General features: G+C 65.7%; 218 protein-coding genes, 5 tRNA genes, 1 pseudogene and 1 riboswitch (1 of these 225 only partly in view). Of the genes and pseudogenes, 100 read left to right on the top strand and 124 right to left on the bottom strand.

Features of this window, described 5'->3' with window-relative positions; genetic code table 11:
• Nucleotides 1–13 precede the first annotated feature (13 nt).
• The gene (locus EOD43_RS16770) at nt 14–1753 is read left to right on the top strand and encodes an N-acyl-D-amino-acid deacylase family protein (RefSeq protein WP_127745178.1); all 1740 of its coding nucleotides are present in this window, start codon (nt 14–16) and stop codon (nt 1751–1753) included.
• 14 nt (nt 1754–1767) lie between these two features.
• Nucleotides 1768–2670: a Coq4 family protein gene (locus tag EOD43_RS16765; protein WP_127745177.1), complete on the top strand. Its 903-nt coding sequence runs from the start codon at nt 1768–1770 to the stop codon at nt 2668–2670.
• Here the strand turns inward: EOD43_RS16765 and EOD43_RS16760 are convergent.
• The gene (locus EOD43_RS16760; RefSeq protein WP_127745176.1) at nt 2664–3653 is read right to left on the bottom strand and encodes a bile acid:sodium symporter family protein; all 990 of its coding nucleotides are present in this window, start codon (nt 3651–3653) and stop codon (nt 2664–2666) included. The genes EOD43_RS16765 and EOD43_RS16760 overlap by 7 nt on opposite strands.
• Nucleotides 3654–3821: 168 nt before the next feature.
• Here EOD43_RS16760 and EOD43_RS16755 point away from each other — a divergent pair, with 168 nt between their 5' ends.
• Together EOD43_RS16755 and EOD43_RS16750 are read left to right on the top strand one after the other, a co-directional pair.
• The gene (locus EOD43_RS16755; RefSeq protein ID WP_127745175.1) at nt 3822–5423 is read left to right on the top strand and encodes an ATP-binding protein; all 1602 of its coding nucleotides are present in this window, start codon (nt 3822–3824) and stop codon (nt 5421–5423) included.
• Between the two features lie 172 nt (nt 5424–5595).
• Nucleotides 5596–6609, top strand: coding sequence for a glycosyltransferase family 2 protein (locus tag EOD43_RS16750; RefSeq protein ID WP_127745174.1), 1014 nt, complete (start codon nt 5596–5598; stop codon nt 6607–6609).
• On the opposite strand, the gene EOD43_RS16745 is transcribed toward EOD43_RS16750, so the two are convergent.
• The 3 genes from EOD43_RS16745 to EOD43_RS16735 are packed head-to-tail and all read right to left on the bottom strand — an operon-like array spanning nt 6606 to nt 10060.
• Entirely contained in the window at nt 6606–8162 is a 1557-nt protein-coding gene (locus EOD43_RS16745) for an oligosaccharide flippase family protein (protein ID WP_127745173.1), read from the bottom strand. The two genes, EOD43_RS16750 and EOD43_RS16745, sit on opposite strands and share 4 nt — an antisense overlap.
• On the bottom strand, nt 8159–9301 hold the full coding sequence (locus EOD43_RS16740) for a glycosyltransferase family protein (protein WP_127745172.1): 1143 nt from the start codon (nt 9299–9301) through the stop codon (nt 8159–8161). Before EOD43_RS16740 ends, EOD43_RS16745 begins: the two co-directional genes overlap by 4 nt.
• Before the next feature lie 9 nt (nt 9302–9310).
• Nucleotides 9311–10060 (bottom strand): queuosine precursor transporter, encoded by a 750-nt coding sequence (locus EOD43_RS16735; RefSeq protein WP_127745171.1) that lies wholly within the window; start codon nt 10058–10060, stop codon nt 9311–9313.
• A gap of 58 nt (nt 10061–10118) precedes the next feature.
• Here EOD43_RS16735 and EOD43_RS16730 point away from each other — a divergent pair.
• A tRNA-Arg gene (locus tag EOD43_RS16730) sits at nt 10119–10195 on the top strand.
• A 9-nt stretch (nt 10196–10204) separates the two neighbouring features.
• Here the strand turns inward: EOD43_RS16730 and EOD43_RS16725 are convergent.
• On the bottom strand, nt 10205–10978 hold the full coding sequence (locus EOD43_RS16725; RefSeq protein WP_127745170.1) for an SDR family oxidoreductase: 774 nt from the start codon (nt 10976–10978) through the stop codon (nt 10205–10207).
• Nucleotides 10975–11304, bottom strand: a complete 330-nt coding sequence (locus tag EOD43_RS16720) for a nuclear transport factor 2 family protein (RefSeq protein WP_127745169.1) — start codon at nt 11302–11304, stop codon at nt 10975–10977. The genes EOD43_RS16725 and EOD43_RS16720 overlap by 4 nt, the downstream gene beginning before the upstream one ends.
• A 118-nt stretch (nt 11305–11422) precedes the next feature.
• Here EOD43_RS16720 and EOD43_RS16715 point away from each other — a divergent pair, with 118 nt between their 5' ends.
• The 3 genes from EOD43_RS16715 to EOD43_RS16705 are packed head-to-tail and all read left to right on the top strand — an operon-like array spanning nt 11423 to nt 13350.
• Nucleotides 11423–12403 (top strand): LysR family transcriptional regulator, encoded by a 981-nt coding sequence (locus EOD43_RS16715; protein ID WP_127745168.1) that lies wholly within the window; start codon nt 11423–11425, stop codon nt 12401–12403.
• A 5-nt stretch (nt 12404–12408) separates the two neighbouring features.
• The gene (locus EOD43_RS16710; protein WP_127745167.1) at nt 12409–13053 is read left to right on the top strand and encodes an alpha/beta hydrolase; all 645 of its coding nucleotides are present in this window, start codon (nt 12409–12411) and stop codon (nt 13051–13053) included.
• Between the two features lie 27 nt (nt 13054–13080).
• On the top strand, nt 13081–13350 hold the full coding sequence (locus EOD43_RS16705; RefSeq protein ID WP_127745166.1) for a hypothetical protein: 270 nt from the start codon (nt 13081–13083) through the stop codon (nt 13348–13350).
• Between the two features lie 6 nt (nt 13351–13356).
• Here EOD43_RS16705 and EOD43_RS16700 read toward each other — a convergent pair whose 3' ends face one another.
• Nucleotides 13357–14433, bottom strand: coding sequence for a tyrosine-protein phosphatase (locus EOD43_RS16700; RefSeq protein WP_127745165.1), 1077 nt, complete (start codon nt 14431–14433; stop codon nt 13357–13359).
• A gap of 145 nt (nt 14434–14578) precedes the next feature.
• Between EOD43_RS16700 and EOD43_RS16695 the strand changes: the two genes are divergently transcribed.
• From EOD43_RS16695 to EOD43_RS16645, 11 genes are all read left to right on the top strand, one after another.
• Nucleotides 14579–15622, top strand: a complete 1044-nt coding sequence (locus EOD43_RS16695) for an NAD(P)H-dependent amine dehydrogenase family protein (protein ID WP_127745164.1) — start codon at nt 14579–14581, stop codon at nt 15620–15622.
• A 61-nt stretch (nt 15623–15683) separates the two neighbouring features.
• Nucleotides 15684–15980 (top strand): autorepressor SdpR family transcription factor, encoded by a 297-nt coding sequence (locus EOD43_RS16690; RefSeq protein WP_127745163.1) that lies wholly within the window; start codon nt 15684–15686, stop codon nt 15978–15980.
• Nucleotides 15956–16606, top strand: a complete 651-nt coding sequence (locus tag EOD43_RS16685) for a hypothetical protein (protein ID WP_127745162.1) — start codon at nt 15956–15958, stop codon at nt 16604–16606. The genes EOD43_RS16690 and EOD43_RS16685 overlap by 25 nt, the downstream gene beginning before the upstream one ends.
• A gap of 55 nt (nt 16607–16661) precedes the next feature.
• Nucleotides 16662–17381: a hypothetical protein gene (locus EOD43_RS16680; RefSeq protein WP_127745161.1), complete on the top strand. Its 720-nt coding sequence runs from the start codon at nt 16662–16664 to the stop codon at nt 17379–17381.
• Complete coding sequence (locus EOD43_RS16675; RefSeq protein WP_127745160.1) at nt 17378–18601, top strand: threonine synthase; 1224 nt, start codon at nt 17378–17380, stop codon at nt 18599–18601. Before EOD43_RS16680 ends, EOD43_RS16675 begins: the two co-directional genes overlap by 4 nt.
• A 206-nt stretch (nt 18602–18807) precedes the next feature.
• Nucleotides 18808–20439 carry an ABC-F family ATP-binding cassette domain-containing protein gene (locus EOD43_RS16670; protein ID WP_127745159.1) on the top strand — a complete coding sequence of 544 codons (1632 nt, stop codon included), beginning with the start codon at nt 18808–18810 and terminating at the stop codon, nt 20437–20439.
• Nucleotides 20440–20482: 43 nt separating this feature from the next.
• Nucleotides 20483–20899, top strand: coding sequence for a hypothetical protein (locus EOD43_RS16665; protein WP_127745158.1), 417 nt, complete (start codon nt 20483–20485; stop codon nt 20897–20899).
• A gap of 66 nt (nt 20900–20965) precedes the next feature.
• Nucleotides 20966–21640: a TetR/AcrR family transcriptional regulator C-terminal domain-containing protein gene (locus tag EOD43_RS16660; protein ID WP_127745157.1), complete on the top strand. Its 675-nt coding sequence runs from the start codon at nt 20966–20968 to the stop codon at nt 21638–21640.
• Nucleotides 21641–21837: 197 nt separating this feature from the next.
• The gene (locus EOD43_RS16655) at nt 21838–22305 is read left to right on the top strand and encodes a nuclear transport factor 2 family protein (protein ID WP_127745156.1); all 468 of its coding nucleotides are present in this window, start codon (nt 21838–21840) and stop codon (nt 22303–22305) included.
• Complete coding sequence (locus EOD43_RS16650; protein WP_127745155.1) at nt 22305–23231, top strand: SDR family NAD(P)-dependent oxidoreductase; 927 nt, start codon at nt 22305–22307, stop codon at nt 23229–23231. The genes EOD43_RS16655 and EOD43_RS16650 overlap by 1 nt, the downstream gene beginning before the upstream one ends.
• A gap of 160 nt (nt 23232–23391) precedes the next feature.
• On the top strand, nt 23392–24498 hold the full coding sequence (locus tag EOD43_RS16645) for an alcohol dehydrogenase catalytic domain-containing protein (protein ID WP_240653274.1): 1107 nt from the start codon (nt 23392–23394) through the stop codon (nt 24496–24498).
• On the opposite strand, the gene EOD43_RS16640 is transcribed toward EOD43_RS16645, so the two are convergent.
• Nucleotides 24495–25385: a LysR family transcriptional regulator gene (locus EOD43_RS16640; protein ID WP_127745154.1), complete on the bottom strand. Its 891-nt coding sequence runs from the start codon at nt 25383–25385 to the stop codon at nt 24495–24497. The two genes, EOD43_RS16645 and EOD43_RS16640, sit on opposite strands and share 4 nt — an antisense overlap.
• A gap of 116 nt (nt 25386–25501) precedes the next feature.
• On the opposite strand from EOD43_RS16640, the gene EOD43_RS16635 reads away from it, so the two are divergent.
• Nucleotides 25502–26332, top strand: coding sequence for an oxidoreductase (locus EOD43_RS16635; RefSeq protein ID WP_127745153.1), 831 nt, complete (start codon nt 25502–25504; stop codon nt 26330–26332).
• A gap of 7 nt (nt 26333–26339) precedes the next feature.
• On the opposite strand, the gene EOD43_RS16630 is transcribed toward EOD43_RS16635, so the two are convergent.
• On the bottom strand, nt 26340–27437 hold the full coding sequence (locus EOD43_RS16630; protein WP_127745152.1) for a glycerophosphodiester phosphodiesterase: 1098 nt from the start codon (nt 27435–27437) through the stop codon (nt 26340–26342).
• Complete coding sequence (gene bla, locus EOD43_RS16625; protein WP_127745151.1) at nt 27437–28342, bottom strand: subclass B3 metallo-beta-lactamase; 906 nt, start codon at nt 28340–28342, stop codon at nt 27437–27439. The genes EOD43_RS16630 and bla overlap by 1 nt, the downstream gene beginning before the upstream one ends.
• Nucleotides 28343–28450: 108 nt before the next feature.
• Between bla and EOD43_RS16620 the strand changes: the two genes are divergently transcribed.
• Nucleotides 28451–29314: a LysR family transcriptional regulator gene (locus tag EOD43_RS16620; protein ID WP_127745150.1), complete on the top strand. Its 864-nt coding sequence runs from the start codon at nt 28451–28453 to the stop codon at nt 29312–29314.
• Between the two features lie 123 nt (nt 29315–29437).
• Here the strand turns inward: EOD43_RS16620 and EOD43_RS16615 are convergent, their stop codons facing one another.
• A complete protein-coding gene (locus EOD43_RS16615) occupies nt 29438–30424 on the bottom strand; it encodes a GlxA family transcriptional regulator (RefSeq protein ID WP_127745149.1) in 987 nt (328 codons plus the stop codon).
• 220 nt (nt 30425–30644) lie between these two features.
• Between EOD43_RS16615 and EOD43_RS16610 the strand changes: the two genes are divergently transcribed.
• The 3 genes from EOD43_RS16610 to EOD43_RS16600 are packed head-to-tail and all read left to right on the top strand — an operon-like array spanning nt 30645 to nt 32399.
• Nucleotides 30645–31424, top strand: a complete 780-nt coding sequence (locus EOD43_RS16610; protein ID WP_127745148.1) for an SDR family NAD(P)-dependent oxidoreductase — start codon at nt 30645–30647, stop codon at nt 31422–31424.
• 31 nt (nt 31425–31455) lie between these two features.
• On the top strand, nt 31456–31950 hold the full coding sequence (locus tag EOD43_RS16605) for a hypothetical protein (protein ID WP_127745147.1): 495 nt from the start codon (nt 31456–31458) through the stop codon (nt 31948–31950).
• Between the two features lie 23 nt (nt 31951–31973).
• Nucleotides 31974–32399, top strand: coding sequence for an OsmC family protein (locus EOD43_RS16600; protein WP_127745146.1), 426 nt, complete (start codon nt 31974–31976; stop codon nt 32397–32399).
• On the opposite strand, the gene cofC is transcribed toward EOD43_RS16600, so the two are convergent.
• From cofC to EOD43_RS16575, 5 genes are all read right to left on the bottom strand, one after another.
• Nucleotides 32396–32929, bottom strand: coding sequence for a 2-phospho-L-lactate guanylyltransferase (cofC, locus tag EOD43_RS16595; protein WP_127745145.1), 534 nt, complete (start codon nt 32927–32929; stop codon nt 32396–32398). The genes EOD43_RS16600 and cofC overlap by 4 nt on opposite strands.
• On the bottom strand, nt 32926–33849 hold the full coding sequence (gene cofD / locus EOD43_RS16590) for a 2-phospho-L-lactate transferase (RefSeq protein WP_127745144.1): 924 nt from the start codon (nt 33847–33849) through the stop codon (nt 32926–32928). The genes cofC and cofD overlap by 4 nt, the downstream gene beginning before the upstream one ends.
• Nucleotides 33850–33876: 27 nt before the next feature.
• Complete coding sequence (locus tag EOD43_RS16585) at nt 33877–34794, bottom strand: TIGR03619 family F420-dependent LLM class oxidoreductase (RefSeq protein ID WP_127745143.1); 918 nt, start codon at nt 34792–34794, stop codon at nt 33877–33879.
• A gap of 98 nt (nt 34795–34892) precedes the next feature.
• Nucleotides 34893–35666 carry an enoyl-CoA hydratase-related protein gene (locus EOD43_RS16580; protein ID WP_127745142.1) on the bottom strand — a complete coding sequence of 258 codons (774 nt, stop codon included), beginning with the start codon at nt 35664–35666 and terminating at the stop codon, nt 34893–34895.
• A gap of 54 nt (nt 35667–35720) precedes the next feature.
• Entirely contained in the window at nt 35721–36767 is a 1047-nt protein-coding gene (locus EOD43_RS16575) for an aromatic ring-hydroxylating oxygenase subunit alpha (RefSeq protein WP_127745141.1), read from the bottom strand.
• 110 nt (nt 36768–36877) lie between these two features.
• On the opposite strand from EOD43_RS16575, the gene EOD43_RS16570 reads away from it, so the two are divergent.
• From EOD43_RS16570 to EOD43_RS16560, 3 genes are all read left to right on the top strand, one after another.
• A complete protein-coding gene (locus EOD43_RS16570) occupies nt 36878–37798 on the top strand; it encodes a LysR family transcriptional regulator (RefSeq protein WP_127745140.1) in 921 nt (306 codons plus the stop codon).
• Nucleotides 37799–37847: 49 nt separating this feature from the next.
• A complete protein-coding gene (locus EOD43_RS16565; protein ID WP_127745139.1) occupies nt 37848–38798 on the top strand; it encodes a TIGR03619 family F420-dependent LLM class oxidoreductase in 951 nt (316 codons plus the stop codon).
• A gap of 77 nt (nt 38799–38875) precedes the next feature.
• Nucleotides 38876–39850 (top strand): LLM class flavin-dependent oxidoreductase, encoded by a 975-nt coding sequence (locus EOD43_RS16560; RefSeq protein ID WP_127745138.1) that lies wholly within the window; start codon nt 38876–38878, stop codon nt 39848–39850.
• Nucleotides 39851–39874: 24 nt separating this feature from the next.
• Here the strand turns inward: EOD43_RS16560 and EOD43_RS16555 are convergent, their stop codons facing one another.
• Together EOD43_RS16555 and EOD43_RS16550 are read right to left on the bottom strand one after the other, a co-directional pair.
• A complete protein-coding gene (locus EOD43_RS16555) occupies nt 39875–40639 on the bottom strand; it encodes an SDR family NAD(P)-dependent oxidoreductase (RefSeq protein ID WP_127745137.1) in 765 nt (254 codons plus the stop codon).
• A 175-nt stretch (nt 40640–40814) separates the two neighbouring features.
• Nucleotides 40815–40891 (bottom strand) — tRNA-Arg (locus tag EOD43_RS16550).
• Nucleotides 40892–41014: 123 nt separating this feature from the next.
• Between EOD43_RS16550 and EOD43_RS16545 the strand changes: the two genes are divergently transcribed.
• Nucleotides 41015–41500, top strand: coding sequence for a hypothetical protein (locus EOD43_RS16545; RefSeq protein ID WP_127745136.1), 486 nt, complete (start codon nt 41015–41017; stop codon nt 41498–41500).
• Here EOD43_RS16545 and EOD43_RS16540 read toward each other — a convergent pair.
• Genes EOD43_RS16540 through hemB form a run of 3 tightly spaced genes read right to left on the bottom strand, consistent with a single transcriptional unit; the run spans nt 41491 to nt 43555 of the window.
• Nucleotides 41491–42036 carry a gamma carbonic anhydrase family protein gene (locus tag EOD43_RS16540; protein ID WP_127745135.1) on the bottom strand — a complete coding sequence of 182 codons (546 nt, stop codon included), beginning with the start codon at nt 42034–42036 and terminating at the stop codon, nt 41491–41493. The two genes, EOD43_RS16545 and EOD43_RS16540, sit on opposite strands and share 10 nt — an antisense overlap.
• Entirely contained in the window at nt 42033–42566 is a 534-nt protein-coding gene (locus EOD43_RS16535) for a GNAT family N-acetyltransferase (RefSeq protein ID WP_127745134.1), read from the bottom strand. Before EOD43_RS16535 ends, EOD43_RS16540 begins: the two co-directional genes overlap by 4 nt.
• A complete protein-coding gene (gene hemB / locus EOD43_RS16530; RefSeq protein WP_127745133.1) occupies nt 42563–43555 on the bottom strand; it encodes a porphobilinogen synthase in 993 nt (330 codons plus the stop codon). Before hemB ends, EOD43_RS16535 begins: the two co-directional genes overlap by 4 nt.
• Before the next feature lie 80 nt (nt 43556–43635).
• Here hemB and EOD43_RS16525 point away from each other — a divergent pair, with 80 nt between their 5' ends.
• From EOD43_RS16525 to EOD43_RS16510, 4 genes are all read left to right on the top strand, one after another.
• Complete coding sequence (locus EOD43_RS16525) at nt 43636–44280, top strand: glutathione S-transferase family protein (protein ID WP_127745132.1); 645 nt, start codon at nt 43636–43638, stop codon at nt 44278–44280.
• A gap of 51 nt (nt 44281–44331) precedes the next feature.
• Entirely contained in the window at nt 44332–44685 is a 354-nt protein-coding gene (locus EOD43_RS16520; protein WP_240653273.1) for an ArsR/SmtB family transcription factor, read from the top strand.
• Entirely contained in the window at nt 44682–45347 is a 666-nt protein-coding gene (locus tag EOD43_RS16515) for an aquaporin (RefSeq protein ID WP_164857282.1), read from the top strand. Before EOD43_RS16520 ends, EOD43_RS16515 begins: the two co-directional genes overlap by 4 nt.
• A 65-nt stretch (nt 45348–45412) precedes the next feature.
• Nucleotides 45413–45754: an ArsC/Spx/MgsR family protein gene (locus tag EOD43_RS16510; protein WP_240653313.1), complete on the top strand. Its 342-nt coding sequence runs from the start codon at nt 45413–45415 to the stop codon at nt 45752–45754.
• 3 nt (nt 45755–45757) lie between these two features.
• On the opposite strand, the gene EOD43_RS16505 is transcribed toward EOD43_RS16510, so the two are convergent.
• The gene (locus tag EOD43_RS16505) at nt 45758–47032 is read right to left on the bottom strand and encodes a Rieske 2Fe-2S domain-containing protein (protein WP_127745129.1); all 1275 of its coding nucleotides are present in this window, start codon (nt 47030–47032) and stop codon (nt 45758–45760) included.
• 164 nt (nt 47033–47196) lie between these two features.
• Here EOD43_RS16505 and EOD43_RS16500 point away from each other — a divergent pair, with 164 nt between their 5' ends.
• The gene (locus EOD43_RS16500) at nt 47197–47871 is read left to right on the top strand and encodes a TetR/AcrR family transcriptional regulator (RefSeq protein ID WP_164857281.1); all 675 of its coding nucleotides are present in this window, start codon (nt 47197–47199) and stop codon (nt 47869–47871) included.
• A 74-nt stretch (nt 47872–47945) separates the two neighbouring features.
• The gene (katG, locus tag EOD43_RS16495; protein WP_127745127.1) at nt 47946–50147 is read left to right on the top strand and encodes a catalase/peroxidase HPI; all 2202 of its coding nucleotides are present in this window, start codon (nt 47946–47948) and stop codon (nt 50145–50147) included.
• Nucleotides 50148–50199: 52 nt separating this feature from the next.
• Here the strand turns inward: katG and EOD43_RS16490 are convergent, their stop codons facing one another.
• The 5 genes from EOD43_RS16490 to EOD43_RS16470 are packed head-to-tail and all read right to left on the bottom strand — an operon-like array spanning nt 50200 to nt 53237.
• Nucleotides 50200–50820, bottom strand: a complete 621-nt coding sequence (locus EOD43_RS16490; protein WP_127745126.1) for a nuclear transport factor 2 family protein — start codon at nt 50818–50820, stop codon at nt 50200–50202.
• Between the two features lie 11 nt (nt 50821–50831).
• Nucleotides 50832–51587, bottom strand: a complete 756-nt coding sequence (locus EOD43_RS16485; RefSeq protein ID WP_127745125.1) for an SDR family NAD(P)-dependent oxidoreductase — start codon at nt 51585–51587, stop codon at nt 50832–50834.
• 21 nt (nt 51588–51608) lie between these two features.
• A complete protein-coding gene (locus EOD43_RS16480) occupies nt 51609–52256 on the bottom strand; it encodes a heme exporter protein CcmB (RefSeq protein ID WP_127745124.1) in 648 nt (215 codons plus the stop codon).
• A complete protein-coding gene (gene ccmA / locus EOD43_RS16475; RefSeq protein WP_127745356.1) occupies nt 52253–52837 on the bottom strand; it encodes a heme ABC exporter ATP-binding protein CcmA in 585 nt (194 codons plus the stop codon). Before ccmA ends, EOD43_RS16480 begins: the two co-directional genes overlap by 4 nt.
• The gene (locus tag EOD43_RS16470; RefSeq protein ID WP_127745123.1) at nt 52833–53237 is read right to left on the bottom strand and encodes a metallopeptidase family protein; all 405 of its coding nucleotides are present in this window, start codon (nt 53235–53237) and stop codon (nt 52833–52835) included. The genes ccmA and EOD43_RS16470 overlap by 5 nt, the downstream gene beginning before the upstream one ends.
• 51 nt (nt 53238–53288) lie before the next feature.
• Here EOD43_RS16470 and EOD43_RS16465 point away from each other — a divergent pair, with 51 nt between their 5' ends.
• A complete protein-coding gene (locus EOD43_RS16465) occupies nt 53289–53582 on the top strand; it encodes a 4a-hydroxytetrahydrobiopterin dehydratase (RefSeq protein ID WP_127745122.1) in 294 nt (97 codons plus the stop codon).
• On the opposite strand, the gene EOD43_RS16460 is transcribed toward EOD43_RS16465, so the two are convergent.
• The 3 genes from EOD43_RS16460 to EOD43_RS16450 are packed head-to-tail and all read right to left on the bottom strand — an operon-like array spanning nt 53579 to nt 57031.
• A complete protein-coding gene (locus tag EOD43_RS16460) occupies nt 53579–55030 on the bottom strand; it encodes a glycosyltransferase family 39 protein (protein ID WP_127745121.1) in 1452 nt (483 codons plus the stop codon). The two genes, EOD43_RS16465 and EOD43_RS16460, sit on opposite strands and share 4 nt — an antisense overlap.
• Complete coding sequence (locus EOD43_RS16455) at nt 55027–56160, bottom strand: glycosyltransferase family 2 protein (protein ID WP_127745120.1); 1134 nt, start codon at nt 56158–56160, stop codon at nt 55027–55029. Before EOD43_RS16455 ends, EOD43_RS16460 begins: the two co-directional genes overlap by 4 nt.
• A 55-nt stretch (nt 56161–56215) precedes the next feature.
• Nucleotides 56216–57031 (bottom strand): SDR family NAD(P)-dependent oxidoreductase, encoded by an 816-nt coding sequence (locus EOD43_RS16450; protein ID WP_127745119.1) that lies wholly within the window; start codon nt 57029–57031, stop codon nt 56216–56218.
• A 178-nt stretch (nt 57032–57209) separates the two neighbouring features.
• On the opposite strand from EOD43_RS16450, the gene EOD43_RS16445 reads away from it, so the two are divergent.
• The 3 genes from EOD43_RS16445 (at nt 57210) to EOD43_RS16435 (ending at nt 59200) form a co-directional block, all read left to right on the top strand.
• Nucleotides 57210–57869, top strand: a complete 660-nt coding sequence (locus EOD43_RS16445) for a TetR/AcrR family transcriptional regulator (RefSeq protein ID WP_164857280.1) — start codon at nt 57210–57212, stop codon at nt 57867–57869.
• 19 nt (nt 57870–57888) lie between these two features.
• A complete protein-coding gene (locus EOD43_RS16440) occupies nt 57889–58752 on the top strand; it encodes a Coq4 family protein (RefSeq protein WP_127745117.1) in 864 nt (287 codons plus the stop codon).
• Between the two features lie 79 nt (nt 58753–58831).
• The gene (locus EOD43_RS16435; RefSeq protein WP_127745116.1) at nt 58832–59200 is read left to right on the top strand and encodes a hypothetical protein; all 369 of its coding nucleotides are present in this window, start codon (nt 58832–58834) and stop codon (nt 59198–59200) included.
• 13 nt (nt 59201–59213) lie between these two features.
• Here EOD43_RS16435 and EOD43_RS16430 read toward each other — a convergent pair whose 3' ends face one another.
• From EOD43_RS16430 to EOD43_RS16420, 3 genes are read right to left on the bottom strand one after another with little or no spacing between them, the layout of a single operon-like run.
• Nucleotides 59214–60818, bottom strand: a complete 1605-nt coding sequence (locus tag EOD43_RS16430) for a hypothetical protein (protein WP_127745115.1) — start codon at nt 60816–60818, stop codon at nt 59214–59216.
• Entirely contained in the window at nt 60815–63526 is a 2712-nt protein-coding gene (locus tag EOD43_RS16425) for an adenylate/guanylate cyclase domain-containing protein (protein ID WP_127745114.1), read from the bottom strand. The genes EOD43_RS16430 and EOD43_RS16425 overlap by 4 nt, the downstream gene beginning before the upstream one ends.
• Nucleotides 63523–65310, bottom strand: coding sequence for a GAF domain-containing protein (locus EOD43_RS16420; RefSeq protein WP_127745113.1), 1788 nt, complete (start codon nt 65308–65310; stop codon nt 63523–63525). Before EOD43_RS16420 ends, EOD43_RS16425 begins: the two co-directional genes overlap by 4 nt.
• Nucleotides 65311–65460: 150 nt before the next feature.
• On the opposite strand from EOD43_RS16420, the pseudogene EOD43_RS16415 reads away from it, so the two are divergent.
• Nucleotides 65461–66749 (top strand): annotated as a pseudogene (locus EOD43_RS16415) (OmpP1/FadL family transporter).
• A gap of 15 nt (nt 66750–66764) precedes the next feature.
• Nucleotides 66765–67043: a hypothetical protein gene (locus EOD43_RS16410; RefSeq protein WP_127745112.1), complete on the top strand. Its 279-nt coding sequence runs from the start codon at nt 66765–66767 to the stop codon at nt 67041–67043.
• Between the two features lie 14 nt (nt 67044–67057).
• Here EOD43_RS16410 and EOD43_RS16405 read toward each other — a convergent pair.
• Nucleotides 67058–67132: transfer RNA gene (locus EOD43_RS16405), tRNA-Thr, on the bottom strand.
• A gap of 132 nt (nt 67133–67264) precedes the next feature.
• On the opposite strand from EOD43_RS16405, the gene EOD43_RS16400 reads away from it, so the two are divergent.
• Nucleotides 67265–68128 carry a helix-turn-helix domain-containing protein gene (locus tag EOD43_RS16400; protein ID WP_164857279.1) on the top strand — a complete coding sequence of 288 codons (864 nt, stop codon included), beginning with the start codon at nt 67265–67267 and terminating at the stop codon, nt 68126–68128.
• Here EOD43_RS16400 and EOD43_RS16395 read toward each other — a convergent pair whose 3' ends face one another.
• From EOD43_RS16395 to EOD43_RS16380, 4 genes are all read right to left on the bottom strand, one after another.
• The gene (locus EOD43_RS16395; RefSeq protein WP_127745110.1) at nt 68129–68920 is read right to left on the bottom strand and encodes an SDR family NAD(P)-dependent oxidoreductase; all 792 of its coding nucleotides are present in this window, start codon (nt 68918–68920) and stop codon (nt 68129–68131) included.
• Nucleotides 68921–69038: 118 nt separating this feature from the next.
• Nucleotides 69039–69905, bottom strand: coding sequence for a hypothetical protein (locus EOD43_RS16390; RefSeq protein ID WP_127745109.1), 867 nt, complete (start codon nt 69903–69905; stop codon nt 69039–69041).
• Nucleotides 69902–70225, bottom strand: a complete 324-nt coding sequence (locus EOD43_RS16385; protein WP_240653272.1) for an MmcQ/YjbR family DNA-binding protein — start codon at nt 70223–70225, stop codon at nt 69902–69904. The genes EOD43_RS16390 and EOD43_RS16385 overlap by 4 nt, the downstream gene beginning before the upstream one ends.
• A 124-nt stretch (nt 70226–70349) precedes the next feature.
• Nucleotides 70350–71663, bottom strand: coding sequence for a replication-associated recombination protein A (locus tag EOD43_RS16380; RefSeq protein ID WP_127745108.1), 1314 nt, complete (start codon nt 71661–71663; stop codon nt 70350–70352).
• Nucleotides 71664–71957: 294 nt separating this feature from the next.
• Between EOD43_RS16380 and EOD43_RS16375 the strand changes: the two genes are divergently transcribed.
• Complete coding sequence (locus EOD43_RS16375; RefSeq protein ID WP_127745107.1) at nt 71958–74096, top strand: TonB-dependent siderophore receptor; 2139 nt, start codon at nt 71958–71960, stop codon at nt 74094–74096.
• A gap of 49 nt (nt 74097–74145) precedes the next feature.
• On the opposite strand, the gene EOD43_RS16370 is transcribed toward EOD43_RS16375, so the two are convergent.
• Entirely contained in the window at nt 74146–74481 is a 336-nt protein-coding gene (locus EOD43_RS16370; protein ID WP_127745106.1) for a YbaB/EbfC family nucleoid-associated protein, read from the bottom strand.
• Nucleotides 74482–74598: 117 nt separating this feature from the next.
• Between EOD43_RS16370 and EOD43_RS16365 the strand changes: the two genes are divergently transcribed.
• Nucleotides 74599–75213, top strand: a complete 615-nt coding sequence (locus EOD43_RS16365) for a PadR family transcriptional regulator (protein WP_420822456.1) — start codon at nt 74599–74601, stop codon at nt 75211–75213.
• Nucleotides 75213–75497 carry a DUF2218 domain-containing protein gene (locus EOD43_RS16360; protein ID WP_127745105.1) on the top strand — a complete coding sequence of 95 codons (285 nt, stop codon included), beginning with the start codon at nt 75213–75215 and terminating at the stop codon, nt 75495–75497. Before EOD43_RS16365 ends, EOD43_RS16360 begins: the two co-directional genes overlap by 1 nt.
• Here EOD43_RS16360 and EOD43_RS16355 read toward each other — a convergent pair.
• From EOD43_RS16355 to EOD43_RS16345, 3 genes are all read right to left on the bottom strand, one after another.
• On the bottom strand, nt 75494–76501 hold the full coding sequence (locus tag EOD43_RS16355) for a DUF418 domain-containing protein (RefSeq protein WP_240653271.1): 1008 nt from the start codon (nt 76499–76501) through the stop codon (nt 75494–75496). The two genes, EOD43_RS16360 and EOD43_RS16355, sit on opposite strands and share 4 nt — an antisense overlap.
• A gap of 137 nt (nt 76502–76638) precedes the next feature.
• On the bottom strand, nt 76639–78690 hold the full coding sequence (locus tag EOD43_RS16350; protein ID WP_127745103.1) for a S9 family peptidase: 2052 nt from the start codon (nt 78688–78690) through the stop codon (nt 76639–76641).
• Between the two features lie 117 nt (nt 78691–78807).
• Entirely contained in the window at nt 78808–79095 is a 288-nt protein-coding gene (locus EOD43_RS16345) for a GIY-YIG nuclease family protein (protein ID WP_127745102.1), read from the bottom strand.
• Between the two features lie 160 nt (nt 79096–79255).
• On the opposite strand from EOD43_RS16345, the gene EOD43_RS16340 reads away from it, so the two are divergent.
• Nucleotides 79256–81040 (top strand): aminopeptidase P family protein, encoded by a 1785-nt coding sequence (locus EOD43_RS16340; protein ID WP_127745101.1) that lies wholly within the window; start codon nt 79256–79258, stop codon nt 81038–81040.
• A 165-nt stretch (nt 81041–81205) separates the two neighbouring features.
• Nucleotides 81206–81751 (top strand): CAP domain-containing protein, encoded by a 546-nt coding sequence (locus tag EOD43_RS16335; RefSeq protein WP_127745100.1) that lies wholly within the window; start codon nt 81206–81208, stop codon nt 81749–81751.
• Here the strand turns inward: EOD43_RS16335 and EOD43_RS23695 are convergent.
• A complete protein-coding gene (locus EOD43_RS23695) occupies nt 81745–81963 on the bottom strand; it encodes a hypothetical protein (protein ID WP_164857247.1) in 219 nt (72 codons plus the stop codon). The two genes, EOD43_RS16335 and EOD43_RS23695, sit on opposite strands and share 7 nt — an antisense overlap.
• Before the next feature lie 56 nt (nt 81964–82019).
• On the opposite strand from EOD43_RS23695, the gene EOD43_RS16330 reads away from it, so the two are divergent.
• Nucleotides 82020–82094: transfer RNA gene (locus tag EOD43_RS16330), tRNA-Thr, on the top strand.
• A gap of 84 nt (nt 82095–82178) precedes the next feature.
• On the opposite strand, the gene EOD43_RS16325 is transcribed toward EOD43_RS16330, so the two are convergent.
• Nucleotides 82179–82361: a hypothetical protein gene (locus EOD43_RS16325; protein WP_127745099.1), complete on the bottom strand. Its 183-nt coding sequence runs from the start codon at nt 82359–82361 to the stop codon at nt 82179–82181.
• Between the two features lie 195 nt (nt 82362–82556).
• On the opposite strand from EOD43_RS16325, the gene EOD43_RS16320 reads away from it, so the two are divergent.
• A complete protein-coding gene (locus EOD43_RS16320) occupies nt 82557–84107 on the top strand; it encodes a phospholipase D-like domain-containing protein (protein ID WP_206363577.1) in 1551 nt (516 codons plus the stop codon).
• 34 nt (nt 84108–84141) lie between these two features.
• Here EOD43_RS16320 and EOD43_RS16315 read toward each other — a convergent pair whose 3' ends face one another.
• Complete coding sequence (locus EOD43_RS16315) at nt 84142–85014, bottom strand: tyrosine-protein phosphatase (RefSeq protein ID WP_127745098.1); 873 nt, start codon at nt 85012–85014, stop codon at nt 84142–84144.
• Nucleotides 85015–85040: 26 nt separating this feature from the next.
• The gene (locus EOD43_RS16310; RefSeq protein WP_240653270.1) at nt 85041–87647 is read right to left on the bottom strand and encodes a TonB-dependent receptor; all 2607 of its coding nucleotides are present in this window, start codon (nt 87645–87647) and stop codon (nt 85041–85043) included.
• Between the two features lie 379 nt (nt 87648–88026).
• On the opposite strand from EOD43_RS16310, the gene EOD43_RS16305 reads away from it, so the two are divergent.
• The 5 genes from EOD43_RS16305 to EOD43_RS16290 all read left to right on the top strand — a co-directional run bounded on the left by EOD43_RS16305 (nt 88027) and on the right by EOD43_RS16290 (nt 92966).
• Nucleotides 88027–89226, top strand: a complete 1200-nt coding sequence (locus EOD43_RS16305) for a TetR/AcrR family transcriptional regulator (protein ID WP_127745097.1) — start codon at nt 88027–88029, stop codon at nt 89224–89226.
• Nucleotides 89227–89319: 93 nt separating this feature from the next.
• On the top strand, nt 89320–89484 hold the full coding sequence (locus EOD43_RS23690) for a hypothetical protein (protein ID WP_164857278.1): 165 nt from the start codon (nt 89320–89322) through the stop codon (nt 89482–89484).
• A 98-nt stretch (nt 89485–89582) separates the two neighbouring features.
• Nucleotides 89583–89918 (top strand): STAS domain-containing protein, encoded by a 336-nt coding sequence (locus tag EOD43_RS16300; protein ID WP_127745096.1) that lies wholly within the window; start codon nt 89583–89585, stop codon nt 89916–89918.
• A gap of 35 nt (nt 89919–89953) precedes the next feature.
• Nucleotides 89954–90922 (top strand): MBL fold metallo-hydrolase, encoded by a 969-nt coding sequence (locus tag EOD43_RS16295; protein ID WP_127745095.1) that lies wholly within the window; start codon nt 89954–89956, stop codon nt 90920–90922.
• On the top strand, nt 90897–92966 hold the full coding sequence (locus EOD43_RS16290; protein ID WP_127745094.1) for a CHASE2 domain-containing protein: 2070 nt from the start codon (nt 90897–90899) through the stop codon (nt 92964–92966). Before EOD43_RS16295 ends, EOD43_RS16290 begins: the two co-directional genes overlap by 26 nt.
• Here EOD43_RS16290 and EOD43_RS16285 read toward each other — a convergent pair.
• Together EOD43_RS16285 and EOD43_RS16280 are read right to left on the bottom strand one after the other, a co-directional pair.
• Nucleotides 92963–93535, bottom strand: a complete 573-nt coding sequence (locus EOD43_RS16285) for an OmpA family protein (RefSeq protein WP_127745093.1) — start codon at nt 93533–93535, stop codon at nt 92963–92965. The two genes, EOD43_RS16290 and EOD43_RS16285, sit on opposite strands and share 4 nt — an antisense overlap.
• Nucleotides 93532–93969 (bottom strand): FecR family protein, encoded by a 438-nt coding sequence (locus EOD43_RS16280; protein WP_240653269.1) that lies wholly within the window; start codon nt 93967–93969, stop codon nt 93532–93534. The genes EOD43_RS16285 and EOD43_RS16280 overlap by 4 nt, the downstream gene beginning before the upstream one ends.
• Before the next feature lie 41 nt (nt 93970–94010).
• On the opposite strand from EOD43_RS16280, the gene EOD43_RS16275 reads away from it, so the two are divergent.
• From EOD43_RS16275 to EOD43_RS16260, 4 genes are all read left to right on the top strand, one after another.
• Entirely contained in the window at nt 94011–94436 is a 426-nt protein-coding gene (locus tag EOD43_RS16275) for an ATP-binding protein (RefSeq protein ID WP_127745092.1), read from the top strand.
• Nucleotides 94433–94948, top strand: a complete 516-nt coding sequence (locus tag EOD43_RS16270) for an OsmC family protein (RefSeq protein ID WP_127745091.1) — start codon at nt 94433–94435, stop codon at nt 94946–94948. Before EOD43_RS16275 ends, EOD43_RS16270 begins: the two co-directional genes overlap by 4 nt.
• Nucleotides 94949–95026: 78 nt before the next feature.
• The gene (locus EOD43_RS16265) at nt 95027–96286 is read left to right on the top strand and encodes a cytochrome P450 (protein ID WP_127745090.1); all 1260 of its coding nucleotides are present in this window, start codon (nt 95027–95029) and stop codon (nt 96284–96286) included.
• Nucleotides 96287–96326: 40 nt separating this feature from the next.
• On the top strand, nt 96327–97190 hold the full coding sequence (locus EOD43_RS16260) for an SMP-30/gluconolactonase/LRE family protein (protein WP_127745089.1): 864 nt from the start codon (nt 96327–96329) through the stop codon (nt 97188–97190).
• A gap of 80 nt (nt 97191–97270) precedes the next feature.
• On the opposite strand, the gene EOD43_RS16255 is transcribed toward EOD43_RS16260, so the two are convergent.
• Both EOD43_RS16255 and EOD43_RS16250 read right to left on the bottom strand, forming a co-directional pair.
• The gene (locus EOD43_RS16255) at nt 97271–99751 is read right to left on the bottom strand and encodes a TonB-dependent receptor (protein WP_127745088.1); all 2481 of its coding nucleotides are present in this window, start codon (nt 99749–99751) and stop codon (nt 97271–97273) included.
• Between the two features lie 234 nt (nt 99752–99985).
• Nucleotides 99986–102562, bottom strand: a complete 2577-nt coding sequence (locus EOD43_RS16250; protein ID WP_127745087.1) for a TonB-dependent receptor — start codon at nt 102560–102562, stop codon at nt 99986–99988.
• Nucleotides 102563–102753: 191 nt separating this feature from the next.
• On the opposite strand from EOD43_RS16250, the gene EOD43_RS16245 reads away from it, so the two are divergent.
• A complete protein-coding gene (locus EOD43_RS16245; protein ID WP_164857277.1) occupies nt 102754–103488 on the top strand; it encodes a TetR/AcrR family transcriptional regulator in 735 nt (244 codons plus the stop codon).
• Here the strand turns inward: EOD43_RS16245 and EOD43_RS16240 are convergent.
• Nucleotides 103485–104789: a hypothetical protein gene (locus EOD43_RS16240; RefSeq protein WP_127745085.1), complete on the bottom strand. Its 1305-nt coding sequence runs from the start codon at nt 104787–104789 to the stop codon at nt 103485–103487. The two genes, EOD43_RS16245 and EOD43_RS16240, sit on opposite strands and share 4 nt — an antisense overlap.
• Nucleotides 104790–104806: 17 nt before the next feature.
• Nucleotides 104807–105043 carry a hypothetical protein gene (locus EOD43_RS16235; protein WP_164857246.1) on the bottom strand — a complete coding sequence of 79 codons (237 nt, stop codon included), beginning with the start codon at nt 105041–105043 and terminating at the stop codon, nt 104807–104809.
• Between EOD43_RS16235 and EOD43_RS24280 the strand changes: the two genes are divergently transcribed.
• Nucleotides 105031–105903 (top strand): glycosyltransferase family 2 protein, encoded by an 873-nt coding sequence (locus EOD43_RS24280; protein WP_206363576.1) that lies wholly within the window; start codon nt 105031–105033, stop codon nt 105901–105903. The genes EOD43_RS16235 and EOD43_RS24280 overlap by 13 nt on opposite strands.
• Before the next feature lie 140 nt (nt 105904–106043).
• Here the strand turns inward: EOD43_RS24280 and EOD43_RS16225 are convergent, their stop codons facing one another.
• Nucleotides 106044–106385, bottom strand: coding sequence for a UrcA family protein (locus EOD43_RS16225; RefSeq protein WP_127745082.1), 342 nt, complete (start codon nt 106383–106385; stop codon nt 106044–106046).
• Nucleotides 106386–106684: 299 nt separating this feature from the next.
• Here EOD43_RS16225 and EOD43_RS16220 point away from each other — a divergent pair, with 299 nt between their 5' ends.
• Both EOD43_RS16220 and EOD43_RS16215 read left to right on the top strand, forming a co-directional pair.
• Complete coding sequence (locus EOD43_RS16220) at nt 106685–107794, top strand: PQQ-dependent sugar dehydrogenase (RefSeq protein ID WP_127745081.1); 1110 nt, start codon at nt 106685–106687, stop codon at nt 107792–107794.
• 137 nt (nt 107795–107931) lie between these two features.
• Entirely contained in the window at nt 107932–108771 is an 840-nt protein-coding gene (locus EOD43_RS16215; RefSeq protein ID WP_164857276.1) for an SDR family NAD(P)-dependent oxidoreductase, read from the top strand.
• 56 nt (nt 108772–108827) lie between these two features.
• Here the strand turns inward: EOD43_RS16215 and EOD43_RS16210 are convergent, their stop codons facing one another.
• Both EOD43_RS16210 and EOD43_RS16205 read right to left on the bottom strand, forming a co-directional pair.
• The gene (locus tag EOD43_RS16210) at nt 108828–109223 is read right to left on the bottom strand and encodes a hypothetical protein (RefSeq protein ID WP_240653268.1); all 396 of its coding nucleotides are present in this window, start codon (nt 109221–109223) and stop codon (nt 108828–108830) included.
• A 149-nt stretch (nt 109224–109372) separates the two neighbouring features.
• Nucleotides 109373–111565 (bottom strand): TonB-dependent receptor, encoded by a 2193-nt coding sequence (locus EOD43_RS16205; protein ID WP_127745078.1) that lies wholly within the window; start codon nt 111563–111565, stop codon nt 109373–109375.
• A gap of 112 nt (nt 111566–111677) precedes the next feature.
• Between EOD43_RS16205 and EOD43_RS16200 the strand changes: the two genes are divergently transcribed.
• Both EOD43_RS16200 and EOD43_RS16195 read left to right on the top strand, forming a co-directional pair.
• Nucleotides 111678–112175, top strand: a complete 498-nt coding sequence (locus tag EOD43_RS16200) for a nuclear transport factor 2 family protein (protein WP_127745077.1) — start codon at nt 111678–111680, stop codon at nt 112173–112175.
• Nucleotides 112168–112545: a nuclear transport factor 2 family protein gene (locus EOD43_RS16195; protein WP_127745076.1), complete on the top strand. Its 378-nt coding sequence runs from the start codon at nt 112168–112170 to the stop codon at nt 112543–112545. The genes EOD43_RS16200 and EOD43_RS16195 overlap by 8 nt, the downstream gene beginning before the upstream one ends.
• Here EOD43_RS16195 and EOD43_RS16190 read toward each other — a convergent pair.
• The 7 genes from EOD43_RS16190 to lnt all read right to left on the bottom strand — a co-directional run bounded on the left by EOD43_RS16190 (nt 112542) and on the right by lnt (nt 117958).
• Nucleotides 112542–112841, bottom strand: a complete 300-nt coding sequence (locus EOD43_RS16190; RefSeq protein ID WP_127745075.1) for a hypothetical protein — start codon at nt 112839–112841, stop codon at nt 112542–112544. The genes EOD43_RS16195 and EOD43_RS16190 overlap by 4 nt on opposite strands.
• A 136-nt stretch (nt 112842–112977) precedes the next feature.
• Nucleotides 112978–113427 (bottom strand): DUF6265 family protein, encoded by a 450-nt coding sequence (locus tag EOD43_RS16185; protein WP_127745074.1) that lies wholly within the window; start codon nt 113425–113427, stop codon nt 112978–112980.
• Nucleotides 113428–113453: 26 nt separating this feature from the next.
• Nucleotides 113454–114134 (bottom strand): tRNA (guanosine(46)-N7)-methyltransferase TrmB, encoded by a 681-nt coding sequence (gene trmB / locus EOD43_RS16180; RefSeq protein ID WP_127745073.1) that lies wholly within the window; start codon nt 114132–114134, stop codon nt 113454–113456.
• A gap of 46 nt (nt 114135–114180) precedes the next feature.
• On the bottom strand, nt 114181–114720 hold the full coding sequence (locus tag EOD43_RS16175) for a type 1 glutamine amidotransferase domain-containing protein (RefSeq protein ID WP_127745072.1): 540 nt from the start codon (nt 114718–114720) through the stop codon (nt 114181–114183).
• Nucleotides 114721–114775: 55 nt separating this feature from the next.
• Complete coding sequence (locus EOD43_RS16170; RefSeq protein WP_127745071.1) at nt 114776–114964, bottom strand: hypothetical protein; 189 nt, start codon at nt 114962–114964, stop codon at nt 114776–114778.
• 79 nt (nt 114965–115043) lie between these two features.
• A complete protein-coding gene (gene metK / locus EOD43_RS16165) occupies nt 115044–116252 on the bottom strand; it encodes a methionine adenosyltransferase (RefSeq protein WP_127745070.1) in 1209 nt (402 codons plus the stop codon).
• An 83-nt stretch (nt 116253–116335) separates the two neighbouring features.
• Nucleotides 116336–117958 carry an apolipoprotein N-acyltransferase gene (lnt, locus tag EOD43_RS16160; protein WP_240653267.1) on the bottom strand — a complete coding sequence of 541 codons (1623 nt, stop codon included), beginning with the start codon at nt 117956–117958 and terminating at the stop codon, nt 116336–116338.
• 295 nt (nt 117959–118253) lie between these two features.
• On the opposite strand from lnt, the gene groES reads away from it, so the two are divergent.
• The 3 genes from groES to EOD43_RS16145 all read left to right on the top strand — a co-directional run bounded on the left by groES (nt 118254) and on the right by EOD43_RS16145 (nt 121046).
• Nucleotides 118254–118541, top strand: coding sequence for a co-chaperone GroES (gene groES / locus EOD43_RS16155; RefSeq protein ID WP_127745068.1), 288 nt, complete (start codon nt 118254–118256; stop codon nt 118539–118541).
• Nucleotides 118542–118591: 50 nt separating this feature from the next.
• Complete coding sequence (gene groL / locus EOD43_RS16150; protein ID WP_127745067.1) at nt 118592–120244, top strand: chaperonin GroEL; 1653 nt, start codon at nt 118592–118594, stop codon at nt 120242–120244.
• A gap of 172 nt (nt 120245–120416) precedes the next feature.
• Nucleotides 120417–121046: a hypothetical protein gene (locus EOD43_RS16145; RefSeq protein WP_240653266.1), complete on the top strand. Its 630-nt coding sequence runs from the start codon at nt 120417–120419 to the stop codon at nt 121044–121046.
• Here EOD43_RS16145 and EOD43_RS16140 read toward each other — a convergent pair.
• The 3 genes from EOD43_RS16140 to EOD43_RS16130 form a co-directional block, all read right to left on the bottom strand.
• Complete coding sequence (locus EOD43_RS16140) at nt 121043–122368, bottom strand: cystathionine gamma-synthase family protein (protein ID WP_127745066.1); 1326 nt, start codon at nt 122366–122368, stop codon at nt 121043–121045. The two genes, EOD43_RS16145 and EOD43_RS16140, sit on opposite strands and share 4 nt — an antisense overlap.
• An 82-nt stretch (nt 122369–122450) precedes the next feature.
• A complete protein-coding gene (locus tag EOD43_RS16135; RefSeq protein WP_127745065.1) occupies nt 122451–123023 on the bottom strand; it encodes a hypothetical protein in 573 nt (190 codons plus the stop codon).
• Nucleotides 123024–123066: 43 nt separating this feature from the next.
• A complete protein-coding gene (locus tag EOD43_RS16130; protein WP_127745064.1) occupies nt 123067–124962 on the bottom strand; it encodes a CocE/NonD family hydrolase in 1896 nt (631 codons plus the stop codon).
• Nucleotides 124963–125198: 236 nt separating this feature from the next.
• On the opposite strand from EOD43_RS16130, the gene EOD43_RS23685 reads away from it, so the two are divergent.
• Nucleotides 125199–125360: a hypothetical protein gene (locus tag EOD43_RS23685; RefSeq protein WP_164857275.1), complete on the top strand. Its 162-nt coding sequence runs from the start codon at nt 125199–125201 to the stop codon at nt 125358–125360.
• Nucleotides 125361–125366: 6 nt separating this feature from the next.
• On the opposite strand, the gene EOD43_RS16125 is transcribed toward EOD43_RS23685, so the two are convergent.
• The 3 genes from EOD43_RS16125 to EOD43_RS16115 all read right to left on the bottom strand — a co-directional run bounded on the left by EOD43_RS16125 (nt 125367) and on the right by EOD43_RS16115 (nt 127707).
• Nucleotides 125367–126083 (bottom strand): SIMPL domain-containing protein, encoded by a 717-nt coding sequence (locus tag EOD43_RS16125; RefSeq protein WP_164857274.1) that lies wholly within the window; start codon nt 126081–126083, stop codon nt 125367–125369.
• 46 nt (nt 126084–126129) lie between these two features.
• Nucleotides 126130–126975 (bottom strand): AAA family ATPase, encoded by an 846-nt coding sequence (locus EOD43_RS16120; RefSeq protein ID WP_127745062.1) that lies wholly within the window; start codon nt 126973–126975, stop codon nt 126130–126132.
• Between the two features lie 69 nt (nt 126976–127044).
• Nucleotides 127045–127707, bottom strand: coding sequence for a DUF6975 family protein (locus EOD43_RS16115; RefSeq protein WP_127745061.1), 663 nt, complete (start codon nt 127705–127707; stop codon nt 127045–127047).
• 203 nt (nt 127708–127910) lie between these two features.
• Here EOD43_RS16115 and EOD43_RS16110 point away from each other — a divergent pair, with 203 nt between their 5' ends.
• Both EOD43_RS16110 and EOD43_RS16105 read left to right on the top strand, forming a co-directional pair.
• Nucleotides 127911–128441 (top strand): J domain-containing protein, encoded by a 531-nt coding sequence (locus EOD43_RS16110; RefSeq protein WP_127745060.1) that lies wholly within the window; start codon nt 127911–127913, stop codon nt 128439–128441.
• Nucleotides 128442–128526: 85 nt separating this feature from the next.
• Entirely contained in the window at nt 128527–129531 is a 1005-nt protein-coding gene (locus EOD43_RS16105) for an LLM class flavin-dependent oxidoreductase (protein WP_164857273.1), read from the top strand.
• A gap of 129 nt (nt 129532–129660) precedes the next feature.
• On the opposite strand, the gene EOD43_RS16100 is transcribed toward EOD43_RS16105, so the two are convergent.
• From EOD43_RS16100 to EOD43_RS16085, 4 genes are read right to left on the bottom strand one after another with little or no spacing between them, the layout of a single operon-like run.
• The gene (locus EOD43_RS16100; RefSeq protein ID WP_127745058.1) at nt 129661–130611 is read right to left on the bottom strand and encodes a DNA topoisomerase IB; all 951 of its coding nucleotides are present in this window, start codon (nt 130609–130611) and stop codon (nt 129661–129663) included.
• 33 nt (nt 130612–130644) lie between these two features.
• On the bottom strand, nt 130645–132060 hold the full coding sequence (locus EOD43_RS16095; RefSeq protein WP_127745057.1) for an efflux transporter outer membrane subunit: 1416 nt from the start codon (nt 132058–132060) through the stop codon (nt 130645–130647).
• A 10-nt stretch (nt 132061–132070) separates the two neighbouring features.
• Nucleotides 132071–133225 (bottom strand): efflux RND transporter periplasmic adaptor subunit, encoded by a 1155-nt coding sequence (locus EOD43_RS16090; protein WP_127745056.1) that lies wholly within the window; start codon nt 133223–133225, stop codon nt 132071–132073.
• Nucleotides 133218–136406, bottom strand: a complete 3189-nt coding sequence (locus EOD43_RS16085) for an efflux RND transporter permease subunit (protein ID WP_127745055.1) — start codon at nt 136404–136406, stop codon at nt 133218–133220. The genes EOD43_RS16090 and EOD43_RS16085 overlap by 8 nt, the downstream gene beginning before the upstream one ends.
• Nucleotides 136407–136557: 151 nt before the next feature.
• Between EOD43_RS16085 and EOD43_RS16080 the strand changes: the two genes are divergently transcribed.
• The 7 genes from EOD43_RS16080 to EOD43_RS16050 all read left to right on the top strand — a co-directional run bounded on the left by EOD43_RS16080 (nt 136558) and on the right by EOD43_RS16050 (nt 143835).
• A complete protein-coding gene (locus EOD43_RS16080; RefSeq protein ID WP_127745054.1) occupies nt 136558–137466 on the top strand; it encodes a LysR substrate-binding domain-containing protein in 909 nt (302 codons plus the stop codon).
• 3 nt (nt 137467–137469) lie between these two features.
• Nucleotides 137470–138429 carry a glutaminase gene (locus EOD43_RS16075; RefSeq protein ID WP_127745053.1) on the top strand — a complete coding sequence of 320 codons (960 nt, stop codon included), beginning with the start codon at nt 137470–137472 and terminating at the stop codon, nt 138427–138429.
• Between the two features lie 98 nt (nt 138430–138527).
• Nucleotides 138528–139052 (top strand): CAP domain-containing protein, encoded by a 525-nt coding sequence (locus tag EOD43_RS16070; protein WP_127745052.1) that lies wholly within the window; start codon nt 138528–138530, stop codon nt 139050–139052.
• Nucleotides 139053–139144: 92 nt separating this feature from the next.
• Entirely contained in the window at nt 139145–139612 is a 468-nt protein-coding gene (locus EOD43_RS16065; RefSeq protein ID WP_127745051.1) for a MarR family winged helix-turn-helix transcriptional regulator, read from the top strand.
• Nucleotides 139609–141051 carry an efflux transporter outer membrane subunit gene (locus tag EOD43_RS16060; protein WP_127745050.1) on the top strand — a complete coding sequence of 481 codons (1443 nt, stop codon included), beginning with the start codon at nt 139609–139611 and terminating at the stop codon, nt 141049–141051. Before EOD43_RS16065 ends, EOD43_RS16060 begins: the two co-directional genes overlap by 4 nt.
• Nucleotides 141048–142277, top strand: a complete 1230-nt coding sequence (locus tag EOD43_RS16055) for an HlyD/EmrA/EmrK family protein (RefSeq protein WP_127745049.1) — start codon at nt 141048–141050, stop codon at nt 142275–142277. The genes EOD43_RS16060 and EOD43_RS16055 overlap by 4 nt, the downstream gene beginning before the upstream one ends.
• A 1-nt stretch (nt 142278) precedes the next feature.
• Nucleotides 142279–143835: a DHA2 family efflux MFS transporter permease subunit gene (locus EOD43_RS16050; protein WP_127745048.1), complete on the top strand. Its 1557-nt coding sequence runs from the start codon at nt 142279–142281 to the stop codon at nt 143833–143835.
• A gap of 200 nt (nt 143836–144035) precedes the next feature.
• Here the strand turns inward: EOD43_RS16050 and EOD43_RS16045 are convergent, their stop codons facing one another.
• From EOD43_RS16045 to EOD43_RS16020, 6 genes are all read right to left on the bottom strand, one after another.
• Entirely contained in the window at nt 144036–145148 is a 1113-nt protein-coding gene (locus tag EOD43_RS16045; RefSeq protein ID WP_127745047.1) for a Rieske 2Fe-2S domain-containing protein, read from the bottom strand.
• Between the two features lie 136 nt (nt 145149–145284).
• On the bottom strand, nt 145285–146577 hold the full coding sequence (locus tag EOD43_RS16040; protein WP_127745349.1) for a M20 metallopeptidase family protein: 1293 nt from the start codon (nt 146575–146577) through the stop codon (nt 145285–145287).
• Entirely contained in the window at nt 146577–147302 is a 726-nt protein-coding gene (locus EOD43_RS16035; RefSeq protein WP_240653265.1) for a DUF4893 domain-containing protein, read from the bottom strand. The genes EOD43_RS16040 and EOD43_RS16035 overlap by 1 nt, the downstream gene beginning before the upstream one ends.
• An 81-nt stretch (nt 147303–147383) precedes the next feature.
• Nucleotides 147384–148169, bottom strand: a complete 786-nt coding sequence (locus EOD43_RS16030) for a 3-hydroxybutyrate dehydrogenase (protein WP_127745046.1) — start codon at nt 148167–148169, stop codon at nt 147384–147386.
• 14 nt (nt 148170–148183) lie between these two features.
• The gene (locus tag EOD43_RS16025; protein WP_127745045.1) at nt 148184–149332 is read right to left on the bottom strand and encodes a patatin-like phospholipase family protein; all 1149 of its coding nucleotides are present in this window, start codon (nt 149330–149332) and stop codon (nt 148184–148186) included.
• A 171-nt stretch (nt 149333–149503) separates the two neighbouring features.
• Complete coding sequence (locus EOD43_RS16020) at nt 149504–150367, bottom strand: DUF2171 domain-containing protein (protein ID WP_127745044.1); 864 nt, start codon at nt 150365–150367, stop codon at nt 149504–149506.
• Between the two features lie 231 nt (nt 150368–150598).
• Here EOD43_RS16020 and EOD43_RS16015 point away from each other — a divergent pair.
• Nucleotides 150599–150674: transfer RNA gene (locus tag EOD43_RS16015), tRNA-Ala, on the top strand.
• Between the two features lie 28 nt (nt 150675–150702).
• Here the strand turns inward: EOD43_RS16015 and EOD43_RS16010 are convergent.
• The 11 genes from EOD43_RS16010 to EOD43_RS15960 form a co-directional block, all read right to left on the bottom strand.
• Nucleotides 150703–151491, bottom strand: a complete 789-nt coding sequence (locus EOD43_RS16010) for an SDR family oxidoreductase (RefSeq protein WP_127745043.1) — start codon at nt 151489–151491, stop codon at nt 150703–150705.
• Nucleotides 151488–151862: a carboxymuconolactone decarboxylase family protein gene (locus EOD43_RS16005; RefSeq protein WP_127745042.1), complete on the bottom strand. Its 375-nt coding sequence runs from the start codon at nt 151860–151862 to the stop codon at nt 151488–151490. The genes EOD43_RS16010 and EOD43_RS16005 overlap by 4 nt, the downstream gene beginning before the upstream one ends.
• Before the next feature lie 78 nt (nt 151863–151940).
• Nucleotides 151941–153026, bottom strand: coding sequence for a tartrate dehydrogenase (locus EOD43_RS16000; protein ID WP_127745041.1), 1086 nt, complete (start codon nt 153024–153026; stop codon nt 151941–151943).
• A 13-nt stretch (nt 153027–153039) separates the two neighbouring features.
• Nucleotides 153040–153687 carry a Dabb family protein gene (locus EOD43_RS15995; RefSeq protein WP_127745040.1) on the bottom strand — a complete coding sequence of 216 codons (648 nt, stop codon included), beginning with the start codon at nt 153685–153687 and terminating at the stop codon, nt 153040–153042.
• Nucleotides 153680–154018 (bottom strand): hypothetical protein, encoded by a 339-nt coding sequence (locus EOD43_RS15990; RefSeq protein ID WP_127745039.1) that lies wholly within the window; start codon nt 154016–154018, stop codon nt 153680–153682. The genes EOD43_RS15995 and EOD43_RS15990 overlap by 8 nt, the downstream gene beginning before the upstream one ends.
• Nucleotides 154015–154878: an SDR family NAD(P)-dependent oxidoreductase gene (locus EOD43_RS15985; protein WP_127745038.1), complete on the bottom strand. Its 864-nt coding sequence runs from the start codon at nt 154876–154878 to the stop codon at nt 154015–154017. The genes EOD43_RS15990 and EOD43_RS15985 overlap by 4 nt, the downstream gene beginning before the upstream one ends.
• A 3-nt stretch (nt 154879–154881) precedes the next feature.
• On the bottom strand, nt 154882–155784 hold the full coding sequence (locus EOD43_RS15980) for an SDR family NAD(P)-dependent oxidoreductase (RefSeq protein WP_127745037.1): 903 nt from the start codon (nt 155782–155784) through the stop codon (nt 154882–154884).
• Between the two features lie 92 nt (nt 155785–155876).
• Nucleotides 155877–156554 carry a TetR/AcrR family transcriptional regulator gene (locus EOD43_RS15975; RefSeq protein ID WP_240653264.1) on the bottom strand — a complete coding sequence of 226 codons (678 nt, stop codon included), beginning with the start codon at nt 156552–156554 and terminating at the stop codon, nt 155877–155879.
• Nucleotides 156555–156612: 58 nt separating this feature from the next.
• The gene (locus tag EOD43_RS15970) at nt 156613–157524 is read right to left on the bottom strand and encodes a hypothetical protein (protein WP_127745036.1); all 912 of its coding nucleotides are present in this window, start codon (nt 157522–157524) and stop codon (nt 156613–156615) included.
• Nucleotides 157521–158651 carry a Gfo/Idh/MocA family protein gene (locus EOD43_RS15965; protein WP_127745035.1) on the bottom strand — a complete coding sequence of 377 codons (1131 nt, stop codon included), beginning with the start codon at nt 158649–158651 and terminating at the stop codon, nt 157521–157523. The genes EOD43_RS15970 and EOD43_RS15965 overlap by 4 nt, the downstream gene beginning before the upstream one ends.
• A 184-nt stretch (nt 158652–158835) precedes the next feature.
• Nucleotides 158836–159489 (bottom strand): hypothetical protein, encoded by a 654-nt coding sequence (locus EOD43_RS15960; RefSeq protein ID WP_127745034.1) that lies wholly within the window; start codon nt 159487–159489, stop codon nt 158836–158838.
• Between the two features lie 110 nt (nt 159490–159599).
• Here EOD43_RS15960 and ispH point away from each other — a divergent pair, with 110 nt between their 5' ends.
• The 5 genes from ispH to EOD43_RS15935 all read left to right on the top strand — a co-directional run bounded on the left by ispH (nt 159600) and on the right by EOD43_RS15935 (nt 165919).
• Nucleotides 159600–160559, top strand: a complete 960-nt coding sequence (gene ispH / locus EOD43_RS15955; RefSeq protein WP_127745033.1) for a 4-hydroxy-3-methylbut-2-enyl diphosphate reductase — start codon at nt 159600–159602, stop codon at nt 160557–160559.
• A gap of 2 nt (nt 160560–160561) precedes the next feature.
• Entirely contained in the window at nt 160562–161518 is a 957-nt protein-coding gene (thrB, locus tag EOD43_RS15950; RefSeq protein ID WP_127745032.1) for a homoserine kinase, read from the top strand.
• A gap of 10 nt (nt 161519–161528) precedes the next feature.
• Nucleotides 161529–161975, top strand: coding sequence for a ribonuclease HI (rnhA, locus tag EOD43_RS15945; RefSeq protein WP_127745031.1), 447 nt, complete (start codon nt 161529–161531; stop codon nt 161973–161975).
• A gap of 105 nt (nt 161976–162080) precedes the next feature.
• Nucleotides 162081–164864, top strand: coding sequence for a TonB-dependent receptor (locus EOD43_RS15940; protein WP_127745030.1), 2784 nt, complete (start codon nt 162081–162083; stop codon nt 164862–164864).
• Nucleotides 164864–165919 carry a phytase gene (locus EOD43_RS15935; RefSeq protein ID WP_127745029.1) on the top strand — a complete coding sequence of 352 codons (1056 nt, stop codon included), beginning with the start codon at nt 164864–164866 and terminating at the stop codon, nt 165917–165919. Before EOD43_RS15940 ends, EOD43_RS15935 begins: the two co-directional genes overlap by 1 nt.
• A gap of 131 nt (nt 165920–166050) precedes the next feature.
• On the opposite strand, the gene EOD43_RS15930 is transcribed toward EOD43_RS15935, so the two are convergent.
• A complete protein-coding gene (locus EOD43_RS15930; RefSeq protein ID WP_127745028.1) occupies nt 166051–167028 on the bottom strand; it encodes an NAD(P)H-dependent flavin oxidoreductase in 978 nt (325 codons plus the stop codon).
• A 102-nt stretch (nt 167029–167130) separates the two neighbouring features.
• Between EOD43_RS15930 and EOD43_RS15925 the strand changes: the two genes are divergently transcribed.
• From EOD43_RS15925 to cobU, 13 genes are all read left to right on the top strand, one after another.
• On the top strand, nt 167131–168768 hold the full coding sequence (locus EOD43_RS15925) for an N-acyl-D-amino-acid deacylase family protein (protein ID WP_127745027.1): 1638 nt from the start codon (nt 167131–167133) through the stop codon (nt 168766–168768).
• A 725-nt stretch (nt 168769–169493) separates the two neighbouring features.
• On the top strand, nt 169494–171140 hold the full coding sequence (locus tag EOD43_RS15920) for a M28 family metallopeptidase (RefSeq protein ID WP_127745026.1): 1647 nt from the start codon (nt 169494–169496) through the stop codon (nt 171138–171140).
• Between the two features lie 2 nt (nt 171141–171142).
• The gene (locus tag EOD43_RS15915) at nt 171143–171955 is read left to right on the top strand and encodes an ABC transporter substrate-binding protein (protein WP_127745025.1); all 813 of its coding nucleotides are present in this window, start codon (nt 171143–171145) and stop codon (nt 171953–171955) included.
• Nucleotides 171956–172005: 50 nt separating this feature from the next.
• Nucleotides 172006–172199, top strand: a riboswitch (cobalamin riboswitch).
• Nucleotides 172200–172340: 141 nt separating this feature from the next.
• Nucleotides 172341–174296, top strand: a complete 1956-nt coding sequence (locus tag EOD43_RS15910; protein ID WP_127745024.1) for a TonB-dependent receptor plug domain-containing protein — start codon at nt 172341–172343, stop codon at nt 174294–174296.
• Complete coding sequence (locus EOD43_RS15905) at nt 174296–174883, top strand: DUF7676 family protein (protein ID WP_127745023.1); 588 nt, start codon at nt 174296–174298, stop codon at nt 174881–174883. Before EOD43_RS15910 ends, EOD43_RS15905 begins: the two co-directional genes overlap by 1 nt.
• 12 nt (nt 174884–174895) lie before the next feature.
• On the top strand, nt 174896–175441 hold the full coding sequence (locus EOD43_RS15900; protein WP_127745022.1) for a hypothetical protein: 546 nt from the start codon (nt 174896–174898) through the stop codon (nt 175439–175441).
• Nucleotides 175442–175456: 15 nt separating this feature from the next.
• The gene (locus EOD43_RS15895; RefSeq protein ID WP_127745021.1) at nt 175457–175864 is read left to right on the top strand and encodes a DUF1636 domain-containing protein; all 408 of its coding nucleotides are present in this window, start codon (nt 175457–175459) and stop codon (nt 175862–175864) included.
• The gene (gene cobT / locus EOD43_RS15890; RefSeq protein ID WP_127745020.1) at nt 175861–176874 is read left to right on the top strand and encodes a nicotinate-nucleotide--dimethylbenzimidazole phosphoribosyltransferase; all 1014 of its coding nucleotides are present in this window, start codon (nt 175861–175863) and stop codon (nt 176872–176874) included. The genes EOD43_RS15895 and cobT overlap by 4 nt, the downstream gene beginning before the upstream one ends.
• Nucleotides 176871–177440: a histidine phosphatase family protein gene (locus EOD43_RS15885; protein WP_127745019.1), complete on the top strand. Its 570-nt coding sequence runs from the start codon at nt 176871–176873 to the stop codon at nt 177438–177440. The genes cobT and EOD43_RS15885 overlap by 4 nt, the downstream gene beginning before the upstream one ends.
• A complete protein-coding gene (gene cobS / locus EOD43_RS15880) occupies nt 177437–178156 on the top strand; it encodes an adenosylcobinamide-GDP ribazoletransferase (RefSeq protein WP_127745018.1) in 720 nt (239 codons plus the stop codon). The genes EOD43_RS15885 and cobS overlap by 4 nt, the downstream gene beginning before the upstream one ends.
• On the top strand, nt 178153–179124 hold the full coding sequence (locus tag EOD43_RS15875) for an aminotransferase class I/II-fold pyridoxal phosphate-dependent enzyme (RefSeq protein WP_127745017.1): 972 nt from the start codon (nt 178153–178155) through the stop codon (nt 179122–179124). The genes cobS and EOD43_RS15875 overlap by 4 nt, the downstream gene beginning before the upstream one ends.
• Complete coding sequence (gene cbiB, locus EOD43_RS15870; protein ID WP_127745016.1) at nt 179117–180040, top strand: adenosylcobinamide-phosphate synthase CbiB; 924 nt, start codon at nt 179117–179119, stop codon at nt 180038–180040. Before EOD43_RS15875 ends, cbiB begins: the two co-directional genes overlap by 8 nt.
• On the top strand, nt 180037–180543 hold the full coding sequence (cobU, locus tag EOD43_RS15865) for a bifunctional adenosylcobinamide kinase/adenosylcobinamide-phosphate guanylyltransferase (protein ID WP_127745015.1): 507 nt from the start codon (nt 180037–180039) through the stop codon (nt 180541–180543). Before cbiB ends, cobU begins: the two co-directional genes overlap by 4 nt.
• On the opposite strand, the gene EOD43_RS15860 is transcribed toward cobU, so the two are convergent.
• The 3 genes from EOD43_RS15860 to EOD43_RS15850 all read right to left on the bottom strand — a co-directional run bounded on the left by EOD43_RS15860 (nt 180544) and on the right by EOD43_RS15850 (nt 184926).
• The gene (locus EOD43_RS15860; RefSeq protein WP_127745014.1) at nt 180544–182661 is read right to left on the bottom strand and encodes a PQQ-dependent dehydrogenase, methanol/ethanol family; all 2118 of its coding nucleotides are present in this window, start codon (nt 182659–182661) and stop codon (nt 180544–180546) included.
• A 241-nt stretch (nt 182662–182902) separates the two neighbouring features.
• On the bottom strand, nt 182903–184600 hold the full coding sequence (locus tag EOD43_RS15855) for a cation acetate symporter (RefSeq protein ID WP_127745013.1): 1698 nt from the start codon (nt 184598–184600) through the stop codon (nt 182903–182905).
• The gene (locus EOD43_RS15850; protein ID WP_127745012.1) at nt 184597–184926 is read right to left on the bottom strand and encodes a DUF485 domain-containing protein; all 330 of its coding nucleotides are present in this window, start codon (nt 184924–184926) and stop codon (nt 184597–184599) included. The genes EOD43_RS15855 and EOD43_RS15850 overlap by 4 nt, the downstream gene beginning before the upstream one ends.
• Nucleotides 184927–185070: 144 nt before the next feature.
• Here EOD43_RS15850 and EOD43_RS15845 point away from each other — a divergent pair, with 144 nt between their 5' ends.
• From EOD43_RS15845 to leuD, 3 genes are read left to right on the top strand one after another with little or no spacing between them, the layout of a single operon-like run.
• Nucleotides 185071–186252 (top strand): CaiB/BaiF CoA transferase family protein, encoded by a 1182-nt coding sequence (locus tag EOD43_RS15845; protein WP_127745011.1) that lies wholly within the window; start codon nt 185071–185073, stop codon nt 186250–186252.
• Nucleotides 186249–187664 (top strand): 3-isopropylmalate dehydratase large subunit, encoded by a 1416-nt coding sequence (locus EOD43_RS15840; protein ID WP_127745010.1) that lies wholly within the window; start codon nt 186249–186251, stop codon nt 187662–187664. The genes EOD43_RS15845 and EOD43_RS15840 overlap by 4 nt, the downstream gene beginning before the upstream one ends.
• A complete protein-coding gene (leuD, locus tag EOD43_RS15835) occupies nt 187661–188266 on the top strand; it encodes a 3-isopropylmalate dehydratase small subunit (protein ID WP_127745009.1) in 606 nt (201 codons plus the stop codon). Before EOD43_RS15840 ends, leuD begins: the two co-directional genes overlap by 4 nt.
• Here the strand turns inward: leuD and EOD43_RS15830 are convergent.
• The 24 genes from EOD43_RS15830 to EOD43_RS15710 form a co-directional block, all read right to left on the bottom strand.
• A complete protein-coding gene (locus tag EOD43_RS15830) occupies nt 188263–189174 on the bottom strand; it encodes a polysaccharide deacetylase family protein (protein WP_127745008.1) in 912 nt (303 codons plus the stop codon). The two genes, leuD and EOD43_RS15830, sit on opposite strands and share 4 nt — an antisense overlap.
• The gene (locus EOD43_RS15825) at nt 189171–190067 is read right to left on the bottom strand and encodes a polysaccharide deacetylase family protein (protein WP_127745007.1); all 897 of its coding nucleotides are present in this window, start codon (nt 190065–190067) and stop codon (nt 189171–189173) included. Before EOD43_RS15825 ends, EOD43_RS15830 begins: the two co-directional genes overlap by 4 nt.
• Nucleotides 190067–190750, bottom strand: a complete 684-nt coding sequence (locus EOD43_RS15820) for an isochorismatase family protein (RefSeq protein WP_206363574.1) — start codon at nt 190748–190750, stop codon at nt 190067–190069. Before EOD43_RS15820 ends, EOD43_RS15825 begins: the two co-directional genes overlap by 1 nt.
• On the bottom strand, nt 190747–191706 hold the full coding sequence (locus EOD43_RS15815; protein ID WP_276318203.1) for a hydroxymethylglutaryl-CoA lyase: 960 nt from the start codon (nt 191704–191706) through the stop codon (nt 190747–190749). Before EOD43_RS15815 ends, EOD43_RS15820 begins: the two co-directional genes overlap by 4 nt.
• A 198-nt stretch (nt 191707–191904) precedes the next feature.
• Nucleotides 191905–193206 (bottom strand): class I SAM-dependent methyltransferase, encoded by a 1302-nt coding sequence (locus EOD43_RS15805; RefSeq protein ID WP_127745004.1) that lies wholly within the window; start codon nt 193204–193206, stop codon nt 191905–191907.
• Nucleotides 193207–193221: 15 nt separating this feature from the next.
• Nucleotides 193222–194415 (bottom strand): FAD-dependent oxidoreductase, encoded by a 1194-nt coding sequence (locus EOD43_RS15800; RefSeq protein WP_127745003.1) that lies wholly within the window; start codon nt 194413–194415, stop codon nt 193222–193224.
• Between the two features lie 2 nt (nt 194416–194417).
• Nucleotides 194418–195161: a maleate cis-trans isomerase family protein gene (locus EOD43_RS15795; RefSeq protein ID WP_206363573.1), complete on the bottom strand. Its 744-nt coding sequence runs from the start codon at nt 195159–195161 to the stop codon at nt 194418–194420.
• A gap of 103 nt (nt 195162–195264) precedes the next feature.
• On the bottom strand, nt 195265–196173 hold the full coding sequence (locus tag EOD43_RS15790) for a LysR family transcriptional regulator (RefSeq protein ID WP_127745001.1): 909 nt from the start codon (nt 196171–196173) through the stop codon (nt 195265–195267).
• Nucleotides 196174–196215: 42 nt separating this feature from the next.
• Nucleotides 196216–197319, bottom strand: a complete 1104-nt coding sequence (locus tag EOD43_RS15785) for an NAD(P)-dependent alcohol dehydrogenase (protein ID WP_240653306.1) — start codon at nt 197317–197319, stop codon at nt 196216–196218.
• A 2-nt stretch (nt 197320–197321) separates the two neighbouring features.
• The gene (locus EOD43_RS15780; protein ID WP_127744999.1) at nt 197322–198077 is read right to left on the bottom strand and encodes a maleate cis-trans isomerase family protein; all 756 of its coding nucleotides are present in this window, start codon (nt 198075–198077) and stop codon (nt 197322–197324) included.
• A complete protein-coding gene (locus EOD43_RS15775) occupies nt 198074–199117 on the bottom strand; it encodes a nitrilase-related carbon-nitrogen hydrolase (protein ID WP_127744998.1) in 1044 nt (347 codons plus the stop codon). The genes EOD43_RS15780 and EOD43_RS15775 overlap by 4 nt, the downstream gene beginning before the upstream one ends.
• A gap of 21 nt (nt 199118–199138) precedes the next feature.
• Complete coding sequence (locus tag EOD43_RS15770) at nt 199139–200770, bottom strand: dipeptide ABC transporter ATP-binding protein (protein ID WP_127744997.1); 1632 nt, start codon at nt 200768–200770, stop codon at nt 199139–199141.
• Complete coding sequence (locus EOD43_RS15765; protein ID WP_164857271.1) at nt 200767–201639, bottom strand: ABC transporter permease; 873 nt, start codon at nt 201637–201639, stop codon at nt 200767–200769. The genes EOD43_RS15770 and EOD43_RS15765 overlap by 4 nt, the downstream gene beginning before the upstream one ends.
• Nucleotides 201640–201641: 2 nt before the next feature.
• On the bottom strand, nt 201642–202604 hold the full coding sequence (locus EOD43_RS15760) for an ABC transporter permease (protein ID WP_127744995.1): 963 nt from the start codon (nt 202602–202604) through the stop codon (nt 201642–201644).
• On the bottom strand, nt 202604–204154 hold the full coding sequence (locus EOD43_RS15755; protein WP_127744994.1) for an ABC transporter substrate-binding protein: 1551 nt from the start codon (nt 204152–204154) through the stop codon (nt 202604–202606). Before EOD43_RS15755 ends, EOD43_RS15760 begins: the two co-directional genes overlap by 1 nt.
• A 149-nt stretch (nt 204155–204303) precedes the next feature.
• Nucleotides 204304–205773: an aldehyde dehydrogenase family protein gene (locus EOD43_RS15750; protein ID WP_240653263.1), complete on the bottom strand. Its 1470-nt coding sequence runs from the start codon at nt 205771–205773 to the stop codon at nt 204304–204306.
• A complete protein-coding gene (locus EOD43_RS15745; protein WP_127744993.1) occupies nt 205770–207410 on the bottom strand; it encodes an FAD-dependent monooxygenase in 1641 nt (546 codons plus the stop codon). Before EOD43_RS15745 ends, EOD43_RS15750 begins: the two co-directional genes overlap by 4 nt.
• 9 nt (nt 207411–207419) lie before the next feature.
• A complete protein-coding gene (locus EOD43_RS15740) occupies nt 207420–208754 on the bottom strand; it encodes an amidohydrolase family protein (RefSeq protein WP_164857270.1) in 1335 nt (444 codons plus the stop codon).
• Between the two features lie 19 nt (nt 208755–208773).
• Complete coding sequence (locus EOD43_RS15735; protein ID WP_164857269.1) at nt 208774–211203, bottom strand: TonB-dependent receptor; 2430 nt, start codon at nt 211201–211203, stop codon at nt 208774–208776.
• A gap of 269 nt (nt 211204–211472) precedes the next feature.
• The gene (locus EOD43_RS15730; RefSeq protein ID WP_127744990.1) at nt 211473–212366 is read right to left on the bottom strand and encodes a polysaccharide deacetylase family protein; all 894 of its coding nucleotides are present in this window, start codon (nt 212364–212366) and stop codon (nt 211473–211475) included.
• Nucleotides 212363–213139: an SDR family oxidoreductase gene (locus EOD43_RS15725; RefSeq protein ID WP_164857268.1), complete on the bottom strand. Its 777-nt coding sequence runs from the start codon at nt 213137–213139 to the stop codon at nt 212363–212365. The genes EOD43_RS15730 and EOD43_RS15725 overlap by 4 nt, the downstream gene beginning before the upstream one ends.
• Before the next feature lies 1 nt (nt 213140).
• Complete coding sequence (locus EOD43_RS15720) at nt 213141–214589, bottom strand: MmgE/PrpD family protein (RefSeq protein WP_127744988.1); 1449 nt, start codon at nt 214587–214589, stop codon at nt 213141–213143.
• Nucleotides 214586–215248, bottom strand: coding sequence for a cysteine hydrolase family protein (locus EOD43_RS15715; RefSeq protein ID WP_127744987.1), 663 nt, complete (start codon nt 215246–215248; stop codon nt 214586–214588). The genes EOD43_RS15720 and EOD43_RS15715 overlap by 4 nt, the downstream gene beginning before the upstream one ends.
• Nucleotides 215245–216711 carry an aldehyde dehydrogenase gene (locus EOD43_RS15710; RefSeq protein ID WP_127744986.1) on the bottom strand — a complete coding sequence of 489 codons (1467 nt, stop codon included), beginning with the start codon at nt 216709–216711 and terminating at the stop codon, nt 215245–215247. The genes EOD43_RS15715 and EOD43_RS15710 overlap by 4 nt, the downstream gene beginning before the upstream one ends.
• Before the next feature lie 148 nt (nt 216712–216859).
• On the opposite strand from EOD43_RS15710, the gene EOD43_RS15705 reads away from it, so the two are divergent.
• Both EOD43_RS15705 and EOD43_RS15700 read left to right on the top strand, forming a co-directional pair.
• Nucleotides 216860–217738, top strand: coding sequence for an SDR family oxidoreductase (locus tag EOD43_RS15705; protein WP_164857267.1), 879 nt, complete (start codon nt 216860–216862; stop codon nt 217736–217738).
• Nucleotides 217735–218601 (top strand): SDR family NAD(P)-dependent oxidoreductase, encoded by an 867-nt coding sequence (locus EOD43_RS15700; protein ID WP_240653262.1) that lies wholly within the window; start codon nt 217735–217737, stop codon nt 218599–218601. The genes EOD43_RS15705 and EOD43_RS15700 overlap by 4 nt, the downstream gene beginning before the upstream one ends.
• A gap of 15 nt (nt 218602–218616) precedes the next feature.
• Here the strand turns inward: EOD43_RS15700 and EOD43_RS15695 are convergent, their stop codons facing one another.
• The 7 genes in view from EOD43_RS15695 to EOD43_RS15665 are tightly spaced (at most 20 nt apart) and all read right to left on the bottom strand, a layout consistent with a single transcriptional unit that may run on beyond the window.
• Nucleotides 218617–218865, bottom strand: coding sequence for a hypothetical protein (locus tag EOD43_RS15695; protein WP_127744983.1), 249 nt, complete (start codon nt 218863–218865; stop codon nt 218617–218619).
• Complete coding sequence (locus EOD43_RS15690; protein ID WP_164857266.1) at nt 218862–219989, bottom strand: class I SAM-dependent methyltransferase; 1128 nt, start codon at nt 219987–219989, stop codon at nt 218862–218864. The genes EOD43_RS15695 and EOD43_RS15690 overlap by 4 nt, the downstream gene beginning before the upstream one ends.
• A gap of 14 nt (nt 219990–220003) precedes the next feature.
• Entirely contained in the window at nt 220004–221833 is a 1830-nt protein-coding gene (locus EOD43_RS15685) for a hydantoinase B/oxoprolinase family protein (protein ID WP_127744981.1), read from the bottom strand.
• A gap of 11 nt (nt 221834–221844) precedes the next feature.
• Nucleotides 221845–222825: an ABC transporter substrate-binding protein gene (locus EOD43_RS15680; RefSeq protein WP_164857265.1), complete on the bottom strand. Its 981-nt coding sequence runs from the start codon at nt 222823–222825 to the stop codon at nt 221845–221847.
• 20 nt (nt 222826–222845) lie between these two features.
• On the bottom strand, nt 222846–223613 hold the full coding sequence (locus EOD43_RS15675; RefSeq protein ID WP_127744979.1) for an ABC transporter permease: 768 nt from the start codon (nt 223611–223613) through the stop codon (nt 222846–222848).
• Complete coding sequence (locus tag EOD43_RS15670) at nt 223610–224428, bottom strand: ABC transporter ATP-binding protein (protein ID WP_127744978.1); 819 nt, start codon at nt 224426–224428, stop codon at nt 223610–223612. Before EOD43_RS15670 ends, EOD43_RS15675 begins: the two co-directional genes overlap by 4 nt.
• Nucleotide 224429: 1 nt before the next feature.
• Nucleotides 224430–225322 carry the final stretch of a hydantoinase/oxoprolinase family protein gene (locus EOD43_RS15665; RefSeq protein ID WP_127744977.1) on the bottom strand. It continues 1201 nt past the right edge of the window, so 893 of the gene's 2094 nt are visible here — the last part of the coding sequence; the start codon falls outside the window, past its right edge; it ends in the stop codon at nt 224430–224432.

The raw sequence follows: 225322 nt of genomic DNA, 5'->3' as shown, positions 1-225322 counted from the left end.
AGAGGAGAGCTCGATGAAATATGGTTATCTGATCCGTGGCGGCACCATCGTCGATGGCACCGGCGTACCCGCTTACGAAGCCGATGTCCGCGTGGTCGACGGCATGATCGCGCAGATCGGCAAGGGGCTGGAACAGCGCCCGCGCGAGCGCGTGATCGATGCGGCGGGTTGCCATGTGACCCCCGGCTTCATCGAGACGCACAACCATTTCGATGCGCCGATGTGGTGGATGCCGATGCTGGAGCCGATGGCAGCCTACGGCGTCACCACATCGATCAACGGCAATTGCGGATTCGCGGCCGCCCCCTGTTCGGACAATGCCGAGGATCGGCTGGAGATGGTCAAGATCTTCTCCTTCTTCGAAGACATCCCGATCGAGCCGTTCCTGAACGTGCTGCCGTGGGACTGGCGGACGTGGAGCGAATATCGCGCATCGATCGAGAAGCACCTCTCGCTGCCGGTGAACTTCGGGTCGTTCTGCGGCCATATCGCGCTGCGCCTCGCCGTGGTCGGCAAGGAGGCGTGGGATCGCCCGTCGACCAAGGACGAGATCGCCAAGATGTGCGCGCTTCTGGAAGACGCGCTCGATGCGGGCGCGCTGGGCCTGTCGAGCAACATGCTCGATTGGGACCAGAAGGGCCGCGCCATCCCCAGCATCACCGCGAGCGACGAGGAATGGTCGGCGCTGGTCGACGTGCTCGCGCGATATCCGGGCAAGACGATGCAGGTCATTCTGGGCAACTTCATCCGCTATACCGGCAATGAAGATATGAAGCGGCTGGAGCGGATCATCGGCGACCGCGAGATCAAGCTGCAGTGGCTCAACCTGCCGCCCAAGAAGGGCAAGCCCCACCTGCTTGAACTTTACGACATGCACGAACGCTACAAGGCGGAGGGGCGCAACTGGGTGCCGACCTTCGCGACGTCGCCGCTCGCCAGCACGCTCACCTTCTATTCGTCGCTGATCTTCGGGCAGGCGGGCATCCTCGTCTGGCACGAGATCATCGAGGCGAAGACCGACGAGGAGAAGCTGGCGCTGCTCGAAAGCCCCGAATGGCGCGCGCGGGCACGCGAAAGCTGGGACAATGTCTATCCCGGCACGCCGATGAGCCGCCCGCATGATCAGACCTTGCAGGAAAGCGAGACGGGGATCGGCCCGGTCGGCATCAGCCTGGGCCAATATGCCGAGGATCTGGGCGTCCACCACAGCGACGCGCTGGCCGAATGGCTGATCGTCAACGGCTTCGGTTCGGTGGTGATGACCAAGCTGCCGCCGATGCGGACGTGGGAGGAGGTCGCCGAATTGATGGCCGATCCGCAGGCGATCACCAACGTGACCGATGCGGGCGCGCACGGGCAGATGCTGTGCGGCATCGGCAACAATGTCGCGCTGATGACGATCCTGTCGCGCGACAATGATTATGCGCCGCTCGAACTCGTCGTCCACAATCTGACCGGCAAGCTGGCCAACTGGTTCGGCCTGATCGATCGCGGCGAGATCAAGGTCGGCAAGGCGGCGGACATCGCGGTGTTCAATCTGGCCGAGATCGAGCAACGGCCGATCGAGCGCACCTTCGACGTGCCCGACGGCAAGGGCGGGCGCACGTGGCGCTACACAAGGTCGGATGCGCCGATGCGTCTCACGATGGTCAACGGCACGCCCACCTACGTCAACGGCCGCTATACCGGGCAATTCCCGGGGCAAGTCGTCTCGCCGATGGTCGAGCAGCCGCTCGCCCAGGCCGCCGAATAAGGGAGGACGGACACATGGAAGAAGCCGTTTCCGTTCGCCGCGACGAGGCCGATGAGGCCGCGACCGTCGCCGAGAACAATGCCCGCCACCAGATGAGCGACAAGGAGGCCGCCTATATGCGCGGCCGCGCCGAGCCGGTCACGTCGAGCGTGCTGATATCGTCGTCCAAATATCTGAACGACCCCTTCTACCGCGAAACCTATGCGCAGTTCGCGCTCAGGAAGCCGGGGCCGGATCTGCCCGCGACCTATCTGATCCCCAACATGGTCAAGGCTTTGTCGAGCCAGCGCGACGACCAGGAATATTATGCGCTGGTGCAGGAGGAGCGGAAGACCAAGCCCGAGTTCGACGCGTGGCTGAAGCGCCGTAGGCTGAGCCGCTACATCCCCGACGAGATGCGCCAATATGGCCCCGGCACGCTGGGCGCGATGATCCGCGACTGGATCGAGCAGTCGGGCATGGAGATCAACTTCATGAAGGCCGGCATGGAGCCGCGCAACGACCTGGAATATATGGCCAAGCGCCGCGTGTCGCACCACGACATCGAACATATGGTGACGGGCTTCGGGCCCTCCGCACTCGGCGAACAGGCGCTGGCGGTGATGAACAACGTCTGCACGCTGGCTTATTTCAGCGCGCCCCTCGCCAAGTACATCAACGAGGCGACGATGTTCGTGACGACCACGAGCCTCTACCGCCTGCACCTGCACACCACCGAATTGATGGCCGAAAGCTATGATGCGTGGCGGCAGGGGATTGCGGCCGGGCAGTCGATCAAGAAGCCGCTGCTGCTGGTCGACTGGGAGGATTATCTCGACTGGCAGGTCGAGGATATCGCCGCCGATCTCGGCTTCGAGCGCGGCCCCGGCGAAGGCTGGGCCTATTCGAACGAAGTGGTCGGCGCGGGCGGTTACTGACCGCCGCGTTCCAGCTGTGCGCGGTATCGCCCGGCGATCACCGCGCAGACGAACAATTGCAGCTGGTGGAAGATCATCAGCGGCAGGATCAGAACGCCGACCACGGCGGGCGCGAACAGGGCGCCCGCCATCGGCACGCCCGACACCAGGCTTTTCTTCGATCCGCAGAACAGCAACACGATCGCATCCTCGCGCGGCAAGCCGGCACGGCGCGCCATGAAGACATTCGCGCCCATGACGAGCGCGAGCAGGACGGCGCTGAGGCCCAGGATCGTGACGAGATCGAGCGGCGACACCTTCTGCCAGATCCCCTGCACCACCGCGGCCGAAAAGGCGGTATAGACGACCAGCAGGATCGACGATCGATCGACCGGCTGGAGCAGCTTCTTGTGGCTATCGACCCACGCGCCGATCCACGGACGCAGCAAATGCCCCGCAACGAAGGGCAGCAGCAGCTGCACGACGATATCGCCGACCGCATCGATCGACACGCTGTGCCCCGCCCCGCCGACATTCATCAGCAGCGCGACGAGCAGCGGCGTGATGACGATGCCGGTCAGGTTGGACAAGGACGCGCTGCACACCGCCGCCGGCACATTGCCCCCGGCCATTGCGGTGAAGGCGATCGACGATTGCACCGTCGACGGCAGCAGCGACAGGAACAGCAGCCCCGCCAAAATCTCCGGCGCCGCGATCGGCCGCGCGAGCAGCGAGAGGCCCAGGCCCAGGATCGGGAACAGCACGAAGGACGACGCCATCACCAGCAGGTGCAGCCGCCAGTTGCCCGCCCCCGCGACGATCGCCGCGCGCGACAATTTCGCGCCGTGGAGAAAGAACAGCAACATGATCGCGGCATTGGCGATCCAGTGAAAGATCGGCACGCCGATGCCGCGCGCGGGCAGCAGCGATGCGGCCGCCACGGTCGCGATCAGCATCAGCAGGAACGGATCGATGCCCTTCAGGGCTCGCAGGATCAGGCGCATATGCCTGCCATCGGGTAGCGGGGCCGGCACGTCAACTCTCCGGCGCCCGGGACAAACTGACAACACTGTTTACGCATTGTAACATCTTTCCCTGTATTCCCACGATCGTTGAGCGGCGCGATCTTTGCCGCTACCGTTTGCGTTTCCGGTGGGGAGGGGGCCGGTTTTATGTTCGACATGGTTCGGGAGATGCTGGCCGGCAGCTATGCTCCGCATGGCTATTGCCTGTTGTGGCAGCCGTGGCTGGTGTGGACGCACACCATTTCCGACGCGCTGATCGCCGGCGCCTATTTCTCGATCCCGCTCGCGCTGATCGCCTTCGTCCGCCGGCGGCGCGACATCGCGTTCGGGGGCATATTCTGGCTGTTCGCTTTGTTCATCACCGCGTGCGGCGCGACCCATGTGATGAACATCTGGAATCTGTGGCACGGCGATTATGCCGCCGAAGCGATCGTGAAGGCGGTGACGGCGCTGGCATCGGTTTCGACCGCGATCATCCTGTGGCCGCTCCTGCCCCGCGCGATCGCCCTCCCCTCCCCCTCGCGCCTGGCCGAGGCGAACACCCAGCTGAGCGCGCGGATTCGCGAACGCGACGCCGCGCTCGAAGCGCTCCATGCCGAGATCGAGGAGCGCGAGAAGGCCGAGGCCGCTTTGCTCCAGTCGCGCAAGATGGAGGCGGTGGGCCAGCTGACCGGCGGCATCGCGCATGATTTCAACAATCTGCTGCAGGTCGTCGCCGGCAATATCGAGCTGATCGCGCGCAAGGTGAAGGCCGATCCGACGCTGACGCGCATGTCGACCAATGCGCTCAGCGCGGTCGAGCGCGGCAAGAGGCTGACCGGGCAGTTGCTCGCCTTCTCGCGGTTGCAACGTCTCGAACTCAAGAATTTCGATCTCGTCCCGCTGATGCGCGAGGCGCGCGAACTGCTGGGCCGCACGATCGGGCCGTCGATCACGATCGACGTCGACGTGCCGATGGAGGACGCGGTGGCGATCGGCGATCGCGTCCAGCTGGAACTCGCGATCCTGAACCTGGCGATCAATGCACGCGATGCGATGCCCGACGGCGGGCGGCTGTCGATCGGCATCCGCCGCGAATATCTGTCGGGCCGCGACGATGTCGAGGAAGGCGATTATCTGGCGATCGACGTCAGCGACACCGGATCGGGCATGTCGGCCGAAACCGCGGCGCGCGTGTTCGAACCCTTCTTCACCACCAAGCCGGTGGGCAAGGGATCGGGGCTGGGGCTGAGCATGGTGTTCGGCATGGCACGCCAGAGCGGCGGCACCGCGACGATCCGATCCGAACTGGGCCAGGGCACCACCGCCACCATCTATCTGCGCGCGGCGCGCGGGCACGAGCTTCCGGTCGATCAGACCGAAGCCGCCGATCCACGCGACGTGGAGCAGCTGGGCGGGCTGCGCGTCCTGATCGTCGATGACGAGGAGGAGGTGCGCGACGTGCTGGGCGCGATGCTGGAGGAATTCGGCTGCGCGGTCGTGCAGGCGGGCGACGGCAAGGAGGCGCTGGCGCTGATGGAGGCCGAAGATCCCGAGGCGATGGTGATCGACTTCGCGATGCCCGGCATGAACGGCGCCGACGTCGCCCGCGCGGTCCTGAAGGCGCGGCCCGACATGCGGATCGTCTTCGCGACCGGCTTCGCCCAATCCGACGCGATCGACGCGGTGATGGGCGAGGATGCCGTGGTGCTGCGCAAGCCCTTCGGCCCGGCGACCCTGGCCGGCGCGCTGGCGAAGGCGGTGGGGTAACTCCCCATTCCTCCCCGGTACGGGGAGGTGGCATGCCGAAGGCATGACGGAGGGGGCTGATCAAGGGCGATGTCGCCAGCCTCCTGCCCCCTCCACCGCTTCGCGGTCCCCCTCCCCGTACCGGGGAGGATTTTTGACTGACTCGCACCTCGCCAACCGCTAAATCCCCAACATGGGGCCAGGCACCGACATACCGCGCGTCAGCGTCCTGATGGCGGTCTATAACAATGCCGCCTATCTGCCCGCCGCGATCGACGCGATCCTGGCGCAGAGCTTCACCGATTTCGAATTCCTGATCGTTGATGACGGATCGACCGACGGTTCGGGCGCGATCATCGACGGCTATGCCGCGCGCGATGCCCGCATCCGCGCAATCCATCAGGAGAATCGCGGCTTCATCGCCAGCCTGAACCGGATGCTGGGGGAGGCGCGCGGCGACCTGATCGGGCGAATGGACGGCGACGATCGCTGCACACCCGGCCGGATCGAACGGCAGATCGCCTTTCTCGATGCGCATCCGGACTATGGCGTCGTCGGCACGCAGACCTGCTATTTCGACAACGCAGGCCGCGAATGGCCGATGGCGCGGCCCTATCCGCTGGACGATGCGGCGTTCCGGGTGGCGCTGACCACGCCCTATACCCCGCTGATGAACCATGCGAGCGTGCTGATGCGCACGGACTTGCTCCGCGCGATCGGCGGATACCGCCCGCAGTTCCGATATTGCGAGGATCTGGACCTGTGGTTGCGGCTGTCGGAGGTGACGAAGCTGGCCAACCTGCCCGATGCTCTCACCTATTATCGCCAGCATGCCGGCCAGGTGAGCGACCGCAATCTGGCGGTGCAAACCGCATGGGCGGCGATGGCGTGGATCAGCCATGAGCAGCGCAAGGCGGGGCAGCGCGACACGCTGGGCGCGGTCGATCCGCTACCGGGGCTGGACGGCCTTGGCGCGGTCGAGGTGATTACCGGCCGACCGGGCGACAGCCAGCGGGTGCGTGCTTCGGTGATCGAACGGATCGAATATCCGACGAGCGCGCTGGCCGGGCCGGGCTTTCGCGTGCTGATCGACTATGTCCGCGCGGGCGGGCGATTGCCCAAGGGGTGGAAGATGGTCACCCGACTCGCTCTGGCGGGGTTCTGGCGGCAGGCATCGCGGCTGGCGACCGCGCTGCTGCGCGACTAGCCGAAGCGCCGCTTCAGCCGGGTGCCGACCAGATCGAGGACGCGCTGCTCCGGCCCGACCGGGCGGCCGACGATGTGCCACATGGCCAGCTGGATGATCGCGGCGGCCACGAGCGTCGCGATGCCGAGCGACGCGCCCTTGAGCAGAGCCGGCCACACCCCGATCGCCTCGGGCGCGCGCCACGCAAGGCCGCTGAGGTAGAGCAGGCCGGCGACGACGATCCCGGTCAGGATGATGCGCAGCAGCCCGCCGCGCGCCGCCGACCAGCCGATGTCGCCCAGCCGGCGGACCTGGATCACGAACAGGCTGGCTTCGACGAAATTGGTGCAAACCGATGCGATGGCGATCAGTTCGGGCCGCTTGGTCAGCGCGGTGGCCGCACTCAGCACCGCGACCTTGACCGCCGCGCTCATCGCCACGACCTGGAAATTCTGGCGCATTCGCCCGCTGGCCAGCAGGATCGTGGTGCAGACATAGCTGAACGGCGCGAACAGGCAGGTGAAGGCGAAGATCGACATCAGCGGCTGCGCGGCGGTCCATTTGGAACCCAGCAGCACATCGACCACATAGCCCGACGTCGCCGACAGGCCGATCGTGAGCGGCGCGATGCCCAGCATCAGCAAGGCGACGATCGGCAGCGACATCGTCACCACCTCCCCATCCCGGCCGCGCGCCCGCGCCACGCCGGCGTAGAGGGCGGCGCCGGCGGGGGCGACCAGTTCGGTGATCGGCAGGGTCGCGATCTCCATGCCGAGCAGGTAGGTGCCGAGCGCCGCCGCGCCGAAGGCCGGGCCGATGATGACCGGATCGACCCGATCCCACACCATCGACGCCAGCCCGCTGAGCCACGTCCAGAACGAGAAGCCGATCAGCTCGCGCCACCCCTCCAGCGAGAAGCGCGGGCGATAGGGGTGCGCGACATAGGTCATGATGAGCCGCAGCAGCTTGCCCGCGACGATGCCGATCACCAGCGTCCAATAGGATTTGAGCGTAAAGGCGAGGATGATCGTGATGACGACCTGCAGCAGCCGGGGAATGGCGAGCAGGCGAAATTCCATATCGAAGCGCATTTCGCGCCGGAACTCGACGATACCGATATTTTCCAGCCCCGCGATGATCGACCCGAGCGCGAGCGGCATCATCAGCAGGAACAGGCGCGGTTCGTGGAACCAGAGACTCGCCGGCCAGGCGAGCAGCATCGTGACCGCCGCCGTCGCTATCCCGCGCAGCAACTGGAGCGAGAAGGCGGCGTTGAGCAGCCGCGCCTCGTAACGCGGGTGGCGCACCAGCGCCTCGACCAGCCCCATCGTCGAAATCGCGTCGATCGCGCCCGACAGCACCGTCGCCATCGCGACCAAGCCGAAATCGCCGGGCGCCAGCAGGCGCGCGAGGACGAGCGTGCTGAACAGGCCGACGAGCCGCGTCGTCATGCGCCAGCCGACCATCCACACCGCGCCCAATATCGTCTTGCCGGTCAGCGAGGCGGCGGCCACCTCCTCGGGTTCGGGCAGCGGCTCGGGCGCCTCGGGCATTTCGAGCGGGGGACGGCTCATCGCGTCAGATCGGCCCGGATCAGGGGGGCGAGCGCGGCGGGCGTGCGCCGATCGGCCGCGGCGGACAGATGCGCGCGGAAGGCGGCATGGCGCGCGGGATCGGCAACGGCATCGCCCGACAGCAGCAAGGTCTCCATCTCCTCCATCGTGTCGCAGATGAACCCGATATCGCCCGTCTCGTCCGCGATCGCGCGCGCCGCAGGCAGGTTCAGCGCCATAATCGGACGGGCGGTGGTGACGCAATCGAGCAAAGTGCCGCTGGCCGAAAGTTCATAGGGCGCGGCGAGCGGGAGGAGGACATAATCCACCTCGCGCAGCGCCGCGATATAGGCCGCGCGATCGAGCGGCGCGGCAGGCAGATCGACGACATCGGCCGCGTCGCTGAAATCCTCCATCTGGAAACCGATCAGGCTGAAGCGGTAGCGCGCGCTTTTCGCGCGCACGCGGCGGACCAGATCGACGAACAGGTGGAAATTCTTGCGCCGCGTCGCCGCGCCCAGAAAGGCGATGCGGATCGGGCGGCCAGAATCCATTGCGGCCGGGTCGATCGGGGCGCCACCGTCGCGCTCCTCCTCATTGATCGGATGCGGCCAGACGCCGAAGCGATCGGCGCCGAGCACGCCGAGCCGGATCGCGGCCTCTTTGATCGACGGCTCCAGCACGATCATCCGCACCCGATCGCTGCGCGCGACGCGCAGGCCGGTGCGATAGTCGATCAGGCGGTGGCGCGGATCCTTCGATCGCCAGCCGACCGCATAGACGAGGTTGCCGTGCAGGACGACCGACAGCCGCACCCGCGCAAAGGCCCACAGGATCAGGCGGATCGCGAAGAAGGTCTCCCCCGCCGACGACAGCAGCAGCACCTTGTCCGCGCCGCTCGCCCGGATCGCGGTGCGCAGCGCGCGCCATTGCGCGACGATGCGGCCGACGCTCTGCCCCCCTGTCGCGGGCACATCGATATCGATCGTGCGCAGCCCCGCGGGCAGATCGCCCAGCTGCGCGACATGCGCGCGATGTTCGGGGGTCGATGCGAAGGCGATCGGCTCGTCCGGAAAGGCCAATGCGGTCGCGCGGATGATCGCGGCGTTGAACGGCGCGTGATCGAACCCGGCATATGTCGGCTCGACGATGCAGATCATGGGGGGCTGCTAGATCTTCGTCGCGAAGGGCGTGAAATCGGTCGACTGATCGTAGATGTCGACGCCCTCACGCTTCTTGAGGAAGCCGACGACGAGATAGGTGAGCGGGGTGAGGATCACCTCCCACGACACCTTCAGGATCCACTGGGTCGCCAGCACCTTGAGGACCAACGCATTCGTCCAGCCCGCAGCGCCCCAGAAGGCGAGCGGATAGAAGATCAGGCTGTCGACGCCCTGCCCCGCGATCGTCGACCCGATCGTGCGCATCCACAGATGATCGCCCTTCGACCAGACCTTCATCTTCGCCATGACGAAGCTGTTGACGAACTCGCCCGCCCAAAAGGCGCAGATCGACGCGATCACGATGCGCGGCACCTGCCCGAACACGGCCTCATACGCCGCCTGCCCGGTCCAGTCGGGCGCGGGCGGAAGTGCTACCACCACATAGCTCATCAACGCCATGAACAGCATCGCCGCCGTCCCCGCCCAGATGCAGCGGCGCGCGCGGGCATAGCCGTAGACTTCGGTCAGCACGTCGCCGAGGACATAGCCGATCGGGAAGAACAGGATGCCCGCCCCGAACGGCCACGGCCCGATCCCCGGCAGATCGATGATCGCGACCTTGCCCGCGCCCAGCACGTTCGACAGCAACAGGATGGTGACGAACGCCGCCATCATGAAATCGAAATAGCGCAGCGGCCGCCCCGACAACTGGGCGGCATCGACGGCGGCGAGCGTGTCGGGGTGACTGGCGTTCATTTCGGTAGAGTAGCGCGGTTCCATCCCCGCGCAATCCACGCTATGCGCCCCGCACCGCGCGCCCGTAGTTCAATTGGATAGAGCACGAGCCTTCTAAGCTTGGAGTTGCAGGTTCGAGTCCTGCCGGGCGCGCCAAAATCGTCGTCAGGCGGTCGGCACGGTGCCGCCATCGATCACAAACTCGGTCCCCGTTATGCTGGAGGCGCGATCGGAGGCGAGGAACGCGATCAGGTCCGCCACCTCGTCGGGCCTGGAAGGCCGGCCAAGCGGAATGCCGCCGAGCGACGCCATGATGATCCGCTTCCCTTCCTCGGGATCAGCCTCGCCACCGATCCGCTTCACGAAATCGACGGTCGCCTCGGTCTCGATCCAGCCGGGCGACACCCGGACGACGCGAACCCCCGCAGGCGACACCTCCTTCGACAGGCTCTTGCTGTAGGTCGAGAGCGCCGCCTTGGCCGACGCGTAGGCGGTCGTCGCTTCCGGCAGCGGCATGACGTGCTGGATCGAGGTGACATGGATGACCACGCCCGAACCCCGCGAGACCATGTCCGGCACCAGCGCGCGATCGAGGCGCACTCCCGGCATCAGGTTGAGGTTAAGCTCGTTCGTCCATTGCTCGTCGCCAAGGGCGGCAAATCCACCCGGCGGCGAGGACGATCCGCCGAGCATGTGCACGATGATGTCGACTCCACCCAGCCGCTCGCGCACCGCATCGACGAGCGTCGCGCAACCTTCCGCCGTCGACAGGTCAGCGGCAACGAACAGTTCGTCGGGAAGATCGTGGGGCTTCGAGCGCGCGGTCGTGAGAACCTGGGCGCCGAGTCCACGGAACAAGGACACCGTGGCCGCGCCGGCACCACGGGTGCCGGAGGTGATGAGGGCACGTCGCCCCTCCAGCGACAGAAACGGGATCATGGCTTGACCTCCAGATCGGAGATACCGCCATCCGCCAGGGTGAACATGTAACGCAGATCGATCGGGCTGCCCGGAAAATCGCCGGCCACATGCGTCGACACCACCGTGCGGCCACCCTCCTCTGCGATGGCGAACGGCTCGGCGAAGGAATTGTATCGCGCAAAATAGTCTTCGATCCATCCGCGGATCGCATCGCGACCCGTATGAACATGTCCGTCGTCGTGAACGACGGCGCCCGTCGTGAAGCAGTCGGCGGCAGCGGACGCATCGCGCGCGCCGTCCGCTTCGAAATAGCCCGCGATCGGGGCCGGCAAATCGATCACCATCATATCCTCCATGTCCTGGCGGAAGCGTTCGCACCGCCCTCGCCTTCACAAACTATGGATGGACGGCCTTCATGATAATCGGGATAGAATGGGATGAGGTGTCACGGAAAACGGGACAATGGCGCGATCGGGATTGATAGAGCTGGAGGCGATCCTCGCCATCGTCCATCGCGGATCCTTTCGCGCGGCGGCGGTTGACCTCGGCATGTCCTCCACCGCGCTCAGCAACGCGGTCGCCAAGCTCGAGCGGCAGATCGGTGTGCGCCTGTTCAACCGCACGACACGCAGCGTATCGCTGACCGATGCGGGGCGGACCTTCGTCGGCCAGATCGGGCCTGCGGTGGAAAGCATCCACGACGCAATGAATATGGCGAGGTCGCAGCAGGAGACGCCCTCCGGCACGTTGCGTATCAATTCCTTCGCGACTGCTGCCCGCGAGATACTTGGCCCGCTGGTGCTCGAATTCCTCCGACGACATCCGAAGGTCCACATCGACCTCGTCACGGAGGGGCGGCTGGTCGACGTCGTGGCCGAGGGATTCGACCTCGGCATCCGGACGGCGGAGCTGGTCCCGATCGACACCATCGCCATCCCGCTCGGACCCGCAAGGCGGTTCGCCGTCGTGGCATCCCCGGATTTTTTGAGGGATCGCGAGACGCCGCGCATGCCGCACGACCTGCTGGCGCATCCATGCCTACGCATCCGCCTGCCCAATGGCGCGCTCTACCGATGGCACTTCGAGAAGGACGGGCAGGCCGTCCAGATCGAAGTGCAGGGTCCCATTACGCTCGACGAGGCCAGCCTTTCCCGCATCGCCGTCCTCGATGGCATCGGCATAGGCTTCTTCATGGAGGCGGATATCCGCGACGACGTCGCGTCCGGCCGGCTCGTGCAGATATTGGAGGATTGGACACCGCCGCTCGCACCGCTGTGCCTATACTATCCCAGCCGGCGAAACCCATCGGCAGCCTTCCGTGCGTTCATCGACCTGGCACGGGACGTAGCAGCAGCCCGAAATGCCGAGGCGATACCGGTGGCGGCACGCAATCCACGCACCCCACGAAAGCGGGCCGCCAGCACCGCCCAACGAAAGGAATGAACGACTTGATCGACGGACCCCGCCTCGCCCCGCTGTCCGGCTCCGCGCCGAACGCGCTCGTCATTCTGATCCACGGCTACGGGTCGAACGGCGACGACCTCATTTCGCTTGCCGCCATGATCCAGCCGGTGCTTCCGGATGCCGCCTTCGTTGCGCCCAACGCCCCGTCGATGATCCCGCGCATGGCCGCCGCGCACCAGTGGTGGCCGATCGAGACCTTCTCGATGGCCGAACGCGCCGCAGGAGCCGCAGCGGCGGCACCTGGACTGGACGCCTTCATCACGCAGGAACTGGAAGCGGCTGGACTCGCCAGCGACCGCCTGCTCCTCGTCGGCTTCAGCCAGGGGACGATGATGGCGCTGCACGTCGGCCTGCGCCGCCCGGACCCGGTCGCCGGCATCGTCGGGATTTCCGGCATGTTGGTCGCCCCGGACCGGCTGGAGGCCGATATCCGCAGCCGTCCGCCCGTCCTCCTGATCCACGGCACCGACGACGGCGTTGTCCCGTTTCGGTCGATGGATCTCGCCGCCACCGCATTGACCGCGAACGGCGTCGCGGTCGACACGCACGTGTCGCCAGGCGTGGGGCATAGCGTCGGGCAGGACGGTCTGGCGGCGGCGGCGGCGTTCGCGAAGCGCGTGATCGGCTGAGGCGACCGGGGGGCTGCGGGAACGAACATGGCCAAGAAGAAACGCTACCTCATCGCCCGGATGGCCGACGGTTACGTCAAGACGATCGGGCCGACCGCGTCGCCCTTTACGCATTATTGGCGGATCGTGGCCTATGTCGGCGAAGGGAAGCCCGAGGTGTTCTGGGGGCATGCCAAGTCGCTGAAGGAAGCGACGGGCAAGAAAGCCGCGATCGCCGAGGCGGCGAAGCAGCGCGGGTGGGATCGGTTTGAGTTCGAGGTCGTCGAACTTGTCGAGGCCGATGCCCCACCCGCCTGACGCGACCTATTCCAGATAGGTTGCGCGCAACGTCGCGATGTCGGCGGCGCTGACGCCCAGCTTCTTGTCCAGATAGCCTTCGACCGATCCATAATCCTTGTCGATCTGGTCGAGCGCGTAAGTGATGAACGGCGTGCCATCGGGCATGTAGAGCGGGTTGGCCGGGCGGACCGGCGCATCCTTGGGCCGGGCGAACATCTGCGCGGCGGCGTTATCAGGGTAAGCGGCCGGATCGAACCAGGGCATTTCCCATTCGGGGTGCCGGTTCGGCGTCGACAGCAGATAATCCGCCTTGATCACGTCGCGCGACACGCCGAGCGCCGAGAGGACGAGCGCGGTGGCGAGGCCGGTGCGGTCCTGCCCCGCCGAGCAATTGTAGGCGAGCGGGCCGGAGCGATCGAGCAGGCGATCGAACAGCAGCTTCATCTGCGGCGCGAGCATATCGGGCATGCGGCGATAGAGCGCGTCGCCATTGGTGGGCACCGCGTTGGCGGGCGTGCCCGTCGCCTTCATCGCATTAGTGATCTGCGCCATCGAATAGCCGATCGCGTTATAAGGCACGCCATAGATGCGCGACGGCGCGAGCTGCCGCTCCTCCGACGATCGCAGGTCGACCATGTTCGCGAGGTGGAGGCCCGACACCTGCTGCACGTCGGCGTCGCTGAGCATCGGCGTCGCGCCCGAACGGAAGATCATGCCCCATTTGACATGCTTTCCACCCGCAGCCGCATAGCCGCCGACGTCGCGGAAGTTGGAACCCTGCGCGAGCGGGAGGACGCGCTCGGCGACGCGGATCGCATCGCCGCTCTTATGGTCGCGCAGCAGGAAATAAGCGCGCTCGCCGGGGCGGACGGTCTGTTCGTGGGCGCCGTCGCGATCGTCGGTGGCGACGACGGTCGATGCCTTCGCGGTCGCATCGGCATGATCGGACATCAGCACGTCGACGCCGTTCGCATCCTTCCAGCTGATCCGCACCTTATCGGGCGCGACGCGGGTGACGGTCGCGTCGGTGGGCGCGGCGGCAATTGCCGGCAAAGGTGCGGTGGCTAGGATCAGAACAGCCAATCGGCCGGTGATGCGCATAAGAAGTCCCCTAAACTGACGGTGCCCGCCTCATCCGCCCGATCGGCGACAATGTGATGACGAACCGTCTCGCGTTTTCGCGATGTTGCTTGCGCTTCATGCGCCATGTAATCGATCGTTTACAAGATAAGTTCGGGAGAGAGACATGGCCTATCGCGTTATCCAGTGGACCACCGGCAATGTCGGCCGCCGGTCGCTGCGCGCGGTGATCGAGAACCCGCTCTACGAACTGGTCGGCGTCTATTCGCACGGGCCTTCGAAGGTGGGGAAGGATGCGGCCGAATTGTGCGGGCTCGATACGCCGACGGGCGTGCTCGCGACCAACGATGTCGAAGCTTTGTTCGCACTCAAGCCCGACGTCTGCGTGTACAACCCCATGTGGATCGATGTGGACGAGCTGTGCCGCATCCTTGAAGCGGGCGTGAACATCGTGGCGACCGCCGCCTTCATCACCGGCCGCTGGCTGGGCGAGGAACAGCGCGCGCGCATTCGCGCGGCCGGCGAGAAGGGCGGCGCGACCCTGTTCGGATCGGGCATGAACCCCGGCTTCGCCAACATGATGGCGATCGTGAGCAGCCAGGTGTGCAACCGCGTCGATCAGGTGCGCGTGCTCGAATCAGTCGACTCGACGGGCTATGATAGCTGGGAGACCGAAGTGAATGTCGGTTTTGGCAAGCTGCCAGGCACGCCGGGCCTTGTCGAAGCCGCCGCCAAGACGACCGAGGTGTTCAGCGACGCGGTCGAACTGACCGCCGACGCGCTGGGCGTGACCCTCGACGAGATCACGTTCGACATCGATTATGCGGTGGCCAGCGCCGACAACGAACTCGGCTATGCCACGATCCGCAAGGGCGAGATCACCGCCGTCGACGGCCGCTGGCGCGGCAAGGTCGGCGGGAAAGACCTGATCGTCCTGCGCTTCCAGTGGCTCAAGGGGCCGAATGTCGAGAACGGCTTCGACATCAAGCACGGTTACTTCATCGACGTGATCGGCATGCCGACGGTCCACACCCACGTCCTGCTCGTCCCACCGAAGGACTGGAACGAGGAGAATTATATGGGCCTGGGCATGATCATGACCGCAATGCCCGCGGTGAACGCGATCCCGCATGTCGTGGCGGCGAAACCCGGCATCGTGATGCAGCACGAACTGCCCGCTTACGGCGCGAAGGGGTTCGCGCGCGGCTGATGCCCTTGACGGTTTATATTTCGTAAAATACCTAATTAGGTATCGAACGAAAGAATCGCCCGTGGATGTCTTCGCCGCTTTGTCCAATCCCGTCCGCCGCGACATCCTGGCGCTGTTGCGCGACGGGGATCGATCGGCGGGCGAGATTGCCGATCATTTCGCTTTGTCCAAGCCGACCCTGTCGCAGCATTTCGCCGCGCTGAAGGAGGCAGGGCTGATCCTGTCCGAACGGCGCGGCACGCAGATCCTCTACAGCCTCAACCTGTCATTGCTCGAAGAAGCATTACTTGGCCTGATGCGCCGGGTCGCACCTGCCGGCGCGAAGGAGGGCGCATGGTCGTCCGCCAGACAAGACTGATCGCGGCGCTTTTGCTCGGGACGATCGTCGCGCTGGCGGCGGGATCGGTGCTGTGGCTGGGCACCGATCATCCGATGGCGATCGGCCGGCAGGATATGAGCGCGGGCCGGGCCGCGATGACCTTTGTCGGCTATGCGACTTTCTGGAGCTTCGCCTTCGATCGCGCGACGCGGGTGCGGCGCTGGCGGCGCAACGTGCTGCGCGCGGGCGGGGTGCTGGCGACGAGCTGGATCGGACTGCTCGTGCTGGTCCTCGCGCTGCAGATGATGGCGCTGGCCGATGCGATGGGCCATCCGGTCGATCGCGAGGCGGGCTATGCGGCGGTGATCGCGATCCTGCTGCTGGTGAAGGCGAACCTGCTGCCCAAATCGCGGCCCGCCTGGTTCAACGGGGTGGCGCTGCCGATTTTTGCGGGTGATCCGATCGTGTGGCGGCGGGTGCATCGCTCATCGGCGTTGCGGCTGGCGCTGCTCGGCGCAGCGACGCTGCTGGTCACAATCGTGCGGCCGCCGGGGATCGAACCGCTGCCGATCGTGTTGCGGCTGTTGATGGCCGAACTGGTCATCGCCTCGCTGCATGGCCTGTGGCTGACGCACAGACCGCGCCTGAGACCGCTTACGCCCTAATTCCCTCACTCACCGCCATTTCCAGCCAACGTGTCTCGACACGACCGGAGAAACTATGTCCGTCACATCCGCTTATGCCCGCGGCTTCGGCCTTGTCCGGACTTTGCCTCTGCTTCTCGCCCTCACCTTCGCGGGCGAGTTGCTCCAGCATGCCGTCGAAGTCCGGCTCGACATGTTCGCCGGGCCGATCGACGCGCAGGCGCAGGTGGTGCGGCTGGGTTTCGGGGCGATCAAGATCCTGACCTTGTTCATGACGATCCTGACCGCGCTGCGATGGTGGGGATTTGACGGCGATCTGAGCCGCGCCTTGCGGCCCAACTGGCGGCTGGCGAAGGGGCTGGGGCTGGTGATCCTGTTCGAAATCGCAGGCGACCTGCTGGCGCTGGGCAGCGGAGTCGTTGCTCTGGCAACGATCGGCGATCCGTCGCGCGGCGTGAAGATCGCCGCATTGCTCGTTCCCCTGATGGGCTGGAAGTTCATCGCGGGGCTGTTCTACCCCTGGTATGTCGCGCTGCTGATCGAGGATCGGGCGATGACGCTGCGCCGATCGATCACCGTTATGCGCGGGCGGCTATTTCGCACCTTCGGGCTGCTGATCGCCGGTTATATCCCGCTGATGGTGGTCCACTACGCACTCGGCTTCGGCGCGATGGGGCGGAGCGGCGCAATCTTGTGGGCGATGCTGGTTATCGACGCGGGTGTGGTCGCCCTGCTCGTGTCGATGCTCGCGGCCACCTATTATGAGATCTATCTGCGCGCTAAAGCGGCGGCATGAACGAGAATCTTTCCGCCGATCGGCCCAGCTTCGTCACCCATCTCGAATGTTCGATGACGGGGGAGCGATATGAGGCGGACAAGCTCCACGGCCTGTCGAAGGTCGGGCGACCGTTGCTCGTCCGCTACGATCTCGACGCGATCAGCAAGGCGGTGTCGCGGGACGAGATTGCGGCACGGCCCACCGATTTGTGGCGGTGGCGCGAGCTGCTGCCGGTGCGGCACACGCGCGACATCGTCTCGCTGGGCGAGATCGAGACGCCGTTGGTGCCGATTCCCGCGAGCGGCGGCGCGAATGTGCTGGTGAAGGATGAGGGGCGGCTGCCGACCGGATCGTTCAAGGCGCGCGGGCTGGTGATGGCCGTGTCGATGGCGAAGGAACTGGGCGTCACCAAGATCGCGATGCCGACCAACGGCAATGCTGGCGCGGCGCTGGCCGCCTATGCCAGCCGCTGCGGGATCGAGACGATCGTGCTGTGTCCCGAGGATACGCCCGAGATCAACGTGCGCGAGATCGCGGTGCAGGGCGCGCGGGTGTGGCGGGTCAACGGGCTGATCGACGATTGCGGCGCGATCGTCGGCAAGGGCGCGGCCGAGGGGCGCTGGTTCGATTTCTCGACCCTGAAGGAGCCGTATCGGATCGAGGGCAAGAAGACGATGGGGCTGGAACTGGCCGCGCAGTTCGGCTGGGATCTGCCCGATGCGATCTTCTACCCCACCGGCGGCGGAACCGGCCTGATCGGCATGTGGAAGGCGTTCGACGAACTGGAGAAGCTCGGCTGGATCGGCAGCAAGCGGCCGCGCATGTATGCAGTGCAGGCGTCGGGCTGCGCGCCGATCGTGAAGGCGTTCGATGATGGCGTGGAGCATGCCGAACGCTGGGAGAACTCGCACACGGTGGCGGCGGGCATCCGCGTGCCCAAGGCGGTGGGCGACTTCCTGATCCTGCGCGCGGTGCGCGAGAGCGGCGGCAAGGCGATCGCGGTGGATGACGACGCGATCCTGAAGGCGGTCGACGATACCGCGCGGCAGGACGGGCTGCTGCTGTGTCCGGAGGGCGGCGCGACGCTCGCGGCCTATCGCGCGGCGCTGGCCGACGGGCTGGTGCGCGAGAGCGAGACGGCGGTGCTGTTCAACTGCGCGACGGGGCTGAAATATCCGATGCCCGAGGCGACGAACTGGCTGGATCGGCACCAGCCGGTGGATTTCGACAGCCTCTAAATCTCACGTCACCCCGGGCTTGACCCGGGGTCCCGCTTCTTCTTCCTGCTTCGGGTTAAAGCGGGACCCCGGGTCAAGCCCGGGGTGACGAAGTTGTGTTTAGCTTACGAAGCGCGTATCTGCCGACCTCCGCCATCGAAGGATTTTCGCCGTGGATTTCTCCCCAACCGCATCGCCCATCTGCCTTGCCGTTCCGGGAATCCACCATGTCCGCTTCGATCGCCCTTTCCGACATCAGCTGGTCCGCGCCTGACGGGACCAGAGTCCTCGACCGACTGACCATCGCCTTCGGCGCCGAGCGCGCCGGAATCGTCGGGCGCAATGGGGTCGGCAAATCGACTTTGCTGCGACTGATCGCCGGCGATGTGCAGCCGACCGGCGGACGCATCAGCATCGACGGGCGGATCGGCGTGTTGCGGCAGATCGTCGACGTGCGCCCGGATGAGACGATCGCCGACCTGTTCGGTGCGCGCGCAGCGCTGGCGCTGCTGGCGAAGGCCGAAGCCGGTGACGCCACCGTCGACGAACTGACCGAGGCCGACTGGACGATCGAGGCGCGGATCGAGGAGGCGCTGGCGGCGGTGAAGCTGGCGGCCGATGCGGGCACGCGGCTCGCCACCCTGTCGGGCGGGCAGAGGACGCGCGCGGCGCTGGCGGCGGCGGTGTTCGCGGAACCCGACATGCTGCTGCTCGACGAGCCGACAAACCATCTCGACCGCTACGGGCGCGAGGCAGTGATCGATCTGCTCGCCGGCTGGCGCAAGGGGGCGATCGTGGTGAGCCATGACCGCGAATTGCTGGCCGCGATGGATGCGATCGTCGAGCTGACCGGCCTCGGCGCGACGCGCTATGGCGGCAATTACGATGATTTTGCCGAGCGCAAGGCGATCGAGCTGGCGGCGGCCGAACATGACCTCGCCACCGCCGAGAAGCGCGTCTCCGATGTCGCGCGGCAGGCGCAGGCGACACGCGAACGCCAGCAGCGGCGCGACTCGGCGGGGGCGCGCAAGGGGGCGAAGGGCGACATGCCCCGCATCCTGATCGGGCTGCGCAAGGACCGCGCCGAGGGGACAGGCGGTGGCCATGCCCGCCTCGCCGAACGCCAGGCGAGCGATGCGAGCGAACGGCTGGGCGCGGCGCGCGAGCGGATCGAGGTGCTGGAGGCGGTGCGGGTCGAGCTGCCGTCGACCGGCCTTGCGCCGGGGCGCGTGGTGTTGGCGGTGGAGGATGTGACCGGCGGGTATGATCCGGCGCACCCGATCCTGCGCGGCATCGGCTTCACGATATCGGGGCCGGAGCGGATCGCGATCACCGGGCCCAACGGATCGGGCAAAACGACGTTGATCGATCTGCTGACCGGTCGATTGAAGCCCCTATCGGGCGAGGTGCGGCGCCCGATACGGATGGCGTTGCTCGATCAGGGGGCAAGCCTGCTCGACCCGGCGATCAGCGTCGCGGACAATTTCGTCGCGCTCCATCCGGGCAGCGACGCCAATGCCGGGCGGGCGGCGCTCGCGCGGCTGGGGTTTCGGGGCGATGCGGCGCTGCAGTTGGCCGGCAGCCTGAGCGGCGGGCAGGCGCTGCGCGCGGCGCTGGCCTGCGCGATCGGGATCGATCCGCCGCCGCTGCTGATCCTCGACGAGCCGACCAATCACCTCGATCTCGATTCCATCGCCGCGATCGAAGCGGGCCTGCGCATCTATGACAGCGCTCTCATCGTAGTGAGTCACGATACCCGCTTCCTCGACGCGATCGGCATCACGCGACGGCTGGTGCTGGATGGCGAAGGGGGCTTGCGCGACGAGCCGGTCAGCCCCAATTCAGGTGCTGCACGGTAAAGCGTGCAATTCCGGGGTCGCACCACGGAGAAGGACGATCGCCATGCGCATCATTTCCACGTTGATCCTCACCGCCGCGCTTGCGGCGACAGCGGCATCGGCCGCGCCGGAGCCGACCAAGACGCAAGTGCGCGGCGAAGCGCGCCTCACCAAACTGCTCGAAGGGCGGACCGCGGGCACCCCGGTGAACTGCATCAACATGCGCGACATCCAGCAGACCCAGATCATCGACGGCACCGCGATCGTCTATCGCGTCAGCGGCAACAAGCTGTACGTCAACCGGCCGGTCCATCCGGGCACGCTGGACGATGACGATATCCTGATCACCGACACCCGCACGCCGCAGCTGTGCAATGTCGATACGATCCGCCTGATGAGCCGCATCAGCCGCTTCCCGACCGGGGTCGTGTTCCTGAACAAGTTCGTTCCTTACACCAAGGCGCCTGCCCCGAAGGGCTGAAGTCTAAACTAATGCGGTAAGCCTTACCGGATTGCCCCGGCGCCCGCGCTGGGGCACATGCCGGACATGGGGAAGCAACAAGCGAAGCGGCCGGCGCGCCGCGAACGGGGTTCGATCAGCGCCGAGGAAATCATCGATGGCGCACTGGCGCTGGCCGAAGCCGAGGGGCTGGACGCCTTGTCCATGCCGCGCCTGGGCCGCGCGCTCGGCATCGGCGTGACCAGCATCTATTGGTATTTCGACAATAAGGACGCGCTGATCGACGCGATCACGATCGCGGCCGCGCGCCAGCTGCACGACCTGATCACCCCGCCCGAGGCCGGCGCGTGGCAGGACCGGGTCGAGCAGCTCTATTGCCGGATGCGCGACGCGCTGCGCAGCAATGATCTGCTGTGCGACCTGCTCTACATGCGCGGCAACCGGCTGGGCGAAAATGCGCTGGTCCATCTGTGGCCCGAGGTCGAACTCAACCTGACCAAGATGACCGCCGCGGGCTTCACCGCCGAGGAAGCGCTGCGCGGACTGGTGGCGCTGTCGCTCTACACGCGCGGCGCGGTGGTGCTGGAACGGCAGATGCGGCGCCAGGGGATCGATCCGGCGACGCCGACGCCGGTGCCCGCCGACTTCCCCCTGCTGTCCGCCGCCGCCGAGCAGCAGAATATGCGCGGCGTGACCGACGATGCCTTTCGCGCGCAGCTTCGCCTGATGATCGACGGGCTGGCGGCCTTGTCGGCTCGATAGTCTCTCCACTCGTAGAATCGCTCATCTCCCCACTCGTCATTGCGAGCGTAGCGAAGCAATCCATTCCGCAGTTCGGAGTGGATTGCTTCGTCGCCTCCGGCTCCTCGCAATGACGAATAAAGAGATATGGAAAGGTTTACGATAAGCGATTCGCTTGCTAGCTTTCGTCCAACCCAAGGAGGAGAGGGCACAGCCGAATGAGCGACGATATCAAACAATGGGCGGGGCCGATCGCGCCGCCCGATCCGGCGAAACTGGCGGACATCTATGCGATCAGCCAGCTCGCCAAGGTCTATGCGCTGGGCACCGACATGCGCGATCCCGATCTGGTGCTGAGCTGCTTCGCCGAGGATGGCGTGGGCGAAGGCAAGGTCGGATCCGCGCCGCTGCACGATTATCTGCGCGCCACCTATGCGGGCGCGGCGGGTTTCCAGGCGACCCAGCACACGATGCTGAACCAGCACGTCACCGTCGACGGCGATGAAGCGACGATGTGGACCTATGCGGTCGCATATCACATCCGCCCCGCCGGCGATCCCGACGGCAATCTGACCGTCGGCGTCCAGTATCGCGACAAGGCGCGCCGCACCGACAAAGGCTGGATCATCTATCGCCGCCGCGCGGTGATGCAGTGGTCCGAAGGCAAATTTCCGGAGATGAAGTGATGGCGAACAAGGTAGCATTCATTACCGGCGCGAGCCGGGGCATCGGCAAGGCCTGCGCGCTCGAACTGGCCGATGCCGGTTTCGACATCGCGATCGTCGCCCGCACCGTGAAGGAAGGCGAAGCGCGCGAGCATAGCTCGACGCTCAAGGCGTCCGACATGACCCCCCTGCCCGGCAGCCTGGAAAGCACGTCCGCCGCGATCGAGGCGAAGGGCGTGAAGTGCATGGCGATCCAGGCAGACCTGCTCGACCTCGCGTCGATCGGCGCGGCGGTGACGCAGGTGCTGGAACGCTGGGGCCGGATCGATCTGGTCCTCCACAATGGCCGCTATATCGGGCCGGGCCATATGGACCGCTTCCTCGAGACGCCGATCTCGCTGCTGAAGCTGCAGATGGACGCCAATGTGTGGGCGCCGCTGACGATCAACCAGTTGGTCCTGCCGCACATGATCAAGCAGGGCGGCGGCATCATCGTCAACATCACCTCGGCGTCGGGCTATGGCGATCCGGACAAGCCGGCCGGTTCGGGCGGCTGGGGCATGGGCTATGGCCTGTCCAAGGGCGCGTTCCAGCGTATCGCCGGCTTCCTGAAGACCGAGCTGGCCGATCAGGGGATCAAGTGCTTCAACATTCAGCCGGGCCTGATCGCAACCGAGCGCATCGGGCAGGACATGGCCAAGTTCGGCATCAAGAATGACGGCGCGCCGATGGAGGTTCTGGGCAAGGTCACGCGCTGGCTGGCGACCGATCCCGATGCCGCCCAGTATAATGGCAAGAATATCGAGGCGCAGTTCTTCTGCCACGAAAAGGGCCTGCTGCCCGGCTGGGCCGGCCCGAAGATTCACGCCAACAACATCACCTACGACACCTCCGCCGCGAACCTGACGCAGCTGGAGAAGGAACTGCACGCGCGCCTGGGGGCGTGAGTGTTTGGGGGTGGGGTGGCTTATGCCGCCCCACCCTCCCTTGCCCCGTTCGTGTCGAGCGAAGTCGAGACACGGCCTCGCATGCCAACATGTCTCGACTTCGCTCGACATGAGCGGGGTATTTTTGAATGAAGGCTCCCAGAAGAAAAAGGGAGCGAGGATGCCCGGCCATATCGAAACCCGCGCGGCTGTGTGCCACGCACCCGGCGCGGCGCTGACGATCGAGACGGTGCAGCTGGCTCCGCCCGGCCCCGGCGAAGTGCTGATCGAAATCTGCGCGTGCGGCATCTGCCATTCGGATCATCATCAGCGGCTGCGCCTGCCGCCCGACGGCCGCTATCCGATCATTCTCGGCCATGAGGGCGCGGGCGTGGTGCGCGAAGTCGGCGCGGGAGTCACCAGCGTACGGCCCGGCGATCACGTCATCCCGCTGTCGCTCGCCGAATGCGGCACCTGCGCCAATTGCCGATCGGGGCGCACCAATATCTGCGAAGCCTTCCTGGCCGACATGCGGGCGAAGCCGAACCGCTTCTTCTTCGATGGCGAGCCGGTCGCCGTCATGTCGAACAACGGGGCGTTCGCGAACCATATGGTGATGCCCGAACGGCAGGTCGCGAAGATCCGCGACGACGTGCCGCTCGACATCGCCTGCGCGATCGGATGCGCGGTCGCGACCGGGGTGGGCGCGGCGCTCCACACGGCGCGGGTGCACGAGGGGTCGAGCGTCGTGATCTTCGGCCTGGGCGGCGTCGGCGTGAACGTGGCGCAGGGCGCGCGCGTGGCGGGGGCGAGCCGGATCATCGGAGTCGACATCAACCCGGCACGGGGTGCCGCGGCGGCGCAGTTCGGCGTGACCGATTATGTCGACGCGCGTGAACATGGCGACGGGCTGGTCGATCACTTGCGCGGCCTGACCGGCGGCGGCGCGGATTATTGCTTCGAATGCGTCGGCGACGAGACACTGATGCAGCAGGCGATCGAGGTGTCGCATATCGGCTGGGGCATGTCGGTGCTGCTGGGCGTGCTCGATCCGGGCGCGAAGCTGCCGGTCCCGCTCACCTCGCTCCAGATCGGGCGGACCGTGACCGGATCATACATGGGCAATATGCGCGGGCGGACCCAGCTGCCGGGGCTGCTCGATCTCTATGCCGAAGGACGCATCCTGCTCGATCCCTTCATCACCCACCGCCTGCCGATCGACCGGATCAACGAGGGGTTCGATCTGATGCTGAGCGGGCAAGCGTTGCGCGTTGCGGTGACCTTCTAGCCCGGATCACGGACATGATCGATGAAGGCGCGCAGTGCGGTCGGCATGTGGCGGCGGCCGGGATAATATAGGAACAGGCCCGGAAACCACGGACACCAATCGTCCAGCACGCGCTCCAGCCGGCCCGAGGCGATGAGCGGCTCGACCATCGCCTCGAACACGAAGGCGAGGCCGATGCCGTCGAGCGCGGCGGCGATCATCATGTCCTGCGAATTGGTGGCGAAAGGACCGTTTACCGCGAGCTGAAGCTCGACCCCACCGCGCTCCAGCTCCCAATGATAGGCGCCGCCATTGTCGAAGTGGAAGCGAACGCAGGGAAGCGCGAGGAGATCGTTCGGCGTCTGCGGCCGCGCATGCCGTTCGAAGAAGGCGGGCGATCCGACCACGGCGAAGCGCTGACGCGGGCCTATCGGCACGGCGATCATATCGGCGGCCAGCGTCTCGCCAAGGCGTACGCCGGCATCGAAGCCGCCCGCGACGACATCGACCAACGCCCCCTGCGCGATGATTTCCACCGCCACGCCCGGATGCTTTGCGAGGAAGCCGGGCAGCAAGGGCGCGAGGACGATCCGCGCGGATGTCTCCGCCGCGTTGATCCGCAGCGTGCCCATCGGCGTGCCGCGAAAGGCGGCGAGATCGTCGATCGCGGCCTCGATATCGTCGAAGGCCGGACGCACCCGATCGATCAGCGCCTGCCCCGCCTCGGTCAGCGCGACGCTGCGCGTGGTGCGGTTGAACAGGCGCAGGTCGATCCGTTCTTCCAGCGCACGCAGCCGGTGGCTGAGTGCGGAGGGCGTGACGCCCAGCCGCATCGCCGCGCCCCGGAAGCTGCCCGCGCGAGCGATCGCCAGGAATATATCGAGATCGGCTGGTGTGATACGCGACATTGATGAACCATGCTCAACAGTCCATCGAAAATCCAGCCGATTATCGCAACGATCGCGGCGGCCTAATTCTCCCCCTGCCGGCGACGATGCCGACGACCAAGTTAGGGAGAATGGACATGAAGACCTGGTTCATCACGGGTGCGTCGCGCGGCTTCGGCGCGCTGATCGCAAAGGAAGCGCTGGCGGCGGGCGACGCGGTGGTCGCGACGGCACGCAACGCACAGTCGGTGATCGACGCGCTGGGCGAGCATCCTCGTCTGCTCGCGGTCGATCTCGACGTGACCGACGAGGCGCAGGCACACGCCACCGCATCCGCCGCGATCAAGCGGTTCGGGCGGATCGACGTGCTGCTCAACAATGCCGGTTTCGGCCTGTTGGGCGCGGTCGAGGAAGCGACGGCGGCGGAGATCGAGGCGCTGTATCGCACCAACGTGTTCGGTCTGCTGGGCGTAACCCGCGCCATCCTGCCCCACATGCGGCGGCAGCGTTCGGGCCATATCCTCAACATCTCGTCGGTGGGCGGATATCAGAGCGGCGCGGGCTTCGGCGTCTATTGCTCGACCAAGTTCGCGGTCGAGGGGCTGAGCGAGGCGCTCCACGCCGAACTCGCGCCGCTGGGCATCAAGGTGACGGTGATCGAGCCGGGCTATTTCCGCACCGACTTCCTCGACGCGCGTTCGCTGACGACCAGCCCGACGCGGATCGCCGATTATGATGCGACGGCGGGTACGGTGCGCGAGCATGCGGCGGCCGTGAGCCACAACCAGCCCGGCGATCCGGCGAAGCTGGCACCCGCTGTCGTGGCGCTGGTCGCGAGCGAGAACCCGCCGCTGCGCATGCCCTATGGCAGCGACACGGTGGCGGCGATCGAGGCGAAGAACGCCTTCGTCGCCGGGGAACTCGCCCAGTGGCGCGACGCGGCGGTCGCGACCGATTTCGCCGTCTGAGCAGCGTTCAGCTGACGTCGATCCCGTCCACGGCCGCGCGGCCGAGGGCGGGATCGTCGGTGAAGAAGCCGTCGATGCCGGCGGCGAGATAGCGGAGCATTTCCGCTACCGATCCTTTCGGATTGCGCGCCTCATCGCCCTGCCCGTCCTTGAAATCGCCGGCGAGGAAATGGTTTTCGGGGCGGAAGGTCCACGGGCGGACGAGCAGCCCCGCCGCATGCGCATTCTTCACCAGCGCGGTCGGGGCGGCGAGCCTTCCGTCGGCGCCCAGCGGGATGATCGCGCGGACCGGCGGTCCCAGCACATCGGCATAGGTCGCGATCTCGGCCAGCCCCCTGGGCGTCAGCATATCGGCAAAGGTCGTCTTGCCCCCCGCTGCCGCGACATCGGCCGGGGGCACGGGCGCATCGGCAACAAGCTGGAGCAAAGTGATGTTCGCGGGCTTGCCGATCTTGCCGCGCAGGTAGCGCAGGTTCGCGACCTCGAACGACTGGACCTCGACCGGCGCGGTCTTCGTGTAGCGATGCGCGGCCAGCGCGGCGAGGAAGCGATCCTCCACCGGCAGGCCGAGCTTCGCGAAATAGGTCGAGTGCTTGAGTTCGGGAACGATCCCGATCGTGCGCCCGCGCGCCGCCGCCTCGGCCGCAACGAAATCGATCACCTCCGTGAAGCTGAGCAGCTGGAATTCGCCGTCATAGGACTGGCTTTCGGGCCGCATCTTGCCCAGCCGCTCGATCGCACGGAGGGTCTTCAGCTCGGCGAAAGTGAAATCCTCGGTGAACCAGCCGGTCTGGCTCTGGCCGTCGATCGTCTTCGTCGTCCGGCGCGAAGCGAATTCGGGGCGGGAGGCGACATCGGTCGTCTCGGCGATGTTGTTCTCATGCCGCGCGACAAGCGCGCCGTCGCGGGTGGGAACCAGATCGGGCTCGATATAGTCGGCGCCATCGGCGATCGCCTTGGCATAAGCACCCAGCGTATGTTCGGGACGCAAGGCCGACGCGCCACGGTGCGCGAACACCGGCACCTTCTTCGGCGCCGCCGCGACGAGCGGCCCTGCCATCAGCAGCGCCGCCGTCGATGCCATCATCTGCCGGCGATCGATCATCAGTCCCCCTTTGCAATCTTCTCGTTCAGCGCCTTTTCGAAGCGATCGGCATAATCGCGGCACGACTGCGGATCGATGTAGGGGTTGGGATCGGACGATTTGATGAACGCCGCATATTTCTCGTCCCCGCCCGACTGCATCGGATGCGCGGAGATCAGGATGTCGCACGGCAGCTTGCGCACCTTGGCCAGCGTCGCGCGGAAGGTGGCGACCCAGGGGGCATGCCGGCGATCCGAATATTTCCAGTCGGGCGCGGCCGTGGGGCTGAGGCTCGATCCGAAGACGACGTTCTTGCAGACATCGCCTTCGCAATCCTTCCACGTCCAGCTCATGCTGCTCGCGGTGTGGCTGGGCGTCGCGACCGCGCGGATCTCGGTGCCGCCGATGCGGATCGTCATGCCGTCGCGCAGGCCCAGCACCTTGGGCACCGCCGGATAGGTCGACAGCCAGCTGGCCTGCGGATCGTCGCTCCCGCTCTTGCCGACGCGCAGCACCGCGGCGCCGGGGATGCTGGCGACGACGCGCGCGCCGCTGTCGCGCTGGAGCGCGGCGATACCGCCGGCATGGTCGTAATGCGGCTCGGTGCTCAGGATGTACTTCACGTCCTTGATGTCGAAGCCGAGCGTCTTGATGTTCGCCTCGATCCCGCGCACCGCCTGCGGCACCGCGCCGTCGATCAGGACCAGCCCGGCGTCCGTCTTGATCAGCGCGACGTTCAGCCCGCCATAGCCCACAAGATATGTATGGCCGAACACCTTGATCGGCGGCGTGGGCGTGAGCCACTGCTTGGCGAAATCCTCACTGACCGGCGCGAGCAGAGGATCGTGCGCATCATCCTGCGCATAAGCGATCGAGCCCAACAGCGCGCCTGCAATCCCAAGAGCCAGACCGATCCCGTATCGCATCACCCAATCCCCATTTCGTCCAACGATGGGTGGATGATGGCGCGGCGGCGCATCGCGCACAAAGCATCAATTCTCGACAGAAGCATGAAACCAATTCATGCCTGATGGATGGATCGGCCCAACCTGCCCCTCAACGCGCTGCGCGCCTTCGAAGCATCGGCGCGGCATTTGAACTTCACCCGCGCGGCGCTCGAGCTGTGCGTGAGCCAGGGCGCGGTGAGCCATCAGGTCGCAGCCCTCGAACGGCGGCTGGGCACGCGGCTGTTCCGCCGCCTGCCGCGCGGCCTCGCGCTGACCGACGAGGGGCGGGCGTTGGTGCCCGTGCTTGCCGAAGCGTTCGACCGGATCGGCGCGACGCTCGATCGCTATGCGGGCGGGCATCTGACCGAGGTGCTGACGGTGGGCGTGGTGGGCACCTTCGCGGTCGGCTGGCTGCTGCCCCGGCTCGAGGATTTTGCGCGGGCGCATCCGCATATCGATCTGCGCGTGCTGACCAACAACAACCGCGTCGATCTGGCGGGCGAGGGACTCGACCTCGCGATCCGCTTCGGCGACGGCGCGTGGCATGGGACGCAGGCCGATCCGATCCTCGACGCGCCGCTCAGCCCGCTCTGCGCGCCTGCGGTCGCCGCGCGGCTCGACCGGCCCGAGGCGCTGGGGGGCGAGATGCTGCTGCGATCCTATCGCGCCGATGAATGGCCGCGCTGGTTCGCCGCCGCCCGCCTGCCCTGCCCGCCCTTGCGCGGGCCATTGTTCGACAGTTCGGTGCTGATGGTCGCCGCCGCCGCCGCGCAGGGGCAGGGCGTCGCGCTCGCCCCACCCGCCCTGTTCGCGGCCGAACTGGCGGCGGGGCGGATCGTCCAGCCCTTCGCGATCACGGTCACGACCGGCCGCTACTGGCTCACCCGCCTCCATTCGCGCGCCGAGACCGCAGCGATGCGCGCGTTCCGGGAGTGGGTGTCAGCTTCCTAATCCTCCCCAGCCAGGGGGAGGTGTCAGCGTAGCTGACGGAGGGGGAGGCCAACTCCAGATCATCGCATCCTCCCCCTCCGTCGCCTTCGGCGCCACCTCCCCCTGGCGGGGGAGGATTTTCCATCAGGCAGCCTCCTCCATCGGCGCGGCGAATTTCTGGCGATAGTCGCCGGGCGACAGGCCGATGATGCGGTGGAACAGCTTGCGGAAGGCGGCGGCATCCTCATAGCCGACGCTCCACGCAATCTGCTCGACCGAGCGCTTAGTGAACTCGAGCAGTTCGCGTGCCTTGCCGATGCGCAGATGCTGGACATATTCGATCGGCTTGAGGCCGGTCGCGGCCTTGAAGCGGCGCAGGAAGGTGCGCTCCTCCAGATGCGCCTCGCGCGCCATATCGACGACGCTGACGGCACGCGCCTCACGCGCCTGAAGCCAGTGCTGGACCTTCAATATCGCCTCATCGCCATGCGTCAGTTTTGGCGCGAATGGGGCGTAGTGCCGTTGCTCGCGCGAACCGGGATCGAGCAGCAGGAACTTCGCCGTCTCCATCATCAGCGTCGGGCCGAGCAACCGTTCGACGATGCGCAGGCCCAGATCGGTCCACGCCATCAATCCGCCCGCGGTGACGATGTCGCCATCGTCGATCACCATCCGGTCGATCTCCAGCCGCACGGCCGGGAAGCGTTCGCGAAAGGCGTCGGCGAAATACCAGTGGGTCGTGGCGGGCCGCCCGCCGAGCAACCCGGTCTCCGCCAGCAGGAAGGCACCCGCGCAGGTCGACGCCAGCAAGGTGCCCTGCGCGTGATGATCGCGCAGGAAACGGGCGAAGGGCGCCGCATCCGCCGCCGAGATCAGGCTGTGCATGCTGCCCGGCGCAATCAGCATGTCGGGCGCGCGCCCGCTCTTGGCATCCGGATGGCTGTCGGACGAGCGCTCGACTGTGCCCTCATGCAATTGCCAATGGCTGACACGCAACGGCGCGCGGCCGTGCGTGGCCGCGAAACGGCTGGCGATATCCAGCATCTCGGTCAGGCCGTGGACCATGCCGAGCTGGCAATCGGGATAGATGATGATGCCGACTTCGGCCGTAGGCTCGTCCTTATCAGCCATCGCGCAGCTCCTTTGTCGGAAATGACCCGTCTAATGTCGTATCCGCCAATCCCGACCGATCCGCAACCAGCCTATTCCTTTGATCACGGGGAGCGACGACGGCCTGGCAATCACACTCAGGTATAGGTGCAACGTCGCCCTCCTTTGATTTCATAAGGGATCGACAGGGGACGCGGACGAAACGATCATCCGCCCTGTCCTCCGAAACGGGAGACTCGACATGACCAAGGGAACTGCCCTCGTCACCGGCGCATCGATCGGTATCGGCGCCACCTATGCGGACCGGCTCGCACGCCGCGGCCACGACCTGATCCTCGTCGCGCGCAATACCGCGAAGCTGGAGCAACTGGCCGAAACGCTGCGTCGCGACACCGGCGTCAAGGTCGACATCATCGCCGCCGATCTGGGCAAGGCCGAAGACCTTGCGAAGATCGAGGCGCGGTTGCGCGACGATGGGTCGATCACGACCCTGGTCAACAATGCGGGGATCGCCGGCGAGACCGCCTTCGTCGAAGCCGACATCGCGCACCTCCAGCAGATGATCGACCTGAACGTTACCGCCGTCACGCGGTTGTCGGCGGCGATTGCCCCGCGCCTCGCCACAGCGGGCACCGGCACGATCATCAACATCACGTCGGTCACGGCGCTGATGCCCGAGGCATTCACCGCGGTCTATCCGGCCACCAAGGCGTTCGTGCTGGCCTTCAGCGAAGGGCTGAATGCCGAACTGGCGCCGAAGGGCGTGCGCGTCCAGGCGGTGCTGCCCGGTATCACCCGCACCGCGATCTGGGACGAGGCGCAGCTGGCCAACCTGCCCGCGCACATGATCATGGAGGTCGACGACATGGTCGACGCCGCGATCGCCGGCCTCGATCTGGGCGAGACGATCACGATCCCGGCGCTGCCCGACAGGGCCGACCTCGACACTTACCTGACGGCGCGCACGGCGCTCCGCCCCAACCTGTCCCGCAACCAGCCGGCCGCACGCTACGCCGCGTGATGCCCGCATCGATGATGAAAGGAGACACGTCATGATCCTCGGACTTTCGGTGCAGGCTTTCGTCGCGCTGCACGTCGCCATCAGCCTGATCGGAATTGCGGCGGGGCTGGTCGCCCTGCCCGCGATGATCGCCGGACGGTATATGAAGATCACCACGGCAATCTTCCTCGCCTTTACCGCGCTGACCAGCCTGACCGGCTTCCTCTTTCCTTTCACGGGCTTCACGCCGGCGCTCGGTTTCGGGGTGATCTCGACGATCGACCTGATCATCGCCGCGGTCGCGCTCTACGTCGTCAAACTGCAAGGCAAGGCGCGCATCACCTACACCGTGACGGCGGTGATCGCGCTCTACCTAAACCTGTTCGTGCTGGTGGTGCAGTCCTTCCTGAAGGTGCCCGCACTCAACGCACTGGCGCCCACCGGCACCGAACCGCCGTTTGCCGCCGCGCAAGCCGTGGTCCTGATCGCGAATGTCGCGTTGGGATATCTGATCGCAACCCGTTTCCGCCCCGCCGCGTTGGCGTAACCGTCTGAAAAAGGAGATTTCCAATGAAGATCAATCGCAAGGGCAGTGCCCATTGGGAAGGTGGCCTGAAGGATGGCCGCGGCGCGATCAGCACCGACAGCAAGGCCATCGACGCACATCCCTATGGCTTCGCCAGCCGCTTCGAAGGCGTGGCGGGGACCAATCCGGAGGAACTGCTGGGCGCGGCGCATGCCGGCTGCTTCACGATGGCGCTGTCGCTCGCGCTCGAACAGGCGGGCTTCAAGGCCGATGCGATGGACACGGTCGCGACGGTGACGCTGGAGGATGTCGACGGCTTCACGATCACCGCGATCAAGCTGGACCTGACCGCCACGATCCCCGGCATCGACGATGCCAAGTTCCAGGAGATCTCGGCCGGCGCCAAGGCGGGCTGCCCGGTGTCAAAGCTGTTCAAGGCGCCGATCACGCTCGACGCGAAGCTGGCCTAACCGACCAGATCCTCGATCCGATCGACATCGTGCATCAGGCCGGGGCTCTCGACGACGAGAGTCCCGGCTTTTGCGCGATGCGCGACGAAGCTGTTCTCGCCAAAAGCGAAGGTGAAGATCGCGCCCGCGGGTAGAGCGATGGCATTGGTGCCGACATGGTGCCGGTCGGAGACGATCGCGACGGCATCCCCGGCCTCAGCCAGCAATGTCTCGATATCGTGAACCGTCAGCCGCGGCAGATCGGCGTGGAGGACGAGGAGGTTGCCGCCAAGCTGCCCCCGCGCGGCCTCCAGTTCGGCGTTGAGGCCGCGCCCCTCATCGGCGATCCAGCCGTCGAAACCGTCTTCAGGTGGCTGCGGCGACAACAGGATCGCGCGCGTGACCGACGGACTGGCGCGCAGCACCTCCGCGACATGGGCGAGCATGTCGTCGGCCAGCGCATCGCGTTCGGCCGGCGAGAGATGGGGCGCAAGGCGGGTCTTGCGATCGCCGGGCGCCTTGATCGGGACCAGGGCGGTCCAGCCGGTCATGCGAGGCTTTCGGCGAGCGCCAGCACAGCACGGGCGACGCGGATGCGATCGTCGAGATCGTGCATCAGCGTGTCGGCGCGCGCGACCGCGACACCCCCAATCTCCTCGGGCGGATCGCGTTCGTCGACCAGCAGACCGTCGAGCAGGTCGCCATAATGCGCGGCGACCGCCGAGGCGCTAACCGTCAGGCCGAGTTCGCCCATCAGCTTGGCGGTCGGCCCCTTGACCGCCGCACCACCGACGATCGGCGACACCGCGACGACGGGCGCCTTGGTCTCCGCCAGCGCCGCGCGGATGGCGGGGACGGCGAGGATCGGATCGACGCTGAGGAAGGGATTGGACGGCGCGATGACGATCGCGCTCGCGCCCATGATCGCATCGACCACGCCGGGCGCGGGCTTCGCGACATCCGCGCCGTCGAAACGGATCGCCGAGGTCGCGGGGACGCAGCGCAGGCGGACGAAATAGTCCTGGAAATCGAGCAGGCCCGCGTCGGTCTCCAGCCGGGTCGCGACCGCATCGTCGGTCATCGGCAGGACGGACAGGCCGATATCCCACTTCGCCGCAAAGTCTGCGATGATCGCCGACAGCGGCTCCCCCGCCGCCAGCCGCGCGCTGCGCAGGACGTGGAGCGCGAGATCGCCGTCGCCCAGATTGAACCAGTCGGGCGCGCCCAGCGTGCGCAGCGCCGCCATGAAGTTCCAGCTTTCACCCGCCCGGCCCCAACCGAGCTCGGTGTTAGACTTGCCCGACAATGTATAGAGCAACGTGTCGATATCGGGAGAGATGGCGAGGCCGAAATGGCGGAAGTCATCGCCCGTATTGACGATCGCGGTCAGATCCGCCGCCGGCACGATCTGCGCCAGCCCCAGCACCAGTTTGGCGCCGCCGACCCCACCCGTGAGAACGACGACGCTCATGCAATCACACCCGACTTCGACACGACTTCACCCGTTGAATTTGGCGATAACCTCCTCGCCATAGCGCCGGATGAAGTCTTCCGCATCCTCCGGCGTATCCCCCATGCCGCCGACGGTGAGGCCGGTGACGCCGATCGCCTGATATTCCTTGAGCAGACCGACCTGCTCGTCCCACGGGATATTGGGCATGACGAGGCCCGAGGAGATGACGATATCGATCGGATCGGTGCGACCGATCTTTTCCTTATGCTCGAACATTTCGGGCAGCAGGTTCTTCAGATCCTCGACCGTTTCCAGCGCGGGCACCTTGTGATCGGTGGTGCCGCGGCTGCGCTTGAGCGGCATCGGCAGCCAGCCTTGCGCGAACTCGGCGACGCGACGGCGGGTAAGCTTGGCATTGCCGCCCAGCCAAATCGGCGGGTGCGGGCGCTGCACAGCGGTCGGCTGGATCACGACGCCGCGCGCGGTGAAGTTCGCGCCGTCATAGTCGACCGGGTCGCCGGTCGAGGCCTTACGGAATACCTCGAGCGATTCGACGAACAGTTCGTTGCGCTTGTCGAAGTCGATCCCCATCGCCTCGAACTCGCCCTGCATATAGCCGATGCCCGCGCCCAGGATCAGGCGACCATCGCTGAACATGTCGAGCGTGTTGACCATCTTGGTCAGCTGGAACGGATTGTAGAAGGGGATCACCGCCAGATAGGTGAGCAGGCGCAGCTTCGGCGCGACGGCGGCGGCCGATGCGAGGCCGATGAACGGATCGAAGCAATGATGCCCGCCCGGCCCCTGCAGCCACGGCATGACGGGAGCGGGATGCTGATCGAGGCCGACGCCGTAGAAGCCCGCTTTTTCCGCCGCGATGGCGAGCCGGTTGCACACCTTGCCCGACATCAGCGCCTCGTTGACGGGCACGCCGCGTCCGGGGAACAGGTAGAAGAATTTCATGGCACCCTCTCCTTCTCTCAGGGCGCCTTCATCCACCACCGCGCAGGGTCTGTAGCGCCCCTTTTTGCGATGGGTGCGCCGCCCGCGATCGATTCAGGTCAACGCCCCTTCCACTGCGGCGCGCGCTTTTCGGCGAAGGCCCGCGGGCCTTCGCGAATGTCGTCAGACGTGAACAGCGCCTTCACCGCGGGCCATTGCGACTGCTGCTTCAGCGCGTCTTCGAGCGGAAGCTCCATCCCGCGCACGACCACCTCCTTCGCCGCACGCACAGCCATCGGCGAGCAGCGCAGGATATCGGCTGCGAAGGCGCGGGCGGCCTCCAGCACGTCGCCCTCGACAACCTGGTGGACGAAGCCGAGGCGATACCCTTCCGCCGCGCTGACCGGCTTGCCGGTGAGGATCATCGGCATCGCCGCCTTCACCCCGATCGTGCGCGGCAGGCGCAGCAGCCCACCCGCAAGCGCCGCGACGCCGACCACCGGCTCGGGCAAGCCAAATTGCGCATGGGCCGAGGCGATGATCACGTCGCAGGCCAAAGCGGTTTCGAAGCCGCCGCCCATCGCGACGCCGTTGACCGCCGCGATGATCGGCTTGGCGCAATCGAAACGATGGGTGAGGCCGGCAAAGCCGCTCTTGGGCAGTGCGCCCATGCCTTTGCTCACCTCCTTCAGGTCCATGCCGGCGGAGAAGGCCTTGTCGCCCGCGCCGGTGACGATCGCGACCCATTGATCGGGATCGGCGGCGAAATCGTCGAAGATCGCGTCGAGTTCGCGATGCGCGGCGGAATTGAGCGCGTTGCGGCTTTCGGGCCGGTTCAGCGTGACGATCGTCAGCGGCCCTTCGCGCGTGACGGTGACGAACTCATAGGCCATTGCCGATCCCCTCTCAGTTTATGAGGGGCCATCAAGGGGATCGGGCGAGTCGGGTCAAGCGGTGAAGAAGCGGCTGAGCCCCATATCCTTGAGGCCGCGGCGATAGGCCATCGAACTCATGTCGGCCGGGATATGCGCCTCCATCATCGGATCGAGCGGCAGGCATTCGGGCATCTGCGCCTCGACGATGGCCTTGTCCTCCTCGAACACGCGCTGGTTGAAATCATAGACCTCCTGCACCGGGCGATCGGTATCGAAATTGCGGCCGATCGGCGCGAACAGGCGCGTGACCTTCGCCGAGACGGGCGACGCCGCGTTCATAATCACCAGCCGGTCCTTGCCCGGAAAATGGATCGTCAAAGTCGCGGTGAAGGGCAGGAAGCATTCGAAGTGCCGCAGCCAGGTGAAGCCCGGCACGCCCTTTTCCACCCCAATCGGATAATTGCCGACCGAGCTGTAATAGTCGGCGTAGAAGCCGTCCTCGGTCTTAATCGTCTTGTACGCGGGCACTTCGGCATTGTTCGCGTCGCCGAAGGTCGCGGTGTGGACGAAGGCGAAGTGGGCGACGTCGAGGAAACCCTCCATCTGGCGCCCGGCAAAGCCGTAAATGTCGATCCACGGGCAGGTGATCTGCTGAAACCCCTCATCGTCCCAATGCGGCATCGGGGCGATGACAGGCGTGTCGCTTTCGGGGCGCAAGCACGTCCAGACGAGGCCGTAGCGTTCGACCGCCGGATAGGTGGTGACGCGCATCCGATCGGGCGCCGCACGATCGGGGCTGGCAGGGATATGGTTGCAGCGCCCGTCGGCACCGAAGCGCAGGCCGTGATAGGCGCAGACGACCCCCGCCTCGGTCTGCGTCCCCAGGCTCAGCGGGACGCCGCGATGCGGGCAGATATCGCCCGCGACCACGATCTGCCCATTGGCGCGATAGACGACCAGCGGCTCGTCGAGCAGCTTGGTGCCCACCGGCTTCTCGCCCAGTTCGCGGACCAGCGCGACCGGATACCAGTGCTTCGCCAAGATCGCCCAGTCATCGGGATCGAAGGTCGAGCCGCGCGGGACATAAGCGGGAACAAGCGGGCGGAGCTGGGTGGCCATGAGAAACTCGTTTGCGACGTTGTTTTGATGCGTCGCAGCATCACCCGCTTGACATGCGCGATCAAACGCAATGATTTTGACGAGGTGTTGCAAAAAAGAGAGCGGGTCCGATGCCAGCCTTCTCGCGCTTCCTGCGCTACTTCATGGTCGTCGGCCGCACCGGGTCGATCCGGCGGGCGGCGGAAATCCTGAACGTCTCTGCCTCGGCGATCGACCGGCAGATATTGCAGGCGGAGGCCGAACTGGGGGCGCGGCTGTTCGAACGGCTGCCGACCGGGCTGCGGCTGACCGCTGCCGGTGAGCAGATGATGGCGGCGGGCGGACGCTGGCAGAAGGGGCTGGAGGATGTTCGCGCCTCGATCGACGACCTGACGGGTTTGCGGCGCGGCCATGTCGACATCGCGTTGATCGACGCGCTTGCACGAGGGACGATCCCCCGCATCGTCCGCGCGATCCGTGACGAGCATCCGGGCATCACAATCGGCCTCAGCGTCCTCGACAATGCCAATGTCCAGGGCGCGATCGAGAGCGGCGCGGCCGATTTCGGCCTGCTCCTCGAACCCCGCAGCGGCCGCAACCTGGCGGTGCGCGCGCATGCGGAGGTGGTGCTGGGGTTCGTCACCCGGCCCGACCATCGGCTGGCTACGGGTAAGCCCACGCGGTTCGCGGCGTGCGTCGGCGAGCCCGTGGTCGTTCCGGCCGAGCCGCTGGCTTTATGTCAGCAGGTGCAGGCGCTGGAGGTTGCGAGCGGGGTGCCGATCGAGATCGCGGCGCGCGCCGACAATATCCAGATGCTCAAATCGCTGGTGATCGAAGGCGTGGGCATCGGCCTGCTCACCTCGCTCGACGTCGCGAGCGAGGTCGCGGCGGGCGATCTGGCCTTCGTTCCGATCGTCGACGCGACCGTGCGCCCACTGACCCTGGGCCTGTGCGTGGTGCCCGCACGATCGCTGTCGCACGCCGCCAATCTGGTGCTGACGCGGATCGAAGCCGATTTCGGCACTATCGGAAGCGGCGCCACCCTCGGGTGACGCGCGCACAGACCGGCGATAGGCTCCTGCCAAAATCAGGAGAGCATCGATGGTAGAACGCGCGGTTCCGCAACTCACGCTGGGCCTCAACAGCTATTCCGCCGAGGATCCGGGCGGCTGGGAACATATGTTCGCCCGCGCCCGCGCGGCCGATCGCGCCGGGATCGACAGCCTGATGGTCTCGGATCACGTCGTGTTCGGCGAGAATCTCGATGAATATGCCAAGCCCGAAGTCGGCGGCGCCAAGGGCGGCAAGCAGCCGACCGGGCCGGACGGCCACTGGCTCGAGCCGCTGACCACATTGTCGGTGGTCGCGGGCATGACGAAGCGCATCCGCCTGCGCACCCAAATATTGCTCGCCGCGCTGCGCCGCCCGGTGACGCTCGCCAAGTCGGCCGCGACGCTCGACGTGCTGTCGGGCGGGCGGCTCGATCTGGGGGTGGGCGTCGGCTGGCAGCGCGAAGAATATGAAGCGGCGGGCCTGACCTTCGACACGCGCGGCCGCCTGCTCGATCACAGCCTGGAGGTATGCCAGACCCTGTGGCGCAACCAGCGCGCGACCTATTCGTCGCCCGAACTCAGCTTCGACGCGATCCACCAGATGCCCAAGCCGCTCCAGCCGGGCGGCGTGCCCTTCTGGATTGCGGGGACGCTGCGATCCTCCACGATCCGCCGGGTCGCACAATACGGATCGGGCTGGATTCCCTGGGGGCCGGACGCCGCCAATCTGCTCGATTCGGTCCCGCGCCTGAAGGAGGGCGTCGCGGCGGCGGGCGGCAATCCCGATGGGCTGCAGATCGTCGGCTATATGCCGCGCGAGGCGAAGGGTGACGACGGCAGCATCGATCCGCGCCGCGCCGCCGATCAGATCAAGACATTGATGGCGGTAGGCGTCACCGACTTCGTCCTGCACATGGACGTGCCGAACGACGAGGCTGCCGCCGAAGACCTGCTGAGCGGGATCGTCACCAAATTCCGCGAGACGGTTGGGCGCAGCTGACGTCCGTTACAGGTTGACGCGGAAGGGCGAACGAGGCTCATTCCCGGGCGAAAATCAAAAAGCTCCGGGGAGATTCGATGTTCACCTTCCGCTTCGACATGCGCGCGCCGTCTTTCGGCGCGCCGGCACGCGACCTCTATACCGCCGCGATCGAGATGACCGAGTGGGCCGAGGATAAGGGCCTGCTCGCCGCGCTTTTGTGCGAACATCACGGCGCCGAGGACGGCTATCTCCCCGCCCCTTTGATCCTCGCCTCCGCCATCGCCGCGCGGACGAAGAAGGTGCCGCTGTCGATCGCGATCATCCAGCTGCCCTTCTATGATCCCGTCCGGCTGGCCGAGGAGATGAGCGTCATCGACATCATCAGCGGCGGGCGCGTCTCATACGTCGGTGGTCTGGGCTATCTGCCCGCCGAATATGAGATGATGGGCGAGGATTTCAAAAGCCGCGGCAAGATCGCAGACGAGAAATTGTCGCTCCTGCTCAAGGCCAAGACCGGCGAGCCCTTCGAACATGAAGGGCGCCGCATCCACGTTACCCCGCCCCCCTTCACCCCCGGCGGCCCGCGCATGGGCTGGGGCGGTGGCAGCCCGCCCGCCGCGCGCCGCGCCGGTAAGCACGGCCTCGATTTCATGGCGCAGAAGGAAAATCCGGCGCTGGGCGAACTCTACGCCGAAACCTGCCGCGCCAACGGGCACACGCCCGGCGCCTGCTTCCTGCCCCCGCGCGACATGCCCACCACCACCTTCGTCGCCGAGGATGTCGACAAGGCGTGGGAGGAACTAGGCGACTTCCTGATGCACGACGTGCTCAGCTACGCGAAGTGGAACGAGGGCAATGACGATACGAGCAGCCTGTCCTTCGTGAAGAACGCCGCCGAACTGCGCGCCGAGAATCGCAGCCACCGCATCATGTCGGTCGACGAAGCGGTCGGCTGGGTAAAGGGCGGCATGCCGCTGTCGCTCCACCCGCTGATCGGCGGCCTGCCGCCCGAACTCGGTTGGAAGTACCTGCGCATCGTCACCGACAAGGTGCTGCCGCAGCTTCGCTAGCCGCAACAGCACCGGCGGCGCGCATCACATATGCGTGCCGCCGTCGATGCGGATCTCGGTCCCCGTGACGAACGCGCCGTCATCCGACGCCAGCATCGCCACGACCCCGGCGATCACCTCGGGACCGGCAAAGCCGGCGCCGATCGCGGGGAGCAGCTTCATGAACATGCTCATGTCCGCATCCTCGGGGATGCCGGGGTTGCGGGTCATGCCCGATTCGATGCTGCCAGGCGCCACCGCAACCGCGCGCAGCCCCTGCTTGGCATATTCGGCGGCGATGGCATGCGTGAAGGACTGGATGCCCCCCTTCGTCGCGGCATAGGCCGCCATATAGGGATGCGCGAAACTGGCCGAGGTCGAGCTGAAGTTGACCACAACGCCCTGGCCCGAGCGCAGCAAGGCGGGCAGACAGTCGCGCGTCATCAGGAAGGTGCTGGTCAGGTTCGTCTTGAGGATCTGATTCCACAGGTCGAGCGAGGTCGCGTGCGTGTGGCTCGACCGCAGGATGCCCGCCGCATTGACCAGCACGTCGAGCGACGCGGTGCCCAGGCCCGCATCCGCGATCAGGGCGGCGATCGGGGCTTCTTCCGAAACATCGACGGTGAAGGTGCGCAGCCTGCCGGCATGTCCGGCTTCCGCCGCGCGCTGGCGCGTCGTCTCCAGCCCCTCGGCGCTGATGTCGACCGCGATCACCTGCGCGTCTTCGGCCAGCATACGCGCCACGATCGCCTGCCCGATGCCCGATCCCGCGCCGGTCACAAGCACGACGCGCCCGTCAAATCTGGTCATGGTCAAATCCCCTCCATCACGATCTCTGCGGATCATGGCGCGAGAGGGCGCAGCGAAAGAGCCACCCCGCAAGAGGTGTTACACGCTGTTCCAGCAATGTGGAGGAAAATGGCGCGCCCAACGAGCATAAGCTCGAACGACCAAGACAGGGTGTGGCGTTTGACCGAAGGGAAAATGGCGCGCCCGGAACGATTCGAACGTCCGACCCTCAGATTCGTAGTCTGATGCTCTATCCAGCTGAGCTACGGGCGCGCATTTTTTCGACGGTGGCAATGTCTGCGTTCAGACGCCGCCGCCGTGGGGGGCGTCTCTAGGGGCGGAGTTCGAACAACGCAAGCCCGTTGCGGAGAAAATCTGCACGGCTAAGACAATGGCATGATCTCGCTTCGTCTTTCCGTGGTCGCCACGGCCGCCATGCTGCTCTCCGGATGCGCCGCCGACATGAGCGGCTATCCCTCGCTCGCGCCGCGCACGGTGGAGAAAAGCGCCGAACCCGCGCCAGCCGAACCTGCGCCGCCGATGCCGCCTGTGGGATCGAACGACGTCGGCGCAATCGTGACGGCCGCCAAGGCCGCCGACACCGCATTCAACGAAGAAGTCGCCAAGGCGCGGCCGACGATCGAGAAAGGCCGTGGCGCGGCGCAGGGCGGCGACGCCTGGGTCGCGGCGCAGCAGGCCTATAGCGGGGTCGAATCGGCGCGCGGCGGGGTTGGCTCCGCGCTGGCCGATCTCGATCGGCTGCATCAGGAGGCTGTGGCCAAAGGCGATCCCGCCCGCCTCACGTCGGTCGAGGCGGCGATTGCCGAAGTGCAGGCGATCGACGGCGCCGAACAGGCGACCCTGGCTTCGCTTCAGCCCTGATCTTCCGCAATCGCGGCGGCATGACGGCGGGCCTTGTCGACATAGGAGGCCGAACCGCGCGGATTGCGGACGATCTCCTCCTCGCTCAGCTTGCGCAGGAATTTGGCGGGGCGGCCCGCCCATAGCTCGCCCGAGGGGATGCGCTTGCCCGGCGTCAGCATCGCGCCGGCGGCGAGCATCGCGTCTGATTCGATCACGCAGCCATCCATCACGATCGATCCGAGGCCCACGAAAGCGCGGTCGTGAATGTCGCAGCCGTGGATCATCGCGAGATGGCCGATCAGCACGTCGTTGCCGATCGTCGTCGGATGCGTGCCGCTGGTGACGTGGACGACGGTGCCGTCCTGAATGTTGGTGCCGCGCCCGATGCGGATCGGCTGATCATCGCCGCGCACGACGACATTGTACCAGAGACTCGAATCGGCGCCGATCTCGACATCACCGATCACATGCGCGCCGGGCGCGACGAAAGCGGTCGGATCGACCTTCGGCACCTGATCGCCCAGCGCGAGGATCGTGTGGGGGGCGACGGTCATAAGGGGCGGTCCTTCGAATAGACGATATGGGCCTTGAGCCTCTCCGCGAGGCCGGGCAGCGGATGATCGAAATCGAGTTCGGCGCGGCGGACCATGCCGATCCGCTCCATCAAGCCCCAGCTGCGGCTGTTGGCGAGCACCGTCATCGCCCAAACCGTATCGTCGGAAAGATGGGCGAAGGCCCAGTCGAGGCTCGCCTGCGCCGCTTCGCGCGCATAGCCATGCCCCCAATGATCGGCGCCGAGACGCCAGCCGATTTCGGGACGCCCTTCGAGCGGCGTGCCGACCGCGCCGGGCTTCACCCCGCAAAAGCCAAGGAACGCGCCGTCATCGCGCCGCTCCAGCGCCCAGAAGCCATAGCCATAGGTGTCGATCGATCCGTTCTGCCGATCGATCGCCATATCGGCGGCATCGCGCGTCATCGGATCGCCGAGAAACTCCATCACGGCCGGATCCTGGCACATCGCATGGAACGGCGCGCGATCGGCGTCCGTCCAGCGGCGCAGCAATAGGCGTTCAGTTTCGATCATGCGCCCATCAGGCGGGCGGCGTGAAGCGCGTGATAGGTGAGGACGCCCGATGCGCCAGCGCGCTTGAACGACATCAGGGTTTCGAGGACCATCGCGTCGCGATCGGCCGCGCCCGCCGCGATCGCATGCTCGATCATCGCATATTCGCCGGACACCTGATAGGCGAAGACGGGTACTTCGAACCGCTCCTTCACCAGCCGCACGATGTCGAGATAGGGGAGGCCGGGCTTCACCATCACGCTGTCGGCGCCCTCGGCGAGATCGAGCGCGACTTCGCGCAGCGCCTCTTCGGCATTCGAAGGGCTCATCTGATAGCCCTTCTTGTCGCCCTTCAGCAGCCCGCGCGTGTCGACTGCGTCGCGGAACGGGCCGTAAAAGGCAGACGCATATTTGGCGGCATAGGCCATGATCTGCACGTCGACCTGGCCCGCGCCCTCGAGCGCCGCACGGATCGCGCCAACGCGGCCATCCATCATGTCCGACGGGGCGACGATGTCGCTGCCCGCCTCGGCCTGAACCAGCGCCTGACGCACCAGCAATTCGCTGGTGATGTCGTTCAGGACATGGCCGCTCTCGTCGATGATCCCGTCATGGCCGTGCGAGGTGTAGGGATCGAGCGCTACGTCGGTGAGCAGGCCGATATCAGGCACCTTGTCCTTGATCGCCCGGATCGCGCGGCACATCAGATTGTCGGGATTGAACGCCTCGGCCGCGTCCTCGGTGCGCCGGTCGCGCGGGGTGTTGGGGAACAGCGCAAGGCAGGGGATGCCCGCCGCCTTCGCCTCGGCCGCGCGCTTGGCGATCTGCGCGACCGGCCAGCGCGACACGCCGGGCAGCGATGCGATCGGCTCGACATCATCATTGTTCGAAATGAACAGGGGCCAGATCAGGTCGGCCGGGGTCAGCACCGTCTCCGCATAGAGCGCGCGGCTCCAGGCGTGGCGGCGGGGACGACGAAGGCGAAGCGCGGGAAAGGCGGCGTTGGTCATGGCGCCGTCTTTAGGCGCTGCGACAAGGATTGGGTAGGGTCGCGCGATACAGACGCGGGTCGATAAAGGGAGAGGCGCACATGCTGACGGTCCATCATCTGGGGCTTTCGCAATCGGAACGGATCGTCTGGCTGTGCGAGGAACTGGGGATCGATTACGTCTTCAAACGCTATGAGCGGATTGGCGGCAAGGGATACGCCCCGCCCGAATATAAGGCGCTGCACCCGATGGGGATCGCGCCGGTGATCACCGACGGCGCGCTGGTGCTCGGCGAAAGCGGCGCCATCTGCGACTATATCTGCGGCCGCTATGGCGACGGGCGGCTGACGCCCGGACCCGACCATCCCGACTTCGCCAATCACCTGTTCTGGTTCCACTGGTGCAACGGCACGTTCATGGCGACCCTGATGGGCGGCAGCGTGATCCAGCTGGCCGGCACCGACATTTCGGACAGCCCCGGCGCAGCCTTCATCGCCGATCGCACGGCGCGCGCATGGGGCATGATCGAGACGCGGCTGGGCGAAGCGCCCTTCTTCGGCGGTAGCGACCTGACCACCGCCGACATCATGATGGTCTATGGCCTCACCACCAGCCGCGCGATGCGGGGCACGTCGATCGCTGCCTTCCCCAATATCCGCCGCTACCTGGCCGACATCGGCGCCCGCCCGGCCTATCAATCCGCGATGGCGAAGGCCGAACCGGGAATGGCGCCCGTCCTCACCTGAACCCGCTTGTCGAATCGATATTTCCAGAATAATCGAAATGAAGATCTGGGGATGGGGTTCGACATGCAATTGCCCGATGCGGTGGACAGCCTTTCGGCGCTCGCGCACGCCAGTCGCCTCGCGGTCTATCGGCTACTCGTAAATGCGGGCGCGGACGGGATGGCGGCGGGGGAGATCGCCAAGGCGATCGACGTGCTGCCCAACACCCTGTCGAACCACCTGACGATCCTGGGCCATGCCGGGCTGGTGCAGTCGCGGCGCGACGGGCGGTCGATCATCTACTCGGCCGATTATGATCGGATGCGCGACCTTCTGGGCTTTCTGGTGTCGGATTGCTGCGGCGGGCACCCCGAAATCTGCGCGCCATTGGTGGCAATCGGCGAAAAGGCCGATTGCTGCGCATGAACCTGCCCCGCCGGATCATTGCCGAGTTCGTCGGCACGGCGATTCTGCTCGCGATCGTCGTGGGATCGGGGATGATGGGCGCGCGGCTGGCCGGCGCGAACGATGCCATCGCCTTGCTGGGCAACACGATCGCGACCGGCGCGGGGCTGATCGTGTTGATCTGGATATTCGCCCCCGTGTCGGGCGCGCACTTCAATCCGGTCTTGACGCTGGCGCGGTTGTGGCGACGCGAGACAAGCACGACCGAAGCCGCGGCCTATATCGGCGCGCAACTGGCCGGGGCGATATTCGGCGTGTGGATCGCGCATGCCATGTTCGCCGCGCCGATCTTCCAGATCGCGACCAAGGCACGCGATGGCGTCGCGCAGGGTTTCGCCGAATGCATCGCCACCTTCGGCCTGATCGGCACGATCCTGGCCGTCGAGCGCAACCGACCGGATGCGACCCCGATCGCGGTCGGCCTCTACATCGTCGCGGCTTACTGGTTCACCGCATCGACCAGCTTCGCCAATCCGGCGGTCACGATCGCGCGCAGCCTGTCCGACAGCTTCGCCGGGATCGCCCCGCATTCGGTGCCGATGTTCATCGCCGGGCAGGCCGCCGGCGCCATCGCCGCGATCCTGTTCTTCCCCTGGCTGCTGCATAAGGAGGTTGCCGCGTGACCGAGCCTTTCCCGATCACGATCTACCACAATCCCGACTGCGGCACCTCGCGCAACGCGCTCGCGATGATCGTGGCGGCGGGCTACCATCCGCGCGTGATCGACTATCGGGCGGCCGGATGGACCCGCCCCCTGCTCGAAGCCCTGCTCAACGCCCTGCACGCCACCCCGCGCGATCTGCTGCGCGAAAAGGGCACGCCCGCGGCCGAACTGGGCCTGCTCGATCCGGCGACGCCCGACGAGGCAATCCTGACCGCGATGATCGCGCACCCGATCCTGGTGAACCGCCCGATCGTGGTGACGCCGAAGGGCACGAAACTATGCCGCCCTTCCGAAGCCGTGCTCGACCTGCTCGATCGCCAGCCGCACAGCTTCACCAAGGAAGATGGCGAGGTCGTGCGCCTCTGACCTTTATTCGGCCGCGATCGACGCCTGATAGAAATCATGCGCGCTGTCGCGGTCGCTGCCCGCCGCGATCACATAATGTTCGGGCAGGACGTCGCGATGATCGAGATTGTCGCCCGTCCCCGGCGGCGTGCCGCCTTCGGCCATCGTCTGGAGCGCATCGAGCAGCAGCTTCTGCGTGCGGATGACGGCGAGATCGGCCGAGGACAGGTGATCGAGCGTGCGATCGACGATCGTGCCCATGCTCGCCTGCGTCACCATATCCTCCTGGATCAGATTGCCGGTGAAGCCGCTGAAATGGCCGTTGCGCATCGCTTCGCGATCCTGCCCGAAATTGTGATCGCGATCGCCGGTGAAGCGGCCGAAATCATGCTTGTCGAACGGCAATGTGCCCAGCATGTCGCGCAGCCCGACCGGCACCTCGCCATCCATCGGGATATCCACGCCCGGCGAACACATGCCCCAGATGAGCTTGTGGTTATGATCGTCGACCGGGGTAACGATGAACAGGATACCCGGCGCCTGTTCGCCGCCCGGCAGGAAACTGATGAACGGCATCAGATACTGGGTGGTGCGCACATAGGTGCTGCCGTCGGGAAGGTTACGATGCGCCTCGGCCGCGAAGCCATAGGGCTTGTTGCGGACATAATAGCGGGGGGCGAGCGCGGCGAGGCTGTAGCCGTTGGCCTGCGATCCCTTGGCCCGCTCGATCTTCATATAGCTTTCGTGGAGCGTACCGATATGCGCGCTATCCAGCGTCGCATCGACGCCCTGCAGCCAGTTGCAGTTGGCGTGCGTGATCGTCATCCAAACCTGGCTGTCGGGCAAAGTGGTAAAGGCCAGCTCGGGAAAGACGGGCGCCTCCCCCTCCCCCAGCCATGCCCACACGATGCCGCCGCCTTCGTGCAGCGGATATTTGTTCACTTTGACCGTGGCGGCGAACGCCTCCGGATTGTCGGCCTGCGTCGGCACGTCGATCACCTTGCCGGTCACGTCGATCTTCCATCCGTGGAAGATGCACTGGAGCGCGCAATTCTCATTGCGGCCGAGGACGAGCGAGACGCCGCGATGCGGGCAGCGTTCGTCGAACATCGCGATCCGCCCGTCGGTGGCGCGGAAGGCGACATAATCCTTGCCCAGCAGGCGGACGCGGATCGGATCGCCATCGGGCGTGATCTGCGACGACAGGAAAGCGGGGATCCAGTAGCGCCGCATCAGCCGGCCCATCGGGGCATCCCCCTCGACCCGCGTCAGCAGATCGTTCTGCTCCTTGGTGATCATCGCGCCTCTCCTGTTTTCGTTGGCGCGCAGGGTCCGCTCATTCGGCGAAAGCGGCAAAGGCTTTTATGGACGCACCGTCCGAAACCGCCGCCCCTGCGGAAAGCGGGCGGGCACGCTTGGAGGCGTCCGGACCCGCGCTTATCCTCATGCGGGGAGAGACAGGGATGACCGAAGGAGCGCGCAAGACGCGGCGGCGGCATGGCCCCGACGTCATTCAGCACATCCTGGAAGCCGCGCTGATCGAGTTCAGCGCGAACGGCTTCGTTGGCGCGCATATCGAGGCGATCGCGCGCGGCGCCGACGTCACCAAGCAGCTCGTCTATTATTATTTCGAGAGCAAGGCGGCGCTCTACGAAGCGGTGATGCAATATTCGATCACCGAAGGCTTCGCCGACATATTGGAGACCGACTTCGCCGCCCTGTTCCCGCGCGCGGCGGCCAAAACCTTCTTCGAACAATGTTTCGATTTCTACGCCCGCACCCCCGCGCTGATCACCTTGGCGCTCGATTACAATCTGCACGGCGAGAGCCGGCGCGACCTGCCCCGCGTGCGGCGCGAGGTGTATGGCGTCTATGAAGCCATCATGCGCCGCGCGATCGACGAGCGCCTGATACCCGCCGATACCGACATCGCCACCTGCTTCAAATTCGCGCTGATGGTGGTCGTGGGCAGCTTCATCGGAGGCGACAAGCCCTTCGGATACGGCGCACCCGAACAGGATCCGGTCGAACGCGCGCAGGCGCAGCGCGGCAAGGTGATCGATGCCGTCCTCGCCATCCTCGGCCTCAGGGTCTGGCCAGATGGACGTCACACTGATCGATTAGGCAACTCACCCTGATGAGAGGAGTTCGTTTCCCGACTCGCGGCGAACCGACCTAGCTTGCCGCATCACGATCAGAGAGGAGCCAGATCATGGACGCACCCACCAGCGGCAGCCCCCTTAGCGATCCTTCGAAGGAGCCCGCCGCGCTGCGCACCCTGCTGGGCCGCACCAATCGCGACTGGTGGCCCAACCAGCTGTCGATCGACATCCTTCATCAGAAGGGCGCCACCGGCAATCCGATGGGCGACGACTTCGATTATGCCGAAGCGTTCAAGTCGCTCGACCTCGCCGCCGTGAAGGCCGATCTGGCCGCGTTGATGACCGACAGCCAGCCGTGGTGGCCGGCCGATTACGGGCATTACGGCCCCTTCTTCATCCGCATGGCGTGGCACAGCGCGGGCACCTATCGCACCGGCGACGGGCGCGGCGGGGCGCGTTCGGGCACGCAGCGTTTCGCTCCACTCAATTCGTGGCCCGACAACGGCAATCTCGACAAGGCACGCCGCCTGCTCTGGCCGATCAAGCAGAAGTACGGCGCGGCGCTCAGCTGGGCCGACCTGATGATCCTGGCGGGCAATGTCGCGATCGAATCGATGGGTGGGCCGGTCTTCGGCTTCGGCGGCGGACGCGAGGACGTGTTCGAGCCGGAAAAGGACATCTACTGGGGTACCGAGGAGCAATGGGTCGGCGCGGGCGCCGAAACCCGCATCGACGAGGAGGCGGGCCGCGCGCTCGAAAACCCGCTCGCCGCGATCCAGATGGGGCTGATCTACGTCAATCCCGAAGGGCCGGGCGGCTGCCCGATGCCGCAGGCGTCCGCCCGCGATATGCGCGCCACCTTCTCACGCATGGCAATGAATGACGAGGAGACCGCGGCGCTCACCGCCGGCGGTCACACCTTCGGCAAGGCGCATGGCGCGGGTGATGCGAAGCTGGTCGGCGTTGAGCCCGAAGGCGGGGACATTGCGGCGCAGGGCTTCGGCTGGCTCTCGACCCACGAGAGCGGGATCGGCGATCATACGATCACGTCGGGCATCGAGGGATCGTGGACCCCGACGCCGATCACCTGGGACATGAGCTTCTTCGACATGCTGCTCGACCACGAATATGAGCTGGTGAAGAGCCCGGCGGGCGCGCACCAGTGGCAGCCGGTCGGCAATCCCGAAGACACGCAGGCGCCGGCCGCGCACACGGCGGGCAAGCGCGTGCCGACGATGATGACCACCGCCGACATGGCGCTGAAGGTCGATCCCGAATATCGCAAGATCATGGAGCGGTTCCGCGCCGATCCCGCCTATTTCGCCGACGCCTTCGCGCGCGCCTGGTTCAAGCTGACGCATCGCGACATGGGGCCGAAGCCGCTCTATCTCGGCCCGGACGTGCCGGCCGAAGACCTGATCTGGCAGGATCCGGTTCCGGTGGGCGTCACGCTCAGCGACGCCGATGTCGCCACCCTTAAGGACAAAATCGCCGCGTCGGGGCTTTCGGTGGCGCAGCTCGTCAAGACCGCCTGGGCCTCTGCCTCCACCTTCCGGGGTTCGGACAATCGCGGCGGCGCCAATGGCGCGCGCATCCGCCTGGCCCCGCAGAAGGACTGGGCGGTCAACGAGCCCGCAGAACTCTCCAAGGTGCTCGCGATCTATGAGGGCATCCAAAAGGATTTCGGCAAGGTCAGCATCGCCGACCTGATCGTCCTCGGCGGATCGCTGGGCATCGAACAGGCGGCCAAGGCGGCAGGCCATAGCGTCAGCGTGCCGTTCGCCAGCGGGCGTGGCGATGCAACGCAGGAATGGACCGACGTCGAAAGCTTCGAACCGCTCGAGCCGCGCGCCGACGGCTTCCGCAATTACCTCTCGGTGCCGTTCAACGTGCCGACCGAAGAATTGCTGGTCGATCGCGCCCAACTGCTCGGCCTGTCGGCGCCCGAAATGACCGTGCTGGTCGGCGGGCTGCGCGTGATCGGGGGCAACCATGACGGCAGCGCGCATGGCGTGCTGACCGATCGGCCGGGGCAGTTGACCAACGACTTCTTCGTCAACCTGCTCGACATGAAGACGGCGTGGAAGGAAGTCGATGATCGCGGCGACGAGGTCTTCGTCGGCACCGATCGCGTGTCGGGCGAGGAACGCTGGACGGGCACGCGCACCGATCTGGTGTTCGGATCCAACTCGCAGCTTCGCGCGATCGCGGAGGTCTATGCGGGCGCCGATGCGGGCGCGAAATTCGTGAAGGACTTCGTGGCCGCGTGGGTAAAGGTGATGAACGCCGACCGCTTCGATCTGACGGCCTGATCCCTATGAGTGTTGGAAAGTTTCCTATGGGAAACTTTCCAACACTCATAACCTAACGCACCCGGATCTTCGGCGCGGTCGCCCCGCGCGACATCGTGTCGAGAAAACCTTCCAGCGGCGCGGGTTCGGCGACCGGCGAACCATCGTCGCCCGCGCGCGCCCAGAACTCCTTCCAGCTCGGGAAATAATCGTGATAGCCGCCGGAATAGGCGTCCTGATCGGGCCAGCGCATCTTGTTGTCGCCGATCGGCGGCTTGTTGAGATCGGTGGCGTACCAGTAGAGCGGAAGGCGGCGGCGGAAATACCAGCGGCCATCGATCCGGTCGTACTTGTCGACATACATCATCTGCATGATGACCCATTCGTCGCCGGTCTCATGCTCGTTTTTCGAATAGACGACGCCCTTGGCATGATCGGGATCGTCAAACTCGATGATGTGCCCGCCAATATGGTGCGAGGTGCCGGTGAACTGGAGCCGCATCGTATCGTCGAACCAGGCGCGCATCGCCGCGCGGCCGACCTGCCCGGCGCCGACCTTCACATCTTCGGGGAACAGACCGACCCAGGCGTTCGCGTCGCGCATGTCGAGCGCGAGGCTGTATTTGGCGGCAAGCTGGCGGATCGCGTCGATCGATTCCAGCCGATCGATCCGGGCGAGCAATTCTTCGGACATCTCTTCCTCCCTTATCCGCCCGTACGCAGGCCCGCACCGCCATCGACCGTCCAGCACTGGCCGGTGATCCAGCTGGCATCGTCGCTCGCAAGGTAATGGACCGCCTTGGCGATATCGAACGGCTTGCCGGTGCGCGCGAGCGGGATCTTCGCCGCGGCCGACGCCGCGAAGCCGTCGCGCGCGAAGGCGTGCGCCATGCCGTCGGTCTCGGTCGTGCCGGGGCGGACCGCGTTGAAGCGGATGCCGCGCGGGCTGAGTTCGATCGCCGCGCTGCGCGTGAAATGGTCGAGCCCCGCCTTCACCGTGCAATAGCTGACGAGGTTGGGGAGCGGGGTCACGGCGGCGGCCGAGGAGATGAACACGAAACTGCTGCCCGTCTGCATCCGCGGCGTCGCGAGCTTCACCAGCAGGAAGGCGCTGCCGACGTTGAGCGCATAATCACTCATGAACTTGTCGTAGGGCAGATCGAGGATCGCACCGAAGCCCGATCCGCCGCCGACCGTGCCGACCACGATATCGAGCCCGCCGCCATGCGCGATCGCGGCATCGATCGCCACTTGCACATCGGCCTCCGACGTAGCGTCGCCCGCAATGGTCGCGATCCGCGCTCCGGGCACCTTGGATGAGAGCAGGTCGCGGGCAGCGTCGAGCTTGGCGGGATCATTGTCGGCGAGCGTGACCGCCACGCCATCCGCCAGCAGCAGTTCGGCGATCGCCTTGCCGAAGCCGCCCCCTCCGCCGGTCACCAGCGCCGACTTGCCCTGCATCGCCCTCTCCCTCTTGTCGTTCTACTCCCGTGCCGCGCGCAGTGCCGCGCCCGCACCGAAGGGTGCGACCGCGAGTAGCAGGAGAGAGGTGGCGGCGAGGAGCTTGATCGCGCCCATTCCGTCACCACCGAAACTGCCCGCACCGAAGATGAGCAGCGGCACCGCGAGCGGGAGCATCAGCAACCCCGCCAGCGCCCCCGCCCCGCGCAACCCGAGAGTGAGCGCACTCGTCAGCAGGCCGAGCGCCGCGAGCGCGGGCGTGCCGATCGCAAGCCCCGCCTCCAGCAACGCGAGCGTCGGCCCGTCGAGGCGCAGGAGGGCCGCGGCAGGAAGCGCTGCGATCATCAGGGGCGGACCGAAGCCGAGCCAATGCGCGATGATCTTGGCGGCAGCCACGCCCTCATCCGACAGCCCACGCACGCAATATTGGTCGAGCACCCCGCCCTCGGCATCGGGCGCGAGCAGGCGATCGACGGGCAGGAGGGCGGCGAGCAAGGCCGCCATCCACAACGCCCCGCCGCCGATCTTGGCGAGCAGCACCCCATCCGGCCCGACCGCGAAGGGAAAGAGCGTCGCGACCAGCAGGAAGAAGACGACCGGCAGCACCGCGCCGCCCCCCGAATAGTGGGCGCGCAGATCGCGCAGGACAATGGCGGTCCACGCGCTCATGCGGCGGCGCTCAACACGATGGGCATCGCATCGTCCAGGCCGAGCGGCTGGTGTGTCGCGGCCAGGATGATGCCGCCCGCCTTGCGATGATCGGCCATCGCCTGCGCAAGCCGATCGAGCGAGGCGGTGTCGAGCCCGTTGCCCGGTTCGTCGAGCAGCCAGACCGGCGCATTGCCCGCGATCACCCGCGCCAGCACCGCGCGCTTGCGCTGCCCGGTCGACAGCATACGGACGGGCACCGGCGCCAGATTGGCGATCCCCATCGCATCCAGCGCGTGGGCGACATCGCCTTGCCCCGCCCCGTCGAGCTTCGCCCAGAAACCGAGCGCATCGCCCAGCGGCATGCGCGCATCGAGCGCCGCCGTCTCGGCCGCCAGCGCGATCCGGCCGGTGCGCTCGACCGTGCCGATGGCGGGCGGCAACAGGCCCGCGGCGATGCGCAGCAGGCTCGATTTGCCGACGCCATTGGGGCCGGTGAGCAAAGCCGCCTGCCCTGCGGTCAGCGCAAAGCTCAGCCCCTCGAACAGGAGGCGGTCACCGCGCAGGCAGGATACCTTGTCAAAGGCCAGCCGCGCCTCAATCAACCGCCATTTCCTCCAGCGCGTGCATGTCGGCATCGCTCAGCCCGAAATGGTGGCCGATCTCGTGGATCACGACATGCGCGACCAGCGCCTCGATGCTGACCCCGGTTTCGACCCATTCGTCGAGTATCGCGCGGCGATAGAGGTGAATCATGTCGGGCAGCGCGCCCGACAGGTCGACCGATTTCTCCCCGATCGGCCGGCCGGTGTAGAGGCCGGTCAGTTCGAACGGATTCTCGATCCCCATTTCGGCCAGCGTCTCGTCATCGGCGAAATCCTCGATCCGCAGCACGACATCGCCGATATGCGCCGCGAATTCGGCGGGCAGTTTGGCGATGGTCGCGCGCGCAATCGCTTCCAGCCGGTCGGCATCGGGCGCAAATGTTTGACCTTCGCTCATCGTCCGCGACATAGAGGCCACGAAACAAAACCGCCAGCCGGAGACCTGAATATGGCGATCGAAGCCCTGAGCGATGCCGAACGCGCCGATGCGCTCGATGCCTTTTCGGACTGGGACTATGAAGAGGGGCGCGATGCGATCAAGCGCACCTTCACGTTCAAGGATTTCTCCGAAGCCTTCGCCTTCATGACGCGCGTGGCGCTGCTGGCGGAGAAGGCCGATCATCATCCCGAATGGTCGAACGTGTGGAACCGGGTCGAAATCCTGCTGACCACGCATGATGCAGGCGGGCTTTCGTCGCGCGACGTGGCGATGGCCGAGGCGATCGAGGCTCTGCTCGACTAACGCCGGCTCCATTCGGCCAAGTAGAGGCCGATCCCGAACTTGCTGCGCGTCGCGGTCCAGCGCGGATCGCGCGCGAACAGCGGCTCGACATCCTTATTGTCGCGCTTGACCGTCGCGAATGGACGGTCGGCGACGAAGGCGGCTGCCTGTGTGGGGAGGATGTTGCGCGCGCCGGACAGGCCACGGAACCAGTCGCGCTGCACCGTCGGATCGACCGTGACGATGGTCAGCGGGCAGGCCGCCCCGCAATAATAATCGACCGCGAGCGCGACGCTTTCGTCCTGCACCAGCACCGGCCGTTCAGGGTGGGCACGCAGGGCGACAGCGAGGTCGTCGAACCGCTCAGCCTCGCGATCGGGCAACCACGCCAGATGCTGCACGATCGACGCCGTCACCAGCAGCACCAGCGCAGACAGGCGCCAGCGCGGGTTCGGCAGGCTGGCGATCGCGATGCCCAGCCCCAGCGTCAGTAATAGGCCCGGCCAGAAGATCGCGCGCGGGCTATAGACCGGAACCTTCAGGCTGATCGCATAGAGGATCGCGGGTACGGCCACCGCTCCGCCGATCAGCATCAGGATGCGCCCGCGCCGCCGCCCCTGCCACAGCGCATAGGCAAAGGTCACGGCGATCACGGCCATCGCCACGCGCCCGGCGACGCCATAATCGACCGGCACCCACGTCTCGCGCATGTCCCAATAGACGTCGGACAAGGGCGGTGCGGTCATCCAGGTGATGTTCGATCCGCCGCCGCCCAGCTGCTGCCAGGTGATCCAGCCCCACCAGGCCCAGAGCAAAACGACGACCGCGTTAGTGACGATCCACGGCAGGAGAAGCGCGCGCTTCGCATCCCACCGCATCGCGATCGCGCCGAAGACGGCGACGTTGGCGAGCATCACGAACAGCACCAGCATCGTGTGGCTGTAGAGCGCGATCAGCGCGCCGATCGCATAACGCGCGAGTGCAGGCCAGACCGGCATATCGCGCGTACGCAACAGATCGATCAGGCCATGAACCGCGATCAGCACGCCCAGCGCGGCGAGGATATAGGCGCGCGCCAGCTGGCTCATCAGGATATGTTCGGGCGACACCGCCATCAGCACGGCAACGCTGAGCCCCACCCAGACGCCGCCAAGCCTGCGTCCCGCGCCATAACCAACGACGATGGTGGCCAGCCCGATGACGGCAGGCAGCGCCCGCACCGCCACGTCGCTCGATCCGAAGATGCGGATCCAGACATGGAGCAAGGTGTAGAATAACGGCGGATTGGTCTCGCGCACCATCCAGCCGCTCCACAGATTGGACAGCGGCTGGCGCGCGAAGACCGTCGACGCGATCTCGTCGAAGCTCAGCGCATAATCGATCGAACCGAAGCGCAGCCCCGCCGCAACGAGCAGGAGGAGGATGAGCGCGATGCGGCCGTTGCGGATCGCAGCGTCGCTGTCCCTCATGCGGCGGCCTTGCGGCGACGTTTTTCGCGGCGGCCCCAGATCAGGCTGCTCGCCGCGCCGAAGTTGAACACCGCGCCCATGATCGCGCCGGCGATCCCCGCGATCGACCAGTTGTCGGTCTGCTGGATCGCCAGTTCGGCCACCCCGACATTGGCGAGCGCCCCGATCGAACAGACGATGGCGAAGGCGAAGGCGCCGAACACCGCGTTGATGCCGGTCAGGCGCTTGTCGCGATAGGTAAACTCATTGTTCAAGACATAGTTGAACAGCATTGCCCCGCCGATCGCCGACGCCTGCGCCGCGAGGAAGCTGAAGCCGATCGCCCCCAGCCCATTGAGGATGACGAGGTGGACGCCAAGGCCCAGCCCACCGACGATACAGAACAAGACGAAGCGCGGCGGGATCAGCCCGCGCGACAATTTCTCGATCAGCAGGAACAGGAATTCGGCGAAGACCATCGGCCCGATCTTGCTCTGGCCCTCACGCCGCCCCCGGAAGGTATAGGGCACTTCGGCGATGCGCAGCCGGCGCGGCGAGGAACTGATAATGTCGAGCAGGATCTTGTAGCCCTGCAACGACAGATCATAGACCGAGGAAGCGAGCACCGCGCGGCGAACCATGAAGAAGCCGCTCATCGGATCGGTGGTCGCATCGCCGATCAGGATGCGGCCCATGCGGGTCGCGACATCGCTGATCGCCGCGCGGGTCGGATCCCAATCCCCCACCCCGCCGCCGCTGCCATAGCGGGTCGCGACGACCAGATCGGCCTTCTGATCGATCATCGCGCGATACATCAGCGGCAGGCGCGTTTCGTCATGCTGGAAATCGGCATCCATCACCGCGACGACATCACCATTCGCCGCCAGCGCGCCTTCGATCACGGCCGAGGCAAGCCCGCGTCGCCCGACGCGGCGGATGCAGCGGACATGGGGATGCGTGCGCGCGACGGCCGCGACGACATCGAACGTATGATCGGGGCTGTCGTCGTCGACGACGATCATCTCCCACGCAATCGTGCCCAGCGCGGCGCCCACCGCATCGACCAGCGGGGCGATGTTCGCCGCCTCGTTGAACGTGGGGATGATGATCGAGAGAAGCGGGGCGTGATCGTCGGCGTCTGGCGTGGTCATGCGCGGCTCCCCTGCCGCGCGAAATTAGAGGCGGGCGTGCCCCCCGCGCAACCCGTCAGTTCACCGCAGGCGAATTGCCCCCGTCGACACGGAAATTGGCGCCGTTGATGAAATCGCCCAGCGGGCTCGCGACCAATGCGATCACGTTACCGATATCCTCGGGCATGCCCATGCGATCGACCGTCTGGTGGACGGCATTGTCGAGCACCCACGCCATGCTCTTCGCCCGATCGCCCGGCCATCCGCGCGCCTCGGCGATGCCATCGAGCCAAGCGTCGACGGCGGGTGTCTGGATCATGCCGGGGCTGATCGTGTTGACGGTAACGCCCGTGCGCGACAGCGCCTTGGAGAGACTCACCGTCATGTTGATCATCGCCGCCTTCGACGCGGCATATTGGGGTGAGTTGGCGCTGGGCGACGTGCCGGCCGCACTCGCCACCTGGATGATCCGCCCCCAGCCGCGCTCTTTCATTCCCGGCACCAGGCGACGGATCAGGCGCGCGGCCGCGACCGTGTTCATCTGATAGGTATCGGCCCAGTCGGCGCCCTCGGCCTGCAGCCAGTCCGCCACGCCATTGTCGCTTGATCGGCCGCCCGCATTGTTGACGAGGATATCGATCCCCCCAAATGCCGCCAGCGCTGCATCGGCGACGGCATCGCCCCCGGCATCGGTCGCAAGATCGCCGCACGCAATCGCGGCCTTCCCGCCAGCGGCGCGGATCCGCTCCGCGGTCGCCTCGGCGCGGCCCGTATCGCGTCCATGAACGACCACGGCGGCACCTTCGCGTGCCAGGATTTCGGCGACCCCGGCGCCGATCCCCCCGCTCGATCCAGTAACGAGCGCTCGCTTGCCGGCCAGCCTCAGATCCATCGTCGCTCTCCTGTCTTTCGGAGCAGAAGCCGACCGATATGCCCCTCGGTCAACCGCGCTTTCCCACCGTGCCGACCATTCGGAAACCAATTTCCAATTGCCTTTCGGAAATAGGGTCCGTATTTCGCGACTCATGCAAGAGGGTGGATCAGAAGCGCGTGGACAGGCGCGGCGTTCGGTGGGGCGTCCGCGCTCGCTGACGCTGCGGCAGGTGATCGAGGCGGGCAAGGAACTCGGCCTCGAACAGCTGAGCATCAGCGCGGTCGCCATGCGGCTCGGCGTCGGCGTCGGCACGATCTACACCTATGTCGAGAATAAGGACGAGCTTTACAGCCTCGTCGCGGTCGCACTGTCCGAACGGCCCGCAATCCAGGAACAGGGGCAGCACTGGGCCGACATCATTCGCGCCAATGCCGCGCATGATTATGAACTGCTGGCCAGCGAACCCGAATTGCTGCGGCTGGTCGTATCCGGCGCGGTCGGCCCCGAAGAAGGGCTGTACGCGCTCGAAACCGTCGTCGCCCTGCTCGTCGCGCGCGGCTTCACCCCCGAAAAGGCGTTCGAACTGTGCCGCGAAAGCGGGCGGATCGCGGTCGGCACCGCCGTGTCCGGCGCGATGGCGCGCGCATGGGAACGGCAGGGTGAAACCCGCCGCGTCAAGGTCACGCGCGCCCTGCTCGAAGCGCCGGAGGATCGCTTTCCTACGCTGCGCGCACTCGGCCCCGTGCTGACCGACGACGAACGCTATTGCGATTATCGCCCGCTGCTCGAGCGGCTGCTGACCCAGCTCGCGGCCGAACGCGGCGAGGCGCTGCCACCCCCTTCAACACCGATCTAGATTTCTGGGAGAGAGATCCATGAACGAGATGACGACCATCGAGAAAAAGGACACCGGCAATTACGAAGGCGGCATGACCGCCGAACAGGCCGCTTACATGCGCATGGGCATGGAGCCGGTCGCTGGCAGCGTGCCGATGTCGACGTCCAAATATCTCAACAGCCCGCTCTACGTGCACGCCTTCACGACGATGAGCCTGCGCCGCATGGGCCACGATCTGCCGACGACCTACGACATCCCGAACATGTCGCGCGCGCTGGCCGACACCGCCGATCTGCAGGAAGGCACCCGCCTGATCGCCGAGGAGCGTGAGAAGAACCCCGAATTCGCCGCCTGGCTCGACGCGCGCAAGCCGGTCAATCTCAGCCTCGATCGGGTGAAGGATTGCGCGCCCGGCACGCTGGGCGCCGCGCTGCGCGAGTTCCTGGGCAAGGGTTACAAGGCCGACTTCGTCCACAATTACGAGCCGAAGAGCGACCTCGACTATCTGATGAAGCGGATCGGCCATACGCACGATCTGCAGCACCTGCTGACCGGTTTCGGCCCGAACCACGGCGGCGAACACGCGCTCGCCTATATGAACATCGCGTCGACCTACAAGCATTTCACGCCCGAGTTTGCGAGCTTCCTCACGATGGCGAACAAGTTCGTCAGCGTGGCCCTGCTCACCCGCGTTGGCCTGCATTATCCGCAGGCGATGAACATCATCCTGGAGGCGACCCGCTGGGGCATCGAAGCCGGGCAGAACCTCAAGACCCTGCTCTTCATGGTCGATTATGACAGCTATTATGACTGGCAGATGGAAGACATCGTGAAGGATCTCGGCATCACCTTCGGCCCCGCCGAAGGCTGGGATTATACCGAGGATCTCTGCAAGGGCTGAGGCCCGTCACCAAAGCGTAGGGCGATCCGGTTCGGCATCGGAACTGGATCGCTCCTTCGACCGGGCCTATGTCGCGGCCATGCGTCACGCCCTGACCTCCTTCGCCTTTGCGGCGATCATGCCGCTTCATCCTGCGGCCGCGACCATCGTTTCGAAGGCCGACATAGCGGGAAGTTGGGAGGAGGATCCCGGCACCTGCCACGGCGGCAGTCACGTCGTCTTTAGCGATGACGGCAGTCTCCACGGCTATGACTTCGAAGGCCGATGGAGCCTGAAGGGCGATCGGCTGACGACAATCGTCGTAGCACGCATGATAGGTCCCGAAGAACGGATCGAACGCGTGAGCCCGCCGGAAACGAAAACGACCGTCATCGTCTCCGCATCACCCGGCCGACGGGGCGAGCGGTCATCCGACGGGTCGCTGCACCACTTTCATCGCTGCCCCTGATCGCGCATCACACTCAGGCCGCAGGGCATGAGACCCGAAGCACGAAGGCGCTGCGAGCGGTGAGAACCGGATCGTAGCGGCAATGTCGTTCCGCCAAAGCGTTCAGCAGGCCGTCGCGGCGGCGGAGATTGCGGGGGTCCTTCGCTTCCAGATCGGCGTGGATCGTGGCGATGTAGAAGGGCCGGCCTCGCGGCGCTTCGGATAACATCGATCGCGCCGCACCGCGATAATCGCCGACCAGGCGATAGACGACGCGGTTGGCATATCCACCCGGCCTGGTCCGCCGCGCTTCGATAGTGTTTGCGATCACGTCATAGGGCTGTGCGAGAAACGACTTGGCCATCAACGTGTCAGGCACCAGCACCGAACTCTGGTCGACCGCGCCAAAATAACGGTGCCGCCCGATGGTGGGCACGAACCCGCGATAATATTGCACCGCCGCCTGCGTCCCCAGCCACATGCCGACGGGACTGGGCGGTTGGGTCGCGAGCCAGGCGATAACCCGATCGCTTGCCGCACGGGTGCCGGCGTCGGGATCGCGTATGCGCTGGATCGCGGACGGCAATGTGGAGGCCGCGATCAGCGCCATCAGCGCCGCGACACCCAAGGTCGCCGGCGTCTGCCCGCGGGCGATGAGCGTCGCCACGGCGTTCAGCACCAGAAACAACACGATGCCGTTTATCCATGCAACGTGGCGGGGTTCCGATGCCGGATAGAGATTTGTCGCCGCCAGCCCCAGCAGCACGACCAGTGCGCAGGCCGCGAGCAGCAGCAGGCGGCGGCTGCGCGCATCGCCGAACCAGGCAATCACGGCGGCCGCCAGTGCCAACAGGGTGCCGCGCGACGTCAGCAGTCCATCGATCGCATGCAGGAAGCCTCGTGCGCCGGCCACCGCGCCTTTGCCGCCATAACTGCCGGGATAATTGTGGATCTGGATCGACGTGCCGAAACGGATCGCCAGATAATATCCGATCAGCACGGCGCCGAAGACGACAGCCATCGCCAGCTCGCTCAGGCCGATCCGCCGCCGCTCACGCAGCGACAGAAGGCCCGCAAGCCCCAGCGCCAACGCTGATAGGATGACCGTGGAAATCCCGCACGCCATACCGACGATCAGCACGACGACATCGCGCCACCGCAGCGGCTTCGCCGGATCGCGCATCACGAACCAGGCCGTGATCGCGGCGATGCCCAGGGTCTCGGTGCCGTAATATTTTAACTCGGTCGCATAGGCCAACAGCGACGGGATCGCGATCGGATAGGCGATCACGACAACCGGCGCCCACCAGCGGCGGAAGGCCACCCAGGCGAGCGCCGCCAACCCGCCGAAGATCGCCACCGCCAGCACCAATCGCGCCATCGCCGGAGCCAGCGCGGCGATGGCCGAACAGATCAGGTTGAACAGTGGTGGCGCTGCCTGCGAATAATAGGGTAGCGGCGCGAACAGGCCCGACAGGCTTCCGATCGGATAGTTGATCATCGCCATCAGTTCGTCGATCCACAGCGGCCGCTGCACAGCGCGCCACAGCAGGATCGCGAAGATCAGCGCGACGGCGAGCGAGATCACGCCGCGCACGACAAGAGCCGCCGCGGGACGGCCGGTGGCTGTCGATGTCATTTGCTGGTCAGCGTCCAGACGCCATCCCAGTCCGCCGCCGGCGGGGTCGCCGCGAAGGTTTTCGCGCGGTCGAGATACATGGCCGAGGGGCCGTCGCCGGGCATCGCCTCCAGCGCCATGCGGAAGCTATCCTGCGCGTCGCCCCAGGCGCGTGCGCGATAAGCGGCGATACCAGTCGCATAACGTTCGAGCATCAGACCGAGCCCCCGATCGAGTTCGGCCGCACGATAGCCCAGCGCCTCGTGCACCGCGACGGGGAAATCCTTCCCCTTCACCCGGATCAGATCGATCTCGCGGGTCAGATGATCGGCGGTCAGCCCGCGCTTGGTAAATTCGGAGAACAGGATCTTCGATCCATAATATTTGTTCGCCCCCTCCAGCCGCGAGGCGAGGTTCACGTTATCGCCGATGACGGTGTACTCCATGCGCTTCACCGAGCCGATATTGCCGACGATCACGTCGCCGGTGCTGATCCCCAGCCCGATGTCGAGCGGCTTCGATCCGTCGGCCGTGCGGCGCGCATTGAGCGCGGCGAGTTCGACCAGCATCTGGTTCGCCGTGCGCACCGCATTGTCGGCATCGTCCTGCCCCGCAAACGGCGCGCCGAACAACGCCATGATCGCATCGCCGATATATTTGTCGAGGATGCCGCCATGTTCGAAGATGACGTCGACCATCTCGGTGAAATATTCGTTGAGCATCGCGACGGTGCCGCGCGCGCCGATCGTCTCCGCGATCGTGGTGAAGCCGCGCACGTCGGAGAAAAGGATCGAGACGGTCTGGTCCTTACCCGTCAGTTCGTCCTCGCCCGCCTCCAACAGCTGATCGGCGACCTCCTTCGACATGTAGCGGGCCATTGTGGATCGGACGCGTTTTTCGGCGGTGATGTCCTCGAGCACGAGCATCGATCCGATCACCGCCTCGTTCGCGTCGATCAAAGGCGCAGCCGTCAGGTTGACCGAGGCGGCGCTGGCATCCGAACGCTTGATCTCCGCATCGACCGCGAGCGCCGATTCCTTGGCGCGATCGGATCGCTCCAGCTGCTCGGCGATCCACGCATTCACCCCGCTGAACGCCTCGCGCGCAGGCACGCCGGCCAGCGTGTCGCTGACGCCCAGCAGGCGACGGGCGGCCTCGTTGGTGGTGACGATGCGATCCTCGTCATCGAAGGTGATCACCCCGTTCGACGTCGATTTGAGGATGCTCTCGTTATAATTCTTCATGCTCAGCACGTCATCGAACAGCCGGGCATTTTCCAGGCACACCGCGATCTGCGCGGAGAAGGCGCGCAGCCGCGCCTCATCCTTCGACGTGAAGCCGCCACCGCCATGCTTGTTGAGCACCTGCGTCACGCCGACGCAGCCGCCCTGCTTGTTGAAGATCGGGTGGCAGAGGATGGTTTCGGTATGGAAGCCCGTTTCGCGATCGACCGAGGCGTTGAAGCGCGGGTCGGCATAGGGATCGGTGATATTTTCCGACACGCCCGATCGGAACACCGCGCCCGCAATGCCGGTGTCGGATGGAATGCGGATTTCGTGGACCAGATCGCCTTCGGCAAAGAGCGAGACGAGTTCGTCGGTCTTGGGATCATAGACGAACAGGGTCGATCGCTCGGCATTGAGCAATTCGGTGGTCGCCCGCATGATCCGCGCGATCAGCAGGTCCAGTTGGAGCTCGCCCGCCAAATCGTTGCTGATCGCAAGGATCAACTGCTCCTCGCGCAACGCCTCCAGCATCAGTTCGAAGCCGCGGAAGATGTCGGCATATTCGTCGGTCGAAACGACCTCGATCCGGACATCCTCGAGATTGCCGAGTTCGACGTCGCGCATCCCGCTGACCAGCAGGCTAGCCGAACGCGACACTTCCTGCGCGGTCAGCAGCGCCATGATCACCGAACCCATCACGCAGACGAGCAGCACGCCCGCGATCCAGATGTAGAAGGGCGCCATCTGCCCCACGGTCGGTTGGATGCCCGACAAGCGCAGCATCCGTTCCACCTTGAACACCATCGACAGGCCGAAGAAAATCAGCGGCAGCGCGGTCACGAATATCGCCAGATAGAGCAATTTGCTCTTGAGCCGGATCGACACCAGCCGCGCCTGATAATCGGGCGGCAGCACCCCGCCCATCGCGCTCGACAGCCGCACGATCACGGGCACCATCACCCGGCTGACCCCGAAATATTCGAAGATCGCGTGGGTGGGCGACGCGAAGAACATCGTCGTCGCGCAGAAGGCCAGGATCTGCCACGTCTGATATTCGGTGCCGAACAGCAGGTTGGCGCCAGGCAACACGATCGCGACCAGGATCGTCACCAGCGGGCCGTGCACGAACGTTACCCGCATGAACGAATAGAAGGGCAGGTTGAGCGCGGCGACCACCGCCTCCCCCAGCACATCCATCGACGGCCGTTCGCCGCGATCGAGAATGTCGAGCGCGCGGCCGATCGGCCTGTGGTGGCGCGTGATCATCACGACGTCGGGGATATTGTATCCGGCGACGACCAACGGGGTCATCAGCGACAGGACGATCCACTGATAGAGCGTGAACTCCTCACCCAGAAAGGCGAGGAACATCACGATCACGATCGCTGCCGCGCAGCCGCCTTGGTAAAGCCAGAACAGCCGGCGGAACAAAGCCTTCGAACTGCCGCTGCCCTTTTCGGGCGGCGGGGGGGGCTTGAGCGATATGGATTCGAGCGCGGTCATCGCACGGAGGCGATATCGACCGTGCGGGCCATGTCCATCTCGCTTTCGATCATGCCCGCCAGATCACGCAAAAGAGACTGTTCCTCATCGGTCATCACGCGCGGCCGCGTATCGATGACGCACAATGTTCCGATCGGCTGCCCGCCCGGCGCATAAATCGGCGCGCCCGCATAGAAGCGCAGGCGCGGTCCGCCCTGCACCATCGGATGATCGCGGAAGCGCGCATCCTTGAGCGTATCGGGCACGATCAGCATCGATCGCGCCGCCACCGCATGCGCGCAGAAGCTCACCTCGCGCGGCGTTTCGGTCAGGTCGGCGCCGAAGCAGGATTTGAACCATTGCCGATCGCTGTCGACGATGCTGATCAGCGACACGGGCACGCGGAACAAAGCGGCCGCGAGCCGGGTGTGGCGATCGAACCGTTCCTCCTGCGGGGTATCGAGAATGTCGAGCGCGTGGAGCGCCGCGATGCGATCGGCCTCGTCCTCGGGGATAGGCGGGCGTTCCCAATGCGCCTCGGCCCGCAGCAGCCAGGTGCGGATGCGGGTGCGCGCATATTCGACCGACCACGGCTCCTCCAGCCGATCGACTGCGCCGCCGCCCGGCGGGCCTTCGCCCCCGATCAGCACCAGCGGCACATCATGCCCCGCATCACGCACGATCTTGTCGACCAGATCGAAAAGACCGGGCGTCGCGGCCTCGGCGAGCAGCAGCGATGGCACGCGGCGGCGGGCCAGCTTGACGCTTTCCTCGGCGATCGGGGCATAGCTCAGGTGGACGGGTTCGTCGGCGACGGCCTTGCCGATCCGTTCGGCGATCGAGGGATCGGACGCGATCAGCAGCATCGACGGCACCGTCGCGCTCGTCCCCTCGCGGATCGCGCTCGGCGCCTCCTGCCCCAGCCGCAGCAAGGTCGGCGTGCGCGCGGGGGAAACGTCGATCACCATGCCTTCGGCGGCGGCGAACAGTTCGGGATCGTTGGGCTGCGCGCTCGCCGAAAGCTGCGCCATCACATCGTCGACCGCGCCGTCATGCCGCGACGGATCATGGTGCGTCAGCGCCAGCTTGCGCGCGCCCGCCTCGCGCCCGACGCGCAAAGCATATTCGACCGTCGAATGGCCCCAGCCGCGCTTCGCCGCAAATTCGGGCGCGATATATTGCGCGTCGTGGATGATCAAATCGGCCCCGCGCATGAACTCGGCATGCGCCAGATCCTCGCCGCACAGATCGCCTTCGCCATCGGCCACGTCGCGCGAATGGGGTTCGTGATCGCACGCATAGACGACCACCGCACCGCCCGCCTCCAGCCGGAAGGCGACCGTGAGCGCGGGGTGGTTCAGGTAGCGGGTGTGGATCGTCACATCGTCGATCGTGAAGCTGCCCTCGCCCAGATTGTGGTAGCGCAGCTTGCCCCCGAACGCGTCGAGCGTGATCGGGAAATAGGTATATTCCATCTGCCCCGCGAGCGCGTCTTTCAGCGATTCCTGAAAGCCCTGCGGCGCATAGAGATCCCATTCATGCCCCGGCACGAAGAAGGGCGTGAAAAAGGGGATGCCCTGAATATGATCCCAATGGGTGTGGCTGATCAGCATATGACCACGCGAAGGCTTTCCCTCCGCCATGATCGCATTGCCAAGTTCATGCCCGCCGGTACCGCAATCGATTACCAGCCGGGTTCCCCCAAGGGAGACCACCTCGACACACGATGTGTTGCCGCCATAACGTAACGTCGACGGTCCGGGCTTTGCGAGCGATCCGCGCGTGCCCCAAAAGCGTACCCGCATGTCGAGACCCCCATGTCGATCTCAGTTGCGGCGCGGATTTGATAGAGAAGCGCCGCATTTGTCCAGTGCCGACTAGCGAAAGACATTGATTTAACTTATGTCGTTTCGGGGGTCGCGCCCAATTGGGGACTAAAAACAGGGACTGTAGCGATGCGTATATTGTCGTGCAGCCGGGTGGCCCTTGCCGCCCTGGCCATCTCTGCCGCCGCGCCTGCCAGCGCCACCAGCTTCTATCTGGCCGAACAGTCGATCCGCGCCGCAGGCCGCGCCTTTTCGGGCGAGGCCGCCGATCAGGGATCGGACATGCTGTGGTGGAACCCGGCGGCGATCGCCGGCAGCACCCGCACCCATGCCGCGATCGGCGCCGCGTTGATCCTTCCCGACGCCAATGTCCGCGACAATGGCACGCTGATCCAGCGCCCCGGCCAGCCCGCAGCGCCCGTGGGCGGCGACCTGACGCCCGGCAATCCGGCCAAGAAGGGTGTCCTTCCCTCCGCCTCGATCGCGGTGCCGCTGAACGACAGCATCACGCTGGGCCTCGCGCTCTCCTCGCCCTTCAGCCTCACGACCGACTACAAGTCGGACAGCTGGACCCGCTATATCGCCGACAAGACCAAGCTGATCACGACGACGTCCAGCCGTCGATCGGCATCAAGCTGACCGAACAGTTCCGCGTCGGCGCGGGCCTGAACATCGAATATGCCGACGCGACGCTCCAGAAGCGGCTGCCCAATCTGCTCGCCACCCTGCCCGATGGTTCGCAGGCGCTGAAGGGCGATGCGCTCGACCTCGGCTTCAGCGTCGGCGCGCAATATGTGGGCGAGCGCGTGAGCCTGGGTCTCAGCTACAAGTCGGCGATCAAGCATAAGTTCGATGGCGACATCACGATTTCCGGCCTGCTCGGCCCGCTCGCCGCATCGAACACCAAGTTCGACACCACCGCGACCTTCACGACGCCGTGGCAGATCATCGGCGCGGTACGGGTGAAGGCGACCGACGATCTGACGCTCAACGCGCAGGTCAGCCGCTTCGGCTGGGCGAAGTTCGATCGCATCCGCCTGGCCGTTCCGCCGGGCGCCTTCGTGCCCGAGGATTATCGTGACACTTGGACGGTCGCGGCGGGCTTCGATTATCAGATCAAACCGGAGATCACCGTGCGCGGCGGCGCCTATCGCGATCAGACGCCCACGCAGGACGGCCGCCGCGACCCCAACGTCCCCGACGGCAATCGGACAGCCTTCGCCGCCGGCGCGAGCACGAAGGTGAGCGAGACGATCACCCTCGACGTCGCCGCCGAATATATCCTGTTCGACAAGGAAAGCGTCGATCGGCAGGCCATCGCCTTCGAAGGAACCCCGGTCGCGACCTCGATCCTGACCAACGGCACGACCGACGCGCACGCAATCGTGTTGGGAGTAGGTGCAAGGTTCGCTTTCTGAGTGTAAGGGCGGCCGATGGATTTCGATCAGCTCCTCGTCCAATTCTTCGGCACCAAGGACATTGCCGACCTCCCGCCGGAAGCGCTCGTTGCCGGCACGGACCGACTGCGCCTGCAGTTCGGGCTTGAGAAGGACGAAGGGCGGCGCTTCGCCTTGTGGTCGCTCATGTACATGCTCGGCATTGCCCCCGACGTCGAAGACGCCTTCGAGGATGAGGATGAGCGCGACAGCGCGCGCGAGTTCATGGACATGGTCGACGCCGAAATGGACGGCGAGGATGAGGACGACGCCTGAACCCTTGTGGTGAATGGTGCCGGCTGAGGGGATCGAACCCCCGACCTTCGGTTTACAAAACCGCTGCACTACCGCTGTGCTAAGCCGGCAAGGCGCCATCGGGCGGCTGTTCCCCTAGATTTGCCGGGCGGGCCGGTCAACGCGAAACGCGCGCGCCGGCTTGCAATTAGGGCTCACACGACCATCTTTCGGGGATCGGCCCCTTGGCCGATGGCGATCCTGTGCTAGGTCAATCCGTCATGAATGCGGGCAGCGACAAGGATATCAACGAGCCGCGAGACGCGCGGGCGAACAGCGCGACCAAGCCGCGCAACACCGTCAAATCCGGCATCCGCGCGGTCGAGGTGATCGACTATTTCATGCAGGTCGCCGAACCGGTGCGCACCGCGACGCTCAGCAAGGCGCTGGGCATCCCCAATTCGAGCGCGGACGAGCTTCTGCGCACGCTCGCCGCCAGCGGCTATCTGAATTACGATGTGGAGCAGAAGCTCTATTCGCCGTCTTACAAGCTGGTTTCCAACATCCGCGCCGTGGAACGCAACTTCTTCGGCGAGGATGTCGTCGCAAGGATGATGAGCGATCTGCGATCGGAGACGGGCGCGTCGGTCGTCCTGACCCAGCAGAATGATTGCTGGATGGATTCGGTCGCGCGCGTGACGGGCAGCTGGATCGAGCAGAGCGAACGCTATCCCGCCGAACTGGTCTGCTATCAGGGCGACCGTTGGCAGCCGAGCACCAATTTCGCGGCGGCGATCCTGACCCGATATAGCAATGTCCAGCTGGCCGACCTGACCCAGCGGATCCAGCGGCTGGGCCTCGGCCCGTCCGGCCCTTCGCTGTTCGACGGGCTGATCGGCACGGTCGAACGGACGCGATCGCGCGGCTATGCTGTGTTTCGCGGCGACGAGGGCAATCCCGTCAACTCGATCGCCGTCCCGCTGGTGATGCGGCACGCGGCCTCGCCTTATGCGATCGGGCTGATCGGCCCATCTTTGTTCGCCAGCGCCGGCGACGAGCGCGAGGTGGCGCAGATCCTGCGCCGGATCACCGATCGCTATATCGACCGGATCAACGGCCTCGCCTGATCAGGCGGGTGGCGGGCTGAAACACCCGACGACCTCGGCCAGCGAAGGGTTGCGACGCAGCGTCTGCCCGCCGCTGACATGCAGCGTCTGACCGGTGACAAAACTTGCATCGTCGCTGGCCAGCCAGACCGCCGCCGTCGCGACATCCGCCGCCACGCCCGGCCGCCGCAGCGGGATTTCGCGCATGTAGAGATCATGCACCGGGGGAAAGGCCATGCCCCCGCCCGACATCGGCGTATCGGCGATACCGCCCGGCGCGATCGAATTGGCGCGGATGCCGCGATCCCCGAATTCGTGCGCGATGCAGCGGATGATGTGATCCATCCCCGCCTTCGTGCCCATATAGGCGGCGTGATCGTCGAACATGATCGTCGCCGTGACCGACGATATCTGGATGATCGAACCGCCATCGGGCATCGCGCGGAGCAACGCCTGGAAGAACTGGAAGGGGCCGGAAAACTGGATTGCCGCCATCCGATCCAGATCGTCGCGCGTGGTTTCGAGGAACGGCTTGAGCAGGCCCCAGCCGACGGTGTTCACGCCGATGTCGATCCCGCCCATCGCGCTCGCCGCCTGCGAGACTGCGGCGTCGATGCTGTCGCCGTCGGCGATGTCGCAGGGCTGCCAATGTGCGCCGATCTCGTCTGCGACCGCCTGCACCGCATCAGGCCGGCGCCCCGCGACCGTGACGACGGCGCCCTGTTCGACATAAGCGCGCGCGATAACCGCCCCCAGATTGCCGGGCGCCACGCCCAGAATGAGCGCGCGCCGGCCCTGCAATTTCTTGTCCATGACGCCCTTGCCTCCCCGATTGCCTGTCCGATCATGGCTGGCGCCGCCTTTTGGCGGTCACGGCATCTTGTAGGCACGCGTCGCTGAGGCTTCGAGCCCATCGGGCGGAATGCCGCGGTTACGGAACGCCGAAGGTCCAGCCCTCGAGCGCAGCGACCTCATCCGTCAACCCGGACGGATGCCACAGCCCCGGCACTTCAGCCGCTCGCGCGAGCCAGGCGGCGCCGACGATCGCGTCGGTCGCATGGTCGTCATAGCGCGCGAGTACGGGCGCATCGATCCCCCAGCCCGCCAAGGCCAGCGCGAGCGCTGCGGCATCGCGCATCTTGGATCGACCCTTGCCGAGCCCGGCGGCGCGGGCGGCGATGCTGGTGTAGAGTTCGACGATTAGCGGGCCTTTGTCGGGCACCGGATCGAACGGCCAGACGGGAACGCGGCCCGCCAGCTTGTGCAGCATCCGCATGCCGGTGAGGCTCGATTTCCCCACCTGCGCTGCGCCGACGAGGTTGAAGCAGGAGACGGCATTGCCATGCCCGCCCTCGCGGCACGCACGCTCGGTCAGCCGCATCCGGCCCATGCCGCCGCCGAACAGATCGCCCTCGAGCCCGCCGTGGCGGCGGAAGTGGCGGGCGATGTCGGGATGATCGACGAAGCCGCCGGCCGCCAGATGCGGATCATTGGCCGACAGATCGTCGATCGCCGCCCACAAAGCCCGCGCATCGGCGGGGCTGTCGGGCCAGCCGGGGAGATAGGCGCCCGCATCGAGGAAGGGCAAAGCCATCGAGAAGTCGAAGCCGACCAGCAGGTCCACCTTCGCCGCAGCCTGTTCGATCAGCCAGTCGGCCACGTCCTGCCGCGACCAGGCGTGATCGAGCAACACCGGGGCCTCGCGCCCCTCGGCCACTGCGACCGCAATCCCCTTCGGCCGTTCGACCGCCTGCCCCGACCAGTCGATGCACGCGAAGCGGGTGAAGGTGCGGGTCACCTGGTCTTCTTCGGGCGCGGTTTGGGCGGCTTCTTCGCCAGCGCGCGTTCGTGCGCCCGTTCGATCATCGCCAGCACACGCGCTGGATCGGCGCTGGCGTAGCGGACGAGCAGGCCCGGCCAGCCGGCATAATGCGGGGTCTGCCAGAAGGTGTCGGGATCGGTTTCCATCAGCATGTCGACCGTGTCGAGATCGAGCATCAGGTGGAAGCTGTCCGCCTCGCGCCCCGGCGTCAGGAAGGCGTTGCCGTTCGCCTTGACCGCGGGGCCACCATAATAGGTCGACATTTCGGAACCCGGCAATGTGAGCGCGTGGGCCACCACCTTATCCCAACTTAATCCCATCATCCCCACCCCCGCTCGTCCCGAGCGAAGTCGAGGGATGTTCCCGCATACCAACGTGTCTCGACTTCGCTCGACACGAACGGTTGGGGGAGAAGGACCGTCACTCCCCCCGCCGCTCCGCGCGCAGCCGATCCCAATAGGCGAGCCGCTCGGCAATCTTCGCCTCGAACCCGCGCGGGGAGGGTTCGTAGAAGGTCTGCGCGCCCATTTCCTCGGGCCAGTAATCGTCGCCGGAGAAGGCATCCTCGGCGTCGTGATCATAGGCATAGCCCTTGCCGTAGCCGATATCCTTCATCAGCCGGGTGGGCGCGTTGAGGATGGTTTTGGGGGGCGAGAGCGAGCCGGTGTCCTTGGCCGATCGGAACGCCGCCTTCTGCGCCTTGTAGGCCGCGTTCGATTTGGGGGCGGTCGCGAGATAGAGGCACGCCTGCACGATCGCGAGTTCGCCCTCCGGCGACCCCAGAAAGTCATAGGCGTCCTTTGCGGCGAGGCATTGGACGAGCGCCTGCGGATCGGCCAGCCCGATGTCTTCGGATGCGAAGCGAACGAGGCGGCGCAGGACGTAGAGCGGCTGTTCGCCCGCCGTCAGCATGCGGGCCATGTAATAGAGCGCGGCCTGCGGATCGGAGCCGCGCAGCGATTTGTGGAGCGCGGAGATGAGGTTGTAATGCCCCTCCCGATCCTTGTCGTACACCGCCATGCGCCGGTGCAGGAGCGCGGCCAACTGGCCGGGTTCGAGCGGTTCGGGGATCGCGATCGAGAATAGGGTTTCGACCTGGTTGAGCAGGAAGCGCCCGTCGCCGTCGGCCGAGGCGATCAACGCCTCGCGCGCGCCGGGCGTGAGCGGCAGTTCGCGCCCCTCCGCCTCCTCCGCACGGGCGACCATCTTGCCCAGCGCGGTCGCATCGAGCCGGTTGAGGATCAGCACCTGCGCGCGGCTGAGCAACGCGGCGTTGAGCTCGAACGAGGGGTTTTCGGTAGTGGCGCCGACGAGGACGACGGTGCCGTCCTCGACATAAGGCAGGAAGCTGTCCTGCTGCGCGCGGTTGAAGCGATGGATCTCGTCCACGAACAGCAGGGTGCGCTGCCCCATGCGCGCATGTTCGCGCGCTTCGGCGAAGATCTTCTTGAGGTCCGCGACGCCCGAGAACACCGCCGAGACGGGGGCGAAGCGCAGGCCGACCGCATCGGCGAGCAGACGCGCGATCGTGGTCTTTCCGGTGCCCGGCGGCCCCCACAGGACGAGCGACGAGAGCCGCCCCGCCGCGACCATACGCCCGATCGCCCCTTCCGGCCCGGTGAGATGTTCCTGCCCGATCACCTGATCGAGCGACTGCGGGCGCAACCGTTCGGCGAGCGGGGCGGACTCGGACAGGACGGGAGCGGGTGCATCGGAGGCGAAGAGGTCGGCCATCAGCAGCGAATATAGGCGGGCGACGCAGGGGGTGCCAGCCCGAGAAGAGGCGGGCGATGACTCGGCCCGCTGACGGAATTCGAAATACGAAACTTGTCAAACTTGTCACTACGTCTGCTTCGGAATCGCTTCCCCGACGGCCCCGACGAGCGAGACAGGAGGAAAGTGCGCGCATTTGGCATAGGGCCAGATTAGGCGCAGCCGCCCGTGTAGGACAGCCGATGCGCGGCCTGTTGCCAAATCCCTCCCGATTAACCATTGATGTTATATCGTATCTTTGATTCGGGGGATTAAGTGAAGCTATCAATCTGGCTGGGCGCTGGCGCGGCGCTCGGATCGGCTCTTGTCGCCATGCCGGCTTTTGCGGAGGAGGCCGATGACGAGCGCAGCCATTCGGACATCGTCGTTACCGCCGTGCGCGAGGATGACAGCTATGCGCCCGAGGCAGCGGCCGTGGCGGGCAAAAGCCCCGCACCGTGGATCGAGACGCCGCAGTCGATCAGCGTGGTGACGCGCCAGCAGATCGAGGATCGCAACCTCTTCACAATCGGCGAGGCGGTGCAGACCGTGGCGGGCGTGACCGTGATGCCGTTCGACGGCACCAATCCCGATTATCGCGCGCGCGGCTTCGTGCTCGATTATGCCTATGACGGCATTCCATCCACCTTCTCGTCGGGCGTGCCCGAGTTCGATCTGGTGATCTACGAACGGCTGGAGGTGCAGCGCGGGCCGACCGGATTGTTCCGGGGTTCGGGTTCGCCGGGCGGCACGATCAACCTGATCCGCAAGCGCGGGCTCGACAAGTTCGCCGCATCGACCGCGCTGTCGGGCGGATCGTGGAATAATTATCGCGGCGAGTTCGACATTGGCGGGCCGATCGACGCCGCCGGGCGGCTGCGCGTGCGCGCGGTGGCGGCGATCCACGATCGCGATTTCTTCCAGAAGAAGTCGCACACCCGCAAGATCACGTCCTATGCTGCGGCCGATTATGATCTGACGCCGACGACCACGATCGGCGCGTCGATCAGCTATCAGGATACCGAAGCCGACACGCCGATGAATGGGCAGCCCGCTTATGGCCTGCGCGCCAACGGGCAGCGCCATCCGCTGACCGACAGTTTCCTGAACTTCCCGCGCAGTTTCCAGCATCTGCCGAACACCAACCTCTTCACCGAAACCACGACCGAATATGCGGGCGAGGTGAAGCAGGAGATCGGCCGCTGGTCGCTGGTGGTGCGCGGGCTGCATCGTGACATTCCGCGCGCGTGGCACGACGCCTTCATCCGCCCCGGCACCGGGGTCGATCCGGTGACGCTGACCGCCGAATATGTGAACCGGCGCAGCGATGGCGAGAATGGCAAGACCGCGGTCGATGCCTATGCGACAGGGCCGTTCACCCTGATGGGGCGCGAACATGACCTGACGATCGGCTATAGCTGGGACAAGCGCACGACATCGTTCCTGGCGCGCACCCAGACATCGGTCGGCCGCTATTCGATCCTCAATGCCGATGCGATCCCGATCGCGCCGCTGATCTACACGTCGGGCAGCGAGACCGACCTGCGGCAAAGCGGATTCCACGCGCAGGTGCGGCTGCATCCGTTCGACGGCTTCACGATCGTCGCGGGCGGGCGCTTCAGCGACTATACCAACAAGACGCGAGCGATCCCGCCTTCGACCCCGACCCGTTTCACCGTGAGCGGGCGCGAGCGCGGCCAGTTCACACCCAGCGTCGGCGCGGTGCTGCACCTGACCGACAACGTCACGCTCTACGGAAGCTATTCGGACATCTTCAATCCGCAGACCGCGCTGCGCGCCGACGGATCGGTGCTCGATCCGCGCGTCGGGCAGCAATATGAGGCGGGATTGAAGGGCCGCTTCCTCGACGGGCAGCTCAATGCCAGCGCCGCCGCGTTCAGCAGCAAGGATACGAACCGCGCGTTGGCCGACACGGCCAATCCCGGCTTCTTCGTCCAGGCGGGCGAAGTGAGCATCAAGGGATTCGAATTCGAGGTGACGGGTCGGCCGATTGCGGGCCTCGATCTGGTCGCGAGCTACACCAACGTCAAAACCGAATATGCGGTGGGCACCGCCGCGCAGACGGGCGCGATCTTCGATATCTTCACGCCGCGCCATCAGTATAAGTTCTATGCGCGTTACGAGCCGGCGGCGCTGGGCGGGGCGTTCGCGTCGGCCAGCCTGAACGGGCAGAGCGGCGTGGTCGGCGGCGGCGTGGCGGGGGTGCGCGAGCAGGCGGCCTTCGCGATCGTCGGCGCCCAGATCGGCTGGCGCTTCAACGACAATCTGCGCGCCTTCGTCAGCGTCAACAACCTGCTGGACAAGGTCTATTACCAGCGGGTCGGATCGCCCAACACGTACAATTTCTACGGCGAGCCGCGCAATTTCCTGCTCACCCTGCGCGCCGCTTACTGACTCCGCATGATCGCGCCGGCGGCCGTCAGGGTCGCCGGCGCACGCGCGCTTAGAAGGGCAGCTTGAAGCCCGGCGGCAGCGGGATCGAATCCTTCATCTTGGCCATTTCGGCGTTCGACGCCGCATCGGCCTTCGCGCGCGCATCGTTGAGCGCGGCGGCGATCAGATCCTCGAGCATCTGCTTTTCGGATGCGACCATCAGCGAATCGTCGATCGAGACGCCGAGGATGCGGCCCTTCGCAGTCGCCTTGATCTTCACCAGGCCGCCGCCAGCCGCGCCTTCGACCTCGATCTTGTCGAGCGAGGCCTGCGCCTGATCCATCTGCGCCTGCACCGACTGCGCCATATTCTGCGCGGCGGCGAACATATCCTCGAGGCTTTTCATCGCGGGACTCCTTGGTTGGCGGTCCTCCTACGCCGTTCGCGGAGGGGCGAAAAGACGCTCTTGTAAAAACCTTCTCAAGATATATCTTAGACACATCGAAACCGAATCGGAGTTACTATGTTCGGAAACAAGCATGGCCACCATCGTGGCCACCACATGCATCACATGATGCGCCACGCGATGCGCGGCGGCGGCTTTGGCCGTGGCGGCGATTTCGCGGAAATGTTCGGCGGACGCGGGGGCGGCTTTGGCGGCCATCGCGGCGGACGCCGGCGGGTGTTCGACGGCGCGGAGCTGCGCCTCGTCCTCCTCAAGCTGATCGGCGATGAGCCGCGCCACGGTTACGACCTGATCCGCGCGATCGAGGAACTGACCGGCGGCGCTTATGCCCCCAGCCCCGGCATGATCTATCCCACCGTCACCATGCTGGAGGAGATGGGCCAGATCGCCGAGCAGGACGGCGCGGCATCGGGCAAGAAGCGGCTGTTCGCGATCACCGATGCGGGCACCGCCGAATTGGCCGAGCAGGCCGAGCAGATCGAGGCGTTGTTCGCCCGATTGAAGGCGCTGGCCGAGGAGAGCGGCGCGGACGATCGATCGCCGGTCCGCCGCGCGATGATGAACCTCGCGATGGCGGTGCGGATGCGGCACCATCGCGGTGCGACGGGCGAGATCAACCACGAGATCGCCGCGATCCTCGATGAGGCGGCGCGCAAGGTGGAGCGGCTGTAATGACGCAGCACATCGCGCAAGTGCCGACCACCAATGGCAGCCGCTACCTCCAGCAGCTGTGCAAGCATTGGAGCCACAAGATGCCGGTCGAGTTCGACGCGCAGGCGGGGAAGATCAGCTTCCCCAACGGCACGGTCGCGACGCTGGCGAATGCGGCCGAGACCCTCGATGTCACGCTCGACGTGCCCGAGGGCGTCGACGCGGCGCATATGCAGAAGGTGGTGGCCGATCATCTCGACCGCTTCGCCTTCCGCGAAGCGCCGCTGAGCTTCGATTGGAACTAAGCGCCGGGGCGCCTGCCATAGGTGCCCCAGCGCCATAGCCATTCCATCGGGCCGTAGCGGAAGCGGGCGAACCAGAAGGTCGCGAACAGCGCCTCGGCCACGAGGATCAACGCCGCGACACCCCATTCGCCCCAGCCGTTGAGCCGGCCCCACAGCCCCAGCCCGAAGCCTGAGAAAATCACCGCCGCCAGCGCGGACTGGCCGAGATAGAGCGTCAGCGCCATCCGGCCCATCCGCGCGAACGGCGCGAAGGCGCTTCGGGCGTGCGGCCACAGCGTCAGCACCAGCCCGATGTGGCCGATCGTCATGCCGAACCGGGCGACCTGATCGACCATCGCAGTCCACCCGGTCGGGTTGCCATCATTGCCGAAGATCGCGATCGCCTGCGCGATGCGAAGCGGCAGGCCGATCGCGTAACCGGCGATCAGCAGGCGGGGTCGCCTCCCCTCCATCCAGCCGCTGCGCCACAGGGCCATGCCGATCATCATGAAGCCCGCCGCCTCCGCCACCCACAGGATCGACGCGAGATCGAGCGTCCATTTGGCGGTGACGTGGCTGAGATAGGCGAGGTTCGCTGCATAGTCGCCCTGCCGCGCCGCCGTTTCGGTGGCCAGCGTCTCGGGCGAATAGAGGAAGTTTTCGGACGGCATCATCCCGACCTCGATCGACATCAGCAGCGACATCAGCCCGATCGCGACGAGGCCCGCGATCAGCATGCTCTGCGGCGGCTTGTCGCGGAAGGCCAGCACCGCGAGGCCCGCGACCGCATAGGTCGTCAGGATATCGCCGGGCCAGAGCAGTACTGTCCCGTTCGCGACGCCGAACAGGAAGAGGAGGAGGAGACGGCGCAGATAGAGGCCGTCGCCCTTCCCCGCCCGTTCGAAGAACAGCAGCAGGCCGATGCCGAACAGCATCGAAAAGAGGCCACGCATCGAACCGAAGACGAACAGCTGCGCGACCGTCCACACCTGCCAGTCGGGATCGGCGAGGCTGGGCGCGGCCATCGGCCGTTCCATCCCCACCGGCCCCGCCATCAACGGAATGTTGATCAGCAGGATGCCGCACAGCGCGATCCCGCGCAGTGCGTCAATCGCCTCGATGCGCTGCGACGGCGCGGTGGGGGCGGCTTCGGACAGGGCGATCAGTCCGCCATCTGGGTGAGGACGAAGGCGAAGGCCTCGGCATCCTCGCGCAGGCTGTCGAACCGGCCCGACTTGCCGCCGTGGCCCGCGCCCATGTTGATCTTGAGCAGCAGCAGGTTGGCATCGGTCTTCGCGTAACGCAAAGCCGCCGCCCATTTGGCCGGCTCCCAATAGGTGACGCGCGGATCGTTGAGGCCTCCGGTGATCAGCATCGGCGGGTAAGCCTTCGCCTCGACATTGTCATAGGGGCTGTAGCTGCGGATCAGATCGAAGGCCGCCGGATCGGTGATCGGATTGCCCCATTCGGGCCATTCGCCCGGCGTGAGCGGCAGGCTTTCGTCCTGCATCGTGTTGAGCACGTCGACGAAGGGAACATCGGCCACCACCGCGCCCCACAGATCGGGATCGGTGTTCGCGACCACGCCCATCAGCTCGCCGCCCGCCGAACCGCCGTTGATCGCGATATTGCCCGCGCTGGCGAAGCCCGCGTCGATCAGCCCGCGCGCGGCATCGGAGAAATCGCGGAACGTGTTCCAGCGATGCGTCGCCTTGCCCTTCAGATACCAGTCGTACCCCAGATCGTCGCCGCCGCGGATATGCGCGATCGCATAGGCCCAGCCGCGATCGACGAGGCTGAGGCGGATCGTCGAGAAGCCCGGCGGGATGGCGTGGCCGTAAGCGCCATAGGCGTAGAGGAACAGCTTGCCCGATCCGTCGCGCGGAAAACCCTTGCGGTAGAGAACCGAGACCGGAACCTTCGCGCCGTCCCGCGCCGTGATCGTCAGCCGCTCAGTCGCGTAGAGCGAGGGATCGTAGCCCGAGGGCAGTTCCTGCACCTTGAGCGTAGTGAGGCGGCGCGCGGCGGGATCATAATCATACACGGTCTGCGGCGTGACCATCGAGGCATAGCCGACGCGATAGGCGGCCGGATCGTATTCGGGGTTCGAGCCAAGCGACGCCGTGTAGCTCGCCTCCGGGAAGGCGATGCGATGTTCGGCGCCGTCATAGGATCGCAGGCGGATCTGATCGAGGCCATCGACTCGTTCGGTAATCGCGAGGTGCCCGGCAAAGCTGCTGATCCCGCGCAGATAGACCTGGTCCGAACCGGGGATGACCGTTTCCCATTCGCCGGGCGACGCCGGATCGGCGACCGCGACGCGGAAATTGACATGATCGTCGTTGGTCAGGATCCACAATTTGCCGTGCGCGCCGTCGACCGAATATTCGCGCTTCTCCTTGCGGGGCGCGACGAGGATCGGCGTGGCGGCGGGGTCGCTCGCGGGGACGAGGCGGATCTCGCTCGTCTGGTGATCGTGGGTGTTGAGCGTGATCCACTGCCGGTCCTGCGTCAGCCCGATACCGACGTTGAAGCCGATATCGTCGGTCTCTTCATAGAGCGTGGTGTCGGTCGCGGGATCACTGCCCAGGATGTGCAGCCGGGCGCGATAGGTGCGCCAGTTGTCGTTGACCTCGGTATAGGCGAGGCTCCTGGAATCCGAACTCCACGCGGTCGCGCCGTTCGTGACCGCGCTGACCGTTTCGATATCCTCGCCCGTCGCCAGATCGCGGATGCGCAGGACGAAGCGTTCGGAACCGTTGCTGTCGCTCGACCAGGCCATGAGCCGCCCGTCGGGGCTGACATCGAGTACCTGGAGCCGGAAATAATCGTGGCCCTCGGCCTCGGCTGGCTCATCGAGGATCACCTCGTCCGCACCGCCGCTCACCGGCTTGCGATACCAGACCCGATATTGGCCGCCGGGCCGGAACGCCCACCAATAGAGGAAGTCGCCATCCTTCTGGGGGACGCTGGCGTCATCCTCCTTGATGCGCCCCTTCATCTCAGCGAACAAAGTCTCGACCAGCCCCTCGTGCGGCTTCATCGCCGCGTCGAAATAGGCGTTCTCTTCCTTCAGATAGGAAAGGACGTCCGGCTCATCGATCACCGGATATTTCTGATCCTTCAGCCAGAAATAGGGATCCTCGACGGTCTGGCCATGTCGCGCATAGCTGTGCGGGCGGCGTTCGGCGGCGGGGGGATTGGGGAGCGTCATCAGTCTCTCTTCTCGTCACCCCCGCGAAGGCGGGGGCCTATCCATCTAACCACTCATTGCGCCGCTGGGGAGGGGAGAGCGGATAGGCCCCCGCCTTCGCGGGGGTGACGGGTATGGCTAGAGGATGTTGTCGTAGAGATCGTCCCAGTTCGGGTTGGCTTTCGAAATCAGGCTGGTTTTCCAGATGCGGTTCCATTTCTTGATCCGCTTTTCGCGAACAATGGCCTCTTCGATCGTCGGATAGTCCTCGACATAGACCAGCCGGGTGAGGCCATGCTCACGGCAGAAATCGGAGCCGGTGCCGGTCCTGTGCTGATAGATGCGGGCGGCGAGATCGGCAGTGACGCCGGTGTAGAGCGTGCCGTGCGGACCGTTGGTCATGAAATAGACCCAGCCGCCTTTCATCCCCCCCTCCCCGTCATCCCCGCGAAGGCGGGGATCCATCCAGTCTATCCACAAAGGGAGGCGCCGGTGAAGAGTGTGGATAGGCCCCCGCCTTCGCGGGGGTGACGTTGTGGGGATGCGGGACTATCTTCACCGCAACAATCTTTCCCGAGGCAATACCATGTCCACCTATGAAGACCGCCTGAAAGCCCTGCGCGAAGAATTGGCGCGGCGTCGGCTCGACGGGTTCGTCGTGCCGCTGACCGACGAGCATATGAGCGAATATGTCGGCGCCTATGCGCAGCGGCTCGCCTGGCTGACCGGCTTTCAGGGATCGGCGGGTTCGGCGGTCGTGCTGCCCGCCGAGGCCGCGATCTTCGTCGACGGGCGCTATACGCTGCAGGTGCGCGATCAGGTCGACGGCAAGCACTGGTCCTACCAGTCGGTGCCGCAGACGAGCACGTCGGAGTGGCTGGAGAAGAATGCGCCCGACGGCGGGCGGATCGGCTATGATCCGTGGCTGCACACCAAGGGCTGGGTCGAGGCGGCCAAGCGCGCGCTCGCGACCAAGGGCGCCGAGCTGGTCGCGGTCGATACCAACCCGATCGATGCGGTGTGGCCCGACAAGCCGGCGCCGTCCGACGCGCGTCTCGTAGTCCAGCCCGACGATCTGACCGGGCAGTCCTCCGCCGCCAAGCGCGCCGAGATCGCCGACTGGCTGGATGCGAAGCGCGCCGACAGCGCGGTCCTGTCCGCGCTCGATTCGATCGCGTGGACCTTCAACGTGCGCGGCACCGACGTGGAGCGTACGCCGGTGGCGCTGGCCTATGCACTCGTCCATGCCGATGCGACCGCCGACCTCTATGTCGCGTCGGACAAGATCGACGATGCCGTCCGGCAGCATCTGGGCAACGGGGTGCGCGTGCATGACCGCGCCGCGTTCGAACCCGCACTGCGCGCGCTGGCAGGCAAGACGGTCGCCGTCGATCCCGAACGCGCTGTCGCCGCGATCTTCGAATCGCTGAGCAAGGGCGGCGCGACGCTGATCGAGGCGCGCGATCCCGCCGTCCTGCCCAAGGCGATCAAGAATGCGGTCGAAGTCGCCGGCCACAAATCGGCGCAGGCGCGCGACGGCGCGGCGCTCAGCCGCTTCCTCCACTGGCTGTCGGTCGAAGCGCCGAAGGGCGGCCTCGACGAACTGACCGCGCAGGCCAAGCTGCGCGCCTTCCGCGACGAGACCGGTTTGCTGCGGGACCTGAGCTTCGACACGATCTCCGGCGCCGGCCCCAATGGTGCGGTCGTCCATTATCGCGCGAGCGAGGAGACCAACCGGCCGCTCGAGCGCGGCAGCCTCTATCTCGTCGATTCGGGCGGGCAGTATCAGGACGGCACCACCGACGTTACCCGCACCGTCGCGATCGGCGAGCCGACCGCGGAAATGCGCGACCGCTATACCCGCGTGCTGAAGGGCCATATCGCGATCGCGCGCGCCATCTTCCCCAAGGGGACGCGCGGCGGGCAGCTCGATATCCTCGCGCGCCAGTTCCTCTGGGCCGCCGGCCTCGATTATGCGCACGGCACCGGCCACGGCGTCGGCAGCTATTTGTCGGTGCATGAGGGGCCGCAGCGTATCGCGACCTTCGGCGGGGGCGACGAACCGCTGCAGGCGGGCATGATCCTCTCGAACGAACCCGGTTATTACAAGACGGGCGAGTACGGCATCCGCATCGAGAATCTGATTCTGACCGTACCCATCGCAATCGATGGCGCCGAGAAGGACATGTACGGCTTCGAGACACTCACGCTCGCCCCTTATGAGCGTGCGTTGATCGACGTGTCGATGCTGACGGCGGACGAGATCGCGTGGATTAACGCTTATCACGCAAGGGTTTCCGCCGAAATCGGCAGCCAGCTGGACGGCGAAGCGAAGGCGTGGATCGAGGCGGCGACGGCCGAACTGAATTAACCTTAGTTAACGCCTCACCGCACCGAGGGCACGCTTCACAGAAGCGACGCCCAGTGTTAAATAATCCGACAGCGAAGGGGCCGGCTCCACGGGGGACATTGGCGGCCTGCCCCGTCGTTTGCGCCTGCCGGCAGAACCGGCCGGCGGATCAGGGCATAGGGTCGGATGCGTTTGCTTGGCTGGCGCCGGATTATCGTTCGCGTGGGCGCGGTGCCCCTCATCTGGGGGGCGCTGGGCGGTGCCGCGCCGCTTTGGACCGTCGCCGACGTCGATCAACGCCTGCTGGCCGTCCACAATGCCGAACGCGCCCGATTGGGCATCCCCCCGCTCGTCTGGAACGACAAGCTCGCCGCGCGCGCCGCGCAATGGGCCGACGAACTGACCGAGATGGACGGCCTCGAACATGCCGACGACGCCGATTATGACGACGGCAGTTCGGTCGAGGGCGAGAATCTGTGGCGCGGGACCAAGGGATATTACACGCCCGAACAGATGGTCGGATTGTGGATCGACGAGCGCAAGATCTTCGTCAACGGCCCCTTCCCCAAGAACGCCACCAACGGCCGCTGGCGCGACGTGGGCCATTATACCCAGCTCGTCTGGCGATCGACGACCCAGCTCGGCTGCGCGATCGCGGCGAGCAAGGAGGATGAGATCCTGGTCTGCCGCTATGTCGAAGGCGGCAATGTGATCGGCGAAAAGCCTTACTGATTCTCGTCGGCGGGGGATTCGGCCGCGGATTTCGAAACATCCTGCACCGCGCGCGCCTGCGCCTTGCGGCGCTTCAGGTTTTCGCGCAGCTGCTGCGCCAGCCTTTCGGCGCGGTCATCGGGGGTGGAGCGGGCGGGTCCGGACATGATGGTGCGATGCCATCGTCCACGAAGTGCCGCAACCGCCTTGACGGACGCCGCGCCATTCGCCATAGCGCCGCCACCCCGCGCGGCCACCCGCCGCCCGGACGCCGCAACATGCTGGCGATGCTGCCGTAGCTCAGTGGTAGAGCGCATCCTTGGTAAGGCTGAGGTCGTGAGTTCAATCCTCACCGGCAGCACCACCCGCCCCGCGATTTCAGTGAAATCCGGGCGGGTTTGAAAGATCCCCACGCAATATCCGCGACAGGCGCCGATCGTGCGAATCGTCAGCGTTTGACGGGCGTATCCAGTTCGGCCTCGACCTGCGCGATGAAGGCGCGGGTCTTGTAGCGTTCGGCCAGAGCATTGTGCGCGGCGGTCGCGTTGGGATGAACCGCCGCCTCGGCCTGTTCCTTCTCCTCCCGCGCGCGGCGCAGGAGATAAGCGGCTTCGTCGTCGAGTTCGGTCATCGATATCCTCTCTCTTTTTGGGATGTCCGCTGACCATCCATTGTCGCCCCCATAGGTGTCTGGCGGGTTGCACGCACGCGACAATTGCACGGCAATGCGCCAGGCGGATGGATCAGCCGTAACAAAGCGATGGCATTGCGCTTGGCGGATCGCCGCCGGCCTGCGATGGCTGGCGCCATGACGGATGATGGATCGATGCTGAAACCGGGCCACAATTGCTGGCGGATCGAACGCGCGGATCAGGCGACGGTCATCGTCGATGCCGACAATTATTTCAGGGCCGCGCGCGCCGCGATGATCAAGGCGAAGAAGCAGATCCTGCTCGTCGGCTGGGATTTCGACGCGCGAATCCGCTTTGGCGGCGATGGCGACGATGGCGGGCCGGAGCGGGTGGGCGAGTTCGTGAGCTGGCTGGTCCGGCGCACGCCCGGCCTGAACGTCTATATCCTGCGCTGGGATACCGGCGCCATCAAGACGCTGTTCCACGCGCAGACGATGGTGCGGATCGCAAAGTGGATCAAGGATCCGCAGGTCCATTTCCGGCTCGACGCGCATCATCCGCCGGCGGGGTCGCACCATCAGAAGGTGGTCGTGATCGACGACGACGTCGCCTTTTGCGGCGGCATCGACGTGACTGTCGACCGTTGGGACACGCGCGACCATGTCGATGAGGAGCCGCGCCGCGTGGAACCGGACGGCACGCCTTACGGCCCGTGGCACGATGCGACGACGATGATCCAGGGGCAGGCCGCGCAGGCGCTGGGCGATTTGTGCCGTGGGCGCTGGAAAGTATCTGGTGGCGACGCGATCGATCCCGTGTCGGACGGCGGCGATTGCTGGCCCGATCATGTCGAACCCGATTTCACCCATGTCGATGTGGGCATCGCCCTGACCGTCCCCGAAATGGCCGATCAGGAGCCCCGGCACGAGATCGAGGCGCTCTATGTCGATCTGATCGCGCGGACCAAGCGGCTATTCTACGCCGAAAGCCAGTATTTCGCGTCGCGCCGCGTGGCGGAGGCGATCGGCAAAAGACTGGCCGAGCCCGATGGGCCGGAGTTCGTGATCGTCCATCCGACCAGCGCCCAGGGCTGGCTGGAGCCGGTCGCGATGGATTCGGCGCGCGCGCGGCTGGTCGAGGCGCTGCACGAAAAGGATCCGCATCGCCGCCTGCGCCTCTACAGCCCGTTCACCGCGGGGGGCGAGCCGATCTACGTCCATGCCAAGGTGACGGTGATCGATGACGAGGTGCTGCGCGTCGGATCGTCGAACTTCAACAACCGGTCGCTCCGGCTCGACACCGAATGCGATGTCGTGATCGACGCGGTCCGCGATCAGAATGCCGATGAGCGCCGCACGATCGCGGGCATACGCAATTCGCTGCTCGCCGAGCATCTCGACACCGAGTGCGAGACGATCGAGGCGATGATCGCCGAAACCGGATCGATCATCGAGACGATCGAGCGGCTGCGCGGCGACGGCCGTTCGCTACGCCCCTATGAAGTGCCCGAGCTGGACGCGGTGCGCGAATGGCTGGCCGACAACAAGATCCTCGATCCCGAAGGGCCGGGCGAAATGTTCGAGGCGCTGTCCGCACGCAAGCCGCTGCTGAAGAATCTGCGCCCGCATCTGCACCGTCCCGACGGCACCCTGTCTCCCACGACGATCGCCATATCGATCGCGGGCGTGGCGGTGGGCGCGACGTTGATCGGTACGATGTGGAGCAAGTTCGGAAAGCGGCGGTAGGAATCAACCAACCGCCGCTCCCGTTAAAGCTCCATCATTCCAGATATTCTGCGCGCAGCGCCGCGATCTTGGTGGCGTCGAGGCCCAGCTTTTCCTTGTAATAGCCGTCGATACCGCCGGGATAGGCGTCCATCGTGGCGAAAGCGGCTTCGATATAGGTGCGGTCGACACCCATCAGCGCCTTGATCGCATCGGGCGGCAGGTTGCGGAACGCCGCCATTGCCGGATCGTCCGACGCCGGCGCCTTCGGCCGGAAATATTGGTTCGACAGCAGATAATCCTGGATCACCGTCTCCCGCGGCACGCCCAGGATCGACAGCAGGATCGCGGCCCCCACGCCGGTGCGGTCCTTGCCGGCCGAACAGTTGAAGGCAAGCGGCGCCTGATCGGCGAGCAGTTCGTTCACCAGCATACGGAACTGCGGCGCGAACTCGTTGGGGATGCTGCGATAGCCGGTGGCCATGTTGGCGCGGACATCGGCTGCGTTGATCCCCGGCTTGGCGAGCAGCGCACCCAGCGCGCCATTGTCCATCGCATAGTCACGCGTGAGGACCACGGTTGCATTCTCCTTGGGCCATGCAACCGGCTCGCGGGTCCGTTCGGACGTGCTGCGCAGGTCGACGACGGTGCGCAGGTGGCGCGAGGACAGATAGGAGAAGTCCTTCGCCGTCAGGCCGTTCATCACGCCCGAGCGGTACAGGACGCCCCACTTCACCGTCCGGCCATCGGCGGTGCGATAGCCGCCCAAATCGCGGAAATTCTGCCCGCCTTCGAGCGGCAGCAGACGTTCCTTCGCGGCCGCTTCGGCGGCCACCGGCGCGGGGCCAGCCGCCACAGCGGGCGCCCCGGCGAGCGCGAGCAGGCCAAGGCCGATCAGTGCGCCCCGGCGAGCAATATCGATTGCCATATCCATCATCCTTTCGTTCGTGCCGATCACAGTGAGAAGCGGACGCCGAACATGTAGCGGCGGCCGATCTGCTCCACCTCGGTCGGGCGCGACTTGTTGCCGTCATAAGCGAGGTAGATCGCGTCGGTCAGGTTGTTCGCGTCGGCGAAGATGCTGACGTTCTTGTTGATCGCATAGCGCACCGACACGTCGAGATTGTCGTAGCCCTTGCGGAACTCACCACCACCGAAGCCGCCGAGCGTATCCAGCCAGTCGCTGCGCCACTGATAGGAAACGCGCAGCGAGAGCCCGTATTTCTCATAATAGACCGAAGCATTGGCGACCGTATCGGACATGCCCTGGAAATCGATATTCTTGATCGTGGGCGTGTCGAACGATCCGTCGAGCAGCGCCAGATTGCCCTGGAAGCCGAGGCCGTCGAACGGCGAAGGCAGGAAACTGAACTGCTGCTGATAGTTGAACTCGACACCGTAGAGCTTGCCGCTCTTGCCGTTGAAGGTCGAGGTCAGCAGATAGCCCGAGCGATCGATGCCGCCGCTATTGTAGAGATCGGTGCCGACGGGCTGCTGGTTCTGATAGAGGACATCCTCAACCCAGCGGTGGAAGCCAGCGACCGAGAGGATGCCACCGCCCGGAAGATAATATTCGAGGCTCGCGTCGAGGCCCCAGGTATATTCGGGCTTGAGCTGCGGATTGCCGCCGCTGACCGTTCCCGGCACGAATGTGTCGTTGACCGAACTGCCGACGCGGATTTCGCCGAAGGACGGACGCGCGATGCCGCGCTGCCCGGCGACGCGGAACACCAGGTCTTCGGCCACATCGAAGCGCGCGTTGATGCTCGGGAAGAAGTCGGTGTAGCTTTGCGGCGCCGAGAGCGGGACCAGCCCCGCCGCCGTCCGGCTGGAGCCGGTGTTGCGCAGCTTGAAATTCTCGATCCGGACGCCGGCGACGACCTGCCCCGATGCGAACTCATATTTGCCCATGATGTAGCCGGCGAGGGTCTTCTCGTTCAGGCGATACCGGTTTTCGGGCGCGATGTTCGAAGGATTGTAGGTGCCTGCCGCCTGCAAGCGATCAAGCAGCGCGTCGAGATCCGCGCGCATCGCACGATTGTCGATATAGTTGATCGGGAAGCCGAGCGGGAATTCGGTCTCCCACGGCTTGTTCGCAACATAGCCGCCGGGATTGAACGATTGGCCGGCGAGCGAGACGATATTGGTCTGATTGATCGTGAAGCCTTTGATCTTGCGATCGGCGTAGAGCATGCCGGCCGAAAACGTCATGTCATCGAACGACTTCGAAAGATCGAACTTGGCGGTGTAGCTGTCCGAGTAGGTATCCTGCGTGATCGGGATCAGGATGCCGCCGCTCGTGAAGCGGCTCTGCGCCAGCCCCGTGAGCGGGGCGCCGCGCGTGGCCGACGCGCCCGAACCGACCGTGCCGAACAGGCTGATGACCGGGAAGCGCGGATCGCTGGCATCATAGGTGATCGACGGGCGATCGGCAGTGCCCAGGCTCGACTGGACCAGCGGCAGATAGGTGGTGTTTTCGGTGCGGGTATAGTTGAGCGCCAGCCCCGCCTTGAGGCCGTCGTCCGATTCATAATCCCCGCCGACCGTGTTGATATAGTTGCGGGTGCGATATTCGCCGTAATTGGCCGACGCGCTGACGGGCACGCCGTTCAGGCTGCCGCTGGCGGGCGATCGCGTGCCGTTGGCGGCGGTGGACAGGCGGAACACATATTGGTTGCGCTGCTCGTCATCCTTGAACTCGGTGTAGATCGAGCGGGCGTAGAAACGCTGGCCGTCGGCGGGCTCGAATTCGATCGCCGCGAATGCGCCGTTATTCTCGCGCTCCACCTCATATTGGCGGATGTCGAACACGGTGGGGCCGTTCGCATCATAGGCGCCGACCTCGCGATTGTCGGTCAGCTGCTTGCGGCGATAGTGCGAGGCGCCGACGACGACACCGAACACATCGTTCGCCCAGCTGGCGCGGAGCGAACCCTGGCGCTGATCCTTGCCGCCCAGTTCCATGAAGCCGTAGCCGAGATCGCCCTGCAGGTGAAAACCGTTCTGCGCGAGCGGCGAATAGGTGCGCAGATCGATATTGGCGACGATCGCTTCGGCCTGAAGATCCGAGGTGAGCGACTTGTTGATCGCCATCGCGTTGAGCAACACCGCAGGCACCGCGTCGAAACGATAGGCGCGTGAGGTGCCGCCTTCATCCACGCCGATCATCGGGATGCCGTCGATGCTGACCGAGGTCCAGCGGTTGGGCGCGCCGCGGACCTGGATGTAGCGTTCCTGCCCCTGATCGCGCTGTACGGCGACCGACGGCAGGCGCGACAGCGCGGCGGCGCTGTTCTGATCGGGGAAGCGACCGACCGAATCGGCGGCGGCGATGTCGACGAGATTGTCTGCCCGGCGCTTCAGCTCGACCGACTGCATCTGCGACTGGAGGATCGAGCCGGTAACGACGATCTCATCGCCGCCCCCGCCCGCATCGTCCATCGCGGCCGGAGCGGTCGCGTCTGCGGCCGTCTGCGCGGACGCATGCCCGGCCAGCGACATCGTGGCGGCGACACCCGCCAGCAAGAGCGCGCGTGAACGCCGAATGCGAAAAACCATCATCGTCATTGCCCCTTCCCGAACCAATTCGGGAGGCGCGCTAGAACGGTCGTATTATTCTTTTGTGACGCCCGAATACCGGTCGATCCACGAGATCGCTACGTGATAGATATGGGCACTCGACATATAAAATACTGTTTTTATTTTATATATATCAATACTGAAGCGATGTCCGATTAACCCAATCACATCAGATGCCATCGACGGTTGCAAAAATCACCGCCATCAGCAAAACTTTGTAACACTTGTTTGGAATGGTTGTCGTCGAATAGGATGGACCGAACGACGGATAGGAGACGCTTGCAGGCAGGTGGCTCGCTGATCACGATAATAAGCGCCGGATGGCGACAGGAGAGCCGACGGGTCGGTAGCGTTGAGACAGATGGAATCGTTCAACAAACTTGTCGATTGCTGCCTGGACGGGTGGAGCGAAAGCGACGCATCCGCACTGTCGGCCCGTTCGGTCAGCCGTGCCGCGGGCGTGGCGATTTCGGCGATCTATCATCATTTCGGCAGCATGGATCGGCTGTTCTATGTGGCGCACGAACGCGCGCTGCTGTCCGCCGGCAATTGGTGCGAGACGCGCCTTCGCGAACTCGGCAACGGCAATCTTGCGGGCCTGTCCTTCGCTCCCCTGCTGGCCGGCCTGATCGACGATTGGTGCCGGGATCAGCGGCAGGCGGCCTTCGCGTGGCGCGAATGTCGGATCGCGGCCAGCCACAATCCTTTCTACCTGCCGATCATTCGGGGATGGGCCGAACTTTGGGGCAATTTCTGGTCGACATTCTGCGATCGGATGGGCTGCGGCCAACATGCCCAGCCGACGGCCCGCTTCTTTCAGGGGGAAAGCTTTTTCCACCTGCTGTCGTGGCGGCGTCCGATCGACCGCGCGGCGCTGGAGGAAACCTGCGCCGGCTGGCAGGCATGGCTCAACGGCCAGTTGTCTCCAGCCACACCGTGGCGCGATTTCGCCCGCGCCGATGCGCTGCAGGCGCTCCCTACCTTCGATCAGGGCGACCCTGTGATGGTACGATTGTCCGGCGTCGCGGCCGATCTGGTGAGCGCGCGCGGCACATCGGCGCTGACCCATCGGGCGCTTGCCTCGGAAAGCGGGATGTCGCTCGGCTCGGTATCGAACAAGTTACGGACGCGGGCGGACCTGCTGCGCGCGGCGTTCGAGGCGCTCTATCTGCGCAACGTGAAAGAAGAGGGTTTGGGTCAGCTGACCACCAAGCCGGCTAAAGAGTTGATGCAGCTGGCCGCCGACGGAGCCTTCGGCGATCTTGATCAGGTGAGGGGCAGCGACGAACTCATCATGGCCTGCGCCCGCGATTCGGCGTTCGAGGCATTCGGCGCGCAGCTTCGCTATCTGCGCGGCCGATCGGGCCGTCACCTGCTGACCGGGCTCGTCGGCAAGCCCGTATCGAACACCGATGCGGCAATCTTCAGCAGCTTCATGATGGGTGTCATGGGCGCGCACATGCACGTCACGGCGCGCGATGTCCGTATCCTCGCCGGCAAGACGGATCTCGAGGCGCTGTTCCAGATGCTGCTCCCGCACGAAACCATCCTGCGCCCTTAAAAACGGTGCATGTGTGCACGAGTTCGCAATTGTTAACACGCGTCCCGCGACGGGCGCTGGTATCGGCTCGGTCAGCAGACACCGAGGCGAATCATGGACATCCGCACCTTCCGCACCGAACCGTCCTACAAGGCCAATCCCGTCCGTTCGGCGCCGCCGGTAAGCTCCGGAACGCTGCTCGACGACTGGAGCGAGCGGACCTTCGGCGCGTTTCGGAACGAACGGCACCGCCCCCTGTTTAATCGCGCTGGTGCGTAACATCTGACATCGCCCGCAGCGATTGACGCCGGCCGCCGGGCAGGTGCACCTTTCGCGCTGCCGGCGGTGGTGCGGCCGGTGGGGAGAAGAGGTCGGTGATGCAGTGGCGTGACGAGCAACGTGGCGGCGGCATCGTCGCGCTTCCCGCCGGGCGGGTCGACGAGTTCACCGCGCAGGGCTTTTCCGCCTATCTCGACGCCAGCGTCGAGAAGGCCGCCGCGACGCCGGGCAAGGCGCTGATCGTCGATATGGCGGGGCTTGAATATATGTCCTCGCGCGGTCTGCGCTCGCTCACCCTCGCCAAGCGCAAGGCCGACGGCGCGGGCGTGACGATCACGCTGGCCGCGCCGAACAGCGTGATGCGCGAAATCCTGGCGATCAGCCGCTACGACAAGATTTTCGCCGTTTCGGACAGCGTCGACGCCGCGCTATAGACCGGTACGTCAGCGCAGCTTTCGGGGGACAGGCGATGCTCGTGCGATTCTGGGGGACACGCGGATCGCTGGCGGTGGCGCAGACCGCAAAGACGGTGCGCGACAAGATGGCGCGCGCGCTGGTCGCCGCCAATGGACGCAGCTTCGCCGACGATGCGGCGGCCAAGGCGTTCATCGACACCGAACTCGATTTCGCGACATCGGGCACCTATGGCGGCGCCACCACCTGCGTCGAGATCGAACCGGCGGGCGAGGAGAGCGCCTTCATCGTCTGCGACATGGGATCGGGGCTGCGCGAGTTCGGGATCGACGCGTTCCGGCGCATGGCGGAGGGGCATCCGCGCGTCTTCCACTTCTTCATGTCCCACCTGCACTGGGATCATATCATGGGCTTCCCCTTCTTCGGGCCGGCCTTCGATCCCGCGTCGCGGATCATCATCCATTCGGGCCACCCCGACGCCGAACAGGCGCTGCGCCGGCAGCAGGAAGAGATCAGCTTCCCCGTGCCGTTCGACTGGCTGCGCGCGAAGATCGAGTTCAGCACGCTGGAACCCGGCGTGCCCTATGCGATCGAGGACTTCACCGTCGAGCTGATGCAGCAGCATCATTCGCACGTCAGCTACGGCTATCGCTTCACCGACAGCGCCGGCAAGGTCGCGGTGTTCAGCACCGACAGCGAGCACAAGATCGAGCGGATGGACGGCGAGGCCGACGTCGCCTTCTTCTTCCGCGATGCCGATCTGGTGGTGTGCGACACGATGTATTCGCTGGCCGACAGCGTATCGATGAAGGAGGATTGGGGCCATTCGAGCAACATCGTCGCGATCGACCTGTGCCATGAGGCGGCGGCGAAACGGCTGGCCCTGTTCCACCACGAGCCGACCTATAGCGACGACGATCTGCAGCGGATGCACCGCGAGAGCATCCGCTATGAGGAGCTGACGCGCGAGGACAATCCGCTCGAGGTGCTGTGCGCCTATGACGGGCTCGAAGTCCGCCTCTGACACTCCGCGCGCCGTCGCGTCGCGGCGCGTCTGGCTGTGGGGGATCGGCGCGGCCCTGATCGCGGCGCTGATCAGCCTGGCGGTCGGCGACCGGATGAGCCGGCCTGTGTTCGACGCGTGGCAGCGCCTTGCCCCACGCGATCTTTCGGCCAGCAATGTGCGCGTGGTGCTGATCGACGGGGAGAGCCTGAAGCAGCTCGGCCCGTGGCCGTGGCCGCGTTACCATCTCGCGCGGCTGACGCAGGCGATCGCCGCGCAGAAGCCCGCCGCGATCGGCTTCGACATGCTGTTTCCCGAACCCGACCGGGTCAGCCCGGAAACCTTCGCTGCGCTCTATCCCGAACTCAGCCCCGCAAGCGCCGCCGAAGTGCGTGCGCTGGTATCGATGGATCAGCCGTTCGGCCAGATCATCGGCAGCGCGCCGGTGGTGCTGGGGCGTGCGGGGGTGCGCCAGGACGGGGTCGATCCGGCGAGCCTGATCGTTGACGCCGAGATCGCCGGCACGCCGCCGCCCGCCTTGCCCCACGCGCCCGAGGCGACGACCAACATCGCGGTGCTCGAAGGATCGGCGCTGGGCCACGGCCTGCTCAACGGCCCGCCCGACGATGACGGGGTGATCCGCCATGTGCCGATGCTCCAGAAGATCGGCGAGCGGGCGATGCCAGGCCTCGCACTCGAACTCGCGCGTGTTGGCGAGGATCAGGAAAGGATCGGGATCGCGCCCGATCATGTCGCGATCGGCGCGCATGTCGTGCCGGTCGACGCCAAGGGGCAGATGCGGCTGCGCTTCGGCGACGTGCCGCTGCGCCACCTCTATTCGGCTGAGGAGGTGCTCAAGCAGCGGTTCGATCCCCGCGCCTTCACCGGCCGGATCGTGCTGATCGGTTTGGCGGCCGAGGGCACCGCCGACGTGGTGACGACCCCGATGCACGCCAGCTTTTACGGTACGCTGGTGCAGGCGCAGGCGATCGACGCGATACTGCGCGGCGGATGGCTGTTGCGGCCGTGGTGGGCGCCGATCGCCGAATGGGGCGCGGCGGTCCTGCTGGCGCTGGCGATCCTTTGTCGGATGCCGGGACGACGCTGGGTGCGGTGGACCGTGCCGCTGGGTGGCGCAGCGATCGTCGTGGTGGGCGCGTGGCTGGTCTTCGATCACGCCTCGCTGATCGTCGACCCGATCCGGCCGCTGCTGGTCGCGGCGGCCACGGCGCTGGCGGTGTTCGCGGCCAGCTTCGTCGAGGCGCGGCGCGAGCGCGAAAGGCTGCGCGAGACGCTGGTGCAGGAACGCGTCGCTGCCGCCGCGACCGAAGGCGAGTTGCAGGCGGCGCGATCGATCCAGCTGGGCATGTTGCCCCCGCGCGACCAGCTAGCGTCGCTCGATCCGCGGATCGACATCGACGCTTTGCTCGAACCGGCCAAGTCGGTGGGCGGCGACTTCTTCGATGTTGCGCGACTCGATGACGATCGCATCTTCTTCGTCGTCGCCGACGTGACCGGAAAGGGCACGCCGGCCGCTTTGTTCATGGCGCTGTCCAAGGCGCTGACCAAGAGCATCATGCTGCGCGAGGCGGGGCGGCTCGACGAGGCGGCGACCCTGCTCAACGAGGAATTGTCGCGCGACAATGGCGAGGCGATGGGCGTGACGATGCTGATGGGGACGCTCGATCTCGCGACCGGCCAGGCGGTGTTGCTGAGCGCGGGGCACGAAAATCCGTTTCTGGCGCGTGGGGACGCAGTTGACGAGCATCGGCTCGACGGCGGGCCGCCCTTCTGCCTCGTCGACTTCCCCTACCCCGCCGAGCCGCTGACGCTTGCGCCCGGCGAGGCGCTGGTGCTGATCACCGACGGGATCACCGAGGCACAGAATGAAGACGGCGCGCTGTTCGGCGCGGCCCCCGCGCGCGTGGCGGTGGCGAAGCATGCCGATGCCAGCGCGCGCGAGATGACCGAGGCCTTGCGCGATGCGGTGCGCGCGTTCGAGGCCGGGACCGAGCCGACCGACGACCTGACGGTGATGGTACTGCGCTACAAGGGCGCGGCTTAGCGGACGATCACCTCGACGCGGCGGTTGGCGGGTTCGCGGACGCCGTCGCCCGTCTTGACGAGCAGCGAGCGTTCGCCGCGCCCGACCGCGGTCAGCAAGCCGGTATCGATTCCCTGTGCAGCCAGAACCTCGACCACTTCCTCGGCGCGGCGTTGCGAGAGGCGATCATTGTCGTCGTCGCTGCCCAGCGTGTCGGTATAGCCCGTTACCTGCGCCTCCGCGCCGGGGCGGTTGCGCACCTCGGCGAGCAATTCCTCCAGCCTGGGCTGCGATTCGGGGGTGAGGTCGGTCGTGCCCTCCTTGAAATAGAGGGTGAACCGGGCCGATTTGGGCGGCAGGCCATCGAGCAGCGCCTGTTCGGCCGGCTTCACCTTATAGGCCGCCGTCGTCGGGCGGCCGCGCAGGCTGGTGCGGCTGTTCGGTTGCGACACGACGGTTTCGCCGCCCTTGCCGTCGAGCACCGCGACCGCGCCCTGCCCGCCATCCTCGCTGGGCAGCAGCACGAGCGCGTTGGTGGCGCATCCGCCGAGCAACGCCGCCACGACGAGCGGCGCGAAGGCGCGGATCACTTGCCCGCCTCGACAATGAAACGGGTGCCGCGCACGCCGAGCAGGGCGGTGGGCGTGCGCACTTTCATCGCGTCGCGCCCCGACTTGGCGATCTGCCCCGAGACGACGGCGACCGAGCCGCGATTGACGTCGGTCAGGAAGCTGCCCGTCTGGCGCGTGCGATCATAAGCGAACTGGCTGAGCGCGACGCGGCTGTTCGGGCCGACGGCGAAGCGCGTATCATCGATGAAGGTCAGGGCGATCTGCCCGTCCTTGCCGGTGACGAGGACGTCGCCGGTCTGAAGCTGGGTGCCGGGCGCGGTCGGCACCTTGGCCTTGCCGCGTTCAATCGTGGCGATGCCGGTGCTGCGTTTGACCCGGCCGATCTCGGCCGCCGATGCGGAATAGGAGGCACATGCAAGGGCGCACAGCGCCGCGATCCATTCCCGTTTCACGCCGGCATCCCCTTTTGCCTCGTTCGTGGCATATCTACCGCATGAGCCGCCCCGAATCCAATCTCCATCGCCTCGATGGCGCGGATCCGGTCCACCAGGCCGTGACGCTGGCGCGCGCCTTCGGGGAGACGCACGGCCTTTCCCGCGACAGCGCGGCGCGGGTGGCGATTCTGGTCGAGGAACTGGTGATCAACCTGTTCGATCATGGGGGACTGGTCGCCGGCGACATCGTCGAGATCGGACTGGTTCGGGAGGGTGCAGCCGTGCGCCTGCTGCTGATCGATCCGGGCGCGCCCTTCGACCCGCGCGAGGCGGCGACCGACGCCGCCATTCCCGATCGCGGGGGTGGCGCGGGCCTGGCGCTGCTGCACGCCTGGGCCGAGATTCTCGATTATCGCGCGGAGGGTGACGCCAACCGGCTCGACCTGCGCATTCCCGATGCCCCGTCAAACGAGGACCAAGCATGACCGATTCCCAGGATGCGCTCAACGAAGCGGTGGCGCGCGAAACCGGCGCAGGCCGCTATCAGGCGCAGATATCGACCGCGGGCATCGAGTTTCTTGCCGATGAGCCGGTCGATGCCGGCGGGCTGGGATCCGGCCCGACGCCCTATCAATTGCTCGCATCGGCGCTGGCCGCCTGCACGACGATGACGTTGCGCCTTTACGCCGAGCGCAAGGGCTGGCCGCTGCGCAACATCCGCACCGCCGTCGGCCATCATCGCGAGGAAGGGCGATCGCCCGCCGACGTCTTCGTGCGGCGCGTATCCTTTGCGGGCGAACTGGACGCCGAACAGCGCGCACGCCTGATCGAGATCGCCGATCGTTGCCCCGTCCACCGTACGCTGACCGGCGCCGCGCGTGTCGAAACCAAGGTCGGCGAAGGGCTGCCGCCCGCATCGCCATCGACCACGCACATGGTCGATATGGAGGCGCTGATCGATGTCGGGCGTGGATCCTACGACTTCACCGAACGCTGAAAAAGCATCCCGATCCGCGCTTGATCGCACCGCCGCCGCCCCATAGCGTATCCCGTAAAAGAAAATGGGAGGATCGGTGTGGCGGAAGGGCTATCGGCGGACGAGCCGTTCGAGGATGGGGCGGAGTTTCGCTACGATCCCTTCTCGATCGAGGCGATGACCGATCCGACGGTCTTCTACCCAACGCTGCGCGATCATTATCCGGCCTATTACCTGCCTCAATATGACGCCTGGGCGATCAGCCGCTTCGCCGACGTGTGGGATGGCTTTCTGGATTCCGAGAATTTCACCGAGGCCGAAGGGCAGATCTTCGATCAGCGCCGGCTGCTGATCCACAATGACGGCGTGGTGCCGCAACCGGTGATCGAGCCGACGGTCGATATCTTCAACCATATCGACGGCGCGCTTCACACCCGCTTCCGCCAGACGCTCGCTCCGCCCTTCCTGAAGGGCAATGTGGCCAAGCTGGCGCCGCAGATCGAAAAGCTCACCCGCGATCGGATCGTCGAACTGCGCGACCGGGGCCGCTTCGATATCAACGCCGATTTCGCGAGCCATGTGGCGGCCGGATCGATGTGCCTGATCCTGGGCATCCCGCTCGATCGCGTTCCCGACATCATCCGCCTCGTCAACCTGGGCGTCGCGCGCGAACCCGGAAAGCCGGGCTTCACCAAAAAGGGCGGCGAAGCGATCGGGCAACTCCACGCGATGCTGGTCGAAATCATCGCACGGCGGCGGGCCGGCGGGGGCGAGCCAAACCGGACGCTCGACGCCCTGCTGTCCGCCGATCTGGTCGGACGCCCGCTGAGCGACGGCGAGATTGCGCGGCAGATGTCGACCCTGCTCGTCGGCGGATCGGAGACATTGCCGAAGATCGTGTCGGGCGGACTGCTCGAACTGTCGCGGCGGCCGGATCAGCTTGCCGAAATCCGCGAAGATGTGGAGACGCGCGCGCCGCAGGCGTTTGAGGAGGTGCTGCGCTTCAACGCGCCCGCGCAATGGTTCGGCCGCACGGTGAAGCATGATCGCGATCTGGCCGGCGTCCGGCTGCGCGCGGGGCAGCGCGTGATCCTGCTGATCGCGGCCGCCAATCGCGATCGGCGCGAGTTCGATCGGCCGGACGAGTTCATCTGGCACCGCAAGGCGCGCCGATTGCTCAGCTTCGGCATCGGCCCGCATTTCTGCATCGGCATCCATGTCGCGCGGCTGGAGGGGCAGATCATGCTGCGCGAATTCCTGCACGCCTTCCCGCGCTTCACGGTCGATCCGGCGGCGGGCGAGTTTGCGGTGTCCGAATTCCAGATGGGCTGGACCAGCCTGCCCGCCGAAATCCAATAAGGGCCGATAAGGGCCAATAAGGGCCAATAAGGGAGAGCATATGACGATCGAGATCGAAGGGCTGACCACGCTCAGCGAAGGCATGTCGTTCACCGAATGCCCGCGCTGGCGCGACGGCTGGCTCTACTTCTCCGACATGTATGGTCGCACCGTCTATCGCGTGAACGAGGCGGGGGTCCGTGAGACGATCTGCACAGTCGACAAGCGGCCGGGCGGGCTGGGCTTCACCCCCGAAGGCGACATGCTGATTTCAGAGATGGACGCCGGCCGGGTGCTGCGCCTGCGCGACGGCACGCTCAGCGTCCATGCCGACCTGTCGAGCGCGGCGACGAGCGGCACCAACGACATGATCGTGAGCGCCGAGGGGCGTTGCTATGTCGGCAAGTTCAGCCATGCCCGCCCGTCCCCGATCGAGCCGATCCTGTTCGTCGACACTGACGGCCACTGGCGCGAGATGGATCAGCCGGTGAAGGTGGCCAACGGGATGATCCTGACCGCCGACGGCAAGACGCTGATCGTCGCCGAAAGCGCGGGCGGCCGCATCTCCGCCTTCGATGTGGGCAAAGACGGGGTGCCGACCAACTATCGCCTGTTCGCGGCGCTGCCCGAGGGCCATTATGCCGATGGCATTTGCGGCGACGATGCGGGCGGCGTGTGGGTCACGTGCTGCCGCGGCCCCGGCGTGATCCGGGTCGAGGAAGGCGGCGCGATTACGCATCGCATTACGATTGGCCCGGAGGATGGCGCCGAACGTTTCGCTTATGCCTGCGCGCTGGGCGGGGCGGACGGGAAGACGCTGTTCGTCTGCACGGCCGGCCCCTACACACCCGAGACAATGGCCGAGACCCGCACCGCCCGGATCGAGACGGTGCGCGTGCCTTTTGCGGGCGCCGGCATTCCCTAAAAAAGAAAGGGGCGGACGACCCGCATCGTCCACCCCCATAGGCAAGGTTCGCGGTGCTGATCCGCGAACCATCCCCCCTTTTAAAGCGCGACGGTCAGGTCGAGACCGTAGGTCCGCGCGCGTTCGTAAATCACCGAACCCACGGCGCCGAGGGCGCCGAAATCGAGACCGATGAACTGCGTGATGTTGCGGTTGTCGAAGATGTTCTTGCCCCACGCGGTCAGATCGACCTTGGTGCGGCCGATTTCCATGCCGACCAGGCCGACGCGGCCGTTGACGATCCACTGCGACGGCGTCGTCGCCGCAGCACGCAGCGCCGGTGTTTCCACCGCCGTCGGACCCGAGCCGAGCGCCGTATCCGACGTCATCAGGATCTTGCTGCGGAAATTGCCGTCGGCACGGATCATGAAGTGACCGCCCGAAACCATCGGTGCGCTTTCATACTGGGCCGAAACGGTGCCAGTCCACTTCGGCCGCTGGAAGGGCTGATACCCCGGCTGGCCCGACTGGATCACGAAGCCCGGGAAGATCGTGCCGCTCTTGAACTTGAAGTCGGTGTAACCGACGTTCGCGCCCAAGGTCAGGCCGTTCACGGGAACGATGGTATTCTCCCATTCGAAGCCGTGCGCCTTGGCATCACCCGACGACACCACCGCCTGAGCGAATGCGAAGGACGACGGAATGCCGGTCAGCGTGCCCGACGTGACGTACTGGATCGCCTTGTAGTCGACCTTGAAGACCGCGAGGTTCGAGCGGAAACGGCGATCGAACAGATCGGTCTTGATGCCACCTTCATACGAGAAGGCACGTTCCGGCTTGAAGCTGATCGTGGCGAGGCTGCCGCCCGAAATATAGCCGTCGGCATATTTGACATAGGCCAGGACATTGTCGGTCGGGCGCCAGTTGAGGCCCACCAGATAGCTGGCTTCCGAACTGCGATAACGGATCTGCGACACCACCGGGCTCGGCCGGCCGGTCGTGGCACGCGCAACCGCCTGGTCAGGCAGGGCTTCGAAGCCGTTCTTGACGTCCTTGGTGATACGCGCGCCGAGGACGAAGTCGAGCCGATCGGTGATGTGGAACTCCGGCTGCACGAAGGCCGCCTTGGATACCGTCCGAACGTTATTGCGGACATAACCCGGATTGCCCGGAAGGACGAAATTGGTGCCAACCTGCGAGGTCTGCTGGCCAGCGACCGCTGTCGCGAAGAGCTGGTTGAAGGTGTCGTTGTCGCCGCCCGCCGTAATCCTGTGACGGAAATACAGGACGCCCGCCGTCACCTGGAACCAGTCGGTATCGACGTTGACCTGGAACTCGTTGCTGTACTGGTCTTCGGTGCTCGTTGTGTTGGTGCCGAGCAGGATGAACGGCGCTGCGGGATTGAGCGCTACGAGGGCGAGATTGCCGCTGCTTGCAGCCAGCGCACCGGCAGGCGTTCCGCCGGGCAGGATCGGGCTGTTGACCAGACCGCCCAGACCATCGAGCTGCTGCTGCACGTTTTGCACGCTCGTCTTGCGATAGGCGAAGATGTTCTTGAACGTGAGCGCGTCATTGGCGCGCCAGCTGGCTGTAAAGTTGTGCCCTTGGACCTCCAGGCGCGACGGCGTGGAGTAGGCGTTGTTGACCGCCCCCGGACGCTTCTTGGCAATCGGCGTCTTGGGGTTCGGGCTCAGATTGTAGAGCGCGCTGACGAGCGTATTCGGCGGCAGATAATCGATGCCGATCGCGTTCGGGGTGAAGTTGTTCTCAGAATAATCGAATTTGTAGATCAGATCGACGTCGTCGATCAGATCGGCCTTGAGGGTCGCCTGGAAAGCTTCGACATTGTCGCTGCCCAGATATTTGGGCGAGGTGCGCTTGCCAAATCTGCCACCACTCGCGGGGCCGAAGTCCCAGGTGGTGCCGGCACCCGTATTGCGGATGTCGCCGCGCTTTTCGGAATGGAGGTAGGTCATGGTCGCGCTGAACGGGCCGATCTGCGGCAGGTCGACGCGAGTCTTGCTACGCAGCTGATCGAGGTTGCCGTAGCTGAGTTCCTGCCGCGCGCTGAAGACGCCGGTGGGATTGCGCGTAGTGATGCTGATCGCGCCGCCGGTTGCGTTACGGCCGAACAGGGTGCCCTGCGGACCCTTAAGTACTTCGATCCGTTCGATATCGGCGAAGTCGAACACGCCGCCCGTAACGGCCTGCATGTAAACGCCGTCGAGATAGACCGCGACGCCCTTGTCGGTGCCGACTGCAGTGCCGCTGGTCAGAATGCCGCGCAGCGTGAAGTTCGGGATCTGCGCACCACCGCCCGACAGACGGACGGTAAGGTTCGGGGCGATCGCGTTAAGATCGCGGACGTCCTGAATGCGGTTGGCCTTGATCGCGTCCTGCGACAGCGCGGTGATCGAGATCGGAACCGTCTGAAGGTTCTGTTCACGCTTCTGCGCAGTAACGATGATGTCTTCGACGCCCTGAACTTCCTGGGCAAGGAGTGGTTGTCCGATCAGGGCCGATCCGGCCAGCAGGGCCGCACGCACACCCATCCGCACACGCGGAGACACTCCACCTTCCATCGTCGCTCTCCTCTCCTGGGGAACGCGCCTCGATGGACCGCCCCCTTCCTCTATGTCTTCGAGAGGTCCGCGGTGTGGGTCGCCCGACAGGCGCCCAACGGCTCACGGCCCCTCAATCATTATTGAGGAGCGAGGATAACCGAAAAAACGGCGGGATCAACAAGTCTTTGACAGACTGTCCCATCCGTTCCGCACCGGCGGAAGCCGGTGCGGAAGCGGGAAACTGACGGTCGTTTAGAAAGCGAAGCTCAGGTCGACGCCATAGGTGGGCGCCCGTTCGTAGATGACCGAAGCGACCGGACCGAGGTTCGAATACTGAACGATATTCCGGTTGTTGAAGATGTTCTTGCCCCAGACGCTCAGGTCCGCCTTGGTGCCGCCGATGTTCATGCCGACGATGCCGGCGCGACCATTGACGATCCACTGCGCAGGCGACGTCGCGGTTGCACGGATCGTAGGATCCTCCGCCTCGTTAAGCGCATTGCCGGCGGTCAGATCCGAAGTCATCAGGTTCTTCGACTTGAAGTTCGCATCGACACGGAAGGTCAGATGGCCACCAAAAGCCATTTCTTCGGTGTCATATTGTGCCGCGACATTGGCGGTCCACTTCGGACGCTGGAACTCCTGATAGCCGGGCGCGCCCGACTGGAGCACGAAGCCGCCGGTGCACGACGGGCCACGGCAGATACCACCGCCTGCCGCCGGACCACCATAGATCGTGTTCTGATCATATTTGAAGTCGGTGTAGCCGAGGTTCGCGGTCAGCGTGACGCCGCGCACCGGAACGATCGTGTTTTCCCATTCGAAACCGGTCGCTTTCGCGTCGCCGCTTGAAACGACCGCCTGCCCGAACAGGAAGGACGACGGAACGCCGGTCAGCGTGCCCGAGGTCGTGTACTGAATTGCCTTATAATCGACGTGGAAGACCGCGAGGTTCGAACGGAAGCGCCGATCGAACAGGTCGGCCTTGATGCCGCCTTCATACGAATAAGCGCGTTCCGGATCGAACGGGATCGTCGCCAGCTGACCGCCCGAAATATAGCCGTCGGCATATTTCGCATAGACCATCATATTATCGGTCGGACGATAGTTCAGACCGACCATGAAATTCTGTTGGCTGTTGCGATAGCTGATGCGGCGGCTGACCGTTGCGCGCGGCGGCGGGGCGTTGCCGGTGGCGACCCACTGGTCGGGCGACACTTCGCGGCCCTTCTTGCGATCCTTGGTGATACGAGCACCCGCGACGAGATCGAGGCGATCGGTGAGATGGAACTCAGGCTGCACGAACACCGCGTCCGAGATCGACTTCACATTGTTGGGAATGAAGCCGGCATTGGACGGGATCACGAAAGGCATGCGCGGCGACGTCGTACCTTGGCCGTAGAGCGCCGTGGTGATGAGCGTATTGTAGAGCCCCGGTGCGCCGCCCGTAATGATTGTGTTCGAGAAATGGAGATATCCGGCCGTGACGGTGAACCAATCTGTCGTGATATTGACCTGGAACTCGTCGCTCCACTGATGCTCTCGGTTATATGTGTTATTCGCAAGGAACACGAAGGGCACCCCTGCCGGTATGCCATTGCCCAGCACCGCGCCAATCGTCCCGCCCGCGCTCAGCGAGCTGTTGGACGTATTTGTCGCATTGGCGAGGGTAAGCACGCGGCCGCCAGGCAGAGCTGCGACGGGAATGTTGACGAGGCCGCCGGTACCGTCCAGCTGGAACGTGCTGGTCAGCGACGACTTGCGGTAGGATGCAATGTTCTTGAACGTCACCACGTCGTTCAACTGATATTGGGTCGTCAGATTGTGACCGTAGGACCAGAGACGCGACGGAGTGGTGAAGGCATTGTTGACCGCCTTGGGGCGCTTCAACGAGACCGGCGTCTGCGGATTGGGGCTTGCCGCTCGCAGCGCCGCAACCACGCCACCGGGCTGCACATAGCTGATACCCTGCGCGTTAGGGGTGTAATCGTTCTCAGAATAATCGAACTTGTAGTTGATATCGAGATTGTCGATCAGATCCGCCTTCACGCTCACCGCGACAGCTTCGACATTGTCGCTGCCCAGATATTTGGGCGACGTGCGCAGACCATAGACCTTGCTGCCCGAGGGTCGGAAATCGAGCTGGGTGCCGGCGCCCAGGTTCCGGGTATCGCCGCGACGTTCCGAATGAAGGTAAGTGATCGCCGCGCTGAACGGGCCGACCTGCGGCAGATCGATGCGGGTCTTGCTGCGGAACTGATCGTAATTGCCGTAGGTCAGGTCCTGCTTGACCGCAAACTCGCCCTTCGGCCCCTTGGTGGTGATGCTGATCGCGCCGCCGGTCGAGTTACGGCCGAACAGGGTACCCTGCGGCCCCTTCAGCACTTCGATACGCTCGATATCGGCGAAGTCGAAGACCGAACCGATGACCGACTGAATGTAAACGCCGTCGAGATAGAGCGCGACGCCCTTGTCGGTGCCCGCCGCGGTGCCGCTGGTCAGCAGGCCGCGCAGCGTGAAGTTCGGGATCTGGCCGCCGCCCGACGAGAAACGGACGGTGAGGTTCGGCGCGATCGCGTTCAGATCGCGAACGTCCTGAATGCGGTTGGCCTTGATCGAATCGGAGGTCAGCGCCGTGATCGAGATGGGCACGTTCTGGAGATTCTGTTCGCGCTTCTGCGCGGTGACGATGATCTCTTCAACGCCGCCGACATTGCTTTCGGCCGGCACGGCATCCTGCGCCAGCAGCGGCTGCGTCGCCAGCGCCGAGCCCAGCAGAAGGCCCGCCCGAACCAAATGACGCGCGCGCAAAGAACCCCTGAATGTCATGCAAATCTCTCCTCTCCCTGGAGCCGCCCTGGCGGTTGCTCCCAATGCTTTTTCGCGGAGAGTTCGGACACGAAGCGCAGCCCATCATTGGCGGCTGCCGCGCGTCTTCCTCTCCATCGCTATTTCTTTAACCCTTACGATAACGAATCGGTTCGCGCCGTCAAACATTATGCGACGCATTATTCGTCATTTTGAATTCTCAGCGTGGCCAAATTGCAACAGGAGAGACCGTGGGAACCCCGGAAAAGCCCGAAGAACAGGTCATTTCCAAGCGCCGTGCCCCCGGCCGGCCGAGCCGGTTGTCGCGCGATCAGATCATCGAGACGGCACTGACACTGATCGAAGAGGATGGGCTGACGACCTTCAGCCTCACGCGGCTTGCGCGGCGCCTCGGCATTTCGGTGATGGCGCTCTACACCTACTTCCCGAGCCGCGAGGCGATGCTCGACGCGGTGACCGATTCGATCTTCGCCGAATTCGTGGCGCCGCCTGCCACCGGCGCCTGGCAGGAGCGGCTCGAAGCCTGGATCCGCAGCATCCACCAGCTGTTCGCGCGGCGGCCGATCGGCCTGAAACTCGTCCGGCAACAGCAGGGTATTTTCCCGAGCTGGTGGCAGAACTGGGTCCCGATGGTGCAGATATTGGAGGAGGCGGGCCTGACCGGAGCGGACCTCAGCTTCGCGGCGACCTGGGTCGGCGAGAACGTGATATCAACCGTCTTTTCGGACGTGATCCGCCCGGAAATCACTATTGTAGCGACGCAAGCCAGAATGAACGGAATCGAGCCAGAGGCGGCGAGGCGGCTTGAAAAGGTGGTCGCTTATGCCGGCCCGGATCAGGATGGCCAGTTACTGGCATTCAGCATTGCGAAGATCATCGAAACCGCCGAAGCCTTGGTTGCCGCCAGCGGGAAGGCGGCAAATTAGCCGGCCGCTGTCGCCTCGGACGGCGGGGCTTCGGCCTCCTTCGGCGGTACGGCCCAGACCGACAGCAGCATGTAGATCGCGATCAACGGCGTGAACACGAAGTAACCGCCGCCCGTCAGAAACTGCATAAGCACGACCAGCGGCAGGATCGCCATATCCCATCGCCAGAACGCCTTCAGGATCAGGACCATGAAAAGCAGGCAGCCGATCATGCCATAATCGATCGTCAGCTTCGAAATCGGCCCCGTCGTACCGCGCTGGAAGAAGGTGGCGCGTTCAAGCGCCCCCGGCCCGTAGCCGATCAGCGCGCGCGGTTCATCGATGACGACGCCCAGCACCTCGAACTGCCCGACGAACCGGGCATGGCCGCTGCTCTGCTTCGACGACAATTCGCCCGATCGCGAGGTGAAGGAGTTGAACTGTTCGGGCAACAATATGGCCGTCACGCCCAGCAGCCCCACCCCAACGATAGCGAGCGTGACGAGCCGGCTGGCCTGCCGGTGAAACAGCAGGACGAAGGGCGGCAGCGCGAGCAACAGCGAGATCGCACCGGTGCCCGAATAGCTGAACATATAAGCGACCGCATAAGCCGGCACCCATCGCATCCGGCGATACAGGAAAAAGTCGATCACCGCCGCGAGCACCAGCAATTGCGACAGGATCGACGGTTCCAGCGGGAAGATCCCCGTCGCGCGGCGTGTGGTACTGCCCCAGGCAACCACCGGGTCGAAGTTGAAGACCTGTTCGACCAGGATCGGGTTAAGAAACGGAAAAGTCGGGCCGAATGCGAAGAAGCGGAGGCCGACGAACTGGACCAGATACTGGATGATCGCCAGGACCGCGCAGAGGCGCACGTAGAACAGGAAGATATCCAGGACCACGGTTCGATCGAAACGCTCGTTCGGCCTGACCAGGAACAGGCCATAGTTGATCAGGACGGCGATGGGCGATGTCAGGCTGAGCGCCACCCTATTGTCCGGAAAGGCGAAGGCGACCGTCGCGCTGATGCTCACCGCGCCCAGAAAGGCCAGGAAATAGAGCGCCAGATCGGAATCTAGCCGCGCGCGGCCGCTGAGGATGATCCACGCGAGCAAAGCCAGAAGCCCCGGCACCGCCACGAAGAGCGCGCTTGTGCCGCCGCCTGCGAGAATACCGAAACGCTGGAGGATGATGGCAAGGATCAGGGTGATATGGACGAACAGGCGGCTCGCCTTCGCGTCCGCTCGCGCAACAGACGCCTGTGCCGGCTCCGCAAAAGCGTAACCCGAACCGTCCGCCGTCAATGCCCCACCATTGCTCATGAGCCCGCCACGCTGATCTACTGCGAGTCGATGGCATATAGGGCAGCGCACGGCAAAGCCATGCCGACGCCATATTGTCGTAAATTTTTTGCTGCAGCGCCGCACAAGTCCGCATAAGGATCGGTAGTCGCGTGGGAGATGTAGTCGGTGCAGTTGTCGAGCTTCTGTCCCCTGACGCGCTTCCACACCAATGTAATCTGCGCCGCAATGACGTCGATCACTAATGGCATCGGTTCCTGACGTGCCACGGCCACACGCGATCCTCGTGGTGATCCCCACGCTCAACGAAGCGCGCCATATTGCGCAAGTGATCGCCGATCTCACCGCCGAACCGCTGCCGGAAGCCGATCTGTTGTTCGTAGTCGCCGATGGCGGTAGCAGCGACGGCACACAGGACATTGTCGGCCGGATAGCGGCGACGCGCAGCGATCTGCTGCTGCTCGACAATCCGAAAAAGCTCCAGTCGGCGGCCGTCAATCTGGCGGTGGAACAATATGGCGAAGGGCGCGACCTGCTGATCCGGTGCGACGCGCACGCCGATTATCCGGCGGGCTTCCTCAAGAGCCTGGTCGACGCCTTCGATCGCGGGGAGGCCGACGCGATCGTCGTGCCGATGGATTCGGTGGGCACCACCTGTTTTCAGCGCGCGGTGGGCTGGGTTTCCGACAGCAAGGTCGGATCGGGCGGATCGGCGCATCGCGGCGGGGCGGCCAGCGGCTATGTCGACCACGGCCATCACGCCCTGTTTCGTATGGACAGCTTTCGTGCCGCCGGCGGTTACGACCCCAGCTTCACGCACAATGAGGATGCCGAGCTCGATTGCCGTCAGCGCGCATTGGGCAGCCGCATTTTCCTCGATGCCGATATCCGGCTGCGTTACGCCCCGCGCGCCACGCCCGGAAAACTGGCGCGCCAGTACTTCATCACGAAGCCGCTGATCACGAAGAACAGGTCAACGCCCGAATTGCCGAGCATCAGCGTTTCGCGCCTTACGCCCAACGGCGTCAGGGGCATTTCCAGATGGACGCATACCACGAGCAAAGCCGCGATCGCGCGGAGAACCTGCAGATTAAAGAGCAACGCCGCCCCTTCCCCGAATCCGCAGATTTCTTAGGGTCTCAACCGGATCGGGGCAATCGTGCAGCTGCCCTAAAATAGAAAACACCCCCCGGGGTAAGGGAACCCGGGGGGTGCGTCCCACGCGGAGGAAATTGCCAGTCCGGCCGCGTGTATGGGGGTGAGGTGGGTATTCGATCAGTGGGCCGCAACGGTGACGCGGCTGTTTTCCGCGACCTGCGTGCCCGAATTGGCGAGCGCCAGTTCGACCTGCGGCATCGCGCGGGCTTCGGCGATCTTCGCGCACTTCTTGGCTTCGGTCATCGCCTTGAGCGACTTGTCACCGCGGACGGTGCAGACATGCTCGGCGGCGCGGCTGACGCGAGCCTTCAGTTCGGTCGCGCCGTCGGCGCTGGCGAGCTGCAGGTCGCCGTAGCGAACATAAGCCTGGGGGGCGGCGACTTCGCCCGCATTCGCCGGGAAAGCGATGGTGGCGGTTGTGGCGACGACGGTGGCGACGAGGGCAACGAACTTGAACATGACCAATCTCCTTTTGGGGATCGAGCCAGCCGGAAGCCTTCGCCCGATCTTTCTTCCTGTGAGCGGCCTCGATCCGTTCGACCGTTGCCGTTGAGGCTCTTCTATGCCTGCCCCCTGGTCCGTTCATGCGTGCTTCGACGAGCAGGCCGTTCGCCTCCACCAACCCGCCGATCGGCCGACGAACGACATGATGCCGTCGACCAACGGCAGGCCGGGTAGTCTGTGGGCGTGACGGAACCGCGTCAGGCCCGCTACGTTCGCGTGAAAAGCCCGAATCCTGCTTGCTCCGGAGACGAATCATGTCCGCCCGCCCATTCGCCCTCACCCTCGCAATGCTCCTCGCGCCCGCCGTCGCGCAGGCCGCGCCCCTCCCGTTCAAGGTCGAGGTGAAGGCCGATCTGGCCGAACCCTGGGCGATGACCTTCCTGCCCGACGGGCGGATGCTGGTGACGGAGAAAGCGGGCGAGCTGCTGGTCCTCGACGGCAATGGCAAACTGGCGGGCAAGATCGCGGGCGTGCCGAAGGTCGCCTATGGCGGCCAGGGTGGATTGGGTGACGTCATCCTCCATCCCGGCTTTGCGAAGAACGGCATCATCTATCTGAGCTATGCCGAGGCCGGATCGGGCGACACGGCGGGCACCGCGGTCGCGCGCGCAAGGCTGATGCTCGGCAAGGCGGGCGGGAGCCTGCAGGGCCTCAAGGTGATCTGGCGACAGAGCCCGAAGGTGAGCGGGCGCGGCCATTATGCAGGCCGCATGGCCTTCGCCCCCGACGGGCATCTGTTCATCAGCTCGGGCGAGCGACAGAAGTTCACACCCGCGCAGGACATGGCGCAGAATCTGGGCAAGGTGATCCGCCTGACCGATGCCGGCGCGGTGCCGGCCGACAATCCCTTCGCAAAGCAGGGCGGCGTCGCCGCGCAGATCTGGTCGTTCGGCCATCGCAACCCGCTGGGCATCGCGTTCGACGCCGACGGGCGGCTGTGGGAACAGGAGATGGGGCCGCAAGGCGGCGATGAGGTCAACCTGATCCTCAAGGGCCGCAACTATGGTTGGCCGATCGTGTCCAACGGCAGCCATTATGACGGGCGCGACATTCCCGATCACCCCACCCGCCCCGAATTCGAAGCGCCCAAGGTCTGGTGGAACCCGGTCATCTCGCCCGGCGGGCTGATGATCTATTCGGGCGCGATGTTCCCGGCGTGGAAGGGCAGCGCGTTCATCGGCGGGCTTTCCAGCCAGTCGCTGGTCCGCGTCGCGTTGAAGGGCGACAGCGCCGCCAAGGCCGACCAGTGGGATATGGGCGCGCGCATCCGCGAAGTCGAACAGGGACCGGACGGCGCGATCTGGCTGCTCGAAGATGGCGGGCGCGGATCGTCGGGCCGTCTGCTGCGCCTCACGCCTTCTTGATCCTGCCAGCCTGATCCCACGCTGGCGGAAAAGCGCAAGCGAGTCGGTCGGGCGACAGCCGCCCCCGTTGCACCTTCGCCTCCCCCCGGTCAGACATGGCGTCCGCCCGGAGAGCGGGCTCGATACAGGAGGATGGATTGGCCGAAGGTCTGGCAGGCGGCACCGCCGTCGTCACGGGTGCTGCGGGCGGCATCGGGCTGGGGATCGCCCGCGCGGCGGCCGATGCCGGCATGTCGCTGGTGATCGCCGATATCGCGGCGGACCGGCTTGCCGCGGTTGAGAAAGAATTCCGAGATCGCGGCATCGACGTGCTCGCGATCGTCACCAACACGGCGGACGCCGCCTCGGTCGAGCGGATGGCCGCACAGGCGATCGAGCGTTTCGGCGCGCCCCGGCTGCTCGTCAACAATGCGGGTGTCGAGATGATGGGCGACATCTGGGAACTGCCCGCCGAACAGTGGCAGCGGATCATCGACATCAACGTCCTCGGCCCGGTTCACGGCGTGCGCGCCTTCGCGCCTGCGATGATCGCGGCGGGCACGCCATCCTATATCGCCAACATCACCTCGATCGGCGGCCTCGGCATGTCGGGCGGGCAGGCGCCCTATATCGTCAGCAAGCATGCCCTGCTGTCGTTCACCGAATGCCTTTATCTGGAGCTGGCCGAGGCCGCGCCGCATATCAAGGTGTCGGCGGTGCTGCCCGGCCCGGTCGCCACGCGCATCTTCACCGATGCCGTCGCGCTGACCGAGAAAGCGCATATCGCGCAGGCGCACGATCAGATGGAGGCCGTGCTGGCGCAGGGCATGTCGGGCGACGATGCCGGGCGCAAGATCGTCGATCAGATCGTCGAGGGCCGCTTCTGGATCTCGCCGCATCCCGAAATGATGGAAGGCGCCGCCCAGTCGCGCGCGGCCTATCTGGCCGGACTCCACACCCCGGCGCAGCGCGTGCGGCCGAGCTACCAGAGCAAATAACCTGCCCTTATGGACGCACCCCGACGTCAAAACGTCGGGGCTGTGACGCCCTGCTTTTAGAAGCCGTCGCTGGCGATTGCGGCGCCGATGGCAAGGCCCGCAATCCCGGCGATCAACGCGCCGTCATTGCCATAGCCATAACGGTAGCGCGGATAGCCGTAGCCGACGCCATATCCGTAGCCATACCGCGGATATCCGTAATAGCCGTAGCCACGCGGGGCATAGCCATAATAGCCGCGCGGCCCGCGATAGCCGCCATAGCCGTAGCGATTGCCGCGCCAGCCGCGGTCCCCGCGCCAATATCGATCGCCACCACGCCAGCTGCGATCGCCGCCGCGCCAGCCCCGATCGCCATAATAGCCGCGATCGTAACGCTGCGCCTCGGCGGGAACCGCCGCGACCATCGCGCCACCGATCGCAAGCGCGGCGACCATTGCCTTGATCTTGCTCATCATACGCTCCTTACAGGGTCGATCCTCGACGGAATCGGCCGAAACGACGGTTTACATCGTCCAAGCTGAACCGCGCGGGAACAGCGTGTTCAGGTAACGCACGAAGCGCGAAATCCCTCCCTGCACATATGCGCAGGGAGGGAGAGAGGTCAGAACTTGTACGCGACCGTCCCGCCGAACCAGCGCGGCTTGTCATAAGCAAACTGGTCGGTGCCGCCGAAGGTCAGCAGCGTGGCGAAATAGCGTTCGTTGAACAGGTTCTTGCCGAACACCGACAGGCGCCAATGCTCGTCCGGGGTCGTCCAGCTGATCGACCCGTTGGCCAGCGCATAGCCCGGCGCCGCCACGCGGTTGAGCACATCGACATACCAGCGGCTCGTCAGATAGACCGAGGCATCGACGTCGAGCTTACCGCCCGCCAGTTCGGTATTGTAATTGGCGGCGATATTGCCCGTCCAATGCGGTGCGCGCGGCAGATCCTTGCCCGAAACATCGGCCGGAACCGTCACGTTGCCGCTCATCGGCGGCACGGCCGGATTCGGCGTGGTAATTGCGGCGCCGGGGAAGTCGGTGATCTTGGTGCGAAGCTTCGCGACGCTCGCCGACATGCGGAAACGGGGCGAGAACTTAACCTCAAGGCTCGCTTCGGCGCCATCGATCTTCGCCTTGCCGGCATTTTGCAGGAAGCTGACCGTCACGCCGTTGAGCGTGCCGAACTGCGTCACCTGCAGGTTGGTGTAATTGTAGTGGAAGGCGGCCGCGTTGAAGCGGACGTTCGATCCGAGGTTGGTCTTGATACCCGCCTCGAACGCCTCGATCTTCTCCGGATCGGCCGGGACAAGTGCGCCAGTGCGGGTGAGCGGGTTGTAGGTGCCGCTCTTGAAGCCGCGCGAATAGGACGCATAGACGTTGCTGTTGCGCGAGAATTCGTAGCGGGCGACCGCGCGCGGCGACAGATTGTTGAACGTGGTGCTGCTGCCCGCGCGGTTCTGGTTCGGATCGCTTGCCGGCGGAATGTAGAGCGCGATCTTCTTGTCCCGCGTGTAGCGCGCGCCACCCGTCAGGAAGAGGTGATCGACGACCTCATACGTGCCTTCGACGAAGCCCGAGATCGATCGGGTCTTCTGACTGTCGATCGTCATATTGCCGTTGGTGTTCTGCGGATCCTGCGCGGCATAGGCCTGCAGCGCGTTGCCGCCGACCATCCACTTGAACCGGCCCTCGCCATTGCTGGTCAGCAGCAGATCCTGATAGGTCGAATGGCCGACCCAGTTGATCGTGATCCGCGTGACGTTCAGCGGCGAATAATCGAAATCCTGCGCATAATCATTGTCGGTGTTCTGATAGGCCGCGACGCCGGTGAGCGTGGCGAAGCCCAGATCGACCGACATATGCCCGTCGATCATATATTGCTTCACGCGCAGGAACGGCTTGAAGTCGAGCGCGGTCTGGAAATCGCCGGTCGGGATCACCGTGCTAAGCGGCAGGTTCAGCGGGTTGCGCGCGGGGTTGTTGACCAGCGTGCGCACGTTGCTGTTGCCGTTGAGCGGATGGGTGGCGAAGGTCGTATCGTCCTTGGTGTAGCTGTAGAAGCCGCCCAGTTGGAACTCGACGCCCTCGGACGGCTCGAACAGCATCTTGCCGCGCAGTGCGCCGATCTTGCGCTTGCCCATGTCGACGTTGCGGAAGATGTCGCGGATATAGCCGCCATTATCCTCGGCCACGCCCGACAGGCTCACCGCCAGTTTATCCTCGACGATCGGGCCGGAGATATAGGCGGTGCCGTGGAGATAATCGAAGCGGCCGTAGCTGATCGATCCTTCGCCCTCGGTCTTGAAGCTGGGTTTCTTGGTGACGATGTTGACCGCGCCGCCGGTCGCGTTGCGCCCGAACAGCGTGACCTGCGGCCCCTTGAGCAATTCGACCCGCTCGACATTGGCGAGTTCATAGACCGCGCCGAACGAGTCGGGCTGATAGACGCCGTCGAAATAGGTCGCGACGTTGGGTTCATCGCCCGCCGCGAAGTTGCGCGTGCCGATGCCGCGCACGGTCGGCTGGTTGGTGCTGGTGGTGCGCGCCCAGACGAAGCCGGGGGTCGCGGCGGTCAGATCCTGGACCGCGCTGATCCCCGCACTCGTCAACTGCTGTTGCGTCAGCGCGGCGACCGAGATCGGCACATTCTGAAGATTTTCGGACCGGCGCTGCGCGGTGACGACGATCTCGCCGATGCCGCTGTCATCGACGGCGTCCGCCTGCGCGGCGGGTGCCGGGGTTGCGGTCTGCGCGAATGCGATGCCAGGCACCATTGCAGCGCCCAGCAACAGGACATGCCTGAAGCCCATCAGTTCCTCCCTTATTTGACCTTATTATAGGCGATAGAGTTACCCCTTTCGCCCTTCCGGAACTACATCAAATGATGGCAAGTCATCTATCGCCATTTGGTAAGGGTCGGCCATGCGCAAACTGACACCGGACGCCGCGCTAGCGATCACAGAGCTTCAGCAGATGCTCTACGACCTGGGCTATGAGATCGACGCGAATACCGGCCGCGCGATCGCCGATTATTACTGCGCCGACGGCGCGTTCGTGGTCGGCGAGCATCGCTATCAGGGGCATGCGCAACTCGAGGCCTTCTACGCGGCCGAGCGCGATCGGATCGCGACGACCCTGCAGGATGGCGAGCGCCAGCTGCTCCATGCCTTCGTCAATCCGCGCATCTTCGTCCATGACGAGGGCCGCGCGACGATCAAGTGCTTCAACCTCAATTTCTCGGCGCCCGGCGCCCGCCCCATCGCGGGGCCGATCGCGCCCAATCTGCTGGTCGAATGTCGTCTGGAATGCCGCCGCGAGGCCGACGGTCACTGGCGGATCGCCGAGTTCAGCAGCTCGCCCCAGTTCGTCGCCAAGACGATCGTGCATCACGACGTGACGAAGGGGGACGCGAATGGATGACGCGGCCCGCCTTATCGCCGCCGAACATGCGCGCCGCCGCGCGGTCGAGGCGGACGACGCCGACACGCTCGACGCGATGACGGCTGATGTATTTCATTATGCCCATATCAACGGGCTGGTGGAGGATCGCGCGACCTATCTCGATCGCATCCGCGCCCGCGCCGTCATCACCCATGCGACCGGCGCGTCCGATCTCTCGGTCGAGATGCGGCCGGGCTACGCGCTCCTGAAGGGCGTGTCGTTCATGGAGTTCGAATGGCGCGACGGCAGCGCGAAGGGCCGCGTCGACACCCTGTTCCTGTCGGTATGGGAACCCGCAGGCGACGACTGGAAAATCGTCGCCTACGCATCCACACCCAAGCCCGCTTAGGCGCGCGTCGCCTTGAACGGGGCGTTGCCGAACGGCCCGAGCTTCATCGAACCTTCGATCGTGTCGCCGTCGATGGTCGCGTTGACTTCCAGCGTCATCGCCATCGGGGTCTTGATGTCCATCTTCCAGCTCAGCGCATTGCCGTCGACCTTGCCGTTGGTCAGTTCGACATTGCCCATCGGGCCTTCGCTGTTGCCGGTCAGGCTGCTGCCGTCGCTCTTCAGCACCAGGACGCCCTTCTGCTCGCCCATCGGCGATTTCACCACGCTGTCCCAGCGCCCGTCCACATTGGCCATGTCTATCCCCTACCCTAAGGTCTCTTACGAACGATGCGTGGCCGCGCCACACGCCGCCGAAATAGGCGGCGACACCATCCGTGACAAGGTGTCACAGCAACATCATCGAACGCTATCGATTGTGCGCGAACCGCGCTCAGGGGCAAGTCGAATTGATCGGGCGGAGCCGATAATGCCATTCGATCGCCTTTGCCTGCCCGCCCATCTCGCCTTCGATCCGGGCGTCGAGCCGGTCCGCATCACGCTGGTAGATCACGCGCTGCGGAAAATCATGGCCGCGATTTTCGAAGACGACGCGGCGCTCGCTCAGCTCGATCGCCTTGAATTCGGTCGACGCCTGCCCGGAGGGATCGGCGAAGAAGCTGATCCCATCGCCGCTCGGCGCGATGCGCGAATATTCCCAGCTCGTGCGCTTCACCGACACCGTCTTGCTGGCGCCCAGCATCACGCCGCCGCGCGCATCGCTCCAGCTTTCGGCCGTCTCGCGTCCGGCGGAACATTCGATCCAATATCCCGCCAGCCATGACGGCAGCGGCGATGCGGCGGGGATGGGAGCCAGAACGGACGCAAACATCGCCAGCAGCATCACACCCTCCGTCCAGTCGATCGAGCCTAGACCCTCCGGTAGCGGAAATACCACACCTCATGCCCCTTCTGCCGCGCCTTGGCTTCATAGCGCGTCTCGGGCCAGTCGTCGGGGCGGACGAGGAAGTCGGTCGGGTTCTCGCCCAGCCATTCGAAATCGGGCGAGCGGCCCATCACCATCATCGCCCAGCGCACATAGACCGGATGATCGGTGCCGAAGCGAAACTCGCCGCCCGGCTTCATCTTGCGCGCGATCAGGCCGATCGGGCCGTCGTTCATGAAGCGGCGCTTGGCATGCCGCGCCTTGGGCCACGGATCGGGATGAAGCAGCCAGGCCCGATCGAGCGACGCGTCGGGAAGTCGCTCCAGCACCTCGATCGCGTCGCCCATGTGGATGCGGATGTTCGGAATGGCATCCTCATCCACCTTCATCAGCGCGCCGACGACGCCGTCGAGGAAAGGTTCGCAGCCGATGAAGCCCATTTCGGGCCGCATCTTCGCCTGCCCCGCCATATGCTCGCCGCGCCCGAAGCCGATCTCGATCGCGAGCGGACGATCCGCGCCGAACAGGGTTGCGGCGTCGACCGGACCTTCTTCGGGCACGCTGATCTCGGGCAACAGCCGCTCGACCAGAGCAGCCTGCCCCGCACGCAATTTGTGGCCGGTGCGCCGACCGTAGAGGCGACGGATGGAAAGCGGATCGTTCATGGGCGCGCGCTTTAGGCGGATCGACGTCGGTGCGCGACCCCTAAAGTCAGGCCGCCTCGATCGCCGCGATCACCGCCTTGTTGAACGCAGGAACATCGTCGGGCTTGCGGCTGGTGATGAGGTTGCCGTCGACGACGACCTCCTTGTCGATCACGGTCGCACCCGCATTGCGCAGGTCGGTGCGGATCGAGGGCCAGGCGGTGGCAGTGCGACCGCGCAGGACATCGGCCTCTACGAGCATCCACGGCCCGTGGCAGATCGCGGCGACCGGCTTGCCCGCTTCGTGAAAGGCGCGGACGATGCCGACCGCCGTCTCGTTCATCCGCAGCTTGTCCGGATTGCCGACCCCGCCCGGCAGGATCAGTGCGTCATAATCGGCCGGATCGACATCGCCGATCAGCATGTCGGGCTTGATCGTCTTGCCCGGCTCGTCATGCACTGTGGCCAGGATCGGTTCGGTCGTGTCGGATGCGAGCACGACGGTCGCGCCCGCCTCCAGCAAAGCCTCGCGCGGGCCGAACAGTTCGGATTCCTCGAACCGATCGGTCGCGACGATCAGGACTTTGGCCTTGGCGATGGCGGTCATGGGATGCTCCTTGGAATGAGCGCCCCATAACCGATCATCGCGCGCGGCGTTCCCTTTATTTGATCGGCTTGGCGCCCGGCGTGCCGCACTTTACGAACTTGCCCTTGGCGTCCTTGCACGGCCCCTTGGGCTTGGCGGCTTCCGGGCATTTGACGAACTTGCCCTTCGCATCCTTGCAGGGCGCGGCGAAGGCTGGCGTGGTCAGCAGCGCGAGTGTGGCGAAAGCGGGAATCAGGCGACGCATGGACACTCTCCGAAAACAACAACGGCGCGATGCATAGCACCGCGCCGCGTCGTTCCCGAGTAAGGGAATGTAACTCTGATTAGGCGAGCGCCGCCTTCAGATCGTCGACCAGATCGGTCTTCTCCCAGGGGAAGAAGTCGCCTTCGGGCTTGCGGCCGAAGTGGCCGTAGGCTGCGGTCTTCTGATAGATCGGCTTGTTGAGGCCGAGGTGGGTGCGGATGCCGCGAGGGGTCATGCCGCCCAGCTTCGCGATCTTGCCGATCGCTTCCTCGATCTTGTCGTCGCCGACGGTGCCGGTGCCGTGCGTGTCGACATAGAGCGACAGCGGCTTGGCGACGCCGATGGCGTAAGCGAGCTGGATCGTGCAGCGCTGGGCAAGGCCGGCGGCGACGATGTTCTTCGCCAGATAGCGGGTGATGTACGCCGCCGACCGATCGACCTTGGTCGGATCCTTGCCCGAGAACGCGCCGCCGCCGTGGGGCGAAGCGCCGCCATAGGTGTCGACGATGATCTTGCGGCCGGTGAGGCCCGCGTCGCCGTCCGGCCCGCCAATCTCGAAGCTGCCGGTCGGGTTGATGTGATAGACGGTGTCGGCGCTGAGCAGAGCGGCCGGGATCACCTTGGCGACGACCGACTTCACATAAGCGTGCAGCTCGGCTTCCTTCGCGCCCTCGTCATAGCCCTTGCCATGCTGGGTCGACACGACGATCGCGGTGCAGGCGACGGGCTTGCTGCCTTCGTAACGCAGCGTGACCTGGCTCTTGGCGTCCGGCTCGAGGAAGGCCGCAGCGCCCGAGTGACGGTCAGCGGCCATCACTTCGAGGATCTTGTGGCTGTAATAGAGGGTAGCCGGCATCAGATCGGGCGTATCGTCGGCGGCATAGCCGAACATGATGCCCTGATCGCCCGCGCCCTCGTCCTTGTTGCCCGAAGCATCGACGCCCTGCGCGATGTGCGCCGACTGGCCATGCAGGTTATTTTCGAAGCGGAAGCTTTCCCAGTGGAAGCCTTCCTGTTCGTAACCGATGCGCTTCACGGTCGCGCGGACGGTCTTTTCGATCTCTTCCTGCGCGCCCGGCGCCCAGGCACCGTTTTCATAGACGCCCTTGCAGCGGATTTCGCCGGCGAGGACGACGAGCTGGGTGGTCGTCAGCGTCTCGCACGCGATGCGCGCTTCGGGATCCTTCGACAGGAACAGATCGACGATCGCGTCCGAAATCTGGTCTGCGACCTTGTCGGGATGGCCTTCGGAAACGCTTTCGGAGGTGAAGAGATAGCTGCTGCGCATCGAACTTTCTGTCCTTCAAGTGATAGTCGCGGGCTTAGCCGCAATGCACATATAAAGATATAAAGACTTCCTTATGTGTGCCTTTAGCGCGGCTTCGCGGCCACGGCAAATCCCAACGCGACAAGGAAGAGACCAAAGGCGATGGCGAGCGCATTTCCGCCCCACGCGAAGATCGTCGGCGGATGCGGCCCCGGCAACGTCGTCTTGATCGCGCCCGCCTGATGCCACGGCACGCTGTTGAGCAGCCGTCCGTCGGCGTCGACCACTGCGGAGATCCCGGTGGGGGTGGAGCGGATCACCGGCACCCCCTCCTCCACCGCGCGCAGCCGCGCCTGCGCCAGATGTTGGGGCGGACCCCAGCTGCCGAACCAGGCGTCGTTGGACGGGTTGAACAGGAAATCGGGCCGGTTGTTGCGATCGATCACCTGCCCCGAAAAGATGATCTCGTAACAGATTTGCACGCCCGCCTTGCCATAGCCCGCGATCGGGAAGCTGGCGGGGCCGGCGCCGGGCCAGAATTCTATATCGCCGGGCACGAGCCGCGACAGCCCGATCGCCGACAGGATCGTGCGCGCGGGCAGATATTCGCCATAGGGGACGAGGTGCGCCTTGTCGTAGCGCGCGAGCAATTCGCCCTGCCCGTTCATCGCGAACAGGCTGTTGCGCGCGCCGACAAGGATGCCTTCGCGATCATATTCGAGCGCGTCGCCGCCCAGCAGGACGACATCCTTCGGCCCCAGCAGCGCCGCGATCCGTTCGCGCGCGACCGGCTCCAGCTCCAGATAATCGGCGGTCGCGGCCTCGGGCCACATCAGCAGGCGGGGCGACGCGCCGGGCTTGCCGCTCAGCGAGGCCAGCCGATCGAAATTGAGCTGCTGCAGCTTCGCGTCATATTTCTCGTTCTGGTTGATATTGGGCTGGACGACCACGATCTGCGGCCCGGCCTTCGGCGGCAGCGGGCGCAGCAGGGTCGCCGACAATATCTGGCACAGCATCGCCGCGATCAGTGCGATCGCCACCCGCTTCCACCGCTGATTCTTCGTCCCCGGCAACACCGCCATCAGCCAGATGCCGGCCAGCAGCACCATCCCGCCCGAAAGGCCATAGGTGCCGATCACCCGCGTCAGGCCGACGAAGGCCGGTTCGGCCATTTCCTTGTCGATCAGGATCGCCGAGAGCGGGTTCCACGCAAAGCCGGTGAAGGCGATCGCACGGATATATTCGGTGACGACCCACAGCCCCGCGAACAGCAGGATGAAGGCATAAGGATTGCGCGGGATCGACGGCCCGGCCTCGCGCCGCGACAGCATGTCGGCGGGCACGATCTTCGCTAGCTTGGCGCGCCGATCCTCGTCGGCCTTCGCCGCGGTCCGCGCGCGATGCCAGCCCGGCGTCGCCGCGATGATCCAGGCGCCCGCCAGCGCGAGCATGGGATAGATGCCGATATAGAGCGACAGCGCCACCACCGCGACCCAGCCGAGCCAGACGGGCATCGCATCCTGAAAGGTGAAGGCGGTCGCGATCCAGTTCAGCCCGACCGCGAAATGGCCGATGCCGAACAGCCAGCCCATGCCGATCACGCTGCGCAGCCGCCCCGCCTGCAACGCCATCCACATCAAAGCGGCAAGCGCGAGCAGGGTCAGCGGCCACCAGTTGAGCGGCGCGAATCCCAGCGCGGAACCTGCCCCCAAACCGAGGGCGATCATGTGTTGGGCGATGACCCGTTTCGGGGGAAAGGTGAAAGGTCGCATGGGGCCGATTGAATGAGTGTCGGGCGCACCCATATCCGCGATTGCGTGTCACCGGAAAGGCGGCGCGTCATTCGCCTAAAAATAAGAGCGTCATAAAAATGGTCGAGAGGATCGCTTGACAGCCTGAGGGCTGCCACACATATCGCCGCTAGCACTCAACTTGGGTGAGTGCCAAAAGTTCCAACAACGCCGGCGTGAGGGGCGGTTTTGCCCCGGCGCCGGTTCGTCCATGTCAAGGAAAGGGACGCACATGGGTTTTCGTCCGTTGCACGATCGCGTGCTCGTTCGCCGCGTCGAAGCTGAAGAGAAGACGGCCGGCGGCATCATCATCCCCGACAGCGCCAAGGAAAAGCCCCAGGAGGGCGAAGTGGTCGCGGTTGGCGGCGGCGCCAAGTCGGAAGACGGCAAGGTCACCCCACTCGACGTCAAGGCCGGCGACAAGATCCTGTTCGGCAAGTGGTCGGGCACCGAGGTCAAGATCAACGGTGAAGACCTGCTGATCATGAAGGAAAGCGACATCCTCGGGATCGTCGGCTGATCTTCTTCCAGCCCTAATTCTCTCAATTCCAAACCGAAAGGGTAGCCAACATGGCAGCCAAGGACGTGAAATTCAGCCGCGACGCCCGTGAGCGCATCCTGCGCGGCGTCGACATCCTCGCCGACGCGGTGAAGGTCACGCTGGGGCCGAAGGGCCGCAACGTCGTGATCGACAAGTCGTTCGGCGCCCCGCGCATCACCAAGGACGGCGTCACCGTCGCCAAGGAAATCGAACTTAAGGACAAGTTCGAGAATATGGGCGCGCAGATGATCCGCGAAGTCGCCAGCAAGGCGAACGACGCGGCCGGCGACGGCACCACCACCGCCACCGTTCTGGCGCAGGCGATCGTCCGCGAGGGCATGAAGTCGGTCGCGGCCGGCATGAACCCGATGGATCTGAAGCGCGGCATCGATCAGGCCGTCGCCAAGGTCATCGAAAACCTCAAGGCGCGTTCGAAGCCGGTCGCCGGCACCAAGGAAGTCGCGCAGGTCGGCATCATCTCGGCCAATGGCGACACCGTCGTCGGTGAGAAGATCGCCGAAGCGATGGACCGCGTCGGCAAGGAAGGCGTGATCACGGTCGAGGAAGCCAAGGGTCTCGAGTTCGAACTCGACGTCGTCGAAGGCATGCAGTTCGACCGCGGCTACCTGTCGCCCTACTTCATCACCAACCCCGACAAGATGCTCGTCGAGCTGCAGGATCCGTACATCCTGATCCACGAGAAGAAGCTGTCGTCGCTCCAGGCGATGCTGCCGATCCTCGAGGCGGTCGTGCAGTCGGGTCGCCCGCTGCTGATCATCGCCGAGGACATCGAGGGTGAGGCGCTCGCCACGCTGGTCGTCAACAAGCTGCGCGGCGGCCTGAAGGTCGCGGCCGTCAAGGCGCCGGGCTTCGGCGATCGTCGCAAGGCGATGCTCGAAGACATCGCGATCCTGACCCAGGGCGAGATGATCTCGGAAGACCTCGGCATCAAGCTCGAGAGCGTCACCGTCGGCATGCTCGGCACCGCCAAGCGCGTCACGATCGACAAGGACAACACCACCATCGTCGATGGTGCGGGTTCGGCCGATGCGATCAAGGCCCGCGTCGAAGCGATCCGTCGTCAGATCGAAGCGACCACCAGCGATTACGACCGTGAGAAGCTCCAGGAGCGTCTCGCCAAGCTCGCCGGCGGCGTCGCCGTGATCAAGGTCGGCGGTTCGACCGAAGTCGAGGTCAAGGAGCGCAAGGATCGCGTTGATGACGCGCTGCACGCGACCCGCGCGGCTGTCGAAGAGGGCATCGTCCCCGGCGGCGGCACGGCTCTGCTCTACGCCACCAAGGCTCTCGAAGGCCTGAAGGGCGCGAACGACGATCAGACCCGCGGCATCGACATCATCCGCAAGGCGATCACCGCCCCGGTGCGTCAGATCGCCCAGAATGCCGGCCATGACGGTGCGGTGATCTCGGGCAACCTGCTGCGCGAGAATGACGAGACCAAGGGCTTCAACGCCGCAACCGACACGTACGAGAACCTGGTCTCGGCCGGCGTGATCGACCCGACCAAGGTCGTCCGCACCGCGCTGCAGGACGCAGCCTCGGTCGCCGGTCTCCTCATCACCACCGAAGCCGCCATCTCGGACAGCCCCGAGGACAAGCCGGCAATGGGCGGCATGCCCGGCGGCATGGGTGGTATGGGCGGCATGGGCGGCATGGACTTCTAATTCAGAAGTCCGTTCGACCAGTCGAACGACACAGGAAAGGCCCCGCGGAGCGATCCGCGGGGCCTTTCTTTTTCGGGACTATTGTCCCGCTTTCGCTAATCGGACGCCGCAGCCCGATAAGTGACATTCGCCCCAGTGCTGCTATAGTCCCCTCATACAGCAAGGGGGAAACATGGCGGGCAAGGGCGGTTCGGACGCGAAGAACGGTGCTGCGGAACGGCTGCTTCACGCGCTGGCGGCGGAATTCCCCACGCTGCACGATCGCGAATCCCTCCTCGCCAGCCCCGAATTCCTCGCGCGCTTTGGCAAGGGCGACGGCACCCCGCTGGAGGATGGCGAACAGCGGTCCGCGACCAAGGCGCTCAACCGGCTGATCGCCGATGGCGGGGTGGCCGAGGTGCTGTGGCCGCGCGGCCATTCGTCCAAGGTGCAATTGCCCGAACAGGGGCTGATCGCCGTATCGGTCAACCTCGGCACGCTGCGCGAGGAACGGCTCGCCTGGGAAGTCAGCCGCGAGGGGCCGGAGCCGAGCCAGGAGCGGATCGTTCAGGAGGTCATCGCCCGATCGCGCACCTGGATCGCCGACAATCTGGAAAACGGCCAACTGCCGATCCTGCTGACCAACGCCAGCATCATTCACGGATCGAACGCCTTCGATATCCTGATCACGGCATCCTACCGCAATCCCTATGCGCTGCTGCGCTATACCCGCGAAGTGGTTCAGATCATCAACCACGTCGCGGGCACGCACACCATGCTGGTCGCCCAGAGCTACGGCTTTCCGGATTTCTCGCTGACTTAAACCGCCTCCAGCGCCTGTTCGAAGTCGGCGATCAGATCGTCGGCATCCTCGACGCCTATCGAGATGCGGACCAGATTGTCGCCGATATCGAGCGCCTTTTTGCGCTCATCGGGCACCGACAGATGCGTCATCCCCGCCGGATGGCTCGCCAGCGTCTCGGTGCCGCCCAGTGACACGGCGAGCTTCGCGATCTTGAGCGCATCGAGGAAGGCGAACGCCTCCGCCTCCCCGCCCTTCAGATAGAGCGAGAAGGTCGATCCCGCCCCCGTGCAGTGGCGCTGGTAGATGTCGGCCTGCCGCGTCCCTTCCTTGAGGAAACCGAGATAGGCGATCCGCTCCACCTTGGGATGATCGCGCAGATAGGCGCAGACCTTCGCCGCATTCTCGCCCGCGCGGCTCATGCGCAGTTCCAGCGTCTCTAGCGAGCGCAGCAGCATCCATGCGGTGTGCGGATCGGTGATCGTGCCGATCGTGTTGCGCATCGCGCGCACCTGATCGATCAGCGCCTTCGCGCCCACCGCGCCGCCCGCAACCAGATCCGAATGGCCGCCCGCATATTTGGTGAGGCTGTAGAGGACGAGGTCCGCGCCGTGCCGCAGCGGCTTCTGCCACAAAGGCCCGAGGAAGGTGTTGTCGATCACGACCGGCGGCTTCTTGTCCGCACCACCGAAGGCCGCATCGCGCGCGGCGCTCACCGCCTCGACATCAACCAATGCGTTGGTGGGATTGGCGGGGCTTTCGAGGTAGATCATCGCGACCCGGCCCTTGGCCTTGGCCTGCGCGATCACCGCGTCGATCTCCTCGCGCGTCGCACCCGCCGGGAAATCGAGCCACTGCACCCCGAAGCGGCCGAGGATCTTGCCGATCAGCCCCTCGGTCGCGGCATAGAGCGGCGCGGAGTGGACGATCACGTCGCCCGGCTCGACCATTGCCAGCATCACCGTCGCGATCGCCGACATGCCCGACGAGAAGGTCAGCGCCGCCTCGGCATCCTCCCAGATCGCCAGCCGCTCCTCGAGAATCTCCTGATCCGGCCCGTTGAAGCGCGAATAGACGAGCCCCTCGGCACCGCCGGGCCTCTTGCCGGTGACGCCCTCGAAATGGCGTTTGCCGGCGGCTGCATTTTCGAACACGAAGGTCGACGTCAGGAAGATCGGGGGTTTGAGCGATCCTTCGGACAACATCGGATCATAGCCATGCCCCATCATCAGCGTGGCGGGCTTGAGCCTGCGCCCGCCCACTTCGCGCACCCCCGGCTTCGGGCGGCGGCGCTGGGTCGTGCCGGTCAGTTCGGCTTCATTCTTCTTGTCGTCATTCGACATCGCATCTCTCCGTGGGGATCATGCCCCTAACTCGTGATGCGATGTGTATATCCTCGGTTCGTGGATTGGAGGAGTGCCGCGCCTATGCGCGCGCCTGATCCGGCAAACGCTTCACCAGCCAATCGACGATCATCGCGCCTTCCGCATGGTCGAGTCCCGGCATCACGCCCACGGTGCGCGCGCCATAGCTGAACTGCACCGAACCGGACGATGAAGAGAAGACGGGCATCTGCGCCGCCTGCCCACTTTCCTCCCCCTGCGCGGGCGGCGGAGCGATTCTCAGATGCCGGATCTGCGCGACATCATATCGCTTCGTTCTGGAGCATAGCGGCATCGACCAATGATAGACGAGCGCACCCTCTTCGACGCCCAGAATACAGCGCCCCGCGACCTGCCACAGCAGCCACGCCCCGGCGAAAACCCAACCCACGGCCCATCCGACCAGCCACGCAGCAGCGAACAGAGGGTTGTCGCCCAGGAACATATCGGCCAGCACCACGACGCCGCCGGCGCTCCACATGCAGAACCACGCCGCAATGAACAGGATGCCGCCCCATTGACGCGGTGCGTGAGCGTGAAGCCATTCTTTCCCGTCCGCGCGCTCGACCGTGAAGCGCGCGCCGGGAACCGGCTCAAGCGAAGCGAAGTTCTGCATGCCAGCTTCCTTGCCCAACGGAAGCTAACATAACGTTATCTCGTCAGTCCTCCACCACCGGTAGCATCACCGAACTGGCGGTCGCGCCGCCGGTGAACACGCTCTGGGTCGCCTTCTTGTAGTCGCCCGGCTTCGCGAAGAAGATGTTCTTCACATAGGTCTGCGGGTTGCGGTCGTAGAGCGGGAACCAGCTCGACTGGACCTGCACCATGATGCGGTGGCCGGGCAGGAAGGCGTGATTCACCGTCGGCAGCTCGAACTTGTAATTTTCGACCTGGCCGGGTTTCAGCGCATGCGGCTTATCGAACCCGTCGACATAGCGGCCTCGGAAAATCTCCATGCCCACGCCCAGCTGGAAACCGGCCAGCTTGGGATCGGACGTATATTCCTCCGGATAGACGTCGATCAGCTTGACCACCCAGTCGCTGTCGGTGCCCGTGGTCGCCGCATAGAGATCGACCTTCGGCCGCCCGCGAATATGGACCGCCTTGGTCAGCGGCTCGGTGACGTAGGTCAGCACATCGGGACGGCTGTCGGCGAAGCGCTGGTCGCTGACGAGCCACGGCTTCCACTGATCGGCATCGCCCCAGTGAACCGGGCGCGGCACGAACGGCACCGGCTTGGCCGGATCGGACAGATAGGTGTCGCGATCGGCCTTCGCCGCCTTCTCCCAGCCGAGGCCGAAGCCCGATTCCAGATAAAGCGGCTTGAGCGGCGCATCGAGGATGTCCGCCGTCCCCTGCCATTTATCGAGGCCGGTCGCGTAGGTGTAGGCGGCGGGCACATCGAACTTCGCCGCGCCGGGCTTCAGATACTGGTCGAGCCACGGCTTCATCACGTCGCGGCGGAACTGGAGCGCGGTATCGCCCGCGAAGCGCAGCGCGCCCAGCGACGACCCGTCATAATTCACCCCCGAATGCCGCCACGGCCCGACGACGAGATGCAGGTTACCGCCTGTGTCCTTGCCCTTGAGCGCGCGGAACACGGCCGCCGCGCCATAGCTGTCCTCCTGATCCCATTGCCCGACGACCAGCGTCATCGGCACGGTGAAGGGCCGGGCGCCGAGCAGCTTGTCGACCGCCTGCCCCTTCCAGAAATCGTCATAGGCCGGATGCTCCTGCATCTTCCGGCTCTGCGGCAGCTTATCGAGGCCATAGGCTTTCACATAATCGCCGGCCGATCCCGCCTTGAGCCACAGCGCATATTGATCGCCGGTGCCCGACGCGACGTCGTCGCCATCGCCCTTCTGCGCCATTTGCGACACGAAATAGTCGTAGCCGGCCTGGCGATAGGCGCCGTTGTGGAACCAGTCGTCGCCCATCCAGCCGTCGACCATCGGCGACATCGGCACCACGGCCTTGAGCGCCGGATGCGGATCGATCGTCGCCATCAGCGTGGTGAAGCCGGGATAGGACGATCCCGTCATCGCGACGCGCCCGTTCGTTTCGGGCACATTCTTCACCAGCCAGTCGATCGTGTCATAGGCGTCGGTGGCATGATCGGTATCGGTGGCGTTGAGCGGACCGCGCAGCGGCCGGTTCATCACATAGTCGCCCTCGGATCCGTTGCGCCCGCGCACATCCTCATAGACGCGGATATAGTTGTCGTTGATGAACTCGGCGTCGGAGATCGGCACGATCTCCTCGATCTTCTGGCTCGCATTGCGGCTCGTCGCCTTGGCGGCGTTATAGGGGGTGCGCGTCAGCAGGATCGGCGCGGCGCTCGTGCCTTTGCGCATCACGATGACGGCGAACATCTTCTTGCCGTCGCGCATCGGGATCATCACCTCGCGCCGGATATAATCGGCCTGCGGGGTGGTCGCCTCGAAGCTCGACGGAATGTCGACCTCCATCGGGGGCGTAAGCTTTTCCGCCGTTTGGGCGATCGCGGCGGTTGATGCGGTGATCGAGAGAAACAGCAACGCGCGCGACAATTTCATTCGTCTGCCTTTCTGAAAATTTCACCCTTTCTGGCAAATCGGACCGGCTCCGTCGAGCCAGACCGTGCGGCGGATACGCCTATGGGATTCCCCTTATGGCCGACTTATCCACAGGCAAGTGATACTCTGCTTGCACCGCAGCCCCGACCCCGAGTCGCGAAGCGGGCCGAGGTGCGAGTATCCGCGTATCGGCAGGAGAGGATGCCCCAAAGAGGGCGCGGCGAAGGAGAGGCCCGATGACCTGTGACCTCAACTATCTGTACCACCGCCAGCAGGTCGCGTTGATCCGCGCCGACTATGCCCCCACCGTCGAAGCCCGCCGCGGCCAGCAACGCATCGCCGGCCGCTATCGAGAGCTGATCTCGAACTATAAACGGGATCGCGCCGCGCGGATGTAGCGGCGCTTATTTGCTGAGAACAAACTCGACGGTAACGCGAACGTCGGTGGTGACCTTGTCCTCCACCGACGCAGACAGATTGCTGCTCGTCAGCCGTTGAAGCATGTTCATATTGAACGCCGCATCGACGGGCGCGCTATTTTTTATCCGAACAATCCGGCTGACACGCATGTGAAGCGCAGCGGCATAATCGTCGGCTTCACGCTGCGCTTTGGCGACAGCGTCGGCGATCGCTGCCCGGCGCGCCGCATCCTCATCCCTCAATTTCAGGATCGGTCCCGCCGCGAAGCTTGCATTCAAGTCGAGCAGCGAACGACGGATTTGGTCTAGCTTAGTAAGGTCACGGACCGTAACATCAATATAAGCGGTTGCCGACTTAGTCGCATTGCCCTGCTGCATCTGCGCTAGCGCTGCTGGCATATCTTCTGGATCGAAAGCTTCATTACCGACGAAACCCATCCGACCGACATTGCCAGGCTGACGCAGGACAAGATCGGAGGACGGAATTCCTTGCGCGACCAAAGCCGCGCGTACCTTTTCCGCCAGAGATCTGGCGGCGCTATCTGCTTCGGATGCTGTCTTGCTTCGCGACGTGACGCAGACGCTCATCGTCGCTTCCTGCGCTGTGTTTTCGCTCGATCCGTAGGTTACGATTTCGAGCGGCACTTCTCCCGCCGCAACTGGAACCGCATATTGAGCCGGCGCAGGCGACGAACTCAACACGCTATAAATCGTAGCAGCAGTAAGCGCCCAATTTGCTCCCATCGATTTAACTACCCTGCCGCCGGCTCAAAAACGCCAGCCGTTCGAACAGCATGATGTCCTGCTCGTTCTTGAGCAGGGCGCCGTGGAGCGGGGGGATCGCCTTCTTGGGGTCGGCGGACTGGAGCACTTCCAGCGGCATGTCTTCCGCCAGCAGCAGTTTCAGCCAGTCGAGCAGTTCGCTGGTCGACGGCTTCTTCTTGAGGCCGGGCACCTCGCGGATGTTGTAGAAGATGTCCATCGCGCGGCTGACCAGCGACTTCTGGATGCCGGGGAAGTGGACGTCGACGATCGACTGCATCGTCTCGCGGTCGGGGAACTTGATATAGTGGAAGAAGCAGCGGCGCAGGAAGGCGTCGGGCAGCTCCTTTTCGTTGTTCGACGTGATGACGACGATCGGCCGCTCCTTCGCCGCGATCGTCTCGCCCGTTTCGTACACGTCGAACGACATGCGATCGAGTTCCTGGAGCAGATCGTTCGGGAATTCGATGTCGGCCTTGTCAATCTCGTCGATCAGCAGAACGGGCAGCTGCGGCGAGGTGAACGCCTCCCACAACTTCCCCCGGCGGATGTAATTCTTGATGTCGTGGACGCGCTCGTCGCCCAGCTGGCCGTCGCGAAGACGCGCCACGGCATCATATTCGTACAGGCCCTGATGCGCCTTGGTGGTCGATTTGACGTGCCACTGGATCAGGGGCGCGCCGGTCGCGGCCGCAATCTCATGCGCGAGGACGGTCTTGCCGGTCCCCGGCTCGCCCTTCACCAGCAGGGGACGACGCAGCGTCACCGCGGCGTTGACCGCGACCTTCAGGTCCGCAGTGGCAATATAGTTGCTGGTTCCTTCGAAGCGCACGCCGATCTCCATAACCCGTTATGGAGATCGATAAGGCGGCCTGCGCTGCGGCGCAACGGAAAGGCGGCGTTATCCGCCAGCGCGGGCCGCGGCGCGCGACGCCAGCAGATCCCACAGGCCGCGATGCTGGGCGAGCATCTGCTGCGCGCCGAAGGCCATCGCCCGCTCGGCACCCGGCGTAGCACCCGCCGGCACATCCAGCGTCGCGCCACGCGGCGGGAGGGCCGGCGGCACCAGATCGACGCCGAAGCGCTGCGCCGCCGCATCGATCAGGCAGCGGATCGCCCGCCAATCGAGCATCAGGGTGAGCGCCGCGCCCAGCGCGCAGCCGGTGCGGTCCGAACGGCCCAGCATCTCGATCGCATGACGCTGCCCGGCAAGCGCCTGTTCGCAATGCGCCTGGCCCGGCGTGCTGGGCAGCGGGCCGACGGCGGTCACGACCTTGAACAGATAGAGCCGTTCGGCCGCGAAACCCTGTGCGGCTTCGTCGAGCCAGCGAACCTCATGCTCCGCCCCGCCCTTTTCGCGCGCCCAATCGATGATGCCGCGCTGCCCGCCGTGGAGATGCGCGACATGGTGGACCGCATCGGCCAGATTGCGCGAAGTCTCGCGACCCGAATTGAAGATATCGTGCGAAATCCAGGGGTGGTTCGCGGCTCCATCCGCCCGCAGCAGAGAGCCCATCACCTCGGCCGCGCCCGCAAGCGCGGCGTTCGCCTGAATCAACGCCATTTCACTACCCCGAATACAACCAGGTTACGCCGTGGCCCGGACACACGCTTCCGAACCACGAAGACGCTTCTATCCTGCGGGCCGTAAAATTCGGGTTACTGGCGGGGTTGGAAAGCGTTCACCACGCTCATCCATTGGTCGGAAACTATATTTTTGGTCGCTGCAATGGCCCGTTCACGGCTCGCGCGTTATGATGGGATCTTATGGCCCGATCATCCTCCCGATCGAACGACTGGGGTTTCCCCCGCTGGCGCGGCTATGGCAGCGAGCGCGGGGCGACCAAGGTGCGCATGTGCGACCGGCACGGCTGCGACAAGCCAGGCGACTGCCCCGCGCCCAAATCGCCCAACAGCCCGGAACGCTGGTATTTCTGCCCCGAACATGCGGCCGAGTACAATAAGAACTGGGACTATTTTCAGGGCCTTAGCGCCGAAGAAGCCGCCGAGCGCGAACGGCAGGAACGGCGATCGGCATCGGGCTATGCCGAAGCATCGCATTATGGCTGGGCCGGCCCCGGCGACGGCCGCTGGACCGGCGACGAGCTGCGCGCGCTCGAGACGCTCGAGCTGGAAAGCGATGCGGATTTCGATGCGATCCAGGCGGCGTGGCGCCGGCTGGTGAAGGCAAACCATCCCGACGTGAAGCCCAATGACGCGGCGGCCGCCGTCCGTTTCCAGGCGGTGCAGGCGGCGTTCGAGATATTGCGCCGGGCCGAGGAAAAGCGCCCGCGCTGATCCGCCCTTCCGGATCGGGCCGCGTCGCCGGCTCCATCGTCGATCACACAGGCTAGGCCCTCTCCAAAGCCAGAGAGGATCGCCCGTGCCCCGCATCATGAACTTCGATCTGCGCCACCCGCCCGAATTCGGCGTGTCGGGCGCCGACATCTATGCAGGCGCGCTCGATTGCCTGCAGTGGGCAGACGAGCAGGGCTTCGCGCATACGGGCGTGGGCGAGCATCACCAGAATGACGACGGCTTCAGTTCGTGCCCGCTGATCTTCGCGGCGGCGGTGGGCGCGCGCACGAAAGTGATTCGCTTTCAGACCAACGTCGTCCTCGCGCCCCTCTACGAACCGCTGCGCCTGGCGGAGGAGGTGGCGGTCGCCGATCTTTGCCTCAACGGGCGGCTGATCCTGGGCATGGGGATCGGCACCCAGCCCGCCGATTTCCAGGCGTTCGGCGCCGACTTCACGAAGCGCGGCAAGACGATGGACGCGCTGATCCCCTTCCTTCGCACGGCGTGGAGCGGCGAGCCGTTCGACTATCGCGGGACGACGGTGCGGCTGCGCCCCCTGCCCGTTCAAAGCCACGTCCCCATCAACCTGGGTGGCGTCACCCCCGCCGCGATCGATCGTGCCGCGCGGCTGGCCGACAGTTTCCAGTCGGCGACGGTCGCGCATTGGGAGCTGTATCGCGAAGCCTGCCAGCGCCACGGCAAGCCCGATCCCGGCCCGCGTGCCAGACGCGGCCCGATGTTCCTGTGGGTGACGAAGGACGACAAGGCGAAGGTCGAGGCCGAACTGATGCCGCATATCGACCATGTGAACCGCACCTATGTCGAGCAGACCAACCAGATACGCGACGATGGCGGCAAGGCGCCGAGCGAGGGCGGCGCGATCTTCCGCGGCCCTTATGTTCGCGAGGCCGGCAAGCCCGAGCCCTATCTGATCCTGAACCCAGAGGAGGCGATCGCGCTGATCGACGATCTGGGGCCGGATGGCGAATTGTTGTTCAACCCGCTGCTCGCCGGCATCGCACCCGCCAAGGCGCTCAACATGCTCAAGCTGGTCGAGGAGGAGGTGTTTCCCTTCGTCCGCCCCAATTAGATCCTCCCCCGGAGGGGGAGGTGGCGCGCCGAAGGCGTGACGGAGGGGTATTAGCCGGTAGCGAGCCGCCAAGCCTCGAATACCCCTCCACCGGCTGCGCCGGTCCCCCTCCCCCTCCGGGGGAGGATTTCAGGTAGTGAGCACCGCCAGGCTTGCCCGTTCGTTCGCGCGTAGGGCCTTCGGGGTCGCGGGGATGGCGATCGTCTCGCCCGCCTTGGCGATGTCGATGAAGGCGGGGGCGACATAGGATTTGCGGCAGACGGCAGGGGTATTGCCGAGGCTGTCGGCCACCGCCTCCAGCATCGTCTTGACCGAGGTGCGCTTGCCGCGCGCAAGCATCCCCGCCGCGATCGCGCAGGCGCGCCAGGTGCGGAAGGTCTTGGCCGTGCCGTGGCCGTCGGTCAGTTCGCAGATCCATTCGTTCACGTCGGCCGCATGGACCCGCAGGCCCGATCGCAGCGCGAAGAGATCGCCGCTCGATGACTTCTTGAGTTCGGCCAGCGCCGCCGCCAGCGCCGCATCCCTGCCCGACAGATCGGCGCGGATGCCGTGCTTGCCGTAGAAGCAGAGCGTGACCGTATCGCCCTTGATCCGCGCATGGCGATTCAGCAGCGTGGTCGCGCCATAGCTGCCGTGGAGCGCGGAATCGCTCGATCCCACCCGGATCGCGAAGCCATCGAGCAGCCGCACGGCCGCCGCCAGCGCGCGTTCCCACGGATCGTCGCTCTTGAGCGCCTTGCGCACCTGCGCGCGCAGATAGGGCAGGCGTTCGGCAAAGGCGGGGAGTTCGGCGAACTTCGCCTCATCCTGCTTCTCACGCCAGCTGGTGTGGTAACGATACTGCTTGCGGCCGGCGGCATCAATCCCGGTCGCCTGCACCGGCGCGGTCGGATCGGGATTGATCCAGACCTTTTTCCAGGCGGGCGGGATGCCGAGGCCCAGGATGCGCATCCGATCATCGACATCACGGACCAGATCGCCATCCGGCCCGGTGAACCGCCACCCCCGGCCCCGCCGGCTGCGGCGGATGCCGGGTTGGGAGTCGATGGTGTCGACGCGATCGATCGGCTGATGCTTCATGCCGGTTCGAACGCGGAGCGCGGCAAAAGGCTGCTACGGTTTCTGCGCCAGCACCGTCTTGTCGAAGCCGCCGCCCAGCGCGCGGACCAGTTGCACCGACGCCTGAAGCCGGCGAACCCGGACGCCGATCGCCGCGCGTTCGGCCTGCAGCGCGGCGGTCTGCGCCACGACGACCTCCAGATAATCCGACGCGCCGTCATGATAGCGGGTGAGCGCCAGATCGCCGGTGCGCGTCGCGGCCGACGCCGCCGCATCCTGATCGCGCTCGGCCGATGTCAGTTCGCGCGCGGCGGCCAGATTGTCCTCCACCTCGCGGAACGCGCCCAGCACCGTGCCGCGATACTCGGCCGAGGCCTCGTCGAACTCGCCGCGGGCGCGCTTGACGTCGGCGGTGCGGCGGCCCGCATCGAAGATCGGGCCGAGCAGCGACAGCGGGCCGAGCGCCCAGAAGCTGTTCGACTTGGTCAGGATATCGCCGCTAGTCGTCTGCCACCCGCCGTCGAGGCCCAGGGTGAGCGCAGGGAACCATGCCGCGCGCGCCACGCCGATCCGCTGGTTGGCGGCGGCCATGCGGCGTTCGGCGGCCGCGATGTCGGGGCGGCGTTCGAGCAGCTGGCTGGGCGTCGCAACCGGCGCCGCGATCGGCCGGGCCGACATCGCCGCCGACGCGATCGTGAAGGTCGACGGGCTTTCGCCGATCAGGGCCGCGAGCGCATGTTCGAGCATCGCGCGATCGAGCAGGGCCTGCGACAGATCGGCCTTCGCGCCCGACAACTGCGCCTGCGCGCGGCCGAGATCGAGGCCCGATGCGATGCCGCCTTCGTGGCGATTGTCGGTCAGCTTTTCCGCGCGCGCAAACTCATCGATCGTCCGGCGCAGCAGCGCGATTTCGGCGTCCGATCCGCGCAGCGCGAAGTAACCGCTGGCGACCGCTGCCTGCAGGCTCAGCCGCGCCGAGGCGAGATCGGCGGCGCTCGCCTGCCGTTCGAGGACGCCCGCCCGCGCGCCATCGCGCAGCCGGCCCCACAGGTCGATTTCCCAATCGAAGCTGCCGCCGATCGTCTTGTCGGTATATTTGGGGCGGTTCCCGATCGATTGCGGGCGACCGGCCGAAAGCCGTTCGCGCGAGATCGCGCCGCCGGCCGAGATTTCGGGGAAGATTTCGGCATTGGCGCGCCGCGCGATCGCCGTCGCCTGATCATAACGCGCCACCGCCGCCGCGATCGTCGGGCTGCCGGCCGCGGCGCGGGCTTCGAGATCGTCGAGGACGGGATCGCCGAACGCCGTCCACCAGTCGCCACGCGGCGCGGCATCGGCGGGGGCGGCCTGCGCCCAGCCGGGCACCTGTTCCTTATAGGCGGCGGCAACCGGCGCCTCGGCCGGGCGATAGGCCGGGGCCATCGAACAGCCGGCGAGCAGCAGCGCCGGCAGGAGCGCGAAAGACCGCATCCCCGCCGCCTCAGCCCTTCGCGGGCGCGGGCGGAGGCGCCGCGACCGCACGGACCGCATCGCCATTTTCGATCGAGTCGGGCGGGCTGTCTATCACCCGCTCGGTGCCCTTCAGGCCGGTTGCGATATCGACGGTCGCGCCATTGTCGCGCGCGATCGTGACGGGCAGGACGCGCGCCTTGCCGTCCGCACCGACGATCGCGACGCTGGTGCCGTCGTCGCGCACCATCAGCGCGCTGGCCGGCAGGCTGATCGTGCCCGCATTGTGGACCGGGAAGGCGACCTGCGAGAAGGAGCCCGGCTTGAGCGCGCGATCGCCGTTTGCGACCTGCAGTTCGACCAGCACGGTGCCCGATGTCGGATCGACCGCGCCCGCCGTGCGCGTCAGCACCGCATCGAAGGTGCGCCCCGGATATTCAGGGACCGTCAGCTTCGCATGGAGGCCCTGACGGATCTGGCCCGAATAGCCCTGCGGCACGCGGACGTAGATACGCATGCGATGGACGTCGGCGACGGTGTAGATCGGCTGGGCGGCGGCATTGCCCGCAACGATCAGCGCACCGATCTGGGCATTGCGCTGCGTGACGACGCCGTCGAACGGCGCGGTGATGCGGGTGAAGCCCTGCAGCGCGCGCAGCCGCTTCACATTGGCGGCCTGCGCGTTGGCGAGCGCGGTCTTGGCCGCAAGATCGCCGCGCTTTTCGTCGGTTTCCTGCTTCGACACCGCATCCTTGGCGAGCATCATTTCCCAACGCTTCGCCGTGGTCTGCGCGAGCGACTGATTGGCGGCGGCGGTCTGATAATCGGCCTGAGCGGCGGCAAGCTGCTGATCGACGTCGGGCGCGTCGATGATCGCCAGCGTCTGCCCCGCCGACACATTGTCGCCGATATCGGCGAGCCAGCGGCGCATGAAGCCGTTGCTGCGCGCATAGAGCGCGGCGCTGTTGAACGCCTGCACATTGCCCGGCAGGACCAGGCCGTCGCTTTCGGCGCCGCGCGTCGGCTTGATCACGCTGACCGACTGGATGTCGTTATCGGCGGCGACATCGGCCAGTTCGCGATCGGCCATCACGCGGGTGCCGATGCCGACCGCGACGATCGCGAGGGCGACGACGCCGGCGCCGATGCCGTAACGGCGGAGATTGCGATCGCTGAGGTCAGGCATGGGCGAGTTCCGGTTCGGAAGGCTTGGACGCGCGGCGCGAATGAACGACCGCGAAGACGACGGGGACGAAGAGAAGCGTGGCAATGGTGGCGAAGGCAAGCCCGCCGATCACGGCGCGGCCGAGCGGGGCGTTCTGCTCACCACCCTCGCCCAGACCGAAGGCCATCGGCGCCATGCCGATGATCATCGCGAGCGCGGTCATCAACACCGGGCGGAAGCGGACCATGCCCGCCTCCAGCGCGGCCTTGGTCGCGTCGCCCAGTTCGGCGAGCCGTTCGCGGGCGAAACTGACGACCAGGATCGAGTTGGCGGTCGCGACACCCATGCACATGATCGCGCCGGTCAGCGCCGGGACCGACAGGGTCGTGCCCGTGCTGAACAGCATCCACACGATCCCGGCCAGCGCGGCGGGAAGGGCCGTGATGATCACGAACGGATCGAGCCAGCTCTGGAAGTTCACGACGATCAGCAGATAGATCAGCACGATCGCGCCGAGCAGGCCGTAGCCAAGGCCGGAGAAGGCCGCGTTCATCGTCTGATACTGTCCACGCATCGTGACGGTGATGCCCGCCGGCTTATCCTTTTCCAGCCGCTTGATGACCCTGGCGATGTCGCTGGACACCGCGCCCAGATCGCGGCCCGCGGGGGCGGCGTAGATGTCGATCACGGGCTGGATATTATAGTGGCTGGCGACGGCGGCGGTGCTCGACCGCTTGATGTCCGCAATGCCGCCCAGAACCTGCTGCCCGCCCGTGCCCGCGGGACCGGCGACCGGGATGTTCGAAAGGCTGGCGACCGAATCGATCTGATATTCGGGCGTCTGGCCGACGACCGGATAGGTGATGCCGTTCTGCGGGTTCAGATAGAAGACCGGCGCGGTCTGCAACGTTCCGGCCAGCGTGGTCGCGACGCTGTTGGTCACGTCCCGCTCGGTGAGGCCGAACTGGCCGATGCGCGAACGGTTCACGTCGACATCGAGCTGCGGATAGCGCGCCGATTGCTGGATGCGCGCATCGGCGACGCCCGGAATGCCGCGAATGCCCTTCAGGATCTTCGTCGCATAAGCGCGGTTCGCCGCGATGTTGCGGCCCGACACCTGGATATCGATCGGCGCCGGCGAACCGAAGTTCAGGATCTGGCTGGTGATATCGGCGGGCAGGAAGGAGAAGGTGAAGGCCGGGAATGCCTTAGGCAGTTCACGGCGCAGAGTCGCCATATGCTCCTCGGTCGGTGCATGGCCTTCCTTCAGGGAGATCAGGATGTCGCCGTCCTGCGGGCCGACCGTGCCCGAATTGTTATAGACGACGTTGATGCCGCTGACCGGCAGGCCGATATTGTCGATGATCGTCTCGATCTCGCCCGCCGGCAGGGTGCGGCGGATGAAACGCTGGATCCGATCGAACTCGGCCGAGGTATTTTCGATACGCGAACCGATCGGCGCGCGGACGTGGAGCATCATCTGCCCGGAATCGACCGTCGGGAAGAAGTTGCGGCCCAGGAACGGCACCAGCACGAAGCTGATCAACACCACGGCCAGGAAGCCGATGATGAACGGCTTGCGCGCGCCCAGCGCACGGCCGAGCAGATCGCCATAGCCCGCGCGGACCTTTTCGAAGCGCGCCTCGAACTCGCGCTGGAAACGGACCAGCGGGTTGGTCGACGTGGGCGACCCCGCCTCATGGCTGTGGCCGTGCGTGTCGTGTGGCTTGAGCAGATACATCGCCATCGTCGGCACCAGGGTGCGCGACAGGATGAACGATGCGATCATCGCGAACACCACCGACAGCGCCATCGGCACGAACAGGAAGCCCGCGACCCCCGGCAGCGCGAACATCGGCACGAACACGATGCAGATGCACAGCAGCGACACGAAGGCCGGCGTCACGATCTGCGCCGCGCCGTCGAGGATCGCGGGCACGACGCCCTTGCCCTGTTCGAGATGCCAGTTGATGTTTTCGATCGTCACCGTCGCGTCGTCGACGAGGATGCCGACCGCGAGCGCGAGGCCGCCCAGCGTCATCACGTTCAGAGTCTGCCCGAACATCGCCAGCGCCGCGATCGCCGCCAGCACCGCCAGCGGGATCGAGATCGCGATGATCACGGTCGACCGCCACGAACCCAGGAACAGCAGGATCATCAACGAGGTGAGCGCGGCCGCGATCGCGCCTTCCTTCACCACGCCCTCCAATGCCGCCTTCACGAACAGCGACTGATCGCCGATCGGCAGCACCTTGAGCGTCGGCGGCAGGCCCGCCATCAGTTCGGGGATCTTGTCCTTCACCCCCTGAACGATCGCGATCGTCGAGGTCGCGCCATTCTTCAGCACGGTCAGCAGCGCGGAGCGATGCCCGTCGACATGGACGACGTTGGTCTGCGGTGCGCTGCCGTCACGGACGTGGGCGACGTCGCGCATGTAGATCGTCGCGCCGTTCACCACCTTGATCGGCAGGTTGTTGAGTTCCTCGATCGAGGACGGCGCGTTGTTCAGACGGATGCTGTACTGGAAGATGCCGATCTTCGCGAAGCCGGCCGGATTGATCTGGTTCTGCGCGGCGACGGCATTGGCGACGTCCTGCGCCGACAGGCCGTTGGTCTGCAGCGCGACCGGATCGATATCGATCTGGATCTGACGCTGCCGTCCGCCCGACGGGAAGGGCATAGCGGCGCCGGGGATCGTCACCAGCTGCGGCCGGATCTGGTTCTGGCCCAGATCGAACAATTGCTGTTCGGTCAGCCCCTGCCCCGACAAGGCCAGCTGCAGGATCGGCACGGTCGACGCGTTATAGTTCAGCACCAGCGGCGGATTGACGCCCGGCGGCATGTTGCGAAGCACCGTCTGCGACACCGACGTGACCTGCGCGGTCGCGGTGCGGATGTCGGCGCCCGGCTGGAAGAAGATCTTGATCACGCCGATGCCCTGCATCGACTGGCTTTCGATATGTTCGATATCGTTGACCGTCGTCGTCAGCACGCGTTCGTGATTGCCGATGATGCGGCCTTCCATCTCCGACGGCGGCAGGCCGGCATAGCCCCACACCACCGCGACGACGGGAATCTTGATTTCGGGAAAGATGTCCACCGGCGTGCGCAACGCCGAAATCGTGCCGCCGATCAGGATCAGCAGCGCCATCACGATGAACGTCAGCGGTCGCGTAAGCGCGATCCGGACGATGGCGGTCATTGAACAGCAACCATGAGAAGCGGCGCGAACCCCGGACTTCTCCGCTTCCCCCCAGTCGCGGACGATGAATTATTTCCGCACTGCATCATAGACGCTGGGGCGTCTAATATCGATTGCACCTTGATCGATACATGATCCATATCAATCGCAAATGGAATTACGCCATCTCCGCTATTTCGTAGGCGTCGCCGAGGAGCTGCATTTCGGCCGCGCCGCAACACGCCTGGGCATATCGCAGCCGCCGCTGAGCCAGCAGATCCGCGCGCTGGAGGACGAACTGGGCGTCGCCTTGTTCGAACGGACCAGCCGGCGCGTGACGCTGACCGAAGCGGGAACCCTGTTCCTGACCGAGGCGCGCCGCGTGCTGGATCAGGCGGATCATGCGATCGACGTAGCCCGGCGCGCGCAACGCGGCGAACTGGGCGAATTGTCGGTGGGCTTCTCGGCCTCCGTCCCGTTCAACGCGGTCGTGGCGAACGCGCTGTCGTCGTTCCGCGAAGCCTTCCCCGCCGTGCGGCTCAACCTGGCCGAAATGCCGCGCGGCGAGCAGCTGGAGCGGCTGCGCGAGGAACGGCTCGACGTCGGCTTCATCCGCGGGCTCGGCGAGCCGCCGATCACCCCGATGATGGTCGCGACGCCCTTGTTCGACGAGCCGCTGATGCTCGCCATGCGCAGCGATCATCCGCTGGCGACGCGGCGGCGCGCGCCATCGATCGCCGATCTGCGCGACGAAGCCTTCGTCCTCTACGGATCGGATCATGGCGCGGGCTTCAACGAGCATCTCGACGAACTGTGCGCCAAGGCCGGCTTCACCCCGCGCGTCGTGCAGGAGGCCGCGGGCCTGACGACCCTGCTGGGCCTCGTCGCGGTGGGGATGGGCATTACGGTCATTACGCGCTCGCTTGCGGCGCTGCATCCCGACAATATCATATTCCGCGAACTGGCCGGCCAGCAGGTGTTGAGCAGCCTGTGGCTGGTGCGGCGCAGGAATCTGTCGACGGCCGCGCGTCGGTTCGTCGATCTGGTGGAGACGGGGCACGCGACGCACAGGGGGGATTAGGGAATGACGGGGGGGCTCGATCTCGACGCGATCCTTGGCGAAATCGCCGCCGACATGGCGCGCGAGGAGGATCGCGGCAAAGTCGCCGACTATATTCCGGGCCTGGCCGGGGTCGATCCGCGCCACTTCGGCATCGCCGTGGTGCTGGCGGACGGCAGCATGCACGTCGCGGGCGACGCCGACGTGCCTTTCTCGATCCAGTCGATATCGAAGGTGTTCGCGCTGACGATCGCGCTGGGCAAGGTCGGCGATCAGCTGTGGCGGCGCGTGGGGCATGAGCCTTCGGGCTCCGCCTTCAACTCGATCGTGCAGTTGGAGGCCGAGCATGGCATTCCGCGCAACCCGTTCATCAATGCGGGCGCGATCGTGGTCAGCGACGTGATCCTGGGCGGCAGCCGCCCGACCGAGGCGATCGGCGAGATATTGCGCTTCACCCGGCATCTGGCGAGCGACGAGAGCATCCGCATCGACGAGGATGTCGCGAAGGGGGAGAAGGAGACCGGCTTCCGCAACATGGCGCTCGCCAATTATATGCGCGCCTTCGGCAATCTCGATCACGCCGCCGAAGACGTGCTGCAGGTCTATTTCAACCAGTGCGCGCTTTCGATGACTTGCCGGCAACTGGCGATGGCGGGGCGGTATCTGATGGCGGGCGGGGCGCATCCCGATACCGGGCACAATGTCGTCTCCGCGCTCCGCGCGCGGCGGATCAACGCGCTGATGATGATGTGCGGCCATTATGACGGATCGGGCGAATTCTCCTTCCGCGTCGGCATGCCCGGCAAGTCGGGGGTCGGCGGCGGCATTTTGGCGGTGGTGCCGGGAATCGCTTCGCTCGCGGTCTGGTCCCCCGGCCTCAACGATCGCGGCAATTCGCAACTGGGCGCGCTTGCCCTCCAGCAGCTCGCCGTCGCGACCGGCTGGTCGGTGCTCAACCCCCGAGAAATGGCGGTTTCTTCCTAAAGACCGAATAAATTTGCATAGTAAAACGATTGCAGCCGCACCGGAGGGAACTTGAGCCACTCTGGATCATAAAAGACGGCGAAGTTGGGAGAATGCTGATGGCTGGTTCGCTGAATGGACCCAAGTTGTCGGTCCTTGCCGGTGCATGTCTGGCGCTGCTGTCCTTGGGGGCAAGCGAGCGCACGGCCAATCTGAACGATCGGCTGCTCGCCGCGCACAACCGAGTCCGCGCGCAGGTCGGCGTCCCGCCGCTGGAGTGGGACGATCGGCTGGCGGGCGAAGCCGGCCTATGGGGTCGGCACCTCAGCCGGATCGGACGCCTCGTCCATTCGCGCGACTCTTCGCTCAATCCCCAAGGTGAGAATCTGTGGGCCGGCACGCGCGGCTATTATACGCCCGAGATGATGGTCGGCCTGTGGGCGGCCGAGCGCCGTTACTATCGCCCAGGCATCTTCCCGGTGAACAGCCGCACCGGGCGGCTCGACGATGTCGGCCATTACACCCAGTTGATCTGGCGATCGACGAAGCGGGTCGGCTGCGCCCTAACCCGAGGGAAACATGACGAATTCCTCGTCTGCCGCTATCTTGAGGGCGGCAATGTGATCGGCGAGTCACCGGTCTGAAACGACCGCGAGCAACAATAGAGAAATAGTATCTTGCGACTCGGCTGACACGAATGTAAATGCTGCCTATGCAGTGATTGCACAGGCAGTTTATGCGCGACCCCTTCTACAGCAAAGCCGATTTCGTCCCCGAACGCTCGATCGGTTATCTCGTCCACCGGCTGAAAAAGCTGGGGACGGCGCGCGCCGAGGCGATGTTCGCCGATCAGGATATCAACCTGTCCCAGTGGATCGCGATGTTCCACATCCGCCATCGGCTGGCGATCACCGCGGGCGAGATTTCCAAATGTCTCGGCCACAATAGCGGCGCCGTCACGCGCATGCTCGACCAGCTCGACGAACGCGGGCTGATCGTCCGCATCCGCGACAAGGCCGATCGTCGCGTCGTCAATCTTGAGACGACCGAGGCTGGTCAGGAAATGCTCGATCGGCTGACCCCGATCATGATGGATCTTTGGAACGACCATCTTTCGATTTTCACACGAGACGAAGCCGAAACGCTGATATCCCTGCTTCACCGGCTGCTCGGCACCCTCGACGACGAGGACAACAAGGCATGAGAAAGTTCGTTGGTGGCGCGGCCCTGGCCGCCCTGCTGCTCGCCGGCTGCGCGCCGCGCGGGATCAATCCGGCGCTGAAGCCGATCGGCGCGCCCGAAGTCGGGCTGTCGGGCGGCGTGACGGGCGTGCCCGTGGCCGTCGACTGGTGGAAGGCGCTGGGCGATCCCCAGCTCGATCGGATCATGGCCGATGCGCTGTCGGGCAGCCCGACACTGGCCGGTGCGATGGCGCGGATGCGGATTGCGCAGGCGGGGATCGAAACGGCGCGTGCCGGCACCCTGCCCAGCGTGACGGCGAGCGCGCAGGAACAGCGCACCCGCCTGCCTGAAAATTACATCATCCCGCCCCCCTTCGGCGGATCGACCCAGTGGGTCGGCAATGCCGCCGCCAATGTCAGCTGGTCGCTCGACTTCTTCGGCAAGCAGAAGGCCGCGCTCGATGAAGCCAAGGCATCGGCCGATGCCGCCGCGCTTGACGCCGCCGCCGCGCGGCTCGCGCTCAGCGCATCGGTCGCGCAGACCTATGTCGAACTGGCCCGCGCCGAACAGCAGATCAAGGTCGCGGCCGATTTCGTGACCGCGCGCCAGCGTTCGGTGACGCTGATCCAGTCGCGGATCCGCAACCAGCTGGCGAGCAATTTCGAGGCGCGCACGGCGGACACTCTGCTCGCCCAGGCGCGGCAGGCCGAATTGCGCGCACAGGCGCAGCGCGAAACGATGGTCCACGCGCTCGCCGCGCTCGCCGGCCGCGGCGCCGATTATTACGACACGATCGGCACGACCACCCTGGCCTTCGATCGCGCCGTGCCGCTGCCCACCGCTTTGCCCGCCGACCTGCTGGGCCGTCGCCCCGATCTGCTCGCCGGGCAGGCGCGGATCGCGGCCGCCAGCGCAGGGCGTGATGTGGCGAAGAAGGCCTTCTATCCGAACATCAACCTGCTCGGCTCGTTCGGTTTCCAGGCGCTCGGCCTCGGCAACCTCACCGAATGGGGTTCGCGCACCTATGGCGCGGGTCCGTCGCTGAGCCTGCCGATCTTCGAGGGCGGTCGGCTGAAGGCCGACTACAAGCGCGCGACCGGCCAGGTCGACGTCGCGATCGCCGAGTATAACGACTCGGTCGTCCGCGCGGTGCGCGACACCGCCGATGCGATCGCGCTGGTCCGCGCCAATCAGGGCGACGCCGCCGAACAGGCGAACGTGCTCGCCGGCCTGCAGGATGTCGTCCGGCTTGATCGCACCCGCGTCGAAACCGGGCTCGCATCGCAGCTCGATGTCCTCGAATCCGATACCCGCCTGCTCGCCGCACGGCAGGCGCAGATCGATCTCGCCGCCAATGGCGCGATCCGCCGTATTCAGCTCGTCGCCGCGATCGGCGGCGATTTCACTCCCGCTCCCGCGCTTGCAGTCGCGAACCAGACCCCCCCCGAGGCCCAGCCATGACCGACAACAGCTCCAGCCGTCCCGATCCCGTGGATGATGCTTCCGTGCCCGGCGCGACGCCCCCCGCCGCCCCGCCCGTCGATGAAACCGAAGGCAAGTCGAACACACGCAAGCGCGCCTTCCTGATCCTGGGGGTCGTCGTCCTGCTCGGGCTGATCGCCTGGGGCGTCCATGCGATCTTCTTCGCGGGCGACGTGCAGGAAACCGACGACGCTTATGTCGCGGGCGACATCGTCGCGATCACGAGCCGTGAGCCCGCGACCGTGCTGGCGATCCACGCCGACAATACCGAGGGCGTGAAGGCGGGCGATCCGTTGATCGACCTCGATCCCGCGCAGTCCGACGTGTCGCTGGCGCAGGCCGGCGCCGAACTCGCCCGCGCCGTCCGCTCGGTCCGGTCGAACTTCTCGGCGGTCGACGAAGGCAAGGCCGCCGTCGCGCAGGCGCAGGCCGAACTCGCCAAGGCGCGCAACGACCTTGGCCGCCGCCAGCGCGCGGCCGCCGATGGCGCGGTTTCGGGCGAAGAGGTCGCGCATGCCCGCGACGCCGTGACCACCGCGAACGCCGCACTCCAGCTCGCGCAGAGCCGGCTCGCCCAGGCGCGCACCAGCGTGCAGGGCGCCAGTGTCGAGACCAACCCCGCCGTCCTGGCCGCCATCGCGCGCTATCGCACCGCGGCCATTTCGCGCGGGCACATGCACCTGACCGCGCCGGTCGACGGCGTGATCGCGCAGCGCAGCGTCCAGCTGGGCCAGCAGGTCGCGCCGGGCACGCCGCTGATGGCGGTCGTCCCGCTCGACAAGGTGTGGATCGACGCCAACTTCCGCGAGACCCAGCTGCGCAACATCCGCATCGGCCAGCCTGCGACCGTCACCGCCGACGTCTATGGCGACGATGCGGTCTATCACGGCCATGTGATCGGCCTGGGCGCCGGGACCGGCAACGCCTTCGCGCTGCTGCCGCCGCAGAATGCCAGCGGCAACTGGATCAAGATCGTCCAGCGTCTGCCCGTCCGCATCGCGCTCAACCCGAAGGAACTGCGCGAGCATCCGTTACGGATCGGCATGTCGGTGATGGCCGAGGTCGACGTGACCGATCGTTCGGGTCCGCTGCTCGCGCAGCCCGCATCGGGCGGCTTCCAGAGCAAGCAGAGCGATGCACTGGGCGCCGGCGTCGAAGCCGATATCCAGCGCATCATCGCCGCCAACCGCGGTACGGGCCGGTAAGATGGCCGGCCCCGGCCCTGCGGGCGGCGCCGAGATACCCCCGCTTTCGGGCGGGGCCCTCGGCCTCACCGCCTTCGCGCTCGCGCTCGGCACCTTCATGCAGGTGCTCGATTCGACGATCGCCAACGTCTCGCTGCCCACGATCGCGGGCAATCTGGGCGTCAGTTCGGACAATGCGACCTGGGTGATCACCAGCTTTGCGGTGGCGAACGGCGTTGCCGTGCCCCTGACCGGATGGCTGATGGGCCGCTATGGCGTGGTCCGCACCTTCGTCACCTCGGTCGTATTGTTCACGATCGCGTCCTTCCTGTGCGGCATTGCGTGGAACCTCAGTTCGCTGATCGCCTTTCGCGTGCTGCAGGGCGCGGTGTCAGGGCCGATGATTCCGGGCAGCCAGGCGCTGCTTATCTCGATCTTCCCCGCGCACAAAAGATCCACGGCGCTCGGCATATGGTCGATGACCACGCTGGTCGCGCCGATCATGGGGCCGATCCTGGGCGGCTATATCTCCGACAACTACCACTGGAGCTGGATCTTCCTGATCAACCTGCCGGTGGGTCTGTTCTGCGGCGTGGTATCGTGGTTCTCGCTGTCCAGCCGCGAGACGCCGACGCGCAAGCTGCCGATCGACTCGATCGGCCTCGGCCTGCTGGTCGTATGGGTCGGCGCGCTGCAGATGGTGCTCGATCTGGGCAAGAATGACGACTGGTTCAATTCGCCGCGCATCGTGATCATGACGGTGATCTGCATCATCGGCTTCATCGCCTGGCTGATCTGGGAACTGACCGAAAAGCATCCTGCGATCGACCTGAGCCTGTTCAAGGAACGCAACTTCCTGATCGGCACGATCGCCTTGTGCGCGGGCTATTCACTGTTCTTCGGCGCGGCGCTGCTGCTGCCGCTGTGGCTGCAGACGCAGATGGGCTACACCGCCACCTGGGCCGGCCTCGTCGCCGCCCCCAGCGGTGCGGTGGCGGTATTGCTGACGCCGTTCGCGGCCAGGATGTCGACCAAGATCGACGTGCGCCTGCTGGCGACGGTGGCGTTCATCGCCTTCGCCATCTCCTATTTCATGCGCGCGGGCTACACGACCTATGCCGACTTCTACTCGCTGACCTTGCCGATGCTGGTGCAGGGCGTGTCGATGGGCACCTTCTTCCTGGCGATGGTGACGATCGCGCTGGCAAAGGTGCCGCCCGAAAAGCTGCCGGCGGCGACGGGCATATCGAACTTCGCGCGCATCACCGCGGGCAGCTTCGCCGCGTCGCTGATCACCACCTTCTGGGATCGGCGCGAGGCGCTGCACCAGAGCCGGCTGGTCGAAGGGCTCAACCATTATGGCGGCGCCTACCCCTATGCCTCCCATGCCCTCGGCGCGCTGGGGACGAACGATGCCCAGGCGGCGGCGATCGTCACCCGGCAGGTGGTGGGGCAGGCCTATCTGCTCAGCCTGACCGATCTGTTCTGGGCGTGCGGATGGGCGATGCTGGCCGTCACGATCCTCGTCTGGTTCACCAAGCGCCCGCCCGCACCCACCGGGCCGGTGGCGGCGGACTGAGAAAATCGATCCTCCCCCGGAGGGGGAGGGGGACCGCCCGCAGGGTGGTGGAGGGGTAGTCGCCCCAAACGCGAACGCCCGTCGCCGGCCAATACCTCTCCACCGCTTCGCGGTCCCCCTCTCCCTCCGGGAGAGGATCTGAGAATCAAAAAAGGGCGGCCCCGCGAGGCCGCCCTTTCCGTTTCGCGATACGCCCGGCCTTATTCGGCGGCGAGCTTGGTCGGGTCGGGCTTCTTCGCCCGGCTCAGGTAGAACTGGTCGGTGAACTGCCAGTTGCGGCCGAACGGGCCGTCGCCGTCGCAGACGAGCGGGCGGGCCAGGCGGCGATAGCCATCGAGGATCACCTTATCCTCGTCGAACTGCCAGCAGATGTCCTTGATGATCGCGCGGGCGAGGCCGCCCTTCGGGCCTTCGGCTTCCGCCTTGGGCTGGATGAAGCCGTAGAGATACTGGACCTTGTCGCGCTCGATCGGGACGATCGCGGGGATCATGATCGTGTCCGAAATGCCTTCGAAGCGGGTCACGCCCTGCCCCATGCCCATCGCCGACGCGCTGATCTTGCCGTCGATCGTGCCCATCGGCGTGCCAAGCTTTGCGCGGGCGATCGACCAGCGCTTGATGCCGTCATAGCCGAATTCATATTCGGGCACGTTCTGGGTGCGGTGGACGTAGCGGAAGTGCGCGATGTCGACGCCATTGTCCGACACGTTGTCCATCGCGGCGTAGATGTGCCACTTCGCCTTGGTGAAGCCGGTCCAGTCGGGGTGGCCGAATTCCTCGATCCGCCGCATCTCCCACATCGGGGCGACGCCCTCGGGGTGATACCACATGTAGATATAGCCGTTGGCTTCCTCGACCTTGTAGCTCGGCACGCAATTGTCGCGCTTGGCCTGCGGCGGGATGTTGCGGGCGTAGGGGATTTCCTTGACCGCGCCGTTGCCGTCGAGCCGCCAGGCATGAAACGGGCACTGGATCAGGTTGCCGGCGACTTCGCCGCTGCCCAGATGCGCGCCATAATGCGGGCAATATGCGTCGATCAGGCGGGCCGCGCCGTCCTCACCGCGCCACAGGACCATGTCCTTGGCGAAATAGCGGACCGACTTGATCTCGCCGACCGCCAGTTCATCCGACCACATGATGCCGAACCAGCCGAAGGGGAATTCGTCGGGCAGGTTGCGCGCGTCGGGATCGCGGCGCTCGACCGCGGGCTCGAGCCGCCACGCTTCGCGCTCTTCCTTCGAAAGCAGCTTCAGCCGCTCCCAGGTTGCCGATTTCTCGGTGCGGGTATCCTGCGGCGCTTTGCCCTGGTCCATGACGAATCTCCTGAATCGACCTCCGCTGCCCTGGAGGTTTCTATAATGCATTATAGCATATCTGGCGCGGGCGCAATCGGCCGCACGCCTATTTGCTCAAAACGGCGCGCTCAAAATCGCTGCAATGCGTTTTAAGTTACGACTTTTTGGCCAGAACGTCCAGCGCGGCGCTCGTCATCGCCTCGGTCGCGGTGCCGATCACCGCTTCGGCATCGGGCGCCCAGAAGGGGCTGTGGATCGACGGCAGCTTGGTGACGTCGCCCTTGGCCGCATCCCATTTCGCCTTCGGCACGCCACCCACCCAGAACAGAAGCGCCTGCTTCGATTGATCGGCCAGCCAATACTCGGAGAAGTCCTCCCCGCCCATTTGCGGCTTGTCCATCTTCACCCGATCGGCGCCGAACCGCTTCGAAAAGACGTCGTTCATCCGCATCGTCAGGTCATGCGTGTTGAACGTGGCGGGCGTATTCTGGTCGGCGATCGTGACGACGGGCATCAGATCGTCGGGCAGGCCGGCGGCGATCGCCTCCCCCCTCGCGATCCGCGCGATGCCGTCCAACAGATGCTGGCGCACCTCGGGCTTGTAGCTGCGCACGGTGAGCTGGAGATGGGCATCGGCCGGGATGATATTGTGCTTCGTCCCGCCCTGAAAGCTGCCCACGGTCACTACGGCGGATTCGAGCGGGTTGGTCTCCCGCGACACCAGAGTCTGCAGCGTGCCGACGATGCGCGAGGCCAGCACGATCGGATCGTTGGCGAGGTGCGGATAGGCGCCGTGCCCGCCGACACCCTTCACGACGATGTCGACCGAATTGACGTTGGCCATCACATAGCCGTCGACGAGGCCGATCGTCCCCGCTGGCAAGGTCGCCGAATCGTGGAAGGCGATCAGCGCGTCGGGCTTGGGGAAGCGGGTATAGAGGCCGTCCTTCAGCATCGCGCGCGCGCCCGATCCGATCTCCTCGGCGGGCTGGGCGATCATGACGAGCGTGCCCGACCATTGATCCTTCATCGCCGCCATCCGCCGCGCGACCGCGATCCAGGTCGTCATGTGCGTGTCATGGCCGCAGGCGTGCATCACGCCCTTGTTCTGGCTGGCATAAGGCACGCCGGTCGCCTCGGTCACGGGCAGCGCATCCATGTCGGCGCGCAGCAGCAGGACCGGACCGGGGCCGTTCTTGAGCACCGCGACCACGCCCGTCTGGCCGACGCCGCTGGTGACGGTGAAGCCCGCCTTCTTCGCCTCGGCCGCCAAAATCCCGGCGCTGCGCGTTTCCTTGAAGCTCAATTCGGGGTGGACGTGCAGATCCTTGTAGATCGTCATAAGCCCCGGCATGTCCGCCTTCACCGCATCGCCCAGCGGGTCCGCCAGCGCGGGCGTGGCGGCGATCATGGCGGCGCAGGCGAGCAGCGGAGCAATCTTCATCATCATCCCTTCGGGGTCAGTTCCATCACGTCGATCAGCGATTCCCAGCGTGGATAGGGGAAAGCGATGCGCCAGCGCGCCTGCCCGACCCGTTCGACCACGCCGACCATGTCGCGTTCGGTATCGCGGCCGTAGCGCAGCGGGCGCGTCTCATCCCCCAGCATCAGCGATCCCAGGAAGATCATGCGGGTGCCGTCGTCGGGATAGATGGTGCCGACATGCCGCTGCGATCCGTCGAGCTTGGTGAAGCGCAGCACCGCGCCGTCGGCGGCCACCCGGCAGGTGAAGGCTGGATAGGCGGTATAGCTGGGCAGGCCCTTGGTCTGCGCGCCCATCTTGATCACGCGACAGGCATAATCGCCGGGCGGAAGCGCGGGGCCGGGCATCGACAGATCGGGCTTGAGCAACATGCCCTGCGCGGCGATCGGCTTGGCCTGCCCGGCCGCAGCCGCCTTGTCGAGCCCCGCCATCCACGCCTGCCGCCACCGCGCGAGCCGATCGCGATCGGCATCGCTGATGATCTCGCGCCAATCACTCGGCGGCGCCTTGACCGGTTTGCTGACGGGGGGAGCCGCCGCCTGCGGCCGATCCTCGACGCCGTCGCCGCCCCCGCACCCGGCCAGACAGCCGAGCACGGCGGGAATCATCAGCATGCGGGCGGCATTGGTCAGCAGGGCGGCGATCTCCGCGGAGGATTTCGGCGCAAGACTGACGCCCCGCGCTGACAAGCGCAAGAGCCTCCGCCCGTCCCAATCCTGCACCGTCATGCTGAACGCGTTTCAGCATGACCGTGATGAAGGAGACTCAGATCACTGCGCGGTCCAGCCGCCGTCGATCGACATGTTCGCGCCGGTGATCCCCGCCGCATCCTCACGGCACAGGAACACGGCCATCGCCGCACACTGTTCGGGCGTCACGAACTGCTTGGTCGGCTGCCCGGCGAGCAGGACGTCGTTCATCACCTGCTCGCGCGTCATGTTGCGCGCCTTCATCGTGTCGGGGATCTGCTTTTCGACCAGCGGGGTCCACACATAGCCCGGCGAGATGCAGTTGGCGGTGATGCCGAAGGTCGCGGTTTCCAGCGCGACCGTCTTGGTCAGGCCAGCCAGGCCGTGCTTGGCGGTGACATAGGCGCTCTTGAACGGCGACGCCGTGAGCGAGTGGGCGGACGCCGTCTGGATGATCCGCCCCCACTTCTGCGCCTTCATATAAGGAACGGCGAGGCGGGTGGTGTGGAACGCGCTGCTCAGGTTCAGCGCGATGATCAGATCCCATTTCTCGACCGGGAAATCCTCGACCGGGGAAACATGCTGCATGCCCGCATTGTTGATCAGGATATCGACCCCGCCAAAGGCGTCGGCCGCCTCCTTCATCATCGCCTCGATCTGATCGACCTTGGTGAGATCATGGCCGCTGTAGAGCGCCTTGGCGCCACTCGCGGCCTCGAGCGCGACGCGCTCCTTCTCGATCGCGTCGGCATCGCCGAAGCCGTTGATGACGATGTTCGCGCCCTCGGCGGCCAGCGCCTTGGCATAAGCCAGGCCGATGCCCGATGTGGAGCCGGTGATCAGCGCGGTCTTGCCCTTCAGGAACATGGAAACGTCTCTCCTCAACGATGGGTCAGGTCGAACGCGGCGCTCGTGCCGTCATAGATATTCTGGGCGATGACTTCGGATTTGGTCATCGTCTCGGCGATCGCCTGTCGCCCGGCCTCGATATGCTCGTTCATCGTGCGTGCCGAAAATTCGTAATCGCGCGATCCGCCTTCCCACGCATTGGCGCGGTAGATGAGCTGGACGAGGCTGAGGCTGGATTCGCGCGTAAGTTCGCGCAGCTTCACCGCATCGGGATCGTCGCGCAGTTCGGGCGGCAGCTTGTCGAGCAGGCGGGCGACCATCTCATGCTCGCGCCGCTGGCGGACGAGCATGTTGGAAATCTGGCGCGTGCGGCTGGAGAACTGGATCTCCTTCTGCCGCGACATCACGTCCATGATGTTCTTCGGCCGATCATGCGCGGCGGAAAAGAGATCGACCTGGAAGACCAGCAGGTCGCTGTCCTGATTGTCGACGATATAGCTGAGCGGCGTGTTCGAAACGATGCCGCCGTCCCACCACAATTTGCCGTCGATCTCGACCGGGGGCAGCCCCGGCGGCAACGCGCCCGACGCCATGATGTGGCGCTTGTCGATCCGCGTCGTCTTGCTGTCGAAGAAACGGAAATTGCCGCTTTCCACCTCGACCGCGCCGACCGACAGCCGCATCGGCCCGTCGTTGAGCAGATCCCAGTCGACCAGTTCGTCGAGCGTTTCGGCCAGCGGCCCGCTTTCGTAGAAGCTCATCGCGTCGATCGACCCCGACGGCGCGAGGAAGGGCGACAGGAAGCGCGGGCGGAACATGCCCGGCACGCCGAACAAGCCCACCGCTGCCGCCGACATTTCATGCAACATTTCGCGCCCGAAATCGCCAGTCAGCAGCGGGAAGCTGGGCATCAGGCCGGTCGCGCGATCCCAGAATTTGTGGAGCCGCTCCATCCGGCGTTCGCACGGATTGCCTGCGATGATCGCGGCGTTGATCGCCCCGATCGAAATGCCCGCAACCCAATCCACCTCGATCCGCGCGGCATCGAGCGCTTCATAGACGCCCACCTGAAACGATCCCAGCGCGCCGCCGCCCTGCAGGACGAGCGCGACATTATCGGGAAGCGGCAGGCCGGTCGCGGCCCGTTTGCGCGCGATATGGCGCGGTTCTGCGTCTGCCATGCGATCCCGACTCCGTTGTGCGGTGCATCAAAGGCCGATCGCGGACGAAGTTCCAGTGAAATTTACGCATGCGGAACGGCGGAGAATGCACGCCGTCCGGATGGGAACCGGATACGAAAAAGGGCCGACCCGAAGGCCGGCCCTCCTCGCGCGGATACGCAATGGGGAAGCTTAGTAGGTTCCCGAGAAAGCCCGGTTCAGGTTGTGCGGGCCTTCATTGCGCTCCTCATCCTTCCAGGCCTGCTTGGCCTGAGCGGCGGTGCGGTTGATCGTCACCTTGTCGGCGACCGATACGATCCACGACGACGGGATCGAATGGTGGTGGCCGCCGGCATCCTTGTCTGTCTTGGTCAGCAGGATCTTGTCACCACGGACATGATCGACCGTGCCGACATGCTGGCCATCCGAACCGACGACCTCCTGATGCTCCTGCACCTGGTTCAGCGAGCTGCGCTGGCCGGCGCGGCCGGTGCGCCACGAACCGAAATCGTCGTTGAAGCGCGACTGATTTTCGCGGCGATAATCGTCATAGTCGCGATCCAGCTCGGCAAGCTGGCGACGGCGCCAGTTGGCATAGTTCGGATCGCGGCCCCAGCCGTCATGGCTCGCGCCGCCGCCCAGGCCGAAAGTGCTGGTCGCACCCGCGCCGCGGCCGACGCCATAGGTATCGCCCTGATAGCCGAAGCCGACATCATAAGGCGAATAGCCCGCATCATAGCCGGTGAAGCCGGCGCGTGCGCCTTCATAGCTGCCGGGGCCATAACGGCGCTCATATTCGCGCTGCTGGATGCGTTCGTCCCAGCGGCGGCGGCGCTCGGCATCCTCATCGCCGAACCACGAACGAACCTCGTCGCCCGCGCGGTCGAAGAAACCGCGGTCGTCATAATCATAGTCACGAGGCGGACGGCCATAGTCACCGCGCCCGTAATCGCTGCGCTCGCGATAGCCATAGGCATCGCGGCCATAGCGGGGATCCCGATCACGGGGATCGCGATCATAGCGATTGTCGCGGCGGCCGTAGCGTTCGTAACCCATTGCATCCTCCTGCATTTTTCATGGGGGCGACCGGGCGATGGAAAGGGGAGAACCATCGCCCGGTCTATGGATGCAAAACGCATATTCGGGGTCACCGTTCCTGCCCGACAGGCGAAACGAGGGCCGTGGACGACAGGCCGTGCGAGACGGCTGCAAAACCAATTCAGGTTAGTCGATTTGTGTGGTTGCATCGCGAATGCTTGCCCGCTAGGGGGAGCGTCCGGCGTGTGCGGGGCTGTAGCTCAGATGGGAGAGCGCTGCAATCGCACTGCAGAGGTCAGGGGTTCGATTCCCCTCAGCTCCACCAGTCGCACCGCCGGACTATCTTCGAAACGCTAACCCGCCCGATCGGCCTCCTTCGCCAGGAAGCCGTCCCAGTCGCGCGCGCGATCGACCAGCAGGTCGGTGATGCCTTCGTCGGTCGGCAGCATGAAGCGATCGGCGAGGATCGCGTCGACCACCATCTGTCCCACCACATCGGGTTCGAGCAGCGGGAAGCCGGCGTGGGGCCCGCGCGTCTCGATCGGCGGGCCGAAGGTCTTGAGGCCGCGGGCGATGTTGGTCTTGACCGGGCCGGGGCACAGGCAGGTCACGCCCACGCCCTGCGGCTTCAGATAGAGCCACAAAGCCTCCGACATCTGCACCACCGCCGCCTTGCTGGCCGCATAGGGGATGCGATCGAAGGCGTAGGTGTAGAGGCCGCCGAACGAGGCGGTGTTGACGATATGCCCCGATCCTTGCGCGATCAGGTGCGGCACGAACACCAGGTTCGATCGCACGATCGACATCAGATTGGTGTCGATCACGCGGCGCCATTCGTCGAACGGGATATGATCGGGCAGGCCGCGCGTCAGCACGCCCGCATTGTTCATCACGATATCGACCCGGCCGAAGCGATCGATCGCGGCGGCCTTGAGCCGATCGAACGCATCCTCCTGCGTCACGTCGCACGCAATGCCGATCGCTTCGCCCGACAGCCCTGCGGCGGCGCGTTCGGCGCCATCGCCGTCGATATCGGCGACCACCAGCTTCGCGCCGGCCCGCGACAGCGCGCCGGCCGATCCCAACCCGATCCCGCTCGCGCCGCCGGTGACGATCGCGACGCTCCCTTCGATCGCGGTCATGCGATCAGCCCTTCACCACGCAGCGCCTCGATCGCCGTCACGCGCGCGCTGTTGGCGGCGGGGAAGCCGGCATAGCCGCTGGCGTGGTAGATCACCTCCTCCACCTCCGCGACGGTGCAGCCATTGGCGACCGCGAGGGGGATGTGGACGCGCAGTTCGTCATGCGCCCTGAGCGCGATCAGGATGCCGAGCGTGACGAGGCTGCGCGATTTCGCGTCGAGCCCCGGCCGCCCCCACAAAGACTGGAAGACGTTGCTGTTGGCCAGCGCGCCCATTTCGCCCGCGAAACTCGATGCCTGCGCGTCGCCGCGCATCTTCGCGATCACCTTGAGCGATGCGAGCCGTTCGACGATGCCCGTGTCGTTCGCCATTATCCTCTCCTTACAGCTTTGCCGCAGCCTATCAGCCGCCGGCGCGCCACGAAGAGAAAAAAACGAAGAACCGTTAGTTCATGCCTCGATCAACGCGGCGACCGCCTGCCCCACCTCGGTCGTGCTGGCATTACCGCCCAGATCGGGGGTGCGCGGACCGTCGCTCAGCGTCGTTTCGATCGCACGCATCATCGCGTCATGCGCGGCGCGATAATTCGCCCGCCCGTCGCCCAGGAAATCGAGCATCATCGCGCCCGACCAGATCATGCCGATCGGATTGGCAATGTTGCGCCCGCAAATGTCGGGGGCCGATCCGTGGACCGGCTCGAACAATGACGGAAATGTTCGGTCGGGGTTGAGGTTGCCCGATGGCGCGATCCCGATCGTGCCGGTGCAGGCCGGGCCGAGATCGGACAGGATATCCCCGAACAGATTGGACGCGACGACCACGTCGAACCGTTCGGGGCTCAGCACGAAGCGCGCGGCCAATATGTCGACATGATAGCTGTCCTGCCGGATGTCGGGATAGGCCTTCGCCATTTCCGCCACCCGCTCGTCCCAATAGGGCATGCTGATCGCGATGCCGTTCGATTTGGTGGCGGACGTGAGGTGCCGCGCGGGGCGCGACTGCGCCAGATCGAAGGCGAATTTGAGCACGCGATCGACCCCGGTGCGCGTGAAGATCGCCTCCTGCAGCACGAACTCGCGGTCGGTGCCTTCGAACATGCGCCCGCCGACCTGCGAATATTCGCCTTCGGTATTTTCGCGCACGATCATCATGTCGATGTCACCGGGCTTGCGGTTGGCGAGCGGCGCGGGGACGCCCGGCATCAGCCGCACCGGCCGCAGATTGATATATTGATCGAAGCCGCGCCGGAACTGGAGCAGCGATCCCCACAACGAGATATGATCGGGCACCACGTCGGGCCAGCCGACCGCGCCGAAATAGATCGCATCGAAGCCCTTCAGCCGATCGAACCAGTCCTCCGGCATCATCCGGCCATACGCGCTGTAATAGTCGGCGCAGGCCCAGTCGAAATGTTCGAAGTCCAGCGCGATGCCATGCTTCGCTGCGGCCGCGCCGGTCGCGCGCAGCCCTTCGGGCATCACCTCCTTGCCGATTCCGTCGCCTGCGATCACCGCGATCCGGTGGCTGGTCTTCATGGTCGTTCGATCCTCACAGGCAGATGACGGCGTCGCTTTTCTCGCAGAAGGTGTGGACGATCGTGCGATCGACCAGCCATTCGGGATATTCGGGATCGAACCAGCGCTCGACATGCCCCCAATGCGCGGGGTGGAGCATGTAGGCGCCCTTCAGACCCTGCAGATCGTCATATTCCTGCTCCCACACGGTCGTCCACGGACGCCGCCCCTCGGCCTCGGCCGGGGTGGAAAGCTGCCAGCGGCGGATCGTGTCGATATAGTTCGGCATGCTCGCCGTCTGATCGGCGAAGGCGGCAAGCCGTTCGGGATCGGGGCGGACGTTCGCGCAGAACAAGGCGACGCGATACAGGCCGCAATCGCCATCCGCTCCGCCGACGCGGCTCGTTTCGTAGCCCAGCCGCTCCTGATGCGTCGTGACCGCGGGATCGGCGAGCAGCTTTGCGGCGGGCGCCCACGCCTCACCCGCCAGCGCCGCATCGCGCGCACCGACATCGGCGAAGGTCAGCCGCCAGATCGCGTCGCCGCCATTGTGGACGCCGGCCAGGGTCGGCGCGAACAGCTTCGAACGCGCGTCGATCCGCGCGGTAGCCTGCGCGATCACGGCCATCGCCTCGTCGCGTCGACCTTCGGCGAAGGTCGGGATGATCAACTGGCTATACATTGTCGAGCGCCTCCAGCGCGTCGGCCGGCGCCATCGTGTAACGGCGGCGGGAGATCAGAAATTCGGGCGCCTGTTCGGTCCACCAGCGGATCACCGCCTCGTCCCCCCGCGCGCGATGCTTGGCCGCCCACACCGCACCCGCGCTGTCGGTTTCCCAGATCAGCAGCAGCCGGTTCGATGCCTCGTCCAGCCACATCGCCGGCTCGACCATCTCCTTGATCAGCCGCAGCCCGCGCGCCGTGGCGCCCGGCACATAATGTTCGCGATAGGCGGCAAGGAACGCCTGCCCTTGCCCCGGCTTCGTTTCGACCTCGTCGACCATCCAGATCATAGAGCCGCCTCCCGCGCCTTGTTGAGGATCGCCTGTGCGCCGGCATGGATCTTGGGCTGCGCGCGATCGCGCAGGAAAGCGATCCGTTTGTCGATCGAATCCGCGGTCATGCCCGGCTGGGTATCAGCCCAGAACTGGTTGGCCGCGATCTTGTCGACGATCACGGCGCAACCTTCGTCCAGATCCATGCCGTGCGCCATCGCCATGTCGTACATCACCTGGCGATGATGCTGGCCGTCGACCGGATCGTCGCTGCCGGCGGTCGCTTCGAAGATGCTGGTCTTGACCATGCCGGGAATGACCGAGGCGACGTGGATCGGCGCGCCGACCTGCTCCAGTTCGATATAGAGGCATTCGCTGAACGACTGCACCGCATGCTTGCTCATGATGTAAGGCGCCTGCTGCGGCATCGATCCGAAGGCGCCGATCGACGCGAGGTTGGCGATCCACGCCTCTTCCCCATGCTTCAGCATTGCCGGGATGAAGGCGCGGCAACCGTGGACGACGCCGTGGATGTTGATGTCGAGCGTCTTTTCCCAGCGTTCGGCCGAGATTTCCCAGCAATAGCCCATCGTCTCGACCCCGGCATTGTTGACGAGGACGCGGACGCTGCCGTGGCGGGCGATCACGGTTTCGGCCAGCCGATCGAGTTCGGCGGGCTGCGACACGTCCACGCGGATCGCCTCCGCACTGCCGCCCCCGCCCGCGATGTCCGCGACGACGGCCTGCGCGCGCATTTCATCGATGTCGGTGACGACGACATGCATGCCCAGCGTCGCCAGACGCCGCGAAATGCCCATGCCGATGCCCGCGCCCGCGCCGGTGACGACGGCGGTTCCGGACGAGAATTTATGCGTCATCTTTCAAATCCCTGCGGCGATGATGTGCGGGTGCGACCAGGCGGGTGGCTCGGCCGGGGGCAGTTCGGTGCGGCCGTCCAGACTCATCACCTGCAGCTTGTGATGCGCGGGCCAGTGCATCGAGAAAGCGACGTTGCCGGTGCGTTCAGCGGCGGGCAGATGGCACATCGCCAGCACGGTCGCGGCGATATAGGCGACATCTTCGGTCGGGTACTCCTTGGGGATCAGATCGTCGGCGCCCGGCGTGCGGATCGCGGTCGACGGGCCGACCGCGTTCACCGCGATATTGTCGTTCAGCATCTCGGCCGCCAGCCCCTGGCTGAAGCGGTGGAGCGACGCCTTGATCGACGCATAGAGCGTGTCGCCGCCGCGCATATGATGCGGGGCAAAGGGCTGCAGCGCCGACATCGCCGTCACCGATCCGATATTGACGATCCAGCCTTCGCCGCGCGCCTTCATCCCCGGAATCGCATCGCGGGCAAGCTCGAACGGTGCGCGCAGATAATGGGTGATCGTGCGTTCGAACGTCTCGTCCGACATCGCCTCGATCCGCGCATAATCGGCGAAGCCCGCATTGTTGATCAGGATGTCGAGCCGCCCGCCGCCCGCCTCGGTCGCCCGCGCGATCAGGCTGGCGCGCTCGGCCGGATTTTCCAGATCGGCCGCCAGCACGATCGCACGGCCGCCCGCCTCCTCGATCAGCGCGCGCGTCTCCTCCAGCGTGCCGGAAATCAGGCGATCGGCGCCCTTACGCTTGCCGGGAACTGCCGTTCCGGCCGAACGCGCAGTAATGATCACCGTCGCGCCTGCCGCCGCCAGACGTTGCGCGATCGCGCGCCCGATACCCCGGCTCGCCCCCGTCACGAGCGCGACGCGCCCCGTCAAATCCGGCTGACCCTGCGCCATGTTTCGTCTTGCTCCTTCACCGATCGAAGCAGACCATACAAAGCGTATGGAATGAGGGTCACGACCAGCGCGCCCTTTTCCGAACTTGCGGATCAGGCGGGTTTGTCGGCGCGCAGGAAGGCGCGGAAATCCGCGGCGGTGGCATCGACATAAGCGCGCTTCTCGCCGGGCGAGAGCGCATCGTCCTGCGCGACTTCGGATGCGGTGAAGGTCAGGCGGTGGAACATCAGCCGCGCGCGCACCCGGCGCTCGAGTGCGGCCCCGTCCCCCTTCGTATCGGTGAAGCCTGCAATGCCGGCCGCGCTCAACCGATCGATGAAAGCGTCGCGATCCTTGTGCAGCGTCGCGCGAAAGCTCGGCTCGAACAATTGCAGCTGCGCCAACAGCGACGTGACGTAGCGATGGCGGACATAGAGCGCGACATAGTTTTCCAGCCAGCCGCGCACCGCGCCCTCATCGGCCGGATCGATATCGGCGATCGCATCGAACTGCGCCCGCACCTCAGGCCGCATCTCGTCATAGATGGCGAAGGCGAGCGCGGTCTTGGAATCAAAATGCTGGTAGAAGGTGGCGCGGCTGACCGACGCCGCCTCCAATATGTCCTCCACGGTCGCGCGCAGATAGGGCGTGCCCGAAAACAAGGTTCGCGCCCCGGCGATGATCGCGGCGCGGGTGCGCTGTCGCTGCGCTTCCAGAAAGGCGGCCCGTCCCCCGCTACGCGCCGGAGGGCTGATATCCGGGGAACTGGCGTCCGGGGCGGCTCGATCCACTCTGCACTCCTGCTACCTCGCCCGGCGCGGTACCATGCGCTTCATGGCGCGTCGACGGCTACAGGATCTCGCGCCCTTCGCCGAAGATGATCGACGCTTCGCGGCTGTCGGTCGGCCCCCTGAACCCGCGCCAGCCCAGCGCATCGCGCGCCTCGGCCGGGGTTAGGTGCAGGATGTCCTCATATTTCGCGGTGAACAGCATGTCGGATTGCTGGCCGATCTCGTACCCGTAGGAGAGGTTGCGATAGAGGGTCGGCCACGCCGCCGGATAATGCAGCATCGTGCGCATCATCCACGGGAACATGATCAGCGTATTGATCGTCTGAAACTCGCCCGCCAGCTCCGGCCCGACATGGCGGAAGACGTTGCCCGTGGTGACGCCGGTGATGAAATATTCGGCGACCACGCCGAAGCCGACTTCACCGAGAATATGGTAGAAATCGTGGGTCTGGCCCATGCGGATGTCATAATAATCGATGTCGCGCTCGGGCTTCCAGTTCGGATCGGCGAGCTTGCGCGAGTTGAGCTCGGGCGAGAGATCATGGTCGACCATATAGTCATAGAGCGCGCGGCCGATCGATCCGGCCTTATAGTCGCGCAGATCCTCGCGCCCGTAGGACGAGATGAAGCCTTCGCCGAACCAGGCATCGAGCGCAGGGTTGCGCGCGCGCTCCTCGCGGATCAGCCGGTCGATCCGGTCATAATCGCGCACCTCGGTGATCGCCTTGACCAGGGTCGGCGCGCCGAACAGCAAAGGATAGTCATGCCCATTGCGGCGCAGGGATTCGGTCGACACCCAATCCTTGATCCGCGCATCGTTGAGCCAGCGCGACGAGCTGATCGGCACGCTGCTGTCGGTCTGCAGCATGCGGCGGCCGTTGAGGTAGAAAAGCGGGCTGCCCGAGGTCACGTCGCCAGCCGGTTCGCCGGCGGTATCGGGCTTGGCGTCGAAGGCGAGATTGTCGGTCATGCTGCAGCTCCCAATGCGACAGGGCATTCGATGCTTTGATCGCGGTCGACCGCGTCCAGCAGGCGCTGGATCGCGGCCGCACGTGCGAAATCGGGCTCAACGGGACCGTCTTGCACGATCGCGTCGCGCAGCCGGCCGTAGAGCGTGCCGATCGACACCAAAGCGAAGCGCGAGGCCGGGGTCGTCGGGTAAGCAGGGTAGCGATCGGGCGTGGGCGGGATCGCGGCGCAATCATAGGCGGCGGGCACGGTCAGCGGCTTCCATTCGCCACCGCCGCTGCGCCCCGACATGGACAGCACCTCCATTGCGGGCATCGCGGGGTCGGCGGTGGTGAGCATCAGGCTGCCCCCCGTCCCTTCGATCCGCCAGGTCGATCCCATCGCGGCGACCGAGGTGCCCGCCAGATCGAAGTTGAACAAGGCGCCCGATCCCAGTTCGCCCTGCACCACATAATGATCCGGCGCATCGCGCGCGACGGGCGCGCCCTGCTGGTCGACCGGGGGCAGATGGATCGCGCTGCGCGCACCGAAGGAACGGATCCCGCCGAAATGATGGTCGATCGCGTCGAGCAGATGCCCGCCATAGATCGACAGCAGGGTCGTTCCGCCCGCCCGCGTCGCCATCGCGGCGGTGGTCGGCCCATAAACCCGCGCGCACAAATTGATCGAATAAGGCCGGCCGATGAAGCCATCCCTGATCAGATCGGCGGCGTAGCGCAGTTCGGGCGATCCGCGCAGATGCAGCCCGATCATCGCCTTGCACCCGCGATCGGCCGCGAGCGCCGCCAGTTCTTCCGCCTGTTCGATCGTGAAGGCGAGCGGCCATTCGCAATAGACATGCTTGCCGTTCAACAGCGCATCGCGCGCGATCGCATAATGATGCGGCGCGCGGACACAGATCGCGACGATATCGATCTCGGGATGCGCGGCCAGCGCCGCCGCATCGGTAAACGCCAGCGCCGCTCCGAATTCACGCGCCGCCCGCTCCGCCGTTTCGGCCTTGGTCGTGCATACGCCGTGCAAGGTCACGCCCGGCAGCATCGTCACGATGCGCCGATGGACGCCCGATCCCCAGCCATAATCCGGGTTGGCGCCCACGATTCCGACTCTCAGCGGTGTTTCCGCCATCGCTCTCTCCCAACTTCACACACCATACATCGCGTATGGTGTGGAGTCGAGAACGTGGTCTACCGACTTCCGCGACCGCGGAATCGCGCCTTCGTCAAACGCACGAACCCGCGCGCTGCCGATCGACATCGGCAGCGTGCGGGTTCGGATTGTTCAGAGGTCGAAGGGCCGGCCGGCCCCGCGATCAGCGCGTCGCGTTGTAGGCGAGCTGTTCTTCGCTCAGCTGGAAGCCGACGAGCATTTCGAAGTTCGCCTTGAGCACTGCGTCGCGGATCGTGGGATCGGTCAGCGGATCGAGCGCGGCGTCGGCATCGCCCACCTTGCGCTTGCGGGTGATGCGCTGGAGCACTTCGGGCGGCAGCGTGGCGAGCGCGCGCGAGACCGAACCGGTGACGCTGGCATGGCCGGTGCCGCGCGTGGCGCCGTCGGCGAAGGTGACGACGACCTGGCCGGTCTGCTTCGATTGAATGTCGTTGCCCGCGCGGATCAGCGTCGCGAACCAGGGCAACGTCACCTGGCGCGCCGGGCCGGGCGCGGCGCGCGTCGCCAGCACGTCGAAGTTGGCGGTGACGCCGATCGGATCGCTCTCGCCGGTGCAGCTGGTCTGCAGATTGGCGATCGATGCCGACACGTCGATCGCGCCGACGGTGCGCTGCGCGGGCGAGGTGAAGGTGGTGATGTCGCCCGTATAGGTCGCGATCGCGACTGCGGGGCAGGCCGAACGCGCGATCTTCACGCCGCCGGTCTCGTCGAAATCCATGCCGGACTTACAGCCGGCCAGAAACACCATAGGCGCAATGGCGGCGAGGAGGATCGCTTGGGTCTTAAGCTTCAGCACGCAGAAGGCATCCTTGAATCGAACTTGCCGGATGCCAGGATCCGGTGGGCTTCGCCGCGATCATAGGAAGCGGCTTCCGCGCAGGCAAGCAATCGCGTAAGCGGCCGGGCATGGACGCTGCCGCCACCCCGCCCAAATCGCCCCTTACGCTCCTGATCGCCGCCCCGCGCGGCTTTTGCGCCGGGGTCGACCGCGCGATCCGCATCGTCGAGCTCGCGATCGAGAAATATGGCGCGCCGGTCTATGTGCGGCACGAAATCGTCCACAACAAATATGTCGTCGACGATCTGAAGGCGAAGGGCGCGATCTTCGTCGAGGAACTGGACGAGGTGCCCGATGGCGTGCCCGTCGTCTTTTCGGCGCATGGCGTGCCCAAGGTGGTGCCTGCGAAGGCCGAGGAGCGCGGGCTCAACTATCTCGACGCCACCTGCCCGCTGGTCTCCAAGGTGCATCGCCAGGCCGAACGGCTGGTGGCGAACGGCCATCACATCCTGTTCATCGGCCATCGCGGCCACCCCGAGGTGATCGGTACCTTCGGTCAGGTGCCCGACGGCGTGATGACGCTGGTCGAAACCGTCGCCGATGCCGAAGCGATTTCGCCGCCCGAGGGCAAGGCGCTCGCCTTCCTGAGCCAGACGACGCTTTCGGTCGACGACACCGCCGAGATTATCGCCGCGCTCCAGCGCCGCTTCCCCGAAATCGCCCAGCCGCGCAGCGAGGACATCTGCTACGCGACGTCGAACCGGCAGGCCGCCGTCAAGGCGATCACCGAGCGGTGCGACGCGATGCTTGTGATCGGCGCGCCCAACAGCTCGAACTCGCTGCGCCTCGTCGAAGTCGCCGAGCGGCGCGGCACCCGCGCCGTCCTGATCCAGCGCGCCGACGAGATCGATTTCGCGTGGCTGGAGGGGGTTACGACGCTGGGCATCACCGCCGGCGCCTCCGCCCCCGAATTGCTGGTGCGCGAAGTGGTCGACCGGCTCGCCACCCGTTTCGCGATTACCGAGCATGAGGTCGAAAGCGCGACCGAGGACATGCTGTTCAAGCTGCCCCGCAGCCTGGTCGCCTGAGCATGGCCGTCTATACGCAGGTTTCGACCGAGGACATGGCCGCCTTCCTCAACCGCTATGATTGCGGCACGTTGCTGTCGGCCAAGGGGATCGCCGAAGGCGTCGAGAACAGCAATTATCTGGTCGACACCACCACCGGCCGCTTCATCCTGACGCTCTATGAAAAGCGCGTCGATGCGGGTGATCTGCCCTTCTTCCTCGCGCTGACCGATCATCTGGCGAGCAAGGGGCTGAACATCCCCCGCGCGCTGCGCGACCGGCGCGGCGAGCAGTTGCAACAGCTATGCGGCCGCCCCGCCTGCCTGATCGAGTTCCTGCAGGGCGTCTCCGTCAGCCATCCGACGCCGGCGCAGGCGAAGGCTGCGGGCGGTGCGCTGGGCGACATGCACAAGGCGCTGGGCGATTTCCGCATGAACCGCCCCAACACGCTGGGCCTCGACGGCTGGCACGCATTGGCCGACAAGTGCGGCGACCAGCTCGACCAGATCGAGCCGGGCCTGGGCGATCGCATCGCACGCGAACTCGCCTTCCTCGACGCCGAATGGCCGCGTCACCTGCCGACGTCGGTCGTCCATGCCGATATGTTCCCCGACAACGTCCTGATGCTGGGCGACAGCGTGGGCGGCGTCATCGACTTCTACTTCGCCTGCACCGAGATTCGCGCGTGGGACGTCGCGGTAACGCATTCGGCCTGGTGTTTTTCCAACGACGGGCGCAGCTACCGGCCCGAACTCGGCCGCGCGCTGATCGCCGGCTACGACCAGCAATTCGGCCTGTCCGAAATGGAGCGCGCCGCCTTCCCGGTGCTCGCGCGCGGCTCCGCGCTGCGCTTCACGCTGACGCGCGCGTGGGACTGGCTCAATACGCCCGCCGACGCGCTGGTGACGCGCAAGGATCCGCTGGCCTTCAAGCGCCGGCTCGATTTCTATGCCGAGGCCGATCCGGCCGCTTTGATTTGAGTTCGGGAATGTGACCGAACTCCCCCTCGTGGAAATCGCGACCGACGGTGCGTGCAAGGGCAATCCCGGACCGGGCGGCTGGGGCGCTTTGTTGCGCTTCGGCGACAAGGAAAAGGAAATGTCGGGCGCCGAGAACCCGTCCACCAACAACCGCATGGAGCTGATGGCGGCGATCATGGCGCTGGAGGCGCTGAAGAAGCCGTGCCGCGTCAAGCTGTCGACCGACAGCCGCTACGTCATGGACGGGCTGACCAAGTGGATCCACGGCTGGCGCAAGAATGGCTGGAAGACCGCCGACAAGAAGCCGGTCAAGAATGCCGAACTGTGGCAACGCCTGCTCGCCGCCGCGGCCCCGCACCGGATCGACTGGCAGTGGGTGAAAGGCCATGCCGGCCATCCCGACAATGAGCGCGCCGACAAGCTGGCGAGCGACGCGGCGGTCGGCCGCACGCGCTGACACATAAGATTACCCAACCGTAATAATATTGTCATCGATCCGCAGTCGCGGTTTCATCGAGCCCACCTAGGGCGCCCCGGACAATAAGTCGCTCTGGGGGACAATATGAAGCCGACCTCGTTCGGGCGGGCGCTGCGCGTCGCCGCCCTCTCTACCGTTGCATTCACTGCCACAGCTTATGCGCAGGACATCGCCGATTCAGCCGATGCCGGCAGCGAAATCGTCGTGACCGGCACGCGCCCGATCGCCGAATCCGAAGCCGCCGCTCTGCAGATCCAGCGCAATTCGGACTCGCTCGTCGCGGTCGCCGCGTCGGACTCGGTCGGTCGCCTGCCTGACCAGAACATCGCCGCCGCCGTCGGCCGCCTGCCCGGCATCAGCGTCGAGCGCGATCAGGGCCAGGCCCGCTACGTCAACCTGCGCGGCGCACCCAAGACGTGGACCACCCTGTCGTTCGACGGCATCAACGTGGTGAGCCCCGAAGGCCGCGACGCGCGCTTCGATTCGATCCCCTCGGCAATCGCGGGCAAGATCCTCGTGTCGAAGGCGGTGACGCCCGACATGCCCGGTGAAACCGTCGCCGGTAACGTCAACGTCATCACCCGTTCGGCCTTCGATTATTCGGGCTTCCACACCGCCGGCAAGCTGGGCGGTGGTGTCGTCGAACTGGGCGACCGCCGCGAATATGAAGCCAGCGCGGTCGTTTCCAACCGCTTCAAGGCGGGCGAAGGCGAAATCGGCGTGCTGCTGGCCGGCAGCTATTACGAACGCAACATGATCACCGACAATTTCGAGGTCGATTATGAGCCGGTGAGCCAGGATGCCCGCCCGGGCAACGGCACCCGTTTCTGGGGCCATGAGGCCGAGAACAAGCTGTACCGCCTCACCCGCAAGAACTGGTCGGTCTCGGGCCGTCTCGACTGGCGCCCGGACGACGACAACCAGATCTCGCTGCGGTCGGTCTATACGATCTTCAGCGACGACGAAGCGCGCGACAATTATCGCTTCGACCTTGACGACCGCCAGTCCGATCTGGTCGCCAATTCGGCCGCCTGCACCCCGACGGTGAACACCACGCCGACCAATTCGGGCTATGCCGACGTCTGCATCGGCAACACCCCGCAGAAGGGCACCGTCTACGGCATCGACATCCGCCAGCGTTCGACGCTGCGCGCATTCCGCCAGTCGGTGTTCACCAACACGCTGGCAGGCGACCACAAGTTCGGCGACGGCGCCTGGACGCTCGCCTGGGTCGCCAACTACACCGAATCGAAGGACGATCGCTCGGTCGTCGGCGAAGCGACGTGGGACAGCCCCAGCACGCGCAACCTGCGCCCGACCGTTGCCTACGACTTCAGCAATCCGAACCGGTCGAGCCTGCAGCTGTTCCGCACCAACCAGCTGTCGGGTCCGACCCGCTTCTCGGCCGGCGACCGCGTGGTGGGCGTCGATGCCTTCACCAAGCCGCTGTCGTCGTTCAACGTGCTCGACGCGGTCGACACGACCAAGGCCTATACCGGCAAGGTCGTGCTGGGCCACACCGCCGACATGCTGGGCGGCGAGGCGACCTTCAAGGTCGGCGCGCAATATGACCAGCGCACCAAGGTGGCCGACGAAAAGAACATCAACCTGAGCACGGCTGCGGACTATGCGAAGGCCGGTCTGCCCAGCGACTACAACCAGTTTTCGACCGACAAGAAGTTCATGGGCAAGCTGCCGATGGACTACACCTTCCGCTATTTCGACATCGCCAAGATGCGCGCGGCGTCGGAAGCAGCGAAGGCAGCCTTCCCGTTCGTTCCCGCCACCGCGAACAATTACGACGTGCGTGAGCAGGTTCTGGCCGGCTTCGTCATGGGCACGGTCAAGTATGACTGGGGTTCGGTGATCGGCGGCGTGCGCGTCGAGCATATCAAGAACCGCGGCAAGGCGATCGCGACGGTCGGCACGACCACCGCACCGGTGGTGGCAGAAGCCGAGCAGACGCTCGCCTTCCCCAGCCTGCACATCAACTACAATGTCGATGACACCAAGAAGCTGCGCCTGTCGTTCAACAGCGGCGCTGCACGCGCCGATTATGACCAGCTGCGTCCGAACGTCGTGATCAACGACATCGCGCAGACGATCAGCGGCGGCAACCCGGCGGTGAAGCCCGAACGCGCTTACGGCGTCGACGGCTATTTCGAATGGTATATGAAGCCGCAGGGCTATTTGATGGTCGGTGTCTTCTACAAGAAGATCAAGGATGTGCTGTACAACCAGTCGCGCACCTTCAATTCGAGTGCGCTGGACGCGAACGGCTTCGATCGTTCGACCTACGTCTTCTCCGGCGTCACCAACGGTGGCGACGGCCGCCTCTACGGCATGGAAGCCGCCGCGCAGCTGCAGCTTGAGCCGTGGACCGAAAACCTCGGCCTGCCCGACTTCATGGGCGGTTTCGGTGTCTCGGCCAACCTGACGCTGAACAACAGCCGCGTGACCAAGCCGGCGTCGGGCACGATCCCCGCCCGCCGCGTGCGCCTGCCCGGCACGTCGGATTTCGTGTACAATGTCGGCGCCTATTACGAAAAGTACGGCCTGTCGCTGCGCCTGCAGTATCAGAACCGTGGCAAGTGGCTCGACAGCATCGCCGACACCCTGGCCGATGCGGGCGATACCTACTGGGCTTCGGACGACGAGCTCGATTTCTCGGCACGCTATGCGATCACCAAGAATTTCGAGGTCTATTTCGACGCTTCGAACCTGCTGAACCATCCGGGCCGCCGCTTCGCCGACCCGGGCAGCCTGCTGACCGCCACCGGCACGCCGACCAAGGCCAGCAGCTTCCGCACGATCGAATGGGAACGCTTCGGCCGCCGCTACACCGGCGGCATCCGGTTCAACTTCTGATGAACAACCTTTCCGTGATGACCGCGTGGTCGGCGATGCTTCTGCTCGCCGGCTGCGCAACCACCCCGGATGCGACCAACACGACCTCGGCGGCCACCACCGCCGAGGTTTTCGCGTCCGGCGAAACCGAAGCGGTCGGCACCGCAAATGCCGACGCGGCCGATGATCCCGCGATCTGGCGCAACCCGCGCAAGCCCGCCGCCAGCCTGATCATCGGCACCGACAAGAAGGCCGGGCTCTACGTCTATGGCCTCGACGGCAAGCGCCGCGACTTCGTCGATGCGGGGCGCGTCAACAATGTCGACCTGCGCGACGGCGTGGCGATCGGCGGCAGGCCCGGCATCCTCGTCGCGGCCAGCGACCGCAATGACGAGCTGCACGCGAAGATCGCGCTGTTCCGGCTCGATCCGACCACCGCGAAGCTGACCTCGCTCGGCACCGTGGCGGCGGGTGATGGTGAGGCGTACGGCATCTGCCTGACCCGCGTGAAGGGCGCCGCGCACGCCTTCGTCGTGATGAAGGACGGCACGATCAACCAGGTCGCGATCGACCTCGCGGCCGCGACGCCGGCGGGCAGGATCGTTCGCACGATGAAGCTCGGCACCCAGTCCGAAGGCTGCGCGGTCGATGATCGCACGGCCAAGCTCTACGTCGCCGAGGAGGATGTCGGCCTGTGGCGGTTCGACGCGCGCACCGATGGCCCTGTCGAACCGGTCTCGATCGCCAAGGTCGATGGCACCCGCCTCGTCGCCGATGCGGAGGGCGTGGCGATCGCGCCGATCGGCCGCAGCGGCGGCTATGTGCTGGTGTCGAGCCAGGGCGACAATGCCTATGCGGCATGGCGCCTGTCGGACGGCGCCTATGCCGGCCGCTTCCGCATCGCTCAAGGCCAGTTCGGATCGACCGAGGAAACCGACGGCATCGACCTGATGCTCGGCAATTTCGGCCGCGACTATCCGACCGGCATCTTCGTCGCGCAGGACGGGCACACCCCGGACGGCGCGCAGAACTTCAAGCTGGTCCGCTGGGACGCGATCGCGAAGCTGATCAAGTAACAATCCTCCCCGGATCGGGGAGGTGGCGCCAAAGGCGACGGAGGGGGATCGTCACGGGCGCTGCGCCCAACCTCGTTCCCCCTCCACCATCCTTCGGATGGTCCCCCTCCCCGTACCGGGGAGGATCTGGATTACTTCATCATCCCCGCCAGGCGCTTGGCGATGATCGCTTCGGCGTCGCGCATGATGCCGCTGATCAGCTGGTCGCAGGTGGGGATGTCGTGGATCAGGCCCTGGACCATGCCGGTCCAGACGAGGCCCGCCTCGATATTGCCGGTTTCCAGCGCCTCGCGGCCCTTGGCGCCGGCGACGAGCGGGCGGATATCTTCGAACACCGCGCCTTCCTGCGCGGAGATTTCGACCACCTTGTCCGACACCGGCGTCTTGCCGACGCGGCCGGTATTGTGGAACTTGCGCAGGATCAGGTTGGTCGCGCGCTCATCGGAGTTGACGATGAACTCCTTGATCCCCTGATGGATCGGCGCCTCGACCGTCGCGCAGAAGCGCGTGCCCATGTTGATGCCTTCCGCGCCCAGCGCGAGCGCCGCGACGAGGCCGCGGCCGTCGCCGATCCCGCCCGAGGCGAGCATCGGCACGTCGACCTTGTCGGCCGCCGCCGGGATCAGGACGAGGCCGCCAATGTCGTCCTCACCCGGATGGCCCGCGCATTCGAAGCCGTCGATCGAGATGATGTCGACGCCCATCCGCACCGCCGACAGCGCGTGGCGGACCGAGGTGCACTTGTGGATGACGGTGAGGCCGTGCGCCTTGAAATCCTCGACATGCTCCTGCGGCTTGTTGCCCGCGGTCTCGACGATCTTGATCCCCGATTCGATGATCGCCTTGCGATATTCGGGATAAGGCGGCGCGTTCATCGACGGCAGCAGGGTGACGTTCACGCCGAACGGCTTGTCCGTCATCGTGCGGCAGCGTTCGATCTCGCGGCGCAGATCGTCGGGCGTCGGCTGGGTCAAAGCGGTCAGGATGCCAAGACCACCGGCATTCGACACCGCCGCCGCCAGTTCGGCGCGGCCGACCCACATCATGCCGCCCTGCACGATCGGATGTTCGATCCCCAGCATTTCGGTGACGCGCGTGCGGATGGCCATCGATTCCAACTCCAAAAAGATATAACTCTATTGCACGAAGCCAAAGCGTGAAGCCGCGGCGCGGTCAAGCGTAAAGCAGCGCGGACGAGAGAGGACAAGCATGTGAGCGAAACGATCGTCGTGAAGGGCGGGCAGATCGCCGATGGGACCGGCGGCGCGCTGTACGAAGCCGGCATCGCGATCCGCGAGGGGCGGATCGCCGCGATCGGCAAGGATCTTTCGGGCGATCAGGTGCTGGATGCGCGGGGACAGGTGGTCGCCCCCGGCTTCATCGACATGCACACCCATTATGACGCGCAATTGTTCTGGGATCCGGACTGCACCCCGTCGAGCTGGCAGGGGGTGACGTCGGTGATCATCGGCAATTGCGGCTTCGCGCTGGCGCCGTGCCGGCCGGAGAATCGCGAAACGCTCATCCAGATGCTGGTCGAGCTGGAGGACATGCCGGCCAAGGTGCTGAATGCGGGCATCCAATGGTCGTTCACCGATTTTGCCGGCTATATGGCAAGCGTCGAGGCGCTTCGCCCGACACTGAACATCGCGGCCTATGTCGGCCATTCGCCGGTGCGCGTCGATGTGATGGGCGCCGACGCTTATGATCGCGCGGCGACCGATGAGGAGATTGCGCGGATGGCGGCGATCGTGGGCCAGGCGATGGATGCGGGCGCGATCGGCTTCGCATCGTCGAGCGCGCCGACCGGGCGGCGATCGGCGACGGGCAAGGCCGATGCGCGCGAATTGCTGGCGCTGGGCCGCGCGATGGCGAAGGACGGGCGCGGCGTGATGGCGATGGTGCCGGGCGGCCAGCATCTGTCGCGCGAGGCGATGTACGACATGCAGGCCGAAATCGGCCGCCCCTTCACCTGGACCGCGTTGATGCAGACCGCCGATGGCGGGCATCGCGCGTCGGCCGCGCTGCATGCCGAACGCTATGCGAAGGGCGCCAGGGTGCATCCGCAGGTGTCGTGCCGGCCGATCGTGTCGATGACCACGCTGCGCACCGCCTTTGCGATGCGCGCGGCGTCGATGCTGGCACTCGAAGGCAAATCGGATGCCGAGCGGATAGCCGCCTTCCGCGATCCGGCGTGGCGCGCGACGGTGAAGACCGAACTGGCTAATTACGCCTTCACAATCAGCTGGGATCGCTGGACGATATCCGAATCGCCGACGTCGCCCGAACTGGAGGGGATGACGGTGGAGGCGCTGGCGAAGCGGCTGGGCGTCGACGGGCTGGACGCGGCGATCGACCTTGCGCTGGCCGATGGCCTCGCGACGCGCTTCACCGTGGTGCAGGTCAATTATGAGGAGGATGAGGTCGCCAAGCTGCTGCGGATCGACGGCGCAGTGCTGGGCCTGGCGGATTCGGGCGCGCATCCCGACCAGATTTGCGACGCGATCCTGCCGACCGACCTGCTGGGCAAATGGGTGCGCGACAAGAAGGTGCTGCCGATCGAGACGGCGGTGCGCAAGCTGACCGGCGAACTGGCCGATCTGTTCGGGCTCGATCGCGGCTATCTGAAGGTCGGCGCACCGGCGGACATCACGGTGTTCGATCCCGCGACGATCGGTCCGGGGCCGGTGCGGCGCGTGTACGACCAGCCGGCGGGCGGCGAACGGCTGATCGCCGACCGCGCGACCGGGCTGACGCACATGCTGGTCAACGGCGTGCCGATCCGACGCGACGGCGCGGCGCTGGCACGCGGTGCGGCCGGTGGACCGGGGATGATGTTGCGGGGGTAACTTGATCCTCCCCCGGAGGGGGAGGGGGACCGCCCGAAGGGTGGTGGAGGGGTAATCGTCGCAAGGAGTGCGCTGGAGACGATAAGTACCGTTGCCGGCCAATACCCCTCCACCGCTGCGCGGTCCCCCTCCCCCTCCGGGGGAGGATCTGAAGAGGACGCACCTGTGGCGTAGAATCAGGACAGGGATCGGTCGGCGCGTCCTTCCGCGGGCATCCGGGTTGGACATGTCGTGTGTTCAGGGCCGGCTTTCATGGGGTCCGGGGGCGGAGCAAGCCCCGCGTGCGGAATCGAAAGCCGGTTGTCAGGCGGCTTTCCCGATATCGGTGGCGTCCGATGGTCGGATCGGGGCTACCCGGGATACGCCCGAAGGCGCAGTGGATCGGCCCTGTCTTTTCTTCGCACCATAGCCGCCGCGATCGGCGGACAGTCCCAAGCCGGCCGGATGTTGCGAAGCTTCGGCTGAACCGGATGACTTCGCGCCGACCGTTCGGCCCGGTGCGGAGCAAGCGCTAAGCTCCGGGCCGGTCCTGCATCCCGTTCGCTTGTACCGAGCGACAGGATGGGTGACGATTTAACCCAATTGGTTCTCGTTGTCAAGAGAATGTTCCGTAAATGTTCTGATGGCGCGAACTGCGCGATTTGAAGCTGGTCGTCGACCTCCCCTCCGTCGCCTCCCCCTAGATGGGGTCGACCGCCTCTCTATCCGCGCCTATGCACCGCTCCATGAAGACGATCCTCCTCGCGCTGGCCGCAACCGCCGCCGCGCCCGCCCTCGCCCAGAACACCGATCCCGCCCGCATCGAACAGACGGTGCGCACATTGGCGTCCGACATTTTCGAAGGGCGCGCGCCGGGGACGGCGGGCGAGGAGCGGACGATCGGCTATCTGATCGCGCGTTTTCAGGATCTGGGGCTGGAGCCGGCGGGGCCGGACGGGCAGTGGACCCAGACGGTGCCGTTGCTCCACACGAAGCTGGGCGCGGGCGCGATGCGCTTCGACAGCCCCAAGGGCGTGGTTCCGGCCGAGCAGCTGAAGGACGTCTATGTCTCGACCATCCGGCCGGATGACGCCGCGAAGATTGCCGGTGCGCCGGTCGTGTTCATCGGCCACGGCGTCAAGGCGCCCGAGCGCAAGTGGGACGATTTCAAGGGCGCGGACCTGAAGGGCAAGGTTGTGATCTTCCTGGTCAACGACCCCGATTTCGCCGCGCAGCCGGGCGAGCCGGTGGCGGGCAAGTTCGGCGGGCGGACGATGACCTATTATGGCCGCTGGACCTACAAGTTCGAGGAAGCGGCACGGCAGGGCGCGGTCGGCGCGCTGATCGTCCATGAGAGCGCGGGGGCGGGCTATGGCTGGAACGTCGTGGTCAGCAGCGGGGGCGAGAATTACGACATCGTCCGCGCACCCGACAAATTGAGCAGCCTTGCGCTGCAGGGGTGGATTGCGGGCGATGCGGCGACGAAACTGTTCGCGTCGGCGGGGCTCGATCTGGCCAAGCTGCAGGTCGCGGCGCGCAAGGCGAACTTCAAGCCGGTGCCGCTGCCGGGCGTGACCTTCACCGCCGACGTGCCCGTGACGCACGAGCAGGTCGACAGCCGCAACGTGCTGGCGAAGATTCCGGGCACGACGAAGGCCGACGAGGTCGTGATGATCGGCGCGCACTGGGATGCCTATGGGCGCGGCAAGCCCGACGCGCAGGGCCGGGTATTCCGCAGCGGCGCGAATGACGACGCGCTGGGCATCGCCGGCATGTTCGAAATTGCGCGCGCGATGAAGGCAGGGCCGGCGCCCAAGCGCAGCGTCGTCTTCGCGGCGTGGACGGCCGAGGAGCGCGGTCTGCTGGGGTCCGAATATTATGCGGCGAACCCGACGGTGCCGGCGGCGAAGACCGTCGCGAACCTCGCGATCGACATCCTGCAGACCGCTGGTCCTGCGAACGACGTGGTGCTGGTCGGCAAGGGGCAGAACAGCCTGGAGGACGATATGGCGCGGGTCGCCGCGACGCAGGGCCGCACGGTGACGCCCGAAAGCCTGCCCGAGCGCGGGCTGTTCTACCGCGCCGACCATTTCAGCTTCGCCAAGCGCGGGGTGCCGACCCTGCTGCTGATGGGCATTGCGGGCGCATCCGACCTGAAGACCGGCGGCGTCGCAGGCGGGCAGGCGTGGATCGATGCCTATACCGGCCAATGCTATCATCAGGCGTGCGATGCGTGGTCGCCCGAATGGAATCTGGCCGGCGCGGTGCAGGACATCGATCTGGTCGGCACGATCGGCGCCGAGCTGGCCAATTCGGATACGTGGCCGACGTGGAAGGCGGGATCCGAGTTCAAGGCCATCCGCGACAAGAGCCTGAGCGCGACGGCCAAGTGAGGATGCGGGGGGCGATCATCGCGGCGTTGGCGATCGCGGCGCTGGCATCGCCGCTGCATGCGGCGACGCCCCCGAAGCGGATCGTCTCGCTCAACCTGTGCGCCGACCAGCTGATCCTGACGCTGGCCGATCGATCGCAGATTGCCGGCCTGACGCGCAACGCCGCCAAGACCAATATGTCGGCCGAGGCGGCGCGGACCAAGGGGCTGCGCATCCTGGGCACGTCGGCCGAGCAGATATTGGAGATCGACCCCGATCTGGTCGTCGGCATCCCCGCGCGGCGCAACGCGATCCTGCAGGCGCTAAAGATGCGCAAATATCCGGCGGTCGACCTGAAAAGCGCCGACACGCTGGAGGATATCTACGCATCGATCCGCACCGTATCCGATGCGGTGGGCCACGCCGATCGCGGCGAGGCGATGATCGCGCGGATGGAGGCCGATCTTGCGCGGATGCCGAAGCTGGGGCGCGGGCGCGTCGCGGTCTATTATCAGCGGCGCGGCTATGTGACCGGCACAGGCACTTTGGTCGACGATCTGATGCAGCGCGTGGGGCTGGTCAATCTGGCGCAGAAGCTCGGCAAATCGACGCTGAGCCAGATGAGCCTGGAGGAGATGGTGGCGGCGCGGCCCGACTTCCTGATCGTCGAAAGCGCGACCGACAAGGTGACCGATCAGGGGACCGAGATGCTCCACCACCCGGCGCTCGATTCGATACCCCGGCTGCACATTCCCGAGGCGTGGACCGTGTGCGGCGGTCCGGCCTATACCAAGGCGGTGCACACGCTGACCGAGCAGTTGAAGCGTTACCGCTGAAATGCTCCCCATCCCCCCCCACCGGATTGACGCACCGCGCCCAAAGGCGTAGCAGCCGCGCCGCGACAGGTTCCCCGGCGACGGGGATGAAAAGGGAATGGGGTTCAAGACCCCGGCTGCCCCTGCAACTGTGAGCGGCGAGCCATCGCGCCATCAAGCCATTGGGGTTCCGGCCCTGAGAAGGCGGCGCGAAACAAGGCGATGACCCGCAAGCCAGGAGACCTGCCCGTCGCGGTCGTCTTTCGTGCGGACAGGGTGTGCCGGGCGGACGGGGGTTAACCCGAGTGACGACAGATCCGGGCCGTGTTCGCACGGGGGATAGGTCGTGCTTGCGCGCCCAACCCTCCGACGAACGCGATCCCTTTGTCTTGGGGCTAGACGTTCGATGTTGAAATATTCGTTTCTGATCTCCCTCCTGCTCTCCACCACGGCCTATGCCGAGGAGCAGGAAGCACCGCAGCCGGACGCGGCAGCGGAGGCCGATGCCTCTACGATCCTTGTGACCGCGACGCGCATCGCGACGCCCGCCGAGAAGGTGCCGGTTTCGGTCACCGTGCTCGACAAGGCGGCGATCGACCGCAGCCAGGATATGGGCGTGACCGAACTGCTGCAGCGCACGCCGGGCGTCAGCGTGTCGCGCAACGGCGGCTATGGCACCGCGACCTCGCTGCGCATTCGCGGCGCCGAAGCCGACCAGACCGTGGTGGTGATCGACGGCGTGAAGCTGAACGATCCTTCGTCGGCGGGCGGCGGCTACAACTTCGCCAACCTGCTGGTGGGCGATGCTTCGCGGATCGAGGTGCTGCGCGGGCCGCAATCGATCCTATGGGGCAGCCAGGCGATCGGCGGCGTCGTGAACGTCGTCACCGCGATGCCGCAGAAGGCGATCGAAGGCAGCTTCGATGTCGAGGCCGGATCGCGCGAGACGGCCAGCGCGCGCGCCGCCGTGGGCGGCAAGCAGGGCGCGCTGAGCTGGCGTCTGGGCGGGCAGGTTTTCACCACCGACGGCATTTCCGCGATCGCCCCGTCCTTCGGCGGGCGCGAAAAGGACGGCTATCGCAACCGCAACCTGAGCGGTCGCGTCGAAGTGGCGATCACCGAGAACGTCACCGCCGATTTCCGCAGCTATTATTCGAAGGGCCGCACCGAGATCGATTCGACCAGCGCCGACAACCCGGCCTATGCGCTCAATCGCGAGTTCGTGGGCTATGCCGGCCTGAAGATCGACCTGCTCGACAAGCGGCTGCGCAATCGCATCGCTTATGGCTATACCGACACCGATCGCGACAATTTCGATCCGCGCAACCAGCGGACCAAGACGTTCGACAGCGCCGGCAAGAACGAGCGTTTCGAATATCAGGGCAGCTTCGCGATCGCCGACGGATGGACCGCTTTGTTCGGCGCGGAAAATGAGCGTTCGCGCTTCCGCAGCGTATCCCCGCCCGCCTCGCTCGCCACGCCGATCCCGGCGGCCGCGCGCGGCAAGGCCGAGATCACCAGCTTCTACGGCCAGCTGCTGGCCGAGCCGATTGCGGGGCTGAGCCTGAACGTCGGTCTGCGCAACGACGATCATAGCCGCGCGGGCAACAAGACGCTGTTTTCGGCGGGTGGCGCCTGGTCGTTGCCGACCGGCACGATCATCCGCGCGGCCTATGGCGAAGGCTTCAAGGCGCCGACTTTGTACCAGCTGTTTTCGGAGTTCGGGAATCAGGCGCTCGCCCCCGAAGAGGCCGATGGCTGGGAAGCGGGCGTCGAGCAGAAGCTGATGGACGGCAAGCTGAGCTTCGGCGCGACCTATTTCGAGCGGACCACGACCAACCAGATCGTGTTCAACAGCTGCACCGCGACATCGACCCTGCCGATCTGCTTCCAGCCGGGCAGCACCACGATCCGCCGTTCGGGTTACTATCTGAACGTCGCGCGCGCCGAGGCGCACGGGATCGAAGCGCAGGCTTCGCTGCAGCCGATCGAAGGGCTGATCATCGACGGCAATTACAGCTGGACGGTGGCCGAGGATCGTTCGAAGGGCACGACCACCTTCGGCAAGTGGCTGCCGCGTCGCCCGCGCAATCAGGCGAACGGATCGATCAGCTATCGCTGGCCGATGGGCCTGACGACGGGCGGTGCGATCCGCTGGTCGGGCCACAGCTTCGACAACGCGTCGAACGCCCAGCGGCTCGACGGCTATACGCTGGTCGATCTGCGCGCCGAGCTGGAGCTGTCCGAACAGTTCCGCCTGTTCGCCCGCGTCGAGAATCTGTTCGACAAGGATTATATGACCGCGTTCCGGTACGGCACGCTGGGTCGCAGCATCTATGCGGGCTTCCGGGGCCGCTTCTGATGCCCGCGCCCGCCGTCGATCATCCGATCGAGAAGCGGGTCACGAAAGTGGACGGCCGGACCGAGGAGGTCTGGCCGCTTCCGCTCGATCGCGACTGGCTGTTCGCGCTGTTTTCCGAACTGTTCGACGATCATTGGGACAAGCTGACCTGGGGTCCGCTGATCCCCGGCGCGGCGTACGAACTCAAATGCCCCGGCAAGCCCGAGAAGATCACGCTGTCGAAGCTGGGCTATTTCACCTGCCACTGGGGCGCGAAGGGGCATTTCCACCTGTGCCTGGGCGCGGGGCCGGCAATGGCGCCCGAGGATGCGATCAAACGCAGCCCCGCGCGGGTCGAGCTGGTCCGCCGGCTCGATGTCGACGAGATGCCGATTTCGTGGAGCATCCGCATGTTCAACGGCGCGGGCGATCCGCAGATCTCGATCTATCTGCCCAACCCTTTCCTGCGCCCCGAAGACCGGATCGCCGACGAGCCCGACTGGGATCGCCTGACGCTCTGGAACGACCTGTTCCCCCGCCTGACCGGCCAGCCGACCGACGGCCGCGACCGGATGGGCAAGGGCTATGCAAAGACCACGACCAACTGAAAGGACCGATGAATGACGACGACCCTGTCCAAATCCGGCGCCTCGATGCTCTGGATCCTGTTGCTGACAGCCGCGAGCACGGTGACGACGCTCGCGCTCGCCTGCGCCACCCCCTTCCCTTCGCTGGCAGCACTCGCCGCCGTCCACATGCGCCGCCGCGACGGGATCGCGACGATGCTGTTCGCCTGGGCCGCGAGCCAGGCGGTGGGCTTCGGCCTGCTCCACTATCCGCACGAGGCGACGACCTTCGCGTGGGGCGGCGCACTGGGCGTCGGCTCGGTCGCGTCTTTGCTGGCGGCGCGGACGCTGCTGCCGCGTTTTGCCGAGGCACCGGTGTGGGCGCGGCTAGCCATCGCCTATGTCGCGGGCTTCCTGGGCTTCAAGCTGGCGATGCTGGCGGCGGCGCTGGTGCTGGGCGGGGTTCACACCGCGGTCGATCCGATGATCATGGCCAACCAGTTCGTGCGGAACGCGGCTATCCTTGCCGGGCTTTATGCGCTTTATCGCGGGCTGCTGGCGCTGGGCGTGCCGGCGGCTCCGGTCGAGGCGACCGCGTAAACGGGAGGGCGGGCGATGCTCCGGCCAGTGAAGAACGGCCCGGCGGTGGTGGCATGCAACACATGCCGCCATTCGCCCACGTCGCGCGAGGATAATGAAGGCGTGCGCGGCGGCGCGCGCCTTGCCGCCGCGCTCCATGCGGTGAAGGCCGGCGACGATCGTTATGCGGGCGTCGAGGTGCAGGAAATGCCCTGCCTGTTCGCGTGCAGCGAGTTTTGCACCGTCCATCTGCGCGCGCCGGGCAAGGTGAGTTACGTGCTGGGCCGCTTCACCCCCGATGAGGAGGCGGCGCGCGCGATCCTCGATTACGCCGTCCATTATGCCGACAGCGAACATGGCCGCGTACCCTTTTCGCAATGGCCGGCGGGGGTGAAGGGCCATTTCATCACCCGTTCCCCGCCCGAAGGATATGTCGCGGAATGACGTTCGCCAGCATCGAAACGTTCGAGACGGCCCTCGCCAGCCTGACGCAGCCCGATGCGGCGGCGATTGCGGCAGCGCAGGCGCGGCAGGCGCAACTGACCAAGCCGGCGGGCTCGCTGGCGCGGCTGGAGGAGATCGCGATCTTCTTCGCGGGCTGGCAGGGGCGCGAGCGGCCGCGGATCGATCGCGGGCGCGTGGCCGTGTTCGCGGGCAATCATGGCGTGACCGTCCACGGCGTCAGCGCCTTTCCCGCCGACGTGACCGTGCAGATGGTCGCCAACTTTCGCGCAGGCGGTGCTGCGATCAACGCGCTGGCCAAGGCGGCGGACCTTGAGCTGATCATCGTGCCGATCGATCTCGACACGCCGACCGCAGATTTCACCGTGGCGCCGGCGATGAGCGAGGCGGAATGCCTCGCGGCGCTGTCCGCCGGGGCCGAGGCGGTCGAACCCGGCCTCGACCTGATCGTGGTGGGCGAGATGGGGATCGGCAATTCCACAGCCGCCGCCGCGCTGGCCACGCGCAGCTTTGGCGGCGCGGTGGCCGACTGGACCGGGCCGGGCACCGGGCTGGACGGTGCGGGGATTGCGCGCAAGATCGCGGTGATCGAACGCGCCTTGCAGCACCACGGATCGGCGCCGATGACGCCTTTCGAAACCTTGCGCCGCGTGGGCGGACGCGAGATCGCCGCGATTGCGGGTGCGATACTGCGCGCGCGGCAACTGGGCATCCCGGTGGTGCTGGACGGCTTCATCGCGAGTTCGGCGATCGCGCCGCTGGCCGCCGCCAATCCGGGTGTCACCGCGCACTGCATCGCCGGCCATTGTTCAGCCGAGCCGGGGCATCAGAAATTGCTCGATCAGCTGGGCCTCAATCCTCTGCTGCGCCTGAACATGCGGCTGGGCGAAGCGAGCGGCGGCGCGGTGGCGGTGAACATCATCCGATCGGCGCTGGCCGCACACGCCCAAATGGCGACCTTTGCCGAAGCGGCCGTATCCGGCAGGGAATGACCGACTTCGCCCTCTATCTGATCCGGCATGGCGCGCCCGAGACGCCCGGATTGCTGATGGGGCGCAGCGACGGCATGCCGACGCCCGCCGGGATCGCCGCGTGCGTCGAGCAGGCGGACAATCTCGACTTCGAAACGCTGATCGCGTCCGATCTTGCCCGGTCGCGACTGGCGGCCGAGGCGATCGGGGCGCGGCGAAATATCGCCCCGGTCATCGATCCGCGTTGGCGCGAACTCGATTTCGGCGATTGGGACGGGCAAGCGGCGTCGGCGGTTCCACCCGATGCGCTGGCGCAATTCTGGAGCGATCCGGACGCCAATCCGCCCCCCAATGGCGAAAAATGGTCGGCGCTGCTGACGCGCGTCGGCGCGGCGATAGAGGCGATCGACCCCAGCCCGACCCTGATCGTGACACATGGCGGCGCGATGCGGGCCGCGCTTTCCTATCTGTGCGGCTTCGACCAACGCCAGATCTGGAGCTTCGAACTTGGCTATGCCGCCTTGATCTCGCTGCGCATCTGGCCGGGCGAGCGACGTTCGGCGCAGATCGTCGGGCTTTGGCCGTGAAGCGCCTGATCGTCGCCATCCAGTTCCTGACGCGCCTGCCGACGCCGCGCGTCGCCACGTCCGACGAAGATTTCGTGGGATCGATGCGCTGGTTTCCCGCGGTCGGCCTGATCATCGGCGCGATCGTGGCGGCGGGCGGCTGGGCCGGGGCGTGGATCGATCCGTGGGTCGGCGCGCTGGCGGCGCTGCTGTTGTGGATCGGCGTGACGGGGGCGCTGCACCTCGATGGCCTCGGCGACATCGCCGATGCGAGCGGGGCGGCGCACAAGGATCGCGAGCGGATGATCGCGGTGATGAGCGATCCGCATGTCGGCAGCTTCGGCGTGGTGGCGATCGCACTGCAGATCGCGGCGAAGCTGGTGCTGCTGCACGGTGCCGTCGCGGGGCAATTGTGGTGGGCAATCGCGCTGATCCCGTTCGCCGCGCGGATCGGGCCGCTGCTGTGGTCCCGCCTGTTGCCGCCGCTTCACGCGGGGCTGGCCGCGCGGTTCGCGCATGTGATCCGGCCGGTGCACCTGGCCATCTGGGCGGGGGCGTTGCTGATCGCGTGCTGGTTCGCGCCCGCCCTTGTCGCGGCGCCGGTGGCGATGCTGGCATGGGGCGCGTGGCTGCGGCGGCGGATCGGGGGGATTTCGGGCGACGGGCATGGCGCGGGGATCGAGTTGGTCGAGAGCGCGCTGCTTCTGATCGCGCTGGTGGTGGCGCGGATCGCATGAGCGATCGGTGGACCTGGCATGGCGGCGGGCTGACGGCGGCGCGCGCGCATTATGGCGATGGCGACTGGATCGACCTTTCGACCGGCATCAACCCGCATCCGTGGGCGGGCGTGGATGCGCTGACATTCGACTGGCAGCGCCTGCCCGACGAAAGCGGCCTGCGCGATCTGGAGGTCGCGGCGGCGGCGCATTTCGGGGCGGAGCCGGCTTATGTCTGCGCGGTGCCGGGGAGCGAGATCGGGCTGCGGCTGACCGGGCAATTGCTGGGCGAAAGCGGGCTGTGGGCCGAGCCGGCCTATCGCACGCATGGCGACGTTCTGCGCGATGCGCGGCCTTTGCCCTTCGACCGGATCGACGCGGCGGACGGGCGGTCGCTAATCCTCGCCAATCCGAACAATCCCGACGGGCGGCTGATCGATCGCGCTGCGATGCGCGATCTGCTGGCGCGGCGGGGCGAAGGTTGGTTGCTGATCGACGAAGCCTTTGCCGATGCGCATTCCGAGTGCAGCTTGGTGGGCGAAGTTGGCGATCGGCGGCTGATCGTGTTTCGGTCGTTCGGGAAGTTTTTCGGGCTGGCCGGGGTGCGGCTGGGCTTCGTGATCGGGCCGCGTGCGATCGTCGATCGGCTGCGCGCGCTGATCGGGGCGTGGCCGCTGTCGGCGGCGGCGGTGGCGATCGGGGCGGCGGCCTATCGCGATCGGGACTGGATCGATCGGACCGGCCCTTTGCTGCGCAACGATGCAGCAGCACTCGACAGGTTGCTGTGCCAGCGCGGCTATGTGCCGCAGGGCGCGTGCCCGCTGTTCCGGCTGATCGAGACCAAAGATGCGCGCGATCTGTTCGAGCGGCTGGCGATGGCAAAAATCCTGACGCGGCCGTTCGCCGAACATCCGCGCTGGCTGCGGATCGGCCTGCCGGGCGGGGCGGACGAACTCGCGCGGCTCGACGCGGCGCTGGGCGGTGTTTGAGCCGATTGCCCTCGGCGCGCTGATCCTCGATGCGGGGATCGGCTGGCCCGCGTGGCTCTATCGCCGGATCGGTCATCCGGTCGGCGGCTTCGCCCGGATCATCGGGACGTGCGAGCGGCGGTGGAACCGGCCAGATATCAGCGAAAGCGGGCGACAGTTCGCGGGCATCGCGACGGTGCTGATCCTGATCGCTGTTGCGGGCGGTGCGGGTTGGATACTGCAGGCGCTGGCGATGCAGCTGCCGTTCGGCTGGGTGGTCGTGGCGCTGCTCGCCTTTCCGGCGCTGGCACAGCGCAGCCTGTTCGATCATGTACGCCCGGTCGCGAGGGCGCTGGCGGCAGGCGATCTGGAGGGCGCGCGACGGGCGGTCGGGATGATCGTGGGGCGCGATACGGCGCAGCTCGACGAAGCGGGCGTGGCGCGGGCGGCGATCGAGAGTCTGGCGGAGAGTTTCTGCGACGGGATCGCCGCGCCCCTGTTCTGGCTACTGCTGCTCGGCCTGCCGGGCGTGTGGGCGTATAAGGCAATCAACACCGCCGACAGCCTGATCGGGCACAAGGAGGAACGCTGGCGCGCCTTTGGCTGGGCGGCGGCGCGGACCGACGATGTGCTGAACCTGATCCCGGCGCGGATCGCGGGGGTGGCGATCTGCGTCGCGGGCTTGGTCGGGTGGCGGACGATGTTGCGCGATGCCGGCAAGCATGCGTCGCCCAATGCCGGATGGCCCGAGGCGGCGATAGCGGGAGCATTGGGCGTGCGTCTGGCGGGGCCGATTGCCTATGACGGGGTGTTAGCTGACAAGGCATGGATCGGCGACGGGCGGACCGATGCGGACGCGGGTGATGTGCACCGTGCGTTGGCGGTCTATGTGCGGGCGTGTCTGTTGCTGTGGGTGATTGCGGGAGTGTGTGCATGACGTCGCTGCTGGTTCTGGGGGGCGCGCGATCGGGCAAGAGCCGCCATGCGCAGGCGCGGGCCGAGGCGATCGAGGGCGAGTTGGTGTTCGTGGCGACGGCGCAAGCTTTCGATGACGAGATGCGCGAGCGGATCGGCCACCATCAGGCCGATCGCGGGCCGCGCTGGCGCACGATCGAGGAGCCGATCGATGTGGTCGGCGTGATCGGTGCCGAGGCGGGGCCGGGGCGCGTGCTGCTGATCGACTGTCTGACGCTGTGGACGTCCAACCTGATGTTCGCCGAACGCGATATCGCAGTCGAGGCGACGGCGCTGGCCGATGCGATCGGACGCGCCGGTGGCCCCGTCATCCTCGTCGCGAACGAGGTGGGGCTGGGCATCGTGCCCGACAATGCGCTCGCCCGTCGCTTCCGCGACGCCGCCGGGACCGTCAATCAGGCGGTCGCGGCGGCGGTGGACGAGGCGTTGTTCATGGCCGCTGGGCTGCCCCTCCGGCTCAAGTAATTACTTCTTCTCCTGCTTCTGAAGCAGTTTCGCGCGATCGGCGACATAGGCGCGCAGATCCTCGGCATCGGCGGGGGTCAGATATTTGCCGAAGCCGATCATGCCGCGTTCCTTGAGCGCGCCGTCGATCACCACCGACTTCCACGCGGCCGCGTCGGTCAGCACCGCCGAACGGCGCAGATCGGGGACGACCCCGCTCGAGATCGCGCCGGGGCCGTGGCAGACCCAGCAGTCGCGTTCGAACAGGTGGCGGCCGTGCGTGACCTGCGCGTCGCTGAACTTTTCGGCGGGCGGATTGGCGGGCGCCCAGGGGATGTGGTCGATCTTCGGCAAAGCCGCCTTCGCGCCCAGCCGGAACACATAGATGCGGCCGTTCGGGCGCGGGATCGGATTGTCGTTGAAGGCGGAGGTCAGCGCATAGGCGCCGCCATAGCCGCCCGCGACCGCGATATATTGCGCGCCATCCAGTTCGAAGCTGATCGGTGCGGCCATGATCGGCATGCCGAGGTTCATCGTCCACAGCACCTTGCCGCTATCGGCCGCAAAGGCGCGCAGATTGCCCTTGGTATCGCCCTGGAAAACGAGGTTGCCCGCGGTGGTCAGCAGCCCGCTGTTCCACGGTTCGGCATAGTCGAAGCCCCACGCCTCGCGCTGCCGGATCGGATCCCATGCGATCAGACGACCGCCGAGCAATTTGCGCGTCGCCGCGAAGGTCGCGGGATCGTCGGGCGGAGAGGTATCGTCGGTCTTGAGGCCGAGATTCCAGCGGCCGGGGCGGATCGCGAAGTTCGCATCGTCCTGATAGCCGAACAAAGCCTTGTTGCCCGGAATATAGGCGAGGCCAGTCTGGGGGCTGAACGCCATTGGCTGCCAGTTGTGCGCGCCCAGGGCGCCGGGGGTGACGACCACCGCCTTGCCGCCTTCGTAGCGCGCTTCGGGGTTTTCGATCGGGCGGCCGGTCTTGAGATCGTAACCCGTCGCCCAGTTCACATCGACATAGTTCTTGGCCGAGATCAGCTTGCCGTCGGTGCGATCGACCACGAAGAAGAAGCCGTTCTTCGGCGCCTGCATCAGCACCTTGCGCGGTTTGCCGTCGATGACGAGCGTCGCCAGCGTGATCGTCTGGGTATGGGTGTAGTCCCAGCTTTCGCCGGGCGTGCCCTGATAATGCCAGCGATATTCGCCGGTATCGGGATCGAGCGCGACGATCGACGAGAGGAACAGATTGTCCCCCTTGCCGTCGCTGCGCAGCTTGTGATTCCACGGGCTGCCGTTGCCGACGCCCAGATAGAGCTGGTCGAGTTCGGCATCGTAGACGATCGAATCCCAGACGGTGCCGCCGCCGCCATTCTTCCAATATTGGCCGAACCACGTCTGGCCCGCTTTTTCGGCGAAGACCTTGTCCGACGCGGCATGATCGGGGCCGTCGGCGGGGTTGCCGGGGACGGTGTAGAAACGCCACGCCTGCTTGCCCGTCTGCGCATCATAAGCGGTGACGTAACCGCGCGCACCAAGCTCCGCGCCGCCATTGCCGATGACGACCCGGCCCTTCACGATGCGCGGGGCGCCGGTGATCGTATAGGTTTTCGACTGATCGACGGTGACGACCGACCACACGACCTTGCCCGTCTTTATGTCGAGCGCGACGAGGCGGCCGTCGAAGGTGCCGACATAGAGTTTGTTGTCGTAGAGCGCGGCGCCGCGATTGCCGACGTCGCAGCACCCCTTGGCGCCATATTCGCCGGGCACCTTGGGATCATAGAACCACAGCTGCTTCCCGGTCTTCGCATCGAGGGCATAGACCTTTGACCAGGCAGTCGTGACGTAGAGGACGCCGCGATATTCGAGCGGGGTAGATTCCTGCGCGCGGTTCGTATCGAACTCATGCGACCAGGCGAAGCCGAGGCCACCGACCGTCGTGTCGTTGATCGCGGTCAGCCGGCTGAAACGCTGTTCGTCGAAGGTGCCGCCATAGGTGACCCAGTCGCCCGGATCCTGCGTCGCCGCGAGCAAGCCGGACCAGGGATTATCGGGCTTGGGCGGAGGAGCGTTCGAACAGCCCGAGATCAGGGCGGTCATCACCACGGCAGCCATCGCCGCCAGCCACGCTGCGCGCATTCAAAGCTCTCCCTCGTCCCATCGGCCGGTCATGCGCCGGCTTTTCCGATACTAGATCGGAAAAGCGGCCGGCCTTCAAGACATGGTGAGTATCTGCCCACTCAATCCTCCCCCGCCAGGGGGAGGTGTCAGCGCAAGCTGACGGAGGGGGAGGATGCGATGATCCAGAGTTGGCTGCCGCCCTCCCCCTCCGTCGCCTTCGGCGCCACCTCCCCCTGGCGGGGGAGGATTAGAGGGTTGCTTAGTGATCGGCGGGACTGTGGACGCCGATGCCGGTTTCGGAGCGGACGCGCTGGACGGCGTAGCCCGCCTTGTCGATCGCGGCGCGGGGGGATTTGTCGAGCAGCGAGATTAGCCAGATCGCGATGAAGCCCGCGGGCACCGAGAACAAGGCCGGCGAGCTGTAGGGGAAGATCGCGCTTTCATAACCGAACACCGCGACCCAGATCACCGGTGACAGCACCGTCAGCACGAAGGCGGTGAGCAGGCCGATCGCCCCGCCCCACGCCGCGCCCTTCGTCGTGCAATCTTTCCACAGCAGCGACATCACCAGCACCGGGAAATTGCCCGAGGCGGCGAGCGCGAAAGCGAGGCTGACCATGAAGGCGACGTTCTGCTTTTCGAAGACGATGCCCAGGATGATCGCCGATATGCCGAGCAGGATCGTGGTCGCGCGCGAGACGCGCAATTCCTTCGCCGGATCGGCATCGCCCTTGCGGATCACGCTGGCATAGATGTCGTGCGAGATCGCGGAGGCGGCCGAGAGAGTCAGCCCGGCCACCACTGCGAGGATCGTCGCGAAGGCGACCGCCGAGATGAAGCCGAGGAACAGGTTACCGCCGATCGCGTGCGCCAGATGCATCACCGCCATGTTGCCGCCACCGCGCAGCGTGGCCGTAGCGACGTCGACATAATCGGGATTGAACGAGATCATCACGATCGCGCCGAAGCCGAGGATGAAGGTGAGCGCGTAGAAATAGCCGATCCAGACGGTCGCCCACAGGATCGACTTGCGCGCCTCACGCGCGTCCGGAACCGTGAAGAAGCGCATCAGGATGTGCGGCAGGCCGGCGGTGCCGAGCATCAGCGCGAAACCGAAGGACAGGGCCGAGATCGGATCCTTGATGAAGCCGCCCGGCCCCATGATCGCGCGGCCCTTCGCCGCCGCCTCATCGGGCGCAAGGCCGCTGTCGAGCGCGAGCTTGGTCTTCACGCCGACCGCCTTGGCGAACAAAGCCTCGAACGAGAAGCCGACATGCGCCATGACGCCGAGGACGAGGAAGGTGGCGCCGAGCAGCAGCATCACTGCCTTGATAATCTGCACCCACGATGTCGCGCGCATCCCGCCGAACAGGACATAGACCATCATCAGGCCACCCACGACGGTGATCGCGTAGATATAGGGCAGGCCGAACAGCAGCTGGATCAACTGCCCCGCGCCGACCATCTGGGCGATCAAGTAGAAGGCGACGACGAGCAAGGTGCTGACCGCCGCGAAGCTGCGCACCGGCCCCTGCAGGAAGCGATAGGAGGCGACGTCGGCGAAGGTGAACTTGCCGAGGTTGCGCAGCTTTTCGCCGATCAGGAACAGCACGATCGGCCAGCCGACGAGGAAGCCGATCGCGTAGATCAGCCCGTCATAGCCGTCGTTGAAGATCTGCGACGTGATGCCGAGGAAGGATGCGGCCGAACAATAATCGCCCGCCATCGCCAGCCCGTTCTGGAAACCGGTGATGCCGCCGCCGGTGTAGAAATCCGAGACGGTGCGTGTGCGCCGCGCGGCCGTGGCGGTGATCCACAGGGTCGCCGCGACGAAGCCCGCGAACATCAGGATCGCGGTCCAGTTGGTCGGTTGCTGCGTGATGGTGCCGTGGATGCCGGCCTGTGCGGCGGTGGCACCGCCCAGCAGAGCGACGAGCGCGATCGCGGCGCGGATCATGCGTCGACGTCCTTCAACAGTTCGGCGACGCGCGCGTCATAGGTGCTGTTGGCGCGGCGGACATAGACCGCGCAGATGATCACCGTGCCCAGCAACATCGCCGCGCCCAGCACGACCGCGATGCTGGTCGCCCCGCCCGCGATCGGCGTCGCCATGAAAGGTTTGTCGAATGCGATCAGCGAGATGAAGCTGGAATAGACCAGCACCGTGATCGCCGTCAGCGTCCACGAAAAACGCTGCCGATCGCGCACCAGCGCGACGTAGCGGGGATCGGCGGCGATGCGCGCTTCGACGGCGGCGCCATCGGCAGGATCAGGGATCGACATGCACCCTTCATCGGCGACGCCGCGGCCATTGGCAACAGCGGCCTTGCGCATCCGGCATAGCAGCTTTTCGCCGCGAAGCCCCTTGCGTATATTGTTATAGATATATATCAAATAAGATGTTGGGGCTGAAATCGGAATTTGAAAATGGCACAAGCCGCGCAGCCGCTGGCTGGCATCAAGGTCGTCGAGTTCACGCACATGGTGATGGGGCCTTCGGCCGGCGTGATCCTGGCCGATCTCGGCGCGGACGTGATCAAGGTCGAGCCGGTCGGCGGCGACCATACGCGCGAGCTGCTGGGATCGGGCGCGGGCTATTTCCCGATGTTCAACCGCAACAAGCGCAGCATCTGCCTGGACCTGAAAAGCCCCGCCGGCCTCGATGCGGCGAAGCGGCTGGCGAAGGGCGCCGACATCCTGATCGAGAATTTCCGTCCCGGCACGCTCACCCGGCTGGGTCTCGGTTATGAGGCGCTGTCGGCCGAGAATCCCGGCCTGATCTATTGTTCGGCCAAAGGCTTTTTGCCCGGTCCCTATGAGGAGCGGACCGCGCTGGACGAGGTGACGCAGATGATGGGCGGCCTCGCATACATGACCGGCCCGCCCGGTCGCCCCTTGCGCGCCGGATCGTCGGTCATCGACATTACCGGCGGCATGTTCGGCGTGATCGGCATCCTTTCCGCACTCGAGCAGCGGCACCGCACCGGCGAAGGATGCGAGGTCAAATGCTCGCTGTTCGAAACCACCGCCTTCCTGGTGGGGCAGCATATGGCGCAGAAGGCGGTGACGGGTAAGGCCGCGCAGCCGATGCCGGTCCGCATCTCCGCCTGGGCGATCTACGACGTGTTCGAAACGCTGCGCACCGACGAGCAACTGTTCGTCGGCGTGGTGAGCGACGGCCAGTGGCGCACCTTCTGCGAAGCCTTTGCGCTGGACGATCTGGGCGCGAACGAAGCCTATCGCCTGAACAACCAGCGCGTGCTGGCGCGCGACGCGATCCTGCCGCGCATCCGCAGCCTGTTCGCCGCGATGCCGCGCGAGGAGATCGTCGCCAAGCTGGAGGCAACCGGCCTGCCCTTCGCCCCGATCGCGCGGCCCGACGAACTGTTCGACGATCCGCACCTGAACGAAGGCGGGCTGGTCGAACTGACGATGGCCGACGGATCGACCGCGAAGCTGCCGGCGCTGCCGATCGCGTTCAACGATCAGCGCGGCGGCTTGCGCCACGATCTGCCGACGCCCGGCCGCGACACGGGCGACGTGCTGCGCGAACTGGGCTTCGACGATGCCGAGACCGCCCGGCTGGTGGCGAGCGCCCGCATCGGATGACCGGCCGGACCGCTTTCGAGAAAATCTGGCAGGCGCATCTGATCGCCGATCTGGGTGAGGGCACCGGCCTGATCGCGATCGACCGCGTCATGCTGCACGAACGCACCGGCGGCGTCGCGCTCAATAGCCTGCGCGAAAAGCACCGCGACGTCGCGATGCCCGCACAGGTTTTCGCGACGATGGACCATGTCGTCGATACCTTCCCCGGCCGCACCGATCGCACGACGATGCCCACCGGCACCCAGTTCATCACCGCGACGCGCGAGGCCGCGCTGGCGGCGGGTATCTCGCTGTTCGATCTGGGCGATCCGCGGCAGGGGATCGTCCATGTGATCTCGCCCGAAATGGGCATCGTCCTGCCGGGCGTCACGCTCGTCTGCCCCGACAGCCATACGTGCAGCCAGGGCGCGCTGGGCGCGCTCGCCTGGGGCATCGGATCGACCGAGGCCGAACATGCGCTGGCGACGACCACCTTGCGCGTCCGCAAGCCGAAGACGATGCGCGTCACGGTTTCGGGCAAGCTGGGCATCGGCGTCACCGCCAAGGATCTGGCGCTGCACATGCTGGCGCGCTTCGGATCGGCGGGGGCCAAGGGCCATGTCGTCGAATATGCGGGCGAAGCGGTGGCCGCACTCGACATCGAGGCGCGGCTGACCCTGTGCAACATGGCGACCGAATTCTCCGCCTTCTCCGCCTTCATCGCGGCCGACGAAAAGACCTTCGCCTATCTGCAGGGCCGCGCCTTCGCGCCGACCGGTGCGGCATGGGACGCCGCGGTCGCCGACTGGCGGACGATGACGAGCGATGCGGATGCGGCGTTCGATGTCGAGCTGTATGTCGATGCCGCCGATATCGCACCGATGGTCAGTTGGGGCACCAGCCCGCAACAGGCGATCCCGCTCGATCGGGCGGTGCCGCGCACGGACGAGCTTTCGGCCGTCGAGGCGCCCGAGGCGCATGCCCGCGCGCTCGATTATATGGGGCTGGAACAGGGTGCGGCAGTCAGCGGGCTGGCGATCGATGCCGCGTTCATCGGATCGTGCACCAACAGCCGCCTGTCCGATCTGCGCCGCGCCGCCGACATATTGCGCGGCCGCACGGTGGCGGCGGGCGTCAAGGCGATCTGCGTGCCCGGATCGTCGCAGGTGAAGGCGGCGGCCGAGGCCGAGGGGATCGATGCGGTGTTCCGCGCGGCCGGCTTCGAATGGCGCGAGGCAGGCTGTTCGATGTGCTTCTTCGCAGGCGGCGAAAGCTTCGGCGCACAGGAACGCGTGATCAGTTCGACCAACCGCAATTTCGAAAGCCGGCAGGGTCCGGGCACGCGCACCCACCTCGCCTCCCCCGAGACGGTCGCCGCATCGGCCATTGCCGGGCGCATCACCGATCCGCGCATGCTGGACCCGCTGCCATGACCCCCTTCTCCATGTTGAGCGCGACCGCTGCGCCCTTGCTGCGCAACAATGTCGATACCGACGCGATCATCCCGTCGCGCGAGATGAAGTCGGTCGGCAAGACCGGGCTGGCGGACGGGCTGTTCGCGGGCTGGCGCTACACCGCTATAGGATCGCGCGATCCGAACCCCGACTTCATCCTGAACCAGCCCGATTTCGCCGACGCAGCGATCCTGCTGTCGGGCGAGAATTTCGGCTGCGGATCAAGCCGCGAACATGCGGCCTGGGCGCTGGCCGAATATGGGTTCCGCGTGGTGATCGCGCCGTCGTTCAACCCGATCTTCCGCGGCAATTGCGTGCGCAACGGGATCGTGCCGGTCGAGGCCGACGCGGCCGCCATCGCCGCCGATCTGGAGGCTGTGCCCGGCCCGCTGAAAGTCGACCTGCCCAACCAGACGGTCACCGCGCCATCGGGCCGCAGCTGGACCTTCGCGATCGAGGATGAGGGCAAGACGATGCTGCTGGGCGGCCTCGACGCGATTGACCTCACGCTGACCCGCAAAGCCGAGATCGCCGCCTTCCACGACCGCGACCGGAAGGCGCGGCCGTGGGTCTATCTCTAGGCTAGGCTTTTCGCGACCTCACCGGTCGTGACGAAACCAACGCCCTCGCGCGCGACGAGCCAGTCGAGCAGCCCTTCGAACGCCGTGATCCGATAGGGCAGGCCCATGATGTAGGGCGTGAGGTTGAGCGCGAGCAGGCGGGCGCCGAAGCGCGCACCCTCCCCTTCGAACAGCATCGTCGCATCCTGCATCTGCTGGACATAGCTGTCGGCCGACTGCTGCTGCACCGTGATGATCTGCCGATCGGACAGTTCGTGGTTGATCGGCACGTTGACGATCGGGCCAGCGGGCGTCGCGAAGCGGCAGGGCAGATCGTCGTTCACCCAGTCGCACATATAGCCAAGCCCCGCCTCGGCCAGCAGGCGCGGGGTGTTCCAGCTCTGCGAGCGTGCGATCGACATCCAGCCGCGCGGGCGCGTGCCGACCACCTTTTCGAGCGTGTCGAGCGAGGCGGCGATCAGCGCGCGCTCCTCCTCCTCGGGCAGGCCGGTCGCGATCGTGCCGTTCATGTCGGTCGAATGGGCGACAATCTCATGCCCGCCCGCGACGATATCGGCGACCAGTTCGGGATAGCGTTCGGCGATCGCGGCATTGACCGCGAAGCTCGCCCGCACCCCGCGCGCCGCAAAGGCATCGAGGAAGCGATAGAGGCCGACGCGCGTGCCATATTCGCGCGACGTATAGTGGCGATAATCGGGATAGGCGGTCTGCATATGGCCGGGCGCGCGGAACGGCTTGTCGCCCGGCGTGATCGGAAACCATTCGACGTTGACGACGATCGCCACCCCGACGCGCAAGCCCCCCAGATCGAGCGGCGAACGTTCGAACAGGTTCGACCAGGGATAGAGATCGTGATCCATCCCATAACCGCGACGGGCATAGGACAGGTAAGAGGGATCGAGACTCATGCCGCCACTTCCTTCGGCGTGGTGCGGAGATAATGATCGGCGATGTCGCCCGACCGCGTGATCCAGGCACGCCCGTCGGCCGCGATATGGCGCAGCACTTCGGTAAACGGCCCGATCCGGTGCGGTTGCCCGATCAGGTAGGCATGGAGCGGGATACACATCACCGTGCCCGATTCCGCGCCTTCCGCCGCCAGCCGCTCATATTGGCGGATCAGCGTGTCGGCATATTCGCGTGGGCTCATATTATAGACGAAGAAGCCGTAATGATCGTTGACCTCGAGGCTGTAGGGCATCGAGATCAGCCGCCCGCTGGCGACGTTCACGTCACCCGGCTGATCATCATGGTAGAGATCGCAGGTGTAGCTGAGCCCATATTCGGCGATGAGATCGAGCGTGCGCGGCGTGTGCGTCAGCGCGGGCGCGAGCCAGCCTTTGATCGTCTGGCCGGTGGCGTCGCGGACCGTGCGGATCGAATCCTCGATGATCGCGCGCTCCTGCGCCTCGTTCATGCCGTAGCTGTAGCGGGTGTTGTAGATGCCGTGGCTGAAGAACTCCCACCCACGGGCATTCGCGTCCTCGACCACTTCGGGGATGTGGTTGCACAGGGCGACCGACAGGCTGACCGAACCGGGGAAGCCATATTTGGACATCCCATCGGCCATGCGCCAATGGCCCGCGCGGTTGGCATAATCGCGGTGGCCGTAGCCGACGACGTCGGGATGCGGCTTCGTCCAGCTCTTGCGATGCGGATTGGCGGGCGGATCGAGCTCGTAAAACTCCAGGTTCGGCGACACCCACACCGCCACCGTCTTGCCGTTCGGCCATTCGATTTTCGGCCGGTTGCGATAGGGGCGGAACGGATAGAGGCCGGGATCGGCTGCGCCCTCCTGCATCAGCGTGCCTCCAGCCAGTCGATCACCGTCTGGACCGGCTCGACATCGGCATATTTGATCTGGAGGTCGGTAAGGTTGGCGTAGTGATAGCTCTCATGCTTGTCGGCGCAGGTCTCGATCGGGACGATCGCGCGATAGCCGTGGCTGAGCGCATCGACCGCCGTCGCGCGCACGCAGCCCGACGTCGATCCGCCCGTCACGACGACGGTGTCGACCTTGTGCCAGACCAGATAGGAGGCGAGCGGGGTTTCGAAGAAGGCCGACGGCATGCGCTTCGCGTAGATAGCGTCGACCGCGCGATCGATCTCGCACCGATCGTCGAACTCATGCCGGCGGCTGGGGATCTTGATGTTCTGCAGCGAATCCGGCGTGTCGGTGCGCGTGCCCCACACGCCCGCATCGGCGGCATTGTCCATATAGCCGACATGGGTCCAGATCACCGGCATCCCCTTTGCGCGGGCCAGCGCGGAGATGGTGTTGGTATATTCGATCTGGCGCGGATCGGTTTCATACGCCGTCTTGAACTCGTCGATCCGCGTATAGGCGTTCTGGAAGTCGACATTGACGATCGCGAGCTTCGACCCGAAGCCGAACTTGTTGCGGGTCGGGTTCGCCATCAGATCTTCGAACAGCTGCTTGGCGGTCTTGCCGTCCGATACCATCTTCGTGCCGATGATCGTCATACCAGTTCCTTGGTGCGCGTGGCCTGGGTGAAGCCGAGCGGGACGCCCGCGTCGGGGAGAAAACCGTAGAGCTGCTCGCCGGGCAGCGCCTTTTCGACGATTGACCGCACCGCGAGCAACGCGTCGATGTCGATGCCGGTGCGCAGGCCCATCGCCTCGAGCATGAACACCAGATCCTCGGTCACGATATTGCCGCTGGCGCCCGGCGCGAAGGGGCATCCGCCGATCCCGCCCAGCGAGGAATCGAGCGTGGTCAGCCCGCCCTCCAGCGCCGCCAGCGCATTGGCGAGGCCAAGCCCGCGCGTGTTGTGCAGGTGTATGCCGGTCAGCGCCTTATCGCCGACCACATTGCGCACCAGCTTGATCAGGTGGCGCACAGCGATGGGATCGGCAAAGCCGGTCGTATCGGACAGGCCAACCTCGTCACAGCCCGCCGCCATCAGCCCTTCGGCAAGGCGCGCGACCTGCGCATCGGGGATCGCGCCTTCGAGCGTGCAACCGAAGACGGTCGAAAGGCTGCCTTCGAAATGCGGCCGCTGCTCGACGGGGAGCGCCCTGATCATGTCGGCGATCACATGCGCTTCGTTCAGAACCTGATCGTGCGTGCGGCGCAGATTGGCGAGGCTGTGGGTTTCCGAGACCGAGAGCGGCAAAGTGAGCTTGTCCGCCCCCGCCGCGATCGCCGCCTCCGCCCCGCGCGCATTGGGGACGAGCACCGCGACCGTCAGGCCGGGGATCGTCTTGGCATAAGCGACCAGTTCGGCGGTGTCGGCCAGCTGGGGAAGGAGCTTTGCGGGCACGAAGCTTCCCACCTCGATCTCACGCACGCCGGCGCGCGCTTCGGCATCGACCCACGCCTTCTTCGCCGCGAGCGGCATGATCGAATCGATGCTCTGCAACCCGTCGCGCGGGCCGACCTCGCTGACCAGAATGTCGATTGTCGATGATGCGTCCACGGATGAGTCCTCGTTCATTTGTCCTATATGTATATCAAATAAACGGGCTGTCGAGCGCGAAGCGGGCGCCCGCCGATTTTTGTCGATCAACGGCGCAAAAAACTGTCCGGCAGCGGCCTTCTGTCGAGCGGGATCGCGCGGGCGAACGGCGCGAAAACCGCCTGGATGTAGCGATCGCGTTCGGCCTGCCACGCGGCCTCATCCTCCGCCGACGGCACGAACGCCTCGATCTCCGCCGCCGAGGCGAGGCCCTTCGCCGCCAGCAGGCTTTCGGCCACATGCATGCGGCGCTTGAGCGTCCAGACCTGCGCGGACAATTCGATCATCGTGCCGACCAGATTGTCGAGCACGCCGTTTTCGAGAAAGGCGTAGCTTTCGGGATGCGCCGCAATGGCCTTTGGAAGTTCGTCCATCCAATCGATCCTGCATGGGTTTGCGGGCGATATATTTCTTCAGGCCGCCGCGCGTCATCGGCGCATCGGCGATCGTGAGTTCGAACCCCGCCTGGCGGATCCAGTCGAGGAAGGGGCGATTGTAGAAATCCCCTTCCCACGGCTCGCCATTGTAGAAATGGTCCGCCCAAGCGGCATATTCCTCATAGGGGGTGAAGCTGCGGTCCATATCGAACTCGGTGATGTCGAAGACGCCGCCAGGCCGCAGGATGCGCCACGCCTCGCGCACGATATCGTGCGCCGCCTGATCATTGACCTCGTGGAACAGGATGTGCGCGGTGACGACGTCGAACGATGCGTCGTCGAAGCCGGTGCGTTCGGCCAGGCGCTGTGCAACGTGGATCGGCACGCCCAGCTGCACCGCGCGGGCATGCGTATAGCGCACAAGCGGTGCGCCGACCTCGATCCCCCAGACCTCGGCATCGGGAAAGGCTTCCTTGAGCGCGATCGGATATTGGCCGATGCCGCAGCCCAGATCGACGATCCGATCGAGCCGCCCGTCTTCGGGCCGCGCGATCACTTTGGCGCGTTCCAGATAGACCTGGTCCTGATCGTTCAGCCCCAGATAGAAGCTGTTCGTGCCATAGTGATAGACATGGCCCGCCAGCGGTTCGCCGACATAGCCCCCCGGCTGAATATGGATTTCGTGCCGAGCATAATCGGGAATGACGAGATTAGGATCGAGCGCGATCGATCCGCAATCCGAAGCCTCCGCCGCCGCGAACCACGCATCGACATCGTCGCCATGCCGACGAAACCCGTCGAGCAGGCTGTGATGCGCCATCAGCTGCGACGACACCCAGATGCGGTGCGAGACCGCGATCATCGGATCGCCGCCGAACAGATCGCGCGCCCGCGCGAAGGACAGATTGCCGCCCCCCGCCGTCTCCCGCGCGGCCAGCGCATCGGCCCGCGCGCGGGTGGCGCCGCCCAGATCGCGGAACAACCACGCGCGAAAGCCGGTCAGGAAGTCGTGATAGCTTTCGAGATCGAGTTCGGGGAGGCGCTTGAGCCGGCCGTTCACGCCACGATCCACTGACATCGCCATGCGCCCCTCCCCGCTTTATTCGATGGCCGCGACCACCCGGACCCCTTCGATCATCGACGTCTTCATCATGTGCGCATGGGCGCGCACCGGATCGGTGGCGGCGGCGCGCATATCGTCGAGCCGCTTGCCCCGCTGGACCGGATCCTTTTCCTCCAGAACCTGCTTGTTCTGGATCGTCTGGAACTGAAGAAAGGCCTGCGCGGCGTGGCGGCGCTGCCGATCGAACAGGTCGAGCAAGGCATCGTTCGCCTCGCCCTTGATCACCGCCGCCAGCTTGGCCGAGACCGACACCGCGTCGTGGATGCCGAAGTTCATGCCCATGCCGCCCAGCGGATTGTTCACATGCGCGGCATCGCCGATCAGCAGCACCCGCCCCTTGCGGAAGGTTTCGGCGACGCGCTGGTGCACGGCGTAGAGATTGGTGTGGACGATCTCATAGCCGCCCTCCTTGGGCAGCAGCTTTTGCAGGCGTTCTTCGGCCTGCGCGAAATCGAGCAGGTCTTCCTCGCGCTCGTCGGGCGTCGTCGGCGAGGTGACGCGCCACAGGCCGGCGGGCCGATCCCCCGGCACCTTGAAAATCGCTGCCCAGCGATCGGGATCGGACAGGTAGTTGCTGTACGAAAAGCCTTCCGGCTCGAAATCGTGCGTCGTCGTGATGACGAGGAAGCGTTCGGGATAGGTGAAGCCTTCGAACCCGATCTCCTGCGATTTGCGGACGACGCTGCGCCCGCCATCGGCGCCGATCACATAGGATGCGCGGAAGCTCTCCGCACCCGCCGTCACCGTCACGCCGTCGGCGTCCTGCGTCACCGCGTCGGCGGGCGTGCTCCAGCGGATTTCGAAGTCGGGCGACTTTTCGAGTTCGGCGTAGAGGATGCGCGACAGGCGATGCTGCTCGCACTGGACGCGATAGGGAAAGCCGGTCGTATCGCTGAGCAGATCGAGGTCGAACAGCGCGACCTGCCCCTCCTTCAACCCGCGAAACTGCCAGTAGCGCGCGACGATGCCCTTTTCGAGGATCTTGGCGGTGATCCCGCTGTCGGCGAACATTTCCAGCGTCGGCGGATGGATCGTCGCGGCGCGGGGATCGTCATAGATGCGGTCGCCGCGTTCGAGCATCAGCACCGGCACGCCGGCGCGGACGAGGAAGAAGGCGGCGGTCAGCCCCGAAGGCCCCGCGCCGACGATGATGACGGGCGCTGCGGCCATCGTCAGAACTCCTCGAGGATGCGACCGCAGCCGGCGATCCGATCCTCGATCCCCACACGGCGCAGCGCATCCCAATAGGTGACGGCGTTCATCGCCAGCACCGGCTTTTCAAGCCAGCGTTCGGCCTCCGCCATCACCTGGATCGACGCCAGATTGGTGCCGACCTGCAGGATCGCGTCAATATCGTCGCCGTCGAGTTCCTTGAGCGCCTGGCGAATCTCCGACGGCGTGACATGCGCGATCAGCCGGGGCGAGGCGCATTTGAGGCCCTTCAGTCGGGCGATGTCGAAACCGGCCTCCTCCAGATAGGCCTGCACCACCGCATCGCCCTTGGGCTGGTGCGGCGTGAGGACCGCGATCCGCTTCGCACCGAAGGCCTTCAGCCCCGCAACCGCGGCGGTCGATCCCATCGAGACACCGACGCCCGCCTGTTCGGCCAGCATCGCCTGAAACCGATCGGCCTGCGCGACGCCGCCCCAGAACGCCTCGATCGCGACGCCCATCACGATATGATCGGGGCCGCATGTCATCACCTGCGCGATGGCGGGCGAGATGCCGTCGCGCATCGCCTGCAAATGTTCGTCATAGGCCTGATCCGACGTCAGCGGCCGTTCGGGGATCGTGACGCGGGCAATATGGTTGGTGACGCCGGCGGGGCGGAGCCGTTCGCATTCGGGCTGAACCGATGTGTTGGTCGACGGGACGACCAGCCCGATGAGCTTGCGATAGCCAAGCGTATCCGTCACCAAAGTCCCCCGTTTTTCCGAATATGCCGCCGTTATCCGGGGCCGGGCAGCGCCCGAAAAGCAGAGAGAATTGCTACCAGCAATGCTGCCCCGTTATGGGGCATCATGTGGCGGCGGGCGCTTCGCCCTGCGGCGATCCGGCGACCTCGCGGATCACGCGGATCACGGCGCGATGCGTGTTTTCGAGCGGACGGCTACTGGCGGTAGCGAGCGCCATGACGCGGGTGATCTTGGGCGACACGATTGGGGTGATGGCAAGCCGCCCCTCCTGCACTTCGCGGGTGACGGCGCCGACCGGCAGGATCGTCGCGGCGACGCCTTCGATCGCGAGCTCCTTCATGATCAGCAGCGAGTCCATTTCGAAACGGACGTCGAGCGAGCCGCCATGTTCGGCGACGCGTTTTTCCACCACCATGCGCAGGCCGTGCGGGCGCGCGGGCAGGACCAGCGGGATCGCGCCCAGATCGACCGAGGTGAGGACCGGCGGCAGGACCAGCGACGGGCTGTGCACCAGCGGCAGTTCCTCCACCAGCAGGCGTTCGGCCTGCGCGCTTTGCGGGCGGTGATGTTCGTAGATGATCGCAAGGTCGACCTTGCCGGCCAGCAGCCATTCGGCGACGTTGCCGCTGAACCCCTCCTGCACGCGCAGGCGGATCAGGGGGAAGCGTTCGGACAGGGCGACGATGATCCGGCGCAGCAACACCGCGCTGACCGACGGCGGCAGGCCCAGGATCACCTCCCCACGCGGCGTACCGCGCAGCGCGGCGATGTCGCGTTCGGCGCGTTCGACCTTTTCGAGGACGTCGCGGGCATAAGCGAGGAAGATTTCGCCCGCTGCCGTCATCATCACGCCACGACCATTGCGATAGAGGAGCGGCGCGCCGAGGCTTTCTTCGAGCAGGCGAATCTGGCGGCTGAGCGCCGGCTGGGCGATGGCGAGGCTCTTGGCAGCGCGCGAAAACGACCCGCGCTGCGATATCTCAACGAAATATTTGAGCTGCCGCATCTCCATATGGCGTATCCGTCCTGGCCGCCCCCACGGCTGAAAAAATGTCTATGCCGCGTCGAACCTTAGGATCGGCTTCACGGCGCGACCAGAGTTCATGTCCGCGACCGCGCGGTCAAGCTCCGAGAAGGGATAAAAACTGACCATCTGGTCAAAAGGCAAGCGGCCCGCCTGCCAATATCCGATCAGTTCGGGAATGAAGTCGCGCGGGCGGCTATCCCCCTCCATCACGCCGTGCAACGTGCAGCCACGCATGAAGCGGTGCGAATTGAGCGCGACGTCGGGCGTTTCGTGCGCGCCGACATAGGCGCAGCGGCCGAAGCTATCGAGACACAGGAAGGCCTGCGCCAGCACCGCCGACTTCGACGTGGCATCGAAGCTGTAGGCGGCACCACGGCCGCCGGTGATCGCCTTGATCGCCGCGACCGGATCTTCCGCCAACGGATCGATCGCGTGGGTCGCGCCGAAGCGCAAAGCCGCCTCGCGCCGTTCGGGCATGACATCGACCGCGATGATCGGATCGCAACCGAGCATCTTCGCCGCCATCAGCCCCGACAGGCCGACCGACCCCGCACCGAACAAGGCGAACGCCTTGCCCGCGTCGGGCTTAAGCACGTTGATCACCGCGCCCGCGCCCGTCTGGATCCCGCAAGCGAGCGGGCCGAGCAGTTCGAGCGGGAGCGACGGATCGACCTTCACCGCCGCGCTCGCATGGACGATCGAGTGAGTGGCGAAACTCGACTGGCCGAAGAACTGGCCCATCACCGGCTTGCCGTCGCGGCTGAGTGGCGTCGTGCCGTCGCGGCGCTTGCCGGAGAAGTTGAGGTCGCTGATCTCGTCGCAATAACCCGGATGGCCGCTGTCGCAGACCGGGCATTCGCCGCACGAGCGGAAGGAGAGGACGACCGCGTCGCCGACCGCGAAATCCTCTACCCCTTCGCCGATCGCGACGACATGGCCGGCGCCTTCGTGGCCGAGCACCGTGGGTGCCCCCCAATCGCGGCGCCCCGCCGTCATCGACACGTCGGTGTGGCAGATGCCGGTGCCCACCAGCTTCACGAGCAGTTCGCCGGGCGCGGGATCGCAAATCTCGATCGTTTCGAGCGACAGGGGCTGGCCGGGGCCGTGGAAGAGATAGGCTTCGATATTCATGGTCACAGCCTCGCGATCCTGTCCTGCCATCCGTTGAACAGGGGGTGGGGTCCATCGGCCATGTCCGCGCCGATCCGGGTGGCGAGCGCCCAGGCGAGACACAGATTGGTCGACAGGATGGGAATGCCGGTGCGCGCGCCAAGCGTGTCGATCGCGCGCAGGCTGGGCATGCCGGTGCCGGTGAACAGCAACGCATCGGCGCCCGTCAGATCGATCGATTCCGCCGCCGCGATCGCATCGTCGCCGGTGAGTTCGTAGATGGTGCGCGTGTCGCTGGTCCGCGTGGCGACGCGGTGCTTGGCGAGGATCTCGATCCCCGCCGCGCGGAAATAATCGCCGCCCGCATCGAGCACGAATTGCGGATAGGGCGCGATCACGACGACACGGCGGATGTCGAGCCGCGCGAAGGCCGCGAGGATCGCCTGCGCGCCGGTGACGATCGGATAGCCGACATGCGCCGACAGCTCGGCCGCTAGCTCCTCCTCGCGCGCCGCGCCCACCAGATAGGAGGAGGCGGTGCAGGCGAAGCCGAGTGCGTCGAGCCGGAGCGTATCATAGCTTTTCAGCGTCTCGCCCAGCTGCTCGAAATAGGCCGTGAAGCGGGTGCGCTGATCCTCCTCCGCGCTCGTCAGCCGGCTGGCGATCACGCTGACGCCGGCCGGCATCAGCGCGCCCATTTCGGGTTCGACGACCGGATTGGCCTGCGGGACGGCGATGCCGACCCGCCCGGCCGCGCCATATTCGCGGACTGGGTTCATGGCAGGGGGATGATCCCCTTCGCGGCCAGCCGGTCCATCGTCGCGCGCTGGATGCCGTTGACCTCGGCCTTCGATCCCATCGGCTTATCGACGAAGCTGTTGGGCGGATAGAAGCTCGCCTCGTTGAAGACGCGCATGTACATTTCGGTGCGCTGGCGGGCGATGCGGTTGAGCGGCCCCAGTTCCTGACGGACCATGCGCAGCGTCTGCACATCGATGATCGCGCTGGCGCGGTTGCTTTCGCCCGGACCGCCCGTGTTCGACAGGACCAGCCCGTTATAATCGATGATCTTGGAATTCCCCATGATGTTGCCGCCGGCGGGCGACCCCATCATCCCGCCCGAATTGGTCGAGACCAGATAGACCATATTCTCGGCCGCGCGCGCGCGCTTGCACTGTTCCCAACCGATGAAGTCGCCGACGCCATGATCGCTGGTCGGATGCAGGATCACTTCGGCGCCGCGCATCAGCAGGACGCGCGCGGCCTCCGGATACATGATCTCGCCGCACGGAAACATGCCGATATTGCCCAGTTCGGTCTTCACCACCGGGAAGGCGCCTTCGATCCCGTAATGATCGAAATAGCGATCCATGAAGTCGTGCGGCGACGGCGAATGGACCGTGTTCACGCGCTTATACTTCAGGATCACGTCGCCCGACGGATCGATAAGGAAGCAGCAGTTGAAATAGCGGCCCGGCCACTGCGGATCATATTCATAGGCGTTGGCACCGATGAAGATGCCGTACTGCTGCGCCATCTTCTGCAGCCGTTCGGTTTCCGGCCCAGGGATCTGGATGCACGCCTTTTCGATCCATTCGGCGGCGGTTTCCTGAATGGGGAAGCCGGTCAGCGCGAATTCGGGAAAGAGGACGAGGTTGCGCATACCGCCCTGCGATCGACCGACCGTCGACGCGATCAGTTTTTCCCAGCGATCGAGGCTTTTCTGCACGATCGCCTGCGCATCTTCGCGCGTGGAAACGTCGTTGACGACATAGTTGAGCGTCTGAATGCAATGGGCGCGCCAGGGCTTGATCGTCACGGGCCTGTCCTTTCGGCAAGATTAGAGCTGCGGCACGGCCGACAGCAGGGTTCGGGTGTAAGCGTGGCTGGGGTCGGCAAGCACCGCCGCTGCATCACCGCTTTCGACGATGCAGCCCGCCTTCATGATCGCGATCCGATCGGAGATGTGGCGGACGACGCCCAGATCGTGCGAGACGAACAGGTAAGCGAGCCCTTCGCGATCCTGCAGGTCCATCAGCAGGTTGAGCACCTGCGCCTGGACCGAGACATCGAGCGCCGAGGTCGGTTCGTCGAGGAGGAGGAGCTTGGGCCGGACCGACAGCGCGCGGCCGACCGCGATACGTTGCCGCTGGCCGCCCGAAAATTCGTGCGGCAGCCGATCGATGGCCGATGCGTCGAGCCCGACCTTGGCGAACAGTTCGGCCGCGACATCGCGCCGTTCCGCCCGGCTCACGCGGCGGCGCGCCGCCAGCGGTTCGGTGACGATGCGCCACACCGGCCAGCGCGGATCGAGCGAGCTTTGCGGATCCTGAAAGACCAGCTGCATATCCTGCCGATCGCAGCGGACATCGCCTTCATGCGCGACCAGCCCGACCAAAGCGTTGAGCAGCGAGGATTTGCCGCACCCGGATTCGCCGACGAGGCTGAGCGTTTCGCCCGGCGAGATCCGGAACGACACATCATCGACCGCAGTGTGCGTTTCGACGACCTGGCCGAGCATGTCGAAGCGGCGCGGATAGCGGACCGACAGGCGATCGACCTGAAGCACCGGCGGCGCGGCCGGATCGAGGCTGCGTTCGGCGGGCGGCAGCGAGGCGGCAACCGGCCCACCCTCCATCATCGCCGCCGCCACAGTGGCGAGGCGGGTGCGCGGGGCGCAGCGGCCGGGCAAGGCGTTGAGCAGCGCGCGCGTATAGGGATGATCAGGCGCGGCGATGACCTTGGCGGTCGCGCCTTCCTCCACGATCGCGCCCTTATACATCACATAGACGCGGTCGCAGGTCTGGTTGATCACGGCGAGATCGTGGCTAATCATCAGCACCGCCGTGCCCGTTTCGCGCGCGCGTTCGGTCAGCAGCGACAGGATCTGCGCCTGCACGGTCACGTCGAGCGCGGTGGTCGCTTCGTCGGCAATGATCAGCGACGGATCGCACGAAAAGGCCATCGCGATCATCACACGCTGACGCATGCCGCCCGACAATTCGTGCGGGAAGGCGCGCAGCGCGCGTTCGGGATCGGCGATGTGCGTGTCGGCAAGCAGCTTGAACGCTATATCGCGCGCCGCTTCGGGCGTGACGTCGCGGTGGCGGCGGATCACTTCGCACATCTGCCGTTCGATGCGGACGACCGGATTGAGCGCGGTCATCGGCTCCTGAAAGATGATCGACAGGTTCGATCCGCGCATGTCGCGCAGTTTGGCGTCGTCGAGCGCGAGGACGTCGTGGCCGAGCACGCTGATCTTCGATCCCGCGCCGTAGCGCGTCTTCAATCGGGGCAGCAGCCGCAGCAGCGACATCGCCGTGACCGACTTGCCCGATCCGGATTCGCCGACCAGCCCGACGATCTCACCCGCGCCGACATGGAGCGAGACGCCGTCGATGACGCGTTTCTCCTGCCCATCGCGCAGCATCGCGATCGAGAGGTCGGCGATCGATGCGACCGGACCGCTCATATCTCGATCCCCCGCCCGGTGCGGCGCGCATAGGCGGCAAGCCCGTCACCCAACAGATTGGTGGTGATCACCGCGAAGATGATCGCGGCCGCCGGCACCAGCAGCACGCGCGGGGCGACCAGCACATATTGGCGCGCCTCCGCCAGCATATTGCCCCAGGTCGGCACGCCCAGCGGGGCGCCGATGCCGAGGAAGGACAGGCCGCTTTCCGCGATCAGCAAGGTCGCGAAATGGAGCGCGAAGACGACCATCAGGCTGGCGCGCAGGCCGGGCAGCACATGGCCCAGCATGATCGCGGGGCGCGAGACGCCGGCGATCCGCGCCGCCTTCACATAATCGCGCGCATAGATGCTCGATGCCTCGGCATAAGCGACGCGCATGAAGATCGGCCAGGACAGGAAGCCCAGGGTCGCGACCAGCGGCACGAAGCCGTGGCCGATCACCACGACCACCACGATGGCCACCACCATCGAGGGGAAGGATTGGAACATGTCGGTCGTCTGGCGCGCGATCGTGCGGGTCCAGCCCGGCCGTTCGGCGGCGAGCAGGCCCAATGTGGTGCCGATCATCAGATTGATCGCATTGGCGGTGAAGGCGCAGGCCATCGACCATTGCAGCCCGGCGATCACCCGGCTCCACATGTCGCGCCCCATATGGTCGGTGCCGAGCAGATGACCCGCGCTGCCCATCGGCAGGAAGGTGGCCATCAGATCGCTTTCGACCGGATCGTGCGTCAGCAGCAGGCGGCCGAAGATGGCGGCCAGCGCGACGAGCGCGAACAGCCCCGCCCCGATCGTCAGTTCGGCGACCGATAGCCAGCGCCAGCGGCGTGGAGCCCCGCCCGTCGCGAGGCGCTGGATACGACCCATCCTCATACCCGTAACCTCGGATCGAGCAGGCGGAAGCCGAGATCGGTGAGCAGGTTCACGAGGAAGACAAGGATCGCGATCACGAACACTTCGGCCTGAACCACCGGGAAATCGAGCGTCTGCACCGATTCCAGCAGCAGCCAGCCCATGCCCGGCCACGAATAGATCGTCTCGATCACCGCGCTGCCGCTCAACAGATGCGCGAACTGAACGCCGATCAGCGCGGAGGCGCCGAGCAAGGCGTTGGGCAAAGCGTGCCGCCACAGCAGGGTCGTGAAGCCGGCGCCATAAGCGCGCGCGGTGCGGATATAATCCTCTCGCATCGCTTCGCCGACATTGGCGGCGATCATGCGGGTGAGGCTGGGCGCGGTGAAGGTGGTGAGCGACAAAGTTGGCAACACCCATGTGCGCCAGTCGGTCGCGCTGTAGCCGACAGAGGGGAGCCACATCAGCTGGACGGCGAACAGCTGGATGAACAGCAGCGCGAGGACGAAGCCGGGCGCGCCCTGCAGCACGAACACGATCGCCGAGACGAAGCGCCGTTCGGCCCGCTCCGGCCGGGCGCCGAGCCATGCGCCGAGCGGGATCGCGATCAGGATGCTGAACGCCATCGCCGATACTGCCAGTTGCAGCGTCTGCGGGAAGCGCGCCAGCACCGTGCCCAGCGCGCTGTCATGCGTCAGCAGCGATCGACCGAAATCGAAATGCAGGATGTTCCAGATGTAGCTGAGATATTGGACGAACAGCGGGCGATCGAGGCCATAAGCCTCCCGGATCGCCGCCAGCTGTTCGGGCGTCGCCCCGGCGCCCGCCAGCACATAGGCCGGATCGCCCGCCTGACGGAGCAGGAAGAACAACAGGGTCGAGATGACGAGCAGCAGCACGGCCAGCTTGCGCAGGTGCGGGATCGTGGCGCGCAACAGCACCATCCCCCGCATGCCGCCCGATCGCCCCCCTGCCGTCATCAGTTGGCGGTCCGCTTGATCAGATCGAGCTGCATCACGTCCTGCACCGGCGCATAGCCGCCGACCTTGGGCGACACCGCGTCGAAGGCGGGCACCTGCCACAGGACGATGCCGGTCGGGCTGGTCTGCTCATAAGCGGCGACCTGCCCATAGAGTGCCTTGCGCTTGTCCGGATCGTTTTCGGCCAGCGCGGTGCGGGCGATCTCGGTCAGCTTGGGATCGCAGTGGAACGGCTTGCGCGCTGCGGACGGCTTCAGGCACGAACGGATGCGATAATCGTTGAGCGGATCGTTGCCGCGCGTCACCCAGGCGAAGAGATCGGCGTCCATCGATCCGGTGAACAGATCCTGCATCTGCCGGGTCGAAGGGCGACCCATGATCTCGGCTTCGACGCCGACCTTCTTCAGATCGTTGCCGACCTGCTGATAGACCAGAGCATCGCCGCCGCCCTCGCCGGTCGTGACCGACATCTTGACCTTGAAGCCGTTGGGATAGCCCGCCGCGGCGAGCAGCTTCTTCGCGCCCGCCGGATCATAGGGGATCGGCTTGAGCGCGGCGTTATAGCCATAGCTGCCCGGCATGCCGATCTGGCTGGCCGGCGTGGTCGTATCCTTGAGGACGCTCTTGGTCAGCAGGTCGCGATTGACCGCCATGTTGAGCGCGACGCGCACGCGCGGATCGTTGAGCGGCGTCTTCCGCCCTTCGGTGTTGAAGCCGATATAGTCGACCGCGGGCGTCATGCGCGAGATCAGCTTGCCGCCCGTCGCTTCGACCGACGGCTTGGCATCGAGCGCGAGCGCGAGCGCCATATCGACCGCGCCCGAGGTGAAGGCCTGCAGCCGCGCGGTCGAATCCGGGATCATCATCAGTGTGAGGCCACCCGCATTCGGCTTGCGCCACGAGGTGGGATTGGGCTTCAGTTCCAGCTTGCCGTCAGCGCGGGTCGCGATGACATAGGGGCCCGAACCGATCGCATCGCGCGCGGCTTCGGGCAGCTTCAGCGTCTTCCACTGCGCGGGCGCCGGAATGCGCCACACCGATGCGTGGATCGGCAGGATCGGATCGGGCTGGTTGAGCTTGATGCGGACGGTCAGGTCGTCGACTTTTTCGGCGCCCTCGATCTGGAACAGCGTGCTGCCGATCGTCTCGCCGCGCCCTTCCTTTGACGTCATATGATCGACCGAGACGACAAGCGCGTCGGCGGTCAGCGGCTCTCCATTGCTGAACTTCACATCGGTGCGCAGCTTGAACAGCCAGCTGGTCGGGCTTTCCTGTTCCCACGACAGCGCGAGTGCGGGCTGCGGTTCGCCATTCGCATCGAGCGTGGTGACGGTGTCGAAGATCGCCTGCAGCGCCAGCACGGCGGGGATCGAAATGCCCTGATAGGGATTGCCGATCGCGGGCGGGATCACGGGCACCGCGATGCGGACCGGAGCATCGCCGGCCGGCTCCGGCGCCTTCGAGCAGCCCGCGACGGTCGCCAGCGCCGCCGAGATCAGGAGGCCGCGCACGACGGCCTGCCGCGTGAGGGAAATCGTCGGAAACCGCATATGTGCCACCCCGAAACGGCCTCGCTTGAGCGCGGCGCCGATGATCGATGTTGCGCCAAAGCCGGTGGGTCGTAACCCTCTATTTTGCGGTGCACACAAGCTAGCAGCTATATCGCGGCGATATGTTTCGGCGCCCCCGGACGGCATCGTCACAGCTCCGCCCAGATCGTCTTCTGGCGCAGATATTTCTGATATCCGTCGCGCCCGGCCTCCTTGCCGAAGCCCGATTGCTTCCACCCGCCGAAGGGGGCGCTGAAGTCCGGCTGACGGCCCCAGCCGTTCACCCAGATCGTCCCGGCCTCCATCGCGCGCGCAGACCGGATGGCGCGGGATATGTCGCGGCTGTGGACCGATGCGGACAGGCCGTAGCTGGCGTGGTTGGACAGGGCGATCCCCTCCTCCTCCGCATCGAAGCGCTGGACCGTCAGGACCGGGCCGAAAATCTCCTCCGCCACGCCGCGCGCACCCGCCGGCACGTCGGCCAGGACGGTGGGGCGGTACCAGATGCCGTCGCGCGCGCCCTCGACCTCGGCAAAGCCGCCGCCGGTCAACAGAGAGGCACCCGCGTCGACCGTGTCACGCACGATGCCGTCGATCTTCTTGCCCTGCATGTCGCTCAGGATCGGGGGCAGGCTTGCCGCCTTATCCCACGTCTGGCCGGGGCGCAGCGCCTCGAGTCCCGCGACGACCCTTTCCACCAGCGCATCGGCGATCCCGCGCTGCACGACGAGGCGACTGCCCGCATAGCAGAGTTGCCCGGCATTGCGGCTGATGCCCCAGATGATCTTCTGCGTGAGCGTATCGAGATCGCCCGCATCGTCGAACACGAGCTGCACGCCCTTGCCGCCGAGTTCGAGCCCGACCGGCTTGGGACCGGACATCGCCGCATCGGCCATCAGCCGGCGCCCCGTCGCGGTCGATCCGGTGAAGCTGACATAGCCGATACCGGGATGGGTCACGATCGCCGAGCCGACGCCCGGACCATCGCCCTGCACGACGTTGAACAGACCGGCAGGCAGGCCCGCCTCGATCGCCAGCCGCGCGACATGGACGATTGAAAAGGGGGTGAGTTCGGACGGCTTGAGCACCACCGCATTGCCCGCCGCGATCGCGGGAGCGACCTTCCACATCGACAGGATCAGCGGGAAGTTCCACGGCGCGATCGCGCCCACCACGCCGTAAGGCTGGTTGACCACCATCGCGAGCGCATTGTCCGCCGTCGGCAGCACCGCGCCGTCGATCTTGTCGCAGTATTCGCCGTAGAAACGCAGCCATTCGGATGCGTTGGGCACGTCGACCACCATCGCCTCATGGTGGAAGCGCGAGGAGACGACCGCCTCCATCCGCGCGAGCAGATCGACATCGCGGTCGATCAGGTCCGCCCAGCGGCGCAGCAGCCGGGCGCGGGCGCGCGGGGCGACCTTGCGCCATTCGGCCGCCGCCGCCGTCGCGACCGACACCGCCTGATCGACCAGCGCCGCATCCCCGATCGGGATCGCGCCATGCACTTGTCCGTCTGACGGACGGCGCACCGGCATGGCGCCGCCTTCGATCAAGCGACCGCCGATGAAATGGCCCGAGAGAACCTCGACGCTCGCAGGATCGAAGGCGAAGGTCACGCGAAGCCCCGAACCGTATCGATCAGCGCCGCGGCATCATCGGGCAGCGCATCGCCGCGCCACGCGACATGGCCGTCGGGCCGCACCAGCACCAGCCGCCGTTCGTAGAGTTTGGCGGCGGCCGCATCGTCGACGTCGGCGATCGTCATCGGCATGCCGACCGCGCTTGCCGCCGCGATCAGCGCATCGTCGCCCGCCGCGGCCGGGCCGAAGCGCAGCAGCACGAAATCGCCGCCGACCAGATCGAGCGTCGAGCGCCCGTCGGGCAGCCAGGCGTGCGGCGCGCGCATGCCGGGCCAGCTCGACTGATCGACCCGGCTGGGATCGTCGAAGGGTTCGGGCGTGCCATCGCCAAGGATGACGGGGGAGTCCACATAGCGATGCCCCAGATGCACGCCCGAGCTGTTGAACTGGCGCGCCAGCCACTTGATCTTGCGCGCGAGCAGGGTGCGTGCCGCCTCGGCCTCCGCGCCTTCGCCCTCGATCCCGGCGGGCGCCTCGTCCATCACCATATCGATCTTGTCGCTGTTGGTGGCGGAGATCAGGCTGTTGCGGATCGCAACGGGCTTGCGCTCGATCTCATAGCTGTTGAGCAGATTGTCCCCACCCCAGCCGCGCAGCATCGCATCGAACTTCCATGCGAGATCGCACGCATCGCCGATGCCGGTGTTCATGCCGACGCCGCCGGTGGGCGCGAACAGATGCGCGGCATCGCCGACCAGGAAGGTCTGACCCGACCGCCAGCTGCGCGCGACCGACTGGTGATGATGCCAGTGCATCGTCTGGAGCAGTTCGAACTTGAACGGCTTGCCCATCGCGCGGAACAGGATCTTTTCCACGTCGAGTTCCTCGGTCGCCTTGGCCGGATCGAGGAAATAATATTGGTAGTTCCACAGTTCGACGCCGTCGATCGCGGTGAACACACCGAAGCTGTCGGGCGTGAACAGGAAATAGAGGTTGGCGACGCCCAGGCCGTGGACGTCGAGGAAGTCGCGGCTGCGGAAGAAGAAGCTGACATTCGCGCGCATCCGCCCGCGCCCGTTGCGGCCGATGCCCAGCTTACGTCGGATATCGCCGCCGCCGCCGTCGCAGGCCGCCAGATAGCGCGCCTTCACCTTCTCCTCACGGCCGGTTTCGACCTCGCGGATGGTGGCGATCACATGATCGTCAAACTGTTCGAAATCCTCGAACCGCCAGCCGTGGCGCATGTCGAGCTGCGGCAGGGTGCGGGCATGATCGAGCAGGACGGGTTCGAGCGCCTGCTGCCCGATCTGCGTCTTCGAATAAGGCGACCAGTTCAGCTCGCGGTGGCGCTTCAGAGCCTCCGGATCGCGATAGCGCCCTTCGTTGATCGACGGCGATCGGAAGCGGTGCAGTTCCTGCCCGGCCAGCTTGGTGGTGAAGATGATGTAATAGGGATGATCGTTGGGGACGGCCGCCGCGAAGATCGCGTCGTCCAGCCCCCAGCGCCGGAACATCTCCATCGATCGCGCCCCCAGCAGGGTCGCCTTGGGGTGCGCGCTCGGCCCGGTACGCTCCTCGACGATCAGCGAAGGCTGGCCGCGATGCGCGAGGTCGATACCCAGCGTGAGGCCGACAGGCCCCCCGCCGGCAATAAGAACAGGTGTTTCGATCATGGGTTCGCTTTACTTGGCTGTCATCGTGTCGAGCGGCTTGATCTCGATCGGCTCGCCATTCTTGAACACGGCGGCGATCGCGCCGTAGGCGGCGACGTCCTTGGTCGGATCGGCGTTGAGCAGCAGCAGATCCGCCAGCTTGCCGCGCTCGATCGAACCGAGATCCTTTTCCTTGTGTAGGTAAATCGCGCCGTTGAGCGTCGCGATCCGCGTGAGCGGCAGCAGCGGGATGCCCGCCTTGGCGAGCAGATCGAGTTCCATGTGCAGCGAAGCGCCCCAGGTGCGATCGGTGCCCGCCGTCAGGATCACGCCATTGTCGAACAGCTTCTTGATCGTCTTGGCCGAATAGGGATTCTGAATCTTGAACTGCGCGGCCATGCCGCTGTTGATGTAGCGTTGCCGCTCGGTCGTGCGCTGTTTCTGCAGCTCCGCCGGATCGACCGACGCCTTGAACAAGGGGGTTTCGAGAAACTCGGGATGATCGGCGATCGTGGCGATGTGGTAGAAGACCGCCATCGTCGTCGACACCGGGATGCGCTTGGCCGCGACCCGCTTTGCGAAGCCATCGGTGATCACCGAGCGGACCGGATGCGCGAAGCCGTCAATGCCCGCATCGATCGATTCCGCCGATTCCGATTCCGATGCGGCGTGAACCGTGGTCGGGATGCCGTTCGAATTGGCCATCTTGATGATGCCGGCGAAGGTTTCCTCGCTGAACACCGGCGCGGTTGCGGTGCCGTAATTGCCGAGTTCGTCGAACAGGATCTTTTGCAAATCGGGCTTGCGATCGAACTGGGCCTGCAGCTTGGCCCTGTCGGTTTTCACGTCGCTGACGGTCAGGCCGAAGACGCTGTCGCCATAGCCGCCCGGCGCGGTGATGACCGCACCCGCCGCGAAGATACGCGGCGACGGAAACTTGCCCGCGCGCTCATCGGCCCGCATCTCGAAGATGAAGTCGGCATTGTTGCCCGAGTCATAGACCGAGGTGACGCCCGCGTTCAGAAAACCCTGCAGCGTGCGGATCGCCAGCGGCTTATCGACATAGGTGCCGCCGCCTTCCTTGGGCATGCGCCCGCCGACCAGATGGATGTGGCTGTCGATCAGGCCGGGCAGCAGATATTTGCCGGTGCCGTCGATCTTCATCGCGCCCGCCGGCGCCTGGATCGTGCCGGGCGCGATCAGCGCGATCCTGTCGCCCGAAACCAGCACCGAAGCGCCGGGCAGCGGCGCGGCGCCGGTGCCGTCGATCAACGTCACGTTGCTGATCAGCAGATCTTTGGCCGCAACCTCGCCCGTCGCGACCATCGCCGCGCCCGCCATCATCAGCCCTTGCCACCACCGCATTGCCCGCACTCCCTTCCCGTCAGAAGTCATATGAGACACGCACACCGAAGGTCCGCAGACGCGGGAGCACCGCGAAGGCCGTCGGTTGCGACACCGATGTCGTCCCCACGCGATAATTGGTCGCCGAACCGCGCACGGCCGACACCCACGTCTTGTTGTTCGTCAGATTTTCCGAATAGATTTCGAAGCGCGTGCCGCCGCGTTCGATGCCAAGGCGCATGTTCAGCATCAGCCGGTCGTTCAACCAGCTCTGGTTGATCTCGTCGACATAGATGCGGCCGGTATAATTGGCCTCGCCGCGCGCATACCATTCCCAGTCGCCGCCGGCGAAGCTGGAGGCGATGCCGTCGCGATAGGTGGTGGAGAAGCTCGCCTGCTTGCTCGGAAAGCCCACCGGCGTCTTGCCGCTGGCGTCGGTCTGCCCGGTGGGCGCCAGCGTCAGCGGCGTGAACAGCCGATCGTAGCGCGCATGGGTATATTGGGCGTTGAGCGACGCATCCCAATGTTCGGCAATGCGCAGATCGAACTCGGCCTCGAGACCCCAGATCTTCGCCTGCGACGGGATCACCGCAGCGGCGAAGGCGCCGGTGATCGTCGGGCCGCAGCGATTGCTGGGGCACGGCGTGTTCACCGTGTTCTTCAGGTTCTTCCAGTCCATGTAATAGCCGGTGAGCGCATAGCGGAAGCCCGGTAGCACCTGCTTCACGCCGACTTCGAAGCTGTCGACCGTTTCGACCGGCACGTCATAGGTATAGCCGGGGATCGCCGAGATCGTCGCCTGCAGCGCGGGCGAATAGAGCGTGAAGTTGGAATTGGTCGTGCCGCGCAGCGCGCCCCGCGCCCACGAGCCATAGAGCGTCAGATCGGCATTCGGCTTCAGCGTGACGATCGCGCGCGGCAGGAAGTTCTTGTAGCTGGACGTGTCCGCCGTCGGCAGGCCCAGCGACGTCGTCGCGCGATCGACCTGATAGCGCCCCTCGACATCGAGCGCGGCCCATTCGAGCACGTCATAATGCAGGCCGAAGAAGCCCGAATAATATTCGACGTCGCCCTGGCTCGTATAGACCGAGGGCTCAGTATAGCTGACCCGGTTGGTCGCATCGAGGACCGAGATCAGCGCCCCCGTCCCGCTCGGCCCGCCCAGCGACTTCTGCTTGAAATAATTGGCGCCGACCAGCCAGGTGAAGCGGCCGTGCGGCGACGAATTGAGCCGGAAATCGGCGCTCCTGTCGGTCAGGATATTGGTCGACACGACATATTGGTTGCCATTGTCGTCGGTGCTGACCTGCGCGGTCGTCGACTTCATGTCGCTTTTCGACAGGGTCAGATGCACCGACATGTCGTTCGCGAACTCGTAATCGGTTTCGAACGAGGTCCGATAAAAGCGACCCGCAAGGCCGGCATCGTCGAGATGCGGCGTATCCTCGATAAAGGGCAGGCCGTTGACGACCAGCGGGTTCGCTTTGTTGTTGTTCAGGATATCGAGGATGATGTTCGGGCTGTTTGACTTGGCGAAGGCCGGCGGGATCAGCGAAGTGGCGGCGCTATAGGCCGCCGGAACCAGCTTCGAATAATTGGGCAGCGCGCCGCAGAAGAAGGGCGCGGTTCCGCGGATGCAGCGCCCCGGCGCGTTGAGCAGTTCGGGCCGGCTGGGATTGAGATTTGCGGTGCCGTTGCGCGAGTCATCGAGCCAGACCTCGCTATGCCGCAGGCGCAGGCGCAGGCCCTCCACCGGCTTCCACACAAGCTGGGCGTTGATCACGTTGGTGCTTTCGCGCCCCAGTTCGCCGCCGTCGGTCGCGGTGAAATGCGCGCCCTTTTCGTTAGAGGCGCCGCTGATGCGGAAGCTCAGCCCTTCGAACAGCGGACCTTCGATGCTGCCCGACAGATTGTGCGTGCCGCGCGTTTCGATCCCCGCCTCGGCACGGGCGCGCAAGGTGTCGGATGGTTCGCGCGTGATGAAGTTGATCGCGCCGGAGAAAGTGCCGCGCCCGAACAGCGCGCTTTGCGGCCCCTTGATCACCTCGACGCGCTGGATATCGTCGAAGGTGAGCGACTGCGCGCCGCCGAACAGGTAGATGCCGTCGACGAAGATGCCGCCAAGTTGCTCGAGAGGATCGTTGCGCGGGATCGTCATGCCGCGGAAGCGCAAGGCGGGCGTCAGGCGCGAGGAGCTGAACGTGACCTGCGGCGTGTAGAAGAAGCCGGGCGCGACCTGGGCCAGATTGGTAATGTCGCGCAGATTGGCGTTCGAAATGTCCTTGGCGCTGAACGACGTGATCGACAGCGGCGCGTCGTAGAGGCTTTCCTCACGCGATCGCGCGGTGACGAGGATGTCGCCGAACCCGCTTTGATCGGCCTGTTCGGCCGGAGCGTCGGCATCCTGCGCGAAGGCGGGCGCGGCCAGGCACTGCGCCACCAGAAGCGCGGCGAGACTGGACCTGTTCAATCGACGAAAGCGAGACCCCAATCGAGACATTCGAACCCCCTGGTCTGCGTCGACCTCCCCCTCGATCGGACGCACGATCCCGCCCCGACGGCACAGGCCTCCGGGTGCGCCGGGCGATGCCGCCCGGCCGTCATGCATTCGGTCGTTGCCGGTTGGTCGATCAGGCCGCGATCATTTGATCGTCAGGAAAAATCGCTTCCGGTCTGGGGTCAGCGTAACAAATATTTCGCGAAAGTGCGGGCTAATTGAACGGTTGAGAGGGCTAGCAGCTATGCTGCGCGGCTATGGGCTGGCGCAGGTGCCACCGCTTCGAACCAGTCGGCGATCTGGCCCGACGTCATGAAGATCGTATCCTCCCGCGCGAGCATCGTGTCGACCATCTCCATCAGCGCGACGAAGCGATGCGGCACGCCCATCAGGTGCGGGTGCAGGCCCAGGGTCACGATACGCGGCTGATCGCGCGCCTCCTCCTCGAACAAGGCCAAAGTGGCACGCAATCGCGTCAGCAATTCCTCCGACGGGCGATGCTGAACGGCGTGGGCGACGCTGTCGTTGATCTCCAGCGAATAAGGCATGGCGATCATGGGGCCCGATTTGGTCCGCATCCAGGTCGGCAGATCGTCGAGGATCCAGTCGCTGCAGAAACGCACGCCGTTCGCGGCCAGCAGATCGGGCGTGTCGAACGTCTGGCGCAGGCCCGGCCCGAGCCAGCCGTCGACCTTCTGCCCACTGAAATCGCGCAGCAGGCGCAGCGCCTCGGCGATCAGCGCGCCTTCCGAATCCTCGGTCTGGATCGATTTCTGATGGAGGCCGTGGCCGACAAACTCCCAGCCCGCGTCGAGCACGGCTTCGGCCACGCGCGGATAGGTTTCGACCACACCCGCATTCATCGTGCAGCTGACCGGAATGCCGCGCGCCACGAACGCCTGAAGCATGCGCGGCAGGCCGCAGCGCATTCCATATTCGGCCCAGGAGAAATTGGGCACGTCGGGCAGCGATTCGACGCCGTGCGGCGCCGGCAGCAGCTTGCGCGGCATCGGATTGTCGAAACGCCAATTTTCGATATTCACCACGGTCTGCACGATGATCGGCTTGCCGTTCGGCGCCGGATAGCGCGGCCGATCGCTTGCGAATTCGAAGGGGATGCGCGGGTTGCTGGTCATGCGATCGCCGCGGTCATGCCGCCATCGGCCGTAACCGACGTCCCCGTAATCGTGCCCGAAACCTCCGACGCGAGAAAGGCGATAATCCGCGCTATCTCGTCCGGCTCGCTGATCCGGCCGAGCGGAACGCCCGCCATCTGTTCGGCCTCGACATCGCCCGCCGCCTTGCCGCTGGCCGTCGCCAGCCGATCGATCAGCGTGTCCCAGCGCCCGGTGCGCGTCGGGCCGGGATTGACCGCGTTCACGCGCACGCCGGCCGGCGCCAATTCCTCGGCCAGGCCGCGGATTACCGCCAGGCAGGCGGCGTTGGCGGCAGCCCCCGGCAACATGCGCTTGTTCGGTTGCTTGCCAGCATTGCCGACCACCGCGACCATGCGGCCCGCGCCCTGATCGCGCATCACCGGCGCCGCCGCCCGAAGCGCGCGGACAAGCCCGAAGAATTTGAGGCCGAGCGCCGTTTCCCAAACATCATCGCCAAGCTCCCAGAACAGGCCGCCCTGCGCGGCGCCGGCGCTGACCACCAGCATGTCGATCCGGCCGAAGCATTCGACCGCCGCCTTCACCGCCGCATCGGCATCGCCAGGCGCGGTCAGATCGGCGGCGAGCAGCAGCGTGTCCGGCCCGCCGGGCGCATCGGCGCCGAAGCTGTCGATCGAGCGCGCGGCAAGCGCCAGCTTCGCCCCTTCGGCCGCGAGCAGCCGGGCGGTCGCGAGCCCGATCCCCTTGCTCGCCCCAAAGATCAGCGCGGTCTGCCCGGCAAGTTTCAGGTCCATATCAGGCGTCCATCCAGCACAGATCGTCGAACAAAACCCCCACGTCGGGCAGCGTTTCGAGCGCCCAGACATGGCCGAACAGCCGGTCCAGCCGATCCTCGTCCAGAAGGCCAGCCGCGCAATCGCGCGCCTTTTCCTCCAGCTCGGCATCGGTCAGCGGATAATCCGGTCCGCCACGATAGCGTTCATCGGCCCATTCGACGATCTCGCGACCATCAGTCGTGCGAACCTCGATCCGCGAGCGGATCTTGTCCCAGCCCATATCCTCGATCCCCTGATCGAAGCGGGTTTCGATGCGGCCCTGCATATCCTGACATTCGTCCGAAGCGACGAAGGCATCGGTGAACTCGGCCTTGCCCGCCTTGCCGCGCAGGATGATCGCCGACAGCAGAAACTGGAAGCTGAACTTGCCTTCCAGCTCGGTCATCGCGCGCTGGAAACGGATCGGACCGAGCACGTTCGAACCCGCCAGCAATGTGACGTGCGCGATGTCCACCGGGGCTAGGCCGTTCTTCGCCATCAGCGCGCGCATCGCATCCATGCTGGGATGAGTGAGCACGCCGGACGGATAGGGTTTGATGCTGACGCCGGGGCTGGCCATCGTGTGCGGCGCGCCGAAGCGATCGCGCACGAGAGCGGGCTCGCCGCCCGGCCCCGCGATCGCCAGATACCCCCAGCGCCCGTCGAGCGCCTCTTCATTCGCGCTGAAGCCTTCGCGCGCCAGCAGCGCGGCATTGATGCCGTTCTGCGCGGCGCGACCGACGTGGAGCGGCTTGGTCATCGTGCCGAAGTTCGCGCGCACGCCCGATGCCGAGGATGCGGCGATGCCGAGCGCCTGCGCGGTGGTCTTTTCATCGAGGCCGAGCATGTTCGCCGCCGCTGCCGTCGCCGCGAAGGTGCCGATCGTGCCCGACGTGTGGAAGCCGCGCATATAATGATCGGGCGTGATCGCTTCGGCAATCTTGCAGCCGACTTCGAAACCCGCGCAGAAGGCGGTGAGCATCCGCTTGCCGTCGACCGGCACGCCGGTTTCGACCAGCACCAGTTCGGCGGCCGCCAGCGACGCGGCGAGCGGCGGCATCGTGGGATGCATCAGCAGGCCGTAAGGGCGGCCCGGCCCTTCGGCGAGCTGGGTATCGTCCCAGTCCATCGCATGGCCGGCGGTGCCGAACCACAAGGCGGCCAGATGCGCGGGCAGCGCACCACGCGGGCTGCCCAGCAACCGCGCCTCGGCAACGCCGCCCTGCCGTTCGATGAAGCGGCGCAGCGGCGCCATGCCATGCTGTTCGCTGCCCGCCAGCGCCACGCCCAGCCCATCGAGCACGCAGCGCCGCGCAAGCCGCAGGGTTTCGGCATCGATATCGTCGAAACGCAAGCCGACGGTGAAGCGCGCCGCGGCGGCGGTCAGCCCGGACAAAGCGGCGTAGGGATCGGCAGAAGTCATCATCATCCTTTGCTGTGGGGGGCACGTGCCCAGATCGCCTCGACCTGCGACGCGGGCAGCGTCACGCCGAAGCGATGATCGACATTGGCAAGGGTGGCCTCATGGAGCGGCTGGCTCCACGATCCGACCGCCTCGGGCGGCACGCAGATATAATAATCGAGTTCGAACCCGGCCCGCAGCGTGCTTTCGATGCAGGCATTGGTCGAAACCCCGCCGATCACGAGGCTGCGTATGCCGCGCGCCCGCAGCAGCAGATCGAGGTCGGTGCCGGTGAAGGCGCTGTAGCGATGCTTGCGGACGACCCCTTCGCCGGGGATCGGCGCGAGTTCATCGATGAAATCGGCGCCTTCGGTATCGGCGATGCACAGATTGTCGGCCGATGCGGTCGAACGCCGCCGCTGCGCCAGCCAGGGGCCGGAATCGCTCGCATGATCGGGCAAGGTCCAGAAACCGACATGCGCGACGAACACGCCCGCCTGGCGCGCGGCGGCGAGCAGGCCGGCCAGCACCGGCGCCACCCGCTGCGCGGCGGAAAGATCGCGCCCCGCCTTTGCCGCGCCGAAGCCGGGCAGGCAGAAATCCTTCTGCATGTCGACGATCACCAGCGCGCAATGGCGCGCATCGAAGCGATCGGCCATGTCGAGCAGCATCGCCGGTTCGGTCATGCCGACACCCCCATGCGCGGGATGAAGCCAGTGCCGTCGCCGATGATCGTCGCCTTTTCCTGCGTGAACATCTGCAGCGAGCCGCGCCCGCTTTCGCGCCCGACACCGGAATCGCCGAAGCCACCGAAGCCCGCGCGCAGATCGCGCAGCAGCGGCGTGTTAACCCAGGTCGTCCCCGCCCGGATCGCGCGCATGCCGCGCATCGCGGTGCCGAGATTGCCGGTCCACAGATAGGATGCGAGTCCGAAGGGGCTGTCATTGGCGATCGCGAAGGCTTCGTCTTCGGTGTCGAACAGGGTCACGGTCACGAAGGGACCGAAGATTTCGTCCTGACAGACGGGCAGCCTGTTGCTGGGCGCGAGGACGGCGATGGGATCGAGATAGAAGCCCTTCGCCTGCCCGGCATCGCCGCCGCCGGTCAGCACCTTGCATCCGCTATGCTGGGCCTGATCGAGATAAGCGAGGATCCGCGCCTTGTGCGCGGCGCTAATCACCGGGCCCATCTCGGTCGCGGGGTTCATCGGATCGCCGACCCGGATCGCCTTCGTGCGATCGATGAAGGCGGCGAGGAACCGATCGGCGATCGACCGCTGGATCAGGATGCGCGAACCGGCAAGGCACGCCTCACCATTATTGGCGAAGGCAGCGAACAATGTGCCGTCGAGCGCGCGTTCGAAATCGGCGTCGGCAAAGACGATGTTCGCCGATTTTCCGCCAAGCTCGGTCGCGACCGGGCGCAGCCTCTGTGCGGCGGCCGCCATCACCGTGCGGCCCGTCGCCGTTCCGCCGGTGAACGAAATCACGTCGATCCCGGCATGTTCGATCAACGCCTTGCCTGTCACCGGTCCGGTTCCATTGACCATGTTGACGACGCCAGGCGGGATATCCGACGCGGTGATCAGCTCCATCAGCCGCTGGAGCGAGAGCGGGGTCTGCTCCGAAGGTTTGAGAACACACGTGTTGCCGAAGGCGAGCGCGCCCGCGATCTTCATCGACGACAGCAGCAGCGGCGCATTCCACGGGCTGATCAGCCCCACGACGCCCACCGGCTCGCGCGCAACCAGCGTCGTATAGCCGCGTTCCTGCCGATACATTTCCTCGGGATGCTGGCCCGCAAATTCGGCGAAGAAGCGGTATATTCCGGCCGCGCGATCGGCCATCATCCGGGTCTGGCGGATCGGCAGACCCATCGTGCGGGTTTCGAGTTCGGCGAGAATGTCGAGATTGGCCTCGATCATGTCGGCAAGGCGGCGCAGCATCGTCTGACGCGCGGCGACCGAGACATTGCGCCAGTTCTGCCACGCATCGCGCGCCGAAGCGACGGCCAGGCCGACCTCGCCCGCATCCGCCTGATGCAGCATCGCCACCGGCTCGCCCGCAGCCGGCCCGATCACCGGCATCGGATCATCGCCGCGCGCGATGCTCAGCCCACCAATGAAGCTGGTCACATGTGGCAGTTGCATTGGCTACCCCCGTTCGCCCATGCCTATGCCACGCTCTTTCGAGCCCGCGCCTATATCGAAGCGATATAACGAAAGTAGCAAATCCGTCTTGGACGCGGGCCCGGCCGCGCTGGCAGCTTCGCCATCGATATTGGCGGGGAGCGGGGCGTTGGCAAAGCTGACCGCGCCGGTCCTGGTGACCGGCGCCAACGGAAAGACGGGGCGCGCGGTGCTGGCCGCGCTCGCGGCTGCGGGGGCGCAGGCGCGGGCCCTGATCCGCAATCCCGCGCAGGAGGGCGCGGTGATCGCGGCAGGCGCGCAGGAGGTGGCTGTCGGCGATCTGGGAAATGCCGACAGCCTCTCCAAATCGGCACAAGGTTGCGCTGCGATCATCCATATCGGCCCACCGCTCGATCGCAACGAACTGATCTACAGCCGCCACATGATCGCCGCCGCCCGATCGGCCGGGATCGATCGCTTCGTCTATTATTCGGTGATGCACACGCTGAGCCGCGGAATGCGGCACCACGCGCTCAAGCTGGAGGTTGAGCAGGAGCTCGTCGAAAGCGGGCTGGCCTTCACCATCCTCCAGCCGATCCGCTACATGCAGCATCTCGAGCCGATCTGGCGCCGCGTCGTCGACGAAGGCGTACATTCGATGCCGTTCGGTATCGACCGGCGCTTCAACATTGCCGACCTTCACGATCTGGCGGAAGCGACCGCGCGCGTCGTGATCGACCCGAGCTATGCCTATGGCATTTTCGAACTGGCCGGGCCGGCTGCGCTCAGCCAGCGCGATATGACGGTGATCCTGTCCGAGGAACTGGGCCGTCCGATCGAGGCGCAGCCAGTTTCGACCGAGGCGCTGCTCAGCGGCGCACTCAAGCACGGATCGGTCGATCGCGCGGTGCAGATGCTGGTGATGAGCGACTATTATGACCGCCACGGCTTTCAGGGGAGCCCGGCGGTGCTGCGGATGATCCTGGGCCGCGAACCGACCGGCTATCGCGATTATGTGCGGCGCCTGATCGCGGCGGAATGGGCATGATCGACCTGCACGGGCGCACCGCGATCATCACCGGCGGCGCGCGCGGCCTTGGCCGCGTGATGACGCTGGCGCTCGCCGAAGCCGGCGCGAACGTGATCATCACCGCGATGCGATCGCCAGACCAGATCGCCGAAACCGAAGCGCAGGCCGCGGACCTGCCCGGATCGTGCAAGGGTATATTGGCCGACATGTCGAACGCGTCCGATTGCCGGCGCGTCGCCGAGGCGGCGCTGCTCCTGACCGGGCGGATCGACATATTGGTCAACAATGCCGCGCGCGGGTCGCGCGAGCAGAGGGCCGAGGGCGGCGAGCGGCCGCGCTTCTGGGAGGCCGACGAGGACGCGATCGAACGCATGGTCGCGACCAACCTTGCCGGCCCCTATCTGATGGCGCGCGCGGTCGTGCCGACGATGATCGCGCAAGGATATGGCCGGATCATCAACATTTCGACATCGCGCACGACGATGCGGCTGATCGGCGGTGGCCCCTATGGCCCCACCAAGGCGGCGATCGAGGCGGCGACAAACATCTGGGCGCGCGAACTGGCGGGTACCGGCGTCACCGCCAACGCGCTGCTGCCCGGTGGCGCCAGCGATACGGATCTGATTCCCGGCGACGGCATCGGCACCCGCGCCGTCGCCTTCATTCCCGGCAAGGACGAACCCGGCCAGGAAGGATCGGTGCCCGGCGGACTGCTGCCGCCGTGGATCATGGGGCCACCGATCGTGTGGCTCGCCTCCGACGCGTCAGCCGATTTCAACGGGCGCCGCTTCGTCGCGCGCGATTGGGATGTTGATCTGCCGCCCGATCAGGCGGCGATGCGGGCGATGCAGCCTCCCTGCGATCGCCCGGTGATCATGTGAGGGTGAGGGTGAGGGTTAGGGCCGGCTGAGCGGCTGGATCACGCGATCGACCAGCGCCTTGCGCGCGGCCGCACGGATCGCGACGGCATCGTCATCGAGCGGAAGACGCTCGAGTTCGCCCGCCGCGAACACCTCCTTCGCCGCCAGCCCGCGTTCGAGCAGGTCGATCCGATCGCGCGCGACCGACAATTCCTGCGCCAGCGCCAGCACCGCCTGCCAAAGGCTCGCCTCGCCCGAGGGCATGTAGAGCGGTTCCTCGGTCATGCCGCCTTCTCCGGCTTGCGACCGCCATAGACGTACCAGACGTCCTTCGCTCCCTGCGCCACCGGGCCGGCAAAGCTGGTATTGACCGGGAAGCCCGCCTCTTCGAGATAGCCGGGCACGTCCGCCTCCGCCCACAGCCGCCAGCTGCGCTCATTATTGTGCTGGACCTGCCAGTCGTTGAGCACCTGATCGACCAGCCCGATCTGGCCGGGCTGGATCGGCACGTCGATATGCACCGCGATCCCGCCGGGCCGCAGAAGCCGCCAGCATTCGGCGATCATCGCGGGCAGCCCTTCCTCGGTCATCTCATGGCCCAGGATGTGCGACACGATTAGGTCGAAGCTCTCGTCCGGATAGGTCATCAGCGCGGCGTCCATCTGGCGGAAATGGATCGTGAGACCCTGCGCCTCCGCCGTGGCATGCGCCCAGCGCAGCAAAGGCGCGGCGCAATCGACGCCGTGAACCTCCGCCTCCGGATAGAGCCGGGCATAGGACATCGTGTTGCGCCCGGTGCCGCAGCCGACCTCCAGGATGCGCAGCGGACGGAAATCGGGCCAGCGTTCGGCGATCAGGCCGCGCACGAAATCGCCGCCCGATTTGCCGGCCAGCGCGTTGCGCCCCTTGCCCGCCGCATAGATCAGCCCGCCGCCATTATAGCGTGCGCCGGCTTCGATATCGTGATCATGCTTTTCGAAGCAGAAGCCGCCGGGCTGGCGATGCACCTCCACGTCGGCGATGTTCCACGGCACGTCGAGATCGGGATCGAGCGCGAGCGAGCCAAGCTTCTCGGGGCGCGCCGCGAGCGTATCGGCGGTCGCCTGCAGCGTCGGCACCTGCCGGTCGACGAAGCTCGCCACTGTATCCCACATCAACGTCTGCGACATGTACGTCAGGCTCGACCAGTTGCGGTACAGCGGCTCCTCCACCAGCGCATCGTGGACGGCATCGCGATCGGTGCGCGACAGATCGGACAGCTTATGCCCCAGCGCGGCTTCGAGCCCCGGCATGATGCGATCGTCGAAAGCCGTGCGGATATCCGCCGCCATGCCCAGATTGACTGCATTCTTGAGCGCGATGACGAACTGCGCGCGCGCCTCGTCATCGCGCGTGAGACGGATGTTCATGTCGGTGACGCCGTTCATTGCGGGGCCGTCCAGCGCACGTCGCCGGCGGCTTCGAGCCGGGCGAAACGATCGCCGCGATCGAACATGGCGACGGTCGCGGGCCGATCTGCGCGCAGCGCCTCGGTCGCCGCCGCATCGACTATGAAGTCGGTGCTCAGCGCCACGCCATAGACGTCGCGCGCCGCCTCTGCCGAGACGAGGCCGAGCGCGACATCGGCGGCGACCTTTTCGACGGGACGATCGAACGGATGGCCCCAGCCGCCGCCGCCGCAGGTCTTCGCCTCGATCAGCTCACCGGCCTTCACCGGGCGCGCGTCGATCTTGCAGGTGATCGGATGTTCATTGTCGGCACCCGGGTTGAGGCAATAGCTGGTGCCCGCCCCGGCCTTGCCGCCGTGCACGCCCCAGGGCTGGGTCTGCAGGCGATCGTCGACGACGTGGATCGCGCCGTCGCGCAGGAAGCGCACGCGGCGATAGACGCCCAGGCCGCCGCGATATTCGCCGGCGCCGCCCGAATCCGTGCGCAGCCCTTCTTCCTCGACGATCAGCGGGTAGAAGGCCTCCATGAACTCGACCGGGCGGCTGCGCCCGCGGACATTGCCGTTAAGCGCGTCCGACCCATCCGATCCGCGCCGCCCGCCGCCACCGCCGCCGATGCCGTCGCGGAAGAAGATGCGTTCGCCATGATCGCCCAACGTCGCGATGCCCCAGGTCGATCGCGTGTCCGACGAACCCGGCGTCTCACCGCCCAGCGCGCGGGAGAGCGCGCCGAGGCACAGTTCGGGCAGGCGGAACAAGGTATAGGCGCGGCACGAGGCCGAAGCCGGATAGCGCGCCGAGATGATCGATCCTTCGGGCAGCTTGCACGAAATCGCGCGCACCGCCCCGCCGTTGAACACCGTATCGGGCACCAGCGTGCGGAAGATCGATACGATATATTTGACGTAGAAGCGTTCGTCCCCGGCGATGTTCAGCGCCGCCTTGGACTGCGCGCCCGTCCCTTCGAAATCGAACTCGACGCTGTCGCCGCGCTTGCGGAGCGTGACCTTGAGTGGGATGAAGCGGCGCGGTTCGGCGGGCACGGCCCCGGCGATCTCAACGACATCCTCGAACGGATAATCGCCGTCGGGGATTTGCGGGAAGGCGACTTCGCGCAGCGCGCGCGCGCAGCTTTCCAAAATCTCCTCGAACCCGGCATCGATCATGGCGGGGCCATAGGTGTCGAACAGATCCTTCACCCGCTGCACGCCCAGCCGCGTCGTCATGATGAAGGCGTCCAGATCGCCCTGCACGTCGCCGGGATAGCGGCTGTTGTTCACGATCGTCTTGTAGAGCGGGGTCACGATCTTGCCCGCTTCCATGATCTTCACCGGCGGGATGATGATCCCTTCCTGATGAATGTCGGTCGCGCTGATCGTCACGCTGCCCGGCGCGAGGCCGCCGATGTCGGTGACGTGGCCGAATGCCTGGACATAGGCGACCAGTTCGCCCCGCCAGATCACCGGCTGGGTCACGCACAGATCGGGCAGGTGGGTCAGGCCGCCGCCCGACTTGAACGGATCGTTCCAGATGAAGACGTCGCCGTCCTGGATCTCGTCGATCGAATAATTGGCGAGGATCGGATCGACATGCGCGGCGCCCGATGCCGACGATACGTTACGGCCGTGCCGATCGAACACGCCGGCGCGATAGTCGCGGCCTTCGCGGATCACCACCGATCGGGCGGTGCGTTCGATCTGCGCCTCCATTTCGCGGCGGGTGGATTCGATGGTGCCCGCAATGATTTCGAGCGTGATCGGATCGATGGTCCGTCCGGACGCGATGCGGCTGCCCTGGATGTTCATGGTCGGATCTTTCAGTTGGCGGCCGGGGCCACGAAATCGTTGGTCATCATCTGATCGACCGGCAGCGTCTTGGTCAGGACGCCGTGCGTGACGAACAGCTTCTGGCTTTCCTCCCAATCGGTGGCCGACTGGAAACCATAGGGTTTGCCCGGCACCGCCGGCCCCACGAAGCGCAGCGCATTGGCGAAGTCCTTCGCATTGCCCGCGCGCCGCTTCGGCTCCGCATTGGTCGGCGAATGGCGCGCGAGGGCGTCGAGCGCCTCGTCCGGATGGGTGCGCGAATAATCCCACGCCTTCAGCGTCGCGCCGACGAAGCGCCGGACCAGATCGGGATCGCTCTGCATCAGCGGCTTGGCCGCCATGATGTTGTAGCCGACGACCTTCACGCCATAATCGGAGAAGATGAAGGCGCGCGCGCCGCCGCCGGCATCGAACAAAGAATGCGACCAGGCGGGCGCGATCATCGCGTCGACATCGCCCTTCAGGAACACGCGGATCTTGGCGGTCGGATCGGCCGACACCAGCTTCACGTCGCCCGGCTTCAGCCCGACATTGCCGAGCAGCAGCGGCACCAGCGAGTCATTGGCGCCGCCCGGTGTGATCGCGATCGACTTGCCCTTGAGATCCTGCAGCTTCTGAATCGGGCTGGCCGTGCGGACGTAAACCGCCTGCCCCATCACCGGCATGATGTTGGCGACGCTCATCAACGGCATGCCCGCGCCAGCGCCGCGCATGATCGCATCGACCGAGCCGAAGCCGAACTGGTCCTGCCCGCTGCCGACAAGCTGCGCGGCCTGTACCGATCCCCGCCCTTCGTTGACGGTCAGTTCGATCCCGGCGTCCTTATAGAAGCCCTTGTCGATGCCCAGGAAGAAGGGCGCGTGATAGGATGACAGCAGCCATTCGACGCGCACCGAGACCGGGGTGAGCCCGTCCTTGGTCTGCACGGGCTTCGATCCCCCGCAGGCGGCGAGGCCCAGCGCCAGCGCCATCACGAAAATCCTACGTCCGATCATGCCATCACCATGTCGCGCGAGCGTTGCGAAATATGCCAACTGAGGGTCGCCCGCTCGATCGCCTCGATCGCGAGGAACAGGACGACACCGGCGAGGCTGAGCAGCACGACGCCCGCGAACAGCAGGTCGGTCTGCATATTGCCGTTGGCGACGAGCAGGATGCGCCCGACGCCTTCGTCCGATCCGATGAACTCACCCACGATCGCGCCGATCATCGCCGACGTGATCGACAGTTTCAGGCCGGTGAAGATGCTGGGCATGGCATGCGGCAGCCGGATCTTGAAGAAGGTCTGGAGCCCACTGGCGCCCATCGATCGGGCGAGATGCAGCTTCGAAACCTCGATCCCGCGCAGGCCCATCGCCGTGTTGATCACCATCGGGAAGAAGGCGATCAGGAACGCCATCAGCACCTTAGGCAACATGCCGAAGCCGAACCAGATCGCGAACAAAGGCGCGATCGCGACCTTGGGCACGATCTGCAGCGCGACCAGCAGCGGATAGACCGAACGATCGAGCAGGTCCGAAGAGACGATCGCCAGCGCGATCAGCCCGCCGACGAGCACGCTGAGCCCGAAACCCAGCAGCACTTCGCCCAGCGTATAAGCGAGCGCGGGCATCAGCGTTCCCGCGTTGTCGGCGATCGCCTTCGCCACGGCGAGCGGCGACGGCAGGATGAAGGGGGCGATGTCGAACACCCAGACGCTGCCGCCCCACAAAAGCAGGATCAGGCCGAGCGTGGCGAGCGGATAGAGCGAGCGGCTCATGCCTGTCCTCCCGATGCCAGCCGCAGCGAAGGCGCATCGGTCGCGCGGCGCAGCACGCCCCAATCTTCGAACATGCGGCGGATCTGGTTCACATAGGCGCCGAAGGCCGGGGTCTCGCGCACCGAAATCGGCCGGCGGCGGGGCAGATCGATATGGATATCCGCCGCCACCGTCGCGGGCCGTGGCGACATCACCAGCACGCGATCGGACAGGAACACCGCTTCCGAAATGCTGTGCGTCACGAAGATCACCGTCTTGCCGCTTTCCAGCCAGATATCCTGAAGATCGACGTTGAGCTGATCGCGGGTCAGCGCGTCGAGCGCGCCGAACGGCTCGTCCATCAGCAGCAAGGGCGGATCGTGAATCAGCGCGCGGCAGATCGAGACGCGCTGCTTCATGCCGCCCGAAAGCTGGTGCGGGAGCTTATCCTCGAACCCGTCGAGGCCGACCATCGCGAGCAGGCTGCGCGCGCGATCCGAATAGGCCGCGCGATCGAGCTTCCGTATCTCGATCTGGAGCATGATGTTGCGCATCACGCTGCGCCAGTCGAGCAAGTTGGTATCCTGAAAGACGATACCCACGTCGGTCTGCGGCGCGGTGACAGGCTTGCCGTCGATCGCGATGCGCCCGCTGGATGGCGCGGCGAGGCCCGCGACCATTTGCATCAGCGTCGATTTGCCGCAGCCGCTGGGGCCGAGGATCGAGATAAACTGTCCCCGTTCGATGCTGGTCGACACGCGATCGACCGCCAGCAGATCCCCCGCGCCGCGATAACGCTTGGTGACGTCCTCGATCGCTATGAACTGATCGGCCACGTTACGATTCCGCTCCCGCCGTCACGCCTTTGGCAAGTTGGCCACAGCGGGTCGTGATCAGCAAGTTGCCGTTCGCATCGGGGCTGACCTTCTGGCCCGGCAGGATGACGATCGTCGTGTCATATTGCTCGACGATCGCCGGTCCTTCGAAGGACGCGCCGACCGCCAGTTGGCGACGATCATACACCGCGGTTTCGACGAAGCCGGTCTCGTTGAAGAAGACGCTGCGCGTGCCCGTCCGCGCGGCTTCGGCGCTCGGCTCCCCCGCCTTGCCCTCAAAGGCCGGCGGCTGGCGCATATGGCCGACGCCCGTCACGCGCAGATTGACGATCTCGACCGGCTGCACGCCGCGATAGGCATAGCCATAAGCGTCTTCGTGCGCGGCATGGAGATTGTCGCACATCGCCGCGACCAGATCGGCATCGATCGCCCCCGCCGGCACATCGACCAGCAATTCGGTACGCATGCCGCGATAGCGCAGGTCGGCGCTGCGCACGATCGAACGGCCGGTGGCCGGGAAACCCTGCCGATCGAGCAGCGCCGCCGCTTCGGTCTCCAGCGCGGTGAAGTTCGCGGACAACCGCGCGATATCGACCGCGTCCTCGGCATGGATATCGGTCATTACGAAATCTTCGCGGACGTCGCTGACCAACGCGCCAAGCGAACAGCCGATGCCCGGCGCCGGCGGGATCAGCACCTGCGGCACCTGCAGGATTTCGCCCAGGCTTGCGGCGTGGAGCGGCCCTGCACCGCCGCCGGCGATCAGGGTGAAGTTGCGCGGATCGCGCCCGCGCTTGACCGAAATCTGCCGCACCGCATCGGCCATGTTGAGTTCGCCGATCTCGATGATACCGCGCGCCATTTCGAGCGCGTCGAGGCCCAGCGGCTTACCCA

It is taken from the genome of Sphingomonas crocodyli, assembly GCF_004005865.1.
GTDB lineage: Bacteria > Pseudomonadota > Alphaproteobacteria > Sphingomonadales > Sphingomonadaceae > Rhizorhabdus > Rhizorhabdus crocodyli.
The sequence above is the reverse complement of the archived record's forward strand: the minus strand, read 5'-3'. Positions and strand labels throughout refer to the sequence as shown.

What these genes read in the sequence shown, in the direction of transcription:
- EOD43_RS16770 (WP_127745178.1), top strand. Translation starts at nt 14, where the DNA reads ATGAAATATGGTTATCTGATCCGTGGCGGCACCATCGTCGATGGCACC.
- EOD43_RS16765 (WP_127745177.1), top strand. Translation starts at nt 1,768, where the DNA reads ATGGAAGAAGCCGTTTCCGTTCGCCGCGACGAGGCCGATGAGGCCGCG.
- EOD43_RS16760 (WP_127745176.1), bottom strand. Translation starts at nt 3,653, where the DNA reads ATGCGCCTGATCCTGCGAGCCCTGAAGGGCATCGATCCGTTCCTGCTG.
- EOD43_RS16755 (WP_127745175.1), top strand. Translation starts at nt 3,822, where the DNA reads ATGTTCGACATGGTTCGGGAGATGCTGGCCGGCAGCTATGCTCCGCAT.
- EOD43_RS16750 (WP_127745174.1), top strand. Translation starts at nt 5,596, where the DNA reads ATGGGGCCAGGCACCGACATACCGCGCGTCAGCGTCCTGATGGCGGTC.
- EOD43_RS16745 (WP_127745173.1), bottom strand. Translation starts at nt 8,162, where the DNA reads ATGAGCCGTCCCCCGCTCGAAATGCCCGAGGCGCCCGAGCCGCTGCCC.
- EOD43_RS16740 (WP_127745172.1), bottom strand. Translation starts at nt 9,301, where the DNA reads ATGATCTGCATCGTCGAGCCGACATATGCCGGGTTCGATCACGCGCCG.
- EOD43_RS16735 (WP_127745171.1), bottom strand. Translation starts at nt 10,060, where the DNA reads ATGAACGCCAGTCACCCCGACACGCTCGCCGCCGTCGATGCCGCCCAG.
- EOD43_RS16725 (WP_127745170.1), bottom strand. Translation starts at nt 10,978, where the DNA reads ATGATCCCGTTTCTGTCGCTGGAGGGGCGACGTGCCCTCATCACCTCC.
- EOD43_RS16720 (WP_127745169.1), bottom strand. Translation starts at nt 11,304, where the DNA reads ATGGTGATCGATTTGCCGGCCCCGATCGCGGGCTATTTCGAAGCGGAC.
- EOD43_RS16715 (WP_127745168.1), top strand. Translation starts at nt 11,423, where the DNA reads ATGGCGCGATCGGGATTGATAGAGCTGGAGGCGATCCTCGCCATCGTC.
- EOD43_RS16705 (WP_127745166.1), top strand. Translation starts at nt 13,081, where the DNA reads ATGGCCAAGAAGAAACGCTACCTCATCGCCCGGATGGCCGACGGTTAC.
- EOD43_RS16700 (WP_127745165.1), bottom strand. Translation starts at nt 14,433, where the DNA reads ATGCGCATCACCGGCCGATTGGCTGTTCTGATCCTAGCCACCGCACCT.
- EOD43_RS16695 (WP_127745164.1), top strand. Translation starts at nt 14,579, where the DNA reads ATGGCCTATCGCGTTATCCAGTGGACCACCGGCAATGTCGGCCGCCGG.
- EOD43_RS16685 (WP_127745162.1), top strand. Translation starts at nt 15,956, where the DNA reads ATGGTCGTCCGCCAGACAAGACTGATCGCGGCGCTTTTGCTCGGGACG.
- EOD43_RS16680 (WP_127745161.1), top strand. Translation starts at nt 16,662, where the DNA reads ATGTCCGTCACATCCGCTTATGCCCGCGGCTTCGGCCTTGTCCGGACT.
- EOD43_RS16675 (WP_127745160.1), top strand. Translation starts at nt 17,378, where the DNA reads ATGAACGAGAATCTTTCCGCCGATCGGCCCAGCTTCGTCACCCATCTC.
- EOD43_RS16670 (WP_127745159.1), top strand. Translation starts at nt 18,808, where the DNA reads ATGTCCGCTTCGATCGCCCTTTCCGACATCAGCTGGTCCGCGCCTGAC.
- EOD43_RS16665 (WP_127745158.1), top strand. Translation starts at nt 20,483, where the DNA reads ATGCGCATCATTTCCACGTTGATCCTCACCGCCGCGCTTGCGGCGACA.
- EOD43_RS16660 (WP_127745157.1), top strand. Translation starts at nt 20,966, where the DNA reads ATGGGGAAGCAACAAGCGAAGCGGCCGGCGCGCCGCGAACGGGGTTCG.
- EOD43_RS16655 (WP_127745156.1), top strand. Translation starts at nt 21,838, where the DNA reads ATGAGCGACGATATCAAACAATGGGCGGGGCCGATCGCGCCGCCCGAT.
- EOD43_RS16650 (WP_127745155.1), top strand. Translation starts at nt 22,305, where the DNA reads ATGGCGAACAAGGTAGCATTCATTACCGGCGCGAGCCGGGGCATCGGC.
- EOD43_RS16645 (WP_240653274.1), top strand. Translation starts at nt 23,392, where the DNA reads ATGCCCGGCCATATCGAAACCCGCGCGGCTGTGTGCCACGCACCCGGC.
- EOD43_RS16640 (WP_127745154.1), bottom strand. Translation starts at nt 25,385, where the DNA reads ATGTCGCGTATCACACCAGCCGATCTCGATATATTCCTGGCGATCGCT.
- EOD43_RS16635 (WP_127745153.1), top strand. Translation starts at nt 25,502, where the DNA reads ATGAAGACCTGGTTCATCACGGGTGCGTCGCGCGGCTTCGGCGCGCTG.
- EOD43_RS16630 (WP_127745152.1), bottom strand. Translation starts at nt 27,437, where the DNA reads ATGATCGATCGCCGGCAGATGATGGCATCGACGGCGGCGCTGCTGATG.
- bla (WP_127745151.1), bottom strand. Translation starts at nt 28,342, where the DNA reads ATGCGATACGGGATCGGTCTGGCTCTTGGGATTGCAGGCGCGCTGTTG.
- EOD43_RS16620 (WP_127745150.1), top strand. Translation starts at nt 28,451, where the DNA reads ATGGATCGGCCCAACCTGCCCCTCAACGCGCTGCGCGCCTTCGAAGCA.
- EOD43_RS16615 (WP_127745149.1), bottom strand. Translation starts at nt 30,424, where the DNA reads ATGGCTGATAAGGACGAGCCTACGGCCGAAGTCGGCATCATCATCTAT.
- EOD43_RS16610 (WP_127745148.1), top strand. Translation starts at nt 30,645, where the DNA reads ATGACCAAGGGAACTGCCCTCGTCACCGGCGCATCGATCGGTATCGGC.
- EOD43_RS16605 (WP_127745147.1), top strand. Translation starts at nt 31,456, where the DNA reads ATGATCCTCGGACTTTCGGTGCAGGCTTTCGTCGCGCTGCACGTCGCC.
- EOD43_RS16600 (WP_127745146.1), top strand. Translation starts at nt 31,974, where the DNA reads ATGAAGATCAATCGCAAGGGCAGTGCCCATTGGGAAGGTGGCCTGAAG.
- cofC (WP_127745145.1), bottom strand. Translation starts at nt 32,929, where the DNA reads ATGACCGGCTGGACCGCCCTGGTCCCGATCAAGGCGCCCGGCGATCGC.
- cofD (WP_127745144.1), bottom strand. Translation starts at nt 33,849, where the DNA reads ATGAGCGTCGTCGTTCTCACGGGTGGGGTCGGCGGCGCCAAACTGGTG.
- EOD43_RS16585 (WP_127745143.1), bottom strand. Translation starts at nt 34,794, where the DNA reads ATGAAATTCTTCTACCTGTTCCCCGGACGCGGCGTGCCCGTCAACGAG.
- EOD43_RS16580 (WP_127745142.1), bottom strand. Translation starts at nt 35,666, where the DNA reads ATGGCCTATGAGTTCGTCACCGTCACGCGCGAAGGGCCGCTGACGATC.
- EOD43_RS16575 (WP_127745141.1), bottom strand. Translation starts at nt 36,767, where the DNA reads ATGGCCACCCAGCTCCGCCCGCTTGTTCCCGCTTATGTCCCGCGCGGC.
- EOD43_RS16570 (WP_127745140.1), top strand. Translation starts at nt 36,878, where the DNA reads ATGCCAGCCTTCTCGCGCTTCCTGCGCTACTTCATGGTCGTCGGCCGC.
- EOD43_RS16565 (WP_127745139.1), top strand. Translation starts at nt 37,848, where the DNA reads ATGGTAGAACGCGCGGTTCCGCAACTCACGCTGGGCCTCAACAGCTAT.
- EOD43_RS16560 (WP_127745138.1), top strand. Translation starts at nt 38,876, where the DNA reads ATGTTCACCTTCCGCTTCGACATGCGCGCGCCGTCTTTCGGCGCGCCG.
- EOD43_RS16555 (WP_127745137.1), bottom strand. Translation starts at nt 40,639, where the DNA reads ATGACCAGATTTGACGGGCGCGTCGTGCTTGTGACCGGCGCGGGATCG.
- EOD43_RS16545 (WP_127745136.1), top strand. Translation starts at nt 41,015, where the DNA reads ATGATCTCGCTTCGTCTTTCCGTGGTCGCCACGGCCGCCATGCTGCTC.
- EOD43_RS16540 (WP_127745135.1), bottom strand. Translation starts at nt 42,036, where the DNA reads ATGACCGTCGCCCCCCACACGATCCTCGCGCTGGGCGATCAGGTGCCG.
- EOD43_RS16535 (WP_127745134.1), bottom strand. Translation starts at nt 42,566, where the DNA reads ATGATCGAAACTGAACGCCTATTGCTGCGCCGCTGGACGGACGCCGAT.
- hemB (WP_127745133.1), bottom strand. Translation starts at nt 43,555, where the DNA reads ATGACCAACGCCGCCTTTCCCGCGCTTCGCCTTCGTCGTCCCCGCCGC.
- EOD43_RS16525 (WP_127745132.1), top strand. Translation starts at nt 43,636, where the DNA reads ATGCTGACGGTCCATCATCTGGGGCTTTCGCAATCGGAACGGATCGTC.
- EOD43_RS16520 (WP_240653273.1), top strand. Translation starts at nt 44,332, where the DNA reads ATGGGGTTCGACATGCAATTGCCCGATGCGGTGGACAGCCTTTCGGCG.
- EOD43_RS16515 (WP_164857282.1), top strand. Translation starts at nt 44,682, where the DNA reads ATGAACCTGCCCCGCCGGATCATTGCCGAGTTCGTCGGCACGGCGATT.
- EOD43_RS16510 (WP_240653313.1), top strand. Translation starts at nt 45,413, where the DNA reads ATGATCGTGGCGGCGGGCTACCATCCGCGCGTGATCGACTATCGGGCG.
- EOD43_RS16505 (WP_127745129.1), bottom strand. Translation starts at nt 47,032, where the DNA reads ATGATCACCAAGGAGCAGAACGATCTGCTGACGCGGGTCGAGGGGGAT.
- EOD43_RS16500 (WP_164857281.1), top strand. Translation starts at nt 47,197, where the DNA reads ATGACCGAAGGAGCGCGCAAGACGCGGCGGCGGCATGGCCCCGACGTC.
- katG (WP_127745127.1), top strand. Translation starts at nt 47,946, where the DNA reads ATGGACGCACCCACCAGCGGCAGCCCCCTTAGCGATCCTTCGAAGGAG.
- EOD43_RS16490 (WP_127745126.1), bottom strand. Translation starts at nt 50,820, where the DNA reads ATGTCCGAAGAATTGCTCGCCCGGATCGATCGGCTGGAATCGATCGAC.
- EOD43_RS16485 (WP_127745125.1), bottom strand. Translation starts at nt 51,587, where the DNA reads ATGCAGGGCAAGTCGGCGCTGGTGACCGGCGGAGGGGGCGGCTTCGGC.
- EOD43_RS16480 (WP_127745124.1), bottom strand. Translation starts at nt 52,256, where the DNA reads ATGAGCGCGTGGACCGCCATTGTCCTGCGCGATCTGCGCGCCCACTAT.
- EOD43_RS16470 (WP_127745123.1), bottom strand. Translation starts at nt 53,237, where the DNA reads ATGAGCGAAGGTCAAACATTTGCGCCCGATGCCGACCGGCTGGAAGCG.
- EOD43_RS16465 (WP_127745122.1), top strand. Translation starts at nt 53,289, where the DNA reads ATGGCGATCGAAGCCCTGAGCGATGCCGAACGCGCCGATGCGCTCGAT.
- EOD43_RS16460 (WP_127745121.1), bottom strand. Translation starts at nt 55,030, where the DNA reads ATGAGGGACAGCGACGCTGCGATCCGCAACGGCCGCATCGCGCTCATC.
- EOD43_RS16455 (WP_127745120.1), bottom strand. Translation starts at nt 56,160, where the DNA reads ATGACCACGCCAGACGCCGACGATCACGCCCCGCTTCTCTCGATCATC.
- EOD43_RS16450 (WP_127745119.1), bottom strand. Translation starts at nt 57,031, where the DNA reads ATGGATCTGAGGCTGGCCGGCAAGCGAGCGCTCGTTACTGGATCGAGC.
- EOD43_RS16440 (WP_127745117.1), top strand. Translation starts at nt 57,889, where the DNA reads ATGAACGAGATGACGACCATCGAGAAAAAGGACACCGGCAATTACGAA.
- EOD43_RS16435 (WP_127745116.1), top strand. Translation starts at nt 58,832, where the DNA reads ATGCGTCACGCCCTGACCTCCTTCGCCTTTGCGGCGATCATGCCGCTT.
- EOD43_RS16430 (WP_127745115.1), bottom strand. Translation starts at nt 60,818, where the DNA reads ATGACATCGACAGCCACCGGCCGTCCCGCGGCGGCTCTTGTCGTGCGC.
- EOD43_RS16425 (WP_127745114.1), bottom strand. Translation starts at nt 63,526, where the DNA reads ATGACCGCGCTCGAATCCATATCGCTCAAGCCCCCCCCGCCGCCCGAA.
- EOD43_RS16420 (WP_127745113.1), bottom strand. Translation starts at nt 65,310, where the DNA reads ATGCGGGTACGCTTTTGGGGCACGCGCGGATCGCTCGCAAAGCCCGGA.
- EOD43_RS16410 (WP_127745112.1), top strand. Translation starts at nt 66,765, where the DNA reads ATGGATTTCGATCAGCTCCTCGTCCAATTCTTCGGCACCAAGGACATT.
- EOD43_RS16395 (WP_127745110.1), bottom strand. Translation starts at nt 68,920, where the DNA reads ATGGACAAGAAATTGCAGGGCCGGCGCGCGCTCATTCTGGGCGTGGCG.
- EOD43_RS16380 (WP_127745108.1), bottom strand. Translation starts at nt 71,663, where the DNA reads ATGGCCGACCTCTTCGCCTCCGATGCACCCGCTCCCGTCCTGTCCGAG.
- EOD43_RS16370 (WP_127745106.1), bottom strand. Translation starts at nt 74,481, where the DNA reads ATGAAAAGCCTCGAGGATATGTTCGCCGCCGCGCAGAATATGGCGCAG.
- EOD43_RS16365 (WP_420822456.1), top strand. Translation starts at nt 74,599, where the DNA reads ATGTTCGGAAACAAGCATGGCCACCATCGTGGCCACCACATGCATCAC.
- EOD43_RS16360 (WP_127745105.1), top strand. Translation starts at nt 75,213, where the DNA reads ATGACGCAGCACATCGCGCAAGTGCCGACCACCAATGGCAGCCGCTAC.
- EOD43_RS16355 (WP_240653271.1), bottom strand. Translation starts at nt 76,501, where the DNA reads ATGGCCGCGCCCAGCCTCGCCGATCCCGACTGGCAGGTGTGGACGGTC.
- EOD43_RS16350 (WP_127745103.1), bottom strand. Translation starts at nt 78,690, where the DNA reads ATGACGCTCCCCAATCCCCCCGCCGCCGAACGCCGCCCGCACAGCTAT.
- EOD43_RS16345 (WP_127745102.1), bottom strand. Translation starts at nt 79,095, where the DNA reads ATGAAAGGCGGCTGGGTCTATTTCATGACCAACGGTCCGCACGGCACG.
- EOD43_RS16340 (WP_127745101.1), top strand. Translation starts at nt 79,256, where the DNA reads ATGTCCACCTATGAAGACCGCCTGAAAGCCCTGCGCGAAGAATTGGCG.
- EOD43_RS16335 (WP_127745100.1), top strand. Translation starts at nt 81,206, where the DNA reads ATGCGTTTGCTTGGCTGGCGCCGGATTATCGTTCGCGTGGGCGCGGTG.
- EOD43_RS23695 (WP_164857247.1), bottom strand. Translation starts at nt 81,963, where the DNA reads ATGGCGAATGGCGCGGCGTCCGTCAAGGCGGTTGCGGCACTTCGTGGA.
- EOD43_RS16325 (WP_127745099.1), bottom strand. Translation starts at nt 82,361, where the DNA reads ATGACCGAACTCGACGACGAAGCCGCTTATCTCCTGCGCCGCGCGCGG.
- EOD43_RS16320 (WP_206363577.1), top strand. Translation starts at nt 82,557, where the DNA reads ATGCTGAAACCGGGCCACAATTGCTGGCGGATCGAACGCGCGGATCAG.
- EOD43_RS16315 (WP_127745098.1), bottom strand. Translation starts at nt 85,014, where the DNA reads ATGGCAATCGATATTGCTCGCCGGGGCGCACTGATCGGCCTTGGCCTG.
- EOD43_RS16310 (WP_240653270.1), bottom strand. Translation starts at nt 87,647, where the DNA reads ATGATGGTTTTTCGCATTCGGCGTTCACGCGCGCTCTTGCTGGCGGGT.
- EOD43_RS16305 (WP_127745097.1), top strand. Translation starts at nt 88,027, where the DNA reads ATGGAATCGTTCAACAAACTTGTCGATTGCTGCCTGGACGGGTGGAGC.
- EOD43_RS23690 (WP_164857278.1), top strand. Translation starts at nt 89,320, where the DNA reads ATGGACATCCGCACCTTCCGCACCGAACCGTCCTACAAGGCCAATCCC.
- EOD43_RS16300 (WP_127745096.1), top strand. Translation starts at nt 89,583, where the DNA reads ATGCAGTGGCGTGACGAGCAACGTGGCGGCGGCATCGTCGCGCTTCCC.
- EOD43_RS16295 (WP_127745095.1), top strand. Translation starts at nt 89,954, where the DNA reads ATGCTCGTGCGATTCTGGGGGACACGCGGATCGCTGGCGGTGGCGCAG.
- EOD43_RS16290 (WP_127745094.1), top strand. Translation starts at nt 90,897, where the DNA reads ATGACGGGCTCGAAGTCCGCCTCTGACACTCCGCGCGCCGTCGCGTCG.
- EOD43_RS16275 (WP_127745092.1), top strand. Translation starts at nt 94,011, where the DNA reads ATGAGCCGCCCCGAATCCAATCTCCATCGCCTCGATGGCGCGGATCCG.
- EOD43_RS16270 (WP_127745091.1), top strand. Translation starts at nt 94,433, where the DNA reads ATGACCGATTCCCAGGATGCGCTCAACGAAGCGGTGGCGCGCGAAACC.
- EOD43_RS16260 (WP_127745089.1), top strand. Translation starts at nt 96,327, where the DNA reads ATGACGATCGAGATCGAAGGGCTGACCACGCTCAGCGAAGGCATGTCG.
- EOD43_RS16255 (WP_127745088.1), bottom strand. Translation starts at nt 99,751, where the DNA reads ATGGAAGGTGGAGTGTCTCCGCGTGTGCGGATGGGTGTGCGTGCGGCC.
- EOD43_RS16250 (WP_127745087.1), bottom strand. Translation starts at nt 102,562, where the DNA reads ATGACATTCAGGGGTTCTTTGCGCGCGCGTCATTTGGTTCGGGCGGGC.
- EOD43_RS16240 (WP_127745085.1), bottom strand. Translation starts at nt 104,789, where the DNA reads ATGAGCAATGGTGGGGCATTGACGGCGGACGGTTCGGGTTACGCTTTT.
- EOD43_RS16225 (WP_127745082.1), bottom strand. Translation starts at nt 106,385, where the DNA reads ATGTTCAAGTTCGTTGCCCTCGTCGCCACCGTCGTCGCCACAACCGCC.
- EOD43_RS16220 (WP_127745081.1), top strand. Translation starts at nt 106,685, where the DNA reads ATGTCCGCCCGCCCATTCGCCCTCACCCTCGCAATGCTCCTCGCGCCC.
- EOD43_RS16210 (WP_240653268.1), bottom strand. Translation starts at nt 109,223, where the DNA reads ATGAGCAAGATCAAGGCAATGGTCGCCGCGCTTGCGATCGGTGGCGCG.
- EOD43_RS16205 (WP_127745078.1), bottom strand. Translation starts at nt 111,565, where the DNA reads ATGGGCTTCAGGCATGTCCTGTTGCTGGGCGCTGCAATGGTGCCTGGC.
- EOD43_RS16200 (WP_127745077.1), top strand. Translation starts at nt 111,678, where the DNA reads ATGCGCAAACTGACACCGGACGCCGCGCTAGCGATCACAGAGCTTCAG.
- EOD43_RS16195 (WP_127745076.1), top strand. Translation starts at nt 112,168, where the DNA reads ATGGATGACGCGGCCCGCCTTATCGCCGCCGAACATGCGCGCCGCCGC.
- EOD43_RS16190 (WP_127745075.1), bottom strand. Translation starts at nt 112,841, where the DNA reads ATGGCCAATGTGGACGGGCGCTGGGACAGCGTGGTGAAATCGCCGATG.
- EOD43_RS16185 (WP_127745074.1), bottom strand. Translation starts at nt 113,427, where the DNA reads ATGCTGCTGGCGATGTTTGCGTCCGTTCTGGCTCCCATCCCCGCCGCA.
- trmB (WP_127745073.1), bottom strand. Translation starts at nt 114,134, where the DNA reads ATGAACGATCCGCTTTCCATCCGTCGCCTCTACGGTCGGCGCACCGGC.
- EOD43_RS16175 (WP_127745072.1), bottom strand. Translation starts at nt 114,720, where the DNA reads ATGACCGCCATCGCCAAGGCCAAAGTCCTGATCGTCGCGACCGATCGG.
- EOD43_RS16170 (WP_127745071.1), bottom strand. Translation starts at nt 114,964, where the DNA reads ATGCGTCGCCTGATTCCCGCTTTCGCCACACTCGCGCTGCTGACCACG.
- metK (WP_127745070.1), bottom strand. Translation starts at nt 116,252, where the DNA reads ATGCGCAGCAGCTATCTCTTCACCTCCGAAAGCGTTTCCGAAGGCCAT.
- lnt (WP_240653267.1), bottom strand. Translation starts at nt 117,958, where the DNA reads ATGATCGCCCTCGGTTTGGGGGCAGGTTCCGCGCTGGGATTCGCGCCG.
- groES (WP_127745068.1), top strand. Translation starts at nt 118,254, where the DNA reads ATGGGTTTTCGTCCGTTGCACGATCGCGTGCTCGTTCGCCGCGTCGAA.
- groL (WP_127745067.1), top strand. Translation starts at nt 118,592, where the DNA reads ATGGCAGCCAAGGACGTGAAATTCAGCCGCGACGCCCGTGAGCGCATC.
- EOD43_RS16145 (WP_240653266.1), top strand. Translation starts at nt 120,417, where the DNA reads ATGGCGGGCAAGGGCGGTTCGGACGCGAAGAACGGTGCTGCGGAACGG.
- EOD43_RS16140 (WP_127745066.1), bottom strand. Translation starts at nt 122,368, where the DNA reads ATGTCGAATGACGACAAGAAGAATGAAGCCGAACTGACCGGCACGACC.
- EOD43_RS16135 (WP_127745065.1), bottom strand. Translation starts at nt 123,023, where the DNA reads ATGCAGAACTTCGCTTCGCTTGAGCCGGTTCCCGGCGCGCGCTTCACG.
- EOD43_RS16130 (WP_127745064.1), bottom strand. Translation starts at nt 124,962, where the DNA reads ATGAAATTGTCGCGCGCGTTGCTGTTTCTCTCGATCACCGCATCAACC.
- EOD43_RS23685 (WP_164857275.1), top strand. Translation starts at nt 125,199, where the DNA reads ATGACCTGTGACCTCAACTATCTGTACCACCGCCAGCAGGTCGCGTTG.
- EOD43_RS16115 (WP_127745061.1), bottom strand. Translation starts at nt 127,707, where the DNA reads ATGGCGTTGATTCAGGCGAACGCCGCGCTTGCGGGCGCGGCCGAGGTG.
- EOD43_RS16110 (WP_127745060.1), top strand. Translation starts at nt 127,911, where the DNA reads ATGGCCCGATCATCCTCCCGATCGAACGACTGGGGTTTCCCCCGCTGG.
- EOD43_RS16100 (WP_127745058.1), bottom strand. Translation starts at nt 130,611, where the DNA reads ATGAAGCATCAGCCGATCGATCGCGTCGACACCATCGACTCCCAACCC.
- EOD43_RS16095 (WP_127745057.1), bottom strand. Translation starts at nt 132,060, where the DNA reads ATGCGGTCTTTCGCGCTCCTGCCGGCGCTGCTGCTCGCCGGCTGTTCG.
- EOD43_RS16090 (WP_127745056.1), bottom strand. Translation starts at nt 133,225, where the DNA reads ATGCCTGACCTCAGCGATCGCAATCTCCGCCGTTACGGCATCGGCGCC.
- EOD43_RS16085 (WP_127745055.1), bottom strand. Translation starts at nt 136,406, where the DNA reads ATGACCGCCATCGTCCGGATCGCGCTTACGCGACCGCTGACGTTCATC.
- EOD43_RS16080 (WP_127745054.1), top strand. Translation starts at nt 136,558, where the DNA reads ATGGAATTACGCCATCTCCGCTATTTCGTAGGCGTCGCCGAGGAGCTG.
- EOD43_RS16075 (WP_127745053.1), top strand. Translation starts at nt 137,470, where the DNA reads ATGACGGGGGGGCTCGATCTCGACGCGATCCTTGGCGAAATCGCCGCC.
- EOD43_RS16070 (WP_127745052.1), top strand. Translation starts at nt 138,528, where the DNA reads ATGGCTGGTTCGCTGAATGGACCCAAGTTGTCGGTCCTTGCCGGTGCA.
- EOD43_RS16065 (WP_127745051.1), top strand. Translation starts at nt 139,145, where the DNA reads ATGCGCGACCCCTTCTACAGCAAAGCCGATTTCGTCCCCGAACGCTCG.
- EOD43_RS16060 (WP_127745050.1), top strand. Translation starts at nt 139,609, where the DNA reads ATGAGAAAGTTCGTTGGTGGCGCGGCCCTGGCCGCCCTGCTGCTCGCC.
- EOD43_RS16055 (WP_127745049.1), top strand. Translation starts at nt 141,048, where the DNA reads ATGACCGACAACAGCTCCAGCCGTCCCGATCCCGTGGATGATGCTTCC.
- EOD43_RS16050 (WP_127745048.1), top strand. Translation starts at nt 142,279, where the DNA reads ATGGCCGGCCCCGGCCCTGCGGGCGGCGCCGAGATACCCCCGCTTTCG.
- EOD43_RS16045 (WP_127745047.1), bottom strand. Translation starts at nt 145,148, where the DNA reads ATGGACCAGGGCAAAGCGCCGCAGGATACCCGCACCGAGAAATCGGCA.
- EOD43_RS16040 (WP_127745349.1), bottom strand. Translation starts at nt 146,577, where the DNA reads ATGATGAAGATTGCTCCGCTGCTCGCCTGCGCCGCCATGATCGCCGCC.
- EOD43_RS16030 (WP_127745046.1), bottom strand. Translation starts at nt 148,169, where the DNA reads ATGTTCCTGAAGGGCAAGACCGCGCTGATCACCGGCTCCACATCGGGC.
- EOD43_RS16025 (WP_127745045.1), bottom strand. Translation starts at nt 149,332, where the DNA reads ATGGCAGACGCAGAACCGCGCCATATCGCGCGCAAACGGGCCGCGACC.
- EOD43_RS16020 (WP_127745044.1), bottom strand. Translation starts at nt 150,367, where the DNA reads ATGGGTTACGAACGCTACGGCCGCCGCGACAATCGCTATGATCGCGAT.
- EOD43_RS16010 (WP_127745043.1), bottom strand. Translation starts at nt 151,491, where the DNA reads ATGACCGCGATCGAAGGGAGCGTCGCGATCGTCACCGGCGGCGCGAGC.
- EOD43_RS16005 (WP_127745042.1), bottom strand. Translation starts at nt 151,862, where the DNA reads ATGGCGAACGACACGGGCATCGTCGAACGGCTCGCATCGCTCAAGGTG.
- EOD43_RS16000 (WP_127745041.1), bottom strand. Translation starts at nt 153,026, where the DNA reads ATGAAGACCAGCCACCGGATCGCGGTGATCGCAGGCGACGGAATCGGC.
- EOD43_RS15995 (WP_127745040.1), bottom strand. Translation starts at nt 153,687, where the DNA reads ATGTATAGCCAGTTGATCATCCCGACCTTCGCCGAAGGTCGACGCGAC.
- EOD43_RS15990 (WP_127745039.1), bottom strand. Translation starts at nt 154,018, where the DNA reads ATGATCTGGATGGTCGACGAGGTCGAAACGAAGCCGGGGCAAGGGCAG.
- EOD43_RS15985 (WP_127745038.1), bottom strand. Translation starts at nt 154,878, where the DNA reads ATGACGCATAAATTCTCGTCCGGAACCGCCGTCGTCACCGGCGCGGGC.
- EOD43_RS15980 (WP_127745037.1), bottom strand. Translation starts at nt 155,784, where the DNA reads ATGGCGCAGGGTCAGCCGGATTTGACGGGGCGCGTCGCGCTCGTGACG.
- EOD43_RS15970 (WP_127745036.1), bottom strand. Translation starts at nt 157,524, where the DNA reads ATGACCGACAATCTCGCCTTCGACGCCAAGCCCGATACCGCCGGCGAA.
- EOD43_RS15965 (WP_127745035.1), bottom strand. Translation starts at nt 158,651, where the DNA reads ATGGCGGAAACACCGCTGAGAGTCGGAATCGTGGGCGCCAACCCGGAT.
- ispH (WP_127745033.1), top strand. Translation starts at nt 159,600, where the DNA reads ATGGACGCTGCCGCCACCCCGCCCAAATCGCCCCTTACGCTCCTGATC.
- thrB (WP_127745032.1), top strand. Translation starts at nt 160,562, where the DNA reads ATGGCCGTCTATACGCAGGTTTCGACCGAGGACATGGCCGCCTTCCTC.
- EOD43_RS15940 (WP_127745030.1), top strand. Translation starts at nt 162,081, where the DNA reads ATGAAGCCGACCTCGTTCGGGCGGGCGCTGCGCGTCGCCGCCCTCTCT.
- EOD43_RS15935 (WP_127745029.1), top strand. Translation starts at nt 164,864, where the DNA reads ATGAACAACCTTTCCGTGATGACCGCGTGGTCGGCGATGCTTCTGCTC.
- EOD43_RS15930 (WP_127745028.1), bottom strand. Translation starts at nt 167,028, where the DNA reads ATGGCCATCCGCACGCGCGTCACCGAAATGCTGGGGATCGAACATCCG.
- EOD43_RS15920 (WP_127745026.1), top strand. Translation starts at nt 169,494, where the DNA reads ATGAAGACGATCCTCCTCGCGCTGGCCGCAACCGCCGCCGCGCCCGCC.
- EOD43_RS15915 (WP_127745025.1), top strand. Translation starts at nt 171,143, where the DNA reads ATGCGGGGGGCGATCATCGCGGCGTTGGCGATCGCGGCGCTGGCATCG.
- EOD43_RS15910 (WP_127745024.1), top strand. Translation starts at nt 172,341, where the DNA reads ATGTTGAAATATTCGTTTCTGATCTCCCTCCTGCTCTCCACCACGGCC.
- EOD43_RS15905 (WP_127745023.1), top strand. Translation starts at nt 174,296, where the DNA reads ATGCCCGCGCCCGCCGTCGATCATCCGATCGAGAAGCGGGTCACGAAA.
- EOD43_RS15900 (WP_127745022.1), top strand. Translation starts at nt 174,896, where the DNA reads ATGACGACGACCCTGTCCAAATCCGGCGCCTCGATGCTCTGGATCCTG.
- EOD43_RS15895 (WP_127745021.1), top strand. Translation starts at nt 175,457, where the DNA reads ATGCTCCGGCCAGTGAAGAACGGCCCGGCGGTGGTGGCATGCAACACA.
- cobT (WP_127745020.1), top strand. Translation starts at nt 175,861, where the DNA reads ATGACGTTCGCCAGCATCGAAACGTTCGAGACGGCCCTCGCCAGCCTG.
- EOD43_RS15885 (WP_127745019.1), top strand. Translation starts at nt 176,871, where the DNA reads ATGACCGACTTCGCCCTCTATCTGATCCGGCATGGCGCGCCCGAGACG.
- EOD43_RS15875 (WP_127745017.1), top strand. Translation starts at nt 178,153, where the DNA reads ATGAGCGATCGGTGGACCTGGCATGGCGGCGGGCTGACGGCGGCGCGC.
- cobU (WP_127745015.1), top strand. Translation starts at nt 180,037, where the DNA reads ATGACGTCGCTGCTGGTTCTGGGGGGCGCGCGATCGGGCAAGAGCCGC.
- EOD43_RS15860 (WP_127745014.1), bottom strand. Translation starts at nt 182,661, where the DNA reads ATGCGCGCAGCGTGGCTGGCGGCGATGGCTGCCGTGGTGATGACCGCC.
- EOD43_RS15855 (WP_127745013.1), bottom strand. Translation starts at nt 184,600, where the DNA reads ATGATCCGCGCCGCGATCGCGCTCGTCGCTCTGCTGGGCGGTGCCACC.
- EOD43_RS15850 (WP_127745012.1), bottom strand. Translation starts at nt 184,926, where the DNA reads ATGTCGATCCCTGATCCTGCCGATGGCGCCGCCGTCGAAGCGCGCATC.
- EOD43_RS15845 (WP_127745011.1), top strand. Translation starts at nt 185,071, where the DNA reads ATGGCACAAGCCGCGCAGCCGCTGGCTGGCATCAAGGTCGTCGAGTTC.
- EOD43_RS15840 (WP_127745010.1), top strand. Translation starts at nt 186,249, where the DNA reads ATGACCGGCCGGACCGCTTTCGAGAAAATCTGGCAGGCGCATCTGATC.
- leuD (WP_127745009.1), top strand. Translation starts at nt 187,661, where the DNA reads ATGACCCCCTTCTCCATGTTGAGCGCGACCGCTGCGCCCTTGCTGCGC.
- EOD43_RS15830 (WP_127745008.1), bottom strand. Translation starts at nt 189,174, where the DNA reads ATGAGTCTCGATCCCTCTTACCTGTCCTATGCCCGTCGCGGTTATGGG.
- EOD43_RS15825 (WP_127745007.1), bottom strand. Translation starts at nt 190,067, where the DNA reads ATGCAGGAGGGCGCAGCCGATCCCGGCCTCTATCCGTTCCGCCCCTAT.
- EOD43_RS15820 (WP_206363574.1), bottom strand. Translation starts at nt 190,750, where the DNA reads ATGACGATCATCGGCACGAAGATGGTATCGGACGGCAAGACCGCCAAG.
- EOD43_RS15805 (WP_127745004.1), bottom strand. Translation starts at nt 193,206, where the DNA reads ATGGCGATGTCAGTGGATCGTGGCGTGAACGGCCGGCTCAAGCGCCTC.
- EOD43_RS15800 (WP_127745003.1), bottom strand. Translation starts at nt 194,415, where the DNA reads ATGGCCGCAGCGCCCGTCATCATCGTCGGCGCGGGGCCTTCGGGGCTG.
- EOD43_RS15790 (WP_127745001.1), bottom strand. Translation starts at nt 196,173, where the DNA reads ATGGAGATGCGGCAGCTCAAATATTTCGTTGAGATATCGCAGCGCGGG.
- EOD43_RS15785 (WP_240653306.1), bottom strand. Translation starts at nt 197,319, where the DNA reads ATGAATATCGAAGCCTATCTCTTCCACGGCCCCGGCCAGCCCCTGTCG.
- EOD43_RS15780 (WP_127744999.1), bottom strand. Translation starts at nt 198,077, where the DNA reads ATGAACCCAGTCCGCGAATATGGCGCGGCCGGGCGGGTCGGCATCGCC.
- EOD43_RS15770 (WP_127744997.1), bottom strand. Translation starts at nt 200,770, where the DNA reads ATGAGCGGTCCGGTCGCATCGATCGCCGACCTCTCGATCGCGATGCTG.
- EOD43_RS15765 (WP_164857271.1), bottom strand. Translation starts at nt 201,639, where the DNA reads ATGGGTCGTATCCAGCGCCTCGCGACGGGCGGGGCTCCACGCCGCTGG.
- EOD43_RS15760 (WP_127744995.1), bottom strand. Translation starts at nt 202,604, where the DNA reads ATGACGGCAGGGGGGCGATCGGGCGGCATGCGGGGGATGGTGCTGTTG.
- EOD43_RS15755 (WP_127744994.1), bottom strand. Translation starts at nt 204,154, where the DNA reads ATGCGGTTTCCGACGATTTCCCTCACGCGGCAGGCCGTCGTGCGCGGC.
- EOD43_RS15745 (WP_127744993.1), bottom strand. Translation starts at nt 207,410, where the DNA reads ATGATCGAAACACCTGTTCTTATTGCCGGCGGGGGGCCTGTCGGCCTC.
- EOD43_RS15740 (WP_164857270.1), bottom strand. Translation starts at nt 208,754, where the DNA reads ATGCGGTGGTGGCAAGGGCTGATGATGGCGGGCGCGGCGATGGTCGCG.
- EOD43_RS15730 (WP_127744990.1), bottom strand. Translation starts at nt 212,366, where the DNA reads ATGACCAGCAACCCGCGCATCCCCTTCGAATTCGCAAGCGATCGGCCG.
- EOD43_RS15725 (WP_164857268.1), bottom strand. Translation starts at nt 213,139, where the DNA reads ATGGACCTGAAACTTGCCGGGCAGACCGCGCTGATCTTTGGGGCGAGC.
- EOD43_RS15720 (WP_127744988.1), bottom strand. Translation starts at nt 214,589, where the DNA reads ATGATGATGACTTCTGCCGATCCCTACGCCGCTTTGTCCGGGCTGACC.
- EOD43_RS15715 (WP_127744987.1), bottom strand. Translation starts at nt 215,248, where the DNA reads ATGACCGAACCGGCGATGCTGCTCGACATGGCCGATCGCTTCGATGCG.
- EOD43_RS15710 (WP_127744986.1), bottom strand. Translation starts at nt 216,711, where the DNA reads ATGCAACTGCCACATGTGACCAGCTTCATTGGTGGGCTGAGCATCGCG.
- EOD43_RS15700 (WP_240653262.1), top strand. Translation starts at nt 217,735, where the DNA reads ATGATCGACCTGCACGGGCGCACCGCGATCATCACCGGCGGCGCGCGC.
- EOD43_RS15695 (WP_127744983.1), bottom strand. Translation starts at nt 218,865, where the DNA reads ATGACCGAGGAACCGCTCTACATGCCCTCGGGCGAGGCGAGCCTTTGG.
- EOD43_RS15690 (WP_164857266.1), bottom strand. Translation starts at nt 219,989, where the DNA reads ATGAACATCCGTCTCACGCGCGATGACGAGGCGCGCGCGCAGTTCGTC.
- EOD43_RS15685 (WP_127744981.1), bottom strand. Translation starts at nt 221,833, where the DNA reads ATGAACATCCAGGGCAGCCGCATCGCGTCCGGACGGACCATCGATCCG.
- EOD43_RS15680 (WP_164857265.1), bottom strand. Translation starts at nt 222,825, where the DNA reads ATGGCGCTGGCGCTGGGCCTCGCCGCCTGCGGGGGATCGAAGCCCGTG.
- EOD43_RS15675 (WP_127744979.1), bottom strand. Translation starts at nt 223,613, where the DNA reads ATGAGCCGCTCGCTCTATCCGCTCGCCACGCTCGGCCTGATCCTGCTT.